Consider the following 230,686-nt stretch of genomic DNA (forward strand, 5'->3'; position numbering starts at 1 on the left):
GCCCGGCGTTCTCCAGCGCCGCGGCGCGTTCGCGGACCGCGCCACAACCGCCGGGCTGCAACAACACTCGGTGCACAGAATCCAGAACCCGTCGCACCTTGGTGCTCTTGCTGAACTCCGGTGCGGCGGCCAGCGCGTCGACGGCGTGATCGAGTTGGGCCAGCCGCGACACCAGAGCTTTGTCGATCGGTGCAGCGTCGTTCATCGTCTGCGTCGTGGGTTCGTGGTCGTTGCCGAGTTGCTGCTTCACACGTAGAAGTCCAGTTCTTCCTGTTGCTTGAGCAGGTCGCGCATCCGGTACGGATCATCGCCGAAGAAGTACAGCAAGCCCCAGTGGGTACCGAAAGCCGTTCTCTTGGTGACGGTTTCCTCGACCGGTGCAGACAGGTCGTTGGTCTCGTAGTAGTCGTCGTCGGCAGTCACGTCGGGGATGACGAGATCGCTGACGACGCGTCGCCGTGGGTACACCCCGAAGCATCCCGCGTGACCGGTTGCATCGACCACCTCGCGCGGGAAGAAGGCGTCGATCTCTTCCTCGGTGGTCTTCGGGTCGAAGGCGAGAGCCAGGCCCTGGTACGCGTTGAAGCCGTACGCCCTTTCGAGGAGCTCGAACACCTTGAAACCTGGTGGGCGGTAGGCAACCTCGCCGAAGTACATCTCTCCGTCGCTGGTGACGAAGTACTCCGGATGGATGAACCCGAACTCGATGTCGAACGCCTTGATGAGCTTCTCGATCTGGACCGTGATCTGCTCGCGGTACTTCTCGAGCTCCGGCGTGGCGGGGACGAACACCGAATACCCGAGCGTGACGTACTCGGAGATGTTGAGGAACTTGATCTTTCCGTTGTGGATCCACGCCTCGACGGCGAACTCCCAGCCGTCGAGATGCGACTCCATCAGTACGGGGAACTCCTCGTCCGGGATGGAGTCGACTTCGTCGGGGGTTCGAATGACGCGGTGGCCCAGGCATCCTGCCTTGTCGAAGGCCTTGAGGTGGATGGGGTCGTTCGGGTCGCCGTCGAGTTTGAGCAGCGTCTGGTTCACCCGACGCAGAAAGCGGATGACGTCCTCACGATCGTGTGCTTCCTCGAAGATGCCGACACGAATGCCACCGAGCTGTGCACGGCGCTTCATCAGCGCTTTGTCGCGGAGCAGCATCGCTTGACCGAACAACCTCGGATTGCCCAGCAGCACGGAATTGATGGCACCGGCCCACTCGACTGTCTCCTCGTACAGCGGTATCGCTACATCGACGCCTTTGTCTCGGAGAGTCTCCGCGATCTCGAGCGACCTGTCGTTGAGTCGCTCGAAGTTCCACGGTAGGTACGGAATGTCATGCTCGGTGCAGTACGCCTCGGCCCACTCGGGCGCGACGACGACGTAGCGTCGATCGAACGCGTCCAGGGCTTCCACTGCGGCCAAACTCCAGCCCAGCAGCGCTACGAAGCCTTTGTTCGGGTCTTTCTCCAGCCTCTGTGGCCGATCCATGAAGTTCCTTTCCCTTGTGATGCGCGGTCGAGGTCCTTCGCTCCACCGTACAGAGGGTGTTCGGTGCCGCTTTCCGGACCCGGTGCTCGGGAAGCCGGGACGCGATGTGCACCGTCCCTCGAACTGTCGGGCCGGATCCTGCGCAGGGCTGGCAATGCGCTCGTTTGCCAGCGAAATGATCGATATGACGTCGTAAAAAGTCCAGAGGCACGATTTGCTCGACAATTCGATTCGCGTGAATAGATTTTCGATCCGGAGCAACTAGTTTAATATTTAATCTCTAATTCGTACCGGTCGTATTTCTTTCAATTACGCCTCTGAGCAGGCATTTCAGGGTGAATGCGAATTCACTGCGCAATGTCTGAATCATCCCTATGATTCGAGATGCCGGCAATCAATTGTATTTATCCGCCGTGTATCCAATGCGATGTTCGGTCTCTCGAAGGATGAAACCATGACTGTTTCGGGCCGTGCTGTTCTGAAGCGTTCCTTGGTGACGCTCGGAACCACCGTATTACTTTCGGCTTTCGTAGTTCACGCGCCACAGGCCGCGGCCGCCACCTCGGGACAGATCAAGACGCCCGCAGGGTTCTGCCTGGACAACAAGGGTGGTCTCACCGGACAGAACAATCCCGTCCAGATCTGGGATTGCAACGGTACCGGCGCGCAGACGTGGACCGGTACCGAGGACGCCACGATTCGCGTGCAGGGCCGATGCTTGTCGCCGGCATCGGGCTACGCGGCGGCCGGCGTCGCGTTGACGACGTGGGCGTGCAACGGCAAGCCCGCGCAGCAATGGTCGATCCGTGGGGACGGCTCGATCTCGTTGCTGCAGAAGACCGGCCTGTGCATTCAGAATTCGCGTGAGGTCAACGGAAACCGACCGGTGTTGGCGAAATGCAACGGGTCTGCTGCTCAGAAGTGGATCACCGCGACCACGCCGTTTCCGACGACACCGCCCACGACGACGCCGCCCACGACGCCACCGACCACTCCGTCCACCACTCCCAGCGGGGTGGCAGCGCCGGTGGGCGACCTACCCGGTTGGAAGCAGATCTTCGTCGACGACTTCGCGAAGCCTTCCGCCGTCGGCAGTTGGGCCAACGACTGCGATCCCACCAAGATCGTCTACGTCGGTGCGCAGAATCAGAAGTGGCGCACGTACCCCAAGTGCTACAAGGACACCTATCAGAAGCGCCCGTACCGAGCGGACGCCGTGCTGTCCACGCACGACGGCCTGCTCGATTACGGATTGCACAATGTCGACGGTGTCCCGGCCGGTGCCAGCGTCTCACCGGTGATCAACGCGGCAGGGCAGAATCAGACATACGGACGATACACAGCGCGATTCAAGGTCGATTCGGCAACTCTGGCCGAGTACTACGTTGCATGGCTGCTGTGGCCGCAGTCCGAAAGATGGCCTGCGGACGGCGAAATGGACTTTCCCGAAGGAAGTCTCGCGGGGCAGGTCGGCGGATTCCATCACTACTCGGGTGCCGGTTCGTGCGTCGGCGGCTGCCAGGACGTCGCTCGGAACATCGGCGCGAACTTCACCGATTGGCACACGTACACCATCGAATGGTCCCCGGGCCGCGTTCGCTACATCCTCGACGACACCGTGGTTCTGGACAGCACCAAGTGGGTTCCCTCGGGTCCGATGCGCTGGGAACTGCAGACCGAGACCAACGGCACCGGAAACAGCAACGGGCATCTGTTGCTGGACTGGGTTTCGGTATACAGCTGGGTAGGCTGACCCGACCGCGTACCCAACCGACTGGGGCGTGCCATCGAGAGAAGGGGAGCGTCGATGACGGTCGACAAAACCGGCGCCGAGGTCGAGATTGCCCAGCAGGCGGACAGGTTCACGATTTCGGTCGAGGGCACGCAGGTCGGCTTCACCGAGTTCGCCGACGACGAGCAGGGCAGGCGCGTCTTCTTCCACACCGAAGTGGATGCGGCCTACGGCGGACGTGGTCTGGCCACGATCGTCGTTCGACACGCGCTCGACGCGACGCGTTCCGAGGACAAGCACGCCGTCCCGATCTGTCCGTTGGTGGCCGCGTTCGTCGGCGAACATCACGAGTACGACGACATGGTCGAGCCCGTCACGGACGACATTCGGCAGTGGCTGGCCGACCAGCAGGGATGATTCGTCGACCGATCGCCCGCCACGTGCGACGATCTGCAGCATGACCGATCCCGGACACCGCCCCGGCGGCACGCATCTCTACCGTCGGTTGGTCACCCGGTCCGACGGCCCCTTGACGCCCGTTCGGGCGGCCAGGAGGCTCTCGGCGTACATCTACGGCAACATCCTGGTCCTCGCCGCGGTTGCCGCCTCCACGCCGAGTTCCATCGGGCACGGGACGGCGGCTGTTCTCGTAGCGGCCACTGCGGCAACGACCTTTCTCGCGCATGTGTTCGCAGATTTCGTCGCCGGGAGCCAGATACCGGAGGCGCACGGTGATGCGACGGACGAACAGCGCACGTTCGAGGCCATCGAGGAATTCCGGGATGCAGTCCCCATTCTGAGCTCCGGGACGTTTCCGGCGGCGATGCTGGCGCTCGGGTGGCTGTCGGTGCTTCCGGCGCAATGGGCCGAACTGTTGGCCGGTGTGGTGATCGTCGTACGAATCGCCACCATACCGATTGTCACGGAACGAATTCGCGGGAACCGTCCGACGTTTCGGGCCCTGGTGATCGGGCTCGCCACTGCCGTCGTCGCGGCGCTCATCGTGCTGGCGAAAGTCTTCTTGGGCCACTAGCTGCCCCTCGTGGACGGTTCAACCGCCGAACTCTGCGTGCAGCTCCGGCAGAAACCCTGCGAGGTGGTTCATCTCCTGTCCGCAGTGCAGCAGCAGATCTCGGGCGAGGTCGAGTCCGAGAACGAGGTCGCTCGGATCCACGGACGCACCCCGGCGAACTGCGCACACGGCCTGCTTCGGATCGGGAACGTGCAATCCCCGTAGGTTCAGATAGAACCGGCTGCGCATCTCGGCACCGCCCTGCACCGGCCGAACCTGATGGGCGAGCCAGCCCAGATCCACCGGTGCGATGGAACTTCCCACTCGGCCGAAGACGACCGTCTGGTCTGCGGGAACGTCGAAACCGTGTGCAACAGGGTCACGGAAGCCGATACCCAGCTGCTGAAGCTTCGGGCCGACGTACTCGTCGACGAACGATGTGTTGCCGATGTACTTCGCCTTGTCCGGAATCGCGTGGGCCGTCCGGTCCTCGGCGAGTGCGGCGTGGAGGTGGGCATCGGGGTGCCACAGTTTGTAGCGGGCCGCCTCGGCGGAATGCCAACCGAACCACCAGTCCCACATCGCTGCCGTGACCCGGGGCATCGCGGTGCGCACCGCCACGAACGTCATGCCGTCGGCGCGTCGTCCGTAGCCGGTTTCGATCGCCGAATATCCCGTGGGCGCGAGATCGGTTGTGATGGAATCGAAGTGCGGGACCCACTCCGGCGCTATCGGCGGCCCGCCGACTGCGTCGGTCACGACGGCCGGTGCCGGTGTCGTCCGTGCGGCGAAGAAATGGGCATAGGGCCGTCCTCGGTCGATGTCGCGGTAGCCCTGATACCGCTCGCCGCAGTGTTCGCTCGAACCGGTGCCGGGAGCTGCGACCGCTCGTGCTGCGGGGCCGAACACAGCCGTGGCCGCAGCCGCGGCGGCACCCACCATCATTTGTCGTCGCGACGGGCCGCGGCTCATCGGGCGGGGTTCCTCAACATCGGTTGAGACTACGACGTGACTTCGGCGACTGTCAATGGTGGGGCACTAGACTCCGTGGTATGAGTCCTGCCCGTCCCAAGGACGACGAGTCGAGAGTGCGTCGGCGCGACGAAATCGCCGCGGCAGCAATCGAAGTGTTGGCAACGCAAGGTTTTCGCGGCTTGACGCACCGGGCGGTCGACGCTGCAGCAGGATTGAGCCCCGGGTCGGTCAACTACCACGCGCCCACTCGCGGACGACTGTTGCACCTGGCGCTCGAGTTGTTGTTCGCCCGCGACTACGACACTGCCGGCGCGACCTTCGGTGGTCTGGTCGACGTCAAACCACTCACCGTGGACATCGTCGTGAACCGCATCATCGACTTCATCGAGGCGATGACCACCGGAGAAGCAACGAAAAGAGTGATCGCGCGCAGCATCCTGCTCGGTGAAGCGCAACACGATCGGGAAATCCGCGATCTGTTCGACTCTCAGCGGGCCGCGTTCGTCGCGTACACCCAGTGGATAGTCGCGTCGTTGGAATCCGAAGACCCCCAGGGGGATGCGGAGATGCTCGTCGTCATGATCGAGGGTCTCGTGGGGAGGCAGGTGCTGATCGGATCGCGGCTGCCACGTCCCGTCGTCGACCGAATGCTGCGCACGATCGTCGGCGCATCCCCGATGGTCACCGATTAGCCGATCAGCCACCGATCAGCCGAGCAACGAGTTCCGTTCGGTGTGGGTGAACGTGAAGATCGTTGCACCGAAGCTGATGAGCGCAGTGAGCAGTAGCACCTGCGGCCCGGTGATCACGACGCCGATGAACGCACCGACAGCACCTCCCGCCGCGAAGGAGCCCAGAAGCGTTGCGTAGCAGAGCCAGTCGTAGTGTGTTCCGCCGCCGAAGAGGTGACGCTCGATTCCCTGGCCGAGCTTGACTACCGTTCCGGTGACGTAACTGAGCGGGATGTACGTCTCCTCCTTCTTCGTGAACGCGGTGTTCAACGCGCCCAGCGCGAAGGCGACGAGGAGGATCGGGTAGAAGTTCACGTTTGCCGACGACCACCCGGAGACGGCGATGTCGATCAGACCCGCCGCTCCCAGCGCAACGGTGGTCAACACCGTCGCTCCATGGGGGTGGTTGGACCAGTAGCGGCGCCGACAGATCGACGAGACGATCACGCCGCCGAGAAACGCGGCCATGAGGGCCAATGCGGCCCAGGGTGACGCCCCCGGTGCCACCTCCTTGCCCTCCGGATGGCCGAAGTGTCCGACGACGGCTCGTTCGGTGTTGCCGGTCATGAAGGTCACGAAGTAGCCGGCGGAATGCAGGAACGCGACCGCACCCACCATGCCTGCCAGCCCGGACAGGATCCAGGACAGACGAGCTTCGGCGCCGACGGCTGTTTCGCGGCTGATCGCCAAGGGGGAAGTCATGACTCGATTCTCCGGGCGTTCGCCGCGGCGGCAAATCTTTGAGTCATCGGTCACACAGAGGCAGTCGGGTGGGTGCTCGCCACCATCCCGCGGTGCATCACCCGGTTGCCGACCACCCCGCTGTGATCCGCGCGGTGCATCACACACCTGTTGTCCCACATCACCATGTCGTCGGGGGACCAGTTGTGCCGCAGCAGGTTGTCCTCCCCCGTCGAATGCTCCACGAGGTAGCGAACGGTGTCTCGTGCTTCGTCTTCGGTCAGTCCGCTGATCGCGACACAGCGAGCGGGCGCGGACAGCGACAGCGCGGTGCGTCCCGATATCGGGTGAACGGCGAAGAGGGGATGGTCGGCGGAAGAATCGGAATCCGACGCCACGCCGGTCACTCTGTGCGTCACCGTGCGCCCGGCCAAATGCTCCTTCATTTCCGCTGGAAGCGTCTCGTATGCGGCGTATTGGTCGCTGAACAACGTACTGCCTCCGGCCGCGGGAACTTCGACCGCGCGTAACGCGGTGTAGGCGGGTGGATTCGGAATGTAGGTGGTGTCGACGTGGAACGTGGACTTCGGCGGCGTGGAGCGGCCGACGTTGCTGATGACGTTCAGATCCGGACAGTCGGGAACAGGCGTCTCGCCTTCGGTGAACATCAACTCTCCGAACCGGCGCAGGAACGCCAGGAAGCGCTGATCGTCGACGGGCTGGTTCGGCAGGATCAACACCCCGTGTTCGGCGAGGAGCTCTCGAAGTTGCTCTATTGAAACCGATTCCAAGTTCAGATCGGCCATCTCGATTCCCAACGTCATGACGACGACTCCTTCACCGGCAGTTCTTCGAGCGCGAATGCGAACAATTCTTCGACGGTGATGCCCGCGGCCGCGGCCATCACCGCCAACACGCTGGACGGCGAATAGGAGCAGTAGAGGCTGGCTTCGAGAAACCACGGCTCGCCGTCCGGGTCGATGCGGAAGTCGAACAGGCCGTAGTGCCGACATCCCAGTGCGATGTGACTCGATCGTGCTGCTGCCCAGACTTTTTCGGTGATCGGATCCGAGACGTCGACCGTCCAGGCTCTGGTCTGCTCTTTCGCGACCAGGTAGAGATCGCCGTCGGATGTGCGATTCAGCTTGTCCGCACTACTGCGGACGGAGTCCACGGCGTACTCCTCGAGGGGCAAGCACGCGAGTTCGCCATCTCGGACGATGATCCCGCACCGAACTTCACGACCCAGAGGAACGTACGTCTCCACCAGTGCCGCAGGCGAATACGTCAGAGCCTCTCGAATCGCGGGTGCCAGCCCGTCGGACTCGTGGACCAGCGAGACACCCATCGAGTTGTCGGAATCCACGGGCTTGACCACGACCGGCAGGGCGAGGTCTATCTCGTCGTCGGCGGATCGGACGACCACGCCGTCGGGAACACGCACGCCGGCCGCCGCGACGACTGCGCGGGCGCGGGCCTTGTTCGCCGTCAACGCCATCAGGTCCGGACCGTTGCCGGGGTAGGGCACGCCCAGTAGATCGAACAGGCTGCGGTACGTCGTCATACCCGGCAGGCAGAACATCTGCGGAACCATGACGTCGAAGTCTCGCACCGCGATGTGCTCCACCGCCTGTGCCAACGGCATCTGCTGCGCCGCAGCGATACTCGAATCCTCGAGATCGGTGGGGAAACTCCAGAGGCCGCCGGGAGAGACGAACGCGATCTCGAAACCGTACGCGGGGTCGTTACCGAGGGCACCCAGGAAGCCGCCGGCGTAGACCCGAGAGAGATCACTGTGAAAGCGGTCCACCGAGGACCCGACGAGCACCACGACCGACAACGTCATCAGTCGCCTCCGTTTTCCACGAGTTTGCCGATGTTGAAATCGATTCGGGACCAGCCACGCCGCTCGCGGAGGTTCCGGATCAGCAACGACGGAATCTGAAGATGATGTACCAACAGATACGGCAGGGGATCCCAACCGGTGAGGATGGCGTCCTTGCCTCGAAAGATGGTGCGGAGCCGAGATACTCGATCACCCTCGGTGATCAGACGCCACAGCTCGTGGTAGATCCAGTACGTCGGCCGGGCCGTCGCACGCGGCACGATCTCGGCATGCCCGTCGTCGAGGTACGCGGCAGCCAGGTCGGGGTGGTCGTAGAACATCGTGATGGCCGAGTGGGTGCGCGGGTTGCATTCGATGGCGTAGATCCGTCCGTCGGCGGCGGACTCGATGAAGTCGAACGACAGCTGCCCGGTGGTGTCGAGCGAGGAGACGAATGTCTCTACCCAGCGCAGGATTTCGGGCTTGTCCACCATCTCGTAGTTCACCTGGAAGGCGGACGACACGCAGCAGCCGTACACCTGCAGGCGACCCTCGCGCACCGTGCCGTGCGTGCAGTACTCCTGTCCGGCGATGAATTCCTGCAGGATCCACGGGTCGTTTTCGGTAATGTGCAGGCTCCGGGCGAACGCGGAGTTGCGTTCCGGCGTGTGCGCGGTCAGCCGTGTAAGATCCATTCGGCCGACCGGGTTGTACGAGATCCGCTTGAGGATGTACTCACGACCCGGCTCGAACTCGAACTCGTCGATCTGGGCGGGGTCGGTGATGCGCCTGAAGTCGGGAACACGGAGTCCCAATGACGCCGCGTGCTCGGAGAATCGGGACTTGTCGTCGACCATCCGTACGGTATCCGCGTCGCCGTGGATCACCTCGCAGTGCGCATCGAGGAGTGCACGCGCGTCGGCGTCGTGAATACTCGCGGCCGGGCTTGCCACGGGCACGAAGACGTCGACGCCCTCGCGGCGCACGATGTCCAGCAGAGCCTGCGCATATCCCGAATCACCCGGGTCGGGAATGCAATGGAAACGGTCGACAGCGCGGGAGAAACGATGTCCGGTCCAGCGGTACTTCGCCGATTCCACGAGGATCACCCGATGGCCAGCGAGATGGAAGGACCGTGCGAGTTGCAAGGCTTTGGTCATCTTGCCGCCACTGATCAGAATCGTTCTGGGCGAATCGGTTCGATGGGCGACGGGCCGGGTACCTCGCAGCGCCGCCACCCCCACCGCCGCGAGGTCGACGGGGAGGGTGACCGTGAGGCCGATCAGCGCCGCAACGGTGCGGATCATGTGCGCCGGATCAGTGTGACACCGTCGCGCAACGGAATCAGAACCTGTTCCACGCGAGGGTCGTTCGCGACATAGTCGTTGAACTCGGCGATGGCCCGGCCGTTCTCGTTCGGCTGCGGAGCGTAGGGCTGACCCTGCAACAGGGTGTTGTCGACGGCGATCACGGCACCGTCGGAGAGCAGATCGCTCTCGAGCAGGTACTCCACGTACCCGCGGTATCCGCTCTTGTCGGCGTCGACGAACACCAGATCGAACTTCCCGTCGAGCCCGTGAAGAGTGTCGAGCGCAGGCCCTACCTGCACCGAGATGGCAGATCCTGCAGTCGATTCCGCGAAGCAGGACTGCGCGAACTCGGCCACGTACGGATCCACCTCGCAGGCGACGACCTCGCCGCCCGCGGGCAGCGCCTCGGCCATCGCCAACGCCGAGTAACCGGTGAACATACCGATCTCGAGCACCCGAATCGCCCGCGTCATGTGCACGAGAAACGCCAGGAAGCGTCCCTCCACATGGCCGGAGAGCATTTCCATCTCCAGGGGCCCGGAACCGGAGACCACGTTGCGTGATCCCCAATCCGCAGAGCGGGTCCGCGACGCCAACGTGGCCAGTGCCGCAGATTCGGAGGTGGTGCAGGTGTCGAGATACGGGTCGAGTCCCGCGGCGAGATCGCGGGCCCGATGAACACGGGTGGTCAACTCGTCGGTCACCCCGGCGTCGGCGTCGAGTAGCGAGGCTATCTCGCTGAGCTCGCGCGCCAGGATCGTCGTCGGGGTGACCGGACGCGGCGTCATGGCTGCATCGGTCACGGCGTGGGTGCGGTGAACATGTCGAGACCCTCGCCCGCCCGTGGGAAGTCCAGACAGATCTTCTTGTGCAACGACAGGACGTCGGCCAGTTCGCGAGGTTCCAGGTCGTTGAGGAAGCGGCAGGTGCCGATCGGGTCGGGCACCGCGGCACGCAGAATCCCGTCCCGAGTCTTGAGGATGGATGCTGTTGCCTCGGTCAGCAACTCGGGTGTCAGGTACGGGCTGTCCAATGCCAGTCCGATGCTGCTCATGACTCCGAGTACGCGGTCTCTATCAGCCGTCGACAGGTGGCCGCGTTGTTCGGCGACCGTCGTCGACAGGGCCATGTCGATGTTGATCGCGTGGCCGTGAAAGAACGGCGCGGGCGGCGTGAGCTCGAGCGTGGGACTCCACGTGTGCCCGAATGCAATGACTCGGTCGAGGTCGATCTCGTGCAGGTTGGGTGCCTCGAGCTCGAGCATCGTCGCGATTGCCGAGTACGTCAAACGGTCTGCGACCGAACGCAACTCAGGAGTTCCGTCGAGGTGGCCGAACCGGGTGCGTAGCAGTTCCGGGCCGTACTGCTCGAGCAACTCGAAGATCTCGAGGTTGCCGACCACGGAGATCTTGATGAGCTCCGCCATCCCGTTGCGGACCTGATCCTCGGGCAATGTGCCGAGGAAGGAGAAGTCCAACAGCACCTTCTGTGAGGCGTGGTAGGCCCCCAAACGATTCTTGTGCTTGCCGTAGTTGACGGCCACCTTGATCGAGACGCTCGCATCGATCAGGCCGATCAACGTGGTGGGAATGCGGATGTAGGGAGTGTTTCGGCGGTAACTCGCGCACGCGAAACCGGCTACGTCCGTGGTCAATCCACCACCCACCACGAGGACCGGCTCGGTTCGCACGAGACCGAACGCGTCGAACTCGCCGACGATGCGCTCGAACGTCTCCAGTGATTTCGCGGTCTCCGCAATGTGGACCGGCACCACTGTCAGGGCGATACCGTGGTGATCGAAGTATGCACCGATCCGGTCGCCGTAGATGGCGTGCACCGATTCGTCGACAACCATCAGGGCGCGCCCGTACGGACGGTAGCTGTCGGCCAATTCGGTGTTCTCGATCGCGAACACTCCGTCGACGTAGATCAAGTCGTATTCGATCCGCTCGTATCCCTCGACACGAAACGATCTATCGCCGGCGACGACCTGGGCCTGAAGATTACTCACTTGTTGCTCCAGAGATGGATGAAGGATCGGGCAAAATGCTCACTCCGCAGGCTCCGCTCAGGCTGAAATCAGGGCGCGGACGCGCTCGGGATCGAGTGCATCGACGGTGTCGGTGGCCGAGCCGAAATCGGTACCGGCAGTGTTCTCGTTCGGGAACGCGACACAGGTGACGCCCGCTGCCGCTGCCGCCTGCACTCCACCGGCGTTGTCCTCGATCGCCACACTGTCGGACGCGTTCTCGCCCAACGTCTTCAAGGCGAATTCGTACGACGCGGGGTCGGGCTTGCCAGCGTCGACCGACGAGGCGTCGACGATGATGTCGAACGAATCGGCAGTGAGCTCGGGAGACAGGGCAGCGAGCAGTGCGTCGATGTTCTCTCGCGAGGTCGTGGTCACGAAGCCGACCTTCAACCCGTTCGCTTTCGCGGAGTCGATCGTGTCGGCCACGCCCGGTCGCGTCTTGACGTCGGATTCGCCGATCAATCGCTGGAAGATCTCGGACTTGGTGGCGTGCACTGCGGCCGCGTCCACCTCGGTTCCGGTGCTCGACGCGTATTCGCTGATGCGGTCGGCACCACCGTTCGATCCGAGCATGGACCGATAGTCGTCCTGCGACCAGTTCCAGTTCAGATCGTGGGCGGCGAAGGCCTCGTTGAACGAGCGTCGCTGTAGCTCGGAGGTGTCGACGAGAGTGCTGATGGAGCCGAACAGAATTGCGGGCATGGGTGCCTTTCGGAGCGAGAGACGTTGTACCAGCAAATGTCTCGCGCCAGCGCGATGGGTGGGTTGGTTCGGGGGGTATGCCCCATCGGCACCGAAAGGGAAACCTTCGAATTTTCTACCGTGTGCTCGCCTGTTGGCCGCGCAGTATCGGAGCCGCCAGAACCGTCGGTGCGGATCGCCCGCGAAGGGTCACGGACCGACCCGATTCCCACAGTTGCCGCTCGTCCGAGATTGCGTGTTCGAGCACCTTCGACGATGTGAGCACGTCGGTGTCGGGGTCGTCTTTTGCGAGATCGGTGAGCCGCGCAGCCTGATTCACCGTGTCGCCGATGACGGTGTACTCGAAACGGGACTCGGCCCCGATGTTGCCGGCGATCACCGGCCCGTACGTGACGCCGATGCCGATCTCGAATCCGCCGTCGGCTCGAAGCGCGGCGGCGAGGGTGCGTGCAGTGCGCAGCGCCGCGGTGGCCGGGTCGGGATGATCGACCGGAGCGCCGAAGATCAGCAGGGCGGCATCGCCCTCGAACTTGTTGACGAAGCCGCCGTTGCGCTCGCCGTGTTCGACGACCACTGCGAAGAATCGATTGAGCAGGTCCACGACCGTCGCGGCGGATTCGCGCTCGGCCAGTGCGGTCGAGCCGACCAGGTCGATGAACAGGACGGCGACGGTCCGGTTTTCGCCGCCGAGACGGGGCGCGCTGGCCAACGCGCGCTGGGCGACGTCGTGGCCCACGTGCCGGCCGAACAGCGAACGGAGTCGCTCCCGCTCGTCGAGACCGACGACCATCTTGTTGAACCCGTTCTGCAGCCTGCCGATCTCGGACGCGTCGTAGACGTCGACGCGGGTATCGGTGGCACCGGCCTCCACTCGCTGCATGGCAGAGCTCACCTGCTGCAGCGGATCGGACACCGAGCGACCGACGAGGAACATGCCGCCGAAGCCGACGACGAGGGCGATGGCAGAGAGCGAGACCATAGCGGGGGACAGGTCGACGTCCGGGGGTATGACGGTATCGATCAGTCGGCCGAGTCCGATCAGCCCGAGCCCCAGGATGGGAATGGCCGTGCTCAGTACCCAGATCAGGACGACGCGCAGTTTCACGCCGAGTGCCGCGGCGTCGGTGACCTCGCTGACCTCCATCACAGCCGCGGTGATCGGCCGCAGGGTGCGTTCGGCTACCAGGTAGCCCAGCGAGCACGTCGCCAGTCCGCCGAAACTGACGGCGATGGCCACGATGATCGACAGTGCAGCCCCGGCCGAGGCGTTGACGCCGACGAACACCGCCACACCGAGGGCCCACAACAGAACGTGCACGCCGAGTTGCCGGAGGGGTAGCCGGATCACGGCGATCGTGGTCTCGTCCGACGGCGTGCCGCCGGTGTGCAGCCACTCGACGAGCGGTCTCGCGACGCGAAGTCCGAGCGCGATGCCGATGCAAATAGCCACCGGCAGGTAGACGAAGAACGCCAGGTAATTGCGGTCAGGAGCGCAGCCTGCGGAGTGACCTCCAGAGCAGAACAAGATCTCTTCGGATCCGACCGGCAGCGGCAGGATGAACCGCGCCAACACGAAGACGATGACCGCCCCGATGGCGTTGGCCGACACCATTCCCGCCGCGTAGAGGCGCATCGGGGTGCGGGCGAGGGCGGACCTCAGTGCTGCGATCACTGGCGCTTCTTCGTTCTCTGCACGCTCGAACTCTAGGTGCCCCGACGAAAAGAATTCGGGCGATTCTGCCCGAGTGACTATCTGTGTCGACAAGTACCTGGTAATCTCCGTAACAGCTAACCACTCCTGTTCGACGATGAAAGGAACGACGGCGATGACCAGCACACTCTCCAGGAACGATGTCCTCGAGCCCGAGGATGTTTCCGCACGTTTGCTCGATTCCGCCGCCCAGCTGTCGTACGACCCGGCCGAAGAGGTCGACTGGGAGGCCGATCTCGATCCGTCCCTCTACGGTCTCAATCCGGAGTGGAGCACGCTCTACGGCACGAAGTTGTGGGACGAGATGAGCGAAGAACAGCGCATCACGCTCACTCGCCACGAGGTCTGCTCGATCATGAGCACCGGCATCTGGTTCGAGATGATCCTGCAGCAGATGGTGTTGCGCGATCAGTACTGCAAGGACTCGTCCAACTCGGATTTCCAGTTCGCGCTCACCGAGATCGCCGACGAGTGCCGTCACTCGATCATGTTCGCTCGGGCATGCCAGAAGATGGGCATCAAGGCGTACCTGCCGCGCCGGTCGAGCATCGAACTCGGCCGCGGATTCAAGGCCCTGGCCTCCGCCGAGGTCGCCTACGGCGGCATCCTCGTCGCCGAAGAAGTTCTCGACGTCATGCAGCGCGACTGGATGCGCGGCGAGAACGTACTGCCCCTCGTGCGCACCACCAGCAAGATCCACGTCGTCGAGGAATCGCGACACATGACCTTCGCGCGCGCGCAGATGCGTGAAGACATCGAAGGCAAGAGTCCGGCTCGCCGCAAGGCCAGTGCGCTCGTCGTCGCGATCGCCGCTCGACTGATCGTGTCCAACATGGTCAACAAGGAGGTCTACGCAGCAGCGGGCCTCGACGTCGACCGTGCGGTGAAGGAAGCGAAGAACAACGCCCACCACCACACGATGATGCGCACCTCGAGCGAGCATCTGATGGCATTTCTTCTCGACTGCGGTTTGATCACCAAGCCGGCGGAGATGATCTACCGTCGTCTGCACATGCTCTGACCACTCTTTTCGAGGCCGTGAAGGACATCCGATAACCCATGCCGTTCGCGATCACGCAGAACTGTTGCAACGACGCATCCTGTCTGTCGGTGTGCCCGGTCAACTGCATTCATCCGACCCCCGACGAGCCGGATTTCGGTAAGACCGAGCTGCTCTACATCGATCCACGATCGTGCATCGACTGCGGTGCGTGTGCGGATGCGTGCCCGGTCGACGCGATCACCCGGGTGTCCCGGTTGACTCCGGACCAGCAGATCTACGCCGAGATCAACGCTGATTACTACCGCGACAAGCCGGCGGTTGCGGAGTGGGGTGAGCCGCGCTTTCCGGTGGCGACGGTCAACGAGCTGCCTCCGGTCAGCATCGCCATCGTGGGCACCGGTCCGGCGGCCTGCTACACCGCGCAAGCCCTGCTGCGCGTGCCGGGAACCACGATCACGTTCTACGACCGGCTGCCGACCGCAGGCGGTTTGGCGCGCTACGGCGTGGCACCGGACCACCTCGGCACTCGACGCATCAGCGAGCACTTTCGTGGAATCTTCGCGCACCCACGCGTGACGATGAAGCTCGGCATCGAGGTGGGCAAGGACGTCGATCACGTCGAGTTGGCTCGAAAGTTCGACTCCGTCGTCTATGCCGTCGGTGCCGACAAGGACCGAGCGCTCGAGATTCCCGGTGTCGATCTCGACAATTCGGTCAGCGCGCGCACCCTGGTCGGCTGGTACACCGGGCATCCCGACGTCCCCGCCGACGCCATCGATCTCACGGGCGTCGACCGCGTCACCATCATCGGCAACGGCAACGTCGCCCTCGACGCCGCGCGCATTCTCACGGCCGATCCCGATTCTCTGAACGGAACCGAGATCGCCCCACACGCGTTGGCAGAGCTCCGTCGCAATCGCGTGCGAGAGGTGGTCGTCCTGGCGCGACGAGGACCGGAGTTCGCGGCATTCACACGATCGGAGTGCAAGGCGCTCGTCGATCGCGCCGGAGTCGACGTCGTCGTGGCGGGACCGGACGGAATTTTCGACGCGATCGACCGGCTGCCGTTGTCCGCTCCCGCATCGGCGCTGGCCGGTGCGGCCCGAGTCGATCTCGGATCCGGCGCGCACGGGCGTCGCATCGTGTTCGCCTTCGGGCGGGCACCTTCTGCTGTGCATGGGCAGGGCTCGGTGGAGTCCATCGAGGTGGGAGTGGGTGAACACGCGGTCACTCTCTCGACGGAGCTGGTGCTGCTCGCGATCGGTTATCGCGGAACACCGTCGCCGGGCGTCCCGTTCGACGACATCACCGGCACCATCCGTAACGAGGGCGGCCGCGTCACCGCGGCCGACGGCACTCCGGTGCCCGGGTGTTACGTGGTGGGGTGGGCCAAGCGCGGGGCGACCGGTGGCATCGGCGACAACAAGATCGATGCCGAGGAAACAGCCGAGGCGTTGTTGGCGGATGTACCCACTCGAGGTACCCGGCCGCTGGGCTGGTATGGCAAGGTCAGTGCCGCCTTGGGAGACCGAGTGTCGCGAGCACGCTGACCGGTCGGTATTTCCCGGTTCTGTTCATGTTGTGTAGCAGTCTCATTCGAGTCTGAGCAATTCCGGCGCGCGGCAGGCCGCCCGGGGTTACCGTTGAGTATGGCTGAACGGGGGGCCAAGCCCCAGGTTTCTTTTGTGAGACGGACGATGCTGCGCGCAGTCCGGTCGTTGTTCAATCCGCTCCGGCCCGACGACTACCTGTCGATGATCAATCCGCTTTGGACCACTCGTGAGCTCCGCGGCAAAGTCGAACGTGTGGTTCCCGAGGGATCCGAGGCCGTGTCGGTGTACATCCGTCCCGGTTTCGAGTGGCAGGGCCACACGCCGGGCCAGTACGTACGGCTCGGGGTGCTCATCGACGGCCGCTATCACTGGCGGGCGTACTCCCTCACGTCCGATCCGGACCCCGAGGACGGGTTGGTCAGCGTCAGTCCCAAGCTCGTGCCGTCGGGGACCGTGTCGCCGTATCTGGTGGGCACCATCAGAACCGGCGACATCGTCCGGCTCAGCGAGGTCGAGGGTGAGTTCACGATTCCGAGTCCGGTTCCGGACAAGATGGTGTTCATCAGCGCCGGCAGTGGCATCACGCCGATCATCAGCATGTTGCGATCCCTGGATCATCACGACCAGGTCCGTGACGTGGTCGTGGTGCACTCGGTGCACAACCGTGAACAGTTGATGTTCGCGGACACGCTCGAGGAACTGGAAGCCAAGCACGACGGGCTGACGGTGAAGCTACGCATCACCAGTGACGAAGGTCGAATGAAGGCGTCGGAACTGGACGAACTGGTCCCGGATTGGCGTGAGCGAGAAGCATTCTGCTCCGGTCCGGGCGAGCATCTCGACGATCTGCGCTCGTACTGGAAAGACCAGGGCGAGTCGGAACGCTTCCATTACGAGAGTTTCCAGCCCGTCATCGGCGGTGGAGACGATGCTGGTGAGGGCGGAACCGTGCGCTTCGTCAACAGCGAGAAGGACGTCGAGTGCGACGGCGGCACAACGATTCTCGCCGCGGGCGAGGAAGCCGGCCTGGATCTGACGTACGGCTGCCGAATCGGCATCTGCCATACGTGCGTAGGTACCCTGAGGAAGGGGCGTTTACGTGACCTACGTAACGGGGATATCTCCGAACCTACGGGGCAAGCGGTTCGGATCTGTGTCAACACTGCTGAGGGCGACATCGAAATCGAACTCTGATCTTCCATTCGAACAGGGGAATGTATGTCTATCGACGAAACCACCAGGCGCGTCACCGACACCGATGAGCCGGTGAACCCGCTGGCGCACCTGAGTGACGAGACGATCGCCGAACTCGCCAAGGAGTTCGACGCCATTCACGACGAGGTGTACTCCAGCCTCGGTGACAAGGACCGCAAGTACATCACCTCGGTGATCGCAGCCCAGCGTCAGCTGTTGGTTGCCGGCCGCGTGCTGTTGCTCGGCTCCACCAGCAAGCCGGCGTGGCTGGCCGGCACCGCATGCCTCGGCATCGCGAAGATCCTCGAGAACATGGAGATCGGCCACAACGTCATGCACGGCCAGTGGGACTGGATGAACGATCCGGAAATCCACTCCTCCGTGTGGGACTGGGACACCGCGTCCACCGCCAACTCGTGGAAGCACTCCCACAACTACGTGCACCACACGTACACGAACATTCGCGGCAAGGACAAGGATCTCGGCTACGAGATCATGCGCATCGATCCACGTCAGAAGTGGAGCCCTGTCTACCTGGCCCAGCCGTTCTACAACGTGCTGCTGATGGCGTTCTTCGAGTGGGGCGTCGCCCTGCACGATCTCGACATCGAGGCTATCCGTCGCGGAGAGAAGCCCGTCAAGGAGCTCGTCGAGGACCTCAAGGGCATCGGCGTCAAGGCACGGAAGCAGTTCGTCAAGGACTACGTGGGCTGGCCGCTGATCAGTGCCGGGGCATTCGCGGTGGCGCAGCTCGCCTCGGGTGGTCGTCTACCCGAGAGCAAGAGGTCTCGCCTCGCGTCCAAGCTGCGGGGATCCGCGCGTTTCGGCAAGAACCGCCGGACGGCCGCCCTGTTGGACAGTCGGGTCAGTGGTGTCGAGAGCACGTTCCTCTCGACGGTGGCCGCCAACTTCACCGCCAACATCATTCGCAATGTCTGGTCGAACGCGATCATCTTCTGCGGTCACTTCCCGGATCAGGCATACACCTTCAGCCAGGAAGAGGTGGAGAACGAGACCCGCGGCGGATGGTACGTGCGTCAGCTGGTGGGCGCCGCCAACATCGACGGCGGACCGCTGTTCCACCTGATGAGCGGCAACCTGAGCTACCAGGTGGAACACCACCTGTACCCGGACATGCCCAGCACTCGATACTCGGACGTCGCGCCGAAGATCAAGGACATCTGCGAGCGCTACGAATTGCCCTACAACACCGGGCCGTTCTTTCAGCAGTGGGGGATGGTCCAGCGGACCATCGCGCGATTGGCCTTCCCGGGTGGCAAGGTTCGGCCGAAGCCGGGCCCCTACCGTCCCGAGGAGAGCTGGCGTCGCAAGTTCGCCGAGGGTGCCACCAAGGACAGTGAGGCCGCCAAGACTCGCGGTCGCGTACCGGCCGAGCATCCCGCGGCGGGACCGGAGCACAACTCCGGTGGCGTCGACGTTCAGCCGCCGCCCCGTGGCGACGACTGAGTCTCGTTCCAGGACAGCTGACAAGAACCGCGGCCACCCGACTTCCGGGTGGCCGCGGTTCTTTGTGTGTGTCGGTTGTGGGCCCTTACGCCATGTCGACATCCTTGGTCTCGATCAGTCTCTTGGTGCAGACCAGACTCAGCACCGACAGCAGAGCCAGCATCACGCCGATCGAGATACTGCCGAACGCGGCCGTGAGCGGTGCGGCAAGCATCGGCGGAATCGCGCCACCGAGAACGCCGGCGAGGTTGTAGCCCAAACCGGCTCCGGTGTAACGGAATCGGGTCTGGAAGAGCTCCGGAAGCAGAGCTCCGGTCGGCCCGTACGCAACACCGAAGATTGCGAGCGTCACGCACATGCCGATCACGAACGCGACCGGTGAGCCCGAGTCCAGCAAGGGGAACAGTGCTATCGACCACGGCACCGCGACGATGCACGCCGCCATGATGACTCGGCGTCGGCCGACGCGATCGGAATAGGTTGCCGAGGTGGCGATGGCAATACCGAAGATCACCGCAGCGCCTATCCCGGTGACCAACACGAACGGGCGGTCGAACCCGAGGGTTTTGGTGCCGTAGCTCGTCAGGTATGCGGTCCCCATATAGAAGAAGGCGAAGAGGGATGCCAATGCGCCTGCCGCAGTGATGATTTCGCGCTTCTGGATGCGCCAAGCGTCGAAGATCGGCAATTTGGTCGGTGCCGAGTTCGCCGGAGCGTGCTCTTCGGCGAGCTTGTTGGCTCGAAAGACCGGGGTCTCTTCGATGGCCAATCGCATGTAGAGGCCGATGAGGACCAGAACAGCGCTGAGCAGGAACGGAATTCGCCACCCGTAGTTGAGGAAGGTCTCGTTGGTGTCGCCGAACAGCAGGCCGGTGGCGAGGAAGGTCGCACTGGAGAAGATGAACGCGGCCGAGGGTCCCAGCTGCGGGAACATCGCATAGAACCCACGCTTGCCGGCAGGTGCGTACTCGGCAGTGAGCAGCGTGGCACCCGCCCACTCTCCGCCGACGGCAAATCCCTGCCCGAATCTGAGCAGTACCAGAATGATCGGGGCTGCGACTCCGATGGTGGCTGCGCCGGGCAGTAGACCGATCGCGAAGGTGGACACCCCCATCAACAGCAGGGTCGAGATCAGGGTTTTCTTACGACCGATTCGGTCGCCGAAGTGGCCGAACAGCACCGCACCGACGGGCCTGGCGATGAACGCGACGGCGAACGTCGCGAACGACGCCACGGTGCCCGCGGTCGATCCGAGCGCCGGGAAGAAAATCGTGGGGAAGACGAGCGCGGCGGCAGTGCCGTAGATGAAGAAGTCGTAGAACTCGATCGTGGTGCCGATACCACTGGCAACCGCAACTCGGCGGACGCTCGTCTTCGTCTGCACCGCCGGTGGGGTCGGAGTGGCGACGCCCGGATCCTCGGGCGAGACAGCGGTCATGGTTCCTCCGTTTTTGTCGGGTATCGGGTATATGTGCGATACCGAATGCGACGAACGGTAGTGATCCGGGTCACCCGTGGGATACCCCCGAATGGGGGGAACGATGACCGCCCCACCCGAGCTAGTCCCAGTGGGCGGTCTCGACGGCAGCGCGGTAGGTGTTCTCGAGAAAGGCGAGCAGAAGTGCGTCGGGGTCCTCGGCGGTGCGGACGGACTCGTACGGAAGTACGTACTCGCCGAGATCACGATCGAAGTACGCGGGGGCGGTGACGGCCGGATGACTGTCGTACCCGTCCGGGTTCGGGTAGGCGTACGCGTAGAACGCGCCCTCCGCGGCCCCGCCCGGCCAGAACCCGGCGCTCGACACCTCGTCGCTGTATGCCTCGTGCATCACCCAGTCGGGACAGTTGGGAACACCACCGGGATGTTGTGGTGCAGGCCTTCCGGAGAATCGTGTGACCGCGAGATCGAAAGCGCCCCAGAAGAAGTGGACCGGGCTGGATTTGCCGCGGAAGCCGGCTCGAAACTCCGAGAACACCCGATCAGCGCTGACGAGCGCTCGCCAGAACTTCTGGACGGCATCGGCGTCGTACGACGCGTGCTCGACGTCCTCGGCGAACGGTGTCACGTGTGGCAGTTCGACCGGCACTGCCACGATCGGAGCCTCCACGCCGAGCCCGGAGAGCAGATCGGTGTACTCGGCGTAGAAGTCCGCAACGGTTCGAGGCTCGAGCTTCATGGTTCGGCGCTCGCCATCGGTGGTGGCGAGGATCAACTGGTGTGCGAGAAAGTCGAAGCGAATCTCGAGGCCTCGATCCCCGAGTGGCATCAGCGACGTCGTCAGGCCCGACGCGTCGACGTACAGCGCAACTCCCCACCAGTGGTTGAGCGGGGGAGACAACGCCATTCGGGTCTTGCCGACTATCTGGGTCCACAGTTGCACCGTGTCGCGCGTGTCCGCCCAGCTGTCGACTCGAAGTTCGGGCCACGCGTCGTACGAATTCGTCATATGTCGATGATGCACGGACGAGGGGAACCAGACCATACCTGTGCCGAGACGCCGGGGCAGCACCTCAGGCGCGCCTCAGGATTCGTCGGTACGGTCGTCGGCAGTTGCGGTACGTCCGCAGCTCGTGAACGGGGAGGTGTCCGAGATGTCCACCGACTCCAACCGGGGTGTTTTCGACGATGCTCGGGTCGCCGCCACGTACGTGGAATTCATGGGACCCACCGACGGATTTCTCGATCGCGGTGAGGCCGCAGCCTTGGTCGCCGCCGCAGACCTGGCCCGCGGGGTTCCGGTGTTGGACGTGGGTGTGGGGAGCGGCCGCACCACGCCGCTGCTGCGATTGCTGTCCGACCGCTACGTGGCAATCGACTACGCCCCCAACATGATCGACGCTTTCCGGAAGAATTTTCCCGATCTGCCTGCGCACGTCGCCGACGCTCGTGACCTGGCGGCGTTCGAGGACGGTGAGTTCGGCTTGGTCGTCTTCAGCAACAACGGACTCGATACCGTGGCCCACGAGCAACGCCGCCGCGTACTGGCCGAATTCGCGCGGGTGACCGACGAGACAGGCGTCGTGGTCTTCTCGACGCTCAATCGAGGTGGTCGGTCGTATCTGGAGAGCCCGTTTCAGTTACGGCGACCGACGACTCGGCCACAGTTCTCGCTGCGAGCACTTCTCGTCGCCGTCGGACGTCGTCTGCTCGATCCGTCTGCGCAGGTGCGCGGTGTGCGGAACTGGCTCGTCAATCGGTCGAAAGCCGAGGATCACCGATCGTGGGCTCTGGCCCCGTTGCAAGCCCACGAATTCGCACTCGTCATGCACTTCTCGACCCTCGACGACGTCCGCACTCTGGTGGCCGGCGCAGGCCTCGAACTGATCGCCGTCTACGGCGACGACGGCGAACGCATCGCGCCGGACCGACACGAATCCTCTGCCGACAACTTCACCGTCCTCGCGAAAAAGCCCGCGCTGGAACGAAATTGACCGAGAGGTACTGAGCTTGGAAGCGCCGAGGTCACAGTCTTTCCAGCGCGGCGGTCATCTTCTTCACGGTCTCCGGAGCGACCTTCGCCTCGAAGCCCGCCTTCAGGAACGGGCCGGCAACCTTTGCCGCACCGTTGAATTCGACGTGCGCGTGGTAGTCGATCCGGGTCGACGCGGGGCCTTCGGCCGTCAGCGTGATGTCGTCGACGCTGGTTGCCGTCTTGTTCTTCCCCTCGAGCACGACGTGATCGGGCTCGTCGGTGACCAACGTATACGTCAGTTCGGTGGTGACTCCGAACAACTTCGAGACGTTGTGCCACTGGGTTCCGACGGCCACCGGGCCGTCGGAGACCTGGGTGCAGCTCTCGGTTCCCGGATCCCACGCCGACGCATTGGAGAAGTCGCGCAGGAATGCCGCGGCCTTGTCGAGCGCGACAGCGGCGGTGAAGGTTCGGGTGACGTCGACCATGAGGTTCTCTCTTTCGATGGATCAGTTCTCGACGGTGACGCCGAGGTGTTCTGCGAGACGGCGCATCGTGCCGACGATCTGTTCTTCGGTCACCCTCGGAAAGCCGGCCATCTTTCGGAACTCCGGATCGGTGACGCGGGACCAGTCGTAGACCTGCGTCAGTGCTGTCCTGTCGTGGGCGACCTCCTCGAGTTCCCAGGACCACCGAGTGCCACGGGGTTCCATGCCCTGGCGATTGGGAATCCAACCGATGCGTCGGTCCTGCTCGAACACGAACACGGTGTTCTCCATGACGTACTCGCCCAGTTCCGGTTGATACATATCCATCGCGAAGGTGTCGCCCACCGCGTTCAGCGGCGTCGGATCGATCGCGCCGCGGAGCATTTGCGAGCCGTCGACCGCGGCCTGGACCTCGGGATCGGCGAGCGCGGTGAAGACGGAGGCGGGAGGAGCGTCGATCACGCGGCGGACGGTCAGTTCGTCGGTCATGGGGCCACGCTTTCCGGTTGATTACGCTGGCAACGCAGTTACCCCCGTCTGCGTGGAAGGAAACTTTTGCCTTCCGACGGTTTTGCATTGCAGTGGACACAGCGACGAAACACCACCGCCACGAGGCATTCGTACAGTCGCCGAGTCGGACTCCGCACACACCAGGTGCGGAGCGCACCTTGCCAAGGGGTAGCCATGAGTGGAAATACCGTCCGCCTGCAGGCGATCAAAGACGTCGAGGCGTACGTGCCGCCTGCGGTCAGCTTCGTCGGAGACGAGAAGCCGGGCGAGATATTCGGTGAGAACGTCTTCAGCAAGGTCGTCATGCAGAAGCGACTGCCCAAGTCGGTGTTCAAGTCGGTGATGGCCACGATCGACAAGGGCAAGAAGCTCGACCCCATGGTGGCCGACGCGGTGGCGTCGGCGATGAAGGACTGGGCTCTGGAGAAGGGCGCAACGCACTACGCGCACGTCTTCTACCCGCTCACGGGGTTGACGGCCGAGAAGCACGACAGCTTCTTCGATCCCGTCGGTGACGGCAGTGCGCTCGCCGAATTCGCAGGCAAGACGCTGATTCAGGGCGAGCCCGACGCGTCGAGCTTCCCCAACGGCGGCCTGCGCAACACGTTCGAGGCACGCGGATACACCGGCTGGGACGTCACCAGCCCGGCGTATGTCCTCGAGAACCCGAACGGCAACACCCTGTGCATCCCGACGGTGTTCGTCTCGATGACCGGTGAGGCCCTCGACCACAAGACGCCGCTGTTGCGTTCGCAGCAGGCGATGGGCGGACATGCCGAGCGCATCCTGAAGCTGTTCGGACACGAGAACATCGAGAACATCGTCTCGTTCTGTGGCCCGGAGCAGGAGTACTTCCTCGTCGACCGGCACTTCTTCCTGGCCCGTCCCGACCTGCTCAATGCAGGTCGCACCCTGTTCGGCTCGAAGCCGCCCAAGGGCCAGGAGTTCGACGATCACTACTTCGGTGCCATCCCCGAGCGCGTGCTCGGCTTCATGATGGACACCGAGCGTGAGCTGTTCAAGCTCGGCATTCCGGCCAAGACCAGGCACAACGAGGTAGCACCCGGACAGTTCGAGATCGCGCCGATGTTCGAGCGCGGCAACATCGCGGCCGATCACCAGCAACTGTTGATGACGACGTTCAAGACCATTGCCAAGAAGCACGGCATGGAGTGCCTGTTCCACGAGAAGCCCTTCGAGGGTGTCAACGGCTCGGGCAAGCACGTCAACTTCTCACTCGGCAACTCCGACCTGGGATCGCTGCTGGTGCCCGGCGACAATCCGCACGACAACGCGCAGTTCCTCGTGTTCTGTGCCGCCGTCATCCGCGCAGTGCACAAGTACGGCGGTCTGCTGCGCGCATCCGTGGCGTCGGCGACCAACGATCACCGCCTCGGTGCCAACGAGGCACCGCCGGCAATCATCTCGATCTTCCTCGGCGACCAGCTCGCCGACGTGTTCGACCAGATCGCCAAGGGCGCAGCCACATCCTCGAAAGGCAAGGGCACCATGATGATCGGTGCCGACACCCTGCCCGTACTGCCGACCGATCCCGGCGACCGCAACCGAACCAGCCCGTTCGCCTTCACCGGCAATAGGTTCGAGTTCCGCGCCCCCGGTTCGATGCAGACCGTCAACGGCCCGATGGTCACGATCAACACGATCATGGCCGAGGCGCTCGACTACATGGCGACCAACCTCGAAGCGGCCGTCGCCGACGGCACCGATTTCGACACCGCCGTGCAGAATCTGCTGACCGAGATCATCACCGAACACGGCGCGGTGGTGTTCAACGGCGACGGCTACTCCGACAACTGGCAGATCGAGGCCGAGGCACGCGGCCTACCGAACCTGCGTACGACGCTCGACGCGTTGCCGGAGTTGATTTCCGAGTCGGCGATGGAACTGTTCGAGAAGTACAAGGTGTTCAACCACCGAGAGATGCACTCGCGCTACGAAATCGGGCTCGAGCAGTACGCGTTGACGGTGTTCGTCGAAGCGCGGTTGACGCTGGAAATGGGTCAGACATCGATCCTTCCCGCTGCCGTGCGCTACCAGACGGAATTGGCGCAGAACGTCAGTGCGCTCAAGGGCGCGGGCGTCGACGACGTGGACATGACTGCGCTGCACGCAGTCTCGGCTCCACTGTCGGAGCTGCGCGCAGCGTTGGCGACATTGAAGGCGGCCCTCGAAGCGGATCCGGGCGGCGACGCTCTGGCCGAGGCCACCCACGCCAAGGACGAACTGTTGCCTGCGATGGCGGCTGTCCGTTCTGCGGCCGACACCCTCGAGGCAATGGTGGCCGACGATCTCTGGCCGCTGCCGACGTACCAGGAGATGCTGTACATCCTGTGAGTGAGCAATGTCTCGGATCGGAATAGCTTCATGGATCTCGGTCGTTCGAGTGATCAGTGGCAAGTACTGTGCACGCACTCGTAAGGAGATAGAGAACCATGAAGTTGTTTTCCCCGTTGACGCTCGGTGACCTGAAGCTCGACAACCGGTTGGTGATGGCTCCGCTGACGCGGGTGCGCTCAGGACGTGACGGAGTGCCGGGTCCGCTGGTGGTCGAGCACTACAAGCAGCGGGCGTCCCTCGGTCTCATCGTCAGTGAAGGCACCTACCCGAGCCATGCGGGCCAGGGCTTCCCCGGTCAGCCCGGTCTGGTGACCGACGAGCAGATCGAGGGGTGGCGCAATGTGGCCGACGCAGTGCATGCCGACGGCGGGCTGATCTTCGCGCAGGTGATGCATGCCGGGCGCGTGACCCACGAGGCGACGACGGGTGGCCGTGAGGTCGTCGGCCCCAGTGCCATCGCCATCGACGGCGAGACTCACACGTACGAGGGAAAGAAGGCGTACCCCACCCCGCGTGCACTGCGGGAGGACGAACTGCCCTCGGTGATTGCCGATTTCGTACAGGCCTCGAAGAATGCGGTCGCTGCCGGTATGGACGGCGTCGAGGTTCACGGTGCCAACGGTTACCTGTTGCACGAGTTCCTTTCGCCCGCCTCGAACCAGCGTGACGACAAGTACGGCGGTTCGCCGGAGAACCGGGCGCGGTTCGTGGCCGAGGTGGTCGAGGCCGTGGCCGCGGCGCTCGGAGCCGGCAAGGTCGGCATCCGCATCTCGCCCGAGCACAACATTCAGGATGCGCTCGAGACGGACTCCGACGACGTGCGTGCCACCTACCGCGCGCTGGTCGAGCGGCTCGCGCCGCTCGGTCTGGCGTACCTCAGTGTGCTGCACAAGGATCCGTCGGGCGAGCTGGTACAGGATCTACGGCAGGCGTTCGGCGGCGCTGTGCTCGTCAACAGCGGCTTCGGTGAGATCACCACTCGCGACGAAGCGCTGTCGCTGCTCGACGACAACGTCGGCGACGCCGTCGTGGTCGGACGTCCGGCAATCGCTAACCCCGATCTCGCGCACCGCTGGCGTGAGGATCTGCCGCTGAACGAGCCGGACCAGAGCACGTTCTACACCGACGGTGCCAAGGGCTACACGGATTACCCGGCTCTGCAGCACTGAGTGCTTCGCAGTGGTGTGGTTATGCGCCTGCGGGCGCGCAGGAGTGGAGCCTGCGGAACGACCGAGAACAGAGCCACACCACTGCGCGGAGCGCACTCAGAAGTCGGCGGTCTTGCGGGCGCGGATCTTGCTGACGATCGAGAACACCACGGCGATGATCATCAGTGCGTAGAGCACGATGGTGATGCCGCTACTGACCAGAATCGACGGGTCGCCCTCGCTGACGGCCAGTGCGCGGCGAAGTGATTCCTCGGCGAGTGGGCCGAGGATCACGGCGATCAACACCGGTGCGAGCGGAATGTCGTAGCGCCGCATCATGAATCCGACGATGCCGAGCCCGAGCATGAAGATCAGATCCACGATCGACGCACTGGACGCATAGACGCCGAGGGCGGCGAACACCGAGATGCCCGCGTACAGGTAGTTCTTCGGGATCTTCAGCAGCTGCGCCCACAGTGGTGCGAACGGCAGGTTGAGGATCAGCAGCACGATCATCGCCAGGAAGAGGCTGGCCAGCAGGGCCCAGACGATGTCTCCACTGCGCTCGAACAGGAGCGGTCCGGGTTGCATACCGTACTGCTGGAACGCTGCGAGCATGATCGCCGCCGTGGCGGACGTCGGTAGACCCAACGCCAGTAGCGCTCCCATGGCCGTACCGGCCGTGGAGTTTCCGGCCGCCTCGGGTCCTGCCACACCACGAATGGCACCTTTGCCGAACATCGGCTTCTCGCGTTTACGATCGAGCCGACGCTCGGTGCCGTACGCCAGGAAGCTCGGCACCTCAGCGCCGCCTGCTGGTATGACGCCGAACGGCACACCGAATGCCGTCCCGCGTAGCCAGGCCGGGAGTGCTTCGCGGAACTCCGCCTTGCTCAGCCACGGTCGTCCCTGCGACTTGATCAACGACCGATCCTCGGGCCGCCCGATCTTCGACGCGATGTGGATGACCTCACCGAGGGCGAGCATCGCGACGGTGATGACGACGATGTGGATGCCGTCGAACAGGGCAGGTACCTCGAAGGTGAATCGTGAAGCCCCCGACGGACCGTCGATACCGATCACGGCCAAAGTGAGACCGATCAGCAGTGCGGTCAGACCTTTGAGGGCGGAGTCCGAGACCACCGCCGAAGTGGCGATGAACGCGAACACCGCGAGTGCGAGATATTCGGCGGGTCCGAAGTTGGTCGCCAGCGCCGCAAGCGTCGGTGCGAAGAACACGACCAAGGTCGTGGCGATCATGCCACCGATGAACGACGCGATGGCCGAGGTCGCCAAAGCCTGTGGGGCGCGGCCGTTCTTGGCCATTCGATGTCCCTCGAACGTACCGGCGATGGCGGTGCTGTTGCCGGGGGTGTTCATCAGGATGCCCGAGATGGAATCGCCGAACAGGCCGCCGAAATACACTCCGGCGAACATGATCAGCGCCGCGGTGGGGTCGAGAGTGAACGTGACCGGCAGCAGAAGCGCCACCGCCATAGCAGAACCGAGTCCGGGTAGCACGCCGACGGCGGTGCCGAGCAGTGCGCCTACGAACACCCACACCAGGTTCATCGGAGTCAGCGCGGTGCCGAACCCGTCGAGAAGATTACTCAATGAATCCATCGGAAATTCAGCTCCGTCAGAAGATCTGGGCGAGAACGCCGCCGGGCAAGGTCAGGCCGAGGCCCGCGGAGAATACGATCTGGACGGCGCTCGAGACCAGCAGTGCGACTGCCGCGTCGAACACGTAACGGCGACCACCCAATCCGACCGAGACACCCCAGAAGAGGATGGCACCGGCGAGAACCCAGCCGAGCGGGTCGAGGAGAGCGATGAACACTGCCACCGATCCGACGGTGATCGACAGGGTTCGCCAGTTGCTGACGGTACCGGTGTGCGGCACGCCGTCGTCGTCGACGCCGCGATCGATGACGTCTGGCTTGACCATGAGTTGGATCGTGACCAACACAGCGACCACGAAGCAGCCGCCGGCGACGATGGCCGGAAAGACCTGCGGGCCAGGGGAGGTGGCGGTGGGAGGAACATCCATCGTGATGGTTCCGTAGACCAGGAATGCGCCCAGTGCGACGAGCAGTGCCGGAACGATCAGGCCGCTACGGCCCGTCCAGAAGGAGCGGGAGGTTGCGGTGTCGGGAGTCGTCGTTGTCATACCAGCCCCAGCTCTTCCAGAATTCCGGTGATACGTGCCTGCTCGACCTCGAGGAATTCCCCGAATTCGTCTCCTGTGACGACCGATTCCTTCCAGCGGTTTCGTTCGACGGCCGTCGCCCATTGCTCGGTCTGGACCATCTCGGTGACGATGTCGACGAGCGTCTGCCGGTCCTCGTCCGAAATCCCGGGCGGTGCAACGATTCCGCGCCAGTTCACGAGGTCGACGTTGTAGCCCTGTTCGATGAACGTGTCCACGTCGAATCCTTCGAGCGGCTCGGGCGCGGCCACGGCGAGGGCACGCACGTTGCCGGCTTCGATCTGATCGCGGAAGTCGTTGAATCCACTGACCGCGACGCCGACGGTGTTGGACAGCAGCGACGTGAGTACCTCACCGCCGCCGGAGTAGGCGATGTAATTGATTGCGGCCGGATCGATGTCGGCTTCCTGGGCCAATTGGCCCGCCACGATGTGGTCGATGCCGCCGAGCGACCCGCCGCCGATCGGCAGGCCACCGGGGTTCGCTCGCCATGCCTCGATCATGTCCTCGAGATTCTGGATCGGCGAGTCCTTCGGGACGACGAACACCTCGAAGTCCTCGGCGAGCTTGGCGATCGGCACGGTGTCGGCCAAGGTGGTGTCGGAGTTGTTGATCGCGATGCCGCCGAGCATGACGGTGCCGGTGATCATCACCGTGGTGGGCTGACCGCTGAGCTTCTCGAGTTGGCTCAGGCCGATCGTGCCGCCGGCCCCTGGAACGTTGACCACCTGCGCGTTGTTGACGATGCCATCGCTGCGCAGCGCTTGCTGCGACTCGCGGGCGACCAGATCCCAGCCGCCGCCCGCAGCAGCCGGAGCGATCAGTGTCAGTTTGGCTCGGGCATCGGAGCCGCTGGCACTGCGAGCGGCGTCGATACCCGCCACGGTCACCGCTCCCACCACCGCCAGGGCACCGACTGTTCGAAGCAACGTGGGCGGTATCGCCATCAGAGACCTTTCGTGTGGTGTGTCACAGCGTCAGGTTAGATACAGTTTGTCCGATTAGTCCAGTTCACAACATCGAGGTCGATCTTCGGTGGATTCGAGCAACGGGAGAGACCGTGTCTTCAGCGAACACAGCGGTAGGCAGCGCAGTGGCAGTAGCGATGAGCAACACCCCCGAGGGGCAGGAAGCGTTGCGGCGCGGTGCCGCGGAGGCAGAGCTGCGTCGGACCGAGCTGATCGTATTGTCCGTGGTGGACCGCGATTCCGTATCGGCGGAAGACCGTAGCGCGGCGCAGGCCGAGGTGGAGCGGACTCTCCCCGGAACTGCGACGACTGTGCGCGTCGAACCGGATGGCGGCGACCCGGCCGGCGCACTGGTCGATCTCGTCGCCGACGTCGGTGCGGGGATGCTCGTCATCGGGTCCAAGCGCAGATCGGCGGTCGGCAAATTCCTGATGGGCAGCACGGTGCAGCGCGTTCTGTTGGACAGCCCGGTCCCCGTCCTCGTCGTGAAAGCGCCGTGACCCGGTAGTATCGGACAAATATCCCACCACTCGACCTCGAGGAATCATGGACAGCGATAAACCCGGGCCGGACACGGCTCCCCGCACTACAGCTACTACGTGCGAGGCGGTGTCCGGCGAATGAGCGTTCTGCTCACTCTTCTGCTCGGCCTGCTCGTCGTTTTTCTCATCACCGTCGCAACCGGTTACTTCGTTGCGCAGGAATTCGCGTACATGACCGTCGACCGGTCCCGGCTCAAGGCGCGTGCCGAGGCCGGCGACGCCGTCGCAGCTCGCACGCTGACCGTCACCAAGCGGACCTCGTTCATGCTCTCGGGTGCACAGCTGGGTATCACGGTCACCGGCCTGCTTGTCGGCTACGTCGCCGAACCGCTGATCGGGCAGTCGTTCGGAGCGATACTGGGCGGCGTCGGTGTTCCGACAGCAGTCGGTGTCGGCCTCGGTGCCGTTCTGGCGATCACGTTCGCGACGTTCGTACAGATGCTCTTCGGTGAACTGTTTCCGAAGAACTTCGCCATCGCCCGCCCCGAGCCCGTGGCTCGATGGCTCTCGCTGTCGACGACCATCTATCTCAAGCTCTTCGGTTGGCTCATCACCATTTTCGACCAGTCGTCGAACCTGTTGCTCAAAGCACTCAAGATCGAGCCGGTGCACGATGTGGAACATTCGGCGAGCCCACGCGACCTCGAGCACATCGTGTCGGATTCGCGGGAGACCGGGGATCTGCCCGACGAGCTGTCGACGCTGCTCGATCGCATTCTCGACTTCCCTACGCGCAACGTCGAACACGCCATGATCCCGCGTTCGCGTGCGGCGACGGTCCGCGACACCGACACCCTCGGTGAGGTGAAAACACTGATGGGCCAAGAGCATTCTCGATACCCCGTGCTCGACGAGGCCGACGGAATCGTGGGCGTGGTGCATCTGCACGACGTGTTGGCCTCCACCGCGCCGGATTCGACCCCCATCGCAGACCTCACCCGCGATGCGCTGATCCTTCCCGAGATGCAGAGCCTGCCCGACGCGATGCGCGAGCTGCGGGCGACACGGAACCAATTGGCTTGTGTCATCGACGAATACGGTGGTCTCACCGGAGTGATCACCATCGAGGACCTGGCCGAAGAGCTCGTCGGCGAGATCACCGACGAGCACGACGACGGCGTACTCGACCCGAGCCCGGTCAGCGCCGACGACGGCAGCTGGACGATGGCAGGGGAGGTGCACGTCGACGAGGTCGAGCGCGCCATCGGCGTCGACCTCCCCGACGGTGAATACGAGACCATCGCGGGATTCGCCATCGCCCATCATGGTTCGCTACCCGACATCGGGACCCGTATCGAGGTCGATCTGCCGCCGGACAACGCGGACCTCGCCAACGACGACGAGTCGCCGATTCGATTCGTCACGATCGAGGTGCAGGAGATCGACAGTCACGTGCCGTCACTACTGACCCTCACCATCGACGAGCGGACAACCGAGCACGACGAGAATTCGGCCGAGTCCGATACTGCAGGAGCGCACCGATGAGCAACCTCTGGGTCTTTCTGGCCGTCACCATCGGTCTGATCGCTGCGAGCGCCTTCTTCGTTGCCGTGGAGTTCGCACTTCTTGCGGCCAAACGGCATCGCCTCGAGGATGCTGCCCCCAACTCGCGGGCGGCGCGGGCTGCTCTGCGCAGCTCCTCGGAATTGACGGTGCTGCTCGCCGGATCGCAGCTCGGTATCACCGTCTGCACCCTCGCGCTCGGCGCGACCACCAAGCCTGCGGTGCACTACTGGCTCACGCCGCTGTTCGAGAGCATCGGCCTGCCCTACTGGTTCGCGGACGTCCTCGGCTTCGTCCTGGCCCTGATCATCGTCACGTTCCTGCACTTGGTCGTCGGCGAGATGGCTCCTAAGTCCTGGGCCATCGCACATCCCGAGAAGTCGGCAACGATGCTCGCAATCCCCATGCGCGCGTTCATGTTTCTCACGCGTCCGGTGCTGACGGCCCTGAACAACATGGCGAACTGGTGCCTACGCAAGGTGGGCGTCGAGCCGGCCGACACCGTCGGCACCGGGCAGAACGCAGACGACCTGCGTCAGCTCGTCGAGCACTCGGTCAACGTGGGAGCCCTGGACGCCAGCTACCAGGCGCAGATATCCGGGGCATTGGAATTGCAGGATCTCACCGTCGGTGACCTGGTGGCCGGAAGTGGCGCGCCGACGTCGGTACCGTCATCAGCGTCGATCGACGACGTGCGGGAGGCGTCCCGGATCAGCGGCCATCTGCGCATCCTCGTCAGTGACGACGACGTAGTGAAAGGTGTTGTGCACGTGAGGGATACGTTGACCGAGCCGGAGTATCTCGCCGAGATCACCCGCCCGGCCTACACGCTGGATCGGACGACACCGGTCTACGTCGCCCTGCAGTCGATGCGCGAGACCAGACATCATCTGGCGCTGGTCGTCGAACCGTCGGCCGAGGCGGGTGACAGTGCGCGCACTATCGGCGTTGTCACCCTGTCGGATGTGTTGACGCGGCTGCTGCCCGAGCCTGTCTGATCTTCGGTCACCCCATACGAATCATCCCCGCCCGGCCAACGCGGCCGAGCGGGGATTTTTCGTGAGCACCGGATCCGAATGTCAGATCGGGGCGATGACCAGAAGGTGTGCCCAATACGACGCGACGTCGTGGCCGAGTTGGGGGAGCAGAACGTCGTAGAGCAGGTAGGACATCATTGCCGTCGAACTCCTTGTTCAGCGGGCCGTCACCGGCTCGCGTACCGAGACTGTAGTCAGTGAGACTGTAGATCAACCTGGGCCCGGCGGCACTGATATGGCCTGCGCAAGTCGTGTTTCACCCCGACGACGACGGGCATCAGCCGATGCAGCCCTGCAGGGTGGTGAAGCTTCCGGCGAAGCCGGCACCGTTGCAGGCGGCACCCTCGGGGGTGAGGGTTATCGTCGAGCCCGGCGCAGCCACGGCGATCGACAGTCCGAGGCCGGCCGCAGTGTTCTGCGCGATGGCACCGGGACCGAAGGCGATCGCAGCAGGCGCGCCGCCGAAGCCGGCGTTGCTGACGGCAGTTCCGCCGTTGAGACCGAGGGCCAGTGCCGCCGCGTTGTTCATCGCCTCCGCCGAGCCCCATCCCTCGAGGCCGACTCCTGCTGCGGCACTTGCGCCGTCTGCGGAGCTGTCGCACTGTGAACCTCCGACGAGCGCGGCGACGTCGGCCCCTCCGGGTGCCGTGGTGCAGGCGACCGGTGCGGCCGAGGCCGTGCCGGGCACCAGGGCCGCGAAGGTACAGGCGAATCCGAATGCTGCTGCTCCGCCGAGAATTCTCTTGGTATGGAACATGGTCGATGCCTCCAAGATTTGGCGCAGGCACCGGGCGTGCCGCGCTCCTGCGGTTGCCGGATCGACATGCTCGTGCGCCCCGACGACCTTCCTCGAGTGTTACCCCGTAGCGACGCGCTCAGAGATCCGCATGGTCACGAATGCATCTCGGTATGATCACAACGCGGTAAACAGCGTTCCCCCACCCTCGGTGCTTACGATGGCTCCATGATCGGACGTATCGACGAGGTCGTATTCGACTGCACGGAACCGGCTGTGCTGGCCCGATTCTGGGCGGGTGTGCTCGGTGGTCAGCCCGTCGTGCGCGACGACTCGTGGCATTTCGTCGATGTTCCCGGGTTCACCCGGATGGCGTTCCAGCGAGTGCCCGAGGGTAAGTCCGGCAAGAATCGACTACATCTCGACGTGGACGTTCCCAGCATCGACGTTGCCGTCGAGCAGGCAGTAGGTCTGGGTGCGACGGCGGTGGGGGACCGGAACACCACTGCGGCCGGGTCGTTCCAGGTGCTACTCGACCCCGAGGGCAACGAATGGTGTGTAGTGACGCCCCCAGCTGACTAGCGGGCGTCGTGCTCGGCGCGTGCTTCGAGCACGGCAGGCATCGAGCCCTCGATCAGTTCGATGAGGTCGGTCAACCGTGATCCGACCTCACGTCCGAGCGGGGTGAGGCTGTATTCGACCTTGGGCGGGATGGTCTCGAGCACGGTGCGCACGATGAGGCCGTCGCGTTCGAGGGTCTGCAGCGTCTGTGCCAACATTCGCTCGCTGACGCCGTCGACGCGTCGGCGCAGGGCATTGAATCGGTAGTCGCTCTCGGTGAGGGCGGCCAGGACGAGCACTCCCCACCTGCTCGTCGCGTTCTGCAGCGTCTGCCGTGACCCGCATTCCCGTGCGAAGACGGATGCTTCGAGAGATTCGAGGGCCTCGGACATTTCTCCATGTTAGCGCAGGCCGTACCCGCAGCGCTAAATTCTGATGTTGCACTGTACGAAAAGTAAGTGCATGATGAAACGGAACTTGATACTTCAACCTCGGGAGCGTTTTCCATGACCACAGCCATCACCGGAGCGACAGGCAATCTCGGCGGGCTCGTCGTCGCCGCACTCATCGATCGCGGCGTCGCGCCTGCCGACATCGTCGCCGTCGTACGCAACGCCGACAAGGCGGCCGCACTCGCCGAGCGCGGTGTGGTGGTGCGGGTGGCCGACTACAGCGACACCGACGCGCTGACGTCTGCGTTCGCAGGTGTCGAGAAGGTGCTGTTGATCTCGGGATCGGAGGTCGGTCAGCGAATTGCTCAGCACAACAACGTCATCGACGCCGCCGAGGCAGCCGGAGTGGGCCTCGTTGCATACACGAGCGTGCTCGCTGCCGACACCTCCGGCATCAGCCTTGCGCCGGAGCACAAGGCCACCGAAGAGCGATTGACGGCCTCGCCGATTCCTGCTGTGTTTCTGCGTAACGGCTGGTACTGGGAGAACTACCTGGGCTCGCTCGGCCAGGCCATCGACAGTGGAGTGTGGCTTGGTGCAGGCGGGAACGGCAGGATCGCCGCTGCCTCACGCGCCGATTACGCCGCCGCTGCCGCGGCTGTGCTGACTCTCGAGAACCAGGGCGGGAAGATCTACGAGCTCGGCGGGGACGAGCGCCTGACCTATGCCGAACTCGCGGACGTTCTCGCCGGCATCTCCGGGAAGCCGGTCGTCTACAAGGACGTCACCGAGTCGGAGTACGCCACGATTCTTCAGGGCGCAGGACTGCCCGATTTCGTGGCGACCATGCTGGCGAGCGCGGATGCCGGTGTCTCCCGCGGGGAACTCGACACCGATTCCGGTGACCTGCAGGCATTGATCGGCCGCGCGTCCGCCCCGGTCGCCGAGGTGTTCCGCTCCGCGATCTGACGGGATACACGGGGCCCCGTATGCCACTTGTAGCGTGGGCCCCGTGAAACTCACCTCGACCCGCACCCTGTTCCTGGCCGCCACCACCTCACTCGTCCTGTTGACGGGTGCATGCAGTTCCGACTCGGATTCCGGGACGACGCAGACGACGTCCTCGGCGACGTCCTCCACCGATGCGACGGCTTCGAGTAGCTGCCCCACGGGCACACCCGACCCGTCGGCCACCCCGGAGTGGACACTGGCAGGCGACACCGGCAGCATCGCCGTCACCGGATCGACGGATACAGCGGCCCCGGCCGTCGACGTCGAAGCCCCGTTCAGCGTCGCCGAGACGCAGGTGAAAACGCTGAAGGCCGGGGACGGCCCGATCGTCGCCGACGACGCGAACGTGTCCGTCTGCTACCTGGGCGTCAACGGACGCGACGGATCGACGTTCGACAGCAGTTTCGAGCGCGGCGCACCGGTCGAGTTCCCACTGACCGGCGTGGTGGCGGGCTTCCAGAAAGCCATCGCCGGACAGACCGTCGGCTCGACCGTCGCCGTAGCGGTGACGTCGGCCGACGGTTACGCGACCGGCAATCCGGCAGCCGGAATCGAGCAGGGCGACAGCCTGATCTTCGCTATCTCGATCCTGTCCGCGAGCTGAGTGCCTCCGGCAGTGGCGTGGTTATAAGCCCTCTGCGGCACATAACCACGCCACTGCGGCTCCGCCGCACTACACGGTCGAGAGCTGCTGAATCGTCGTCGCGCCGCCCGGGGTGGGCGTCGTGGTGATGAAGTTGGAGTCGTAACCCAGCGATTCGACGACGCTGCGGATCTCGCGGAACTGCTCGACGCTGACGTCGGGCGTGCGCTTGAGCACGAATCCGGACGTGCGGTTGGGGCTTCCGACGAAAGCCCACGAGTAGTCGTCTGCGATGTAGGCCACGATGTAGTTGGTCGGCCCCTCCTGGCTCTCCTGCGTGGGGACGCCCGGGAAGCTCACGTGCAGTTGGGCTTTGGTGACGGTGTCGTTGACCCGAGCATTGCCGACGATGCGGTTCTCGCCGCCGGTCCAGGTGGTGCAGGTGTTCTCGACGCGAATGTTGAATTCGTCGATCATCTGGTAGTTCGCCTGCGTGTCACGGGCGCAGATCAGGTTGAACGGCTGCGGCACCGCGGCAACCTGGTTCCAGGTGCCCAGGTACCGTTCGACATCGAGTGACGGGATCGGAGCCAGTGGATCGAGACCGACCGACCCCAAAGGGCCGACCGGTTGCGCTTGCGCCGGGGCCGCGCCGAGCAGGGCGCCTGCTGCGACTGCTCCTGCAATTGCGGTGCGGCTCAACATCGTACGTACCTTCATGAATTTCGCTCCTTGGTTGCGGTCGTCTCGTTGTCGATCGTGCTCGGCCACCAAATCCCCGGGCCGATGAGGGTGAACAGGGCGGGAATCACGACGGTGCGTACCACGAAGGTGTCGAGCAGAATGCCCAGGCCGACGATGATTCCCAACTGGGTGAGGGTGATCAGCGGGAGGACGCCGAGGACGCAGAACACTGCTGCCAGAACGATTCCCGCGCTGGTGATGACGCCGCCGGTGGCCGAGACCGCCCGCACGATCGCAGATCTGGTGCCGTGCCGAACCGTCTCCTCCCGGGTCCGGGTGACCAGAAAGATGGTGTAGTCGACACCGAGGGCGACGAGAAACAGGAACGCGAACAGGGGAGTGTTGTCGTCGAGCGCGGGAAAGCCGAAGACGTGCAGGCTCACCCAGCTACCGATACCGATGGCGGCCACGGCACTCAGGACCGTGGTGGCGACGAGAATCAGCGGTGCGACGACGGCGCGAAGCAGTATCAACAGCACGAGTAGAACGACCGCCAGGATCGCCGGGATCACCACGAGCCGATCGCGGGCGGCAGCGTCGGTGGTGTCGAGTGCTTTGGCGTCGCTGCCGCCGACTCGTGCGTCGTCGACACCCGCAAGGGTGGACCGAAGGTTCTCGACGACGGTGAACGATTCGTCGGAGGCGGGGGCAGCGTCGGTGACCACCGACAGCCGGGTCAGTCCGGTACCGGAATCAGCGACCCGATCCACCGAGACGACGCCGTCGACGTCCCGGACGGTGGCGACGACGCCGTCGATATCCGAGGTGGGTGCGAGAACCGTGATCGGGTCTGCGGATCCGGCCGGAAAGTGTTGCGAGAGAGTGTCGAATCCTTCGACGGATTCGGCGGTCACCCGGAATTGCTCGGTCTGCGACAGCCCGATCTGTGTGCCGACCAAGGCCGCGCAGCAGGCGAGCAATACGGCGATGGTGATGGAGGCGGTCGCCACCGGACGACGAGCGACACCGGCGGCCACCGAATGCCAGACGCCCTCGGTGGTGGTATCGCGATCGGACGGCTTGGGGACGAAGGGCCAGAACAACTTCGGGCCGCACAGTGCCAACAACGGAGGCAGTACGAACAGCACGAACACCGATGCGACGACGAGGCCGGCCGCGGCCAGCGCTCCCAAGCTGCGAGTGCTGGGGAGGATGGCCAGCAACAGAGTCAGCAGTGCGAGGACAACGGTGGCATTGCTGGCGAGGATGGCCGGTCCCGCGTTCCGGACGGCGTGGCGCAACGCGAGCCGGTGATCGGACTCGCGGCGGAGTTCCTCGCGGTAACGAGAGATCAGCAGCAGGGCGTAATTGGTGCCTGCGCCGAACACGAGCACGCTGGTGATCCCCGAGGTCGAGCCGTCGAACGACAGCCCGGTCGCCTCGGCGAGGGCCGTGCCGACGGTGGAGGCGAAGCGATCGGCGAAACCGATGACGGCAAGCGGAACCAACCACAGAATGGGCGATCGATAAGTGGCGATGAGGAGCACTGCCACCACGAGTGCGGTGACGGCGAGCAACGTGAAATTGGCCCCGGAGAACGAGTTGGCGATGTCCGCTCCGAATGCCGGCCCGCCGGTGACCTGGGCGTTGAGATCGGACGGTAGGCCGACCGTCGCCGCGGATCGGAGGCTTGTGATCAGGTCGTTCAGGGTGAAGCCGGACAGTTCCGAGTTCACCTGAACGAACGCGATTGCGGCCTTCCCGTCCGGTGCGACGATCGGAGGGGGTCCAGGTTCGTCGGTCACCGACCGGTCGACGGTGAGCAGCCTGGCCTGCGCAGCAGCGGCTGCCTCGATATCGGCCGGGGTCAGGTCACCGCCATCGACGCGGCTCAGAACGAGGATCACCGGTGCGGTGTCGGAGTCCGGGAACTGGGAGAGCAGCTCGTCCACCTGGTACGACTCGGCGGATGTCGGCAAGGAGTTCGGCGACTGACCGGCAGAATCGTTGCTACCGACGAGCCCGATCACGGCAATCGAGAGAATAAGAATGGCGAGGGCGAGCGCCCACGATCGACGATGCGTCACGGCCGCGGCGATGCGGTCCCAGGCTGCGGTGGTCTCGGTACGGGTGCTGTCCACGAAGAAACAATCTCATTTACTTAGATATTAAGCAACTGAATCTCTTGCGGGCAGTAGTCTGACCATGACCGCAGCGAAGGAGTTACCACCGCCATGACCGACCGAAACCACCTCGAATCCGCGATATCGGCGGACCTTCGGGCGCTGTCATCGGTGTCGGAACAGATCGGTCAGGTATTCGGTGCGTTGCACAGCTTGCGGCCCAACGACTTTCGCGCTCTGCTGCATGTGATGGTCGCCGACGTCGAGGGCGCGCCCCTCACCGCGGGTGAGCTCGGCACGATGCTCGGACTGTCGTCCGCGGCGATGACGTATCTGGTGGAGCGGATGATCGCGTCCGGTCATATTCGACGCGAATCCGACGCGTCGGACCGACGTAAAGTCATACTTCGCTACGACGAGCACGGTATGGAGGTTGCTCGCGGGTTCTTCGGACCACTGGGAGCGCGCACCAGCGCTGCGCTCGAGGACCTACCGGATTCGGATCTCGACGCTGCCCACCGAGTGTTCGAAGCGCTCATCGGAGCCATGCGCGAGCATCACGCCGACCTGGGAAACAGCACCCGCACGTAGCCCGCGTTCGCATCGGGATGTTCGAACCGCTGGTGGGGGCCCGCATTGTGCCAATGCTGGACTCCGAGCGTGCCGGTGCCGTAGGGTTGGCCGTGGTTGAGCTAACAGCCGGTCACGGGGAAACGCAGCGAAGTGTGCGCCCGGGTCAGGCGAAGAATTCTGCTCCCGTTGCGTAGATCGGTTTCCCCTTCAGTTCGACCGATCGATGGGATCTGCCATGAGTGTTGAATCACGAGGCAACAAAGTTCGAACCACTTCGGTGAGCGTCGCGGAGAAGTCCGTGTCCGTTGCAGCAACCGGAGCCATCTTCACCGCGCACGACGGCACCGACGGTTCACTCGTCGTCGCCGTCCACGGCGACATCGACATGCTCAGCGCGCCGATGTTCTCCGATTTCGTCTGCAGTCGCGTGTCCAGCAAACGGCATCTGACTCTCGACCTGTCCAATGTCGAGTTCTTCGGCATCGCCGGACTCTCCGTCTTCGATGCAGTTCGTGAATACACGGCTGGCATCGGTGCTTCGTGGTCGATCGTGGCAAGCCGATCGGTGACCCGCCTGCTGCAGGTTGCCGACCTCGAGTCGACGATTCCGACCTCCCGACCGACGACCGACCAATAGAACTGGCGGCGACATCGCCGCGACAAGAGGTGGGCAGCTCCTGCACAGGGGCTGCCCACTGTCGTTTGCCGTCCCCCCGCACAACGATCGGGCGGTCCCGCGAATCACTGGGACCGCCCGATTGTCGTGTGAAAGCACAAGGTCTAGTCCTTGGTGCCTTCCGAGTCGCTGAAAAATGCCCAGTCGCCGTCGTGCTCGACTTCGAGGCGCCAGCCCAGCTCCTCGTTGTCGGCGCGGCTGTCCTTGAACCAGGCGTGCGCGTCCTCGGAACTGGTGATGTCCTTGGTGGCGACGACGGTTCCGTGCGGGTCGATAACTCTGTAATTTGCCATGCGGTGAGGGTGCCCCGATGTTGCGCAACCTAACCCAGCCGCATTACCGGCACAGCCGCTGCGAGAAGTGGAAGCCAGTGCCGCGCACTCCCGGACAGAGCTGGGTAGAAGGCGGGGCTGTGTTGGAGGGCCGGGCTGGGTAGAAGGCCGGCTGTGTGGGAGGCGAGGCTCTGTGATGGCAGAGCTGTGCCGTGGTGGTGGTGTGGGTCGTCATGCGGGTTGTCGTGGTTCTCCGTCGCCTGTGTCGCCGGTGTCGCGGGTGTCGTTGTGGTGGTCGGGTGGGTAGAGCACTTCTTCTGGGTGGTGGGCGTGGTTGATCAGCCCGCGGCGTGTGGGGTCCATTCCGGTTGGTGGATGCCACAGGGTGCGGCCCGGATAGCGATGTCGCGCTGTGGTTTTGGTGGTGGCCCACTTTCCGGGTCCGGTGCCGACGAGTGCGTGGTGCATGTCGCAGGCGAAGGTGAGGGAGTCGATGTCGGTGGGTCCGCCCTCGACCCAGTCGTCGAGGTGGTGCGCTTGGCACCAGGTCGCGGGGCGGGTGCAGGAGGGGAAGCTGCAGCCGCGGTCGCGGGCGATGAGGACGATGCGTTGGTCGGCGGAGGCGATGCGTTTGGATCGTCCGAGGTAGAGGGCTCTGCCGTTGTCGTCGAAGATGGTGAGGTAGTGGTGGGCGTGCGAAGCCATGCGGATGGCGTCGCGGATCGAGACGCGGGATCCGGTGGCGGTCATGGCGTAGCCGCAGCCGGCGTCGAGGTCTTTCAGGGTCATGGTGACGATGGCGGTGACGGGTAGGCCGCGGTGGGTGCCGAGGGTGCCGGAGGCGAGGGTGTGCCGGAGTGCCATCTTCAGGGCATCATGACGGCGTTCGTTCTGGGTGCGTACATCTCGCGCGGCGGCAGCGTCGCGAGCAGCGGTGTCCGATGCGTCGGCGTCGGCTTGGCCGACGGGTTCAGCAGTGCTGTCGGAGCCTGCGTCGTCGTTAATGTCGGCCGTGCTGTGTGGCGTTGTGCCGCAACCACAATCGTTGCTGTCGGTGCACTCACCCTCACCGCGGTCGTCGCCACTGCGGTCGTCGTCACCGTAGAAGTCGGCACCGTTGCCGACCGTCCCATCCCACAGGTATTCGTCATCCGATCGAGCATCGCTGGATCCTGCCTCGTCGGGCATCGGCCCGGGCTTTGGCGTAGCCGCACTGCCGTCCCCGCCGACGTCCCCGTCCCCGCCGCCGTCCCCGCCGCCGTCCTCGTCGCCGGTGGTCTCATCCTCGTGGACGATCGATGTCGGGTCTGCAGGATTGTTCACTCCCGGTTTCGCGGCTTTCGAGAACAGGGCTTCGAGGTAGGCCCGTAGTTCGGAGTCGACGCAGAACTTCCCCTCGGACATTCCGTCGGAACCCTGCTCACCGAGGTAGAAGAACGCATCCCGTTTCCGTGGCCTCGGCTTCGCGTTCTTGTCCTCGTCTTCGTCTTCGTTCTCGTCGAAGTCGCCGTCGGGATCGAGGATCGAGTCCAGATGCGCGACCAACGGTGCGAAGTCGTCGGGCCGCCTCGTCGAGGCGAGACCGACCAACTGCTGTTCGGCGCGATCGCGGGTTTGCGGATCCACAGTCGACGGCAGATGCTTGAAGAATTCGCGGATCATCTGCACGTGCTGGGCATCGAGCAACCCTGCCCGCACCGCTGCAGCGGTGTGCGGCAACAACGGAGGCAGCACTTCGCCGGACAGTGCGGTGCGATCCCCCAACTCGGCCGCCAGACGCACCCGAGCACCGGCTGTTCGTGGGGTGATCCGCAGCATCCATGCCACCGAGCACGGCACCGACCCCGGATAGACGTCGAGGCCGTGCTGAGAGATCAGTTCGTTGAGCCAGGTGTGCGAATACGCCGTCACGGACCGCGACACAGTGTCCATGCGTTGGATCACCGCACGCCGGTCGGCGTTCGACCATGCCGCCGACGCTTGTTCGGCCAACTCGGCGACCGCCGACTCCACCGCGTCGACCAACCCAGCCAAGTCGGGGTCGGACACGACGGGGGCAGGCGGCACCGTGTCGATGCCGTCCACCCCTGATCCGCCGTCCCCCGAAAGCATGAACAGAATCTACCGCGACCCACCGACAAGTTTTCGAACACACGTTCGCCGATCTGAGTGAAGTCAGTTGCGAGAGATCAGCGACCGCGCGAAGAACATCAGGTTGGCCGGCCGCTCTGCGAGTCTGCGCATGAAGTAGCCGTACCACTGCTCTCCGTAGGGCACGTAGACACGCACGTGCTTTCCGGCGTCGACCAGTCGTCGTTGTTCCTGATCGCGGATTCCGAACAGCATCTGGAACTCGAAGTCGGCTGCGGACCGTCCGGCGTTCGCGGCGAGCCGCTCCGCCGCCTCGATCATCTCGGGATCATGGGAGGCGACCATGGGGTAGCCGCTGCCGTTCATCAGCACTTCCAGGCACCGTAGGTAGGAGTCCGACACATCCCGTGCACCCTGGAACGCCACCGACGCGGGCTCGTTGTACGCGCCCTTGCACAGGCGGATGCGAGATCTCGGTCCGGACAGCTCCCTGCAGTCGGCCTCGGTTCGTTTCAGGTACGCCTGCAGCACCGTGCCGAGATCGGGAAAGTCCTGCCGCAGTTCGCGCACGATGGACAGGGTCGAGTCGGTGGTGGTGTGGTCCTCGGCGTCGACGGTCACCCACACTCCCGCCGCTGTTGCCGCGGTACAGATCTCGCGCGCGTTCTCGAGCGCCAGCGTGCGATCGATGCCCTGACCGAGGGCCGAGAGTTTGAGTGACACCTCGAGCGCGGTCTCGGCGGTACTACTCGTCGAAAAGCGTTGTATCAGTGACAGGTACGACTGCACGGTGGCCGTCGCCTGCGCGCGGTCGGTGGTGTCCTCGCCCAGATAGTCCACCGAGACGAATCGTCCCGACGCCAGCAGGGCATCGACGGCGGTGACCACGGCGGGCTCCGATTCACCGGCGACGAAGCGGTCGACGAGCGATCGGGTGGCACGCAGCCGCGTCACGGTGGCCTGCAATTTCGGTGAGCGTGCGGCCGCCAGCAGAGCCGGCCGCAGTGGGTTGCTCAGCACTGTGGTCATCGTGTGCCCTCGCCTTCCTGATGGGGGTAGCCGTGTGCGGTCGGCGGGACGAACGTTTCCTTGACCGTGCGTGCCGATGCCCAGCGCAACAGGTTCTGCGGTGAGCCGGCCTTGTCGTTGGTACCCGACGCACGCGCTCCGCCGAACGGTTGCTGACCGACGACCGCGCCGGTGGGCTTGTCGTTGACGTAGAAGTTTCCGGCGGCGAATCGCAGTGCCGAATGGGCCTGCTCGACGGCCGTGCGATCGGTGGCGATGACGGCACCGGTCAGTGCGTACTTCGATCCGGTGTCGACGGTGCGCAGTACGTCGGCATAGGCGTCGGGCCGGTTGTCGTCGTAGACGTGCACGGCCAGAATGGGGCCGAAGTACTCGGTGGTGAAGGCTTCGTCGGTGGGGTCGTCGCCGAGAAGAACTGTGGGAGAAACGAAGTATCCTTCCGTGTCGTCGCACGTTCCACCGGCGGCGATGGTCAGACCGGTCACGGATTTCGCGCGGTCGAGCGCAGCTGCGTTGCGGTCGAACGCTTTTCGGTCGATGACGGCACCGCCGTAGTTCGACAGGTCGGTGACGTCGCCGTACTTCAGGGCCGACACCTGCTCGATGAACGTCTCACCCATGCGAGCCCACAGCGACTTCGGCACGAATGCCCGCGAAGCGGCCGAGCACTTCTGCCCCTGGAAGTCGAAGGCACCGCGAATCATGGCCGTGGTCAACACGTCCGGATCGGCCGAGCTATGCGCGACTACGAAATCCTTGCCGCCGGTCTCGCCGACGAGCCGCGGGTAGGAGTGGTAGTTCGAGATGTTGTTGCCGACCTCGCGCCACAGCGTCTGGAAGGTCGCAGTGGATCCGGTGAAGTGGATGCCCGCCAGGCGTGGATCGGCCAGGGCTACTTCGGAGACCATCGGACCGTCGCCGAGGACGAGGTTGATCACTCCCGGCGGCAGACCTGCCGCCTCGAGGAGCTGCAGCGTCAGGTACGCGGCAACTGCCTGGGTGGGAGACGGCTTCCACAGCACCGTGTTGCCCATCAGTGCAGGCGCTGTGGGCAGGTTGCCGGCGATGGCGGTGAAGTTGAACGGTGTGATCGCGTAGACGAAACCCTCGAGCGGGCGGTACTCGACGCGATTCCACACGCCCGGGGCCGACACCGGCTGATCGGCGAGGATCTGTCGTGCGAACGCGACATTGAACCGCCAGAAGTCGATCAGCTCGCACGGTGCGTCGATCTCGGCCTGGTAGGCCGACTTGGACTGCCCGAGCATCGTTGCGGCAGCGATCCTTTCGCGCCACGGACCCGACAGCAGATCGGCCGCGCGCAGGAACACTGCAGCTCGCTCGTCGAACGGAAGATCGCGCCAGGCCGGTGCAGCTGCGGTCGCCGCCGAGATCGCGTCCTGCACGTCCCGGTGCGTTGCCTCGGCGAAGCTACCGATGACCGACGCGTGCTTGTGGGGTTCGACCACATCGGTATCGGTGCCGGCGGCGTCGCGGTGGACACCGCCGATCACCTGATGGATGCGGACGGGGTTCGCACGCAATTCGTCCAAGCGGATGCGCAGCCTGGCGCGCTCGGCGCTTCCGGGGGCATAGGTGTTGACCGGCTCGTTGACCGGGGTGGGAACTGATGTGACCGCGTCCATGGTGACTCCTCGCACTCGGGTGTGTGCTGCTCATTGAAGTCGCCTCGACGTCCCGTTCAATCAGCTCATCGGCCAAAGAATTCGTGGTGTACTTGTCCGCATGGCCAATACTGTGACGCTGCGGTCTCTGCTGACGTCGCTGCACAGCGCCGTGGTCGAGCTCGTGGTCGCGCCGGCGGGAACCGAGATCGCCGTCGAGTCCGTGGCCCTGCTCGACGGCGACGACCTTCGTCGACCACCGGGAACGGCTGCCGATCTGACCCTGCTGGTCGGCGTCACCGAGACCAATGCGCTGCGTTGGTTCGACGATCTGGCGTTGCGTCCGGTGGTCGACAGGCCCCTTGCGGTGCTGACCAAGGTGGCCGACTCGACCGCGTTGGCCCACGCTGCCCGAGAGACCGGAATCGCCTTGGTCGCGGTACACCACCAGACCCGCTGGGAATTGCTGCTGTCGACGATGCGCGGGGTCCTCGACCAGTCACGCTCACCGGCCTCGGACGACGGGCTGTTCGGAGCGGACACCGATCTGTACGAGCTGGCGCAGACGGTTGCGTCCTTGACCAAGGGCATGGTGAGCATCGAGGACGAGCGCTCGCACGTATTGGCGTACTCGGCATCGGACGACTCGGCCGACGAGTTGCGGACCCTGTCGATCCTGGGGCGAGAAGGACCGGCCGACTACCTTCGCCGTCTGCACGAGCGCGGGGTGTTCGACCGACTCCGCCGTACCGACGACGTCATCGACGTACCGGCCGATGCCGAACTCGGTATTCGTCGACGCCTTGCCGTCGGGATACGTCGAATAAGCGGCGCAGCAACAACACTGGGAACGATCTGGGTTCAGGAAGGCGCGCGTCCGCTGTCGGTGGACGCCGATGCGGTGTTGCGCGGAGCGTCGGCGGTCGCCGCCCGGCTGATCACCCGCATCGCGAACGCCCCGACCAACGAGGCGCTGCAGATTCAGCGACTGCTCGGCGCGCGGGGTGGCGGCGTGGACATTCCGTCGCTGGCCGCGGCGCTGTCGATTCCGACCACGGGGACGGCCGCGGTCGTCGGATTCGCCGCCTGTGGTGAATTCGACATCACCGGTCTGGCTCCGTCGATCCGGTTGCACGCCAGCGCATTCAGGCGAGACTCGCTGGTGACCGTCATCGGCGAGAGAATCTACGTACTGTTCTCCGGAGCTGCGTCGGGGACGGCGATTCCGGTGTGGACCGCAGATGCCGTGTCGCGCATCGAGACTCGAACCGGACTGTGCTTGCGCGCTGCGGTGGCCGCGCCGATCGCCGATCTCGACGGGGTGGCTGCAGCCCGGTTCGAGGTCGACCGAGTATTGGACGCGACCACCGGCGACGTTCGGGTCACCACGCTCGCAGAGTCGAGAACGTCTGTGCTGCTGGGTGAGATCGTCGACATCATCTCGAATCACGAGCAGTTGCGTGACCCGCGCATCGCAGCGCTGGATCGGTACGACGCCACCCACGACGGCGCGATGCGAGAGAGTCTCGAGACGTATCTGGCGTGCTTCGGTGACGTGCGTGCCGCAGCGGAGAGGCTGCACATCCACCCGAACACGGTGCGTTACCGCATCCGACGCGTCGAGCAGATTCTGGAGTTGGATCTGTCGGATCCGGACGCGCGGTTGTTGGTGGAGATTCAGCTGCGGATGTGAGCGTCGCGGGCCTCGGCAGTGCTGGACCGGATCACCAGGCTCGGCTCGATACGCGAACGTCGGGTACTGCGGTTGCCGGAATCGATCTGGGCCAACAGTATTTCGACGCTGCGGATGCCGACCTCGCTGAATTCCTGACGAATCGTCGTCAGGGGAGGGGAGAAGAACTCCGCGTCGGGAACGTCGTCGAAACCGACCACGCTGACGTCCGTCGGAACTTTTCGGCCGTGCACTTCGAGGGCGCGCAACACCCCGAGGGCCATCGCGTCGTTCCCGGCGAACACCGCTGTGACATCCGGGTTCTCGGCCAATCGGCAGCCGGCCTCGAAGCCGGACTTCGCGGTCCAGTCGCCGGCGAGAACGAGTGGCGGTTCGACACCGGCCTGCTCGTGGGCCGAGCGCCACCCGATGACGCGGTCGGCCGCCTCGTACCAACCCGAGGGGCCTGCGACGTGCCAGACGGCGCGGTGACCGAGTGAGAGCAGATGTGTGGTGGCGGACTGCGCGCCGGCGACCTGATCGACCGAGACAACCGCCAGATCGCCTTCCGGCGATCCTTCGACGGCCACCAGTGGCAGTTCGGCGGCCAACTCGGCGATGTCGCCGCCGTCGGTGCTCAACGGCGCGATGACGACGACGCCGTCGACGCCCTGTTTCTGCAACCTGCGCACGCAGGTGCTGATCGCCACCTCGTCGAACGAGGTGGGGACACCGACGACGACGGAGTATCCGGCCTGTCGTGCGGCCTGTTCGACGCTGTAGAGCGTCGACACCGGCCCGTACAGAGCGTTGCCGGTGCCGACGATCCCGATGGTGCTGCTGCGGCCGGTGACCAGAGCACGAGCTGCGGTGTTCGGCCGGTAGCCGAGCTCCGCGATCGCCTGCTCGACCCTCGTTCTGGTCGCCTCGGTGACGTTGGGATGGCCGTTGATGACCCGAGAGACGGTCTGGTGGGACACACCCGCGAGCCGAGCGACGTCGGTCATGGCCGGTCCGCGGGTCGGCGTCATCGCACGCATCCTCCTTCGCTGGTCGAACACCATCTCAGCATGCCCGGACCGGATCGGCGCGTCACCGCCCGGATCACGTCGTTTTCGTCATCGATGCAGAGGTCGGCGGTGCGGGCTTTCCGGGCTCGCCGGGGGAGAACATCTCGGCGGGTACCGGTACGCCCAGGTAACTGGTGGGGGACGCGGCTTTGTCTCCCTTGCCGCCCTTACCGCTCGCCGCACGACGCTTGGTCCAGATGTCGAACGCCACGGCGGCGAGCAGCACCAGACCCTTCACCAATTGCACTCTCTCGCTGGGTGATCCGATCAGCGACATGCCGCTGTTGATCACGGCGATGATGAGTCCACCGGTCAACGCGCCGACGATGCGGCCGACGCCGCCCTGTACGGCTGCGCCGCCGATGAACGCCGCCGCGATGGCGTCGAGCTCGAAGCCGTTGCCCGCAGTAGGACCGGCCTGGTTGAGGCGTCCGGCGAAGATGATTCCGGCCAGAGCCGAGAGGACACCCATGTTGACGAAGATCCAGAACGTGACCGGCTTGACCTTGATACCGGACAGGGACGCGGCGTGAATGTTGCCGCCGATGGCGTACACGTGCCGACCGAATACGGTCTTGCCGGCCAACGTCGAGTAACCCATGACCAACACGGCGAGCAGGATCAGCACGTACGGCAGGTTCTTGAAACGAGCCAACTGGACGGCGATCGCAAGCACGAGAGCGGCGGCGAGCGCCATCTTGATCAGGAACAGCGGCATCGCGTCCACGGTCTGGCCGTACTTCTGCCGGCCCGTTCGAGAACGCCACTGGCTGAACACGATTCCAGCGACCGCGAGAATCGCGACGAGCAACGTGAAGATGTCCGCCCCACCCAATGGCCCGAGTCCCACATTGCCCATGAAGCCGGGCAGGAAGCCGTTGGACAGTGTGCGTACCGGTCCGGGGAACGGCCCGATGCCCTGGTTGCCGAGGACGATGAGAGTCACCGCGCGGAAGACGAGCATTCCGGCGAGGGTGACGATGAACGCGGGAATGCCGAAGTACGCGACCCAATAACCCTGCCAGGCACCGATCAGGCCGCCGACGATCAACGTGATCAGCACCGCCAGTGGCCACGGCACGTTCTGTTGGACCATGAGGACACCGGCGATGGCTCCGGTGGCCGCCACCACCGATCCGACGGACAGGTCGATATGGCCGGCGATGATGATGACGACCATGCCGATGGCCAGAATGAGAATGTACGAGTTCTGCACCACCATGTTGCTGATGTTCTGCGGCACCAACAGCTGACCTCCGGTCAGCACGGTGAAGAGCACGATGATCAGCGCGAACGCGATGAAGATTCCGCTCTGTCGGAGGTTTCGCGTGAGCAGCCCCCGAACGGTCGACAGCTGGTTCATCGAAGTACTCCTGTTCCACGGGTCATGAGATGCATGAGAGATTCCTGGGTTGCGTCCTCGCGGTCGACCTCACCGGTGATCCGGCCGGCGGACAGCGCGTAGATCCGGTCGCACAGACCGAGAAGTTCCGGAAGTTCGGACGAGATCACCAGCACTGCCTTTCCGGCGTCGGCGAGTTGGTTGATGATCGAATAGATTTCGAATTTCGCGCCGACGTCGATTCCTCGCGTCGGTTCGTCGAGGATGAGCACGTCGGGATCGCTGAAGATCCATTTGCTCAGCACGACTTTCTGCTGATTGCCGCCGGAGAGTTTGCCGACCACGGCGGAGACGTTCGGTGCCTTGATGTTCATGCTCTTGCGGAAGCCCTCGGCGACCTTGTATTCCTGGTTGGCGTCGACGAAGCCTCCCGTCACCAACTTGTCCAGCGCCGCGGTGGAAATGTTGCGCTTGATGTCGTCGATCAGGTTCAGCCCGTACCGTTTCCGGTCCTCGGTGGCGTACGCGATGCCGTGATGGATGGCATCGTTGACGGATTTGACGTGAATTTCCTTGCCGTACTTGTAGAGCCGTCCCGAGATGTCGATCCCGTAGCTTCGGCCGAAGACGCTCATGGCCAACTCGGTACGGCCGGCACCCATCAACCCGGCGAGGCCGACGATCTCACCGCGCCGCAGCGTGAGGTTCGCCTTGTCGACGACGGTTCGGCCCTGCTGGGTCGGACTGTGCACGGTCCAGTCCTCGATGCGCAGAACTTCCTCTCCCACAGTCGATTCGTGGGGCGGAAACCGGTGCTCGAGATCGCGGCCGACCATCAGTGAGATGATGCGATCCTCGGTGACGTCCGGGTCTCGCATGTCCAGCGTCTTGATGGTCTTGCCGTCCCGAATGATCGTGGTCCGGTCGGCAATGGCCGCGATCTCGTTGAGCTTGTGCGAGATGATCACGCACGTGATGCCCTCGTCCCGTAGACCGCGCAACAGATCCAGCAGATGTGCGGAGTCGGAATCGTTGAGTGCCGCAGTGGGTTCGTCGAGAATCAGCAGGGTCACGTCCTTGGACAGTGCCTTGGCGATCTCGACGAGTTGCTGCTTGCCGACGCCGAGATCGCTCACGACGTTGACGGGATTCTCCCGCAGCCCTACCCGGTTCAGTAGGGCTGCGGCCTCGGAATTCGTTCGGTTCCAGTCGATGAACCCGCGCTTGGACCGCTCGTTGCCGAGAAAGATGTTCTCGGCAATGGAGAGATGCGGACTCAGTGCGAGTTCCTGATGGATGATGACGATGCCCTCGGCCTCGCTACTCCGGATGTCGGAGAACGAGCGCTCTCGACCGTCGAACACGATGTCGCCGTCGAATGTGTCGTGAGCGTACACACCCGACAACACCTTCATGAGCGTCGACTTGCCTGCTCCGTTCTCGCCGCAGATCGCGTGGATCTCGCCGCGATTCACCGAGAGAGTGACATCCTGTAGCGCCTTGACGCCGGGAAATGTTTTGGTGATGCCGCGCATCTCCAGAATCGGGCTCGTCATCGCCGAACTCACTTCAACTGATCCTCGGTGTAGTAGCCACCCTCGACGAGCAGCTTCTCGTAGTTGTCCTTGTAGACGATCTCGGGCTGCAGCAGGTACGCCGGAACGACCTTCTCGCCGTTGTCGTAATCGGTGGTGTTGTTGGTCTCGGGAGTTTGACCGTTGAGCATGGCCTGAGCCATCTGGATCGTGACCTCGGCCAGCTGGCGCGTGTCCTTGTAGATCGTGGAGTACTGCTCACCGGCGATGATCGACTTGACCGACGGCACCTCGGCGTCCTGTCCGGTGACGACCGGGTAGGGCTGACCGGCGGTTCCGTAGCCGTTGCTCTTGAGCGCGGACAGAATTCCGATCGACAGACCGTCGTACGGGGAGAGCACGCCCTGAACCTTCTGGCCCGAGGAGTACGTCTTGGTCAGCAGGTCTTCCATGCGCTTCTGTGCCGTCGCCGGATCCCAGCGCAGGGTGGCAGCGGTTCCGAAGTCGGACTCGCCACTACCGATCTTCAGAGTTCCCTTGTCCAGGTACGGCTTCAGGGTCTCCATGGCACCGTCGAAGAAGAAGGTGGCGTTGTTGTCGTCGGGCGAACCGGCGAAAACCTCGATGTTGAGCGGGCCGGCGGGCGCGTCGGCCTTGTCGGTGCCGTCCTCGTTCTTCAGCCCGAGGCCGACCAACAGTGAGGTGGCCTGGTCGACGCCGACCTTGTAGTTGTCGAACGTCGCGTAGTAGTCGACGTCCGGGGAGTTGCGGATGAGCCGGTCGTAGGCGATGACACCGATGCCGTTGTCCTTGGCTTCCTGCAGCTGGGTGGTGATGGCGGTGCCGTCCACCGAGGCCACGATCAGCAGCTTCGCGCCCTGGGTGATCTGGTTCTCGATCTGGTTGACCTGGGTGGGAATGTCGTTCTCCGCGTACTGCAGGTCGACCTTGTATCCCTGGCCCTCCAACGCGCTCTTGAGGTTGTCGCCGTCGGCGATCCAACGGGCGGAGGACTTCGTCGGCATGGTGACGCCGATCAACGCACCTGCGGTGCTGCCGCCCTCGGCCGGAGCCTCGTCTGCGGTCTTGGTACTCGATCCGCACGCACCGAGCGTGAGGGTGAGGGCCACCGCGGCCGTAGCCACGGATAGCTTTCGAAACTTCATCGTTTCTCCCTGTGTTGTGAGGTAGACCGTGAAGCGGAGGCCGTCGGGTGGTCCCGTGTGGTTCGCATCACATCAAAACGAAAGTGTGAGCGATAACATCGGCATTGTCAAAGTTTTCTTTTTGCACCCCACGTGAGCGGTGTGAGCGCTAACATTTGTCGCCTACGACTCTCGGCGAAGCGCCGAAGTTGCGGCCCGTCAGTGCAGCTCGTGCACCGACTGCTTACCGCTCTTGAGCCAGCGGCTCGGCAGCCGGCCGACCAGCTCGCCGAGTGGATGCACCGCCGCCGAGAGGATCTCCACGGAATCCTGCAGGATGTCGATCGAGATACTCATACGCTCGATGTTCGGAGCCACGGACGTCAGCGTCTCGGAGAGTTTGACCAACTGGTCCAGCGGCCCGCCCTTGGCCGTCAGACGCTCGACGGCACCGTCCTCGGCCAGCATCGTCTCGAGGATGCCGTTCTCCGCGATGGCCCGTTCGATCAGACCGTCCTGACGCGTCAACACCTCGAGCGGACCGTCCTTCGCCGTCAGGCGCTCGAGGGGGCCGTTGGTGGCGGTGATCCTGTCCAGAAGACCGCCCTCGGCGAGCAACCGCTCGAGCGGTCCGTCCTCGGCGAGCAGTCGGTCCAAGGGTCCGCCGGGAGCGAGAATGCGTTCGACCGGCCCACCCGGAGACAGCAGGCGCTCGAGCGTGCCGTCCTCGGACGTGAGTCGATCGACGACGCCGCCCTGGGCGAGCAGGCGGTCGAGTGGCCCGCCCTCCTTCAGGGCGTTGCCCAGCGCGCGATCGTCGGAGGTGAGCTGGCCGAGCTGGGTGAGCAGCTGCATCGTGCCGCCGCGCGGATTGGCGAGCGACGCCACTCCGGCCGTGCCGGACGCGCCGGTGGCCAACGCCATCCTGGTGGTCGCCAACGCGACCTCTGCGACGCCGATCGCCTGCTCGGCGATGGCCAAGCCGGCCCGTGCGGGCAGTGTGATCGCTGACACCCAGTTCATCGTTTTACTGTAACTGCTTGTAGCCGGGAAAATCAGTGAAGAACCTTCAGGCCCACAACGCAGCCGACGATGCCGACCAGAAGTACGACTTTGAGGAACGACGCTGCTTCGGCACCGGTGATCATCGCGTACGCCACGGTCAAGGTGGCACCGATTCCCACCCACACCGCATACGCGGTTCCGGTGGGCAACGACCGCATCGCGACCGCGAGACCGATCATGCTGAGCACCACCGCGACACCGAAAACTACCGATGGTCCGAGCTTGGAGAAGCCCTCGGACTTACCGAGCGCAGTCGCCCAGATCGCTTCGAGAACGCCGGAAACGATGAGAATCAGCCATGCCATGAGAAATCACCTCTCGGCACCGTCTTGTCGCTGTTCGGGTACGGCGCGCCTCGTCCGATTGTCGGAAGTGACCTGTACGACGGTACCAATTTTTCTTCGGCGGGGACGCGAATTTTCCGGTGTCAGTACGCGTACGTGTTCGTCGGCGGGTCGATGCGCCGGGCCGTCGAGACCGTCATCGTGGGGGTGAAGGCGGTGGCTTCGGTCGCGGTCGATGCGTCGACGGTGCCGGTGAGCTGCAGCCAGGTTCCGTCCGGAACCTCTTCGAGGACAGTCGAATTGGAGTCCAGGTGAATTCGGATGGATCGTGCGTCGGCCGCGCAGCAGATGATCAGGACACGGGCGAGGTCGAGGCCGTCGGTTGTGCCGTCGACGCGCGGCGACCCACCGTTCGCGGTCGCCACGGCGAATCCGGTGACACTGATCTCCCGGCCGTCGAGGCTGCCCTCCGAATCTCGGACGGCCCGCTGCACGACGTCGAGCAACGGGACGTCGGGGGCCTGCCCGTCGGGTAGCGGCGGGAAGGGTGTCTTCTCGTGGGTCGAGACGGCGTCCACGGATCGGTCGCCGACCGCCGAGACACCGAGCGCGGGCGGGGCGACGAGGAGGATCACCGCAATCGGCACGAGCAGCAGCCAATACGGGCGTGCGTCGTGATCGTGGCCGTCTGTCGGCCCACCGCGCCGGATGTCGGCGACGATCGAGGCTGCCGCGAGGACGACGATCAGCACGCCCGCGATCAGCAGATACGGATGCAGTGACGGTTTGACGTACCGAACGAAGCTGCCGTCGAGCGAGATCTTCACGATCGCTCCGCCGAAAAGGAACAGCAGGACGTTCTGCACCTCGCGTTTCATCGCGCGCCGATCAGGAGTCCGCCGACGACCGAGGCGCACACGATCGCCACGACGAAGGTCAGTGGTGCGAAGCGGAGGACGAAACTGCGCCCGAAGCTGCCCGCCTGCATCGCCATCAACTTCAGATCGACGGCAGGACCGACCACCAGGAAGACCAGGCGCGGGAGCAGCGGCAGCATCGACATACTGGCCGCGACGAACGCGTCGGCCTCCGAACACAGCGCCAGCAGAACCGCCAGAACGGCCATCACCACGATGGCCAGCAGAAGCTGACCGGCCAGGTGCTCGTACACCCGGTCGGGAATCACCAGGTGCAGGGCCGCGGCTGCCGCGGCACCGAACACCAGAAACGCCCCGGCCTGCAGCAGGTCTGCACGAGCCGACTCGCGGAACGTCTCCCACCTCGAGCCTTCGTGATCGTGACCTCGATCCGCCAGCCGCGCGGTGATCCACTCGGCCTTACCGAATCGCGTCCACAGCCAGCCCATCACCACAGCGGTGGCGAGCGAGGCGAGGAATCGGGCGAGAACCATCGCCGGCTCACCAGGAAAGGCCACCGCAGTCGACACGAGAACGACGGGGTTGATCGCCGGTGCCGACAGCAGAAAAGCCAGAGCCGCCGACGTCGGCATTCCCTGATCCATCAACCGCCGGGAGACGGGAACAGCTCCGCACTCGCACCCGGGCAATGCCATCCCGGCGAGTCCGCTCACACCGACCGCCGCGGGCTCGTTCTTCGGGACCACACGTCGAAGCACGGCCGGGGAGACGAACGCGGCGATGCCGCCGCTGACGAGCACGCCCAGCACCAGGAACGGCGTCGCCTGCACGAAGATCCCGGTGAAGACGGTGGCTCCGGTTCGCAGGGCAGGGGAGGCGGCGACCCACTCGGCGAGGTACGGACCTGTCACGATGCCCAACACGAGCAGAGTTGCGAATACGTGCATGGAAGTGACCGTCGGCCTGCGCCTCGGGCGGCGATCGGTGTTCGCAGGGAGCATCGCGCTCCATCATGCCCTCTCTTGGGGCCCCTCTCTGTCGGGGCTCACAGCAACCTCACAGCGAGAGTTCAGCGGACGAGCAGCAACGCGCGCGATGATGGACACCGTGAGCGAAACCCCCGAAGCGCGTGTACTGATCGTCGACGACGAACCGACCATCGTCGAGCTGTTGGCGGTCAGTCTCAAGTTCCAGGGATTCGAGGTCGCGACGGCGTCCTCCGGCCCCGAGGCCTTGGACAGATCGCGTACCTTTCGGCCCGAGGCACTGATCCTCGACGTAATGATGCCGGGCATGGACGGCTTCGGTCTGCTGCGCAGGCTGCGCGCAGACGGAGTGGATGCTCCGGCGTTGTTCCTGACGGCGCGAGATTCCTTGGAAGACAAGGTGACCGGTCTGACGCTCGGCGCGGACGACTACGTCACCAAGCCGTTCAGCCTCGAGGAAGTGGTGGCTCGGCTCCGGGTGATTCTGCGCCGGTCCGGTCGGACCGAGGAGACCGAATCGTCCCGAGTTGCGTTCGCGGACATCGAACTCGACGACGACACCCACGAGGTGTGGAAGGCAGGCGAGCCGGTCTCGCTCTCGCCGACCGAGTTCACACTGCTGCGGTACTTCATGGTCAATGCCGGAACAGTGCTGAGCAAGCCCCGCATTCTGGATCACGTGTGGCACTACGACTTCGGCGGTGAGGTGGGAGTGGTGGAGTCGTACGTGTCGTATCTGCGTCGTAAGGTCGACACGGGCGATACCCGATTGATCCACACGTTGCGGGGCGTCGGCTACGTCATGCGGCAGCCGCGGTGACCGGCCTCCGCTCACGGCTGGGGGACATCCCGTTGCGCTTCACTCTGGTTGCGGCCCTGCTGCTGTTGGTCGGGCTCGGACTGCTGGCATCGGGTGTCGCGGTGACGTCCTCGTTGGAGACGTCGTTGATGCGTCGCCTCGATCAGCAGTTGGTCGAGGCATCTCGGGGGTGGGCGCAACCGGACTCCCGCCCACTTCCGCCCATCGGCGAGCCCAATCCCGGTCGCCCGCCGTCGAATTTCTACGTCCGGTCCGTGGCGAACGACGGCACCGTACGGGGTCCCATCAACGATGTGGCAGAAAGTGTTCCGGATCTCTCCGGTGTCACCGCCGATCGCCCGACGACGGTCGGCTCCGAGAGCGACCCAGGGAAACAGTGGCGCGTGTTGACGGTGACCAACAGTGACGGATCCACCACGGTGGGAATTCCGCTCGGTCCCAACCAGCAGACCGTCAGCCGACTGATGGTGCTCCAGTTGTACATCGGGGCAGCGGTATTGGTGGTGTTGGGTGTCGTGGCCTACTTCGTGGTGCGGCGCAGCTTGCGGCCGTTGCGTGAGGTGGAGACGACGGCAGCTGCGATTGCCGCAGGCGATCTGCACCGGCGGGTGCCCCACCGCAGCGAGAGAACGGAAGTCGGTCGACTGTCGGCGGCATTGAACGGAATGCTCTCGCAGATACAGCGGGCGTTCGCAGCGACCGCCGCCTCGGAAGAAGCGGCGCGGGCGTCCGAGGATCGGATGCGCCGGTTCGTCGCCGACGCCAGCCACGAACTGCGGACTCCGCTGACGACCATCCGGGGATTCGCCGAGCTGTACCGGCAGGGGGCTATGAGCGACATCGCATTGTTGATGACGCGGATCGAGGGCGAATCGGCGCGCATGGGACTGCTCGTCGAGGATCTGCTCATGCTCGCGCGACTCGATGCCCAGCGTCCCCTCGAGGTACGTCGGGTCGACGTGCTGACCATCGCCGCCGATGCCGTGCACGATGCGAAAGCCGTCTCGCCCGCACGCGACATCTCGTTGAAGGTATCGGCAGGACCAGGTATTCCGGAGGTCGCCGGCGACGATGCCCGGCTGCGTCAGGTGTTGGCCAACCTCGTGGGGAACGCAGTGCGGCACACGCCCGAGTCCGCGTCGATCACGGTGTGCGTGGGCACCACCGAGGAGTCGGTGGTGCTCGAGGTGCAAGACACCGGCCCCGGTCTGGGCGAGGAGGAGGCGGCTCACGTCTTCGAGCGGTTCTATCGCACCGACTCGTCCCGGACCCGTGAGAGCGGGGGCAGTGGGCTCGGCCTGTCCATAGTCGCAGCCCTGGTTACCGCCCACAACGGGACCGTGGACGTGCGAAGTACTCCCGGCGCGGGTGCCACGTTCCGGGTCGAATTACCCAGGGCCGCAGACTGATCTGCTCACCCGGCCATGGACCGATCCTTCTTGCGTTCGGCGATCTTGGTGTACGCGGCAGCAGCGAGGGGCGCGGCCACGAGCATCGACACCAGCCGGATCACCTGAACGCAGGCGACGAACGTGACGTCAGATCCCGTCGTCGCGGACACAGCGAGCACTGCGGCGAGTCCGCCGGGCGTCGTCGCGAGATAACCGGTCAACATGCTGACTCCGGTGACGGCGGACAGCGCCCAGCCCAGGAGTGCGCAGATCAGGCCGATCGTGAGTACGAGCAGCGCGGCCCACGGGAAGATGCGTCCGATGGCCCGCAGGCTGGCGACGGTGAAGGCAAGTCCCGCTTGCCATCCGATGACGATGAACGCCAACGGCAGTAGGACTTCCGGGACGGCGATGTCGACGGGCCAGCCGAGTAGCTCGCAGGCTCCGGCGACGATCAGCGGTCCGAGCGTGGCGGGGGCGGGGAGTCGGATCGCCTTCGCGAGCAGGATTCCGACGACGACGGCACCGATCAGAAAGGCCGTGCCGATGTACCACGGTGTCGTCGACGCCTCGTCGGTACCGGACGTGCCACCGGTGTCGGTGTGAAAAGCGAAGGTGACGATCAACGGCATCGTGACGACCACCAACGCCACGCGGAGATACTGGACCACGGCGACGATGCGCTCGTCGCCGCCGAGCTCGCGGGCGACCGACACCAGACCTGTTGCGCCACCGGCAATCAGAGACAATGCTCCGGTCACCGGATCGACGTCGCGGTGCAGTGCCAGCAGAGCGCCGCAGCCGGCACTGACGATCAGGGTTGCCAACCCGACGGTGACCGCGGGAAGCCAGTTCTCTCCCAGTGCAGCGAGGGTGTCGGTGTCGAGCATGAGTCCGATCGTCACCGCCAGCGTGCCCTGCGCTGCCATGGACGCGGGACGGGGGACCGCGGCCGGACCCAACCCGGTCAATGCGAACACCACGGCGACGACGAGTGCGGCGAACAGCGACGGCGCGGTGAGGCCCAGACTCGCGAAAAGGGCCCAGCCCCCGACGGATACGGCCGCGAGGCCGATCCATCGGAGGCTGTGCCGCACTACGGTCGTCACCTTGTCGGCAACATTCACGCTCCGGACTTGACCAGTAGAACCGGAACCGGAATTTCGAGCAGCAGGCGCTGAATCGTCTGTCCCATCAGGAACTTGCCGACTGCCGAGCGGTGCCGGGAGCCGACGACGAGGATCTCGGACTTCTGCTCCTCCACCAGAGTCAGCAGAGTGTTCACGGCGTCGGGATCGGGGCGACCCACCGCCACGGTCCAGGCCACGGCCTCGGCGCTGTCGATGTCGGCCAAGGCGGTCTCTACTGAGGTGGAGACCGCAGCGGTTTCGCCTGCCTCGGCGGACGGCTCGGCCGATCCCGACAATGCGTGCAGGACGACCAGATCGGTCTCTCTGATCCGAGCTTCTCGAACGGCGGCCGCGAGTGCTGCGCGGCCCTCGGGTGAATTGTTGTGCAGTACGCCAACAGTCATGACGGTGTCTCCTTCAGGAAGGTGGGGGTGAGGGATCAGCCGAACGGAATCTGACCGAGGACGATGCCGACCGCCAGCATTGCGAGGGAGACGACCACCGCTCGCCACAACACCTTCTTGTGGTGATCGGCCAGCGAGACTCCGGCCAGGGTCACCAGCAGCAGGATGGCCGGAACCAGCGGGCTCTGCAGGTGGACGGGCTGACCGGTGATCGAGGCACGGGCCATCTCGACCGGGTCGATGCCGTACTTCTCGGCGGTCTCGGTGAGCACCGGCAAGATGCCGAAGTAGAACGCGTCGTTGGTCATGAAGAACGTCAGCGGGATGCTCAGGATGCCGGTGATGACGGCCAGGTACGGGCCCATGCCGGGCGGGATGACGTTGAGCAGCCACTCGGCCATGGCCTCGACCATGCCGGTGCCCTGGAAGACACCCGTCAGGATTGCCGCGGCGAGCACCATGGCGACGACGGAGACGATGGAGGACGAGTGCCGAGCGATCGCGTCGCCCTGCTCCTTGACCTTCGGGAAGTTGACAGTCAGCGCGATCGAGGCAGCGATCATGAACAGCACCGGGATGGGAAGAATGTCCATGACCAGGATGACGAGGAGAACGACCGTCAGAGCAGCGTTGAACCACAGCAACTTCGGGCGCAGCGTGTCGCGATTGGGGTCGAGACCGTCGAAGAACTGACCCGATTCGCCGGAGCCGTCCGATCCGCCGGTTCCCGCTCCGCCGGTTCCCTTGCCGCCGTTACGGATGCTTCCGCCGCCGCCCGAGGAAACAAGTTCGGGTTCGTAGATCAGCTTGCCGATGCGTCGACGCTCCATGATGCCGAGGTGAACGGCGAAGAGCAGCACGATGATCAGGCCGACGATCATCGACGGAACCATCGGAACGAACACGTCGGACGGGGAGATTCCCAGAGCTGACGCAGCGCGAACCGTCGGGCCGCCCCACGGGATGATGTTCATCGTGCCGTTGGCGAGTCCGGCGACGACCGTCAGAATGACCGGGCTGACACCGAGTTTCAGGTAGAGCGGCAGCAGTGCGGACGTGACGATGATGAAGGTGGTCGAGCCGTCGCCGTCGAGCGAGACGACCATGGCCAGAATGGCCGTTCCGACAACGAGTTTCATCGGGTCGTTGCGAACGACACGCAGGATGCCGCGCACCAGTGGGTCGAACAGTCCGACGTCGATCATGATTCCGAAGAAGATGATGGCGAAGAACAGCAGGGCCGCGGTGGGAGCGAGGGACTTGATGCCGTCGGTGATCATGTCACCGATGCCGAGTCCCGCGCCGGCCAGCAGACCGAAGATGACAGGGACGAGGGTGAGTGCGACGACGGGCGTGGCTCTCTTGGTCAAGATCAAGAACATGAAGGCGGCTACCATGAGGAAGCCGAGTATCACCAACATCGTGCACTCCTTCTCGAAATGTGTGAGGTGGGTCCGGTTGGACTACGTGTTGTGACTGAAGTTACGTAACCGGCATCACATGTTCGCCGTTGTGCGCACTACCCGCGCAAGCAACGTAAAGAGCCTTTTGCGCATTGTGCTCGAGCAGCTCTCGCTCTAGCCTTGGCTGGTGCGATTGAGGACTCAAGTGCTGCTGCTGCAGGCCGCGTTGGTTGCGGTGGCGCTGGCAGTGGCGTTCGGAGTATTTGCGATCAGTAGCGGCGAACAGGCCAGCGAGGAGTATGGCGAGCGGGCACTCGCGGTCGCGCGGACCGTGGCCTCCGACCCCGAGGTGCGTTCGCTCGTAGGGCAGTTCTCGGCCGCGGACACCGCCGGAACCGATGCTGCGCCGGCCGGAGTGCTGGCAGGCGGTGCGCTGCAACGGACGGGCGAAAGCGCCCGGGAGCGCACCGATGCACTGTTCGTCGTCATCACCGACGACCGGGGACTGCGCCTGGCACATCCGGATCCGACCGTCCTGGGGCAACGGGTGAGTACCGATCCGTCCGGCGCATTGGCGGGCAACGAGGTCGTCGAATCCCAACGCGGCACGCTGGGCGACTCCGTCCGTGCCAAAGTGCCCATCCTGGCTCCGGGCTCGGCAGACGTCGTGATCGGCGAAGTGAGCGTCGGAATCTCCACGACGGCAGTGCGAACCGAGCTGGTGAAGGATCTGATCAACGGCGCACTGGTCACGGGCGCAGTCCTGCTGTTGGGTGTGCTGGGCTCGATCCTGCTGGCGCGCAGGTGGAAGCGGCTGACCCTGGGCCTCGAACCCGAGGAACTCGCCGAGCTCGTGCGCGAGCAGGAGGCGGTGCTGCACGGCATCGGCGAAGGCGTGGTGGCCATCGACCCGGACGGCATCGTCACCGTCGTCAACGACGAGGCGCGCACCTTGCTCTCGATCGAGGGGAAGCCGGGAATGCGCGTGGAGGACATCGGTCTGACGCCAAGATTGCTCGAGGTCATCGAGCTGCCGACGGGCGAGCCGGTACTCGCGGCCGTCGACGAGGTCGTCGTCATCGCGGCGGCGCGAAAGGTGCTGCGTGACAATCGAGATCTGGGGACGGTACTCACCGTGCGAGATCGAACGGACGTGGAGGCACTGACGCGTCAACTCGACGCGGTGCAGTCGATGTCCGCGGTGCTGCGCGCCCAGCGACACGAGTTCGCCAACCGGATGCATCTGGTCAGTGGGCTGCTGCACGAGGGCCACCCCGATCGGGCGTCGGAGTACATCGACGAGATTCTCGGTGTCGGACCGAGATCGGAGGCGGTCGAGGGCATCGATGCGGTCTCCGACGCCTACCTACGTTCCTTCCTCACGGCCAAGGCGGCACACGCGCGCGAGAGTGGCGTGCGACTGGTGTTGGGGGAGAACACCTGGGTCGGTGGAGAACTGGTCGGACCGGTGGACGTCACCACCGTGCTGGGCAACCTGATCGACAACGCCATCGACGCAGCACGGCTCGGTGCACGTCGACCTGCCGAAGTGGAAGTGGAACTGGTGCAGGAGGATTCGACCTTGCATATCGTCGTCGTCGATTCGGGTGACGGCGTTGCGTTGGCACCCGAGCAGGTGTTCGTCGAGGGAGTCTCGACCAAGTCGACGGCGGACACGCCGGGTGGCCGAGGTGTGGGACTGGCACTGAGCCGACAGATCGCGCGAACCCGAGGCGGCGAAGTGACGTTGGCCGATGCCGGCGGGCAGATCACGGCCGACAACGATCGCGGAGGCGCAGTGTTCATCGCCTCGATTCCCGACGCACTATTGATCGAAGAGGTGACGCAATGAGAGTTCTCGTCGTCGACGACGACTTCCGGGTCGCAGATCTGCATGCGGCACTGGTGAATTCGCTCGACCAGTACGAAGTTGCCGCAGTGGCGACGAGTATCGCCCAGGCACGCGAGCTGCTGACGACACAGTCGTTCGACCTGGCACTGGTGGACGTCTATCTACCGGACGGGTCCGGTATCGACCTGGTGCGAGAGCTGCCGTGTGACGCCGTGGTGCTCTCCGCTGCTGCGGATCAGCACACGGTGCGCTCGGCGATGACCGCGGGCGCATGGACGTATCTGATCAAGCCGTTTCCACGCTCGGCGCTGGTCGATCGCCTCACCGGGTACCTCGCATACCGCGGCGCGCTCGACCGCACGGACGAACTGACTCAGGCGGACATCGACGGTGGGCTCGACGCCCTCCGCCCGCGCGCTGCGGCTCCGTTACCGGCCTCGCAGTCGGTCACCCGAGACCTGGTGCTCGACGCGGTGCGCGGAACGGCGGAGCCGATGTCGGCCGGAGAAGTTGCTGCGGCCATCGGCATTTCGCGAGCGACGGCCCAGCGGTATCTGGCCACCCTGGTGTCCAAGGGGCGGTTGCGAATGCAACTGCGGTACGGATCGACCGGGCGTCCCGAGCAGGAGTACTCGCTACCGCCGGGTGCGTGACATCGCCACGACCGCAGCTCCGACGAGCGAAATGGCCGCGGTGATCAGGGCTGCAGTGTTCCAGCCCGTGACCAGAGCGGCCGCGGGATGATCGCCGGCAGGCACGGCGACCACAGCAACCACGGTGACCCCGATCGCAGACCCGACGTAGCGCGCGGTGTTGTTGGCCCCGCTGCCCATTCCGCCGCGTCCGGGCGGGACGCTGGCCACGGCCTCGCGTCCCAGCGCGGCGTTGAGGACGCCACTGGCGACGCCTGCCACGAGCAGCCCCGGCAGCAGCCGTGGCCAGGAGGCGTCCGCGGCGAGGCCCGTCAACATCACCATGCCCACTGCCACTCCGATCAGGCCCGCGGCGAGCTGGGTGCGGCCGCTGACGGCAGCCGGAATTCGCCGAGCCAGTAGGGCGGTGACGACCGAGGTCGCAGACCACGCGAACAGCAGAACCGCTGCCCCGAGGGCATCGATGCCGAGCGCGGTACCTACGAACCCGGCCATGTACGACATGAGTGCGATGATTCCGCCGCCCGTGGCCAGGGCGGCGACCGTGGCGGCGAGAAACGGTGGATGCCGAAACAACATGAGGTCGAGCATCGGGCTCGCACTGCGCAATTCGAGCGCGACGAAGGCCAGCAGCAGGAGGGCGGCGAGAACGAACAGCACGATGGGAGTCACGGCGGTCCACCCCTGCCGTCCCTCGACCAACGCGGCCAGCAGTGCGCCGATGCCCGTGGCCAACAGCACCGCGCCGACCGGATCGAGGCCGCGCGGGGCGTCGGACATGGATTCTTCGACGCGCAGCTGCGCGACGACGGCGAGCACGAGAGTGGCGATCGCGAGGACCACGTACGCCTCACGCCAGCTGGCCCACCGGTCGAGGAGCGCGGCGAGCAGCGGGCCGAGCGCGATACCGGCCCCCACGCTGGCACCCCAAACTCCGCTGGCCTTGGCGCGCACCGGCCCGGCCGGGTGCGTGTGCGCGATGATGCCGAGGCTCGATGCGACGACCGCGGCACCGCCGAGGCCTTGCAGGATGCGGGCCAGTACGAAGATGAGGGTGTTGGGAGAGACGGCACAAACGATTGCGCCGACGGCCAGAACGACTGCTCCGAGCACGAAGGTGCGGCGACGGCCGAAGTCGTCTGCGACGGTCCCGGTGGTGAGCAACGCGGCGGCGAGACCGATGCTCATCGAGCTCAAAATCCAGGTCCGTCCCGCCGCGTCCGACATCAGGTCCAGCGCGGTGCTGTTGATCGTCGCGAGCGGAGCGGTGAACGCCATCAGCGTCAACAAGGTGCCCGATGCGGCGACGGCCAGTGCGCGGGTGCCGTTCGTGGTGCCGGCGGGCGTGGGTGCAGTGTCGGTCATCGTCGTCTCTCTGGTCTGGTGATCGAACTGTAAACGGCCAACTTGGTTCGGTCAACAGACTGTACGATCGGCGCATGGCACTCGGAACCGACTACGCCCGCCAGGACTGCCCCTTGGCCCGCGCGCTCGAACTCGTCGGCGAGCGCTGGACCATGCTCATCGTGCGCGACAGCTTCTTCGGGGTCCGACGCTTCGGCGACTTCCAGGTCCACCTCGACATTTCCAAGGCAGTCCTGGCTCAACGGCTCGGCACCCTGGTCGATGCCGGATTGCTCGACCGGCAAGCCCGAGCCCACGGCGGCGGCCACGACGACTACGTCCCGACGCACGCCCTCGAAGGACTGTGGCCGGCCGTCTACGCTCTGAGCTACTGGGGCGAGAAACAGAACCCGAAGCCCACGGGCACACGTCGCCGATTTCTGCATGCGACCTGCGGGACAGATCTGGGACCGCTCGGACTGTGCCCCGAGTGTGGCGTCGCGCCCGGCCCACGCGACATCGATACCGACATCGGACCGGGTTACGACCCGGACAACCGATCCGACGCGGTATCGACGCAGCTACGAACGCGCCGACGGCTACTGGCACCTCTGCGCTGAGCAAGGCGCATCAGTTAGGGACGTGAGCCTCGTGCCCGAGGTGGCGTAGCGCTGCTCGAAGCTTGTCGGCAGCCTCGTCCTGTGACTCCGCGGACGGGTTCGGATCCGCACCGGAGATATCGAAATTGCCCATTTCGTACGCCGGAAACACGTGCAGATGCAGGTGCGGCACCTCGAGACCGGCGATCAACAGCCCGGCCCTGGGCGCGTCGAACGCCGTCCTGACAGCCTGACCGATGATCTGCGCGACGGCAGTGATCTTGGCGAACACGGCACCGTCGACGTCCTGCCACTGATCGATCTCCTCACGCGGAACCACCAACGTGTGTCCCTGAGTGACGGGGGCAATCGTCAGAAACGCCACGACGTCGTCGTCTTGCCAGACGAACCGTCCGGGAATCTCACCTGCGATGATCTTGCTGAAAATAGAAGCCATGGGGACAGAATGCCTTATGAGCTGTGCCTCTTGGTCACTCCGCAGGCTGCGCTCCTGTCCTCCCAGGTGATTGCCAGGTTCGTCGCAGCGTGGGTCCAGCTGCACACACGAGTGTTGCCTCATGACAACGAACTACCTCGCCCGAGCAGCAGGCCACCGGCCCGGCTCGAACGCAACGGCCACGCTCGAGGTGGTCATCCCGGTGTACAACGAAGAGGAGGATCTCGAGCAGTGCATTCGTCGACTGCACGAGCATCTCGAGGAAAGGATCCCGTTTCGGTCGCGGATCACCATCGCCGACAACGCAAGTACCGACGGCACCCTCGCGGTGGCGCATCGGCTCGCCGACGAGATCGACGGAGTTCGGGTTCATCATCTCGACAAGAAGGGACGCGGGCGGGCGCTCAAAGCGGTGTGGCTCGTGTCCGACGCCGACGTCGTTGCCTACATGGATGTCGATCTGTCCACCGACCTCAACGCCCTCATGCCGCTCGTCGCTCCATTGCTGTCGGGTCACTCGGACCTCGCCATCGGTTCTCGGCTGAACCGGTCGTCCCGGGTCGTTCGCGGAGTGAAACGTGAATTGATATCGCGCAGTTACAATCTCATCCTGCGCACCTCGCTGCGCGCCCGCTTCTCCGACGCTCAGTGCGGGTTCAAGGCGATGCGCACCGATGTTGCTCGCCAGTTGCTTCCACTCGTCGAAGACACCGGATGGTTCTTCGACACCGAACTGCTCGTCATCGCCGAGAAGGTCGGCCTACGGATTCACGAGGTGCCGGTCGATTGGGTCGACGACCCCGACAGCAGCGTCCACCTCCTCGATACCGCTGTCAAGGATCTGCAGGGATGCTGGCGCGTCGGTCGTGCCCTTGCGACCGGAATGCTCCCCGTCGCCGAACTGCGTCGAAGCCTGGGACGGGAGCCGCTCGTGGCCGGTGTACCGCACGGAATGATCGGCCAGCTGGTGCGATTCGGCATCATCGGTGTCGCGAGCACCGTGGCCTACGCACTGCTGTATCTGGTGCTGCATCCCATGATCGGGGCACAGGCCGCGAACTTCGCCGGACTGCTCATCACCGCGGTACTGAACACAGCGGCCAACCGTGCCTTCACTTTCGGCGTCCGAGGGCCCGCGAGCGCGGGTAAGCACCAGCTGCAGGGTCTGGCGATCTTCGGTGTCGCGCTGCTGATGACCAGCGGCTCGCTCGCGGTACTGCACGCCTGGTCCCCGGACGTGTCGCGGCACGTCGAACTCGCCGTTCTCGTCGTCGCCAATCTCGTTGCCACCGTGTGCCGATTCGTCGCACTGCGGTGGGTCTTCCGTAATCCGGAGTCCGATCTTTCGGAGTCCGATCTTTCGGTGTCCGATCCTTTGGGGGAGAACCGATGACCACGACGATCGAACGGCCGTCCGCGGCCGCGCCGACCGAGCCGGCGACCTCCCGGCGGTGGGAACTCCTCGGGTTGACCGCTCTGCTGATCGGCACCGGCGTGGCATACATCTGGGGACTCGGTGCCTCGGGTTGGGCCAACTCCTTCTATTCCGCAGCGATACAAGCAGGTTCGGTGTCGTGGAAGGCCTTCTTCTTCGGATCCTCCGACGCGGCCAACTCCATCACCGTCGACAAGCCGCCGATGTCACTGTGGCTGATGTCGTTGTCGGTGCGGGTGTTCGGGCTCAACACCTGGGCGATGCTGGTGCCGCAGGCGCTCCTCGGAGTCGCCTCCGTTGCGCTGCTCCGAGCCGTCGTCGTCCGCCGATTCGGTGCGTCCGCCGGGCTGCTCGCCGGACTGGTGCTGGCGCTGACTCCCGTTGCCGCACTGATGTTTCGGTTCAACAATCCCGACGCGTTGCTGGGGCTACTGATGATCGCCGCCGTCTGGGCCATGTTGCGAGGCGTCGAATCGGGACAGACCAGGTGGCTGTTGATCACCGGTATGTTCGTCGGATTCGGCTTTCTCACCAAGCAGCTTCAGGTGATGCTCGTCGTACCGCCGCTGGCGTTGACGTACCTGATCGCCGGGCCGCCCAAACTCGGCACTCGAGTGCTGCAACTGTTCGCCGCACTCGGAGCCATGATCGTCTCGGCCGGCTGGTGGTTGCTGATCGTCGAATTCTGGCCGGCATCCTCGCGGCCGTGGGTCGGTGGCTCGCAGAACAACTCGATTCTGGAACTGACTCTCGGCTACAACGGGTTGGGCCGACTCAGCGGCAACGAGACAGGAAGCGTCACCCCGGGCGGTGTCGGTGGCGGCGGCGGGTCGATGTGGGGCGAGACCGGCATCCTCCGCATGTTCGACGCCTCCCAGGGCGGCCAGATCGCCTGGCTCGTACCTGCCGCATTGGTGTTGCTGGTGACGGGACTGGTGTTGCGAGGCAAAGCCCCTCGCACCGATGCGCAACGCGCGTCGCTGATCGTGTGGGGCGCATGGCTGCTCGTCACCGGTCTGACGTTCAGTTTCATGGCCGGCATCTTCCACTCGTATTACACGGTCGCACTCTCGCCTGCCGTCGCTGCGCTCGTGGGTATCGGCAGTGTGATGGTCTGGCGCGAACGACAGCGGTTGTGGGTCCGGATCGCGATGGCGCTCGCGGCGGCGTCGACCGTCGCACTGGCGTGGGTGCTGCTCGGCCGTAGCGCGAGCTTCGTGCCGTGGCTGAAGTGGGCGATCCTGGTCGTCGGTGTGGTGGCGGTGGTGGCTCTGCTGATTCCGGCGCTCACTCGCGGCAGGCTCGCCGCGGTCGCGATTCTCGCGGTGATGTTTGCCGGACTGGCCGGGCCGACGGCGTACGCGGTGGACACGATCGGCACCCCGCACACCGGATCGATCGTGTCCGCCGGGCCGAACACCGGTATGCGCGGATTCGGCGGCATGGGTGAGGGCCGGCGCGGGCAGGGTGGTCTGCCGGGTGGAATGCAGCTGCCTCCCGGTGCACAGATGCCGGCCGGAATGCAGCCACCGGCGGGACTCCCGAGTCAGGCCGGCCAGCTGCCGGGCGGTGCCGAGATGGGCGGCATGGGTGGCGGTATGGGTGGACTGCTCGAGGGCAGCACCCCGACCGCCGAGGTCACCGCAATGCTCGAACAGGACGCCGGTTCGTACACCTGGGTGGCGGCGGCCATCGGTGCCAACACCGCGGCGGGTTATCAACTGGCCACCGAGGATCCCGTCATGCCCGTGGGCGGCTTCAACGGAACCGACCCGTCGCCGACCCTCGCCGAGTTCCAGCAGTACGTGGCCGACGGCCGAATCCACTACTTCATCGGAGGCGGCGGTATGGGCGGCAGGGAGTCGGGTTCCTCGGCCGAAATCTCGGCATGGGTGACCGAGAACTTCACCGCGACCACCGTCGACAACGTCACGCTGTACGACCTGACGCAGTAATCTCGCCATCCCCGACGGGCCCCGCATCACGACAGGTGCGGGGCCCGACGGTGTCGAGCAGATAGTCTGATGCACTGTGCGCGTACTCGTCATAGGTTCCGGTGCTCGTGAGCACGCCCTTCTACTTGCGTTGAAGGCCGACCCGTCGGTCGACAAGCTGTTCGTCGCTCCCGGCAATGCGGGCACGGCCACGCTCGCCGAACAGCACGCCGTCGACGTGGCATCCGGTGAGGCGGTGACAGCACTGGCCACGAAGCTCGAGGTGGACCTCGTCGTCATCGGACCCGAGGTGCCCCTGGTTCTCGGAGTGGCCGATTCTCTGCGCGAAGCCGGCATCGCCACATTCGGCCCGTCGGCCGACGCCGCACGCATCGAAGGATCCAAGGCGTTCGCCAAAGACGTCATGGCACAGGCAGGCGTGCGAACCGCACACAGCGAAATAGTCGACTCGCCCGCACTGCTCGATGCCGCCCTCGACCGATTCGGCCCCAACTGGGTCGTCAAGGACGACGGACTCGCCGCAGGCAAAGGCGTCGTCGTCACCACCGACCGCCTCGTCGCCCGCGACCACGCCGCCGAACTCCTCGAAAACGGTCACCCGGTACTGCTCGAGTCGTTCCTCGACGGCCCCGAGGTGTCCCTGTTCTGCCTCGTCGACGGCGAGACCGTGGTGCCGCTGCTGCCCGCGCAGGACCACAAACGCGTCGGCGACGGAGATACCGGCCCCAACACCGGGGGCATGGGCGCGTACACCCCACTCCCGTGGTTGCCCGAGGGCGCGGTCGACGAGATCGTCCGTGATGTGGTGAAACCCGTTGCGGCCGAAATGGTGAAGCGTGGTGTGCCGTTCTCGGGTCTGCTGTACGCCGGTCTCGCGATGGGTGCCGACGGCCCGGCCGTCGTCGAATTCAACTGTCGCTTCGGCGATCCCGAGACACAGGCGGTGCTGGCCTTGCTGGAGTCGCCGCTCGGCGAGGCGCTGAATGCGACGGCCACCGGCACGCTGGCATCACTGCCGCCTCTGCGCTGGAAGGACGGCGCGGCGGTCACCGTCGTCATCGCCGCCGAGAACTACCCCGGTCGCCCCCGCACCGGTGACGAGATCCTCGGCTCCGAGGGCGAAGGCGTCCTGCATGCCGGCACCGCTGTGAAGGACGGCGCGGTCGTCTCCGCGGGTGGACGCGTGCTGAGCGTCGTCGGCACAGGATTCGACCTCACCGCCGCCCGAGATGACGCCTACTCCCGGATCGCCGGAATCCGATTGCCGGGCAGCCACTTCCGCACCGACATCGGCCTCGCTGCCGTGGAAGGGCGCATCTCGGCGTAGGTCGATGCACGCAAAGCAGGTATGCTGAGTGTCCACTATTTGCCGTCGTGCACGGGATCCCGAGCGTCGGGGCTGAAAGTGGACGCTGAGCCCAGTTGTCCACAGGCATTCGCGTTGTCCACATTTCTCGGATCGGGCTCCCGCGAACAGTTCTCGAGCACAAAGCTGTTCGACCATGGGGGTATTCACGAGGCAGCAACTACTCGACAGTGGCGTCAGCGCAGGGGCAATCGACTATCGGGCCAGGGTCGGCACGCTGACCCGGCTGTTGCCGGGCGTCTACTGCACAGGAGAGCCGTCGTTCCGCGACCGATGCGTCGCCGCGACGTTATGGCAACCGGATGCAGTGCTCAGCCACCTGACTGCGGCGTGGTGGTGGAACCTGATCGATGACGAACCCGAACAGGTGCACATCACCGTGCCCCGCAGCACGCGAGCGCGGTGCCCTTCGTGGCTGCGCGCGTATCGTCGAACCATTCGGGAGACGAGTTTCGTCGACACCCTCCCTGTCGTGACGATCGAGCAGTGCATCGTCGACGTGTCGGCCTCACTCGGCGGGTCAGCCCTGGAACCGTTCGTCGACGCAGCGCTCAGCGGATCCGTCAGCAAACGCGGATTGGCGGCGCAATGCGCGAAGTCGGCCGGAATGGCAGGAGTCACCGAAGCGAAGAACCAGCTGCGACAGTGCTGCCCACGCACGCTCTCCGAACCGGAACGACTGGTGGCCCGCGCACTCACCGCGGCAGGCTACTTTCTCGAGGTCAACGCGGCGGTGGGGCAGTACTTCGCCGATCTGTTGGACCGTCGAGCCCGGGTGATCATCGAAATCGACGGCCGTGAATTCCACAGCGCGCCGGAGGTGTTCACCAACGACCGAGTGCGCCAGAACGCACTGCAGCTCGACGGGTGGCTCGTGCTGCGATACTCGGCCGCGTTGGTGATGACCGACTTCGACGCCGTGGTGCGCGAAATCATCGAGACCGTGCGACGTCGCCGGAAGGCACTGAGCTGAGTGTCCACTATTTGTGGCCGGAGGCGGGATGCCGTGCCTACCGCGGAATTGTGGACAGCGAGCTCACCTGTTCGGCCGAACTGTGCTGAGTGTCCACTATTTGTGGCCGGAGGCGGGATGCCGTGCCTGGCGTGGAATTGTGGACAGCGAGCTCACCTGTTCGGCCGAACTGTGCTGAGTGTCCACTATTTGTGTTCGATGGCGGGATGCCGTGCTTGCCGTGGAATTGTGGACACCCAGCTCACCTGTTCGGCCCGCACGATCCCATGCCTGCCGCGGAATTGTGGACACTCTAGTCAGTAGTGTCGATGGAATGCACAGTGAATCGCAGCGATCGAAGGTCGAGCCGTTCCACGTGATGGATGTGTTCGCCGCGGCAGCCGAGCGGGCGCGTACTCACGGTGATGTGCTGTCGCTTGCCGCAGGTCAGCCGTCGGCCAGGGCGCCCGGGCCGGTGTTGCGCGCCACCCGAGACGCGCTGGATTCGCATCTGCTCGGGTACACCGAAACGCTGGGTATTCTGCCGCTACGGCAAGCGATCGCGGAGTATCACAGCACGCGGTACGGCATCACCGTCGAGGCGGACGATGTGGTGATCACCACCGGGTCGTCAGGCGCATTCACGTTGTTGTTCCTCGCGGCGTTCGACGCGGGGGATACCGTCGTCATGGCCAGGCCCGGGTACCCGGCATATCGAAACACGTTGGCGGCGTTGGGCTGTCGCGTCGTCGAACTGGATTGTGTGGAGGAGACACGGTTCCAGCCCACCGTCGCGATGCTCGACGAACTACCGGAGCCGCCCGCCGGGCTCATTGTCGCCAGTCCGGCCAATCCCACCGGCACGATCATCGACCCCGACGAGCTGGCCGCCATCGCGCGCTGGTGCGACGAGCACGGAACGCTGTTGATCTCCGACGAGATCTATCACGGCATCGCCTACGGCGATGCGCACACCTCCAGCGCCTGGGAGACGTCGAAGGAATCCGTGGCCATCGGGTCTGTGTCCAAGTACTTCTCGATGACGGGGTGGCGCATGGGCTGGATGCTGCTGCCGGCCCGATTGCGCAGGGCCGTCGAACGTTTGGCATCGAACATGACGGTCTGCCCGCCGGCGATCTCGCAGGTGGCAGCTGTTGCGGCATTCACCGAAGAGTCGCGCCGAGAGCTGGATTCGCATGTCGAGCGGTACGCCGTCAACCGCAGGATCCTGCTCGACGGTTTGCCTGCGTTGGGTATCACCGATCTGGCTCCGGCCGACGGTGCCTTCTACGTGTACGCCGACATCGCGCATCTCACCGACGACTCTCGTAGTTGGTGCGCCCGAGTGCTGGCCAAGACCGGTGTCGCGTTGGCACCCGGCGTCGACTTCGACACCGTCCGCGGGAACCACACGGTGCGATTCTCGTTCGCAGGCACCACGTCCGACGTCGAAGAAGCGTTGGAGCGACTACGTCGCATGTGAATGGAAACTCGTAGCAGGCTGCGAAGTGCCGCTCACATGCGGCGCAGCCGCTCCAACACCTCGTCGATGTCGGCGGCGGACACGTCGCGATGCGTCACGAAACGCACCTTGCCGGCGACGGTGACGGCAGCGATTCCCAGATCGGCCAGCTCGGTCACCGTCCTAACAGGATCGGCGACGGCGGCGAGCACGATGTTCGTCTGCGGTTCTGCGACCTCCCAGCCCCGCTCACGCAGTCCACGGGCGAGGGTCGCTGCGTTGGCGTGATCCTGCGCCAGATCCCCGATTCGATCCAACGCGACGAGCCCGGCCGCAGCCAGAACGCCACCCTGACGGACCCCGCCGCCCAACATCTTTCGCACACGCCGGGCCTCATGGATTCGCGCCGCATCGGAGACGAGCATCGAGCCGACGGGTGCACCGAGCCCCTTGCTCAGGCATACCTGCACCGTGTCTGCGCCGGCGGTCAACGACGCGATCGGAACATCCAGTGCCACAGCGGCATTCCACAACCGAGCCCCGTCGAGGTGAATTCGCAATCCCGAGTCACGTCCGGCAGCAACGAGCTCGGCCCACTCGTCCGGTCTCAGCACGGCACCGCCGGCGAAATTGTGTGTGTTCTCGAGCGAGAGCAATGTGGTCCGCAGGGCGAAGTACGGTCCGACGCCGCCGGCTGCCGCACGCACCGTCGACGCAAGGGGGCGTCCGGGGCCCCCGTCGTGGGGAAGTGCCTCGGGCATTCCGCCCGCCAACCAGGCGGCGGTGCCGAGCTCGGAGCCCAGGACGTGCGCGTGCTCGGGTGCCAGGAAACGATCGCCGCGCTGCAGATGGAGCATCAGCGCGATGATGTTGCCCATCGAACCGGACGGCACCCACAGCGCCGCCTCGAAGCCGAGCAGATCCGCCACTCTCTCCTCGAGCGCCGCCATCGTCGGATCGTGGTCGAGGACGTCGTCACCCACTTCGGCGTCGGCCATTGCTTGTCGCATGATCGAATCTGGTCGGGTGATGGTGTCGGAGCGAAGGTCGATAGGTCGATGAGCCACGAACACTGACAATTCCATAGCGCGAAAGCAGTCCGACGAACGGCTGCGAGCTGGCACGATGACTGGAATGTCCGCAGGTCCGACCGAGTCGCAGCACAAGGTGTCGGGTGCGACTCCGAAGGGAGTGCGCCGCCGCCACGCTCTGGCGTCGGCGGCTGCAGACCTGCTGGTCGAGGGTGGATTCGACGCGGTTCGGCACCGGTCGGTTGCCGCTCGCGCCGGCCTGCCGTTGGCGTCGACCACCTACTATTTCGAGTCGCTCGGCGACTTGGTGGCCGCGGCGGTCGACGTCGTCGGGACCCGCGAGATCGATGTCATGCGCGGACGTATCGACGACGAGGGCAAGTGCTCGCAGAAGATGGAGTCGACCGTCGACCTCATCGTCGATCTGCTGATCGGGCCGCAGGGTGGCCATGAGCAACTGGTCGCGAGATACGAGCGGTTCATCGCGTCGGCTCGGCATCCCGAACTGCGCGAGGTGCAGCTGAGGCTGCGTGCCCAGATCGACGACCTGCTGACCGATGTGCTGCGGCGATCGGGGCGCACGGTGCAGGAAGAGCAGCTACGACGGCTTGTGGCAGTCGTCGACGGCGCGGTGGTGGGCGCGCTCAGCGAAGTGGATCCCGATCCCCGTGAAATGGCGCGCAGCATGCTGTTGGCCGTCATCGACATCGTGGCACCGGCGGAACAGGTGTCGGCCGATTGACTCAGGCCCCCTCAGGTCGGAATCAATCAGGCCGGCGCGTTCAGCCCGAGGTCGTTCTCGCCCGAGTCTGCGTCTCGGATCGGCGGCACCTCGCACACACCGTCCTCGCAGACGGGGCCGTGGTGGTCGCCGACCATTTCCAAAGGGCCGCTCATGCGCCGGCCGCGGCCTTCTGCAGGACGTCGGCGAACACCGACGGTTCCTGTGCGCCCGACACACCGAGCCGTCCGTCGATCACGAAGAACGGCACACCGCTGATCCCGTAGGCGATGGCCTGCTCCTTGTCCGCGCGCACGGCGGGCAGGAACTCCTCGGACTTCAGCGCCTCGACCACCTCGTGACGATCGAGACCGATCTCCGCGGCCAGGTCGGCGAGGTCGTCGACGCGTCCGACGTGGCGGCCCTCCTCGAAGTAGGCCGCGAGCAGTCGTTCCTTCATCTCGACCTGCTTGCCCTTCGACTTGGCGAAGTGCAGGAGTTCGTGCGCCTTGACGGTGTTGGTGTGCTGCAAGGCGTCGAAGTCGTACGCGAGCCCCTCACCTGCGGCCAGCTCGGTCATCTGTCCCAACATCTGCGTGACCTGGGCGGCCGGCATACCTTTGTGGGAGACGAGAAAGTCGACCTCGCTGCCGTCGAAGTCGACCGGTGTGTCCGGTGCCAGCTCGAACGAGTGGAACTCCACCTCGAGCGTCCCGCCATCGGCGATGAACTCCGCAGCGCCTGCCTCGAAACGGCGCTTACCGACGAAGCACCACGGGCACGCGATATCGGACCAGATGTCGACCTTCACTGTTCGGCTCACGGCGGCTGCAACATCGGAATGCGGTGCGGTTATTCCACGCTGCGGCGAGGCTCGGTCCGACGGCCGAATTCGAGTCCGACCTCATCCGAGACCGACAACTGCGCCACGTAAGCTGGATGCTCGTGAGCATCCCGAATGTCCTGGCCACCCGTTACGCAAGCCCCGAACTGGTGGAGCTGTGGTCTCCGGAATACAAGATCACGCTCGAACGGCAATTGTGGATTGCCGTGCTGCGCGCACAGTCCTCGCTCGGAGTCGACGTGCCCAACGCGGCCATCGCCGATTACGAGGCTGTCGCCGACCAGGTCGACCTGGCCTCCATCGCCGAGCGGGAGCGCGTCACCAGGCACGACGTGAAGGCTCGCATCGAGGAGTTCAATGCCCTCGCCGGTCACGAGCACATCCACAAGGGACTCACGAGCCGCGACCTGACCGAGAACGTCGAGCAGCTGCAGATTCTGCGGTCGCTCGAGCACGTCCACACCCATGGTGTCGCCGTGGCGAAGCGGTTGGCCGAACGCGCCGCCGAATACTCCTCCCTCGTCATGGCCGGCCGAAGCCACAACGTCGCCGCCCAGGCCACCACGCTGGGCAAGCGCTTCGCGTCGGCCGCCGACGAGCTGCTGCTGGCGCTGTCCCGGCTGCAGGAACTGATCGCGCGCTACCCACTGCGCGGCATCAAGGGCCCGATGGGCACCTCGCAGGACATGCTCGATCTGTTCGGCGGTGACTCCGCGAAGCTCGTCGCGCTCGAGCGCATCGTCGCCGATCATCTCGGCTTTCGGCACACGCTCACCAGCGTCGGCCAGGTGTATCCCCGCTCGCTCGATCACGAGGTCGTGTCCGCGCTGGTCCAGGTGGGTGCCGGGCCGTCGTCGTTCGCACACACCGTCCGTCTGATGGCGGGCCACGAGCTGGTCACCGAGGGCTTCCAGCCCGGCCAGGTCGGGTCGTCGGCGATGCCGCACAAGATGAACACGCGCTCGTGCGAACGCGTCAACGGCCTGCAGGTGGTGCTTCGCGGCTACGGATCTATGGCCGCCGAGCTCGCCGGAGCTCAGTGGAACGAGGGCGACGTCTTCTGTTCCGTCGTGCGTCGCGTCGCGCTGCCCGACGCGTTCTTCGCCATCGACGGTCTCATCGAGACCTTCCTGACCGTGCTCGACGAGTTCGGGGCGTACCCCGCCGTCATCGCCAAGGAACTGGATCGCTACCTGCCGTTCCTCGCGACGACCAAGGTGCTCATGGCCGCCGTACGTGCAGGCGTCGGCCGAGAGACCGCGCACGAGGCGATCAAGGAACACGCCGTCGCCGTCGCGCTGGCCATGCGTGAGCAGGGACTCGAGCCCGACCTGCTGGATCGCCTGGCTGCCGACGACCGCCTACCGCTCGACCGCGCTGCACTCGATGCGGCGCTGGCCGACAAGACGGCCTTCGTCGGTGCAGCGGACGCACAGGTCAGTGCGGTCGTCTCGGCCGTGGAGCGGCTGATCGCGAAGTTCCCAGCCGGTGCGGCCTACAGCCCGTCGCCGATTCTCTGAGTTCTCTGTTGTGAGTGGAAACTCGTAGTGGGCTGCGAGTTTCCAGTCACATCAGGACGTCCGGCAGGTCTGCGACGGAATCGATCACGTGATCGGGTTCCATCGCGAATTCGTCGGTGATGCGTCGATCGAGCACGTCCTGACGGAACTTTCCGGTGCGCACCAGGACACCGGTCATGCCGACGACCTGGGCGGCGAGGACGTCGTTGTCGAGGTCGTCGCCGACCATGACGACGTCGTCCGGGTCGACGCCCATCCGCTCGGACGCCGTGCGGAAGCCCAGGGGAGCGGGCTTGCCGATGGCTTTCGCGGCGTGTCCGGACGCTTGCTCCATCCCGGCGAGGTACATGCCGGTGTCGATGCGCAACCCGCCACCGGTACTCCACATCAACGATCGATGCATCGCGACGACGGGAATGCCGCGACACAGCCAGTCGTAGACGCGACTGAGACGCTCGTGCGTGAATTCCGGGCCGGCACCGCCGACGACCACGACATCCGGATCCCCGGACGACTCGTCGACGAATTCGATGCCCGGCATATCGGCCGCGATCTCGCCGTTGTTGATCATGACCACCCGAGCATCCGGGTAGTTCTCGCGTAGATGATCCGCGGTGAGCGACGCGGCGGTGACGATCTCGTCGGAATGGACGTCGAGTCCGACGTCGCGCAATGCCGCCGCTATCTGCTCGCGCGTCTTCGAGGTCGTGTTGGTCAGGAACGCGCGTGCAATGTCGTTGTTGTCCAGGTACTTCAGCGTCGCGGCTGCTCCGGGTACCGCCTGCCACGACGTGACGAGTACGCCGTCGATGTCGAAGAGAACCCCGCCGATGCTCATCGGCAAACAGTAGTCGGGTCGAGTCAGTCGTGCAGTTTCAGCAGTCGCGGTGTCGTTCGTGCAGTCTGCGCTCACGCCTAGGCTCGATGCCGTGAACCCCTACACGATTTTCTCCGAGATCATTGCTGGGACCGCCGAGGCGTCGCGCGTCCACGAGGACGACACCGCGATCGCGTTCATGGACATCAGGCCTCTCACCACCGGGCACGTGCTCGTGGTGCCCAAGCAGCAGTATCGGACGCTGGCCGAGTTGCCGCCCGAGATCGGTGCGCATCTGTTCGTTATCGGGCAGAAGGTGGCTGCCGCTGTGCGAGCGAGCAATCCGCGCGTCGCCGGGGTGAACCTGTTCCTCGCCGACGGCACGGTGGCAGGTCAGGAGATCTTCCACGTGCATCTGCACGTCATCCCGCGCATGATCGGCGACGGATTCGGCCTGCGGGCTCGGCCGTCGTCGCCGCATCGATCCGAACTCGACCGACTGGCGGCGGAGATCGCGGCCGCGCTTACTCGGCAGTGACCTTCTGCGCCTTGGACAGTGCATCGGCGTAGACGTTGATGGTGTTGGTGTAGCGGCTGTAGCTCTTGTTGGCGCCGTAGTCCCACAGCACCATCTGTTGCTTCTCGACGGCGGAGATGGTGTCGAAGCCGGGGTAACGGCTCGGGATGTCGGCAAGCTTCACGTCGGATGCGTTGGCAACGTCGTGGTAGACGAACGCGACATCGGCATCGACACTCGACACGTTCTCCCAGGACACCTTCTTCCAGTAACCGTCGTCGGTGCCGTCGGGGGTGTACATCTTCAGGCCCCAGCTTTCGTAGTCGCTGAAGTCGGGATCCGCCGACGGGTCGAGTACGTAGGCGACGTCGAGGGGCCAGACTCCGACTCCGGTGAGGTCCTGACGTTCGGACGCAACCTTCTTGAAGTTGGTGACAGCAGCGTCGTAGTCGGACTTGATGTCTGCCAGCTGTGGGGTGTCGAGGTCGACGCCGAGCGACGACGCCAACCCGGCGTAGTTCTCGATGGTCTTCGCGGTCGACGTCGTGTCCAAGGTGACCCCCAGGGTGGGAGCGATCCGATCGATCGTGTCGGCCTTGGACGAATCGGCCGTCGTGGTCAACTTGCCGAACTGGCCGAATCTCGGGTTGAACTCACCGATGACGAGATCCGGGTCCAGGCTGGCGGCTTTCTCGAAATCGAAGGTGCCCCAGGTCTCGCCGACCGATTCGATGCCCGTCAGATCGGAGCAACTCAGAATCGGGCTGGTGCCCATCGGCGTTGTCGACCAGATGGCGATCGGCTTGATTCCGTACGACATCAGCGCAGCGGCGGATTCCTCGTCGGCGATGATTCTGGTCGGTTGTGCATCGAGGGACACGGTCCGTCCGCGGCCGTCGGTGTACGTGAACGGTCCGGACGCTCGGTCGACCGAATCGACGCGGTCGTTCGCACTGCACGCGGCGGGGTTCGCGTTCAGGTCGACGGTCTGGGTGCCGGCGTCGTCGCTGCCGGTGGTGTCACTGCTGCACGCGGCAGCGGCGAGAAGCACGAGAACCGCGATGCCTCCGGTGAGGGCGCGGGGTGCGGAGCCGAATCTGCCCGAAGTCGGTGTCACGTGTCTGCTTTCGTCGAGGCCGAGATGGCCGATGTCGAGTGGAGCGCCGTTCTTCCTGGTGTCGAGGTAGGGGCCGAGGGCACCCTCCTCGCGGTTGCCCACAGATGCTAGCCTCCTCAGGGTCGACTAAGCGAGGGTAGCCTTTCCTTATGGACGGGCTCTGGATATCGCCTGGTCGCGCGCATACGCAACACAGTCGATCGAAGGGGACTCACCGGATGGATCAGCGGGGAATCGGACGGGACGAACTGCGGGCGGTGGTTGCAGAACTGATCGGTGCGGAACCCGGGGCTGTGTCGATGGACGCGGATCTGTTCGAGCTCGGTCTCGAATCGATCGTTCTGATGCGGTTGGTCGGGAGATTCCGCAGGCAGGGGTCGACGGTGACGTTTGCCGAGCTCGCTGCGCAGCCGAACATTTCTGCCTGGTCCGAACTGATCGGCGGTTCGGCCGAATCGAGTTCCCGAAACCCCGAGCGGCAATCGACTCTGGTCGAACCGGACACGTCGGAGTTCGATCTCGCACTGTTGCAGCACGCCTACTGGATCGGGCGCAGTGCCGAGCAGCGGTTCGGCGGGGTCGCACCGCATCTCTACACCGAATTCGACGGCGAGGCAGTGGATCCCGATCGACTACGTGCGGCGCTCGATGCCGTCGCGCAACGGCACGAGATGTTGCGGGCCCGGATTTCGGACAACGGACAGCAGCGCATCGAACCGACCTCGGGGTGGCGCGGGTTGACGGTCCACGACCTACGATCCGAGTCCGACCCGACCGACCGCCTCGAAGAAACGCGGCTCCGTCTGACCCACCAGATGCTCGATATCGAAGCGGGCGAGATGTTCTCGGCCGATCTGTCGCTCCTGCCGAACGGTCGCACGCGTCTGCACCTGGACATCGACATGATCGCCGGCGACGCAGTGAGTTTCCGTATTCTGGTTGCAGACCTGGCGCGGGCCTACGACGGCGATCCCCTCCGGGCAATCGAGTACAGCTATTCGCGGTACCTCGCCGATCGCCCGATCGATCGACGCAGCGCCCGTGCTCAGGCCGAACGCTACTGGTCCGAGCGCCTCGACTCACTGCCCGGTGCGCCGACTCTTCCGTTGCTGGAACATGATTCGGGCGCTCCGGTAGCGTTGCGTCGGGCATTTCATCTCGACTCCGCGGCATACGGTGATCTCCAGACGCACGCCAGAGCCCACGGAGTCACCCCGGCGGTGGCAGTGGCCACGGCGTTCGCCGAGGTGATCGGTGCCTGGTCTCGTGAACAACGGTTTCTGCTCAACGTGCCCATGTTCGATCGCGCTCCGACGCATCCCGACGTCGAGAATCTCATCGGTGACTTCTCGTCGTCGGTCATGCTGGAAGTCGATCTGAGCGAGCCGCTCTCGTTCGTCGAACGTTGCCGTCGGATCCGGTCCCGACTGCACGAAGACGCCTCGCACGCCGACTATTCCGGGGTCGAGGTGCTGCGCGACCTCGGCCGCCGTCGAGGAGAGCCGGTGCTGGCTCCCGTCGTCTTCACGAGCGCGCTCGGTTTGGGCGAGTTGTTCGACGCTCGCGCGCGGCAGGTCTTCGGTGATCCGGTGTGGATCATGTCGCAGGGGCCGCAGGTGGTTCTCGACGCGCAGATCACCGAACTCGACGGTGGCGTGTTGGTCAACTGGGACATACGCGAGAACGAGTTCCTCCCAGGAGTTCCCGACGCGATGTTCGACGCGTTCGAGACGCTGGTTCGCGAACTCGTGGTCGACGGTGACTCCGTGTGGGCGGAGCCTGTGGGTCAGCTGGTTCCACCGCGTCAGCTGATGTCGCGAACTCCGGCTGCCGATGTACCCCGAACGGACGCATCGCAGTCGGCCGGGAACGAGACTCTGCACCGCGCCTTCTTCGATCGCGCGTCGCAGCATCCCGACGCGCTGGCGCTCGAGTGGGGCGAGAACGAGTCGATGACGTACGGAGACCTACGAGATCGTGCTCTGAAAGTAGCTGCTGCGCTGACCGATCGCGGCGTGGGGGTGGGCGACACGGTGGGGGTGACGCTGCCGAAGGGGCCCGATCAAGTGGTCGCAGTTCTCGGTGTGCTCGCCGCGGGCGGGGTGTACGTACCGATCGGCGTCGACCAACCGTCGAGCCGTGCTGCGCTGATCGCCCGAAAAGCGGGGTTCACGGTGACGATCGGCGGGTCGGGCGACGACGGTCTCGCGGTGTCCCACGCGATCCTGAGTGAGCCTCGGCCCGCCCCGCACCTCGGCCCCGACACCGCGCCCGCGTACATGATCTTCACCTCCGGCTCCACGGGTGAACCGAAAGGTGTTGTGGTCTCGCATCGAGCCGCGATGAACACGATCATGGATCTGGTCGAACGTTTCGACCTGAACGAGGGCTACCGTCCATTGTGCCTGTCCGAGTTGGACTTCGACCTGTGCACGTTCGACCTGTTCTCGGTGTTCGCGGCCGGCGGTACGGCCGTGCTCATCGAGGAACACGAGCGCAAGGATCCGCAGCGCTGGGCCGCGCTGATTCGTGCGCATCGCGTCACGGTGATCAGCTGCGTGCCCCCGCTGCTGGACATGATCCTGTCCACCGGTGACGATATGGGCGGTTCGCTCGAGGTCGTCATGCTCGGCGGCGACAAGGTGAGTATCGACCTTTACCGGCGGCTGACGGCGGCGGTTCCCGGATGTCGGTTCGCCGGACTCGGTGGCGCTACGGAAACCGCGATCCACAACAGCATCTGTGAGGTCGTGGACGTCGATCCGAACTGGCGCACGGTCGCGTTCGGGGTGCCGCTCGCGTCGATGGCGCTTCGGGTGGTCGATGCGCGTGGGAACCAGGTGCCGGACTGGGTGCCCGGTGAGTTGTGGGTCGCGGGCGTCGGTCTCGCCGACGGCTACCTGGGCGATCCTGAGCGTACGAACGAGCGCTTCGTCGAGGCCGACGGCTACCGCTGGTACCGCACCGGAGACCTGGTTCGGTACTGCCCCGGCTCGACGGCCGAGACCGGCTCCATGGTCGAATTCGTGGGCCGTGTGGACAACCAGATCAAGATCAACGGATTTCGGATCGAACTCGGAGAGATCGAAGCGGTACTCACCGCGGATCACGACGTGGCCACTGCCGCAGCCGTTGTCGACCGCACCGCGGCTCCGGTCCTGCTGGCCGCCGTGGTGCCGACCGATCGAGACGCGGATCCCCGTGAGACGGTAGCGGCCGTGAGGGCCAGGGTCGCCGAGCGTCTCCCAGCGCACATGGTGCCGGAGCAGATCGTGACGGTCTCCGCGCTGCCGCTGACCGTCAACGGCAAGATCGACTCCGCTGCCGTCGTCCGGCTGTGTCGCGCAGCGGGAGAAAGCGAACGGGTCGATGCCCGGATTGCGCCCAGAACTCACCTCGAAAGCGCCCTCGCCCTGATCTGGCAGAAGGTACTCGGCGTCGACGGCATCGGTGTGACGGACACGCTCTTCGCGCTCGGCGGCGATTCCGTCCTGGCGACGACCATCGTCGCCCGCATTCGCGAGTCCTTCGACATCACGTCGGTCACCGTGCGCATGATGTTCGCGGCACCCACCGTGGCCGGGCTCGCGGACCGGATGATCGGCGCAGAAGGTGACGCAGAATTCCTCGAGGCCACCGCCGAGATCTTCCTGTCGGTCGAAGCGATGTCGGAGGACGAACTGTCGGCCGCGCTCGAACACCATTCCTGACCCGCTTCGCATTCCCGGAGGACGAGAATCCATGGTGCAGAACATGACCGAACTTGCCGAGCCGGACGCCGACGTCGACGCTTTCGTCCCGTTCGGCGACGAGCGTGCCCGCAGGTACCTCGACGCCGGGTTGTGGCGAGGTGAAACCCTTCCGGAGGTGTTCGCAACGTGGGCGACGCAGTTCGGCCCTTCGAGGGCGGTCGTCGACGATCGCACGGAGCTGAGGTACGACGAGCTGCTTCGACGAGCGCGGAGCGTCGCAGCCGGATTCGCCGATCGCGGCATCGAACCGGGCGACCGGGTGGTCGTGCAATTGCCGAACTCCGTGAACTTTGCGGTCGTGCTGTTCGCCTTGCTCGAATGCGGAGCGATCCCGGTGCTGACGCTGCCTGCACATCGCCGACGTGAGATCACCCATCTCGCCGCCACCGCATCGGCGGTGGCGTACGTGATCTCCGATCGGGACGGCGACTTCGACTTTCGCGGACTCGCCGATGAGGTCCTCGCGTCGGTGACGAGTGTTCGGCACGTCTTCGTCGACAGTTCCGGACCCGAATCGAACGGCGGCGGGTCCCATACCTCTCTGTCCGCGGTGGCCGGGGTGCCCCGACAGTTTCCGCGCGCCCGGCCGACCGATCCTGCCTTACTGCTGGTCTCCGGTGGCACGACGGGATTGCCCAAGCTGATTGCCCGTACGCACAACGATTACGAATACAACGCCAGGGCCAGTGCGGAGGTCTGCGCTCTCGGTCCCGAGGACGTGTATCTTGCCGTTCTCCCTGCCGCACACAACTTTCCGCTCGCATGCCCCGGGCTGCTCGGTGCCCTCGGGGTAGGGGCAACGGTGGTGTTCTCCGGCAGTGCCAGCCCGGACCACGCGTTCGCGCTGATCGAGAGGTATCGCGTGACGATCACGGCGCTGGTTCCGACGTTGACTCATCTGTGGTGCGAGGCAACGGAATGGGAGGATGCAGACCTGTCCAGCTTGCGGTTGTTGCAGGTCGGGGGAGCGAAGCTGGCACCGGAGGTCGCCAAGCTGGTCGAGCCCGCGCTCGGATGCCGGCTGCAGCAGGTGTTCGGCATGGCCGAAGGACTACTGAACTACACCCGAGCCGAGGACAGCGCGGAACTGGTGATCGGAACGCAAGGCAGGCCGTTGTCCCATCTGGACGAGGTGCGCGTCGTCGATGCGGACGGAAACGATGTATCGCCCGGGGAAGTCGGTGAATTGCTGACGCGGGGCCCCTACACCATCAATGGCTATTATTTTGCGGCAGAACATAATACGAATGCCATCACCCCTGATGGGTTCTATCGCAGTGGGGATCAGGTGCGCGAGCTCGAGTCCGGCCATCTCGTCGTCACCGGTCGCATCAAGGACGTGATCACCCGAAACGGCGAGAACGTCGCGGCCGACGAGCTCGAAGACCTGCTGCTCACCCATCCTGCAGTAGCGCGGGTCGCGGTGATCGGGGTGCCCGATGCCGCTGTGGGCGAAAGTGTCTGCGCAGTCGTGGTGCCGAACGGAAGCGGTCCGACCGTCGCCGACGTGCGGGCCTTCCTGACGGCGGCCGGCTGCGCCGGATTCAAACTGCCCGATCGCGTGGTGACACGAACATCGCTGCCCGTCACCGCCATCGGCAAAGTGGACAAGTCCTTGCTCGTCACACAGTGCACGCAACAGCAGCCGACTCGATGAAGGAACCCATGGATCTCGACGACGTCAGACGTAGGTTGGTGCAGGAGCGGTTGCGGCGTGCCCGAGGCGACGAGGCCGCACCCGAGGCGAGCCGCGGCCCACTCGCGGACGTCGAATCCGCCGAATTCGATTCGTTGAGGGAGCAATTCGGATCCATCGACGACGTCTGGCCACTGTCACCACTGCAGCTCGGGCTCGTCTTCCAGGTAGGTGTCGACGCCGATGCCACCGAGCTGTACACCGTCCGCACCGTCGTCGAGGTCGACCGCGTCCTCGACGACGACAGGATCAGGCGAGCTCTGCAATCGGTCGTCGATACCACCGCGGCGATGCGGACGGCCTTCGTGACGCCGGACGACACCGCGCCGGCCCAGGTCGTACTCTCTGCGGTGCAGGCACCGTTGACGGTGGTGGATCTCCGTGCGTGCCCGGCGAGCGAGGTGGACGATCGATGGAGCCGGATTCTCGCGGACGACCGGGCGCTCTCGTTCGACATCGCTGCGCCGCCACTGTTTCGGGTCACCCTGGTGCACCTTCCCGGAGGGGTCGACCGACTGTTGACCACCTACTGGTTCGGGTGCTTCGACGGCGGATCCTCGGCACTGCTCGTGGCTCGAGTCCTGGAGCAGCACGACGAGAACGGCACGCCCGTTACTACGGACCACGGCTACCGTGAGTATCTGCGTTGGCTGGCTTCTCGCGACCGTGCCGAGTCCGAGCAGGCGTGGCAGCGGTACTTCGGCGATATCGACAGCCCGACCTCGGTGGCTGCGGAGGCCACCCGCGGGGACGGTTCACCCCGCAGGATCGAACGCAGAGTGACGGCAGCGGTGTCCGGCGCGCTGGATCTGCACGCACGTCGATCCGGTTCGACTCTGTTCACGGTTCTCGCAGCGGCCTGGGCGAGTGTGTTGATGCGTGTGGTGGGGCGGTCCGATGTGGTGTTCGGTACCGCCGTCGCCGGTCGGCCCATGGATGTGGCCGGTTCCGACACCGCGATCGGCGCGTTCATCAGCACGGTGCCGATCCGGGTGACGGCAGGTGGATTCGATTCGGCCACCGATGTGGCTGCGCGCGTGCAGGATCAGCGTCTCGACCTGATGCCGCACGACACCCTCGGTCTCGGTGGAATTCAGCAGGCCATCGGTGCGGGGGCTCTGTTCGACACCCTGCTCGTCCTGCGTAACGCTGCCGGGCCTGCGGGACGACAAGAATCGACGTCGGCAGGGAACGAGCGCCGCGTGCGACACATCTCGACCGTCGATGGGTCCGAGTTCCCGGTGTCCATCGCAGTGGATCCCGGCGATGAACTGAACCTGTCGGTGACGTATCTACCCGATTCTGTGGACGACGAGCGTGCCCGATCGCTGCTCGACTCGTTCGCATCGGCACTCGATACCGTTGCAGCGCAGCCCGATCTGCCGATATCGCGCTGGCCGTCTGCCCCGGGCGACATGCCGAGTGTCGTCGAGAACGAGTTCGACGGCCGATCGGAACGACTGCAGGACAACACGATCGCCGAATTGCTCGCCGCACGCGCCGCGGCCGTTCCCGACGACATCGCGTTGGTGTTCGGAGACCGGCGGCTGACCTTCGGCGACCTCGACCGGCGGGTGAACGCCTGCGCACTGGCGCTGCTTCGCCGGGGTGCCGCTCCCGAACGCATCGTGGCCCTCGCTCTGCCGAGATCGGTGGAGATGGTGGTGGCCCTGTTCGCGGTGCTGCGTACCGGTGCCGCGTACCTGCCCCTCGAACTCGACTATCCGACAGAGCGTCTCGACGTCATGTTGGCCGACGCGCAACCGGCCGTTCTGGTGTCGACGGTGGACACGGAGAGTCGGGGATTGGCCACCACCGCCACACGGATGGTCGTCGACTCCCCTGAGGTCGCAACAGAGTTGGCGTACGACATCGACGCGTCGGAAGTCGAGGAGGCCACCGCGTCGGTCGGTTTTGCGTCCGGCACCGTCGGCCGACTCGAGCACCCCGCCTACGTCATCTACACCTCCGGCTCGACCGGAACACCGAAGGGCGTCGTCACTCCGTATCGCGGTCTGACGAACATGCAGATCAATCACCGGAACGAGATCTTCGCTCCCACCGTCGCCGCGGCAGGAGACCGCACCCTGCGGATCGCACACACGGTGTCGTTCTCCTTCGACATGTCGTGGGAGGAGTTGCTGTGGCTCGTCGAAGGTCACGAGGTACACATCTGCGACGAGGAATTACGCCGCGACGGTGAGGCATTGGCTCACTACTGCGAGCAGAACAGAATCGACGTGGTCAACGTGACGCCCACGTATGCCGGACATCTGCTCGATCTCGGACTGTTGGACGAACGCGACGGACATCGAATTCCCCTGGTCTTGCTGGGTGGTGAGGCGGTACCGGATGCACTGTGGAGTCGGCTCGACGGCATCGGCTACAACCTGTACGGGCCTACCGAGTACACGATCAACGCGCTCGGTACCGGAACAAGGGACAGCGTCGGGCCGTCCATCGGTTCGCCGATTCTGGGCACACGTGCGTCCGTCCTGGACCAGTGGCTACGGCCGGTCCCGATCGGTTCGGTGGGGGAGTTGTACCTCTCCGGTGTCGGTCTTGCTCGGGGCTATGTGAACCGATTCGGCGACACGGCAACGAGATTCGTGGCCGACCCCTTGACTCCGGGCGCACGGATGTACCGCACCGGTGATCTGGTTCGCATTCGAGCCGACGGTCTGTTCGACTACCTCGGTCGCGCGGACGACCAGGTGAAGATTCGCGGCTATCGAGTGGAGACCGCAGAGGTCGAACGCGCCGTGGCCGCATGCGAGGGTGTGATGGGCGCGGTGGTGCGTACGGTGCAGATCGGGAGTGGTACTCGCGCCCTGGCCGCATACGTCGTTCCTCGCGACGGCGGTACGACCGACACGTCCGTGCTGTTCGGTTCCATTCGAGACCGGCTGGCAGCGACGTTGCCCGAGTACATGGTGCCGACGTTGTTCGCTGCCCTGGAACGCATTCCGATGACGATCAACGGCAAGCTCGATGTGCGGGCTCTTCCGACCGTCGACGCCGTGGGCGGAGGCACGTTCGTACCGGCCCGAACGCCGGTGGAAACGATGTTGTGCGAGATCGTCGCGGCGGTTCTGGGTGTCGGACGCGTGGGGATCGACGACGACTTCTTCGCGCTCGGCGGCGACAGCATCACCTGCCTGGCCGTGGCATCGCGGGCGCGAAAGGCCTCGATTCCGCTGGCACCGCGTGAGGTGATGCGCAAGCGGACGGTGCGAATGTTCGGGGCGGAGCTCACACCGGACGCCGACGCACGCCCCGCTGTCCACGCCGCCGCCACGGTGGAACTGTCCCAGGACGAGCTCGACGAACTCGAAAGCAGTATGTGAGCAGACATGACGACCGACACCGCGGCCACGTCGCAGTCCAAGATCGCCGCCGTACTCCCACTCACCGCACTGCAGGTCGGGATGTACCTGCAATCGACGCTCGCCGAGCGAGCGCAGGATCCGTACCTGTCGCAGACGGTGCTCGACCTGTCCGCCGCGGTGGATCGCGGCCGGCTCGATCGTGCCCTCGAACTGCTGTTGGATCGCTACCCGAACATCAGAGCGCTGCTGCGGCAACGCCGTAACGGTGATCTGGTCTGGGTGGTACCGCGCGCGTCGACGCCGGTCGTGACGGCCGTCGACGACGAGTGGGATGATCATCTCCGACGAGACCGCTCGGCCGGGTTCGCGTTCTTCGAGCAGCCGCTCATTCGCTTCTCCTACTCCACTTCTGCGCGCGCCCCGCGAGTTCTGATCACCTACCATCACGCGCTGATGGACGGGTGGTCCGAGGCCATCTTCGTCAGGGAGCTGATCGCTCTCTACGAATCGGGCGAGGGGGCGCAGTTGCCGCCTGCACCCGACTTCGGCGATTATCTCGCGTGGACAGCGTTGCAGGACAACGTCACTGCGCGTCAGCGGTGGGCCGACTACCTCGACGGGTTCGAGTCCGCGACTCTCGTTGCCGGGGACCGAGCGAATGGGTCCAGCGCGGGCACGCGCTCGCGCCTGGACGTCGATATCGACGATGCGTTGGCCCAGCGGGTGTCCGAATACGCGCGTCGTACCGGCGTGACCACGAACGTCGTCGTGCAGACAGCCTGGGCAGCGATGCTGTCGGCGAGAACCGGTTCCGACGATGTGGCCTTCGGGATGGCGACGTCGCTGCGGCCGTTCGATCTCGATGGTGCCGAGGCGATGGTGGGTTTGCTGCTCAACACCGTGCCGGTCCGCCTGCGGTGGAACTCGGCTGCAACGGCGACCGAGATGCTCGCACGCGTGCAGGCAGACCACCTCGACCTGGACGAGTATCGGTTCCTCGGGCTGTCCGACATCGCCGGAACAGTCGGCGGCGGAGAGCTGTTCGACACCATAGTCGTGTACCAGAACTATCCCGCACCGATACCCGAGACGAGCGGGACCGTCGACGAGATCACGGTGCTGGGAGCGCACATGAGCTTCCCGATGGCGTTGATCGTGGGCCCCGATCCTGCTCTGTGGGCATTCGTACTGCACGACGAGGCCGCTGTCGGCCGGCAGCAGGCCGCCATGTACGCCGAGACGTTCGTCGAGATGCTCGATCGGATGACGACAGTGTCGGACATCGACGTCACTCGACTGGTGGCCGCCCCACATGGACAGGGGCGCAGCGTCGGACCGGCCCGAACCGTGGTGCCGATCGAGACCGCTCTGGCAGCACGCTTCGAGCAGTCCCGCGACGACGTGGCACTGCTGATCGGCGGCGAGCTCATCACGTTCGGGCAGTTGTCCACGCGGGTCGGACAGGTGTCCGCACTGCTGCGTGTGCACCACATCGGTGTCGAAAGCCGCGTCGCTGTTGCGGTGGGCAGAGGTCTCGACATGGTGGCGGCGCTGTTGGCGACCATCGACGTCGGCGCAGCGTTCGTACCCGTCGACATTCGCTACCCACGTGAGCGGATCGAACTGATCCTGTCCGATTCCGGGCACGACCTGCTGTTGATCGACGATGCGACCCCCGCGGCACTGACGGATATGGAGACTGCGGTCCGCGTCGATACCGTTGTACGACAACAGGACTGGACGCCGCCGTTCGGTCGCAGCGTCCCGGGTGAGTGCGCGGCCTATCTCGTGTACACGTCGGGTTCGACCGGAACGCCCAAGGGTGTGGTCGGCACCAGGAACGCGTTGGCCAACCGGCTGCAGTGGGCGGTGACGCGGTGGGGCAGACCGGGCAGCCGAGTTGCCAAGAGTTCGCTGGCGTTCATCGACGGCGCGACGGAGTTGCTCACCGGCATTCTCGCGGGCCAACGTGTGGTACTCGCGCAGGATCACCAGTACGGCGATTCGGGTGCCGTGGCTTCGCTCATCGGACGGTCCGGTGCCGAACAGGTCACCGCCATCGGTTCTCTGGCTGCCGCGCTGGCCGCTGCGGCGCCGTCGGACTGCGCTTCGGTGACCGGTTGGATACTCAGCGGAGAACCGTTGACCGACCACATGATCGACGTGATCCGAGCGGTGACGCCGGACGCCACGATCGACAATTCCTACGGATCCTCCGAAGTCGCAGGCGACGTCGCCGTCCAGCGGGTCGACGGCGACCCTGCGGTCATCGGAACCTCGGTGGACAACACCACACTGCGGCTGCTCGACTCTCGGCTACGCCCGGTTCGGAACGCCGTTCCTGCCGACCTGTACGTGTCGGGCGTGCAGCTCGCCCGCGGATACTCCGGGAAACCGGCCGAGACCGCGACTCGCTTCGTCGCAGATCCCGGCGGCGATGGCGCGCGAATGTACCGCACCGGGGACCGTGCCCGTCTCGTCGACGGCGTCCTGGTATTTCTGGGTCGAGACGATCGGCAGGTCAAGATCAGAGGCCATCGCGTCGAACTGGGGGAGGTCGAAAGTTGGACGGCCAGTGACCCTTCGGTCGACGAGTGCGCCGTGGTCGCTGTGTCCGACGGTGACGGCGTCGGTGTGCTGGTGGCCTACGTGACTCCCGACTCGGTCGACACCGCGTCGGTGCGGGAGGCGCTTCGTCGCCGGGTTCCCGACTATCTGGTGCCCGCATTCTGGGTGGCCGTCGACAGTATTCCCAGAACCCCCAACGGCAAGGCCGATCGAAAAGTTCTGCAGGAGCGCGGAATACCCGACGGTGGTCCCAGCCGATCGCGACCGGCTGCATCCGAGGACGAGCGAGCGCTCGCGGCGCTGTTCGCAGACACCACCCGTGCGGAGAGCGCCCAGTCCATCGGCGTCGACGACGACTTCTTCTTGCTCGGCGGCGACAGCATCACCGCCATCACCCTCGTCCATCACGCGCGCACCGCCGGACTTCCGATCACCACCGCAGACGTCTTCGAGTGTCGAACGGTCGCAGGGCTGGTGGAGCGGGGCCGAAGCGCCCGGGCCGTTGCGATCGTCGACCGGCCCGACAGTTCGGTAGCGCTGCTGACCGATGCCGATGTAGCCGAATTGCGCTCTCATGGAATCGATCCAGAGGCAGCTCGCCCGGCCACTCCGCTGCAGCGGGGCTTGGCATTCCAGTCCGTAGCCTCGGGCGACGGAGTGGAGGAAATCTACGTCATCGCCACCGAATTCGAGGTGCACGGGCTGCTGGATCCGCGACGTCTCGGGGGCGCACTCGACGCGCTCCTCGACCGTCATCCAGCGCTGCGCTCGCGCTTTCTGACGTTGAGCACCGGGACGACCGTCGCGATCCGCGATACGGGTCGAGTCGTACTCCGCCGTCATGTCGTCGACGATCCGACGTCGCCTACCGCCCGTGACCTGATCGACCAGGACAGGCGTGCGTTCGACATAGAGCAGGACTCGCTCGTCCGAATTCTGCTGCTGGACTGCGGGAACGATCGTCACCGGGTGGTGCTGACCGTCCACCATCTTCTCGCGGACGGGTGGTCCATGGGCACTGTGGGTACCGAGCTGTTCAAGCTCTACCGGGGCCTGGCACTGCCGGAACCTGCGCGGTTCGACGACTACCTGCGGTGGCTCGCGCGCCGCGACGACTCGTCCGTCGACGCGTGGCGTCGCGCGCTCGGCGCGGACGTGGCACCGACGATGGTGGCAGCGTCGGCATCGGCATCGTCGTCGGTACGTTCCGAGGCGCACGAGATCGACCTCGAGTGGAGTGCGCAGGACACCGCTCGGCTCATCGAGTCGGCGCGTCGTCGATCGTCGACGCTGAGCGAACTGGTCGATGCAGCATGGGCCGTGGTGCTCTCGGCATTCACGGATTCTCCGTCGGTCGTGTTCGGCTCGACGGTCTCGGGGCGTCCCACCGACCTCGATCGTGTCGCAGACATGGTCGGACTGTTCATCAACACCGTTCCCGTCCGTGTCGACGTCGGACCCGATGCACGTCTGTCGACCGTGCTCGCTGGTCTGCGGGACTTCTCGATCGCCGTGGCTCCGCATCATCACGTGGGCCTGGCAGACATTCATAAGGCCGTCGGGCGGGGAACGCTGTTCGACACACTCGTGGTGTTCGAGAACTTCGCTGCTGCAGACACTTCGGGTGTCGATGCCGAGAACTTCTCGGTGTCGGTCGCCGGATTCCACACAGTGACGCACTACCCGCTCGTGTTGACGGTCCATCCGGGCGAACGGATGCGGCTGGTGGTCGAATACCGCAGCGACTCGGTGCCCGTGACTCGCGCCCGCTCAGTGGCGTCCGCACTGACCTCGGTGTTGGGTGCGTTCGCCGACGAAGGCGACCCGCCGATCGCCGCACTGTCTCTCGTCGACGAGACGACGACTCGGATTCTCCGCACCGAGTACGCCGGCTCGCAGCGTCGGTATCCGGACGGGACGATGGTGGACCTGTTCGCCGACCGCGTCGCGTTGCAACCGGACACCGTTGCTGTTGCAGACGCCGCCACGGCTCTGACGTTCGCCGAGCTCGATCGCGTCTCCAATCGAATTGCGCGATGGCTCCTCGGTTTCGGTGTCGGCGCGGAAGATATCGTGGCCGTCGAGGCCCCACGAACCGTGACGACGATGGCGACGATCCTCGGGGTCATGAAGTCCGGGGCCGCCTACCTCCCGATCGACCCGAACTGGCCCACCGAACGCGCGCGGCAGATTCTCGACGATGCGCAGCCGGTGATCACGGTGACGGCATCGGCGGTCGAGGCCCTGACGCCGTCGTCGACGGACAGGATTGCCGTCACCGATTCCGAGCGTCGGTCCGCATTGCATCCCGACCACCCGGTGTACTTCATCTACACCTCCGGTACGACCGGTGTGCCCAAGGGAGTCTCGGTACCGCACCGAGGACTGGCGAATCTCTATCACTCCCATCGCGAGAGCGTGCATCTGCCGACGGCGGCGCGCGCGGGCACGGACACTCTGAACGTGGCGCATGCCTGGTCGATGGCCTTCGACGCATCCTGGCAACCGCAGTTGTGGATGTTCGGCGGGCACACAGTACATCTCATCGATCCCGAGGTCGTTCTCGACCCGAGAGAACTCACCGAGCGACTGCGAACGCTGTCGGTGGATTTCATCGAGGTCGTACCCTCGTTGCTCGAACAGATGATGCGGTCGGGATCGATCGACACACTCACGTCGGTCGGGGTCGGCGGCGAGGCGGTAACGGTCGACTTGTGGAACAGGTTGCGCGCGAACGAATCTGTGGTCGCCTACAACTTCTACGGACCCACCGAGGCCACCGTCGATGCGGTGTTCACATCGACGGATCTGTCGCCCGAGCCCGTGATCGGTAGGCCGGTGACCAACCTGAAGGCATACGTGTTGGACGCCTGTCTTCGGCTCGCGCCTCCCGGGGCGCTCGGCGAGCTCTATTTGGCCGGGCCGGGCGTGGTGCGCGGGTATCGCAACGCGCCGGGGCGCACCGCGCACCGCTTCGTTGCCGATCCCTTCGCCGCGGACGGTACTCGGCTCTATCGGACCGGGGATCTCGTGTCGTGGACCGAATCCGGCACATTGAGGTATGCCGGTCGCGCGGACGACCAGGTCAAGATCCGCGGGCATCGCGTCGAAGTGGGGGAAGTCGAAAGTCGATTGCGAGAGATCGATGCCGTCGCAGACGCGCGGGTGCTGGTGCATACGTCGGGTATCGCTACCGGGCAGGCGACCCTCGCTGGATACGTCGTTGCTGAGCCGGGACGGACGATCGACGTGAGCGCCGTGCGCGCGGGTCTGGGCGAACTCCTTCCGTCGTACATGGTTCCATCGTCGGTGACCGTGCTCGATGCGTTCCCTGTGCTGCCGAACGGAAAGCTCGATGCGGCCGCGTTACCCGACCCCGTCCCGACCCTCGGTTCCGGGCGCGCGCCGCGCACCGACGTCGAGCGGGAGATATGCCGCGCAGTAGCCGCTGTGCTGCATGTGCCGGAGGTCTCCGCGGACGACGACTTCTTCGATCTCGGGGGCGACAGCATCATGGCCATGGAGTTGTCGGCGCGGCTGCGGACGGTGGGCATGGCGGTCTCGCCCCGTCACATCGTCGCTCGGCGCACGCCGGAAGCACTTGCTCAGCAAGCGGAGTCGGCGCAACCGATGGCCTCCGGCGTCGAGGAACTGTCGCCGTACGGAGAAGTCCCGTTGACACCGATCCTCCGCTGGATGGACAGCCTCGATGGGTCCGTCGACGAGATCTCGCAGGCGGTGTTGCTGGAGGCTCCCGCCGATCTGACCGAGAACTCGCTGATCGAGCTTCTCGATCTCGTGGTGGCCAGGCACCCCATCCTGCATTCGAGTTTCGAGCGTCGTCCCGGCTCCGAGTCCGTGTTCACCGTGTTGCCGGACGGTACTGCCGACGTGGCCGAGTGGGTCCGTACCGAGTATGTGGACGGGCTCACCGAATCGCTGCTCGCAGAGCGTGTTGCCGCCCAGTCACGCGCGGCACGTGGTCGGCTCGATCCCCGGATCGGCCGGATGGTCGATGTGGTGTGGCTGCGCCACCACGGTGACACCGACTCCTCGGGTGAGCTCCTGATCACGCTGCATCACCTCGTGGTCGACGGGGTCAGCTGGCGAATACTGCTGCCGGACATCACGACTGCGTGGCAGCAGCGGTTGTCGGCGGATCGCGGCCCGATCGGGCCTTCCATGCGGCAGTGGGCGCACGAGATCCACCGCCTCGCCGGCTCTGCCGAGGTGCTCGCCGATCTGGAGTACTGGACACGCGTCGGCGACGGGGCTGGACGGGTTCCGTTGGTGCGTCCGGTCGATCCGTCGATCGATACCGGTGCAGGCGTACGCACCACCACGTTCGCGCTGTCCCCTCAGGAAAGCGCGCGGATTCTCGCCGCAGCCCGCCCACGGTTCGGGGTGTCCGTCGAACATCTGTTGTTGGGAACGTTCGCGGCCGCGACAGTCGAGTGGATGGACAGCGGTGCGGCGGGTCCGCAGTCGTTCGTCGTCGACGTGGAGGGGCACGGGCGGTCGGGAATCGCGTCCGATCGGGTGGACGGCTCTTCCGTGGTCGGATGGCTCACGGCTGTGTTCCCGCTCCGCCTGACCGCTGACGCGACCGACCATCGCACCCTGATGTCGCACCGGTCCGATCCTGTTGCCGCAGAATCGGTTCTGCGTACGATCGCGACGGACGCGGCTCGGTCGAGGGATTCGGTGCCGGGAGACGGGTCGACGTACGGCATGCTGCGGTGGTGCAGCGGCGAGGCGGGTGCGGTGCTGCGGCACATGCCCACGGCCGACATCGAATTCAATTATCTGGGCCGTTTCGACACCGCGACAGGCGGTCCGTTCGGGGCCAGCCGACTGCGTAGCAGTCTCGACACCACGCCCGGCACCGAGACGCCCTGCGGCTATGCGTTGGTCGTCGACAGCTACGTGCACGAACAGGACGGGTCGTCGGTACTCGGTGTGACGTACACGTGGCCGGCAGGAGTGCTCGACGGTGTGGAGGAACTGGCCGGGCTCTGGCGGGAGGCCCTGTCGGCCGCGTGTCGAATTGTGTAGGACAGGGAGTCCGAGGACGGCCTAATGAGGCAAGGGTAACCTCATTAGTGCTACCTTGTCAGTCGCCTCGCCCGGTCGGGTGTGGACGCAGTCAGTGCGTGGTCGAGTCGAGAGGTTCCGAAGAACGATGAAGGTTCGTACGAAGTGGATGAGGAGCGCCGCGTCGATCGCGCTCGCCGGAGGGCTGACCATCGCCCTCGCCGCCGGATGCAGCAGCGACACCGAGGAGACGCCTGCCGCCGACTCCACGACGTCTGCGCAGGAGTCCGCATTTCCGGTCACGATCGACTCGGCACTCGGATCCGCGACGATCCCCGAGGCACCGAAGCGGATCGCGACCTGGGGTTGGTCGAACCAGGACGCGATTCTCGCCCTCGGAGTCGTACCCGTTGCGATGCCTACATTCGACGGTGCCCAGTACGGTGCGGACGAACGCGGCGTTCTGCCGTGGGACGCGAAGGCTCTCGCCGACCTGGGCGGCGACGCGCCGACACTGCTCTCCGGTGACGGCACCGGAGCGGTTCCGGTCGAGCAGTTCGCTGGCGCCGCACCGGATCTGATCTTCGCGCCGTACTCGGGGTTGAGCCAGGAGGAGTTCGACAAGCTCTCCGACATCGCGCCCGTCGTCGCGTACCCGGACAAGCAGTGGACCACGTCGTGGGAGGACCAGCTGAGCATCGCGGGCAAGGCGCTGGGCAAGGAGAAGGAGGCCGCCGACCTGGTTTCCGGAGTCGAGGGCTCGATTGCCGATGCGGCGACGAAGTACTCTGCGCTGCAAGGCAAGACGGTCACCGTCGCGCTGCCCAACGCACCCGGCACTTTCGCCGTCAGCAAGGACAACGACGTACGAGTCGAGTTCCTCGAGCAGCTCGGTCTCGTCAACGAGCCCACCATCCAACAGGCCGACCCGGCCAAGGACCCCGACGCCGTGTACTTCGAGCTCAGCCTCGAACAGGCGTCGTTGCTGAAGTCCGACGTGCTGTTCGTCGTGGCGTACGACAAGGAATCTCTCGCCGGGTTCCTGGCCGAACCCGCCGTGGCCTCGCAGCCCGTACTTTCGCAGGGGCGTACCGCCTCCACCGAGGCCCTCAGTGCCGACAAGAACTTCGCGTTCGGTGGCCTGACGGTGCTGACGATCCCGTACATCCTCGACGACGTGGCCTCGGCGCTGAACACTGCCGCCGAGAACGTTCAGGGCTGACAACACTCGGGCGGCCCACTCGACGCGAGCACAGGCGTATTCACTTTCGACGACAGGAGCGTGTTCCACCGTGGCAAGGTCCCATCGACTTCAGGTCGTCTTTCCCGAAGTCCTGCGCACGGCAACGGTGATCGAAACACGTCAGCTGGGTTCGGGTATGCGCCGAATCGTGTTGGGTGGGCCGCAGCTGCGCGAGTTCTCGCGCGGCGACTACCGGTTCCCGGCGTTGCGCAGCGAAGGATTCGACGACTTCGTTCGGTTGTTCTTCCCGGCGGAGACCGACGGCACGGTGGTGCTTCCGACCCAGCACGAGCGCACCGTCGAATGGCCGCGTGATCCGCGTCCGGTGACCCGCAACTACACCGTGCGCAGCGTCGATCCCGAGACCGCGCAGGTGACTCTCGACTTCGTCACCCACGACACCGGCATCGCGTCGACGTGGGGTCGGCGTTGCCGCGTCGGCGATTCCATCACCCTGCTCGGACCGGTGCGGTCGGGCCATGCTCCGGCCGATGTCGACTGGGTGTTGCTCGTCGGCGACGAGACCGCGTTACCTGCCATCGCTCGGTATCTCGAAGAGGCATTGCCGGGCCGGCGAATTCGGGTGTTCGTCGAGGTCGCCGACGTCGAGCGAGAGTTGCCGTTGCCGACGGCCGCCGACGCCGAGATCACGTGGGTCCATCGTGACGGCGTCACCGCCGGCACCGGCGACTTGCTCGACAGTGCGGTGCGGGCGGCACCCTGGTGGGACGGAACGGTGTTCGCCTGGGTGGCAGGGGAAGCGACCGCTCTCAAGGGAATCCGTCGGTATCTGCGCGAGGACCGCGGCCTGCCGCCGGAGATGGTCGACGTCACCGGGTACTGGCGTCGCGCCGAGGTTCTGACCCGCGCCGACGATCCCGAGGTGCCCGACCTCAGCGGCGGTGAGTCCGAGCCGTTCGACAGGCTCGCCGAACGTGCGGAAATACTGTCGCCCTTCGCTTTCAGGGCGGCCAACACGTTACGTATCCCGTTGCACGTGTCCCGAGGGGCGTGCTCCGTCGAATCGCTGGCGGAAGCCACCGAGACGGACGCGCGCGCCCTCGCGAAATTCGTGCGCTATCTGCGTGCCGTCGACGTCCTCGCCGAGAACTCCACCGGTGATCTGATTCTCGGCGATATCGGTGAGGCGATGCTCGGCGACGACTGGATCTCGCACTGGCTGGACCTGGACGGGATCGAGGCACGGGTGGAACTGTCGATCACAGGTCTGGTGGACAGCCTGCGGACCGGTACCGCCAGCGCGAGCCTGCTGACCGGCAACACGTTGACCGAAGACCTCGAGGCGTCCCCGCGGCTCGCCGAACTGCATCACAACCACATCGCCGACGAGGCCGCGTTCCTGGGTCCTGCTCTGGTGCAAGACTATTCGTTCGACGGGGTCTCGACCCTGTTGGTGGCGGGGGCAGGATCCGGAGTGGTGCTCGGTTCCGTTCTCTCCCGGTACGACGGAGTATCGGCGGGTGTGCTCGGGTTGCCCAGCGAACTCGACCTGATTCGACGCGACCTCGGGAAATGGCCCGAACTCGAAGGGCGAGTGGTGAATCACCCGCAGAGCGTGATGTCCGAGCCGCATGTGGAGCACGGGAACGGATTCGACGCGTATCTGTTGCTCGAGGTCACCGGACACTATCGAGACGACGATCTCGCACTGCTGTTGCGCAACGCGGCAACAGGATTGGCCGACAACGGAAAATTGGTGGTCGTCGAGCGACTGTCCAACGACGGGTCGTTCAACGAGGACCAGTCGGAATTCGATCTGCTGATGCTCTGCATGCACGGCAGCGGTGTACGAACGAAAGCCGAATTTGCCTGCGTAGCAGCCGATGCCGGCCTCGAGGTCGCGGCGTCGACGCTGGTCGGCTGGGGTATCTCGGTGCTCGATCTACGCCGTGTTCGCTGACACCGAGGAAGCCGTTGTGCTGCCGAGTCGGTTAGGTTAGCGTTCCCTATCGAAGGCGCGCGCCGATGCCGACCGCAGACGTTGCGCGCAATGCGCGGTCACGGACCGATTCACCGTCAGGAGTGCACACACAATGACCGTTGTCGAAGAAACGACGATGGACACGGCCGAGGGGACCGAACTGCAGCGGGGACTGCGTACGGTCGTCGCGTTGGCGGAGTCCGGATTGTTCGACGAGTACGTCGTGTACGAGGACCGGGGACGCTGGGTGTTCGCGGGCGGCGTGGTCGCTCGCATCGTGCTTCGGCCCCACCTCGTGACCACCACCTGGGGGGCCGGAGAACCGACCGAGCGGAGCTGGTCCGGTAACCCGGCAGCGGCCCTGAGCGAGGCGTGCACGGGCCTGACCCGAGAACAGTGGAACGCTTACGGATTCGTCGGTTTCGGGTTCGCAGAGCACCTGCACGACGTCGATCGGTCCACTGCCGCCGGGCGCGACGCCGACGACATCCTCGCGCACCTGGTGGTGCCCCGCGTCGAGGTCCGCTTCGGCCGCGAACACGATGCCGTCGAGGTGACCGGCAGCGACGAGGACCGCGCCTCGGTACTGGCCGCGCTCGACGCGATCGTCGGCGACGAGCTGCCGACCGTGCACGCTCTCGACGTCGGCGGAGATCTCGACGACTACCGCGGCCGCGTCGAACAGGCCGTAACGGAAATCCGACGGGGCGACTACGCCAAGGTCATTCTGTCCCGGAGCGTGCGTATCCCATTCGATCTCGACATGCCGGGCACCTACCGCGCCGGGCGTACGGCGAACACTCCGGCCCGCTCTTTTCTGCTGCATCTCGGCGATCTGCGTGCCGCAGGCTTCAGCCCGGAATTGGTCGCCTCCGTCGACGCACACGGGATCGTCACCACCGAGCCGCTCGCGGGAACGAGAGCGTTCGGACTCGGTTCCGATGCCGACTCGGCAGCGAAGTCCGATCTCGAACAGGATCCGAAAGAGATCACCGAACACGCTGTGTCCGTGCGTACCTCGTTCGAGGAACTCGAATCGATCGCCAGCCCGGGGTCGACGGCCGTCTCGGACTTCATGAGCGTGCGCGAACGGGGAAGTGTCCAACATCTCGCGTCCACCGTGCGCGCACGCCTGCGCGAGGACCTGTCCTGCTGGGATGCCTTCGGTGCCCTGTTTCCGGCCGTCACGGCGTCGGGGATCCCGAAGAAGGAGGCCATCGACGCCATCGGTCGGCTCGACGACTCACCGCGCGGCCTGTACTCCGGTGCCGTCGTGAAGGCATCGTCGACGGGAGAATTCGAAGCAGCACTCGTGCTGCGCGCCGTCTACGAGCAGCAGGGTTCCGCATGGCTGCGTGCCGGAGCCGGCATCGTCGGCCAGTCCAAGCCCGAACGTGAATTCGACGAGACCTGCGAGAAGCTCGCCAGCGTTGCCCCATATCTCGTCCGTAAGAAGGAGAACGACGCCTGATGCACCGCACCATGCTGGGTGGAAAGATCCACCGTGCCACTGTCACTCACGCCGATCTGCACTACGTCGGGTCCATCACGATCGATTCGACTCTGATGCAGGCGGCCGATCTGATCGAGGGCGAACAGGTCCACGTCGTCGACATCACCAACGGCGCTCGCTTGGTCACCTACGTGATCGAAGGCCATCCGGGATCCGGCGTGATCGGAATCAACGGTGCCGCGGCCCATCTGGTGTCTCCGGGTGATCTGGTGATCATCATGTCGTTCCGTCAGGTCGAGAACGCCGAGCTGCCCACACACAGTCCCTCCGTGGTGCACGTCGACTCGGACAACAGCATCGTTGCCCTCGGAGTGGACCCTGCCGAACCGGTCCCCGGTGCGCTCGATCAGATGTCGGGGGCGAGCATCCGATGAGCCCGAGCGACGACTACAGCAGCGACCTCGACGGCGAATACGACATCGTCGGAGTCGGCTTCGGGCCCTCCAACCTCGGCTTGGCCATCGCGATCGAGGAACACAATCGACAGTGTGCTCCGGCCGAGCGCCTGACGTCGTGCTTCGTCGAGTCGAAGGACGAGTTCGCTTGGCACCCCGGAATGTTGCTGCCGGGAACCACGATGCAGATCTCCTTCCTCAAGGACCTTGCCACCCAGCGCAATGCGAGCAGCGAGTACACGTTTCTGTCGTATCTCGCCGAACGGGGCCGGCTCAACCACTTCATCAATCTGCAGACGTTCTTCCCCAGCCGGCTCGAGTTCCACGACTACCTGTCCTGGGCCGCAGGCAAAGTCGACGCCGCGGTGCACTACGGCACGCGGGCGTCCGCGGTCGTCGACACCGGTGACGGTTACGGCGTCCGCACCGAGGGGCGGCGCACCGGGACCGTCCGCGGCCGCAACATCGTGCTCGCAGGCGGCCTGACCGCGGCCCTGCCGGACGGAGTCAGCGCGTCGGCGCGGCAATTCCACAATCACGACCTGCTCGGCCACCTCGACCGGCTGCCGTCGCGCACTCACCGCACGTTCGTCGTCGTCGGTGCCGGGCAGAGCGCAGCCGAAGTGGTCGACTACCTGCATTCGACCTATCCGGACGCGTCCGTGCATGCGGTACTGCGCAAGTACGGGTACAGTCCGGCCGACGACAGCCCCTACGCCAACCGCATCTTCGATCCGACCGCCGTCGACGACTTCTACTCGTCCTCGCATTCTCTGCGCGATCAGCTGCTGCACTATCACCGCGGAACCAACTACTCCGCCGTCGACTTGCCCCTGATCGAGGAGCTGTACGCGCGCGAGTATGCCGAGCGGGTCAGCGGACAGCGCCGGTTGTTCGTGCACGGAGCCTCCCGACTGGCCGATGTCACGGAGGAGGCGTCGGGCGTGCGGGCATCGGTGGAACACGGGCCGACAGGACTGGCCGAGGACGTGCTGTGCGACGCTGTCGTCTATGCCACCGGCTTCACGTCCCTCGATCTGCCCGACATCCTCGGGCCGTTGTTCGACGCCGTCGAATTCGATGCGCACGGTCCTCGCGTGACGCGGGACTACCGGCTCGTCACGCGTGGATCGACAGCGGGTTCGATCTACCTGCAGGGCGGCACCGAGCACACCCACGGTCTGACGTCCTCTCTGCTGTCCAACATCGCTGTGCGCAGCGGTGAGATCGTCAAGTCCGCGGTGGGTGCGAGGGTGCGTTCGGTGGTGTGAAATGGCGGGGTGTCACTGCGGGCGACGAGCCGGAACAGAGCGATGTTCCGGCTCTCGTCGGTGGTCTGGCCCGAACCGATGCCGGCAGGACCGCCGGTCTGATTCTCGTCGTCGTCGTCCTCGCGATTCTGTGCCTGGTGAGTATCGCTGTGGGAGCCGAGAACATCGCTGTCGGTGACGTGTGGCACGCACTGTGGTCTTCGAACGGTTCCACCGACGCGGTGATCGTCCGCGAGCTCCGAGTTCCACGGACCGTGCTCGGTGTGCTCGTCGGTACCGCGCTCGGCGTCGCGGGCGCGCTGATCCAGGCGATGACGCGCAACCCGTTGGCCGACCCGGGCATTCTGGGCGTCAATGCCGGAGCGGCACTCTTCGTCGCCTTCGCAGTCGGGGTGTTGGGCGTGACCGACGTTCGGTTCTATGTGTGGTTCGCGTTCGTCGGTGCCGTTCTCGCCACCGTCGCGGTGTACGCGCTGGGTTCGGTGGGACGAGCGGGTGCCACTCCGATTCGCTTGACGCTCTCCGGTATTGCCCTCGGTGCGGTGCTCGGCGGCGTCACCTCCGGGATGCTGCTGCTGGACCCGGACGCCTTCGCCAGGATGCGGTTCTGGGGCGCAGGCTCGTTGGCGGGTCGAGGCCTCGACATCGCGGCGGCGACCGGCCCGTTCGTCGTACTCGGACTGTGTCTTGCGGCGCTCGTCGCGCGTCCGCTCAATGCGATCGCACTGGGCGACGAGCTGGCCCGGTCGTTGGGAGCCAATGCGCTTCGGACGCGGACCGTCGGGGTCGTTGCGGTGACCCTGTTGGCCGGAGCAGCGACTGCGGCGGCGGGACCGGTCGGGTTCGTGGGGCTGATGGTGCCGCACATGGTGCGCTGGTTCGTCGGGCCGGACCAGCGTTGGATTCTGATCCACACCGTGTTCGCGGCACCGGCGCTGCTGTTGTTCGCCGACGTCGTCGGCCGAATCGTCATCGAGCCGGGGGAGTTGCAGGTCGGTATCGTCACCGCCTTCGTCGGGGCTCCCGTTCTGATCCTGTTGGTCCGCCGAAAGAAGGCGAGCGGGCTGTGATCCGGGCACCGCGCGCCGGGAACATCGACTTCGGCAGAAGGGTGTGGATCGTTCGCACAGTGCTGGGCGCACGAATCGACGTTTGTACGGTCCTCGTCTGCGCGGCCCTGCTGTTGCTGACAGCGGTTGTCGCCGTCCTCGCGATCGGCACCGGCGATTACCACGTTCCACCGGGCCAGGTGCTCGCAGCGGTGTTCGGCGACGCCCCGCGCATCACCGAGATCGTCGTGATGCAGTCGCGGTTCCCCCGGGTTGCGCTGGCATTCCTGTTCGGAGCTGCCCTGGGGGTGTCGGGTGCGATCTTTCAGTCGTTGACGCGAAATCCGTTGGGCAGCCCGGACATCATCGGCTTCTCGACCGGCGCGTACACCGGCGCTCTCGTCGTCATCCTGACGCTCGGCGGCGGTTACTACCGGACCGGAGCGGGCGCGCTCGTCGGCGGACTGGTGGCCGCCGCCGTGGTGTACGTGCTCGCCTACAAGCGCGGCGTGCAGGGCTTTCGATTGATCATCGTCGGTATCGCGGTCAGTGCCGTCCTGGCGTCCGTCAATACCTGGCTCGTGGTGAAAGCCGATGTCTCCGAGGCAATCGCAGCCGCCGTCTGGGGCGCGGGCACACTCAACGGGTTGGGGTGGCCGCAGGTGGTTCCCGTTCTCGTGGCCCTGGCTGTCGTCACCCCCGTGGCGGCGGCGCTGTCGACACGGCTACCGGTACTCGAGATGGGTGACGACGCGGCGAGAGCGCTCGGAATCCGCGTCGAGCCGACGCGTCTGATGCTGGTGATTCTCGGGGTCGCCCTCACGGCACTGGTCACGGCCGCAGCGGGGCCCATTTCGTTCGTTGCGCTCGCCGCGCCGCAGTTGGCTCGGCGACTCACCGGTACCTCGTCGGTGGCGATGGTGCCCGCGGCGTGCATGGGCGCTCTGCTCCTGATCGTCAGTGACGTTGCAGCGCAACGAGTGTTCGCGCCCACTCAACTTCCGGTCGGTGTGGTGACGGTTTGTGTGGGCGGCGCGTACTTCGTCTGGTTGTTGGCACGAGAAGGGCGGAAGCAATGACCACGAGGCCACGCCTGTACGCGGACGGCATCACCGTCGGATACGACAAACGAATCATCAGCGAGAAGCTGACGGTCGAGATTCCCGACGGCAAGTTCACCGTGATCGTCGGACCGAACGCCTGCGGCAAATCGACACTGTTGCGCGCGTTGTCGCGCCTGCTGAAGCCGACCGGCGGCACGGTATTGCTCGACGGCAAGTCCATCTCGTCGTACCCGGCGAAGGAGGTCGCCCGCCGACTCGGGCTCCTGCCGCAAACCTCCATCGCACCGGACGGCATCTCGGTGGCCGATCTCGTTGCGCGAGGCCGCTATCCGCATCAGAAGTTGATCCGGCAATGGTCCGTCGCGGACGAGGCCGCGGTGGTGGGGGCCATGACTGCGACCGGAGTGACGTCGCTGTCGGCCCGTCCGGTCGACGAGCTGTCCGGTGGACAGCGGCAAAGAGTGTGGGTGGCAATGGTTCTCGCGCAACAGACACCGCTGTTGCTCTTGGACGAGCCGACGACGTTTCTCGACATCGCGCACCAGATCGAACTTCTCGACCTGCTGGCGACGTTGAATCGGGACAACGGCAACACTCTCGTCGCGGTGTTGCACGATCTCAACCACGCATGTCGATACGCCGACCACATCATCGCGATGAAGGACGGCGCGGTGGTCACCGAGGGCCCACCGGCGGAGATCGTCACGGCCGACTTGGTCGAGGCGGTGTTCGGACTGCCGTGCCGCATCATCGACGATCCGGAATCGCACACTCCGTTGGTGATACCCAAGGTGGCCGCTGGCAGGCTAGGCAAGGCTTAGTTTAGAATTGACCAGAATTGCCGCCGAGTTAGCCTGAGGGTTCTCGCACAGTCGGACGAGAGATGTATCGAGGACGAAGATGACCGATCAGCAGCGTGGTTTCCACTACGCCGACGTCGTTGCGGTGGAGCAGCTCACCGTGCACATGGTGCGCGTCACCTTCGGCGGCGAGCACGTCGCCGGTTATCGCACGCTCGGAGCACCCGACGAGTGCGTCGGGGTCTACTTTCCGCGCGAAGGCGAGTCGGCACCGCCGCCGATGACCGAGGTCGACGGCCTGTGGTGGTTCCACGGCCTCGAGAACGCGCCGGAGGGCCGGAACTACACGATCCGACGCGTCGATCCCGATCGCGGACAGTTGACCATCGACTTCTTCGCACACGAGGGTGGCGTCGCGGCTACCTGGGCCCAGCAGGCCGCCCCCGGTCAGACGGTGCTCTTCACCCGTCCGCGGTCGTGGTACTCACCGCCCGCCGACGTCGATTGGCTGCTGCTGGTGGCCGATATGACCGGAGTTCCTGCGCTGGGGCGACTGATCGAACAGTTGCCCGCAGGCACCCGCGCACACGCGATCGTCGAGGTACTCGAACGCGGTGACATTCAGACGTTCGAGACAGCCGCCGACGTGACGTTCGATTGGCGTATCGGATCCGGAAACGGAGACAGCGCCAGCGTGCTCGACGACGCGGTGCTCGCCTACCCGTTGCCCGAGGGACGCGGTTACGTGTGGTTCGCCGCCGAGGCGTCGTCCTCGCGTCGGGTACGCAAGTACTTCCGCAAGGACTTGGGCTACGACAACAAGTATTTCGACATCATCGGCTACTGGCGCGCTGACTCGGAGAAGTGGCTCGAAAAGTACAAGCAGTACCAGGAGGAGGCGCTGGCCGTGTACAACGGCGTCATCGAATCCGGCCGCACCGAGCAGGAAGCCAGCGAGGCATTCGACGCGCTGCTCGAGCGGGTCGGGCTCTAACGCCGAAATTCGTAGTCGGGCAATTCCAGCGTCGCCGCGTCGGGACCTAGGAATTTGCTCGTGACCGCCTGGACCGGCTTCGATCCGGCCAGGCGCAACACGGTGCGAAAAGCAGCTACTCCCACAGTCGTTTTCGGATGCGCGACGCGAGGCACGCCGGGTGGAAGCTTCTGAGCCTGATTCACGAACGGCCGCATGCGCGCCTCGAAGGCCTCGAACCCGGCGCGATGATCGCGCGCTCGGGCGAGTTCCCCGGCGAGCACGTAGGCCCCGGTGACCGACAATGTGGTGCCCATCCCGCTCAATGGTGTTGCGCACCAAGCAGCGTCGCCCAGCATGCCGATTCTGCCGTTCGACCAGCGTGGGGCCTGCACCTGGGCCAGGTAGTCGACGTAGAGCTCCGAATCCGGTCCGAGCGAGTCGAGAATTCGGGGCACTTCCCAGCCGACGTCGGCGAACGTCGCTCGCAAGGCGGCCACGACTTCTTCGGTGGACGCGCCTTCGTACCCGCCGTCGTCGGACACCCAGGACAGGCTGAAACGCGTCGTGCCGAGGTTGTCCGGGCGCAGATTGGCGACCCTGGATCCGGGGGCGTTGTACCAGCGCCACCAGCCGTCGTCACTCGGTCCCTTCGGCAAGACCCCGTAGGCGGTGTACAAGCCGACTGGCGTGGTCTCCGCCTCGGCAGGAAACGCCAGTTCTCTGCTACTGGAACGGATCCCGTCGGCGAACAGGACGAGGTCGAACCTCTCCGCTGCGTTCGACGCGAACGTGACATCGACGCCGTCGGCATCCTGAGCCACGTCGACGACGCGATCGCCGTACCGGTACTCGGTTCGCGGACCGGCTGATTCGACGAGAATCCGCGCGAACTCGCCGCGCAGAATCTCCATCTCCGCCGTCGGTCCGTCGTGTGATCCGTCTCCGGCCGGAAAGGCCGCGATGGTGGCGTCGGAATCGTCGACGAATCTGGTGCCCTTCTCGGTGGTGCCGTTGGCCAGCAGGGTCTGCTCCAGGCCCATGCGCCGCAGCACCTCGCGTCCACTACCGCGGACGTCGATGTTCTGGCCGCCCAAACGCAGCTGCGGACTGCGCTCGACGACGACGACGTCGTATCCCGCTCTGTCGAGCCAGTAGGCGACGGTGGGGCCGGCGATGCTGGCACCGGTGACGAGCACGCGTTCGGTCATCGGGCGGGAATGCCCGGGCGGCCGGTCGTTCAATCCGGGGGGGAAAAGTAGCTGAGCCTCACCTTGGTGGTGTACTTTCTCGAATTGTCCGTTTGACCCGTTTTCGTCAGGAGAACCGTGTTCACCGTTCGCCGTCTGGCGCTGCTCTCGTGCAGTGCAACCCTTGCCCTCGGTTTGGTCGCCTGCAGCTCTTCGGACTCCGGTGACACCACCTCCACCTCCGAGTCCGCCACCGCAGAGTCCGCCCTGGTGGTGTACTCCGGCCGCGGTGAAGAACTCGTCGACCCCCTGATCGAACGCATCGGCGGCGGCATCGAGGTCGACTATTCGGGCAACACCAACGCCCAGGCCGCGAAGATCCTCGAAGAGGGCGACGCGACGCCGGCCGACGTCTTCTACGGCCAGGATGCAGGTGCACTGGGGGCCCTCGACGAAGCAGGGGCGCTCGCACCGCTGCCCGAGGACATCCTCGCGCTCGTTCCCGAGCAGTACCGCGGCACCGACGGCACCTGGGTCGCCACGTCCGCACGGGCCCGCGTGCTGGCCTACAACTCCGATTCGGTGCAGGCAGCAGACCTGCCCACCGGTATCGACGGACTGCTCGACCCACGCTGGCGCGGACAGATCGGCTACGCACCGACCAACGCATCGTTCCAGGCGTTCGTCACCGCATTGCGCGTGCAGCGCGGCGAGGAGGGTGCTCGCACCTGGCTCGAAGGATTCGTCGCCAACGAGCCGGTCGCGTTCGAGGGCAACGGTCCGCTGCTGACCGCCGTCAACGACGGGCAGGTCGCCACGGGACTGCTCAACCACTACTACTGGTACCCGTTCAAGGACGAGAACGGTGCCGACGCTCCCGTCGAGCTGCACTACTTCGAGCCCGGCGACCCCGGCGCATTGATCAACGTCGCCGGTGCCGGTGTGCTGGCGGCGTCGGACAACCAGGAAGCGGCATTCGATTTCGTGCGCGAGCTGCTCTCGACCGAATCGCAGACGTACTTCGCCAACGAGACCGCCGAATACCCCGTCATCGACGGCGTCACGTCCGACTACGACCTGCCGCCGCTGTCGGACCTGGGCTCGACCGACCTCGACCTGGGCCGGCTCTCGTCCCTCGAAGCCACGCAAACCCTGCTCACCGACGTCGGAATCATCTAGTCGGTGTTCGTGTCCGCACTCCAGCCGCTTCTGCGGCGCCACTTCGGCGGTCGTCCCGTTCTCGGGACGGCCGCGTTGTGCGTGGGAGCGCTGACGCTGACACCCTTGGTGTACCTGTTCGTTCGAGCGTTCGACGGCGGAACCGAGAAGGTACTGCGGCTGCTCCTGCGGCAACGCACCCTCGACCTCGTTGTCCGGACGGCCACGCTCGCTCTCACCGTCGTGGTCGCCTCCGTCGTGGTGGGCACGCTGCTCGCCTGGTTGACCGTCCGAACCGATCTACCGGGTCGACGCATCTTCGCGATGATCCTCGCAGCCCCACTCGCCATCCCGTCCTACGTGTCCGGTTATCTGTGGATCGCTGAATTTCCCTCCCTTGCAGGATTTTCCGGTGCTGCGCTGGTGCTCACGTTGTCGTGCTTCCCGCTGGTGATGTTGCCGGTGTCCGCGGCGTTCGCCACCGCGGACCCGTCGTTGGCCGAAGTGTCCCGCACCCTCGGCCGCGGGGCGGTACGCACCGCACTGACCGTCGAGTGCCGTCGCGTCGTTCCGGCTGCGGCAGCAGGCGCGCTGCTGGTGGCGCTGTACACCATCAGTGACTTCGGGGCGGTGGCACTGATGCGGTACGACGCCTTCACTCTTGGCATCTACAGCGCCTACCGCGGCGGGCTCGATCGCACCGCGGCCGCTGTTCTCGGGTTGGTCCTCGTGGTGGGCGCGTTGGTGTTGACCCTCCTCGAACGGCGTGCTCGACGCGGGGCCACGGCGCGCGTGGGATCGGGTACCGACCGGATGGCCGAGCCTGTGGTTCTTGGCCGGTGGCGCGTGCCTGCTCTGGCCGTTATCGTTGCAGCCCTCGGTGTTTCGGTGCTGGTACCGATTCTGGCCCTGGCGCGATGGCTCAGTCGATCGCTGCGCTTCACCGTCGACTGGGCGGACGTGCTGGCTGTCAGCGCCAAGACAGTTCAGTACTCGGCGACTGCTGCTCTGGTGGTAGCCGTGCTTGCGTTGCCGGTGGCGTTGTTCGCGGCCCGGTCCACGTCCCGCAGTGCGCGCACCGCCGAGTTGTCCACGTACATTGCGCACGGTCTCCCGGGTATCACCGTGGGACTGGCGACGGTGTTTCTCGGAATCAGATTTCTGCCGTCGTTCTATCAGACCGCGGTGCTGCTGGTGCTGGCGTACGTGGTGCTGTTCCTGCCGTTGGCCGTCGGCAGCACCCGATCGGTCGTCGACGCCACTCCGGTTGTGCTCGAGGATGTTTCACGGACCCTCGGTGCCGGGCGAGTGCGCGCCGACCTGCGGGTGACGATTCCTGTCGCCGCGCCCGGCATCGCGGCCGGAGCCGCCCTGGTGTTCCTGACCGTCGCCAAGGAATTACCGGCGACGTTGATGCTGCGTCCCCGCGGTGTGGACACGCTCGCGACCACGCTGTGGTCCACCACCGAGGCATTCCGCTACGGCGAGGCAGCCCCTTACGCCCTCGCGTTGATCCTGATCTCTGTGGTCCCGACGATCGTCCTGACTCGGGCGCTGCGGCGTACGACGCGAAAGCGAGTGACACTGTCATGAGCATGGTGATGTCCGATCTCGTTGCCTCGTACGGCAGTACGACGGTGCTGCACGGAATCGATCTCGACCTCGGCGACGGTGAGATGCTCGCCGTTCTCGGACCCTCAGGCTGCGGCAAGACGACTCTGCTGCGATCGATCGCAGGCCTGCACCGTATCGACGCGGGCCGCATCACCGCCGACGGGCGCGACCTCTCCGTCGCCGGGCGTGTTCAGGTGCCACCGGAGAAGCGGGGAGTAGGCCTGATGCCGCAGGAAGGTGGACTGTTTCCACATCTGACGGTGCGCCGAAACATCGAATTCGGTTTGCGCACAGGGTTCGTGCGGCCGTACCTGTCGGGCCGAGCCGAACGGGCCCGACGCGTCGACGAGATGCTCGAGCTCGTCGGACTGCCCGACGCCGGTGCGGTTCGACCCAGCGAACTCTCGGGCGGGCAGCAGCAGCGGATCGCGTTGGCGCGCGCGTTGGCCCCGGCTCCGTCGGTGGTGTTGATGGACGAGCCGTTCGCTGCTCTCGATGCAGGTCTGCGGACCTCGATTCGGCAGGACGTGCGAGAGTTGTTGCTCACCAGCAAGACCGCGTCGATTCTCGTCACCCACGATCGGGCCGAGGCTCTGGGCACCGCGGATCGGGTTGCGGTTCTGCTGGGCGGGCGCTGTGCGCAGGTCGATACGCCGCGTGCACTGTACGAGCGGCCCACCACGCCGGCTGTGGCGAGCTTCGTCGGCGACGCCTATTACGTCGACGCTGCCGCGCGCGACGGTTGGGTCGACACCGTTCTCGGTCGTCTCGAATCCACCACCAGGGCAACGGGTATGGGGCAGGTCTTGCTCCGGCCCGAACAGTTGGTGGTCTCGGAGCGCGAGGACGGCGAATTTCTCGTCGAACACGAAGTGTTCACCGGCCCCGAATGCTCGGTCACTGTGCGACACCGCGATACCGGGCTCCGGCTGCGCGTCGTCGCTCGGGCCTGCGACCGATTCGCTCCCGGTACAGCCGTGAAGGTCTCGGTGACCTCACCGGTGCACTGGTTTCCGCGTTCGGTGCGTTGATGCCGTGACGCAGGGTTCCGGTCGCGGTACGCGGCGGGACCAGTGGGCGAGTTATCGGGCCGTGCGCCTGGGCATGAACACCGCAGCGACAGTCATCAGGACGGCGGCGACCAGCACTCCGATGAAGACCAGATGGATGGCGTCGGACAGTTGTTCGGGTTCTGGATCTCCGGACACACGGGCGTTGACGATGGCACCGAACACCGCGACGCCGACGGCGCTACCGAGTGAACGGGCGAACATGTTGGTGGAGGTGACGACGCCGCGTTCGGCCCACTCGACGCTCGACTGTGCGGCGATCAAGGTGGGGCTCGCGATCAACCCCATGCCGAGGCCGATGACGAAGCACATCGCCGCGACGTGCCAGATCTGCGAATCGGCGTCGAGCAGAGTCGTCAGTGCCGTACCCACGATCCCGATCGAACCGCCGACCACTGCCGTCGTGCGGAAGCCGAAGCGCAGGTACACCCGCCCGGACTGGGATGCCGCGATCGGCCAGCCGAGGGTCAGCGTGGACAGCGAGAAGCCGGCGATGATGGCTCCGGTGCCGAACACGCCCTGTACGAAGGTCGGGACGTAGGACGTCAGTCCCAGGATCAATGCGCCGACGAGCAACGAGATGAAGCTGCTGACCACAAGCACCCGCCGGGTGAACACCCACAGCGGCAGGATCGGCTCCTCGGCGCGGGACTCGACCCATGCGAACACCGCCAGCAGTAGGAAGCCCACGACGAAGATCGCGATGCTGATCGGCGAACCCCAGGCCCAGGACTGGCCGCCTTCGAGCAGGCCGAGGAGCACCATCGTCGCGCCGACGGTGAGCAGAGCGGCACCGAGGTAATCGATCTTCGGCTTGGCGCGTTCGACAGCGCCTTCCTCGAACTTGCGCAGCAACATGAACGCCGCCACCGCGCACAGCGGAATGTTGATGAAAAAGATCCACCGCCACGACAGGTACTCGGAGAAGACGCCACCGAGGGCGGGGCCGAGCACCGAAGAGATCGCCCACACGCTGGCCAGGTAGCCCTGCACCTTGGCGCGCTCGGGCAGCGTGTAGATGTCGCCCGCGATGGTGATGGACATCGGCTGGACGGCACCCGCGCCGAGTCCCTGAATCGCGCGGAAAGCAATCAGAGCAGGCATGCTCCACGCCAGGCCGCACAGAATCGAGCCCAGGCAGAACACCGCGATGCCGAACACCATGATCTTCTTGCGCCCGAACAGATCGGACAATTTGCCGTAGAGCGGCACCGAGACAGCCTGTGCCAGCAGGTAGATCGAGAACAACCACGGGAACTGCGCAAACCCGCCGAGGTCGCCGACGATGGTGAGCACCGCAGTGGCGATGATCGTCGCGTCCAGCGCAACCAGCGACGAGCTGAGCATCAGCGCGATCAGGATGGGACCGCGTTCGGAGCGGAATCCGATGTCCGGGGTCGATTCGGTCGTTGCCATTGCTACTCATTGTGATCCCTGCCCGCCGACGTGGCGGCACCGGCCCAGATAGTGTTGAGCCTCGTGCGACCATCACTGAGTAGCTACGAGCATCTGGCCGGCGGCAAGGTCCGCGATCTGTACACGATCGACGACGCGCATCTGCTGCTCGTCGCGAGCGATCGAATTTCGGCCTACGACCACATCCTCGACACCCCGATCCCGGACAAGGGACGTGTGTTGACGGCGATGAGCGTGTTCTTCTTCGAGGAGCTCGGCGGCGTCAATCACCTGGCCGGTGATCCGCTCGACGAACGCATCCCCGCCGAACTGATCGGCCGCGCCCTGGTGGTGAAGAAGCTGAACATGGTGCCGATCGAGTGCGTTGCTCGCGGCTATCTCACCGGATCCGGGTTGGCGGATTACAACGCGACCGGTGCCGTGTGCGGCGTCGAACTGCCGCCCGGCCTGATCGAATCGAGCAAACTCGACGAGGTCATCTTCACTCCTGCCGCCAAGGCCGAACTGGGCGAGCACGACGAGAACATCACGTTCGACCAGGCCGTCGAACTGGTTGGTGCCGAGCTGGCCTTCAAACTCCGCGAAGACACCATCGAGATCTATTCGCGTGCAGCCAACTTCGCTCTGGAACGCGGAATCATTCTCGCGGACACCAAGTTCGAGTTCGGGACCGATGCCGACGGCAACCTCGTTCTCGCCGACGAGGTGCTCACCCCCGATTCCTCGCGCTACTGGCCTGCCGATTCGTACGAAGAGGGTCGCGTTCAGCCCAGTTTCGACAAGCAGTTCGTTCGCGACTGGCTGACCGGCGAATCCGGCTGGGACCGAGCGTCCGACACCCCACCGCCACCGTTGCCCGACGACGTCGTCGCCGCAACGCGCAGCCGCTACATCGAGGCCTACGAGCGCATCTCGGGCCTGAACTTCGACGATTGGGTCACGCCATGACGATCACCCCTCCCATTGCCAAGAAGGTGCCGCAGGGGCGCACCCATCACGGCGACACGTTCATCGACAACTACGAGTGGTTGCGCGCCAAGGAAGACCCCGAGGTGATCGCCTACCTCGAAGCCGAGAACGCGTACACCGAGCAGCAGACGGCCGGACTGGAAGCACTCCGCGGCAAGATCTTCGACGAGATCAAATCGCGCACCCAGGAGACCGACCTGTCCGTGCCGACGCGCATGGGCCAGTGGTGGTATTACTCGCGCACCGTCGAGGGTAAGTCGTACGGCCTCCAATGCCGTTGCCCCGTCGACTCTCCCGACGACTGGACACCGCCGACGCTGTCTTCCGACGTGGACGTGCCGGGGGAGCAGATCCTGCTCGACGCCAACGTCGAGGCGGAGGGTCACGACTTCTTCTCGCTCGGGGCATTCTCGATCAGCCTCGACGGCACGTTGCTGGCGTATTCCACCGACACCGAGGGCGACGAGCGGTACACGCTGCGTTTCAAGAACCTCGAGACCGGTGAACTGCTCGCCGACACCATCGAGAACGTCGCGCCGGGTGCCACCTGGACCGCCGACGCCACGCATGTCTTCTACCTGACGGTCGACGAGTCCTGGCGTCCCGACACCGTCTGGCGGCACACCCTCGGTAAGGCCGAGGACGTCAAGGTCTTCCACGAGCCCGACGAGAGCTACTGGGTCGGATTCGGTTCCACCCGTAGCGAGAAGTACCTGATGATCTGGGTCGGCTCGAAGATCACCTCCGAGTGCCTCGTCCTCGAATCCACCGATCCCGAGGGCGAATTCCGCGTCGTGCTGCCGCGCACGGACGGCATCGAGTACAGCATCGAACACGCCGTCGTGGCCGGTGAGGATCGCTTCCTGATCACCCACAACGGCTCGGTCAACGGCTGGGGCACCGAGGGGGAGAAGGCCGAGAACTTCCTGCTCGCCGAGGCCCCGGTCAGCGATCCACTCGATCAGCGCATTCTGGTTCCGAATCAGAGCGACGTCCGAGTCGAGGACATCGACGCCTTCGCCGGCCACCTGATCTTCACCTACCGCCGAGAAGCGTTGACCCGCATGGCGATCTGGCCGCTGACCGACGAGGGATACGGCGAATACCGCGAGCTCGAGTTCGACGAGGAGCTCTATTCGGTCGGAGCCGGCTCGAACCCGGAGTGGGACCAGCCCCTGCTGAGGATGGTCTACACCTCCTTCATCACGCCCGGTCAGGTCTACGACCTGGATATCGCGAGCGGGGAATTGCTGCTCCGCAAATCGCAGCCGGTTCTCGGTGAGTTCGACGCCGGCGACTATGTGCAGCACCGAGAGTGGGCGACCGCGCCGGACGGAACACAGATTCCGCTGTCGGTCATCGCTCGCAAGGACGTCCCCGAGGGGCCTGCTCCCACGCTGCTGTACGGCTACGGATCGTACGAGGCATCGATGGACCCGTCGTTCTCGGTAGCGCGTCTGTCCCTGCTCGACCGCGGCATCGTCTTCGTCGTCGCACACGTGCGCGGCGGCGGTGAGATGGGTAGGCACTGGTACGACCAGGGCAAGACACTGCAGAAGAAGAACACGTTCACCGACTTCATCGCTGCGGCACAGCATCTGATCGACACCGGCCGTACCTCACCGAAGCATCTGGTCGCCGACGGCGGTAGCGCAGGTGGTCTGCTGATGGGAGCGGTGGCCAACCTCGCACCCGAGCTGTTCAACGGCATCCTGGCCAACGTGCCGTTCGTCGACCCACTCACCTCCATCCTTGACCCGTCGCTGCCGTTGACGGTCATCGAATGGGACGAGTGGGGTAACCCGTTGGCGGACAAGGAGGTGTACGACTACATGAAGTCGTACAGCCCCTACGAGAACGTCGAGGCCAAGGACTACCCGTCGATCCTCGCGATCACGTCCATCAACGACACCCGCGTCCTGTACGTCGAACCGGCCAAATGGGTTGCGGCCCTGCGTGCCACGAAGACCGGGGACTCGGACCTGCTGCTCAAGACCGAAATGAGCGCCGGACACGGCGGAGTCAGCGGACGCTACGAGAAATGGAAAGAAGCGGCCTTCGAGTACGCGTGGATCGTGAGTGCGGCTGGCGCCGCAGTGGAGTGATCAAGCGCCCCAGGGGGCACTCAACCACACCACTGGCGCGTCAGCGCCACACATAGCGGACCTGCGGTCGCCCGGCTTTGCCGTATTCGGTGTGCCGGGTGACCAGGCCGTCGTCGGCCAGTCGTTCGAGGTAGCGCCAGGCCGTCACCCGGGATACGCCGACAACCTTGGCCGCCTCGGAGGCGTTGAGGCCGTCGACGGATTGCTTGACGCTGGCGGTGATGCCGTCCATCGTCTGTGGGGCAATGCCTTTGGGGGTGGAGACGCGTTCGTCGGCCGTGCGTAGATGCGCCATCGCACGGTCGATGTCTCGCTGACTGGACGCGTTCTCGCCGGCGGGTAGTGCATCGTGGAATTCGCGATAGCGCTCGAGCTTGTCGCGGAACGCAGCGAACGTGAACGGTTTGAGCAGATACAGCACGATGCCGTGCGCCACTGCCGAACGCACCACCGACAGATCACGTTCGGAGGTGATGGCAATGACGTCGGGGCTCGGACGTAGACCGCCGAGCGCCGCAGCGACGTCGATGCCACTGGCGTCGGGCAGGCCGATGTCCAGCAACACCAGATCGACGGGTTCGGTGCTGGCGAATCGCATGGCCGCAGCGCCGGTGTGTGCGACGCCGGCCACGTCGAAACCGGGCGTCCGCTCCACGTACGTCTTGTGTGCCTCGGCGATGAGCGGTTCGTCGTCGACGATCAGTACTCGGATCACGACGTCGCTCCCGGGATGGTCGCAACCAACACCGACCCGTACGTCACTTCCGAGGTCAACGTGCCACCGTGCCGCGTGATCACCTGCGTCACGAGCGCGAGGCCGAGTCCGCGAGATCCGGATTTGGTCGAATATCCGCGCCGGAGAGCAGCTTTCAAGGTTTCCGGTGGCATGCCGGGACCACTGTCGGCCACCCGGACGACGAGTTCACCGTCGGCGTCGCGGACCGTCACTTCGACCCACGGCTGGTCGGATTCTTTCGAGGCATCGATCGCATTGTCTATCAGATTGCCTACCAGCGTCACCAATTCGCGAGCAGTCAGAACCCCTTCGTGTTCCATCGCCGTGTCGTCGGTGATCGTCAGCTCGACGCCCTGTTCGGCGGCCTGGCTGACCTTGCCGAGCAACAGCGCCGCGAGCGCAGGTTCGCCGACCGCGTTCATCAACCGGTCGATGAGAGTCTGCGAGAGTTCGAGATCGGCCGTCGCGAATTCTACAGCTTCTTCGGGCCGACCGAGCTCGACCATCGTGATGACCGTGTGCAACCGATTCGCCGCCTCGTGCGCCTGCGAGCGCAGTGACTCCGCGAAACTGCGCACCGAATCCAATTCGCCCATCAACGAACGCAACTCGGTCTGATCGCGAATCGTCAGGACGTTACCCAGGCGTTTGCCCTCCCACATGACCGGATCCTGGTTGACGACGAGTACACGATCTTTCGTCAGATGCAGCTCACCGCGGACGATTCCGGTGTCCATCTGTTGCATAGACTCCGGCAACGACGTCAGCGATACCGGCCCGTCCGGTAGGTCGAGAAGGCGTCGGGCCTCGTCGTTGACCAGCTCCGCCTCGTCGCTGCGTCCGAACACCAACAGACCCTCGCCGATGGAATGCAGAACGGCGTCGTGATGCTCGTACATCGTCCGCAATTCGGCCGGAGCCATCCCCAAAGTCTGACGCCGTAGCCGGCGGCTGAGCAGCGTCGAACCGGCCGCAGCGACGACGAAGGCCGCGAGCACGACGGCGAGGATCAACGGCAGGCCTTGCAGGAACTGATCGCTGATCTTCTGGCGGGTGACTCCGGCAGACACGAGACCGACGATCTCGCCGTCGGTATCGGTGACGGGTGTGACCGCCCTGATCGACGGGCCGAGAGAGCCCACGTACGTCTCGGTGAACGTCTCGCCGAGCAGTGCGCGATCGATGTTGCCGCTGAACGGTTTACCGATCAGGTCGACGGTGGTGTGCGTGAAGCGGGTGCGATCGGGAGCCATGACGACGATGAAATCGACCCCGGTGACCTGCCTGATCTTCTCCGTTTCCGGCTGCAGACGAGACGTCGGGTCGTCGGATTCGATGGCCAGCGGCGTCGACGGTTCGTTGGCGATACTCACCGCGATCGCCGTCACCTCACGTCGGGTGGCGTCGTCGCTGTTGGACCTCTCGTTGAGGATCGTCAGGATCCCGCCGGCGAGAACGACGACGGCCATCACGACCAGTTGCAGGACCAATACCTGGCCCGCCACACTCAGCGGCCGCTTCGAGGACAACACATTCCTTTCGGACAAGAAACATCGATGTGAACAGAATGAACGTATAGGTGACTCCAGTCACTGGGTGCAGCAACATCATCTCTCAGCAGGGGTGACCCACCTCACTCCACTCCGGCGATCACGAAGCCACCAGCCACATTCACGCACCACCGGAACACTAAGGAACGTCCATGACTATCAGCACCGACGCTGAGCGGAACGACAATCCGTCGTCCGAGCCGAAGAAGAAGCGCGACAGAACGCACTGGCTCTACATCGCGGTGATCATCGCCGTCATCGCCGGCATCATCGTCGGGTTGGTGGCCAAGGATTTCGCGTCCGACCTGTCGATCCTCGGCACGCTCTTCGTCAGCCTGATCAAGATGATGATCAGCCCGGTCATCTTCTGCACCATCGTCCTCGGCATCGGGTCGGTACGCGCCGCAGCCAGCGTCGGCCGAGTCGGCGGCCTGGCGCTCGCTTACTTCATCGGCATGTCGACCATCGCCCTCGGTATCGGCATGGTTGTCGGCAACCTCATCAAGCCCGGTGACGGACTGAACATCACGCCGAACGACGCCGGACTCAAGCTCGCCGACACCGCCCACGAGGCCGGCGGGACGATGGACTTCATCGCAGGCATCATTCCGACATCGCTGCTTTCGTCGCTGACGGCCGGTTCTGTTCTGCAGACGCTGTTCGTCGCCATCCTCGTCGGTTTCGCACTGCAGGCCATGGGCAAGCAGGGTGAAGGCATCCTCAAGGGCATCGGCGCAGTACAGAAGCTCGTCTTCCGCATCCTGACGATGATCCTGTGGCTCGCCCCGATCGGTGCCTTCGGTGCCATCGCCGGTGTCGTCGGCAAGACCGGCTTCGACGCAGTGATTCAGCTCGGCACTCTGATGCTGGCCTTCTACATCACCTGCTTCATCTTCGTCTTCTTCTTCCTCGGCCTGATTCTCAAGTTCGTCTCCGGCTTCTCGATCTTCAAGCTGGTCAAGTACCTGGCCCGGGAGTACCTGCTCATCGTTGCCACGTCGTCCTCCGAATCGGCCCTGCCGCGTCTGATCGCCAAGATGGAGCACGTCGGAGTCGAGCGCACCACCGTCGGCATCGTCGTCCCCACCGGTTACTCGTTCAACCTCGACGGCACCGCGATCTACCTGACCATGGCCTCGATCTTCATCGCCGACGCCATGAACATGCCGCTCTCCATCGGGGAGCAGTTCTCGCTGCTGCTGTTCATGATCATCGCCTCCAAGGGCGCAGCCGGAGTGTCCGGAGCAGGCCTGGCGACTCTCGCCGGCGGCCTGTCGAGCCACCGCCCGGAACTGCTCGACGGTGTTCAGCTCATCGTCGGAATCGACCGCTTCATGTCCGAAGCCCGCGCCGTCACCAACTTCTCGGGTAACGCCGTTGCCACCTTGCTGGTCGGCACCTGGACCAAGACGATCGATAAGGATCGGGTCAACACGGTGCTCGACGGCAACCTGCCGTTCGACGAGGAGACCATGGTCGACGACCACCTCCCCGAGGACGAGCGACCCGCCGACAAGCAGGTCATCATCGAAAAGAACGCCGCCAAGGCATAAGAACCTGCCGGGCGACGCGCATCCCCCCGTCGCCCGGTTCGGAAGAACGCAAGTACGGCCCTGCCACCAGCGGGGTCGTACTTGCTTTTGTGCGTCGGTTCCATTCTGTCGGTACTCACAGGTAAGTTCGGATGATGACTGAAGTTCAGAACATCGGCATCAACACGCTGGGTGGTGCGCCCACCTCGCTCGACGAGTACGCCGGACGGGCCGTCCTCGTGGTCAATGTCGCATCCAAGTGCGGACTGACCCCGCAGTACGAAAAGCTGGAGAAGCTCGCCAACGAGTACTCCGCCAGTGGCCTGTCGGTCGTCGGGGTGCCGTGTAACCAGTTCGGTGGCCAAGAGCCCGGCACCGCCGAAGAAATCGAAACTTTCTGCTCCACCACGTACGGCGTCACGTTCGCGATGACCGAGAAGGTCGACGTCAACGGTGACAACCGGCACCCCCTCTACGCCGAACTGACCAAGACCGAGGACGCCGACGGCACCGCCGGAGACGTTCAGTGGAACTTCGAGAAGTTCCTGATCTCCCCGGATGGCGTCGTCACCAACCGGTTCCGCCCGCGCACCGAGCCGGACGCACCCGAGGTGCTCGCCGCGATCGACAAGATCCTGCCGAAGGAAACGATCGCCGTTTAGCTTCTGTCTGCATCGACGTCGAGCCTCGTTCACGCTGGTGTGCGAGGCTCGAGTCATGTCTGGACGCCTGATCGTGTCGGTGAGCGGAATCAAGAACGACACCTACGAGCACGCCGCCGAGTTCGCGCGAGAACTCGACGGACGGGGCGTCCCGCTGTCGCTGCTCGTCGCACCGCGGCTGAAAGACAAATACCGGCTCGCAGCCGACGTGCCCACCCAGGAATGGCTGCGGACGCGACGCGACGGAGGCGACGCCATCGTTCTGCACGGCTACGACCAGGCCGCGACGAAGCGTCGACGCTCCGAATTCTCTGCACTGCCGCGTCACGAAGCTCGACTGCGCTTGATGGCCGCCGACCGCGTCATGGAACAGACCGGCCTGCGTACCCGAGTGTTCGCCGCTCCGCGCTGGATCGCCTCACCCGGAGCCATCGAGGCGCTCCCGGATGCAGGATTCCGAATGATCGCCTCACTCAACGGTATTCACGACCTCGACCGCGACGGCACCATCCGCGCCCGGGTCTGGGGAATCGGCGAAGGCTTCAAAGCCGAACCCTGGTGGTTCAAAGCACTCGTACTCGGCGCCGGTCGCACCGCCCGACGCGGGGGAGTGGTGCGCCTGGCCATCAGCGCCAAACAACTCGGACGCCCCGCGCCGCGACAGGCAATCCTCGATGCCATCGACCTCTCCCTGCACCACAACGCCGCAGCCGGAGTCTACGAATGGATCCCGCGCACCAAAACTCGTGTGGCCTGACTCCTCGCTGCCTCACCCTGCCCCGCCCCAACCCCCGCCCCGCCCCCGGCTTGCTCTGTACCTCCAATTGGGATCAATGTGGCTTTCAGTCACTCAGATTGCAAGAAAGGCGCATTGATCCGAAGGGGGTGGGGTGGTCCATTGACGCGAACGGGGTGGGAGCGGTCGTAGACTCGACAGCGATGAATGCCTCGAGTGTGACCCTGGACGACATCGTTGCCGCGCATCGACTGCTGCGTGATCGCAATCCGCTGGTGCAGTGTCTGACCAATACGGTGTCGGTGCAATTCGTCGCAAATGCCCTGCTCGCGGCAGGTGCGGCTCCGGCGATGGTCGACAATCCGGAGGAAGCGGCCGGCTTTGCCGAGATCGCCGACGCGGTGCTGGTCAATCTCGGAACTCCGACGGCGGCGCAGGTGGAAAGTTCTCGTCTGGCGTCCGCTGCCGCGCGAGCAGCGGGGAAGCCGTGGGTACTCGACCCGGTGGGAGCGGGCGGGCTGCCGTGGCGAACCCAGGTCGCGGTGGAACTACTTGCCAATCGGCCCAACGTGATTCGCGCAAATGCTTCCGAGGTGATGGGACTCGCGGGCGCCGAGGGTGGATCGAGAGGCGTGGATTCGTCTGCGCACGTGGCGGATTCCGTCGACGCGGCGCGTTCTCTCCTCGACCGCGCCGAGGTCGTAGCGGCCTCGGGCGAGGTCGACCACATCTTCGCGCAAGGCTCGACGGTGAAGATCGGCGGCGGAAGCGCACTGCTGCAACGAGTTACGGCCACCGGATGCGCGTTGGGTGCGCTGACGGCTGCGTACTGTTCCGTTTCTCCGTCTGCGTTGATCGGTGCCGTCGCCGCGCACGCGCACGTGGCGGTCGCGTCGGAGATTGCGGCTCGCTCGACGTCGCGTCCGGGTACCTTCGCTGCTGCATTCTTGGACGGACTCGACGCGGTGGACGAGTCGGCACTGCAGGAATTGGTTCGGCTCGACTGACGAGTGCAACTGGCGCTCCACTCTGTGGCGGCTTCCGCTGAAATACCGCGGAGCGAGCGAACAGTGGAGCAGAAGTTGCCTGCGCCGGCAGGGTTCAGGCCCCTTGATCGAAATGTGATGTAACGGAACGCGTTTGCGAGTGGACATACCTGACGTCGGGCAAATCGAACCAGGTGGTCTTCATGAAACGACTTCTGCTCCTCGCAGTCGGTGCAACAGCTCTCGTCGCGTGCGGCGGATCGGAGCAAGGAACGCCGTCGGCAGCACCGTCCTCGGCCGTTCCGACGACCACAGCGACGAGCTTGGCACCGCTGACACCCGCCCCGGCCACCGTGACCGAGGGAGCGCAGCCGCAGCGAACGCCACCCGAGGAGGCCAGCGACCTGGTTCCCATGGGTCCGTCGGAAGCCGAGCCGCTGTGCCTGGATCTGACGTGGGGGCCGGTACCGCAGGCGGTGGACTCGCTGCCGCTCGTGTTCGCAGATTCACCGTGGGTCGCCACCGACATGGGCGATCCCTGTGCGTCGTTCACCTGGGTCGAAGCCCTCCCGTACGGCGCGACGGTCAGCTCGCCGACGCATCTGCTCTTCTTCCACGACGCCGAGTACCTCGGCACCGCGACGCTGGAGCCGTACGGGTTCACGTCGGTGGCGGCACAGTCCGCCGACACGATCACAGTGAACTACCGCTGGCCACTCGCCGATGACGCCAATGCGAACCCGACCGGCGGACCGGCGACGATCGACTACCAGTGGGAAGGAACGCAAGTGACCATGATCGGCACCCTCCCGCCCGAGGTCACCGGCTAGATCGAGACGGACGATTCCTCGGGGAGTTCGCGGATTTCGGCGTCGGACATCTCCTTGAAGCGTCCGTAGTAGATGCCCCTCGCCTGTTCCGCGACGACGGCCTGGTGAATGGGGAACGCCATCCTCGGTGCCACCGCACGGAGGAATTCGACCGTCTCGGACAGCTTCGACCACGGCGCTGCCGCGGGCAATGCCAGTACCTCGACCTGTTGCTCGGGAACGAACAACGAGTCACCCGGATGGAACAGTTGCCCCGGGTTCTCCGGAGTACCGAGCAGATAACCGGTGTTGTCGATCTCCGGCAATTCCGGATGGATGACGGCGTGCGTGCCGCCGACTCCGGTGACGGTGATGCCGCCCACGGAGAAGTCCTTGCCCGCCGGGGCCGCGATCCATTTCCCTCCGAGCTGGCCTGCCGTCATGGGATCGGCGTGCAGCTCGGCGCGGGGATTGGCGTCGAGAAGCGCGGGAAGTCGCTGCAGATCAACATGATCCGGGTGCTGGTGAGTGACCAGGATGGCGTCGAGCCCGGTGATGCCCTCGAATCCGTGAGAGAACGTGCCGGGATCGAACAGCACCGTGGTGCCGTTGAGTTCGACCAGAACGCAGGAATGTCCGAAGTGTGTCAGCCGCATGCACTCCACAGTAAGCGCGGTTTCGCTCCGCTGGCCAGGGCTGCGTAGACTCCCACCTGCCGGTAACTGTCTTGCTGTACGTATTTCAAGGAGCGCTTTCGTGGCCCGAGTCGTAGTCGATGTCATGCCCAAGGCCGAGATTCTCGATCCGCAGGGTCAGGCCATCGCAGGTGCGCTGGGCCGGCTGGGAATCTCCGGTGTGTCCGATGTGCGTCAGGGCAAGCGCTTCGAGCTGGAGATCGACGATTCCGTCGACGACGCCGAACTCGAGAAGATTGCCGAATCGCTGCTCGCCAACACGGTGATCGAGGACTGGAAAGTGACTCGCATCTCATGAGCGCCCGCGTAGGAGTCATCACGTTCCCCGGAACTCTCGACGACGTCGACGCATCCCGCGCCGTGACTCTCGCCGGCGGCGAGGCCGTCAGCCTGTGGCACGCCGACGCCGATCTGAAGAACGTCGACGCCATCGTCGTCCCCGGCGGATTCTCATACGGCGACTATCTGCGAGCCGGTGCGATCGCCCGCTTCGCTCCCGTGATGGAGTCAGTGGTCAAGGCGGCAGAGGGCGGGATGCCGATCCTGGGGATCTGCAACGGTTTTCAGGTGTTGTGCGAGGTCGGACTGCTTCCCGGAGCGTTGACGCGCAACGAGGGCCTCCATTTCGTGTGCCGCGACCAATGGTTGAAGGTCGAGAATGCCGGCACGGCATGGTCGTCGCGATACGAGCAGGATGCCGAGATCCTGATTCCGGTCAAGAACGCCGAGGGCCGATTCCAGGCATCGCAGAGCGTGCTCGACGAGCTCGAAGGTGAAGGCCGCGTCGTGTTCCGCTACAGCGGGAGCAACCCCAACGGGTCGCAGCGCGGTATTGCCGGAATCTCGTCGGCAAACGGTCGGATCGTCGGCCTGATGCCCCATCCCGAGCACGCCACCGAGCCGTTGACCGGCCCGAGCGACGACGGGCTCGGCATCTTCTACTCGGCACTGGACGCGATCGTCAACGCCTGATTTTCGTGTCGGTGGGTGGGTCTAATCTTCCGCCATGACACTGACCCTGGGCATGATCACGTTCGATTCCACCGACCCGGGCCCGCTCGCTCGCTGGTGGGCCTCACAGGTCGACGGATCGATCGTCGAGGAGAACGACGGCTGGTTCTACGTCGTCGCACTCGCTTCGGCCCCGTATCGACTGGCCTTCCAGAAGGTCGACGACCCGTCGCCGGGTAAGAATCGCCTCCACCTCGACATGACCGCCGAGAACCTCGACGACGAGGTCTCTCGGCTGGTCGAGTCGGGTGCGACCGAGGTCCAGCAGCACACCATGGGTGACTTTCGCTGGGTGACGCTCAGCGATCCCGACGGCAACGTGTTCTGCGTATCCGGGGCGCACTGAGCAGCGGATGCCCGCCCAGTCGTGGGTAACGCTCGTCGTTGGCGTTCTGGCCGTCGTCGGGGTCGCTCTCATCGCCAGCACCGAACGCAAGGTGCTGCTTGCCGTTGCGGGCCGGTCTGCACGTCGCGCACTGGCGCAACCGCGCGAAACCGAGGACACTGACGGCGAGAGCGAGCAGGAGGACCCGCGATGACCACCACCGACGAACGCAACATCAAAGCACCACGGCCAACGGTCGCCGCTGCCGCTGCCCGCGCGTACATCACCATGGCCGAACGCGATCATCAACCCGTACCCGACTGGATTCGCGACGCTGCAGCGGGACGACCGACCACTCCGCCGCCTGAATAGCGGGTCTGTCGGCACGTGATCGCAGTCAGGCCGCGCGTGCGCGTAGTTCGGTCAACGCTGAGGTGAAGATACCCTTAGGCCCGTGCGTCACGTCGCAATACTCGCCGTCTCGCCAGAAGAACACCGAGCGCGACAGTGGGCTCGGTGTATCGCGAGAGAACACGTCGGCCAGCTCGGCGAGTGCGGTGGCTGCCGCGACTGCGTCGTCGGCGTCGCGGGGCCGATGAAAGGCGAATTCGTACGCGTTGGGGACGGCGAAGAGTACGCCGTACAGGCATTCGCCCAGATGCGACGAAATCAACGTGGTCATATCGGCGATCTTCGACGCGAGATAGATCGAATCGCCGTCGAGCACCTCGATGCAGACCCCCTCGCGTTCGAGCAACTGCGCTCCCTCGAACTCGATCGCCGCAGTGTTCTTGCGACCCGCAGCCCACGCAGCGTCGATGTCGCGCCCCTCGAAGTGACTGTCGGACAACGTCAGAGCTCGATTCGGAGACGACAGATTCAACACCCGCCTCGGCGCATCGGGTGCCGCGAGCAGGGGAACCGAATAACTGTACGAACCCATCGATTCCAACACGCACGGCGCAACGACGCGTTCACGGAGTTTCGAATGGAACTCGTCGTCGGACAGGCCTGCGATGAACGCCGGAGCGGACTCGCGCATCGCCTCGATCATGACCTGGACATGGCCGCCGATGATGCTGTCCCACGCCGACCGGGGCGCACCCGAGCAGCGGGCGAACACGTTGTCGAGCGGGAAGCGTGCACCCGACTCCGCGCCGAGCGTGGTCGCATCCTCACGGTGCACCACCATTCCGCGGGTACGAAATGCTTCGATCGTTTTCATTCGAACGATGGCGAGTGTGGTTGCGTGAGCGACGTGTTGGTTCGGTGTCGGCTCGATCTTCATGTTTCTCCCCCGGTCGGTGTGTGCTCTCGGGGTGTTCGACGCGGCGGCTGACACAATGGTTCCCATGTCGTCCTCTGCCTCTGCTGCCGGTCTCTGCAACTTCGTCGACGTCTCGCCGTCCCCGTTCCATGTGTGTCGGACGGTGTCGGTGCAGCTCGAGGACGCCGGATTCGTACGTCTGGACGAGACCGATGCCTGGCCGACCGAACCAGGCCGCTACTACTTGATCCGCGGCGGTTCTCTCGTCGCGTGGAGCACCGAGCACACCAATTCGGGTCGTTCCGCAGGCTCCACTCCTGATGGCCCCTTCCGCATTGTCGGCGGACACACCGACAGCCCCAATCTCCGGGTGAAGCAGCATCCCGATCTCGAATCGGCGGGTTGGCAGATGGTCGGCCTGGAGCCGTACGGCGGTGCCTGGCTGAACTCCTGGCTCGATCGCGACCTGGGTATCTCCGGCCGGCTCAGCGTGCGCGACGGCAACACCGCTCGCGAGGTGCTCGTCAAGGTGGACGAGCCGATCCTCCGCGTTCCGCAGCTGGCGATCCACCTGTCCGAGGACCGCAAAGGCGTCACGCTCGATCCGCAGCGGCACGTCAATGCCATTTGGGGCGTGGGTAACTCGCCACGATCGTTCATCTCCTACGTCGCCGACCGCGAAGGCGTCGATCCCGGTTCGGTGCTGGGCTGGGAACTGATGACACACGACCTGGCACCCAGCGCGGTGGTGGGCGTCGAATCCGAGTTGGTCAGTGCGCCGCGTCTGGACAACCAGGGCACCTGTTACGCCGGAACGCAGGCTTTGCTTGCGGCAGTGGAGAATCCGACCGACGTCACTCCCGTGTTGGCTCTGTTCGACCACGAGGAAGTCGGCAGTATGTCCGACCGTGGCGCGTTCTCGGACCTGCTCAACACCGTGCTCGAACGCATCGTGCTGGGGCGCGGCGGCGGCCGCGAGGAATTCCTGCGCACGATGGCCGGATCCATCTGTGCCTCAGGCGATATGGCGCACGCGACACACCCGAACTACCCGGATCGGCACGAGCCCGCCCATCGCATCGAACTCGGCGGGGGACCGGTGCTCAAGGTCAACCAAAACCTGCGCTACGCAACCGATTCCGCCGGTGCCGGTGCATTCGCACTGGCATGCGAGCAAGCCGACGTACCGTTGCAGCGCTACGTTCATCGCGCGGATCTACCGTGCGGATCGACCATCGGACCGATCACCGCGTCGCGCACCGGGTTGTCGACGGTCGACGTCGGCGCAGCGCAACTCGCCATGCACTCGTCCCGAGAGTTGATGGGAGCCGGCGACGTGAAGGCATACGCCGACGCGTTGGCGGCTTTCCTCGCCCCTGCCTGAGCCAGATCGGCGTCGCAAACGCGCGCGCAATTGTCAGGTGCGCGCGGATTCGTGCCCGATTCCGGGGCTGTTTCGCTCGCGTTCGGCAAACGCGCGCGCGTTTGCGAAATCCGGGGGCGGACGTCGAATGTTGGTGAGCCTTGGACCGCGAAGTTCGTGATCATCGTTCGGCAATCGCAAACGCGCGCGCATTCGTCAGGTGCGCGGAGTTTCGTGCCCGATTCCGGGGCAATTCGGCTCGCGTCTGGCAAACGCGAGCGCGTTTGCGAGATCAGGGGGGTGGGCCGAAGACCTAGAGCGGATCGAGTTGCAGGCAGGCGTCGGCAGCGAGCCAGAACAATTGTTCGCGCACCGTGGTTGCCTTGGTCCAGCCGCGGTGATCCCAGTCGGCGGCCAGGGAGTCTCCCGCGTACAGCAGTTGCGCGAATCGGACTCCGCGGAATCGGGCGACGGCGCAGAAGGCCGACGCCTCCATGTCGACCGTGCGGCAGCCTTCCTCGACGCGGCGCGAGACTCGTCCGCGGGTCTCGCGGTAGAGCGCGTCGGTGGTCCAGGAGCGGCCGGTGACGAAGTCGATGCCGGCATCGGTCAGTACCGACTGGAGTACGGCGACACCTACGGGATCGGCGTCGACCACCCGTCCGGGTGGCAGGTAGTGGAACGAGGTGCCCTCGTCGCGCAGGGCGCTGTCGACGACCATGACGTGTCCCATGCCCAGGTCGTCGGACAGCGCCCCGGCACCGCCGACAGCAACGAACTGTGTGCAGCCCATGGCAATGGCTTCTTCGAGGAACAGTGCGGCCAGTGGCGCTCCGACGCCGGGATGGAAGACGGCAAGTTTCTGTCCGCCTCGTTCGATCTCGTAGACGGGGTGTTCGCCGTGCTCGGAGCGCATGATCGACACCACTCGGGCGTCGCCTTTCGCGCAGATGCTCTCGATCACCTCGGCGAAGAAACAGACGACGGCTTTCGGCGGTACGTCGACTCCCTTGGCCACCATCGACGGGTCGATGACGCCCGTTTCGTCCAGATCGTCCTCGGTCAGTGCAATGTCCATCAGGTGATGTTCGCACGAGGCCGATACGTCCGATGCCGTACATGTCGGCGGCACCTTATAGACTCTCCCTGGCATTTCGCTCCATCGAAGGGACCTATTCCTCGTGTCCGCTAGCTCTGTACCCACAGACACTGTCTCGAACGCCGTCGCCACCCCCGACGTTGCGCAGCCGTACAAGGAACTCGGACTCAAGGACGACGAATACGTCCGCATCAAGGAAATCCTCGGCCGCCGCCCCACGGACGCCGAATTGGCGATGTACTCCGTCATGTGGAGCGAGCACTGCTCGTACAAGTCCTCGAAGGTGCACCTGAAGTACTTCGGCGAGACCACCACCGACGAGATGCGCAAGCCGATGCTCGCCGGTATCGGCGAGAACGCGGGCGTCGTCGACGTCGGCGACGGCTGGGCCGTCACGTTCAAGGTCGAGAGCCACAATCACCCGTCGTACGTCGAGCCCTACCAGGGTGCGGCGACGGGCGTCGGCGGCATCGTCCGCGACATCATGGCCATGGGCGCGCGCCCGATCGCCGTCATGGACCAGCTGCGATTCGGTGCTGCCGATGCACCCGATACGCGCCGTGTCCTGAGCGGCATCGTCGCAGGCGTCGGTGGGTACGGAAACTCCCTCGGCCTACCGAACATCGGCGGCGAGACGGTGTTCGACGCCTCCTACGCCGGTAACCCTCTGCTCAACGCCCTGTGTGCCGGCGTCATGCGGGTCGAGGACATGCACCTCGCGTTCGCGTCGGGCCTAGGTAACAAGATCATTCTGTTCGGTGCACGAACGGGTCTCGACGGCATCGGCGGCGTGTCCGTGCTCGCGTCGGAGACCTTCGACGGCGACGAGACCGGTGGGGGCCGCAAGAAGCTTCCCGCGGTACAGGTGGGCGATCCGTTCACCGAGAAGGTGCTCATCGAAGCCTGCCTCGAGCTGTACTCCAACAAGCTCGTCGTCGGCATCCAGGACCTCGGTGGTGCCGGGTTGTCCTGCGCCACATCGGAACTCGCGTCCGCCGGCAGTGGTGGCATGCACATCGAGCTCGACAAGGTGCCGATGCGCGCCACCGGCATGACTCCGGCCGAGGTGCTCTCGAGCGAATCCCAGGAGCGCATGTGCGCCGTGGTGACCCCCGAGAACGTCGACGCATTCATGGCCGTCTGCAAGAAGTGGGACGTCCTGGCCACGGTCATCGGTGAGGTCACCGACGGCGAGCACCTCCAGATCACCTGGCACGGCGATACCGTCGTCGATGTACCGCCGAAAACCGTTGCGCACGAAGGCCCGGTGTACAACCGTCCGGTGCAGCGCCCGGACACCCAGGACGCGTTGATCGCGAACAGCACGGCGTCGCTGAAGCGTCCGGAAACCGCGGACGAGCTGAAGGCCACTCTGCTGAAGATGATCGGCTCGCCGCAGCTGTGCAGCCGCCGATTCATCACCGAGCAGTACGACCGCTACGTCCGCGGCAACACCGTGCTGGCCGAGAACGCCGATGCAGGCGTCATCCGCATCGACGAGAAGACCGGTCGCGGAATCGCTTTGGCCACCGACGCGTCGGGCCGCTACACCGCACTCGACCCGTACCAGGGCGCGCAGCTGGCTCTGGCCGAGGCGTTCCGCAACGTCGCGGTCACCGGCGCCACTCCCAAGGCCGTCACCAATTGCCTGAACTTCGGTTCGCCGGAGGACCCGGGTGTCATGTGGCAGTTCCAGCAGGCCGTACGCGGTTTGGCGGACGGGTGTGTCACCCTCGGCATCCCGGTCACCGGCGGCAACGTCAGCTTCTACAACCAGACCGGCGCGGAGCCGATCCTGCCGACCCCCGTGGTCGGAGTGCTGGGCGTCATCGACGACGTCCATCGCCGCATCCCGACGGGGCTCGGCCTCGAGCCCGGCGAGACGCTCATCCTGCTGGGGGAGACCCACGACGAGTTCGACGGGTCCATCTGGGCGCAGGTCGAGCACGATCACCTCGGCGGCGTTCCGCCGAAGGTCGATCTCGCTCGGGAGCAGTTGTTGGCAGACATCCTGCTCGCATCCTCCCGCGACGGCCTGGTCTCGGCTGCACACGACCTGTCCGAGGGTGGTCTCGCTCAGGCCGTCGTCGAGGCAGCCTTGGCCGGCGAAACCGGTTGCCGCATCATCGTTCCCGAAGGCGCAGACCCGTTCGTGACCTTGTTCTCCGAATCCTCCGGCCGGGTGCTGGTCGCCGTGCCGCGCACCGAGGAGACCCGGTTCACCGGCATGTGCACCGCACGCGGACTTCCGTGGGCGCGAGTGGGCGTCGTCGACGAGGGCTCGGATTCGATCGAGGTCCAGGGGCAGTTCTCCGTGCCGATGACGGAACTGCGGGAGACGTTCGAGAGCACTCTTCCCAGACTCTTCGGCTGACCGAGGTGGGGGGACAGGTATCGGAGCGTCGAAGGGGGACCGAGCCCACACTCGAGCAGGATCAGCATCATCGGTATCACTTTCCGACGGTGGAGTTCTCGGCTCCGTCGCCGGAGAAGCATCCGTTCGTCATGTGGTCGTGGGGCCTGCTGCGTCTTGACTTCACCGGAATCGCGTTCAGCGCGTTGTTCTTCTGCTGGTCACTGACGCCGTCGCTGCTGCCTCGTGGATGGCTGTTCCAAGGCATCATCGGCGGCATCAACTCGGCTATCGGGTACGCCTTCGGGGTGGCCGTGGGATGGGCGGTGACGCGTTGGTGGCTGTCGTCGCGTTCGTGGTGGCCATTGCCGCGCAAGGTCGAACTCGCAGTCAAGGTGGTCGTACTCGTCGTCGCCGTCGCTGCGTCGATGATCATGCTGGCGGTCTCGGCGCAGTGGCAGCGTGAACTCGCCGCGCTCATGGACGCGGAGGGGACCACCACGACGGGTTACCTCCGCACCGGAGCATTGAGCATTGCCATTGCCGCACTGCTCATCTCGATCTCGCGGGTGCTGCGCGACGTCGTCCGATTGCTCGCCCGTCAGATCAATCGCATCGTCAAGATGCCACGCGAGGTGGCCAACGCACTCGGCGTGATCGTCCTGGTGGTTCTGGTCGTCGCCCTGGTTCAGGGTGTGCTGCTGCGTGCGGTCTCCGAGGTGACCAACTCGGTGTTCAGTCTGCAGAACAACGAAACGCGAGAGGGCACAGAACAACCCGTCGCCGACGAGAGGTCGGGTAGCCCGAACTCGTTGGCACCGTGGGACACACTCGGATTCGAGGGCCGCAACTTCGTCTCCAGCGGTCTGCGAGCCGACGAGATGGAACGGGCCACCGGACGTCCGAGCCTCGAACCCATTCGGGCCTACGCCGGACTGGAAACCGCGGAGACTCAGGACGAACGACTCGATATCGTCGTCGCCGAACTCGAACGCACCGGCGCGTTCCAGCGCAAAGCGCTCATCGTCGTGCCGACCACCGGCACCGGCTGGGTCAACCCCACCGCCGTCGAGGCCGAGGAGCTGATGTTCGACGGCGATGTCGCCACCGTCGCCTCTCAGTACTCGTATCTGCCGAGTTGGATCTCGTTCATCGCCGAGGGCGACAAAGCCGCCCAGGCAGGCAAGGCGCTGATCGACAAAGTGCACGACCGCTGGCTGCAGGAGCCCGAGGCCACCCGCCCCAAGTTCTACGTCTACGGCGAAAGTCTGGGGACGAAGTCCGGTGAAGGCGCGTTCGACGGGTTGGCGGACATCCGCGCCACCACCGACGGCGTCCTGTGGGTGGGTCCGCCGAACGACAACCGCATCTGGAGTCAGTTCGTCAGCAGGCGTGATCCGGGCAGCCCCGAGGTTCGGCCGGTGTACTCCGAGGGCCTGACGGTTCGCTTCGCCGACAATTCGTCGGGCATCCCGCCGGAGGATCAGCCCTGGTACGCCCCGCGCATCCTGTACGTCCAGCATGCGTCGGATCCGGTGGTCTGGTGGTCACCGGACCTGCTGTTCGAGCGTCCGGACTGGCTGTCCGAGCCGCCGGGGCCGGACCGACTGCCGAGCATGCGTTGGTTCCCGGTGGTGACGTTCTGGCAGGTGGCAGCGGACCTGACTAATGCCGCGGGCGTCCCCGACGGCCACGGTCACAACTACGGAACCCTCGTGCTCGACGGCTGGGTGGCCGTCGCCGCCCCCGAAGGCTGGACCGACCGCGACACCGAACGAGTGCGCGGCGTCATGGAGCAATTCGCCGGACGTGACGGTCCCGAGAAGTGAGAACCGCTCTGGCAACCGGAGTGGAGCCTGCGGAACGACCCATTCTGACCGGACTCGTGACAACGGCGTGGAGCACGTACGTGCTGCCTGCGGCCGGGCTCGGAGCCCGCGGGCGGGCAGTGGCCAACGCGTCGTTCGCCGTCGCTGTGGCTGCGGTGTCGGGATCGAATGCCGAACGGCTGGGCCTGCGTAACGCCGCATCCGGGCTGAAATGGGGTGCGGCTGCGGCAGCGATACCCGTCCTGGGGTCTGCGGTGGTGGCCGCCGTACCCGCACTGCGTCGACGCGTCCGTCCGTCCGAGGACGATCTCGCGGAGTGGGTGCTGTTTCGGATTCCGGTGGGGACGGTGCTGACCGAGGAGTTGCTCTTCCGCGGTGTGCTCGATGCGGCATCGCCTGCCCTGTCGCCGGTCTTCTTCGGACTGTGGCACATTCGTCCCGCCCGCGCCGCCGGGGATTCGGTGGCCGGGACCGTTGCCGCGACGACCGTCGCCGGGGTGGTGTTCTCGTGGCTGCGGGCGCGCAGCGGCAGTGTGCTCGCCCCTGCTGCGCTGCACTACGCACTCAACGCGAGCGGTGCCGTGTTGGCGCATCTCGCGGCTACCGAACGTGAGAGGAGCTGACCGGAGATGCCACCGCACAAGGAGGTCGGTCCCGCCGAGGTGCGCGAGGCCGTTCTGGCCGTCGCGGGCTGGATCAGAGGCGAGGCCGAGAAGCCGCCGCGGGCACAGATCGCCGCCGCCGTGCGCACCACCGCCAGAACTCTCGGTCAGAACGCGCCGGGGTCGTCGGTGGAGGTGCGGGTGCCGCCGTTCGTCGCGGTGCAGTGCATCGTCGGGCCCCGGCACACCAGAGGAACCCCGCCGAACGTCGTCGAAACCGATGCTCTGACATGGCTTCAGGTGGCCACCGGGACCCGGGATTTTGCCGAGGCGCTCGGCGACGGCTCGATCGACGCGTCCGGCAGCCGGGCCGTCGAGGTGGGTCGTTGGTTGCCGTTGCTGACCATCACCTGACCGCCGGATTTCAGCGGCCGTTCGACCGCCGGGAATCTCCTGGACACACGATGCGTTGTGTCAGCCCGTGTGCCCGTAGACTGGGCACGGCCCCCCGCCCCGGACCCCCTAGGGAGCAATGCCCGTGACCAACGCCGATTTGTCGGTCGACAGTCCGAATCTTCTGGTAGGCAAACCCATCGACGAGCCGGAGAACGAGCCGCGCGAAGAGTGTGGAGTGTTCGGTGTGTGGGCACCGGGCGAGGACGTGGCCAAGCTCTCGTACTACGGCCTCTACGCACTGCAGCACCGTGGGCAGGAAGCCGCAGGCATCGCGGTGTCCGACGGCTCCCAGGTGCTCGTGTTCAAGGATCTCGGCCTGGTCAGTCAGGTGTTCGACGAGCAGACGCTCGGCGCGATGCCCGGGCACGTCGCCATCGGCCATTGCCGGTACTCCACCAGTGGGTCGGTGACGTGGGAGAACGCGCAGCCGATCTTCCGTACCACCACTGCCGGTACCGGTATCGCACTCGGGCACAACGGCAATCTGGTGAACTTCGCCGAACTCGCCACCAAGGCTCGCGATGCGGGCCTGATCAGCGATCGATTGCAGGGCAACGGGACGTCGGATTCCGATGTCGTGACGGCACTGCTGGCGCACAAGGCGGCCGACTGCACCATCGAGCAGGCGGCCATGGAATTGCTGCCGCTGCTCAAAGGCGCGTTCTGCCTGACCTTCATGGACGAGCACACCCTCTACGCCGCGCGTGATCCGCACGGCGTTCGGCCGTTGTGCCTCGGTCGCCTCGATCGCGGCTGGGTCGTCGCCAGCGAGACCGCAGCACTCGACATCGTCGGTGCGGCCTTCGTCCGCGACATCGAGCCCGGCGAACTGTTGGCGATCGACGCCGACGGCGTTCGGTCCTCGCGTTTCGCTGCCCCCGAGCCCAAGGGCTGCGTGTTCGAGTACGTCTATCTCGCACGGCCCGACAGCGTCATCGGTGGTCGATCGGTGCACTCGACTCGGGTGGAAATCGGACGTCGTCTCGCCAAGGAGCATCCGGCCGAGGGTGATCTGGTCATCCCGGTGCCCGAGAGCGGAACTCCGGCAGCCGTGGGCTTCGCCCAGGGCTCGGGAATCCCGTACGGCCAGGGGCTCATGAAGAACGCGTACGTGGGCCGCACGTTCATTCAACCGTCGCAGACCATTCGGCAGCTCGGTATCCGGCTCAAGCTCAACCCTCTCAAAGAGGTCATTCGCGGCAAAAGGCTCGTGGTGGTGGATGATTCGATCGTTCGCGGCAACACGCAGCGGGCGCTGATCAGGATGCTGCGCGAGGCCGGTGCCCTCGAGATCCACGTACGTATCGCGTCCCCGCCGGTGCGGTGGCCCTGCTTCTACGGCATCGACTTCGCTTCTCCCGCAGAGCTGATCGCCAACGGCGTCGATTCCGAGGACGGAATCCTCGAAGGCGTCCGGCAGGCCATCGGTGCCGACTCGCTGGGCTACATCTCCATCGACGGCATGATCGCGGCGTCGGAGCAGCCCGAATCGCGCTTGTGCGCAGCATGTTTCACCGGGAAGTACCCCATCGATCTGCCCGCGGACAATGCACTCGGCAAGCACGTGCTCGAGGGTCTGCTGGCGTCGGCCGCTGGGCAACCGGTGGACAACGACGCGAATGTGAGCGCTCTCAGCCGTCCTTGACCTGGTCTTTTCCGTTAGGGAACAGCAGGGTTTTCTCAATGCCACATATTGGAAACAGTCCATCGGTACTGTCCCGAGTTACATAGGACACACCGATTGGATAGAGGCTCAGATGACCCTGTCGCCCGACGACGGACGCATGCAGCGCTACAGCGCCGCATCACGAACGGCTGTGCGTAAGCACGGCAAGAAGACCGCCGCAGTGGCCGCACTGTCGGTACTCGCACTGACCGCCGCAGCGTGCGGCTCGGGACGCACCGACGCCGGTGGATCCGGCGACGGCGGCGGCGGTGAGACCATCACGGTCGGCACCACGGACCAGGTCACCTCGCTCGACCCGGCCGGCTCGTACGACAACGGATCGTTCATGGTGATGAACCAGACGTATCCCTTCTTGATGAACTTCGCTCCCGGTAGCTCCGAGCTCGAGCCCGATGCGGCCGAGAGCTGCGATTTCGCGGAGCCGACCGTCTACAAGTGCACGCTCAAGGACGACCTGAAGTTCGCCAACGGCAATCCGCTGACGAGCGAGAGCGTCAAGTTCTCGTTCGACCGCATCGTCGCGATCAACGATCCGAACGGGCCTGCGTCGCTGCTGACCAATCTCGACAGCATCGCGACACCGGACGAGAAGACCGTCGAGTTCACCCTCAAAGCGGCCAACGATCAGACGTTCCCGCAGATCCTCGCGACACCCGCGGGCCCGATCGTCGACCAGACGGTGTTCCCGGCCGACAAGGTGCTCGACGACGACGCAGTGGTTGCGGGCAAGCCGTTCGCCGGCCCGTACTCCATCTCCAGCTATGGCAAGAACTCACTCGTCAGCTTCGTGGCCAACGGGGACTACAACGGCATTCTCGGCACCCCGAAGACGTCGTCGGTCAACGTGAAGTACTACACCAGCTCCGACAACCTCAAGCTCGATGTGCAGAACAAGGCCATCGATGTGGCATGGCGTTCCCTCACCCCGACCGACGTCGAATCGCTGGGAGCCGTCGACGGCCTGACGGTGCACGAGGGCCCCGGCGGCGAGTCCCGCTACATGGTCTTCAACATGAACACGATGCCCGGCAACACCCCCGACCAGAAGTTGGCCGTACGCAAGGCGATTGCTGCCTCGGTCGATCGCCAGGCGCTCTCCGACGGCGTCTACAAGGGCACCTACACCCCGCTGTACTCCGTGGTGCCGACCGGTCTGGAAGGTTCCAACAAGGCCTTCTCCGACGTCTACGGTGAGACCCCCAACAAAGACGAGGCTGCCGGGTTCCTCTCGGCCGCAGGCGTGGCCACTCCGATCCAGCTCAACCTGCAGTACAACCCGGATCACTACGGCTCGAGCTCGAGCGAGGAGTACGCCGCGATCAAGAGTCAGCTCGACGCGACGGGCTTGTTCAATGTGAACCTGCAGTCCACCGAGTGGAGCACCTACACCAAGGAACGCGTCGCCGACGCGTACCCGGTCTACCAGCTCGGCTGGTTCCCGGACTACCCCGATGCAGACAACTACCTGACGCCGTTCTTCGGGCCGGACAACTTCCTCCAGTCGCATTTCGAGAACCCGGAGATCACGTCACTGCTCGACCTCGAGCGCACGACGGCCGACGAGAACGCACGGATGCAGATCATCGGACAGATTCAGACCGAGCTCGCGACCAACTACCTGCCGACCCTTCCGCTGTTGGAGGGCAAGCAGATCGCCGTCGCCACCGATGAGATCAGCGGTGTGGACGAGACCCTCGACGCCTCGTTCAAGTTCCGCTTCGTCACTCTCGCCAAGAGCTGACCGGTGCCCGCTACCGCACAGACGCCGGTAGGGGAGAAGAAAGCGCAGCAGGCGAGCGCGCCGTCACGATACGGCGCGCTCGCCCGCTATCTCGGGATCAGGTTTCTGTTGATCATCCCGACTGCCTGGATTCTCGTCACCGTCGTCTTCTTTCTCATGCGTGTGATCGGTGACCCGATCACCGCCGCCCTCGGCGGTCGACTACCCGCCGAACAGATCGCCCAGCGCAAGGCCGAGGCCGGATACGACCGGCCGATCCTGACGCAGTACTGGGAGTACCTCACCGGATTGTTGCGCGGCGACTTCGGCCGCTCCGCCACCGACAATCGCGCGATCAGTGACGTCCTGCTCGTCAACGGTGCTGCCACACTGGAATTGGCGTTCTGGGCGCTGCTCGTCGCGTTCGCGGTCGGCATCCCGCTCGGGTTCTACGCCGCCACCCATCGCGACCGGTTCGGTGATGCGTCGCTGCGAATCTTCGCGATCCTGGCGTACGCGGCCCCGGTATTCTTCGTCGGCATGCTGCTCAAGCTGCTGTTCGCCGTCAAGCTCGGCTGGCTGCCGGTCGCCGGGCGGGCCAGTACCAATGTTGAACTGGCACTGCAGAACGTCTCCCCGAAGACGAACATTCTGATCATCGACTCGTTCCTGTACGGCGACACCGGTTACACCGTCGACGTGCTCGAGCACGCGGTTCTGCCCGCTCTTGCGCTCGGCCTGCTGACGGCCGGTGTGTTCCTGCGATTGGTGCGAGTCAACCTGATTCAGACGTTGCAGGCGCCGTTCGTCGACGCCGCCCGCGCGCGCGGGTTGAGCGAGGGCACGGTGACGAGGCGACATGCGTTCCGCAACGCCATGATTCCCATCGTCACCGTCATCGGACTGCAGATCGCCGTCCTCCTCGGCGGTGCCGTACTCACCGAGACGACCTTCGAGTGGCAAGGACTGGGCTACGAACTCGCCCGTTATCTGCAGGCCCGCGATTTCGTTGCCGTGCAAGGCATCGTGACGTTCCTGGCCGTGGTGGTCGCCGTCGTCAGCTTCGTCACCGACGCGATCGTCGCCCTCATCGACCCGAGAGTGAGGTTCTGATGAGCACCGAAGTCGTGCTGTCCGACGTTCCTCCCACCCGTCCGCACCGCAGAGGGTTCCCCGGCGTCGCGTTCGTGAAGTCCACCTCGGGATTGCAGCGGGTCACGCTCATCGTCGGGTTGGCGCTGATGGTGGGGTTCGTGATCGCGGCGCTGTTCGCGCCGATTCTCGCGCCGTACGGTTTCTCGCAGACCAGTGACGCCGGTGCGGATTTCGCCCGCCAAGCCGCGCCGTCCGCGGATCACTGGTTCGGTACCTCGGTTCGCGGTGAGGACGTGTTCTCGCGGGTGATCTACGGTGCCAGAACCGCATTGATGGTCATCGCCTCGTCGCTGGTGCTGTCCCTGATCATCGGCGTTCCCCTCGGTCTGGCCTCGGGCTACATCGGCCGCTGGTTCGACCGGGTGCTCGTGCTGTTCATGGACGCGATGTACGCATTCCCGTCTCTGCTTCTCGCCGTGGTCATCTCGATCGTCGTGGCAGGCGGTCAGTCGTCGAGTTTCGGCGGTATCGCCTCCGCGGCCATCGCCATCACGGCGATCTTCGTGCCCCAGTACTTCCGGGTGGTCCGCAACGCGACGGTCGCCGTCAAGACCGAACCGTACGTCGACGCCGCGCGGGTGACCGGAGCCGGTACACCGCGAATTCTGTTCCGGCACATACTCGCCAACGTGGTGCAGACACTGCCGGTCATCATCACGCTCAACGGAGCCGAGGCCATCCTCACCCTCGCCGGGCTCGGCTTCCTCGGGTTCGGGATCGAGCCGACCTCCGCCTCGGAGTGGGGATACGACATCAACAAGGCCCTACCGGACATCTCCAACGGCATCTGGTGGACGTCGGTGTTCCCGGGCCTGGGCATCGTGCTGGTAGTCCTCGGTCTGACCATGGTCGGTGAAAGTGCAAGCGAGACACTCAATCCGCTGCTGCGGACCCGCAAGAAGTTCAAGAAGGCGGTGAAGGTATGACATCGAGTGTCGTGACTGAACGCGAGTTCGCATTGTCGGTGCAGTCGTTGTCCGTTTCGTTCGTCACCGATGCCGGCGAAGTCGATGCCGTCACCGAGGTCTCGTTCGAGGTCTTTCCCGGTGAAGTTCTCGCTGTGGTGGGGGAGTCGGGGTCGGGTAAGTCCGTCAGTGTCCGCTCCGCCATCGGGTTGCTGCCCGATACCGCGCGGGTCGAAGGACACGTGGTTCTCGGCGGGCAGGACGTCACCACGCTGAGCAACAAGGCGTGGGCGCAGTTGCGCGGCAACAAGATTTCGATGGTGTTCCAGGAGCCGGGCAGCGCTCTCGATCCGCTGTTCACCATCGGGTATCAGATCGTCGAAGCACTCCGGGCCCACACTCCTGACGACGGTAGACGGATGTCGGCAAAGGATGCCAAGGCCCGGGCCGTCGAGTTGCTGACGATGGTGGGTCTGCCCAATCCCGAGCAGCGCTTCTCGTACTACCCACACGAGCTCTCCGGTGGCCAGAAGCAACGCGTCATGATCGCGATCGCCATCTCGTGTGAGGCGAAAGTCATCATCGCCGACGAGCCGACCACCGCCCTCGACGTCACTGTGCAGGCCGAGATCCTCGAACTGCTCCGCGATCTCAAGGATCGGTTGGGCTGCGCCATCGTGCTGATCACCCACAGCATGGGCGTCGTGTCCGATCTGGCGGACCGCGTCGTCGTCATGCAGAACGGCCGAGTCGTCGAGGAAGCGCCGGTGGCACAGCTGTTCGACGCCCCCGAAGACGAGTACACCAAAAAGCTGCTGGCCGCGGTGCCGACCCTTGCTGCAGTGGAGTCGGACAAGACCGTCGACACGTCGGGCGAGCCGGTACTCGAGGTCTCGCAGCTGGTGGTGCAGTTCTCCGGTGGGGTCGGCTCCTCGGCATTCCGAGCGGTCGACGACGTCTCGCTGACCATCCACCGCGGCGAAACCCTCGGTCTGGTGGGCGAATCGGGCTCGGGTAAGTCGACGATCGGCAGGTGCGTTGCAGCGCTCCAGAAGCCGACCAGCGGCAGCGTGACGGTGATGGGACAGAACATCGCCGGCGTGAGCGAGCGCAAGCTCAAGCCCTTGCGCAAGCGATTCGGCTTCGTCTTCCAAGACCCGTCGGCGTCGCTGAACCCGCGGCTCACCGTCGGACAGTGCATCGCCGAGCCGATGATCGTGCACAAGTACGGCTCCAAGGATGCGATCGCGGCCAGGACCACCGAGCTGCTCGACGCCGTGCAACTACCGTCCGGCACCGACAAGCGTTACCCGCACGAGCTGTCCGGTGGGCAACGGCAACGCGTCAGCCTGGCGCGGGCACTGGTGCTGGGACCGGATCTGGTGGTCGCGGACGAGCCGACCAGTGCACTCGACGTCTCGGTCCAGGCGGCCGTGCTCGACCTGTTCGAGGCGCTGCAGCGGGAGTTCGGTTTCGCCTGCCTGTTCATCAGCCACGATCTGGCGGTGGTCGATCGCGTCGCACATCGGGTGGTGGTGCTGCGGGGCGGCCAGGTCGTCGAGCAGGGCACGCCGTGGAAGATTCTGCGCTCGCCGGAGGAGGAGTACACGAAGAAGCTGTTGGCCGCCATCCCGGGCAAGCGGCTGCGCACGTAAATTCTTCCCGCCAGCGGGCACTCCGGTACCGTTAGGGCGCTATCTGCGCCGCTACGCACGGTTCGCGTGCTTGGGGGCGCTGACATGAACGAGTACACAGGCTGGAGCCGAATGACCGAGGAATCCCAACCCACGAGCGCAACTCACTCGGGCGGTGCCTCCTACGCGGCGGCCGGGGTCGATATCGCCGCAGGAGACCGAGCAGTTCAACTGTTCGCGCCACTCGCCAAGAAGGCCAGCAGGCCCGAGGTCATGGGCGGTCTCGGTGGTTTCGCCGGTCTGTTCGCGCTCAAGGGCGACTACCGCGAGCCGGTCCTGGCTGCCTCGACCGACGGAGTCGGCACGAAGGTCGCCGTCGCCCAGGCCCTCGGCAAGCACGACACCCTGGGTCTCGACCTCGTGGCCATGGTCGTCGACGATCTGGTCGTGTGCGGAGCCGAGCCGCTGTTCCTGCAGGACTACATCGCCGTCGGCCGTGTCGTTCCCGAGCAGGTCGCGGAACTGGTCAAGGGCATCGCCGAGGGCTGCATCATCGCCGGTTGTGCCTTGCTCGGCGGCGAGACGGCCGAACACCCGGGGCTGATGGCCGACGGTGACTACGACCTTTCTGCCACCGGCATCGGCGTCGTGGAGGCGGACTCGATCCTCGGACCCGAGCGCGTGCGTCCCGGCGACGTCGTCATCGGCATGGGATCGTCCGGTCTGCATTCCAACGGCTACTCGCTCGCTCGCAAGGTGCTGCTCGAGATCAACCACATGGATCTCGGCGGACACGTCGAGGAGTTCGGCCGCACACTCGGCGAGGAACTGCTCGAGCCGACGAAGATCTACGCCAAGGACTGCCTCGCACTCGCGGCCGAGACCGACGTGCGCACGTTCTGCCACGTGACGGGCGGCGGACTCGCCAACAACCTCTCGCGCGTCATGCCCGAGGGTCTCGTGGCCGAACTCGATCGGACCACGTGGAGCCCGGCCCCGATCTTTTCCCTCATCGCGCAGCGCGGACGCGTCGAGCGGGCCGAGATGGAGCAGACGTTCAACATGGGTGTCGGCATGGTCGCGATCGTCGCCCCCGAGGACGTCGATCGTGCTCTGGCAGTACTGACTGCACGGCACATCGACTGCTGGACGCTCGGCACGGTCAAGAAGGCTGCGGGCAAGGACGTCGCCGACGAGCGCGCGCTGCTGCTGGGTAACCACCCGAGGTTCTGACCGGCCGGTCACACGACGAACAAGTGAGGGGGAGCCGCGGTGCGGCTCCCCCTCAGTCGTTCAATGCACAGTTTCTAGCGTCGCCAGTCCTCGTACTCGTCTTCCTCGACTCGGGAATGCACATCCGAGTCAGAGTGGATGCCGCCACGATGGGAGTTGGACGAACCACCGGAGAGCTCTCTTTGCAGACTCTCCAAGTCCGTTGTCGGCGAGCTGTACTTGAGCTCACGAGCGACCTTTGTCTGCTTTGCCTTAGCCCTGCCTCGGCCCATGGCGGTGCCCCCTCGCGGACTTGCGGGGCGGCCTGGGGAAATTTGGCGGCCCCGTTAGAGTTGGTATTTCTTCCTGGCACACACTCTAGCGCGCGAATCGCCGCGATGCGCATACGGCACCACGTGTCGATGCCGGGCCCGGCGGCGCGACACGCCCGGGGCAGGGGTCCGCGCTGCCTGTACCTGCGCATATCCGTGCTCAGGCGAACTATCTTCGCGCTACGACACGAAAACAGTAGTGCTGCGCGTCATGGCCTCCGCGACGATTTCAGCGCCGCCGCCGCGTCGCGGTACACCTTCGGTGCCAATCCGGGCTCGTCCAGAAGAGTCTGCATCGCCGCGGCGTCCCGCCCCTCGAAGAGCATCCGCACCGTCACCGCGTGCCGTGGAACCGATTCGACCGTCACCGAATCACCGGCGGCGAAGACCCCGGGCTCGAGCACTCGGAAGTAAGCGCCCACATCTCCCCGGGCAGTGAATCGGCGAACCCACCCCGGCTCGCCCATCCACCGCGCGAACGTGCCGCAGGGCTTGCGTGCGATGGTTGCCTCCAGTGTCACCGTGCCGATGCGCCACCGCGTCCCGATCACCGCGTCGGTCACCGGGACGCCGCTGGTCCGCAGATTCTCGCCGAACCGTCCTGGCTCGACGGGCGCACCCAGCTGATCGGCCCAGTACCGGGCCTCTGCCTCGTCGTAGGCGTACACGGCTTGATCGAGACCACCGTGGAACTTGGTGTCGGAACAGTGGTCCCCGCCGATGCCGAGCTCGTGCACATCCACCGGGCCGTGCACGGGGCGCTTGTCGATGCCGCTGTCGACGACGCCGCGCCGCCCGAACGGGACGTCGGCATGCACCACGCAGACCGCCGAGACGGTCCCGGTCACCGGCCGCGAAGGCGATCGACGGCCGCGCGGCCGGCCTGCACGTCGTCGTACGAGGGGATGGAATCGGGGTCGATCGACGCCGCACACGGACCCGCCTCCAGGGCGGTGTCCACCGGAATCGTTCTCTTGACCAGCGCGAGGGCAACGGGCCCGAGCTCGAAGTGGTCGACAACGGTCCCCAGACGCCCCACCGCGCGGCCACCGGCGGTGACGGGGTCGCCGGTCACGGGCCGTCCGTCGGCGGAACCGTCGAGATGCAGGAGTACCAGGTGACGCGGCGGTCGACCGAGGTTGTGCACCCGCGAGACGGTCTCCTGCCCGCGATAGCAGCCCTTCTCCAGATGAACCGCGCCGAACTCGGCTGCACTGCCGATCCATCGGACCTCGTGCGGAATGGTCTTCTCGTCGGTGTCCACGCCCACCCGCGGTCGCACCGATTCCACCCGCAACGCCTCGTACGCCCACGTTCCGGCCGGGGCAGCACCGGCGTCACGGAGGCGAAGGAACCAGTCGCTCAGGCCTGCTCGGGGGACGACGACGTCGTACGAGTTCGGACCCGGCCAGGGCATCCGCCGGACGAAGCCGCCGCCGTCCACTGCCGACGCGCCGTAGATCTCGCTCGGAACGGGGAGGCCTGCCTTGTCGAGGATCGACGCCGCGTCGGATCCGAGGACGGAGAGAACGACGAGTTCGTCGGCCTCTCTGGGTTCGGCCTTGGCCCAGAAGACCATCTTCTTCAGGAACGACAGCAGATCCGGTCCCTGTGCACGTTCGGTGTCGATGTAGGTGACCCCGCCCAGATCGGTCTGAACGAAGTGATGCTCGATGCGGCCGTTGACGTCCAGGCTCAGGTTTTCGGCCGAGCTGCCGTCGGGCAGATCCGACACGAGTTGGCTCGAGATCGTGTTCAGCCAGCTCGAGCGCTCGTCGCCGCTGATGGCAAGCACGAATCGGTGGGATCGATCGATGACGGCGGCTGCGCTGACGGCACTGCGTTGTTCGCCGAACGGATTGCCGTAGTGCCAGGCGACGCCGGCATCGACGCTGTCGTCGGGAGAGGGCACTGCGCCGGGGAGAGTGAGAAGAGGACTCGGGGTGATCGTCACAGGATCGGACACCACTCCATAGTAGGAGCACCCGGCCACAGCCTTTAGGGTGGCGGCATGTCGGAGTCGGTAGTGGTGACGTTGGACGGCCGAGTGCACGACGCGGATCGGCCGTTGCTGTTCGCCGACGATCTGGCTGCCGTGCGTGGTGACGGCGCGTTCGAGACGCTGCTGGTGCGTGACGGCTCGGCCTGCGGCGTCGAGCTGCACCTGGCGCGTCTGGCCGTGTCGGCGGCGGCCCTGGATCTTCCCGTCCCCGATCCGGATGCCTGGCGCGCAGTGATCGAGCAGTCGGTCGGCCTGTGGACGGAGAAGTCCACGGACGAGGGCGTTCTGCGGTTGGTGCTGAGCCGTGGTCGTGAGGGCGGCGGCGATCCGACGGCGTTCGTGACGCTGGGGCCACTGCCGGGTCGAGTGCGAAACGCCCGGGAGAACGGGGTGTCGGTGATGACGCTCGATCGGGGCTACTCGGTCGACTTCTCCGCCGGTGCGCCGTGGCAGCTGGCAGGCGCGAAGACGTTGTCGTACGCGACCAACATGGCCGCGCTGCGCCACGCTGCCCGCCAGGGCGTGGACGACGTGATCTACCTCAGCAGCGAGGGCAGAGTGCTCGAGGGACCCCGGTCGACGGTGGTGGTGGCGCGCGGTAAGACTCTCGTCACACCGTCGGTCGAGCAGGGCATCCTGGCGGGCACCACAGTTGCCGCCCTGTTCTCGGTGGCCGAGGCGGCCGGCTGGACGTGCGAGCACGGACATCTGTATCCAGCGGATCTCATTGCAGCGGACGGTGTTTGGCTCGTTTCGAGCGTCACGCTGGCTGCGCGGGTGACATCGATGAACGGCGTCGTTCTGGGGCGGCCCAGCCGCGCGGACGAGGTGCCCGAGATGGTCGATCTCGCGGTGGAGACCGTCCGGATGCTCTGAGGGTCCAATGGCCCTGTCGAAAGACTCTTCCCTACTACTACTCGTAGTAGTACATTCGAATCAGTCGCGGGCCAATGCCCTGACCTGCGGTGTTGCCCGTCACAGCTCGGGTGGAAGAGTTCGGAGTATCGATGGACGCGTTGGATGTCTCGCGGTGGCAGTTCGGTATCACCACCGTTTATCACTTCATTCTCGTACCCCTCACCATCGGCCTCGCGCCGATGGTGGCGGCCATGCAGACCATGTGGGTGATCACCGGCAAGGATTCCTGGTATCGACTGACCAAGTTCTTCGGCAAGCTGTTCCTCATCAACTTCGCACTCGGCGTCGCAACGGGAATCGTGCAGGAGTTCCAGTTCGGAATGAACTGGAGCGAATACTCACGATTCGTCGGTGACGTGTTCGGTGCGCCCCTCGCACTCGAAGGGCTGGTCGCGTTCTTCCTCGAGTCCACGTTCCTCGGTCTGTGGATCTTCGGATGGAGCAGACTACCCAAACTCGTTCACCTGGCGACCATTTGGCTCGTCGCCATCGGCGTCAACGCCTCGGCCTTCTTCATCATCGCGGCCAACTCCTGGATGCAGCATCCCGTCGGCGCGATCTACAACGAAGAAACCGGCCGCGCCGAGCTGACCGATATCTGGGCCCTGCTCACCAACAACACTGCGCTGGCAGCATTTCCGCACGCGGTCGCAGGCGCATTCCTCACCGCCGCAACCTTCGTCGCAGGCATCTCCGGATGGTGGATGGTCCGCGAGGCTCGAAAGAAAAAGGCCGAGAACGAGATAGCTGCGGTCCCAGCCACCGACTCGCGCCAGATGTTCAGGTCGGCAGCACGCATGTCCTTCATCGTCATGATTGTCGCGGGTGGGGCGCTCGCCATCACCGGAGACATTCAGGGCAAGCTCATGTTCGAGCAGCAGCCGATGAAGATGGCCTCCGCAGAATCGTTGTGCGACACAGAAACCGGAGCCAGCTTCTCGCTCCTGACCGTGGGTACCCACAACAACTGCGAATCCGTGGTGCACCTCATCGCGATCCCCGGCCTCACGTCGTTCCTGGCGAAGAACGACTTCGGTGCCACCGTGCAGGGCGTCAACCAACTGCAGGATCAGTACGAGCAGCAGTTCGGACCGGGCAACTACAAGCCCAACCTGTTCGTCACCTACTGGGCGTTCCGGATGATGATCGGCCTGGCCGCAGGCTCTGCGTTGCTAGCTGTCGCAGGACTGTGGGTCACCCGAGGTGGCCGGATTCCCGACCAGAAGTGGTTCTCGTGGCTGTCGCTGCTGGCCATTCCGACGCCGTTCCTGGCCAACAGTGCCGGCTGGATCTTCACCGAAATGGGGCGTCAGCCATGGGTTGTCGCGCCCAACCTCTCGGGAGTCGATCAGATCCGGCTCACCGTCGACCAGGGCGTCTCCGACCATCCCGTCGGCCTCGTCGTCGCCTCGCTGGTGACGTTCACACTGCTGTACGCCGCTCTCGGAGGTGTCTGGTTCTACCTGCTTCGGCGCTACGTCATCGAAGGACCTCTCGACCACGACGCGCACCCGCACGTCGACCCACCGGAATCGGAAGACGATGAGCCCAAGCAGCTCTCGTTCGCGTACTAGGGGATACCAATGTCACTGCCCGAATTCTGGTTCTTCATCATCGCTTTCTTCTTCGTCGGCTACTTCGTGCTCGAAGGCTTCGACTTCGGCGTCGGCATGCTCATGCCCATTCTGGGTAGGCACCCCGACCCCGTGACGGGAGAGAAGCGTCGTCGCGCAGTTCTCAACACCATCGGCCCGGTCTGGGACGGCAACGAAGTCTGGCTCATCACTGCAGGCGGTGCCCTGTTCGCGGCGTTTCCCGAGTGGTACGCCACGTTGTTCTCGGGCTTCTACCTGCCGTTGCTGTTGATCCTGGTGGCGCTCATCCTGCGCATCTGCGCCATCGAATGGCGCGGCAAGATCGACGACCCGGTGTGGCGCCGACGCTGCGACATCGGCATCGGCATCGGCTCGTGGGTTCCGGCGGTGCTGTGGGGCGTCGCGTTCGCCAACATCGTCCGCGGAGTCGCGATCGACGAGAACAAGAAGGTCACCGCAGGGTTCTTCGACCTCCTCAACCCGTACGCACTACTCGGCGGAGTAACGATGGCCGTGGTGTTCGCCCTGCACGGTGCCGTGTTCATCGCGCTCAAGACCTCCGGCGACGTCCACGAGGACTCGGTGAAAATGGCAGCGTGGCTGTCGGTTCCGGCAGTGCTCGTCGGTGGAGCCTTCGCGCTGTGGACACAACTCGCGTACGGGAAAACCTGGACGTGGGTACTCGTCGCGGTGGCAGCAGTGGCCCTGCTGCTCGTCGTCGCGCTGACGGCGAAAGTACGTGAAGGCTGGGCCTTCGTCTTCACCTGCATTGCCATCGTCGCCGTCGTCGTGCTGCTGTTCGCGTCCCTGTTCCCCAACGTGATGCCGTCCAGCACCGACGCCGCCTTCGATCTCACCATCGCCAACGCGTCGTCCAGCCCGTACACGTTGACGGTGATGACGTGGGCTGCGGCCTTCGCTGCACCCGTCGTCCTCGGCTACCAGGCGTGGACGTACTGGGTTTTCCGGCAACGTATTTCGAGCGCCCAGATCCCCGACTCGATCGGGCTTTCGGTGAAGTCGTGACCGCAGCCACCACCCCGCGGACACGGCCGAAGGGCCCGGTCGATCCGCGACTGTGGAAGTACTCGCGCTCCGCCCGCGGCTACGTGCTCGTCACGGTCGCGCTGTCGACCGTGGTCACCCTGTGCATCATCGTGAGTGCACTGGCAATCGGACGCGTGCTGGCCGGCGTCATCACCGACCCGTCGGCCAGATCGTTGTCCGCATGGACGACGGAACTGGTCGTCCTGGCCGGTGCAACAGTGGTTCGGGTGCTCGCGACCGGAGCCCAGTCTCGTTACGCACACCGGTCGGCGTCGCGGGTCGTCGCCGAGCTGGAGATCGAAGTACTCACGACGGCAACGCGTTTCGAGCCTCGCGAGCTCGACGCCGAGCGCGAAGAACTGGCCGTCGTCGTGACCCGCGCCATCGGCGGACTACGGGCGTACCTCACCGGCTATCTGCCGGCGCTGGTGCTGGCCGTCATCGTCACCCCGTTGGTCCTGATCGTCATCCTCACACAGGATCTGACGTCGGCCGCCATCATCGCCGTGACCCTGCCGCTCATCCCCGTCTTCATGATCCTGATCGGCTTGCTGACCAAGGGCCGGGCGGCCGCCACGCTCACCACGATGACCAGGTTGTCTGCGCAACTGCTCGATCTGTTGGCAGGCTTGCCGACTCTGCGCGCGCTCGGGCGCGAGCACGGACCGGCCGCTCGTGTTCGTGCATTGGGCGACGCCCATCGTCGAACGACTATGCGCGCACTGAAGATTGCGTTCCTGTCGTCGATGGTGCTCGAGTTGCTCGCGACGCTGTGTGTAGCGCTGGTTGCCGTCGGCATCGGGCTGCGTCTGGTGTTCGGCGAGATGACACTCGAAGCCGGCATCATCGCACTCGTCCTCGCGCCCGAAGTGTACTTTCCACTGCGTGCCGTCGGCACCCAGTTTCATGCGGCCGAAGACGGCGTCGAGGCAGCCGATCGTGCATTCCGGGTGTTGGACCGGCGAACAGCGCGGCCGACCGGTGGCCGCACCGTCGACGCGACTGCGGTCGACATCGAGCTGGACGGGCTCGGCGTTGCAAGTCGGGACGGAGCGGCACCAGCGGAGCTGAGTGCGCTGTGCCGGGCGGGCACCGTCACGGTCCTGACCGGACCGAACGGCGCAGGTAAAACGACTGCGCTGCACGCGATCCTGGGCCTGACTCCGCCGTCGACGGGCGCGGTGAGTGTCGGGGGAGTGCCGATCGCCGAACTCGATCTCGAACAGTGGTGGGCGCAGGTGGCCTGGCTCCCGCAGCGGCCGGTGTTGGTGCCGGGCACGCTCTACGACAACGTGACCCTGCACGGAATCCCCGACTCGGCTGCACTGGAACTCGCCTGCCGCGCAGCCGGATTCGACGAGGTGCTTCGAGAACACCCCGAGGGCTGGGACACCCGCGTCGGGCAGGGTGGGGTGGGGCTCTCGCTCGGCGAGCTACAGCGCCTCGCACTGACACGTACCTTCGTGTCCGATGCTCCGGTGATGCTGTTGGACGAGCCGACGGCACACCTGGATCCGGTGAGTGAAGCGACTGTGCTGCAGGCGGTTCGAGATGCCGCCGACCGCGGCGTCACCGTGGTGATGGTCGGTCATCGGCGTTCGGTGCTGCATGCCGCCGACCGCATCGTCGAGGTGCGCAGCGACTCGACCACGAAGCGGGAGTTCGAGCATGTCTGATCTGCGACGAGCGCTGGCGCTGCTCGAGCTTTCTCCGCGCAGAGTCGTACTGGCCGTGTTGGCGGGAGTAGCGACGCTGGGCAGTGCGCTCGCCCTGGCGGCGCTGTCGGCGTGGTTGATCACCCGGGCGTGGCAGATGCCACCGGTGCTGGACCTGTCGGTTGCCGTCGTAGCCGTTCGGGCGCTGGGTATCTCGCGCGGGGTGTTTCGGTATCTCGAACGCTTGACCACCCATGATGTGGCGCTGCGCGGAACGACGGCGGCCCGCACGAGGATCTACGAGAGACTGGCGAACGGGAACGGCGCGGTCGCTCTGCGACGGGGTGACGTTCTGGCGCGCACCGGTGCGGACGTGGACGTTCTCGGCGACGTCGTCATCCGGGCCGTCGTTCCCATCTGTGTGAGCGTGCTGATGATGCTCGCGGCCGTGGGCCTGCTCGCGGGAATCGCACCTGCCGCCGCATCGATTCTGGCGGTGGCATTGCTGATCGCCGGCGTGGGTGCACCGATATTCGCGGCCCGGTCGGCGAGGATCGCCGAGGAAGCCGGTGCCGAAGCCGACGTGCGCTTCGCCGAGACAGCGGTCCGCGCACTCGACCATGCGGCGGAACTGCGAGTCGCCCGTCGTCTGGACGCGACACTCGCCGAAGCCGAGGGCGCAGCACACGACTCGGTGAAAGCGCGAGATCGCGCGGCGCGTCCGTCGGCACTCGCCGATGCCGCACAGCCCTTGGCGATCGGAGCGTCGGTGATCGGGTCGTTGCTGATCGGCATCGGGCTGTACGGCCCGGACGGAGGCACGGCGGGCAGCATGACGCCGATGGCGTTGGCGATCATCGTGTTGGTTCCACTGGCCGCATTCGAGGCGACCGCAGCTCTGCCCGCAGCGGCAATCGCACTGATGCGCGGCCGAATCGCGGCCACCCGAATCATGACCATGCTCGACGCGACTCCGACCCATGTGAGTGGCAGCCTGAACGGGTCGTTCCGCGGGCTCCACTCCTGCCCGACCCCTGCTACGAACTTCCGCGCACATGCGCGGAGCGCAATCATCGGGCCCAGCGGATCGGGAAAGACGACGATGCTTCGGGCGCTCGCCGTCGAATTCGGCTCGGATGCAGCGCTGTTCGCCGAAGACGCGCACCTGTTCGATACCTCGATTCTGGAGAACCTGCGAGTGGTGCGGGGTGACGTGGACGAAGACCAGGCAACGCAGGCATTGCGACGAGTGGGTCTCGGACCGTGGCTCGACGCGTTGCCCCAGGGCGTTCACACGACACTGATCGGTGGGGCGCAGGCGGTCTCGGGTGGCGAACGTCGTCGACTCCTTCTCGCACGCGCACTGCTGAGCACCGCGCCCGTCGTGCTGTTGGACGAGCCGACCGAACATCTCGACAGAATCTCCGGCGAACGGATTCTGCGCGAGCTGCTCACCACCGACGGCGGGCTGTTCGGTGCCGAGCGAACGGTGGTCGTCGTCACTCACCAATTGTCCGAGAACACCGACGCCGACCAGGTGATCGACCTCGGAGACCGGACTGCGAAAAAACCCTTTGCCGACTCCCGATCGCGGGCGTACGTTGGGAGTACACGAGAGAGGAGGTGGTCTGAAGTTGATGAACTCTAGGACGCGTGAGGTGGCTGTCAGCTAGCCGCAATCGCTGACGGATTCACTGCGAAGACCGCGCGAGCGGCAGGCGAATCCCAGGCAGCTACCCGGCCCCCGAGCCCCCGACCTGTCCGGTCGGGACCTGATAACAGGTATGGCTCGGGGGCCGTTCGCATGCGAACGGCCCCCGAGATCCGAAAAAGATTCTGCGTCAGCCGATGTAGCGGGTGAGGCGGGCCGACAGACGCGGTGCGAGCGGGCCGTCGGCGACGACACGTTCCTCGACGTACGCCAGATCCCCGCCCTCGACGATTCCGTACAGGCGGCGAGCTCCGCCCACCAGTGCACCCGAGGTGCTGCGGATGACGACGTCGGTGGCAAGTTCCCAGGACGACTGGGTCAGGGCGTGACCGTAATACAGTTCGACGACGCCGGTGCTGTGCGTCAGCAGCAGCTCGACGACTTCTTCGTCCTTGGACCCCTTGACTCCGTCGCCGCCGCTGATGCGCCAGAACCCGGTCTCCCGAAGGTCGGGGTGCGCGTAATTACCGTCGGAATCGAGTCTCCAGGAGCGCGATTCCCAGCTGAGGTAGCTGCCGCCGTCATGGGAAACGACGATCTGCTGACCGAAGGGATAGTCGGTGTCCGTTTCGGGGTCGTGCCCCTCGCCCTGACCGCGCCACACGCCGACGAGTGGCAGCAGCGCCAGCATCGACGGGTGCAGATCGGGGCCGAGCCGCAGGTTTGCGGTGTCGTCCGGGTGAGGGATGTCGGGCAGCACCGGGATGTTGCGCGCCGACGCCTCGGCGAACTTCTGCTCGGCAGCCGAAATGGCTTGGTCACCGCTGGTGATAGGGGTGCCCAGTCCGTCGTCGATGCTGTCGGGGTTGCCCGCGCCCGGTTCCGTCACGACTCGTCGTTGACCAGTCGGTAGACGACATAGAGCGAGAACGCGATGATGGCTACTGCCGCAAGCGCCAGCAATACCTCGAAGAAGATGACCACGGAACCGAGTTTAACCCGCGGCGAGACCGGTCGATGACAACGGTCCGTTTCCGCGCTGTGGCATTGGTGACACACCATCATTTTTGCGGCCCACAGTGCCCTGGATCACTCGTAGTGATGGCGAAACCGACGCGAGCAGGTACCTTCTTCCCGGGGGCGTCGGGCTCTCAATTTCGAGAGCGCCGACGAATTCACTATGTGTGTCGTCAAGGCTGTTGTCTTGTAAGGCTGGGGAGGTCTCTGCAGAAATGCTGCGTCGTAAGCGTGTTCTGACATCGTCGTTCGGTTCCGTATTGGTTCGATCGGCGGTTGTCACAGTGGCGTTGGCCCTTGCAGCTCCCGCTGCTGCGCTGGCCGCGCCCGACTCGGGATCGTCCGATTCGGGTTCGGCAGAGTCGGGTTCGGCCGACTTCGGTTCGTCTCAGGGCCCGAATATCGATCCGAACAACTACGCGCAGGACTGCCCGGACGTACTGCTGTTGGCGGTGTCCGGAGCCACCGACTCGGACTCCGATCGCAATCCGCTCAACGAAGAAGCGCAGACGATCGCGTCGAACTGGGTCGGCAACGTCACCGTTCCGGTCGGTGAGGCGAACGCGGACAGCCCCGGCACCGTCGGCTGGCTCTACGTCCCGTATTCCTCCACCTACGGCTTCGACGTACTCGACAACGTGCCGACCTACCAGGAGTCGATCGCCGACGGCATCGCGTCGACCAATCGGTTGATGGACGAGTACAAGACCAAGTGCGGTGAGAAGACCAAGTTCGCGCTGCTCGGGTACAGCGTCGGCGGCGAAATTCTCGATCGCGTGACGATGGAACTCGGCCACCGTGATCCCAATGCTCTCGTCACGTCCGACGACGTCGTCGGTGTCGTCATGGTGGGGTCGCCCTACCGCCCGGCCGGCGTGCCTAATTTCGGTGACGAGGTGGGCCAGTCCCTCGGCGGCTTCATGGATCAGTCGCCGCGGGACTACGGGTCGATGACGGACAAGGTCACCTGGTCGTGTCGTCCCTACGATCTCGCCTGCGACTCGCCGGACAAGATCGAACTGCTGCAGCTGGCGCTCGGTGTACTCGGTCAAATGCGGTTGACGCTGCTCAACCCGGTGCAGACCGTCTCCGACTTCGGTCGGACGGTTGCCTCCATTGCCACCCGCGCGATCATCGATATCGCCACGAACAAGTCGTGGCTCGAGTCGGACGAGACGCTCCTGCAGGTTCTCGTCAAAGTCTCCGACCGGCAGTATCAGGTGGACGACGTAAAGGCTGCAGCAGCGCTGTCGCCCGATCAACTACTTGCCGATCTCAACTGGGCCCTCGGTCCGGGTGCCGAAACGGTGAAGGCGAAGTTGCGCGCCGAGGGCGAGGGCCTGGTGGAGAACAACAAGGGCATCGTCGACGTCTTGCTCGGCCCCTACTTGGCGATCGGCTTTCTGCAGCACCTGTCCTACTGGTACAACGACCCCAACGACGGGGTCGAGTGGGAAAGCGAAAAGATGGTCGCGTGGGTGACCGATCTCGCCCGAACCGAACGCGAGAAGAAGAACGCGCCTCCCGCGGTCGACCCGGCCACCCCCGAGACCCAGGCACCCCAGACCCAGGCACCCGAGACCCAGGTGCCCGAGACGCCCGGGCCCGCCCCGGAATCCCGGGTGCTGCCGGAGCCGGGGACGCAGACTCGCGTCAGCGACCTCGGTGCCTTCCTCGAATCCCAGGGCATCCCGGTACCTCCCGGCATGTTCCCGCCGCAGTACTCCACGGTCCCCGAGCCGGCGCGAGCGGTCGGCTAGAGCAACGAAAAGAACCCCGCACCTGGTTGCCAGGTGCGGGGTTCTTCTATGTGATCGGTTCGGTGACTCAGACTCCGACGGTGACGTCGGCCGAGTGCACGCCCGCGCCCTCGGGCGTGATGACGGTGTCGCCGTTGCCCGATGCGGACAACGCCCGCAGCGTCCACTGTCCGGGGGCAGCGAAGAAGCGGAAATCGCCGGTTCCCGACGCGACGACCTCGGCGGTGAATTCGCCGGTGCCGTCGAGGAGACGGACGAATGCGCCCGCTACCGGCTCACCGTCGCCGGCGAGGACACGGCCGGTGATGACCGTTTCCTTCTCGACGTCGACGCCTGCGGGGATGGTCTGACCCTGCACGGGTGCTCCACACATATCAGTGAACCTCCAATTCGATGGGTGCTCCGACGAGGGAGCCGTATTCGACCCAGCTGCCGTCGTAGTTCTTGACGTCTTCCTTGCCGAGGAGCTCCTTCAGCACGAACCAGGTGTGGCTCGAGCGCTCACCGATGCGGCAGTAGGCGATGGTGGCCTTGCTGTCGTCGTAGCCCTTGGTCTTGTACAGCTCTTCGAGTGCCTCGTCGGACTTGAACGTGCCGTCCTCGTTGGCGGTGGTGCTCCACGGGATGTTGATCGCGGACGGGACGTGGCCACGCTGCTGAGCCTGCTCCTGCGGGAGGTGTGCCGGCGCAAGGATCTTGCCGGAGAACTCGTCGGGGGAGCGCACGTCGATCAGGTTCTTGTTGCCGATGGCGTCGATGACCTCGTCGCGGAATGCGCGGATCGACAGATCCGGTGCCTCGGCGCGGTACTGGGTGTTCTCCCGGCTGACGACGTCCTTCGACAGCGGGCGGCCGTCGAGCTCCCACTTCTTGCGGCCGCCGTCGATCAGCTTGACGTCCTTGTGGCCGTACAGCTTGAAGTACCAGTAGGCGTAGGCGGCGAACCAGTTGTTGTTTCCGCCGTAGAGCACGACGGTGTCGTCGTTGCTGATGCCCTTGGCCGAGAGCAAGCCGGAGAACTGCTCCTGATCGAGGAAGTCGCGGCGAACCGGGTCCTGCAGGTCCTTGCGCCAGTCGAGCTTGACCGCACCTTCGATATGTCCGCCGTCGTAGGCGCTGGCGTCTTCGTCGACCTCGACGAAGACGATCTTCGGTGCGTTCAGGTTCTGCTCGGCCCAGTCGGCAGAGACCAGGACGTCGGAGCGAGCCATGGTGTTCCTTTCGGTCTTTCTTGTCGGATCAGGGGGTAGTTGTCACGCTGCGGTGCGCGAGTTGCCGCGCAATCGAGCTGCGAGGGGGTAGATCATGCAGCCCAGGCACACTGCGAACGCTGCGTTGAGAAACGCCGCGAAGAGCGCGAAGCCTGTCGCTACGGTGCCGACGACGGGAGCGCCGAGAGCGAATCCGAGGACTCCGACGGCGGCGAACACGAAGCCCACCAGTTGGGCGAACTTCAACGGGGCCACCGGCTCACGTTCTGTGGTCGGTGAGCGCCGCGGCGCGACGAATGTCGCGTAGATCGTGCCGTACGGACTGTGCTTGGGTCCGCGGACGGCTCCGATTCCGAACACGATCGCCTGGAGCCCCAGCAGGATTGCCGCTGCGGGAACCGAGACCGTGCTCGCGAGGAGGACGACGACCAGAACTGCGGTGGTGATCCACGCGGCGAAGCGCGGACCACGGACGTCGACCTGGTCGATCGTGGTGGTGTGGGTGTCGGATGTCGACATCGAGAGGTACTCCTGTGCGAGGCCGGGGCACGGCTTGTCGCCGGTGCTCGGATGTGGATTTCGATCATCGGGCCGACATCACGCATGGGCGTGGCGGCAGACGGAAATCAGCAGCAGCGACAGCAACAACCGCCCAGTCGGCACAGATCAACCGTGCGTCGACTGGTGAGCATGAGCTCGCGGCGGGAGAACACGAAGTGCATCCTACCCGTTACCAGGGGCGCGTCGTACCGCCCACCTGAGTAGCTCTTGCCCTACAGCGCGTCGAGAGCCTCGCGCAGGGCTGCGGCCGACGGCACGCCGGCAATTCTCGAACGCCGACGCAGTTCTCCGTCGAGGACGAAGGTCGTCGGCAGCGAGAGCACTCCGAGTTCACGGGCGAGAACAGGCTGAGCATCGATGTCGAGTTCGACTTCGCGTGCGTCGGTGCGGTCGGCGAGAACCTGATGCACCACACGACGCACGGCAGCGCACGGACCACACCAGTCCGCCGAGAAGTGCAGAATCGTCGGAGTTCCCGAGGTGACGCCCGCATCGACGAGCAGCGGGAGAAGGTCGTCGGAATCGGTGGACGCGATGGTGCGTACGGCACCGGAACGACGACGCAGAATCAGTCCGACAGCAACGGCAAGGACCGCCACGACAACCAGAACTGTGATCCCTGTCACGGCTTTTCGATCTCGTTGAGGTCGATGTTCACGTTCTCTCCCGACCCTTCGACGACGATCTGTGAACCCTCCGCGTAGACGTCCGTGGGCAGCAGTCCGAACGGCAGGCTCTGGCGTTCGATGGTCTTGGTGAACAGGCCGAGAACTGTGGGTTTGGCGAAATCGGGAATCGTGAAGTCGGCCTGCCCCTCCGGTCCGAAGTAGAAGTCCGATGCCACGATGGCGACACTGTCACCTTCGAGCAGAAGGTCGGCCTGCACGCTGACGGTGGTCTGCAGCGGTCCCACCGGAACCGTTCCCGTCAGTACGACGCCACCGGCGGTGGTCTTGCCCGACCCGCCGGAGCCGCCCGTGCCGTCGGACCTGTCGGCCGGAGGTGCGGAAACCTGCAGGTCGACGATGCCCAGGAACCGTCCGAGATCGGTTGCCTCGATGCGGACGCGGCCGTCGAGCTCGTCCACCGGGATGTCCCGGACGTTGTTGTCGATCAGGTCGGACAGGGCGATGTGGACGCCGCGCAGATTGGCTTCGATGGTCGTCGAGCCGACGTATTCGGTCGGGACGTCCTGGGCCCGGATCTCGATGTTCTGATAGCGGCCGTCGGCGGCCTGGGTGAGGAACGGAAAACCGTGCACGATCACCTGGGGGTCCGAGGTGAGTTCGCCGCCGTCGCGGATGGCGCGCGAGACTCGATATTCGGAGTAGGCCGCGGCCCCGAAATCGACGACGAGCGCGAGGGCCAACAGGCTGACGAGTCCGATGAGAAGTGTGCGCACCGGTCCATTGTGACCGAAGCATCGCGTACTGCCCGCTTCGACCGGTTGTACGGACAAGCTAGTCTGTGTCCTTGACGATCACTCGATTCCAGCGTCGGCTGGACCGGCCAGCGGTAAGAACGGAGACGCAGTGGAGCTCCTGTTACTGACCTCCGATCCCAATCCGGAGGGCGTACTCCCGTCTCTCGCGTTGCTGGCTCACCACATCCGGCCGGTACCGACCGAGGTGTCTTCTCTTCTCGAAGCCGGTTCCGCCGACATCGCGCTGGTGGATGCACGTACCGATCTGGCTGCTGCTCGCGGTCTGTGTCGGCTGCTCGGTAGTACCGGCTCGGCCATCCCCGTGGTCGCGGTCCTGACCGAAGGCGGCCTGGTCGCAGTCAATTCCGACTGGGGGCTCGACGACATCCTGCTGCCCGGCACAGGTCCCGCGGAACTGGACGCTCGGCTACGTCTGTTGGTCGGCCGGAGCGGCGGGGTTGCGAGTCCCGAGACGTCGGGCAAGATCACGCTCGGTGAGTTGGTCATCGACGAGGGCACGTACACCGCGCGGTTGCGCGGTCGCCCACTCGATCTGACCTACAAGGAATTCGAGTTGCTGAAGTACCTGGCTCAACATGCGGGCCGCGTCTTCACCCGAGCCCAGTTGCTGCAGGAAGTATGGGGCTACGACTTCTTCGGTGGCACTCGCACCGTCGACGTCCATGTTCGACGCCTCCGCGCCAAGCTCGGCACCGAGTACGAGTCGCTGATCGGAACGGTGCGGAACGTGGGCTACAAGGCCGTGCGTCCGTCGCGTAACTCCAAGGGCGGTACGGCTCCGGACGCCATGGCCGGCGATTCCGACGATGCGGATTTCGAGTTCGAGCAAGAGAGTACGCTCTCGTAGATGAATTCGGATACTGCGTTCGACGTCCACCCCCTCGACGGCGACGCACCGTCCTCGCGCGTCAGCGACGAGATTCACCGGATCCTTTCGCGTGCAACCGAAGTCGACGGTACTGCGCCGCTCTCGGAGCAGGCCGTCAAGGCCGTCGACGCGGGTGAGGGCGTCGTTCGATTCGTTGCCACCGACGCAGATCGAGTCGTCGGGTACGTCGGCGCCGCCGACGGTATGGCCGAGGCAGTGGTCGATCCGGAGTATCGCGGTCGCGGCATAGGTCGGCGATTGGTCAGCAGCGCACTCGATCTCGGCTCCGACACGCGGATCTGGGCGCACGGAAATCTGCCCGCAGCACAGTCGGTCGCGCGGGCGCTCGGGCTGACGGTGGCCCGGGAACTGCTGCAGATGCGACGGGCCGCGGCAGAGCCTGACCTGCCCGATGTGGTTGTACCGCAAGGTATTTCGCTGCGAACCTATCGTGGGCACCAGGACGATGCCGAATTGTTGAGGGTGAACAACGCGGCGTTCTCCTGGCATCCCGAGCAGGGCGGCTGGACCGACCGCGACATCGCGTCGCGGCGAGACGAGCCGTGGTTCGATCCGGCGGGTCTTTTCCTGGCCTTCGAGGAAGGCAGTGACCACCTGCTCGGATTCCACTGGACGAAAGTTCACGCCGCTGAGGATCGGGTCGTTCCGCAGGCTCCACTCCCTGGGGGCAACGACCCGGCCATCGGCGAGGTGTACGTGGTCGGTATCGATCCGCAGGCGCAGGGTCGCGGTCTCGGACGGGTACTGACCCTGGCCGGGCTGCACTATCTGCGCGGTCGTGAACTGGACCAGATCATGCTGTACGTCGAGGCCGACAACACCGCGGCGGTGCACACGTACACCAAGCTCGGGTTCGCGAATTACCACGTCGACGCCGCGTACGCGCGGACCGCGTAATCGGACATTTCCAGCACGGTGTTCATCTTCCGTTCACCCACGCGGGGGTAAACGTCTACCACCTGCCTTTACCTTTCTCTCTGGGCGGCAACCTACGCTGCCTGGTGCGAGGGTTCTTCTGAGCCGGCACCTTCACAGTCGCAGCGCGAACCTCGAGTTCGCGCCGCGATCACGGCCCAAGATTCCTCGGAGGAAACAGGTGAACCTCAAGCGCAACGGTGCTCTCATGAGTGCAGTGGCAGTCAGTGCCATGTTGCTGGCCGCATGCGGTAGCGACGCGAACGTCGCCACCACGGACGGTGCATCGCAGTCCTCGGCTTCGTGCGAAGGCAAGTCCCCGTTGACCGGTGAAGGCTCGTCCGCACAGCAGAACGCCATGTCCAACTTCACCTCGATCTACTCCGGCGTCTGCGCAGGCAAGGCCGTCGAGTACACCACCAGTGGTTCGGGCAACGGCCGCACGCAGTTCGTCGCGGGCCTCGTCGACTTCGCCGGCTCCGACTCGTCCATCAAGGACGACCAGGCCGCACAGGCCGCCGTGCGCTGCGCCAACAACCCGGCGTGGAACCTGCCGTTGGTCTTCGGCCCGGTCGCAGTGGCCTACAACGTCGACGGTGTCGACAACCTGGTGCTGAACCCCGACGTCATCGCGCAGATCTTCACCGGCAAGATCACCACCTGGAACGACCCGGCCATCGCCGCACTCAACGAGGGCGCAACGCTCCCGTCGACCGCGATCACCCCGGTCTACCGCTCCGACTCGTCGGGCACCAGCGACAACTTCCAGCGCTTCCTCGCCGCATCCGCTCCCGAGGCGTGGACGCTGAACCACAGCTCCGATTGGGCCGGCGGCGTCGGCGAAGGTGCCAACGGATCCTCGGGCGTCGCCCAGGCCGTGGCCGCCACCCCCGGAGCCATCACCTACGTCGAGAAGGGCTTCGCCGACCAGGAGTCGCTGGGCAAGGCCGCTGTCGACTTCGGCAACGGGCCGGTCGAGCTGAGCAGCGAGACCGCAGGCAAGGCAATCGACGCCGCGAAGTTCAAGGGCGAGGGCAACGACCTCGTCATCGACATCGACGGCCTCTACGCCAGCGACGCAGCGGACACCTACCCGCTGGTCCTCGCGACCTACGAGATCGTCTGCTCGAAGGGCTACGACGCCGACACCACGGCAGCAGTCAAGTCCTTCCTGCTCAGTGCAGCCAACGAGGGCCAGCAGGGCCTCGAAGAAGCCGGTTACGTGCCGCTGCCCGACGCATTCAAGGAACGCCTGGTCACCGCCATCGAAGCGATCGCCTGATCCTCGATAAACCCGGTTTCGCCTTCGGCTCGCGGTGACGCGGGCCGAAGGCGGACCACCCTGCATCGACACGAGACAGTGAGCGGTATGAGCGACACCCACTCGATCACCGGCATCCCCTCAGCGGCTACCGTGCCTACCACAGGTGCCGCCCACGAACCGGAAGAACCACAATTGTCAGACTCGAAAACATCGGGGACGGTCACCCGTCCCGGTGACAGGATCTTCTCCGGCCTGGCCAAGGGCTCGGGCATCTTCATCATCGCCCTGATCGCTGCGGTCGGCATCTTCCTGCTCTGGCGAGCGATTCCCTCACTGTCCAACAACACGGTCAACTTCCTGACCTACAACGGCGCGTGGGACACCTCGAACACCTCGGCAATGGTGTTCGGTGTCCTCGACCTGTTTCTGGTCACCGTCACCGTGTCGTTGTTCGCTCTGATCCTGGCGATGCCCGTCGCGCTCGGTATCGCGATCTACCTGACGAACTACGCACCCAAGCGTGTTGCCGGACCGCTCGGCTACGTCATCGACCTCCTCGCCGCCGTCCCGTCGATCGTCTTCGGCCTCTGGGGCCTGTACGTCCTGGCCCCGGCGATCAGCCCGTTCGCCGAATGGCTGAACTCGTCGCTGAGCTGGTTCCCGCTGTTCAGCACCGGCTCGGTATCGATCGCAGGCGGCGGCACCATCTTCACCGGCGGCATCGTGCTCGCCGTGATGATCCTGCCGATCATTGCCGCCGTCACCCGTGAGGTGTTCGTCCAGACGCCCAAGGGCCAGGTCGAGGCGGCTCTCGCGCTCGGAGCCACTCGCTGGGAAGTTGTTCGCACCACGGTCATTCCGTTCGGCAAGTCCGGCTTCGTCAGCGGTTCGATGCTCGGCCTCGGACGCGCACTCGGTGAGACCATCGCGCTCTACATCATCATCCGCAGCACCCAGGCGACCTTCGGCGGAACGTTGTTCGACGGCGGTTCCACATTCGCGACCAAGATCGCGCTGGCAGCAGGCGAGTTCAACAACCCGCTGCAGGCCGGTGCCTACATCGCCGCCGGTCTGGTGCTGTTCGTCCTGACCTTCGTCGTCAACGCCGGTGCCCGCGCCGCCATCGCCGGAAAGAAGGACTGACCCATGACCGCAACCATGGACAAGCCCGTCAAGGAGCCCACGTTCCAGGGCGTCAGCGCCCGGCGCAAGGCGTCGAACCTCGCGGCGACGATTCTCGTCAGCCTGTCGGTGCTCGTCGCCCTCGTACCCCTGATCTGGGTGCTCTACACGGTGATCTCACGTGGACTGTCCGCTGTGGTCGCACCGGCCTGGTGGCAGAACTCGCAGGCCGGAATCACCCAGTTCATCGCCGGCGGTGGTGCGTACCACGCGATCGTGGGAACCCTCCTGCAAGGACTGTTCTGCGCCGTCATCTCCATCCCGATCGGCATCTTCGTCGCCATCTACCTCGTCGAGTACGGCGCAGGGACCAAACTGGCCAAGGTCACGACGTTCATGGTCGACATCCTCACCGGTGTTCCGTCGATCGTCGCGGCCCTGTTCATCTACGCGCTGTGGATCGCCACCTTCGGGTTCCAGCGCTCCGGTGTCGCCGTTGCTTTCGCCCTCGTGCTGCTGATGATTCCGGTCATCGTGCGGTCGGCCGAGGAGATGCTGCGCATCGTTCCGCAGGATCTGCGCGAGGCGTCCTACGCACTGGGCGTGCCGAAGTGGAAGACCATCGCCAAGATCGTCATCCCCACCGCGCTCTCCGGCATCGTCACCGGCATCATGCTGGCGCTGGCCCGCGTCATGGGTGAGACGGCTCCGGTGCTGATCCTGGTCGGCTCGGCCACCGCTATCAACTTCAACATTTTCGAGGGGCCGCAGACGTCACTGCCGCTCATGATGGTCGACCTGCAGAAAGCAGGAACCGGCGTGCTCACCGCGGAGCGCATGTGGGGAGCAGCCCTGACGCTGATCCTGATCGTCGCAATACTCAACATCGGCGCGAAGTTGGTCTCGAAGTTCTTCTCGCCCAAGAACTTCTGACCCACCCGACTCCAGAGAATCCTAAGGAATCAGAACATGGCAAAGCGTCTCGATCTCAAGGACGTCAACATCTACTACGGCAAGTTCCATGCCGTCTCCGACGTCACTCTGGCAGTCCCGCCGCGCAGCGTCACCGCGTTCATCGGACCGTCCGGCTGCGGTAAGTCGACCGTCCTGCGTTCGCTCAACCGTATGCACGAGGTCACGCCCGGCGCTCGCGTCGAAGGTTCGGTGCTGCTCGACGGCGAGGACATCTACGGCAGTGGTGTCGACCCCGTCGGTGTGCGACGCACCATCGGCATGGTCTTCCAGCGACCCAACCCGTTCCCGACCATGTCCATCAAGGACAACGTCGTCGCCGGGCTGAAGCTGCAGGGTGGCCGCGGCAAGAAGGAACTCGACGAGATCGCCGAGCGCTCGCTCAAGGGTGCCAACCTGTGGACCGAGGTCAAGGATCGCCTCGACAAGCCCGGTGGCGGACTCTCCGGTGGTCAGCAGCAGCGTCTGTGCATCGCCCGCGCCATTGCCGTCTCTCCCGACGTGTTGCTGATGGACGAGCCGTGCTCGGCCCTGGACCCCATCTCGACACTGGCGATCGAGGACCTGATTCAGGAACTCAAGCAGGACTTCACGATCGTGATCGTCACACACAACATGCAGCAGGCCGCGCGCGTGAGCGATCAGACCGGCTTCTTCAACCTCGAGGCAACGGGCAAGCCCGGCAAGCTGATCGAGATCGACGACACCGAGAAGATCTTCTCCAATCCGACGCAGAAGGCCACCGAGGACTACATCTCCGGCCGCTTCGGATAACCGCACACCGCACAGAGAACCCCCGCCGAGTGAAAGCTCGACGGGGGTTCTTTTTGTGCGCCTGCCCTGGGGTCGAGATCGAGTAGCGTTGTCGCGCAGCGCTACTCGACCTCGAACGAAGTGGGTGCTACGAGCTGGGAATGTTCTGCTGGTGGAGGTCGGCGGGAAGCTGGCCGGTGACGAGGAAGATGACTCGGCGGCCGACCTCGACGGCGTGATCGGCGAAGCGTTCGTAGAAGCGGCCCAGCAGGGTCACGTCCACTGCGGCGGCGACGCCGTGGCTCCACTCACGGTCCATCAGCACCGTGAAGAGGTGACGGTGCAGGTCGTCCATCGCCTCGTCCTCTTCCTGCAGCTTCGCAGCACGCTCGGGATCGCGGGTCTCTAGCACCTCGCGGGCCGAGGCACCGATCTGCACGGCGAGGCGTCCCATCTCGGCGAAGTATCCGTTGACGACCTCGGGGAGGGCGTGGTTCGGGTGCCTGCGACGGGTGATCTTGGCGACGTGGAGTGCGAGTGCGCCCATCCGGTCGATATCGGCGACGATCTGGATGCCGGCCACCACCGAACGGAGATCGCCCGCGACCGGAGCCTGCAGCGCAAGAAGTGTGAATGCCTTCTCCTCGCAGATCGCGCTGAGCTCGGTGATCTTGTCGTGCTCGGAAATGACCTGCTCGGCGAGAACCAGGTCTGCTTGGAGGAGAGACTGCGTGGCCTTTTCCATGGCCGCACCAGCCAGGCTCGCCATTTCTCCGAGGAGATCGGCGAGCTCGTTCATCTGTTCGTTGTAGGCGACGCGCATGAGCGCAGTTTAGTAGGTCACACCGACCAGTTCTCTGTCCCGAGGGTTAACGGGGAATGAATGGAGTCAGGCGCACGTGTCGTCGGCCGCGTTGGTGAACGACAGATCCTCGGGCAACTGTGCACTTTCGGTCGTTCCCTCCACCTGGGTGGGGTCGATCTGCGCACCGACGTCGGCCGGGTACTGGGTGTAGCCCGGGTAGTTGGAACCGAGGACCACCTCCACGACGTTGTTCAGGCTCGGAGCCAGTTCGATCGCAGCGCCGGGTATCGCCGACGCCACCGTCGCCGCAGCGGCTTCCTGATCCTGGGAGTATCGAACGACGGTCTGAGCGGCGGAGCCGGAGAAGTTGCCGACCGTGAGGATCTGGAATCCGTACGTCGCCAGCTGATCGGATGCGGTCTGCGCCATTCCCGCGATGTCCGATGCGTTGGACACCTGTAGCGACACGGTGCCAGGATCGACGGCCAGCAGCGGGGCGTCGGGAGCCGCGGGCGGCGGGGTCGGCTCCGGTGTCACCGGTTCCGCCCGTTCTTCGCCGGGCAGGGGCAGGTCGTCGATGATCGCCTGGAAGATGGCACCGATCGCGTCCTCGTTGGGGATCTCGTTGCCGTAGTCGTTCGTCCCGGTGGTGGGAATGGTCAGGAAGGTCACCGCGCCGGCGTCGACGTTCTGCAACGAACGGCCGAGCGTCACCAGGTCCTGGGTCTTGACGTTCTCGACGAAGGTGTCGGAGGTGAACGCGTTGACGAATCCGTTCAGCTTGCCCGGGTCGAGAAGAACCTTGTTCGACAACGCCGACCGCAACAGTGACGACAGGAAGCGCTGCTGGCGCTTGATGCGGCCGTAGTCGCCGTTGCCCTCCGATTCGATGTTGCGTGCCCGGACGTAGTTCAGTGCGGTGCGGCCGTCGATGCGTTGGGTACCGGCATTGGGGAGTACGTCTCCGAGTTCGTAGTCGACGAGAGGCTGCGCGGTACACACCTCGACACCGCCGACCTCGTCGACCATGGACTCGAACCCGGCGAAGTCCATGCCGACGAAGTGTCCGATCCGCAGTCCTGAGATCTTCTGAATGGTCTTGACCAGGCATTTCGGGCCGCCGAGGGCGTAGGTGGCGTTCAGCTTGTCGCCGTACGCCTCCGGGAACATTTCACCGGTGTAGGTATTGGTGACGTTGTCGAACTGCTCGCACTCGGGCCGGGTCACGTCCAGGTCGCGAGGAAACGACACGGCGACGACGCGGCTGCGGTCGGCCGGAATGTTGACGAGCATGACGGTGTCCGAGCGCGACCCCTCGGCATCGGCGACGGTTCCTGCGCCCACCTGACCACTGGCACCGGCGCGCGTATCGGTGCCGACGATCAGATAGGTCTCGTCTCCGTACTGGCCTGCGGCGTCGACGACATCGGTCGAATCGGGGTCGAGCGCGGCGACTTGGAGGAATCCCTGATCGGTGTTGCGAAGGTAGCCCCACACCACTCCGGTGAGAGCCACGGCGAGGATGGCGACGATCGAGACCAGGCTTCGGCCGATCATGCGTACTCGTCGTCGTCGCCGTACCCGGCTCATCGCCAGACGCGTCAGCGCCGGCCGGTCGGTGGCGGGTGCTCCGACGGGTTCGGGTGCAGCGTGCGGTGGCGGGGTGGGCATCGGACGGTTCGCCCGAGCCGGCGGGGGAGTGGAGTCGGTGATCGGTGAGATGACCTCGGTGGGCTCTTCGACGTCCGGCCGTTCGGGGGGATCACGTCGGGTGGCTCCCGAACGAGACATCTTGTCGACCAGTTCGGCGACCGACACCGTGTCCGCGTTGCGGGGGGAGCGTTTACCGAGTCGGCCGCTGTCACCCGGCTTCGGTGGAGAATCGGAGTCTGTCGAGTCGGGTTCCGAACCAGCGGGGTCGGGTGTGGCGGGGTCGTCGGACCGAGGGGGACGTTGTCCGGAACGTCCGCCTGCGCCGGTTCGTCCGATTGAGGACAGCGGGCGCTCCCATGGGGCGCGACCCTCGGGCACAGACGGGCCCGACTCTCGATCGTCTCCCACGAATTCGAACCCGGCCTTCCATCACACGCATGTGCCGTCTACTCGGCAATCCAAGCCATAGTACTGACTCGAGCGGCGCGGTCCACTTCGTGCGAGACGGGCCCTGGTGAGGGGGTCGATCAGCCGCCGGAATGCATCAGATCTGCACCGGTGGGGACACACAGGTCCTCCGGATCGTCGAGCCATCCGTCGGGCAGCGACACTGCACCGGGCGAGCCCTGCCGGCCGCGGGGACCCTCGGCGTCCTTGGGAAACGGAACGGTCGGATCCAGTTGCGCCAGAAGGTCGTCCAGTTCGGCGAGGGTCGACACCAATGCCATCGACACCCGAAGATCCGAGCCGGCGGGAAAGCCGCGCAGGTACCAGGACACGTGCTTACGCAACTCTCGCAGGCCTTTGCCCTCACCGTGGTGCTGCGCGAGCAACTCGGCATGGCGCGCGATGATGGTGGCGACCTCACCCAGGGTCGGCGGCGTCGGCTCCGGCCGCCCGTTCAGGCGGGCACTGAGCTCGGCGAACAGCCACGGACGACCGAGGCAGCCACGTCCGACGACGACGCCGTCGCATCCGGTTTCCGCCATCATGCGGACGGCGTCGGACGCCGAGAAAATGTCGCCGTTACCCAGGACGGGAATCCCGGTGACGTGCTCCTTGAGTCGAGCGATCTCGTTCCAGTCGGCGGTGCCGGAGTAACGCTGGGAGGCGGTGCGGGCGTGCAACGCCACGGCCGCTGCACCCTCGTCGGCGGCGATCCGGCCGGCATCGAGATGGGTGTGATGGTTCTCGTCGATTCCGACACGGAACTTGACCGTGACGGGGATGTCGGTGCCCTCGGTGGCCTTGACCGCCGCAGCGACGATGCGGCCGAACAGGTTTCGCTTGTACGGCAATGCGGCTCCGCCGCCCTTGCGGGTGACTTTCGGGACCGGGCAGCCGAAGTTCATGTCGATGTGATCGGCCAGGTTGTCGTCGACGATCATTTTCGCCGCGGCGTACGTGGTGTCGGGATCGACCGTGTAGAGCTGCAAGGACCGGGGAGTTTCGGTGGGCCCGAACGTCGTCATGTGCATCGTGGCGGGTTGCCGTTCGACGAGAGCACGTGCGGTGACCATCTCGCAGACGTACAGACCGGACGTGCTGCCCGCGCGCTCGAGTTCCTGTTCGCGGCACAACGTGCGGAACGCCACATTGGTGACGCCTGCCATCGGTGCGAGGACGACGGGGCTGCGCAACTCCAGGGAGCCGATCTGCAATGTCATGGAAAACAAGCCTTTGGAACGAAGGGAGAACTTTCAGGAGAAAAGGCGGTGCCCGGCACCGAAGTCGGTACCGGGCACACCAGTCGATCGAAATTCAGGACGCGCGTGCTTCGGCCTTGGCGCGTTCGCGGGCCAGCGAGCGATCTCGCATCTCCTCGAACTTGGTGGCCTGACGTTCGAGGTCTTCGAGGAACGCGGCGAGTTCCTCGCGCTTGTTCTCACCGCGGGCGGTGAAGTCGTTGCGCTCGAACACTTGCCACTTGCGCAGCACGGGCCAGACGACGTCTTCGAGGTGCTGACGCAGGTCGTAGATGCCGTGCTTGGCCATCAACACACCGTTGCGGCGGAAGTTCGGCATGCCGGCACCGGGCATGACGAAGTTCGTCACGATGTCGGAGACCGCGTCGAGGGTCTGGTCGGGTGCGATGTCCATCGCTGCGCCGGTGATGTTGCGGTAGAAGATCATGTGCAGGTTCTCGTCGGCGGCGATGCGCTGGAGCATGCGGTCGGCGATCGGGTCGTCACAGACCTTGCCGGTGTTGCGGTGCGAGACGCGGGTCGCGAGTTCCTGGAACGTCACGTACGCCACCGAGTGGAGCAATCCGGTCTGCGAACCTGCGGGCGATGCGAAGCCGTTGGTCATGTGGATCATGCGGGCTTCTTCGAGGGCGACGGGATCGACGCCGCGGGTGACGACGAGGTAGTCGCGCATGACGATGCCGTGGCGGTTCTCTTCGGCGGTCCAGCGGCCGACCCAGGTTCCCCAGGCACCGTCCTGGGAGAAATTCTCGGCGATCTCACGGTGGTAGGACGGCAGATTGTCCTCGGTGAGCAGGTTGGTGATCATCGCGGCCTGTGCGACGTCGGAGAGCTTGGACTGCTCCGGGTCGTAGTCCTTGCCGCCGAGCGCGGCGAAGTTACGGCCTTCGTCCCACGGCACGTAGTCGTGGGGATGCCATTCGCGCGCCATCGAAATGTGACGGTTCACGTTGTCCTCGGCAGTGGGCACCAGCTCTTGCAGAAGCTCGAGCTGTGTCAGATCCCTCGCCATTAGATCGCCTCCATAGATTGCGTACGACCGGTCCAGCTTACGGCACCGTAGGTTCGGTGTGAACCGTGTCGCGGCTGTTCACTTGCTGTTCGAGCAGTCGTGACGACCGACATCGGCCGATGTGGGGATCTTCGCGACTGCTGCAGTTCTCCCTGCACGTCGCTGCGGACGGGCCGATCGTTACCCCGAGTGTACGGACCGGGTGCCGCCGAATGCAGTTCGGCGGAAGGGTGTGTGGTGCCCCCAGTAGGACTCGAACCTACGACCTGCGGATTAAAAGTCCGTAGCTCTACCAACTGAGCTATAGGGGCGCGGATCGAAAGTGTAATGGGCAGTGCAGCCGTGTCGGTCATGCACCCCCGGTGCCGCGTTTCGGGGTCAGCGCCCGAAACTGCTGCAGCCTTGCGGCGCGGGGATACCGGCCAGGCGGTCGTCGATCCAGGAGTACGCACCGGGAATGCCACTGATCGCGACGACGAGGTGTTCACCGAAGTACTCCTCGAGGCGTACGTCGGCACCGTGTGCGCACCACTCGTCGTACAGCGTTTCCGCACCTTCCCGGGGAATCCAGAATTCCTGACGGCCCTGGTAGATCATCGTGGGCACGGTGGGGGCGAGATCACCGCCCATGCGGGTCGCGGCGATGATGCGTTCGGCGATCTCGGTCCGGTCGACGTTCGGCACGTCCGACAGGGCCTGGGCCGGTATCGGTGCCACCAGTCCGCCGGGAGCGAGCAGTGTGATGCAGAGATCTTTGGCCACGGTCGCCAGGCGCAGTCCGTTGGCGTTCATCAGGGAGAACATCTCGGGATACTCGCGGGCAACCCCGAGCGCTGCGGACAGGAACAGCGTCGACGCGACGTTGCCGTTCATCGACGTCAGCAGAATCCGGTAGTCGGTCGGCGGACCGCCGAAGGCCGCGCCCACCAGATTGACCTCCGGCGCGTACGACGGGGCGAGTTGAGCGGCCCATCCGGTGGCGATCGCGCCGCCCGAATAGCCTGTGACGGCAATCGGGGAGGACGCGGGCAACCCGAGTTCGGGGAGGCGCACCATCGCGCGCAACGCGTCGAGCACCGCATGGCCGGCCATGCGCCCGGCCGCGTACGCCTGCCGCGGACCCTCGTGATCGGTGACGACCACTGCATAGTTCTTGGCGAGGAACGCCTGCACCGCTGGAATCTCCCGGGCGATACCTCGGGGCAGGGTCCACGACGGTGCACAGGTGTTGCCCAGTGAGTTGATGGCCATGTTGTACGCGACGACGGGACGCGTGCCGGGACCGGCCCAGGGTGCGGCGGGCACGATGACGGTCGTCGCCGCTGCGACGGGTCGGTCTTTGGAATCGCTTGTGCGGTAGAGGATCTGGGTCGAGGTGACCGGGGTGAACAGCGGCCCGACGCTCACGCGTCGGGTGCCGAGAACCGATCCGGGCGGGAGCTCCTCGAATCCTGCCGGCGGGTCGAAGAACGGCTCGCCGAGTGGGGTCGGCAGGTAGAGGGCGGGATCGGCGACGGGATCGAGGAAGTTCGTCAGTGGGTCGGCGGCGACGGTGTGCGCCGTCGACAACGTCAAGGCCGACGACACGAGTAGTACTGTCATCGAACGACATACGCGGATCGATAGATTCATGGCGTGCACCCGTCCCCGATCGGCCGAAGCATCATGTGTGATGCGAATCACGCTATGCCCGAGGTGGTCTACGTCTTCGGCTATTCCGAGAATGTGTCGAAACCGTTACCGTTTCGCCGCTGATATCGATTATGAGACAGTGCTTTTGGTGACCTCACGGAGCGGGTTTGCCGTATTCGATTGATCAGCAACAGTTTTCATGCGCTAAGGAGCGGTGCAAACGAAGGTGCCTCGAGAGATGCTCGTGCAGAATGTAATTCGATATTCAACTGCTTTCCGGCTCTGGGAGACCGGCGGCCATTCGGCGGAATTCGTACGCATGCTCGGTATCGGCGTTGTGGCTCGAACGGCGGTGCCGACCTGGCCCGAGCGGACGTACGTGAGCGGCTCGAGTGCGCACCCCCTGCAGCGCACTCGAGCCGGGTGAACAATACCATTCGGCTTGTTTCAGTTACCCAACCGAATTTTCTGTCGGCTGCACGCGTCGTAGCGGACCGCAGGTGAGTCGAGTCGCGTGTCGTTCGGGTGAAGTACTCTCTACTTGTACTACCTGTGGATATGCAGGGCGCTTGGGCTCGGAGGCACGGAGTAAATGGCACAACAGGAGCGCGCACGGCGGACCCGGGCGGCAATCGTCGAGGCAGCGGCGGCGGAATTCGCCAAGCGCGGATATGCGGCTGCGTCCGTCAACACCATCTTGGAAGGATCGAACGCCACCAAGGGGGCGATGTACTTCCATTTCCAGTCCAAGGAAGACCTGGCCCGAGCGGTGCTCGCGGCCGGACTCGACCGTTATGTCGCAATCTCCGAGAAATGGGCGGATTCGACCGCGCATCCCTTTTACGTCATCAAGGGAATCGTCGACGACATCGCGCAGAACTTTCAGAACGATGTGATCGTGCGTGCAGAATTCCGGCTGATCGTCGAACCCGAGTTCTACGCGGAGGTGCACTCCGGTGGTGGCCGGGTGTGGGGCGCTCAGGGGTACGCGCAGGCCGAGAGAGCGCTGGCGATGGGAGACCTCAAGCCGCAGTTCGACGCGGCCAAGTTCGTGCGGGTACTCGCCGCGTCGATGGCGGGTCAGCGTTACATGTCGGATCTGGTGGCCGACAACGCAGATCTACGCGAGCGGTTCGAGGAGTCCGTCGAGATCGTGCTCCTTGCCATGGCGTCGGATAGTTGGTTGGCCGAGTTCGAACTCCACGGGTGGGAGCAGTTCGGCGAAAACGAGGCAAAAACTGCCTCTGACCTGCCGGTTTGAGATTTACAGCGAAAGTGTCCTAAGCTATCCCAGCTCCCAACGGAACGCCGTTGAGGGTAGCGTCGAAGCAATTCGGCGGGCCCCCTTCGTCTAGCGGCCTAGGACGCCGCCCTTTCAAGGCGGTAGCGCGGGTTCGAATCCCGTAGGGGGTACGCAGGAAAGCATCGGATTGACAATCCGATGTGCAGTACAGCATTCTTCATCTCGCTCCGGCGAGAAGCAGATTTGCAGTTCGGAGAGTTGGTGCGCTAGAAATAGCGCGGCAACAACAGCAAGGCCCTGTGGCGCAGTTGGTTAGCGCGCCGCCCTGTCACGGCGGAGGTCGCGGGTTCGAGTCCCGTCAGGGTCGCAGAATCGGTGTGAAAGCACCGGCATTGCGATGGCATTGTTTCACCGGTGCCGCCCGGCCAGGTAGCTCAGTTGGTACGAGCGTCCGCCTGAAAAGCGGAAGGTCGCCGGTTCGATCCCGGCCCTGGCCACCACGGTTGTGATCGACAAGCACTGACAAAGCCCCTCTCGACTTCGGTCGAGAGGGGCTTAGTCGTCTGCGGAGTATTCACTGTCCCGTGACGGCGCTCGATTGCAACGTTAGGCTCGATAGGTGGATGTGATCGCTCGCGCGCAAGCCGATCTCGCACGTGGAGACACCAACGCCGCACGAAACGGGCTCCTCGACGCCTTGCCGCGCAACCCGTCGTCGCCGGCGGTTCTGGAACTGCTCGCGTACACGTATCTCCTTCTCGGTGATCGTGCGGCGGCCGGTGCCGTGTGGTTTCTGACCGACAAGGCCGACGACGATCCGACGGCGTCCGCTGCGTTCGCGGCACTGCAGAAGCAGTACCGGTCGCCGCTGATGCTCGCCCGATCGCTCCCCATCCACGCGCCCTCGGATTGGTATCCGGTGCGGGCTCAGATGCGCCTGGAGCGACTGGGAGCCGCAATCGCAGCCAATGGGCAGAGCTGGATCCCACCGCGCGATGTCGTGTATTTCGACGAGGACGGAGTCGACTCCGACGACTTCTATGCCGCGCGTACCGCCGACGAGGACGATGCCGACGACGGGTTGGAGACGTCTGGTTACCGCACCGTGAGGCAACGTGCGATCGCAGCGACCATCGTCCTTGCCATCGTTGCCACCTCTGCGTCGGTGGTGTTGGCACTCGTCTTCGGGTGATGGCGATTCTCGGAGGGGCGGTTCTCGAACGGGTCGCTCGAATCCGAGCGTAGAGTTCGTCGGAGGATATCGAGGCCGACGACCGAGGGCGACTTCATTTCATGGGCACAGCGAACGGCGCACCGTCACCGCGCGACGACAATTACGACGTCAATCTTGCCCAGGCGAGAGTGTTCGCGCGAGGACTGGCCGAACACATTCGGACGTGTTCGGCGGCCATCGAAATTGCGCAATCCAAAGCATTTCGGGCTCGCGCCGACCGTGCCGAATCTCGCGCGAGGCAATTCGAGTCCGAGGCATCCACTCTCCGCACCGAGCTCTACGAGATGTATCGGCACATCGACGCGATGACGGCTCGATTCCCGGAACTGCGGACCGACCCGGCAGTCCGCGGATAGCGACCGCCCGAATCAGACTGCGGCGGAACCGGTGACCAAGCCGAACGTGGTCACGGCTCCACGCCGGCCCAGCGCCGAACCCCACATCGAGTACACCGCGTCCGTTGTCGTGGACTGCTCCACGTCGCGCCCCTCGGCGACAGTGATCAGCGTGCGGGAGAGCTCGAACAGACTTACCCGGTGATTCTTCGCCGTAGTGAACAACTCGTCGATGGCGTCGGCCACCGAGCCGCCGTGGATACCGATGAGCACTCCGGTCGCGATGTCGACGTCGGTACGAGAGGCGGGTGAATCGGGCAGTCTGTCGGTCATCTTTTTCCTCGAGATGGTGTTGTCGGTGCGGATGACCGAGTGGATTCTGGGTCGAGCGGGCTTCACTGTCTCACACCGACATGACTTTTCATACAGTCGGTTTCGCGCGGACGTGCATGCGCTCGCCCTGAGGTCCGAACAAGCTCAGCAGCTCGACCGGTCGGTTGCCGACAGCGCCGAACCAGTGCGGTACCCGGGTGTCGAATTCGGCGGCCTCACCGGCCTTCATCGTCAGATCGTGTTCGCCGAGAATAAGTCTCAGGGTGCCGTCGAGAACGTAGAACCACTCGTACCCCTCGTGCACCCGCGGGCGTGGCTCCTTGTCGTCCGGACGAATCAGCAGTTTGAAGGCCTGCAGTCCGCCGGGGCGGAGCGTCAGCGGAAGGATGGTGACGTTCTCGCGCACCGTGGCTGTGGTGCGTACCCGGGGATCGGCGACGGGGGGAGCCGTCACCAGATCGTCGAGCGCCATCTGATGCGCGCGGGCGATCGGCCACAGCAGTTCGAGACTGGGTTTGCGGTCACCGGATTCGAGCCGTGAGAGCGTGCTGATCGAGATGCCGGTGGTGTCGGACAGCGCGGCGAGGGTGGTGTTCTTTTCCATCCGGATGCGCTTGAGGCGGGGGCCGAGGCCGGCGATGAGCTCGTCGAGGGTGGTTTCTGCGTCCGTCATCGATCCATTGCAGTTTCGGCAAACGAATTTGTCAAGTCGCCCCCATGCGGCGCGCGGGAATGCAGAGGCGAAAACAGCCCGGAGGCGACGGCGGGAAGCTCATACTCGGTTCATGATCGCTCTTCCGGGGCACCCGCAACGTACCGGCGTGGTCCGCGATGCCTACGGCAGTTCCGCGTCCGAGGCCTTCATGGTGGTGGCCATTGCCACGATTCTGGTCACCAGGGCGTATTTGGAGCTCACGCACTACCCGCAGGTCGGTGGCAAGTCGCTGCACATCGCGCACGCTCTGTACGGCGGGGCGGCGATGATGCTGGCTCTGCTGATCGGGTGGATGTTCATCGGGTTCGGCGTTCGGGTCTTCACCGTGGTGCTCGGCGGAATCGGGTTCGGGTTGTTTCTCGACGAGGTCGGCAAGTTCGTCACCAAGGACAACGATTACTTCTACGGCCCGTCGTCGGAGATCATGTACGTCCTGGTGGTGCTGCTGTTGGTGTTCAGCAGGATCGTGCGGGAGTTCCGCAGGCCGTCGCGGGACGAGTCGCTGGCGAATGCGGCCGCTATCGCCGCGGATGGCGTCGCGCACGGTCTTCCCGAGCATCGGCGCGACTGGGCGCTGCGGATGGTTGCGCGAGCGGAGTCGGACGGAGCCGACCCGGACACCGTAGCCGGAATCAGATTGTTGCTCGGCACCTGCCGCCGGTCGACATCGCGTACCCACTCGATGCGCCAGTTCGTTCCACGGCTGATTCCCGCGTTCTTCACCAGTCCCCGTTGGGTTCCCGTCGTCGGCTGGGGACTGGTCCTGATCTCCGGGGCGGGAGTCGTGTTCGGGATCGTCGAGCTCGTCCTGGGTGACCTGCTCATCGATCGCCGAGACCTGACGATCGACGTCGACAGGATGGGCATCGCCAGCGGCATCCTGTTCGTCAGTGCCTGCATCACTTTCGCCACGGCGCTGCCGGCGATGCTGCGGTTGCGAACGGGCGGTCCCGTGTGGCCGTTGCGCACTCTCCGCGTGTCCGCACTGGTGTTCACGTTGCTCAACGCGCTCGTGGATTTCGCCCAGGAGGGGTTCGCTGCGCTGGGAAATGTAGCGGTCGGTCTGTTCGCGCTCGCGGTCATCTCGCACCGCATCACCGTCCGAGCCGACGAAATAGCCGGTACTACGAAATCGGTTGCACTGCAGGAGGATCGAGACTCCGATTGCTCTCGAACCGTCGAACCACGCCGCTGAGCGGATCGACGAACTCGATGGAGCGAGCCAGTAGGCGGAGCGGATCGGAGTAGTCGTCGTCGGCGACCTCGCGGAACGACGGGTAGAAGTTGTCGCCCACGATCGGGATTCCCAGCGAGCACAGATGAACCCGAAGTTGATGCGTCTTCCCGGTGCGCGGGTGCAGCCGATATCGACCGTACGATCCGAGAGTGTCGACCAGTTCGACGCGTGTCTCGGCATTGGGCTCGCCCGGTACCTCTCGCGCCTGAAGAACGCCGCGGTCCTTGACGATTCGACTGTGCACCGTCAGGGGGAAGTCGACATTCTGGGACAGTGGGGCAATTGCCTCGTACTGCTTGGTGACCGTGCGCTGAGCGAACATCTCCTGATACGGCCGGCGCGCCTGCCGCTGCACGGTGAACACCAGTACACCCGCGGTGAGTCGATCCAGTCGGTGAGCAGGGCTCAACTCGGGGAGATCGAATTGTCGTCGCAGCAGAACCAACGCCGAGCGTGCGATGTACGCGCCTCGCGGCGTCGTGGCGAGGAAGTGCGGCTTGTCCACCACGAGCAGGTTCTCGTCGCGGTGCAGCACATCGAGGGAGAACGGCACGGCCGATTCCACCGGTGGGTCACGGTAGAGGTAGATGTCCGCACGCGGGCCGGCGATCGTCGACGGGTCGATCGGTACGCCCGCTGCATCGACGACCTCCCCGGCGGACACCTTCTCGGTCAGCCTGGCCGCATCCTGCGGGAAGCGGGCACACAGATATTGGAGCACCGTTGCGCCGGTCGCGACGTCGGGCATCCGCACCCTGGTGGGGTCGAGGCCGTCGCGCAACGGAAGTGGGGCGGCAGGCATGCAACGACTGTAATCGGTGCACGCATGGAAACACCCCGGTCGGAATTCCCGACCGGGGTGTGGACTGCGGTGACGCGCCGTGCCGGCCCGACCTAGATGGTGACGACCATCTTGCCGGTGTTCTCGCCCTTCATCAGTCCGATGAAGGCTGCCGGAGCGTTGTCGAGGCCTTCGACGATCGTTTCGTCGAATTCGATTGCGCCGCTGGCGAGCCAATCCGTCATCTTCGCGCGGAATTCCTCGGTGAGGTGCGCGTACGAACCGACGATGAAGCCCTTCAACGTCAGCTCCTTGCCGATGGCGAGGGCGAGGTTGCGCGGGGCCGGTGTCGGTTCGGTCGAGTTGTACTGAGCGATGGCTCCGCACATGGCAATTCGGCCGTGCTTGTTCATCGACCCGATAGCAGCTTCGAGATGGTCACCGCCGACGTTGTCGAAGTACACGTCGATGCCGTCGGGAGCTGCCTGTCGGAGCTGTTCGGCGACAGGGCCGTCGTGGTAGTCGAATGCCGCGTCGAATCCGAGCTCGAGCAAGCGCGCAACCTTGGCGGGGGATCCGGCGCTACCGATGACGCGAGATGCGCCGAGCGCCTTCGCGATCTGTCCGACGAGCGAGCCGACGGCCCCGGCGGCACCGGAGACGAACACGACGTCGCCCTTCTGGAACGACGCCACGGCCGTCAGGCCCGCATACGCTGTGGTGCCGGTCATTCCGAGTACGCTCAGGTATGCCGATGCCTTGGCTGCGCCGAGGTCGACCTTGCTGGCTCCCTGTGCCGGGACGATGGCGAGATCGCGCCATCCCTTGCCGTGCACGACAGCGTCGCCGACTGCGAAACCGTCGGCCTTGGATTCGACGACCTCGCCCACGGCACCGCCGTCGAGCGGCGCATCGATCTGGAACGGCGGGACGTACGACTTCACGTCGTTCATCCGGCCACGCATGTACGGATCCACCGACATCACGATGTTGCGAACGAGGATCTGCCCGTCCTGCAGTTCGGGGAGGTCGACGACCTCCGCGCGAAAGTTGTCTTCGGTCGGCCAGCCTTCTGGGCGGGACGCGAGGTGAATTTCGTGTGCCTTCATGGTGTTTCCTCTTACTCGTCTTCGGTGACGGTGACGGTGACGTCGATGTTGCCGCGGGTGGCGTTGGAGTACGGACAGACCTGATGGGCCTTGTCGGCCAGGGCCTGGGCGTTCTCGCGGCTCAGGTTCGGCAGGGTCACCTCGAGGGTGACTGCGAGCTGGAAGCCGCCTGCGTCGTTGGGGCCGATGTCGACACGAGCGCCGACAGCCGAATCGGTGACGTCGGCCTTGTCCTGACGCGCCACCATCTGCAGTGCGGAGTGGAAGCACGCGGCGTAGCCGGCTGCGAACAGCTGCTCGGGGTTGGTGCCGTTTCCGCTGCCGCCCATGGCCTCCGGGATGGCGAGATCGAGGTCGAGACGTCCGTCGGAGGTGCGGGCGTGGCCGTTACGGCCTTCGCCGGTGGCGAGTGCCTCTGCGGTGTAGATGGTTTTCATGATTCTCCTTCTGTCGTGCGCGAATCGGTGTGATGGAGAGCGCTCGTCAACGCGTCGAGCGATTCTTTGAGCTTGACGAGATCGCCGACGTCCATGCCGGTCTTCTCGGCCAACTTGCGCGGGATGTCGAGTGCCTCAGCGCGTAAGGCGCTTCCGGTCTCGGTGAGATGGATCTCGACGCGGCGCTCGTCGCTGCTCAGGCGTCGACGCTCGATGAAGCCGAGCCCTTCGAGTCGCTTGAGCATCGGCGAGAGCGTGCCGGTGTCGAGATCGAGTTCGGCACAGATGTCCTTGACGCCGCGCCCGTCCTTCTCCCACAGCACCAGCAGAACCAGGTACTGCGGGTACGTGACACCCAACTTGTCGAGCATCGGGCGATACACCGCGGTGGTAGCCCGCGAAGCGGAGTACAGCGCGAAGCACACCTGACGATCGAGTGCGAGTTCGTTGGTCACGAGAAGAACAGTAGTGCACGTTTAAGTTGTGCGCAACCTATCCGCCCGATGTGAGTGGAACTTCGTAGCCTGCTACGAAGTGTCACTCACATGGGGGTCAGCTCTGCAGAGCGTTTTTCAGGCCGTCGAGCACGATGGTCGCCGCCGTGGGGCCGGCGTTGAGGTACCACGGGTCGTCGTCGACGCGCACGATGTGGTTCTGCGTTGCCGCGCTCATCCCGGTCCACAATGGATTGGTGGTGTACGACGCAGCGCTCGAATCGGCTCTCGCGTCCTGGCTGGAGACGAATACCCAATCGGCGTTCGCCAACTGGATCTCTTCCTCGCTGAAGTCCTGCGAGGTCTTGTCGAATTGCTGGCTGGGCGGACGCGCCAGACCGGCGTCCGAGGCGATGAATCCCGCGAACGACGCGACGCCGAACACGCGTGCCCGGTCTGCGGTGAAGCGGACGAACGACACCGTTGGAGCACCCCCGGACCCGCCGCCGTTGGAGACCGAATCACCCAGTGCGCGAGCGTCGGAAGCGAATGTGTCCAGGAACCCCTGCGCCTGCTCGGTGCGTCCCAGTGCATCCGCGAGAAGAAGGAAGTCCTGCTTCCAGTTCACGCCGGTGCCCTCGGTCAATACGGTCGGCGCGATGGCGGACAGCGTCGGGTAGATGTCTTCCGAGCCGGTCTTGTTGGCCAGGATGAGGTCGGGTTCGGCGGCGGCGACGGCCTCGATGTCGACGCTCTGGCGGTTGCCCAGATCTGCCATCTGCGTCAGTTGGTCCGCGTACTGAGGGAACGAGAAGCTGATGTAGTCGGGCACCAGATCGGCTCCGTCGCCGTAGGCGGCACCGGTGGGGATAACGCCCAGGGTCAATGCGGCGTCGAGCTGGCCGGTGGCGATCACCACGATCTTCTTCGGTTCGGCGGGGATGTCGGTGGATCCGCCGAAATGCCCGACGGTGCGCGGGAACTCGCCGTCGGCGGCACCCGAACCCATCCCGTCGGGAATGCCGGTGGGGCCCGGAGCGTCCGATGCGGCGTCGGTGCTGGAGGTGGGAGGGGTGACGGTGCTCGGTGTCTGCCCGCCGCTGTCGCCGCACGCGACGGTGGTCAGAGCTGCGACTGCGACGAGGGCAGTGACGACGAGCAGACGTTTCACTTCGATCTCTTTCACCGAGCGGGCATGGATAGGTAACCCTAGCCTGGCGACCACGTGAGCGGAACTTCGTAGCAGGGGTCGAAGTTCCGCTCACATGGGGTCAGCGCAGCGCTGCCGCGGCCAGCACCATGTTTCTCAATGACTGCTCGACCTCAGCCGGGCCTCGTGTCTTCAGTCCGCAGTCCGGATTGACCCAGAGCCGTTCGAGGGGAACTGCCTCGGCCGCCGCGCGGAGCGACTCGGTGATCTCGGCGACCGTCGGAACTCGCGGCGAATGGATGTCGTAGACACCGGGTCCCACGTCGAGTGCGAAGCCGACCGCAGTGAGGTCGTCGAGCACCTCCATGCGCGAGCGTGCGGCCTCGATGGACGTCACGTCGGCGTCCAGGGCGACGATGGCGTCGATGACCTCGCCGAACTCGGAGTAGCACAGGTGCGTGTGGATCTGTGTCGCGTCGTCGACGCCGGACGTCGCGATACGAAACGAGCGGACGGCCCAATCCAGATACGCTGCAGTATCTTTCGAGCGCAGCGGTAACAGTTCGCGAAGCGCGGGCTCGTCCACCTGGACGATGCGGATCCCCGCCGACTCCAGGTCGATCGTCTCGTCTCGAATCGCCGAGGCGATCTGAGCTGCCGACTCGGCCGCCGGGATGTCGTCTCGGACGAACGACCACGCGAGAATGGTCACCGGACCGGTCAGCATGCCCTTAACCGGTTTGTCGGTCAGTGACTGCGCGTACGTCGCCCACTCCACCGTCATCGGTGCCGGGCGGGAGACGTCGCCGTACAGGATCGGTGGTCGCACGCACCGTGACCCGTACGACTGCACCCAGCCGTTGGCGGTCACGACGAAACCGTCGAGTTGCTCGGCGAAGTACTGCACCATGTCGTTTCGTTCGGGCTCGCCGTGGACGAGCACGTCCAACCCCAGACGCTCCTGCAGTGCAACGACATCGGCGATCTCCGCGCGCATCTGCCGCACGTACTCCGCCACGTCGACGGTTCCGCTGCGCAGCGCCGCCCGCGCGCGGCGGATCGTGCTCGTCTGTGGGAAGGAGCCGATGGTCGTCGTCGGCAGAACAGGAAGCGAAAGATGCTCGGCCTGCACGACGCGGCGGACGTCTCCTGGGCTGCGGTCACGGCCGACAGCACTGGTCACGCGCGCACGGATTGTCGGATCGTGCAGCCGTGCATCGTGTCTCCGCGAATCCAGAGCCGCGCGGGCCGACTCGAATCGGTCCGACACGAATCGATCGTTCTCCCCGGCTGTTCCGCCCTGGAGTGCGCGCGCGAGCACCGAGACCTCGGTGATCTTCTCGTTCCCGAACGCCAGCCACGACCGCAGTGTCGGTTCGAGCTGAGGTTCGGCGTCCAGCGAATAGGGAACGTGGAGCAGTGAGCACGACGACGACACCGCCACTGCGCGCGCATGTCTGCCGACCTCGTGCAGTGTCTCGAGCGCGGCGTCGAGATCGGTGCGCCAGACATTGCGTCCGTCGACGACGCCGGCCACGACGAGCATCGTCGAGGTAGCGGGAGTAGCTGCAAGTTGCTCTGCCACACCGGGAACGGTCAGATCGATTGCCAGGCTCTCGATCCCGGTGGACGCCACTGCGGGCAGCGCGTCGCCCAGGTCGCCGAAGTAGGACGCCAACAGAATGGCCGGGCGGGTCTGCGAGGCTGCGAGTTGCTCGAAGCATCGGGTCGCCGCTGCGACGGTCTCGTCGTCGAGATCGCGCACCAGCGCCGGTTCGTCGATCTGGACCCACTCGGCTCCGGCTGCGGCGAGGAGTTCGAGCAGACGGGCGTAGAGCGGTATCAGTTCGTCCACTCGTCCCAGCAGCGAATCGGAGGAGCCGACGGACTTGGACAGCAACAGGAAGGTGATCGGTCCGATGATCACCGGACGTGCCGGGATCCCCAGTGCACGAGCCTCGTTCACCTCGCCGAGCACCTTGTTCGGGTGCAGGGAGAACGTGGTCTCCGGCGAGATCTCGGGCACGAGGTAGTGGTAATTGGTGTCGAACCATTTGGTCATTTCGAGCGGGACGATGGTCTCGGTGCCGCGGGCGGCGGCGAAGTACCGATCGAGTTCGTTTTCGACCGCCTCGACTCGCGGTGGCAACGCTCCGAGGAGGGCCGCAGTGTCGAGCATCTGGTCGTAGTACGAAAAGGTGTTCACGGGAACGGAATCGAGCCCGGCTGCGAGTGTGTGCCAATCGTTCTCACGAAGATTCTTCGCGACCGATTCGAGGGCCTCGGCGTCGAGCTTTCCGGCCCAATAGGATTCGACGGCTTTCTTCAGTTCTCGGTTGGGTCCGATGCGAGCCGAACCGAGCACGGTGGCGGTGAAATCGTTGTTCACAGTTGATCTCCAGGGTGACTACACGTGGGTGGTGCACCGTCTTCACGGGCGCGCAGATCCCGGTGAGCCCTGACCACAGCCGTACCAGGGTTACGCGCCCATTCCACGAGGCGGTGAACCGCTGCACACGGCGTGCACAGCACAGAGGGCAGGTATTCGGACTTGCAGGCGCGCGGACGAAGAGCCCACTCCTACTGGCCGTCGCTTCCCGAAGAGGCTTCTTCAGTGCGTGATGACGGCGGTCGTTCCTGCATACCGCTGCGGGACAGTCCCGGATTCTCACCGGGTTCCCTCTCGCGATGCGCCGTGACTGCACGCACCGCTCGACGCCGAGGTGAACTTCGGGGCTCCTCATGACCACCTGGCGAACCGACTGCAGGGACGAGCGTAGATGCATCACGGGAGAGTCTGTTACGGTGCTCTTCATGCAGCGCACGTATTTCTGGTTTAGCAGGCCGGCCCCGGGTGGGTCAGCCAGCGACGCCATGCGCTGACCCTCCACCCCACGAGCCGGATACAGACCGGCTCGAAGTGCGCGTGGAGCATGCGGAGCCGGCCTGGGAACAGGAAACCCTCTCATGACGCTCTCCCTCGACACCCCGTCACTCGACGATCAGCGCACGATCAGCATCAGTCCGCTGGTCGCGCCGTCGGTCGTACGCCGCGAGCACGCGGTGGACGACGCGATCTCGGCGAGTGTTCGTACCGGACGCTCCGGTGTCGTCGACATTCTCGACGGCCGTGACGACCGACTGATCGTCGTGGTCGGCCCGTGTTCGGTGCACGACACCGACGCTGCCCTCGACTACGCCCGACGCCTCGCCGCCACGGCAGCTGAGCTGGGCGATCGACTGCACATCGTCATGCGGGTCTACTTCGAGAAGCCGCGGACGACGCTCGGCTGGAAGGGTCTGATCAACGATCCGCACCTCGACGGCAGCTTCGACATCAACGAAGGTCTTCGAGTGGGACGCCAGCTGCTGCTGGACATCTCGGCGCTCGGCCTGCCCGTCGGCTGCGAATTCCTCGACCCGATCACCCCGCAGTACATAGCGGACCTGGTCAGCTACGGTGCCATCGGAGCACGGACCGCAGCCAGCCAGGTGCACCGGCAGCTGTGCAGCGCCTTGTCGATGCCGGTCGGCATCAAGAACTCGACCGAAGGTGACATCCAGGTCGCCGTGGACGGAACCCGCGCCGCCGCGGCGAGCCACGTCTTCCCCGGAACCGATCTCGACGGCAAGGCGGCTTTGATCAGGACCGTCGGAAACCCCGATTGCCACGTCATCCTGCGCGGCGGCGTCGACGGACCGAACTACGACGCCGCGTCCGTGGCCGATACCGTTGCCCGCCTGCGTAAGTCGGGTCTGCCGGAGCGAGTCGTCATCGATGCCAGCCACGGCAACAGCCGTAAGGACCACAACAAGCAGGTGGACGTCGTCACCGACGTGGCCACCAGGGTCGCGGCCGGCGAGCACGGAACTGTCGGGCTGATGCTCGAGAGCTTCCTCGTCGCGGGGCGTCAGGACCTCGAACTCGGCCACCGCGACGAGCTCGTGTACGGCCAGTCCATCACCGATGCATGCCTCGACTGGGACACGACGGCAACGCAATTGGCCACTCTCGCGGCGGCCGTCGAGACGCGGCGGGCCGCGAACGCCGCGCGCTGACGCGTCGTACGCTAGCGAACCCCGCGCGGTCGAAATTGCACGCTGATGCGTGGGCCGACCGCGCGGGTCGATTTGGGAATTGCATGCTCCCAGGTCCGTTGACAGGACCCGCCCATCACCACCAGGTCGCCGTGACCGAGGCTGAATTTCAGAGAGGTCCCGCCGCCGCGGGGACGGAGCATGAGTTGTCTTGTCGCACCGAGCGATACGATCGCCACCATCGTGTCCTCGGTGGCGCTGCGGCCGATGTTGTCGCCGTGCCAGGCGACGCTGTCGGACCCGTCGCGGTAGTAACACAGTCCCGCGGTCGCGAACGACTCCCCGAGCTCGCTTCGGTAGTGGTCGTCCAGTGCATCGCGGGCCTCGTACAGTGCCGCATGCGGCCAGTGCTCCCGCTCGGCGTAGTACCGAACCAGGCGCGGCACATCGACCACGCGGTCGTACATCTGCCTACGTTCGGCGCGCCAGTCGACGTCGGCGACCAGCGAATCGAAGAGATCGCTGTCGGACAACCAGCCCGGCCGCACATCGACCCAGGCACCGAGCGTCAGCTCGCGGCGGGTGACGGACTGCAGCGACCCGACGCCACCGTCGTCGTCACCGAACAGCGAACCTTGCATCGCGAGCGACATGACTCGACTGTATCGAACAGGTGTTCCCATTGCCAGCTCCCGGCGGTATCGTTCTCGCATGGGTTACCGATTTCAGGTCGTCGTGGACAGCGTCGACCCGCATGCGCTCGCGGCATGGTGGGCACAGACTCTCGGCTGGCAGATCGAACCCAGCAACGAGGAGTTCATTCGCGAGATGGTTGCGGCAGGCCACGCCCGAGAGGAGGACACAACCGTGTTCGACGGCGTTCTGGTGTGGCGAGCAGGCCAGGGCATCACCGATCCGGAATCTCCTGGCACCCCGCGGGTGCTGTTTCAGGCGGTACCCGAATCGAAATCCGTGAAGAACCGACTCCATCTCGACGTTCGTGTCGGTGACGGACGCGAGGCGGTGGTGACCGAACTCGAAGGTCGAGGCGCGTCGGTACTGCATCGCGGGCAGCAGGGGCCAAGCACCTGGATCACCATGACCGATCCCGAGGGCAACGAGTTCTGCGTCAGCTGATCGCGCCGAGCTCTATCGATACGTGCCGGGAGTTTGCCCGGTCCAGCGTTTGAAGGCCCGGCGGAACGCGCTCGGTTCGGAGAAGCCCAGGCGGGCCGAGATGTCGTCCACGCTGTCGCCGCGGCTCAACCCCGAGATGGCAGCGTCGCGCAGAACCTCCTCGCGGAGCTGATTGATGGAGGTGCCTTCCTGGCGAAGGACGCGCCGCAGATGCGGCGGGCTGATGTTGAGCATGGCCGCAATCTCTTCGGTAGCCGGCGTCCCGCCTCTGAATCCGGTCTCCAGGGCCCTTCGGACCTGACTCGACGCAGTGCTGTCGTAGTCCCTCGACGAGAACAGCAGGTTGGGTGACTCCGCGAGGTACTCGGCCAGTGTGGCCTCGGTCTGCACTATCGGGGCGCGCATGAGCGCGGTGTCGAATTCCAGTGCGGCGCGCTCGGATCCGAACTGCACATGAGTTCCGAATATGGTGTCGTACATCTTCCCGGCCTCGGGTCCGGGCAGTGCATAGGGCAACTGAACCGACAGGAGTTTGACCCGGTTACCGATCAGCCACGCCGCGAACCGATGCAGCAGAATCAACAGGAAGTCGGTCAGCAATCGCTCGGCGAGCTCGTTCGCTTCGGGGCTGAGGTCGGTCGTGGCTTCGACGTGCACCGTCAGAACCGTCGACTGCTCGGTTCGATCCAGCGTCATCGGTTTCACCGGAATGAGCACGCGCATGGTCTCGGACATTCGAATCAGCGCTGCCCACAGATTCTCCGTGTGTATCAACGTCTGACACACCACCCGAAAACTGCCGCGCCGCACGGGAACTGCGGCGAGTCCGAAGAGTTCGTCGCCGGTCATCGCCCAGACGGCCTGGGTGAACGCGGTGACCTGTCGGGTGGTGAGCCGCTCCGCCGGGTCGTCGAGAATGGTGGTTCCGATCCCGGCCATCGACAACGGGTACGTCAGGTCCACTCCGCCGTTGGCCGCGAGGTCGACGGCTTGCCTGACGAAGTACGCCGGAATCGTCGGTTGCGCAGTCACAATCGCCGTAACCTCTCGGCGGCATCGGCGAGCACGTGGTCCTGCTTGCAGAAAGCGAAGCGCACCAACGACTTCCACGGCGCAGGCTCGTCGACGAAGGCAGTCACCGGTACCGCGGCGACGCCCACGAGATCGGGCAGGGTGCGACAGAACTCGTACGCATCACCGCGGCCGATCGGTGCGATATCGGCGCACACGAAATATGTTCCGGCACTGTGCTTGACGTCCGCACCCGCCTCGGACAATGCCGCGGACAGCGTGTCTCGCTTGCGCTGCAGACCGTCGCGCATGGCGGCGATCCACGCCTGCTCGTGACCGAGTGCGTACGCGACGGCGGGCTGGAACGGGGTACCGCCGACGAAGCTCATGAACTGCTTGGCGGCGCGCACCGCATCGATCAGCTCTTTCGGTCCGAGCGCCCACCCGGTTTTCCAGCCGGTGGCGTTGAACGTCTTCGCGGCACTGGACACGGTGACGGTTCGCTCGAACATGTCCGGCAGCGTCGCGATCGGGGTGTGCACACCGTCGTCGAAGATCAGGTGCTCGTACACCTCGTCGGTGAGCACGAGCAGGTCGTGGGCGATCGCGATCTCGGAGATACGGATCATCGTCTCGCGATCGAACACGGTGCCGGTGGGATTGTGCGGCGAGTTGACGATCAGCATGCGCGTTCGTGGGCTCACGGCCCGTTCGAGGGCGTCGGTGTCGACGGTCCATCCGTTGCCGTCGGTGACCAGGGGAACGGCCGTGCGAGTGGCTCCGGCCAACGCCACAGCGGCCGCATAGGAGTCGTAGAACGGCTCGATCAACAGCACGTCGTCGCCCGCCTCGATCAAGCCGAGCAGCGTCGCCGAGATGGCCTCGGTGGCACCCACGGTCACGAGAACCTGCGAATCGGGGTCGTACCGAAGTCCGAACCGGGCGTGCCGGTCTTCGGAGATGGCTGCGCGCAGGACCGGCATTCCCGGGCCGGGGGAGTACTGGTTGAGGCCGTTCGCGATGGCGTCCCGCGCGGCCTCGAGCATGGCCGACGGTCCGTCCGTGTCCGGGAATCCCTGCCCCAGATTGACGGCGTTCTTCGCCACCGCGAGTGCGGTCATCTCGGCGAAAATGGTCGATGCGAACGGGCGCAACCGGGTCACTGTGCGCGACGGCAACATCTCGGACATTCCTGCAGCGTAGTTCACACAGCCGGCGCGAGCGTCGGGCCTGCGTCTGTACTGTGCCTGTCATGCGATTCGGAATGTTCGTGCCTCAGGGTTGGCGGCTGGATCTGGTCGGGATCGATCCGGCCCAGCAGTGGAGTGTGCTGCGCGAGCATGCCGTTGCCGCCGAAGCCGGACCGTGGGAATCACTGTGGGTCTACGACCACTTCCACACCGTTCCTGTCGCGACGGACGAGGCGACGCACGAGGCCTGGTCGCTGATGTCCGCACTCGCCGCGTCCACCTCGCGTATCCGACTGGGTCAGATGTGCACGGCGATGTCCTATCGCAACCCCGCCTATCTAGCGAAAGTTGCTGCGACAGTGGACATCATCTCCGGCGGTCGGGTCGAGATGGGTATCGGCGGCGGTTGGCACGAGCACGAGTTCCGCGCCTACGGCTACGGATTTCCCTCTGCCGGTGAACGATTGGGCCGCCTCGACGAGGGCGTACAGATCTTCAAACAAGCGTGGACCACCGGCGAGGTGTATCTCGACGGCAAGCACTACGAGATCGACGGTGCCGTGGTGCGCCCACTGCCCCTGCAGGAGGGCGGCATCCCACTGTGGATCGCCGGTGGCGGCGAAAAAGTGACACTGAAGATCGCAGCGAAATACGCGAACTACACCAACTTCGATGGAACCCCTACCGGTTTCGCCGCCAAATCGGCTCTGCTGCGCGATCATTGCGCAACCGTCGGCACGGACTTCGACGCCATCGTCCGCTCGGCCAACTACAACGTGGCCATCGGCTCCACGGAGGCCGAGGTGCAGGAGCGGCTACGCGCTCTCGAGGCTCGACTGACCGAACACGTCGGAGCCGAGAAGGCACACGAGGCATTGGGCGCATACCGCGGAATGCCCGCCGTCGGAACACCCGAGCAGATCGTCGAGAACCTCACCGAACTGCAGCAGCAGGGCATGACGTACGGAATCTTCTACTTCCCCGAAGCCGCCTACGACCGCTCCGGCATCGAACTCTTCGAGCGCGAGGTCATCCCGGCTCTTCGGTAGGTCGTTCCGCAGGCTCCACCCCCGGCTCTTCGGTAGGCCGCGTCAGATCCTCGGGCAGATCGGCGGGGTCCACGAGCAGCTGCTGGTTCTTGGCCTTGCGTACCTTCTCCGACAGTCCGATGTTGGCGTGCAGCAGTGCCCATTCGCCTTCGGTGATCTCGGCGGCGGCGCGCGCCAGGACGGCTGCGTCGGTGGTGCCCCAGGCGATCGGCATCGCCGACACCAGCTGCCAGGTGCGTCCACCGGTGTTACGGCCGCGATCGGCGAGCACCGACACCGCAGGCACCTCGGCACCGCGTTCGACGGCGTGGCCGGGCAGCGCACGGACGACGCGCGTGATCAGGACGTAGTGCGGCTCGTCGACTCCTGGTTTCGCGACATCGACCAGCGACAGCAATGTCGCGCCGCTCGGCATCGTCTCGGCCACCACCGCCGGAACCAGATCGCCCCGGGTGTAGAGCGATTCGATGGACCCCATCTTCTTCGGTGCCCACACCATGACCCACAGGGACGTCGCCGCCCCGATGCAGAACACGCCGCCGAGGATGTACGACCACGGCGTCGCGATCCAGAAGAACCAGATCCCCAGTGCCAGCAGGACCGCTGCCGTGAGCGCCGCGGACATCCGCAGCCGGCGAAGTTCGGTGAACGTCTCGTTGACCGACTTCGCGTGGGCTACGTCTACGGGGAACTCGAATCGGCGCACACTGCTATTCCTAGCATGCCGCCGATCCCGACACGAAGCGTCAGATTGCCGGGCCGAGCAGGTCGTCGGCGTCGGTGATGCGGTACGCGTATCCCTGTTCGGCGAGGAACCGCTGCCGATGCGCGGCGTATTCGGCGTCGAGGGTGTCGCGCGAGACCACCGAGTAGAAGTGCGCCTGACCACCGTCGTGTTTCGGCCGAAGCAATCGGCCCAGTCGCTGGGCTTCTTCCTGCCGGGAGCCGAACGTTCCCGAAACCTGGACTGCCACCGACGCTTCGGGAAGGTCGATCGAGAAGTTCGCCACCTTGCTCACCACCAGAGTCTGGATCTCACCCTTGCGGAAGGCGTCGAACAGCACCTCGCGTTCCTTGTTCTTGGTCGAGCCCTGGATCACCGGCGCGTTCAGGGCTTCACCGAGTTCGTTCAGCTGATCGAGGTACGCGCCGATCACCAACGTCGGAGCGTCTTGGTGTTTCGCCAGAATGGACTTCACGACGGCGATCTTGGTGTGCGCCGTCGAGCAGAGCTTGTAGCGCTCCTCGGGTTCGGCGACCGCGTACGACATGCGCTCGGCGTCGGTGAGGGTGACGCGCACCTCGATGCACTCGGCCGGTGCGATCCACCCCTGCGCCTCGATGTCCTTCCAGGGCGCGTCGTAGCGCTTCGGGCCGATCAGCGAGAAGACGTCGCCCTCGCGTCCGTCCTCGCGGACGAGCGTGGCCGTCAAGCCGAGTCGACGCCGTGACTGCAGGTCGGCTGTCATGCGGAACACCGGTGCGGGAAGCAGGTGTACCTCGTCGTAGATCACCAATCCCCAGTCGCGGGAATCGAACAGCTCCAGGTGCTTGTACTCACCCTTGGTTCGACGGGTGATGACCTGGTACGTGGCGATTGTCACAGGGCGGATCTCTTTGCGCTCGCCCGAATACTCGCCGATTTCCTCCTCGGTGAGTGACGTGCGAGCGATGAGCTCGCGCTTCCACTGCCTGCCGGCGACGGTGTTGGTGACCAGGATCAGCGTGGTGGCCTTGGCTCTGGCCATCGCCGCCGCACCGACCATGGTCTTACCCGCACCACACGGCAGCACGACGACGCCGGAGCCGCCGGCCCAGAACGAATCCGCGGCCATCTCCTGGTAGTCGCGCAGCGTCCACTTGCCACCCTCGGTATCGAGCTCGATCGGGTGCGCTTCGCCGTCGACGTAGCCGGCGAGGTCCTCGGCGGGCCAGCCGATCTTGAGCAACATCTGCTTCACGTGGCCGCGTTCACTCGGATGCACGATGACCGTGTCCTCGTCCACCATCGCGCCGAGCATGGGCGCAATCTTCTTGTGCCGCATCACTTCGGTGAGCACGGCGCGGTCCAGGCTGATCAGCACCAGACCGTGGACCGGGCTCTTGACCAACTGCAACCGGCCGTATCGGGCCATCGTGTCGACGATGTCGACCAGCAACGGCTGCGGTACCGCATAGCGCGAGAAGTTGACCAACGCGTCGACCACCTGCTCGGCATCGTGACCGGCAGCGCGCGCGTTCCACAGCGCCAGCGGGGTGATGCGGTAGGTGTGCACGTGCTCGGGCGCACGTTCGAGCTCGGCGAACGGTGCGATCGCCGCCCGCGCTGCGCCCGCGAGTTCGTGATCGACCTCGAGCAACAGCGTTTTGTCGGACTGGACGATCAGCGGGCCGTCGGTCACGGTTCCTCCTAGAGACTTCTGCTGCGCCCGAAAGAGCGCAACTTCTCCATTGTCCACAGGTAGGGGCCCGCGTGCACGTGAGCAGTGACTCAGTCCACCAAGGCGACGGAGGTGATGCGGTGCAGAGTGAACCGCCGCACGCCCCCGGTGGCGGGATCGAATGCGTCGAGTTGGCCGCCGCCGACGCTGATCGGATCGACGATGCGGTGGGTCGCGACGCCCTGCGCGTCGACGTACCCGATGCTGACGCTGCGCTTGACCTTCGCTGCTGTCTGCAGCAGCGTCATGGTCGCGGTGCTGCTCGCGCGAGATCCGTCGGCGCGCACCACCGCACCGCCGTTGCCCGCAGCGCGGTCGGCGGCTCGCATTCCGCGTACCAACGACCCGAGCTGCTCGTCGGTGGGAACGGCCGGGGTACGGAAGGTCTGACGCGGCCGCCGCGCCGACACCCGGGAGCCGCGGGCTCGAAGATCGACGATGGTGCCGGACGAGTCTTCACCCGCGGGCGCGAATCCGGCTCCGGCGAGTACCGACAGCACCTCGGCCAGCGGTGCCTGGGAGATGGCGACGGTCGGGGCGAGGGCGCGCAGGGCGAGCGACTCGGCGGCCGGAGAGGCCATCACCTCGGCGAGCAACGCCGGATCCTCGCACCGGACGAACGACGCGGCCACGCCGGCGCGTAGTCGGCCGTGACGCCTGGCCACGTCGTCGATCAGATACGTCAGGGCCTGCGGAACCGGAGTGCGGGAATGGGTCGCGAACAACGAATGCAACTCCGAGGCCGTCAGGCCCACGTCGAGGGCCCGGCGCAGGCTCGTGTCGCTGATGCGATACATCGTCGCGGCACCTGCCGACTCGACGTCGGCGACGAGCGCGATCCGATCCTGCAGATCCGGTTCGAGCGGTCCCGGTGCCACCAGCGTCAGGTCGGCCTGCACCAACACGTAGTCGATCGGCTCGGGGAGTGCCGCGCGCATGTCGGCCTCGGCATTACCGTCGTGCAGCAGCGAGCGTCCCGGCGTCGACATCGCGCCGCGCGCGACCACTCCCAGCGCGGTCGCCTCGGCGATCACGTGCCCGACGGGGGTCACGCCGAACCGTCCGGACCACCGGGGTCGACGCCACGTCAGTGTGCGGGTGAGGTCGGTGGGCGTCGCGGCGTGTCCACTGCCGAGCTCGGCCAGAAGCTCCAGGATCATGCGACGGTCGCGGGGCGCGGCAGGCGAGCGGACTTCGTCCGACAACGCGGCGATGGGCTTGTCGTTGGGGTCACGCATGCCGATCACCCACGGTGCTCGCGGCGTCTCGAGCCAGGCGGAGGCGAGGGTGTGCCACCGGGCGGCCGGGGCCGCGGCGAGCCACGCGTCGACGGCGGGCGTCGGTGCCCAATAGTCGTCGCCGGTGTCGGCAGAGGGGACAGGGTCCGTGGTTCCGCTAAAGATCAGATGGGCGGCGGCGAGCAGTTCGACGAGGATGCTCACGCGGTCGTCGTCGAGTCCGGTGGCCTTGGTGATCTTGCGCAGCTCGCGCACTCCGAGCCCGCCGGCCTTGAGGGCGGGAGCCGGTGACGCGGACAGCGCCTCGATGATGGCCACACAGTGCCGCCCGAGCTCGAGTGCCTCGCCCGCCGCGGCAGCGTCGACGTCGGCGAGCGCATGTGCAGTGGTCGTCAGCTTCGGTTCGGCGAGTGAGCGGGGATCCGTCATGGGCTCGCCGCGCAATATCTGTCCGACCTGGACGGGGAGTTCGACGGTTTGCTCGTCCAACCAGATCAGCAGGCCTGCGGCGAGCAGTTTCTGCACGGGCCGATCGGGTGGGGTGCCCGGTGCGGCGTCTCGGGTACGGCCGGTGGGCGAAGACCTGGCCAGGGTGTCGAGAAGATTGCGTTCGCCGTCTTCGAGTGCGGCCAGCGCTGTGGTGATGTGGGTTTCGGTGAGGGTGTCCACCGGGTCGAGTGCGCGGCCGATGCGCCACGGCACGGCGTCCGCAGCGGTTGCGCTGATCCGGAACCCGGCGGCGTCGCCCCAGACGAGAAAGCGTTCGCGCAGTTGGGACAGCGCTTTGTCCACGGCTTTGGCCGGGGCGCGCTTGGCGATGACGGACAGCAGCGTGGCCCTGGTGACCGGACGCTCGTAGGCCTCTTCGATGGCCAGGATCTCGAGCACGGTCAGGGCCAGGGTGTCGAGGGTGTCCGCAGTGTGCAGGATCGACCGGCGTTGCTCTGCCCGGCCGGCCAGCACTGCCAGCGAGGCGGGCGGCGGCGCAGTCAGATCCGGACGCAACGACATGGCCTTGATCAGCTCCGCGTCGGTGCGAGCTGCGATCCACTGAGGCAGATCGGGAGGCATGTCGGTGTGTCGGGGCGCAGTCGTGTCGGTCATCGTCTATCAGATTAGAGACCTGGGCTGGTGCTCGCCGCAGGGCAGGTGTCAAAATGGGCCCATGGTGAACAAGTCGAAGAAGCCCTATGTCGATCCAGGCTGGCCGGAAACCGCTCGCGGTGACCACGCGGTGACCGAACTCTCGTCCGCTCGATCGGGTGGCTTGTCGCCCTTCGGTGAGGACACCGAGTTCCCGCTGCCCGTCGAAGACCTGCCCTACGCCCATCCGGTGACCGTCGTCAATCGCTGACAACGGCGCCCGAACACGAGAAAGCCCCCGACATCTTCGCGATGTCGGGGGCTTTTCTCGTATAGCGGCGGTTCTTGCTACTGGGGCAGGAACGCCTTGTTCGCCTGGTAGAAGCTGACGACCTGCGGATCGAGCTGGATGCCCTGAGCGGCGTTCTGGACGAACGACGCGATCTGGGGATCGTTGGTGATGTTCTGGACGGCGGTGACGATGCCGTTGACGACCTCGGCCGACGCATCGATCGACGGGATCGACGTCAGGTCGGGGAGGGCGGGAACTTCCGGTGCCTTGGGGGTGGCCGGAACGCTGCGCTCGGTGGGTGCGCTGCTCAGGCCGAGGCTCGAGGAGCAGGAGGGCCATGCGCCCCAGCCCTGCGAGTCGAGGACCTTCTCGGCGACTGCGATCTGCTCTTCACGGCTGGCCTGGTTGGCCGTTGCCGCGTACTGCTGTCCACCGTGTGCGTTCCAGGTGCTGGGGGAGAACTGCAATCCGCCCTGGAAGCCGTTGCCGGTGTTGATGCCCCAGTTGCCGCCTGCTTCACACTGTGCAAGGCGATCCCAGTCGGAATCCGGTGCCGCGTTGGCGGTACCGGTGAAGGCGATGCCCGCGGTGCCCATGATGGCACCGGTGACGGCGACCTTTGCGACGGTCTTGCCAGTGGTGCTCGGCTTGCGATGACGTCCGCTCATACGAGTTGAAATCCTCTCCACACGCGCCTGCGAGGTCAGCTGTCGGGTTCGGGCTGAGAGGTAGCCCGGCCTTCTTGCTCTTCCATATCGGATGAGCAATTGGGCTTCACCCCAAGGGAACTTGGTGCGGCTTCGTGAGTCGCTACAGGTTCCCGGTTGTCCGTGGAGGACGTGGGTCCCCCGTCCTCGTCCCCTGGGTGATCGTCGAGGGTTGTTCCGGTTCCCGCGGGACGAGGTTTGGCGCTGCGGGCCGGAATTCGGCCGAACTTTCCGGCCGCTGCTGACCGTACTGAAATTCCCGGGTTACGTCACTATTTGGTAACTGTCGATTTTTTCGTGTGTCCGCGACCGTCCCGACGGTCTGATTCCGGTCGCTCGAATAGGCCCAGCTAGTGGCTGTTCTCGGTGATCGACCCCGTGCTGTTGCCGGTCTGTTACCGAAGCGTGATGTGATGGAAGTCACATCACGCGACAGGGCCTCGAAAGGTCACCGAACCGCAACGATGTCTTTTCCCAGCGGCATCAGCGAAACCGGAATCAACTTGAGGTTCGCGATCGCGAGCGGAATACCGATGATCGTGATGGCCATCGCGATCGCCGTGACGACGTGTGTCAGCGCCAGCCACCACCCGGCGAGGACGAGCCACAGCACGTTGCCCACGAGGGCACCCGAACCCGCGCCGGGCTTGTCGACGATCGTCGACCCGAACGGCCACAGGGCGTAGACGCCGATGCGGAACGACGCGATCCCGAACGGAATGGTCACGATCAGGATGCACAGCAGGAGTCCCGCAAAGAAGTAGCCGAGTGCGAGCCACAGTCCACCGAACACGAGCCAGATGACGTTCAGGAGCAGTCGCATGATCTATCGCGCCCGTCGGCCGGAGAGCAGCGCGTACACCAGAGCGAGCACGAATCCGGCGGGTGCCGAGAACATCGCCGTCAGGTACAGGCCCAGTGGCGGCTTGGCGTCGGAGAAGACCGGGAAGAACAAGATCGCGACGATGGCAACGAGGCCGATCGCGAACAGCACCAGCGCGATGCGCAGCAGTGCAGTACTTCGCTTGCGAGTTGATGAGTCCACACCACCACGGTAGTGCGCGGCGGTGCGTCGTGCGAAAAACCGGAATGCCCTATTCGGGGCCTGCGCGCTAGACTGGCGTATTCGCGTCCTGCGTTTTCGTGGGGCGCGAAACTTGTGCACACCGCAGGGTCCCGACATCGGGCGTGCGGATACGAAACCAACGACAGCAACAGATGAACGGGTGAGCTCAGTGCCGACCGGCAAGGTGAAGTGGTACGACGTCGACAAGGGATTCGGATTCCTCTCGCAGGAGGAAGGCGAGGACGTGTACGTGCGTTCGTCAGCGCTGCCCGAAGGCGTCGACGGCCTCAAAGCCGGCCAGCGCGTCGAATTCGGCATGGCCGCGGGCCGTCGTGGCCCGCAGGCGCTGAGCCTGAAGGTTCTCGAGCCTGCCCCGTCGATTCGCCAGAACAGCGGCAGCACCCGCCGCGAGCCCGTCGAGCGCAAGCACACACCCGACGAACTGCACGGCATGGTCGAGGACATGATCACGCTGCTCGAAGCGACGGTGCAGCCGGAACTCCGCAAGGGCAAGTACCCGGACCGCAAGATCGCTCAGCGCATCTCCGAGGTGGTCCGCGCCGTCGCTCGCGAGCTCGACAGCTGATCGTTACGGACGCGCGCCGATGGACCAGATCGCGTGGCTGACGAAGCTCTCGGTATTGGTGTCGGTGTCGATGATTCCCGTGGGTAGCCGAACCTCGATGCCGAGCAACGTTCGGCCGCCGTCGTCCGTCGTCGGGACGGTGACGCTCAGCCGGGTTCCGGGCTGGTTGAACTGGCTGCTCTCGACGACCGCCCCGGTGTCGTCGCCGTAGACCAGTGCCAGTTCCCACGGCGCGGAGTAGACGGCCTCGGGCATCGACAACTGCACCGTCGGGGCAGATCCCACCTGTATCTCGGCGGTCTCGCCGACGTTGGTGCACAGCGGGTCGCTCACGGCGCAGTACAGGTACGGCTCGACTTGTACGGCTCGACCGTTGGAGTACGCCGTGACGACCGGTTCCTTGTCGGGAGCATTGCCGATCAGGACGGCGAGTACACCGACGAACGCGACGGCGATGACGAACAGGCCGGCGGCGATCAGCGACGCGATCTTCTTGGTGCGGGGAGCCAGGTTCACTTGGTCACGTTTTCGCCGTAGGAGCTGTCGGATACTTCTTGTTCGACATGGTCGGGCCGGTTGCCACCGAACCCGGGTAGCAATGATCTACCGCGGTACGTCAGGAAGGTCTGCACGAGGCCGATCGTAAGCAACACCGACACGACCGTGAAACCGAGCCAGTACTCGGTGGGAAGCAACACCCCGAGCGTTCCGCCGAGAACCCAGCACAGCTGCATGACGGTTTCCGAGCGGCCGAATCCGGATGCAATGGACTCCGGAGGCAGGTCGGACTGCAGAGATGCGTCGAGCGAGACCTTGGCCAGTGCGCTCGCGCTCGACGCGACCAGGGCGGCCACGGCGGCGGTGAGCAAACTGTCCGTGACGGCTGCGACGACGGCGACGACCGTCACCGCGACCGTGCACCGCAGGACGACCACCGATGGTCGGCCGAGCTTGATCCTGGCACCGAGTGCGTTGCCGGCGAAGTTGCCGAGACCGGCGGCGGCTCCGACCAGTCCGAGCATCGCGGCCTGCTGCAGCGGCTCGTGTTCGGTGCGGGATTTTGCGACGAAGGCGATGTACAGCGTGAGGAAGCCGGTGAGAATTCTGATCGTGCCGTTGCCCCAAAGTCCAACGATCACCGCACGGCCCAGTGGCTGCCTGCGGTTCTTGGCGGCGGTGGCAGGCGGTGGGGTGCGCTTCAGATTCTCGGTCGGGGCACCGCTGCCGGGGTAATCACTGCCGTGATGCTGGTCGGCGTGGTAGCCGAGGGTGGCCGGAACTTCGCCCTCGGTCACTTCCACCCAGGACGGGATGCGCATGCTCAGGTATGCGCCGAGCACGGTGATCGCGGCGACGAACCACAGTGCGCCGGGCGAATCGGCGACGAAGGCGATACCGCCGGCGACAGCCCCTGCGGCGATGGTGCCCCCGAGCAGTCCGAAGACGGTGAGCCTCGAGTTGACGCGGACGAGGTCGATCTCCGGTGGCAGTACCCGCGGCGTCACCGCACTCTTGAGTACCGCAAACGATTTGCTCAGGACGAGCATGCCCAGCGCCGCTGGATAGAGCACCCAACTGTCGAAGTTGAACACCAACACCACCGCCAGCACGGTACGCAGGCCGAACGAGGTGGCCAGCGCGATGCGTCGGCCGTGCTGCAACCGGTCGAGCAACGGGCCGATCAGCGGCGCGATCAGCGCGAACGGGGCGATGGTGATGACCAGGTACAGCGCAACCTTCGTCTTGTCCTCACCGGTCGCCGCGGAGAAGAACAGCGTGTTGGCCAGTGCAATCGCCAGGGCAGCGTCGGATGCGAAGTTCGCCATCGTCGCGTAGGTCAGCGCGGTCAGCCCGGACTTGTCGGCCCCATCGGCTTTCGCGGCCCGCTGGAACGACGCGATTCCTTTGCCGGTCAGCTCGCGCCCACGCATCGCCGCGACGCGGGTGACGGTGAGCTTCTTGGGCATCGGTGGTGGCTTACGGCCGCCGGTTCGGCCGCGCGCGGCAGTGATCTGCTGCGTGCGCGCCGGGTGCAGCGGCGGCAACGGTTGGCGTCGGCTCGGAACGTGGCCGCCGGCACCGGATTGGACAGCACGGGGGTCGGCCGGTGGATAGTTGACGAAACCGGGATGCTCCGAGCTCTGTTCATCAGCGGTGGAGTGACCGGTTTCGTTGCCAGGAGCGGAGCCTGCGGAGTGACCTATTTCGGTGCCAGCGCCCGAGTTTTCCGCACCTGGCGTGGGGTGGGGGAGTCGCGGATCGGTCACGTGATCAATTCTGTCCTACGGCCGCGGGATCGGTGAATCGCACCTCGAAGATCTTGGGCCAGAATTTGCCGGTCACGAGGAATCTGTCGGTCCCGGGGATCTGGGCGATGCCGTTGAAGAAGTCGGCTCCGTTTCGCTCGGTGGCCGACATCGAATCCCACATCGGCTTGCCGTCGACGACGGCGGTGACGCGGCCGGTGGTGGGGTCGATGCGCATGATGTCGAAGGTCTGCCAGACGTTGGCGTAGATCGAGCCGTCCTCGGCGCATTCGAGTTCGTTGAGCCGTTCCACCGGATTGCCGTCGAGTGTGACGTCGACGGTGTTCACGGCGTCGAAGGATGTGGGGTCACGGAAGGTCAGGGTGGATGTGCCGTCGCTCATGACGAGTCGGCCGTCCGGGGTTCCTTCACCCTGCGTGCACAGCCCCCATCCTTCGCCGTCGTAGTTCACTCGACGCTGTTCGGCCAGGGTGTCTCGGTCGCGGGCGATGGCGACTCCGTCTTGCCAGGTGATCTGCCACAGCGTGTTGCCGTCGACGGTGATGCCCTCGCCGAACAGGTCGGACGGCAGATCGACCCGCTCCAGCTCGGTCATGTTCTCGAGCGACGTGCGGCGGACGAAGGAGGAGCCCTCCAGCCCGGTGCCCTCGTAGAGCACATCACCGTCGATCTCGAACCCCTGAGTGAAGGCGTCGTCGGCGCGATCGTAGGAACGCAGAACCTCGGCACCCAGCGTGGGTACCGAGTCCGACGCGATGGGGTCCGAGTCGCCTGGACCCGACGTGGACGAACAGGCGGTGACGGTCAACAGGGACGTCACGAGTGCAGCGAAGGTGCGAGCGCGGACGGTCATTGCATCCATGATGGCAGCCCGAACTGGGCGTCACCGAGTTGATGCGGCAAACTGAATGTGTGAGTGTCGTATCTTCTCCAGAGCTCGGATCCATCCGCCCCGTCTTGGCCGATGCCGTGGACCTCGCGCGGCAGGCTCTGCTCGAGCTGGGAGAGGGCGGTGTCGGCGAGTACCTCGGCGTGACCGTGGAGGACGACAGCGCTGCCACCCACCGCTTCGCCAGCGATCTGGACGGCTATCGCGGATGGCAGTGGGCCGTTGTCGTCGCTGCTCCCGACGACGCCGATCACGCCACCGTCAGCGAACTCGTGCTGCTACCCGGTCCCGATGCTCTCGTGGCACCGTCCTGGGTGCCCTGGGACGAGCGCATCCGACCCGGTGATCTCGGGCCGGGCGATCTGCTCTCTCCACGTCGTGACGACCCGCGACTGGTGCCGGGATACGTCGCGTCCGGTGACCCCGCCATCGACGAGGTGGCCGGCGAGATCGGGCTCGGCCGCACTCAGGTCACCAGCCTCGAAGGACGGCTCGATGCCGCCGAACGATGGCACGACGGCGACTTCGGCCCGGACAGCGAGATGGCCAAGGCCGCGCCGTCCACGTGCGGACTCTGCGGTTTCTACCTACCCCTCGCGGGATCGCTCTCCGCAGCGTTCGGAGTGTGCGGCAACGAGTTCGCCGCCGACGGTCATGTGGTGCACGTCGAATACGGTTGCGGCGCGCACTCCGATACCGAGCTGCCCACCGGAGCGGGCTCGCCGCAGTTCGAGCCGTACGACGACGCAGCACTCGACGTCACCCCGTCGCCGACCGGTGCCGCACAGACGAACGAGCCTACCGCGAACGACGCTGTTGCAGAAGATGATTCGGAAGCGATCGTCTCGTCGGCCGAGACGGTAGCGGTGACGGAGTCCAAGGCACCCCAGCCCGACACGGCAGCACCCGAGTCGGCAGACTCCGCACCGGCAGAGCCAGAGGTGGTCGAGACCGGGCACGATGCCGCTGACGCAGCGCCTTCCCCTGACGCAGTCCCTTCCCTTGATGCAGCCCCTTCCACTGGCGACGCCTCGTCGACTGATGACGCGTCTCCCGCAGTCGATGCCGAGACGACCCATGTCGGTTCCGATGTCGAGCTCGACGCCGATTCCAGTGTCGACGGTGTTGTGCAGCAGGAGGATTCGGCATCGCCGAGCTGATCGATCCTTTCGGTACCGGGTCGCTTCGCGAGTCGATTCTCGCGTCCTGGGGTTCCTCGCCCACGCGGCTGCGGGAAGATTCGGCATCCGAGGCAGATCTGGTGCGCGGGGGATACCGCGATCGTTTGTTGACCGAGTTGGCACAGAACGCGGCTGATGCTGCGCAGCGAGCCGGCGTCCCGGGTCGGCTCTCGGTGTGGACCGACGAGGCGGGTGCACTGCATGTCGCCAACACCGGTGCCGCACTGGACGTGTCGGGTGTGCACGCTCTCACCGCGCTGCGGGCGTCGGCGAAAGCTACGGCCGATCCGGGTGTCGGACAGTTCGGGGTCGGCTTCACCGCGGTGCGATCGGCGTCCGACGAGATCGAGGTCCGCTCGCGCGGTGGCGGGGTGATCTTCAGTGCCGAGCGCACTCTGAGCGCGTTGCGCCAGCGGGACATGACAGTGCCGGAGTCGGGTGTGCCGGTGCTTCGGTTGGCGTGGCCTACTTCCACACCGCCCGCTGCCGGGTTCGATACCGAGATCGTGTTGACGCCGCGACCCGATGTGCAAGCGGAATCCTTTGCCGGGGGGTTCCTCGACGAGGCCGTCGACTTGTTGCTCGAGCTCGACGCGTTGGATTCCATCGAGATCGATGGTGTCGTCGTCGACTGTGTGAGAACGGAACTCGACGATGCACGCGTCGAGATCGCCATCGGTTCGCGAACGTGGCTGCAGTACACCACCTCGGCTGCGCGGTGGATCGTTCCGATGGTCGACGGTCTACCCGTTCCCGCTGCGCCGGACGTGTTGCGGGCCCCGACGCGGTCGGACGAGCTGTTGTCGTTGCCCGCGTTGGTCGTTGCCGATGTACCCATGCAGCCGGATCGTCGACGGGTGTTGCCCGGCGTCTCTGTCGCCGAGGTGGCCCACGGTTATCCCGATTTCGTGGCGTCGTTGCCTGCGTCCGCGCGAGTGTCGTTCGTACCCGAGGTCGGGTTCGCGCGCAGTGCGATCGACGGTGCGCTACGTGAGCTGATCTTCCGCCGATTGTCCACCGCACCATGGCTTCCCGCTGCCGACGGACCCGATCTCGTACCAGAACGTGCGCATGTTCTTGCCGATGCCACCGAGGAACTCGCCGCGGTGTTGCTCGATGTGGTCCCGAATCTGGTGGACGCCACTCTGTCGGGCGCGCGGCACGCGTCGGCGTTGTCGGCGGTGGGAGTGCACCGCATCGGGTTGGCGCGGTTGGCCGAGATGCTCGGCGGGCAGGCCCGTGAGCCGGCCTGGTGGCGGCGGCTGTACGACGCGTTGACTCCGCTCGTCGTCGACGGGTTGGCAGCGGAAGAACTTGCTGCGCTGCCGGTTCCGCTTGCGGACGGTCGTACGGTCACCGGTCCACGGACTACCGTCGTCGGGTCGGACGCGTCGGCCGAGGTCACGTGGGTACGCCTGGTGCATCCGGATGCGGTGAGTCCGTTGTTGATTCGGCTGGGTGCGCGGGAGGCCACTGCGGCCGAGCTGTTGTCGGATCCCGCCCTCGAAGCGGCCCTCGACGATCTCGATTGGGACGGCGACGAGGTGGATGGCCTGGTGTCGGCAGTGCTGGCGCTGGCGGGGGAGGCGGGAGAGCTTCCGGGGTGGCTCGGGAGTCTGCCACTCGAAGACGACGAGGGCGAATTGCGCAGTGCGGACGAACTGTTGCTGCCCGGTGCACCGTTGGCGAGGCTGTTGGTTCGGGATTCGCCGTTCGGTGTTCTGTCGGCGGCCTCGGTGGCCAGGTTCGGTGAGCGGGCCCTGCGCGCGGTGGGCGTCGGCTGGGGGTTCTCGGTGGTGCGCGACGAGTGTCCGACGGGGCCGGATCACGACCTGGACGACGAGCCCGCCTGGTGGTCGAGTCTGGCCACGGAGCCGGAAACCCTTGTTGCGGTTCGTGATCTCGACCTGGTCCGGTCGGATGCCTGGGCCGAAGCTCTGACGATTCTGCTCGACGAACCGAGTACCCGTGCAGCCATGACCGACCGGGACGGCTACACGGCATGGTGGCTGCGACGTCATGCGCTGATCGACAACCGCTCGCCGACCACGTTCCGGGCGCCGTCGGACGAGACGTTCGCCGGTCTGCTCGATCCGTTCGATCATCCGCGCGCCGACGAACTGCACGCGGTGCTCGCCGCGTCGACGTGTGAGAGCGTCGAGAGCGCGCGGGTGTTGTTGCGTGCACTCGAGGACCCGCAGCGACATCCGACGGCGGCGGTGATCGCGCGCACGCACACGCTGATCGCCAGTGCCGTCCTGGATCGACGCATCGACGTGGCGGATCTCGATCCACCGGATCGCGTGCGCACTCTCGGCGGCACCGTGGCCGATGCGTCGGACGGGTTGGTCGTCGATGCGCCATGGCTGGCACCGGTCGTGCCACCGGAGGTGGCGGTGCTCTCGGACATGACCACGGCAGCCGCGTTGGCCGATGTCCTCGACATCAGGCGGGCGTCGGAGGCCATCACCGGCGAGGTTCGCGGAGTCGGACGCGTCAGCTCGTGGGATCGAGAGCCCGGGGCCGTGCTGGCCTGTGCGGTGCTGGGTCTACCGCTGCCGACAGGTTCGGTGGTGGTGCACCGCGAACTCGTGGTGCGGTTGTCGGGGGCTGTCAGCGGTGACCGTGCTGTGCCGTGGTGGGTGACCGCGGACGGAACAGTGCATTGTGTGGAAAGTTGGGAGCGACCTCGTGGGGCCTGACCATGCCGTGTTGGAGTGGATGGTCGAGCATCGAGTCGGCTGGGTCACGACGATGTTCTGGATCATCACCACGGTGGGGAACACCTTCATGATGTTCGTGTTGTCCGCGGGGGTGTGGGGCGCGTTGCTGACGTCCAAGAGGACTGTCGACGCGTGGATGGTCGCGGGTTCGATGCTCACCGGGTGGGGGCTGATGAATGCGCTGAAGTTCGCGTTCGCGCGGGAACGTCCACCGATTCCTGAACGCCTGGTGGAGATTTCGAGCCATTCGTTTCCGTCCGGCCACGCGACGATGTCGATGTTGCTTGCCACGGTGGCGATCGCGGTGATGCTGCGATCGTCCACTCCGTGGCTGCATCGGCCGGTGCTACTGACGTTGCCCGTGGTCGCGGCCCTGCTGATCGGATTCTCTCGGATCTATCTGGGTGCGCACTGGACGACGGACGTGCTGGCCGGCTGGGTGTTCGGTGCCCTGTGGGGGCTGGGTTGGATCTACGCCGAAAAAGCGATCAGCGCGAGAAATCCGAGCGCTGCGCGATGACGAGGAGCTCGTCACGCATGGCCGGGCTGGAGACAGCGTTGGCGCGTGCGTAGAGGGCGCGGAGCGAGCGGACGTGGTTGCGGCGGTTGCGGTACTGAGCGACGAACTTCATGGCCTGTGCTTTCGTGGATCAAAGGTTATCGAAACTGACATAACCTATGCTCCACGTTAACTCTGTGTTACTCAACCGGCTGAGGGGTTAGTTTGCCCACGTCAGAACGGTTTTCGTGATCGGGCTAACGTGATCCTGATCTCAATCGAGGCCGCGTTGGGCGGTTCTGCTGCCGCGTCGTGACGCGGCTCTCTGCGCCAGGAACAGAGCGAACCCGACAGCGCCGACCGCGATGCCGGACCAACACGTCGCCACCGCGTCGTCGCTGCGGTCGCCGGTGGCGGTGAACACGACCAGCGCAACGATCCAACCGAGGATGCCGATCGTCAACACCGGCACCGGATCGGTGAGGCGGGGCGGGATCTGCGGGACGTCGGCCACGAATTCACGCTACGCCACCATATTTCGCCAACCCTCGCGGTGTGCTTTATCTTTCACTCATGCCTATGTCGTCGCGATTACTCGACAACTACTTCAAGATCACCGAGCGCGGCTCGACTGTGGGTTCCGAGGTTCGCGGCGGTGTCGTCACCTTCGTGGCGATGGCCTACATCGTCGTGCTCAACCCGCTCATCCTCGGTAGCTTCTCCGCCGACGACGCGGCTGCCAAGACCGACGTGCTCGGCAACATCCTGCCCGTCGCCCAGGTTGCCGCCGTGACGGCACTGGTCGCCGGCTTCATGAGCATCGCGTTCGGCATCATCGCCAACTACCCCTTCGGTATCGCGGCCGGCCTCGGCATCAACACTCTCCTGGCCGTCACCATCGCTCCTCAGGTCAGTTGGCCCGAGGCCATGGGCCTGGTCGTCATCGACGGCATCATCATCGTTCTGTTGGCCGTGACCGGCTTCCGGACGGCGGTGTTCAACGCGATTCCGCCCGAACTGAAGGCCGCGATCGCCGCAGGCATCGGTGCCTTCATCGCGTTCATCGGCCTGGTCGATTCCGGCTTCGTACGCCGGATCCCCGACGCCGCAGGCACGACGGTTCCCGTCGGCCTCGGCATCGACGGGTCCATCGCGTCGTGGCCGACGGTGATCTTCGTGTTCGGGTTGTTGCTGATGGGTGTGCTCGTGGTGCGCAAGGTCCGCGGCGGTCTGCTGATCGGCATCGTGGTCACGACGGTGTTGGCGGCCATCATCGAGGCGGTCACCGACGTGGGGCCGTCGAACGGCGTCGACCCCAAGGGCTGGAACCTGTCCGTGCCGCAGCTGCCCAGCGTTCTCGTACAGTCACCGGACCTGTCGCTGGTGGGCAACGTCGACCTGTTCGGTGCGTTCACCCGCATCGGTGTGCTGGCCGCGAGTCTGTTGGTGTTCACGCTCGTCCTCGCGAACTTCTTCGACGCGATGGGAACGATGACGGGTCTGGGTAAAGAAGCGAATCTCGACAAGGACGGCACGCTGCCCAACATCGGCAAGGCGTTGGTCGTCGAAGGTGCCGGAGCCATTGCGGGCGGCGGCGCGTCCGCATCGTCGAACACGGTGTTCGTCGAGTCGGCCTCGGGAATCGCGGAAGGCGCACGCACCGGACTGGCCAACGTCGTCACCGGCCTGCTGTTCCTGCTGGCGATGTTCTTCACCCCGCTCACGGCTGTCGTGCCCATCGAGGCGGCTGCTCCGGCGCTGGTGGTGGTGGGTGCCCTGATGATCGGTCAGGTTCTCCACATCGACTTCAAGCGCTTCGATTACGCGCTGCCGGCCTTCCTCACCATCCTGGTGATGCCGTTCACTTACTCCATCGCGAACGGTATCGGCGTCGGTTTCATCACCTGGGTCGTGCTCGCCGTCGGTTCGGGCCGAGCGAAGACGGTACATCCCTTGTTATGGGTCGTCGCGTTGCTGTTCGTAGCGTTTTTCGCAGTCGGTCCCATCACGGATGCGGTTACCTGATGCTGGGTCGGTACCAGGGCGTATTCTCTGCGCTGTGACGTCGGGAAACAGTGTGAAAGACAATCGGGAATTGGCAAGCGACCTGTCGCTTGCGGTGGTGAGGTTGACTCGCCACCTTCGAGGTAGGCGAGTGGACTCGCAAGTGTCGCTCACTCAGCTGTCGGCTCTGGCCACGCTGAGTAGGGAGGGCGACATGACGCCTGGCGCGTTGGCGGCTCGGGAGCGGGTTCAACCCCCGTCGATGACGCGGGTGATCGCGTCGTTGGCCGAGCTGGGTCTGGTGGAGCGCACGCCGCATCCCACCGATGGCCGTCAGGTGATCGTGTCGTTGTCGGCGGCCGGCAAGGAACTGATCGCGGACGAGGCGAGTGCTCGCGAGGCGTGGATGACCGCACAGCTGGCAGGCCTCGGACCCGAGCAGCTCGCGACGCTGCGAGATGCAGTGAGCATCATCAGCGCATTGGTCAGCGACTCCGAGTAGTTACCTAGGTTTATTATTTGACCTGTGGCTCCAGTTTCACGTACGTCCGGCGCGACGATGTTCGCTGCTCTGAAGACTCGCAACTACCGATTGTGGGCGTCGGGGCAGATCGTCTCGCTGGTCGGAACGTGGATGCAGCGGGTGGCCCAGGACTGGCTCGTGCTGACGCTCTCCGGCGGCAACGGCTTTGCCGTCGGCATCGTCATGGCCCTGCAATTCGGGCCGACGCTGTTTCTGTCGGTGTGGGGCGGAGTACTCGCAGACCGGTACGACAAGCGCAAACTCCTCATGATCACCCAGGTGTTCGCCGCAGTCTGCGGTCTGGTGCTGGGTGTGCTCGATGTCGGCAACATGGTCGAGCTCTGGCACGTCTATGTCATCGCCTTCATCCTCGGCTGCTCGTCTGCCATCGACGCGCCGGTGCGGCAATCGTTCACCATCGAGATGGTGGGCAAGGAAACTCTGTCCAACGCGATCGCGTTGAACTCGATGACGTTCAACATGGCGCGGATCGTCGGGCCTGCGGTGTCGGGAGTGCTCATCACCCTCGTCGGTACCGGCTGGGTGTTCCTGATCAACGCGGTGTCGTTCGCCGCGGTGTTCGGTGCCCTCTTGGCGATGAACGTCGGTCAACTCTTCCGTGTCGAACCGGCACCGCGCGCCAAAGGGCAGGTACGGGAGGGCTTTCGCTACGTCTGGGGGCGGGGAGACCTACGAGTGTTGCTGGCGACGGTGTTCATGGTCTCGACGTTCGGTCTCAATTTTCCGCTGAGTCTGTCGGTGCTGGCGCGCAACACGTTCGGCAGCGGAGCCGACGCATACGGGTTGCTGTCGACCACCCTCGCGGTCGGCACGCTCGCGGGAGCGACCCTGGCGGCCCGGCGCGCCACCGCCCCTCGATTGCGGCTCTTCATCGGTGCGGTCATCGCGTTCGGTCTGTTCGAGCTACTCGTGGGATTGATGCCCAATTACGTTCTCGTGGCAGTGCTGTTGGTGCCCACCGGCGCATTGACGCTGACGTTCACGACGTCGGCGATGAACATTCTGCAAATGTCGGTGCCGTCCGACATGCGCGGCCGCGTGATGGGCATCTACATGCTGTGCTTCCTGGGCGGAACTCCGCTGGGCAGCCCGGTGCTCGGCTGGCTCGCCGACGCCCTCGACCCACGCGCACCGCTCCTGTTCGGCGGTGTCATCTCATTGGCGACGGGACTCTTCGCTGCCGTGTATCTGCTGCGGCACAACAACTTGCGGATCACCGTGGTGCCGCCCGCCGACGGTCACCGGCTGCCCACCCTCGACACGGTGGCCGCAGCCGCCAAGGTCTGACGCTCCTCAGATCCACCCGTGGCGTCGGGCGAGTGCGCAGGCCTCGTGCCGGTTCGCCGCCCCGAGTTTCGCGGCCGCCGCAGAGAGATAGTTGCGGGTGGTCCCGGGTGACAGATGCGCGCGCTGCGCGATCTCCGCGATCGATGCGCCGTCGGCGGCGAACTCGAGCACATCGGCTTCCCTCGGTGTGAGCGGTGAGTCCCCGGCTCCGATGGCTTCCGCGGCGAGCGTCGGGTCGACGTACCGCCCGCCGCCGTGCACGGTGCGCACCACCTCGGCCAGGGTGGCGGCCGAGGTGGTCTTGGGGAGGAACCCGCGCACGCCGGCTTCGAGCGCCTTCTTCAGGTAGCCCGGCCGACCGTGGCTGGTGACGATGATCGACGCGCAGGTGGGCAGTGTCTCGGCAATTTTCTGCGCCGTCTCGATGCCGTCGATCCCGCCCATCTGCAGGTCCAGCACTGCCACATCGGGTGCCAGGGCCGCGGCAACCGTCAGGGCCTTCTCGCCCGAATCGGCCTGTCCGACGATCTCGATGTCGTCCTCCAGATCGAGCATGGTCGCCAGCGCCGATCGAATGAGGTTCTCGTCGTCGGCCAGTAGAACTCGAATCATGGTGTGGTCCTCGGGTTCTGGGGCGATGTGGGCAACACTGCGATGAGGGTGAATTCCTCGGGTGTCTGCTCCGTGCGCAGTTCCCCTCCGACCGCGACCAAGCGTTCCCGTAGGCCGCTCAGGCCCGTGCCGTCGTTGCGGCCGTTCGGCGCGCCGGGGTGGTCGTTGGTCAGTCGAATACTGCTGTCGGTCAGTTCGATTCGGCAATAGGTGGCCGCGGAGTGACGCAGTATGTTCGTCACGCCTTCACGAACCACCCAGGCGGCCGCCTCGGCCGCGCGCTCGGACAGTGCCGAGGTCTCGCCGGTGAGCTCGGTGGATATCCCGGCCGCCGACAGGAGCGAGCGGGCACCGTCGAGTTCGCCTGCGACATCCACCGATCGATAGCCGCGCACCAGCTTTCGGGCGTCGGTCATCGATTCCTGCGCCAACGCGCGCACCTCGTCCATCTGCGTCGCGGCGCGGTCGTCACCCCGACGGGCCAGCGTTGCGGCAAGTTCGCTCTTGACCGCGATGGCCGAGAGTGCGCGCCCGACGACGTCGTGCAGATCGCGCGAGAACCTCAGGCGCTCCTCGGCGACGGAGAGAGCTGCGGCTGCGTCGCGGGTGGCGTCGAGTTCGGTCACGATGCGCAGCAGCCACGCCGACAGTTGCACGGTGAAGGCCATGAAAGCGATGAAGACGCCGAGTATTACCGTTTCCAGCGCCGGGGTTCCCACGGCCGCGGCAATCGCGGCCGCGGCCACGGCTGCCGCGAGAGACCAGCGCAATCGAATCAGGGTCGCGACCGCGGTGGTGACGAGTACCGCGGCCCAGAGCGCGTTGCTCGTCGTCCCTCCGGCAACCAGCACCACAGCGGCGACGGCCATGATCGCCAACGGGATTCGAGGGTTGGCCGTCGACTCGCCGCCGAGTGCCGGGGTGCGCTGAACGACCACGAAAGCGGCGGCGGCACACACCGCTGCCGCCGCCGTCGATCGATAGTCGTCGTACTGAAGCGTCGTCAGCATCGCGCCGACGGCGACACCGACGGTGATCAGCAGGAACGATTGGCGGGTGTAGACGCGTACCTTCTCCACTGCACTGCTGTCGTTCCAGCCGTGCAGTGGATTGAGGTACTCGTACAGCTTCATGATCTCCAGCCTTGCAGACGGACGACGCCAGGTGCGATCAGGACCGCGGTTCCCAGCGGAAGTGGGTCCGGGCGATCAGCAGGCTGCCGAGAATCCAGGCCAGCATGACCACTGAGGGCATCCCCGCCTCGGCGAACGTGGCGGCGAACCCGACCGACGCGTCGCCGGGAGTGGTGGTGCCGAACCAGCCGAGGTTCAACAGGTCCGACACGGCCGCCATCGGGGTCAGCTCGACGACTCGGCTCAGTGAATCCGGGAGAACGTCGCGCAGCATGGCCGAGCCGGCCATGGCGATCAGAATGACCGGCAGGCTGGTGATCTGCGCTGCTTCCGCATTACGGGTGAAGGCAGACGTGATCAACGCCAGTGCGGCGAACAGTGCCGCGCCGCCGAGGAGGGCGACAGCAACGAGCAGGACGTTGGTGGGAGTGGGCCCACCGAAGGCCAGCACTACAGCTCCGACGATCAGGCCCAGTGCGACGGTGAGGACGAACGAGGGGACCGCCGGCCCCAGCAGAATCTGAATGTCCGAGCTTTCGCCGGTGCGAAGTCGCTTGAGCACCAACTCGTCTCGACGTGTGGCGTAGATCGAGAGCATGTTGTAGTAGACCATGAACACCAGCAGGAACAGGGCGAAGAACTCGAGTGCCGCTCCCACGCCCACGTCGGTCAATCCGTCGTCGCCCCGACTGCTGATGATCAGCATGACCACCGGTAGCACGAGAGGTATGACGGTCGCGTTGAACAGTAGTACTCGGTTGCGTCCGAGCAGTGTGAATTCTGCTCGCGACAGGGCGGTCATCGTACTCATGCGCTCATCACCTCGGTCTTGTCGGTAGCTGGGTCGTTCACATCGGAGTTGTCGAATTCGTCTGCGATGGAGAGGAACACGGTTTCGAGCGATGCCGCGCGGGCGTCCAGGCCGTGCAGGGTGACGCCGTTGGTGCGAGCCCACATCAGTAGATCGGTCAGCGTCTCCTGAACCGAGGACGTCTGGATCGAGACCGTCTCTCCCGAGACGTCCATCGACGTACCCGGCAGCGACGGCAACGCCGTGCCCGGGGCCTTCAGTTCGATCTTCGCCGGATGGTCGGCGACCACCTCGTCCACCGTGCCGCTCCGAACGACTCTGCCGCGGTGCATGATCGCGAGTCGATCGCACAGTGACTCGGCCTCGTCGAGGTAGTGCGTCGTCAACATGATCGTGACGCCGGAGTTCTTCAACTCCTGGATCAACCGCCATGTGTTGCGGCGACTTTCGGGATCGAGACCGGTCGTCGGCTCGTCCAGGAACAAGATGCGCGGACGGCTGATGATCGCGCATGCCAGGTCCAGCCTGCGCTGCTCGCCGCCGGACAGGAATTTGACCCGCGTATCGGCACGGTCGGCCAGGTCCACGCGACCGAGCACCTCCGCCACCGGCAGTGGATGGCTGCAGGTGCCCGCCCACATCCGAAGACTCTCGGCGGTGGTCAGATCCTGAGGCAGTCCGCCCTTCTGCAGCATGATTCCCAGAGCAGGCCGAACCTTGCGGCGATCGGCCACCGGATCCATACCCATGATCCGCACCGTGCCCTTGCTGGGTCGCGAAAGGCCCTGAATCACTTCGAGAGTGGATGTCTTGCCCGCACCGTTGGTGCCCAGTAGGCCGAACAGCTCACCCTCCGCGACATGGAGATCGAGAGCCTGGACGGCCTCGTACGCGTTCTTGCCCGATCCGTAGCGGCGAGTCATCCCGTCGACGTCGATGATGGTCATGATTGCGTCCCCCAATGGCGCAGTCCGATGACGAACCGGACACCCATGAAGGCGACGATGACGCCCAGTGCGACGAACGCCGGAAGGGACGGGCCGACAATCGCGAACAGCACGGCGATGATAGCGATGCTGATGACGATGACGACAATCTCACGCGCCATCGTCGGAGCCGGCCCGAGCTCCATCAGATCGGTGAACAGATTTCCTTCGTCTGGTTGCTTCATGACTACGATCCTGCTGCGCGTCGCGCACCGAAAACAGTGCAGCGCATCATGACCTGAGGTGACACCGTCACGGTCCAGCCATGACAAACGTCATGCGCGCGTGTCTCCACCCGATCTCCACCCGTGGGTCGATGTGCCCCCACCGCGATCTTCGTAGCGTTGCTGCCATGAACATTGCAACGATTGCTCTCGTAGTCCTTCTGGTCGGGTACCTGCTGGTGCGGCGCATGACCGGCCAGCTCATGGAAGCTCGGCGCATGCTGGTGCTTCCGGCGATCCTCGCCGTCGCCGGACTGGCGTCACTGAATTCGACGGCGCTCTCGGCCACGGCGATCGGGTTCTTGCTCCTCGGCTGTGTCGTCGGAGCCGTGTTCGGGGTGGTCCGCGGCTACACCGTCCGGATCGCCGAGCGGGACGGAGCGGCATGGATGCGTTACTCGTTGGCGTCGGTCGGCCTGTGGGTGGCCGCGATCGCGGTGCGCCTCCTCCTCGTGCCGGTGGAGAATGTCGTGGATCCGGCAGCAGCGTCGGTCGCCGGGCAGGCCACCATGTTGGCCGTGGGGGTCGGATTCCTCGCCGAGTCGGTCGTCGTGCTCTACCGAGCCATGCATTCCGAGGCCACCATCGTGTGGCGAGCCGACAAGTCCGGCAACCACACGTTGTCGCCTACGCTGGCCGACATGCACAGTCGGGTTCGCGAAGGACGGGCGAAGATTCGGTGACGTCGGCACCCACGCCGGACGTACGGTTACCCGCACTCGACAGCTTCCGGCTGTCGAGTCGGCCGTATGTCACGGCCGTCGTCGTCGTGGCGGCGTTCGCGACGTCGGATCTGCACGATCCGCTCGTGCTCACGCTGCTCGTCGTCAACAGTCTCGTACTGGCGGCCTCGACGGTGTCTCGTCGGTCGACCGGTCTCCGGCTCTCGCTCGCCGGGGCCGGCATCGCACTCGTCGCCTCCGCCGCGATTCTTCCCCTGGGCGGAACCGGGGTCGCAGCAGCGTTTCCGTTCCTGTTCGCCGGACATGCCGGGTGGCGGTTCAAGCCGTCGATTGCGTTTCCGTATGCGGTGTCGCTCAGCGTGGCGTGCGCGTGCGCGCTGTGGATCGCCGATCACCACGGTGTCGACGGGTGGCCATGGGCCGCCGGTCTTTTCGCCGGGTGGCCGGTACTGATCGGGTATTCACGACGAAGTCGTCTGGACGCACTGCGCAATGCCCGGCGCGCCACCGACGCCGAATTGCGCGAGCATGCCCTGGCCGAGCGGGCCCGTATCGCACGCGACATCCACGACGTTCTCGCGCATTCGCTGTCCGGGGTCAACATGCAGCTCGAAGTCGCCGACGCGTTGCTCGACGCCGGTCGCGCCGACGAGGCCAGAGCCGCGGTGAGCAAGGCGCAGAGCCTCGTTCGCGAGGGCCTCACCGAAACCCGCAGGGCCGTGCAGACTTTGCGTCAGGACGTGCTGCCCCTGGTGCCGACGATGGCCGCTTTGGTGGACGCGGACGGGAACTTCCGGGTCGAGGGCGAGGCTGTCGATCTCGATACGCCGCAGTCGCAGTTCCTTGTTCGGTGCGCGCAGGAGGCGCTGACCAATGCCCGTACTCATGCTCCCGGAGCGGCAGTCGACGTAGTGCTTCGCTTCGCGGCAGAACAGGTGGAGCTCTCCGTGACCAACGGCCCGGCTCCGTCGCCGCCGAAACCGGTCGATAGTACCGGAATGGGTTTGGTCGGCATGCGCGAGCGCGCCGCACTGGTCGGCGGGTCGATCGCGGCGGGTCCGGACGGGCGGGGTTGGACGGTCCGTGCCACAGTTGCTGTGCCGCAACCACACTGAAGACAACACGAAGGTGAGGTTATGAGCATTCGGATAGTGATCGCCGACGATCAGGCGTCGGTGCGCGAGGCGCTGGCGACGATGCTCGATCTGATCGACGACATCACCGTCGTCTCGACCGCGACGGACGGCGACAGCGCGGTCGCCGCAGTGCAGGCCGCGATGAGTACCGAATCCCTCGATGTCGTGCTGATGGACCTGCGGATGCCGGGCACCGACGGGATAGAGGCGACCCGAATCCTGAAGGGGCTCTTCCCCGATCTACCCGTGGTGGTGTTGACGACCTTCTCCGACGAACGCTCGATACTCGATGCACTCGGAGCGGGCGCACGCGGATATCTCACCAAGGACGCCGGACGGGTCGAGATAGCGGCGGCATTGCGGGCGGCGGCAGCCGGGCAGGCGGTGCTGAATCCGGAGGTACAGGCGCGCCTGCTCGGAGCCGTCGAGCACTCCCGTCCGCCCAAGATCCCAGCTGGTTTGACCCCGCGTGAGGTCGAGGTCCTACGCGCGATCGCGGCCGGCCTGTCGAACCGCGAGATCGCTCAGCAGATGTTCGTCAGCGAGGCGACAGTCAAGACACACATCAACCATCTGTTCGCCAAAGCCCGACTGCGAGATCGAGCGCAGGCCGTGCACTTCGCCTTCACACACGGGCTGGCAGGGTAGTCGCTCAGAAACCCCAACCCATGACGGCGGGACGCGCTGTTCCGAACGTCAGATCCAGCGCATGCAGAGATTCCTCGTTGCGGGCGGTGAGGCGATTGGCCGCGGCGAACAATCGGGCTCGGTGGGTACCGAAGTAGATGCTGGCGAGCACGTCGATGTCGAGTTCGATGTCCGGCTCGGATTCCACCCGGGTGCAGGTGGCTCTGCCGTCCGTGACGGTCAGCGAATAGGTACCGCCTGAGTCGAGGAAGGGATCCCGGACGGCGATGATCAGTGATGTGTCGAGGGCATAGGTGCGCGCCTCGAGGGCAGCCTCGACATGCATGATCCGGGCCCACAGAGCGTCGTGGTGAGCGGTGACCTTCGGCAGCCGGTTGTTGGTCAGCAGGAACGGCAGTGCCTCGTCGCGTGCCTGCCGTACCTCGATGGTGTCGACCAGGTCCACGCCGACGAGGATCTGCCACAGCGCGGCGTAGGCGTCGTCGGTCACCGCGATGAATTCCTCCACCACGACCCGGCTCGGGTTGCGTCCGCGTCGGTAGGCGACGTATCCGTCGGGATGTACGACGAAGAACAGTGCGGTCAGTCCGCCGCGTCGGTTCTCGCGATCGGCGAAGAAGCGCTCCCAGCGGATCGGCGGCTTGGGCTGCGCGCCTGCGGTCTGCTGCTGCCAGCGGTGGTAGATGTCAGGAAGCAGTTCGGTGGCCTCGGTCGATTCGATCAGCCGCACACCCGTCGCCGGGGGAGCGTCCTTGCGGAACTGAGCGAACCGACGGTCGATCGAGACGCTGATCTCCTCGGTCACCGGCCCGTAGCCGAAGCGTCCGTAGATCGTCGCCTCGCTGGCCGTCAGCAGTGACAACGGTGCGCCTGCATCGTTCAGAGCGCGATGCTGTTGGGTGAACATCGATCGCAGGATGCCGCGTCGGCGATGTGTCGGCGCGACGGACACCCAGGACACTCCCGATGCCTCGACTTGAGCTCCGCCGGGAACGGTCACCGACATCGGGAAGTGCATGGCCACACCGACCGGGGTCTCGCCGTCCCACGCCAGGTAGACGTGCTCGGACTTCGTCAAGATCTGCGTCTCGGCCAAGTCCTCGGCGTTCTGGTGCTCGCCGAACGCATGGGCGTCGAGCAGCGCGACGGCATCCCAGTCGTCGTCGGTGGCGGTACGGATGGTGATCGATTCGTCGGTAGTCATCGCTCACGACTTTTCCATACCGGGGTGGTGCTTCGCCGAGGGACTGCCAGAAATGCCGGGTGAGAAGATGAGCAGGTGGTGCATGTAATCGACATCGACGATCCCCTCGACCCGCGGCTCGACGACTTCCGCGACCTCAATTCCTCGGACAGGCGCCCCGATCTGCCCGAGGGCAAAGGGTTGGTGATCGCGGAGGGCGTGCTCGTCGCGCAGCGCCTACTGAGCTCGCGTTTTCCGATGATCAGCCTGCTCGGCGTGGATCGACGGCTCGACGCGTTGCGCGAGGACCTCGCCGATTCGGACGTTCCGTTCTATCGGACGTCGGCCGAGGTGATGGCCGAGGTCGTCGGCTTCCACCTCAACCGTGGTGTGTTGGCGGCGGCGAACAGGCCGCCGGCCCTCGATCTGGACGAGGTGCTGGCGGGCGCGAGCACGGTGGCGATTCTGGAAGGCGTCAACGATCACGAGAATCTCGGGTCGATGTTCCGCAATGCGGCCGGTCTCGGGGTGGACGCGGTGTTGTTCGGGGCCGCCTGCGCCGATCCCCTGTACCGACGGTCTGTCCGGGTGTCGATGGGGCATGTGCTCCGAGTGCCGTTCGCGAAGGTGCCCGAGTGGCCTCGTGGCCTCGATCGGGTGCGGCGGCACGGTTTTCAGCTGATCTCGCTGACGCCGAACCCGGAGGCGGTGTCTCTGGCGACGGCGATGACGGGGGAGAAGATCGCGTTGCTGCTCGGTGCCGAGGGGCCGGGTCTGACCGAACACGCCATGCGCGCCACAGACATTCGCGCTCGTATTCCGATGGCGCCCGGTACCGATTCACTCAATGTCGCGACGGCCGCGGCGATGGGCTTCTACGAACGGGTGCGTCTGACGTGAAGGATCCGGACGTTCGCTGGACCGGTGTCCCGGTTGCCGTGATCGCGGCGATCCTCGTCGCGGTGGCACTGACGGCGTTCGGCCTGGAACTGGCCAGAGTTCATCCGCTGCTCGCGATCGGCCTCAACCTCGTCGTCGTGGCAGGCGCAGCCCCGACGGTCATGCGGTGGCTCGGTGTTCCGGTATGGCGTTGGGCCGTGTACGGCGCGAGCGCCGGTGCGCTTCTGAGTTTCGTGGCACTGGCGGCTCTGGCGTTCTGACCGACCGGCCCGGACAGGGTTGCGCACTACCGCCGACGATCGGCGGAATCCCGTCGGCCGGCGGTCGTTGCGTGCAACGGTGCCCACCCGAGCCACTATTTGCGGGAGAACCAGCGCTTCTTCGGTCGCGGTGCGGGCTCGGCCGAGTCCGCTGCGGGTGCATTCTGGACCGGAACGGTCTGGGGCCGCGGCTCCTGCCCCGGCACGTACATGGTGAAACCGCAGACAGGCAGCGCATTCGGGTCGAGCTCGCCGGGCTTCGGGCCACCGGTGTAGCGGAAGCCGAGCCATTCGGCGTTTGCGGCTTCGGCGAATTCCTGGGGGTGGAACGGCAGTGACTGCGGATCCGGCATCACTCCGGGCGGGTAGATCAGCGGGTGGTCACCGGCCCAGAACGGACGCTCCCACACCAGAGGCAGACCGACGTCCTCGTAGATGTAGACGGGGGTGGCGCTGAACGAGCGTCGGAATTCACCGCGCTCCCAGTAGGCGAACGCGCCCCAGGCATGCTCGGGGTCCGAGGCGACGAGGTAGGTGTGCTCGGAGGCCAGTGGGCGGGTGACGGATTCGGGAAGGGTCGACGGCGTGGGCACCGACAAGTTGGATCCGCAGACGACGGTGACGCCGGGGTAGCACCCGATGAACACGTGATCGTCGTCCACGCCCGCCGAGGTCGAGATGGGTCCCTGCTCGAGGGGGACGGCCGTGAGATGGGGGTAGAGCCGTCCGACGAGCGCACTGGCGGCGTTCCAGTCGGAGGTGGTGGCTTCTCGCAGTACCGATATGGGATCCGGTGCGTCCACGTACCAGATCGTTGATGCTTTGGCCCCCACTACCGGCACCTCTCTCTCCGTGACTTCCATCGAAGCCTACGGTGTGGGTGTCGACACTCCGACATCGCGCGGCACATCGGTCACACGAAGAACTCAGTTGTGACCGCTGCTGCGCACACCGAGCAGGACGTCTTCCCACGATGGCATGGCCGGCTTGCCACGCTTGTCCTTGCCGCTGGTGTGACCGGCGGCAGGCTTGGGTGCGGGCCTGGGCTCCCTCGCCACCGCTTCGCGCGGCTGCTCGGGCTCGGGAGTCGGCGCATCGTCCACCTCGACGTCGATGGTCTCGGCGTCGATCTCGCTGTCGGCGGTGGTGCCGTAGTACTCGTCGAAACTCTGCTGCGAGGTCTCGTCGTCGGAATCCTCGGCGGAGGCAAGTGCACGTACCGGGGCCAGGCCGCGGAGTTGACGTCCGAAGTCCGGGTCGATCAGTTCGCGTGCGGTGTCGTCGAGTGGTGCGATGGTGCCGCCGTGACCGTCGGGCAAGAACTGCCAGTGCGCTTTGTTGGTGGTGCGACCTGCCTGCCACTTCAGCTGGGCGACCCACTTGTTGTCCTCGTCGCGCCAGGCGTCCCACGCCGCGTCGTCGAGGTTGTGTCCGCGAGCGCGGAAGGCGAGGGTGACGATGTCGAGCAGGGTCTGCACAGCCGGGCCGTCGTGCCGCAGCGGATGTCCGGCCTGGGCCATCGACGCTGCCTGCGAACGCTCGAGCAGTACGGGGTGCGCGAACACCTCGACTCGGCTGATGGCCATTCCGGAATCTGCGGCGACCTGTTCGATGGTCGCGCCGCTGCGGATACGGGCCTGGATTTCCTTCGGCCGGAGCAAGCTGTCCATTTCGATCTCAATCTGTCCTAGTCGAGCGATGTCTCCGCGTGAGGCTGCGCGGAGTTTGTCGTCGGCTGGAAGCCGGAATCTGTCGCCGGTTTTGGGATCTGCGCACACGACGAACTTTCCGTCGGCCTCGAGACCCACCACACGTAAGTCTCGCACCTTGACCTCCTCATCGCGCCGGCTCGCGATACCGTCGAATTCGAGCCTAGTTCACCTACCGTATTCGGCGGGTGTCCGACACGCCTCGCGGCGGCGGCGTCGGTTTCTTTCTCAGAGAGTAGACAGCTGCGCGCTCGGTTGCACCCGATCGGCCGAAGTCGAGTCGATTCGATTGCGGGACAACGGCATTGCGTCTCGGCGAAGAAAGAACACGCCGAGTCCGAGTCCGATGGTCAGCGCCAGGGCGTGGCCGGCAGCGGTGAACGAGGGATCCGTGATGGCTCCGGCGGCGACAACGGCGATCCACAATGCGCCCCACACTGCGCGCCACGGCATCGTCAGGTATCGAATCAAGGACCCCGCCACCGCAGCTGCGGCATAACTGACCCCGACGTCGACGGCTACGGCCAACGAGTCGGCAAACCAGTCGACGTGGATGCCGACGAACAGCCCGACAGCTACCAGTGCCGTCGCGCCGATGTGCCCGGCGCAGAACGTGAGCAGAAACCGGCGCCACCCCGAGACCCACTCGGCGACGGCGAACAGGATGGCGACCGAGGCGAGCCACCACCAATCGGGCCGGCCTTCGGTGAGGAAGGCGCTGGTGACGAGCGTGGCGAGATGACCGTCGGTGAGATTGTGCAGGTTGGTGCTCGCGGCGTGCAGCACATGCCAACGATCGTGCGGCCCGATCTGCCCAAGAGTGACGGTTCCTGCGGCTGTGAGCAGGCAGTACACGAGCGTCACCCGCAGTCGTAGAACGACGGACAGGAGCCTGGACATGCGAACGCTCCCTCCGAGGTCGTTACGCTTGCGTAATTGATAGCAAGTGTAGGCCTCGGAGGGAGCGCTGTAGCTGTGAGTTGGCTGCCGACTAGCTCAGCGTGGAGACGACCCAGTCGATGCTCTTGGTCAGTGCGGTGATGTCGTCCGGCTCGATGGCCGGGAACATACCGACACGCAGCTGGTTGCGGCCGAGCTTGCGGTACGGCTCGGTGTCGACGACGCCGTTGGCGCGCAGGATCTTGGCGACCTGGGCCGCGTCGACCTTCTCGTCGAAGTCGATCGTGCCGACGACCTGGCTGCGGTGATCCGGGTTGGTCACGAACGGCGTTGCGAAGTCACTGTTCTCGGCCCAGTCGTACAGGCGTGAGGACGAGTCCGCGGTCCGCTTCGTGGCCCAGTCCAGTCCACCCTGCGAATTGAGCCATTCGATCTGGTCTGCGAAGAGCAGAAGCGTCGCCACTGCGGGGGTGTTGTACGTCTGGTCCTTGCTGCTGTTGTCGACGGCGATCGGCAACGACAGGAAGTCCGGAACCCACCGGCCACTGGAGGCGATCTCGTCGACGCGGGCTAGCGCGGCCGGGCTCATCAGCGCGACCCACAGGCCACCGTCGGCGGCGAAGCACTTCTGCGGAGCGAAGTAGTAGACGTCGGAATCGGCGACGTTCACCGGCAGACCGCCGGCACCGGAGGTGGCGTCGATCGCGATGAGGGCGTTCTCCGAGCCGGCCGGACGGCTGACCGGGATGGCCACGCCCGTCGAGGTCTCGTTGTGGGCCCAACCGATGAGGTCCACGGACGGATCCGACGTGGGCTCGGGCGCGCTGCCGGGCTCGGCCTTGACGACGATCGGATCGCCGATGAACGGGTTGTTCTTGGCCACCGAGGCGAACTTCGAGCTGAACTCACCGTTGGTCAGGTGCAGCGACTTCTCCCGGATGAGGCCGAACGCAGCGGCATCCCAGAACGCGGTGGTACCACCGTTGCCGAGCACGACCTCGTAGCCCTCGGGGAGCGAGAACAGGTCTTTCAGACCACTGCGTACACGTCCGACGACGTCCTTGACGGGCTTCTGGCGGTGGCTGGTGCCGAACACGGACGCACCGACGTCGACCAGGGACTGCAGCTGCTCGGGGCGAACCTTGGACGGGCCGCAACCGAAGCGTCCGTCGGCGGGAAGAAGATCGGCGGGAATGATCGGCAAATCGGCCATGGAGTAGCGCGTCCTAGCGTCGATGGAATATGGCCTCCACAGGCTAGTCGGGTGTCATGACACCGTCGACTACCGGATCAGCTCCCAGCCCTCGACGGAGTCGGGGGTGCGGGGTTCGGGGCCGGTGTAGAGGGCGGCGGGGCGCACCAACTTGCCCAGGCGTTTCTGCTCGAGAATGTGAGCGCACCAGCCGGCGGTGCGTCCGCAGGTGAACATCGCGGGCATCATGTGTGCCGGGACCTCGGCGAAGTCGAGGATCACGGCGGCCCAGAACTCGACGTTGGTCTCGATGGCACGATCGGGGCGGCGTTCGCGCAGTTCCGTCAACGCGGCCTGTTCGAGCGCGGCGGCAACCTCGTAGCGCGGAGCGTTCAGGCGCTTGGCGGTGGCGCGCAGGACGCGGGCTCGGGGGTCCTCGGCGCGGTAGACGCGGTGCCCGAAGCCCATGAGCTTTTCCTTGCGGTCGAGGATTCCGGTGATCAGCGCGCGGGCGTCGCCGGTCTTCTCGACTTCTTCGATCATGGGCAGTACGCGGGCCGGGGCGCCGCCGTGCAGTGGGCCGGACATCGCGCCGATGGCTCCGGAGAGGCATGCTGCGACGTCTGCTCCGGTGGAGGCGATGACGCGGGCGGTGAACGTCGATGCATTCATGCCGTGTTCGGCGGCGGACACCCAGTAGGCGTCGATGGCGGCGACGTGTGCGGGGTCGGGCTCGCCCTTCCAGCGGACCATGAAGCGTTCGGTCACGGTGGCTGCCTGATCGATGCGGCTCTGGGGCACAGCGGGCTGGTAGATCCCGCGAGCGGACTGCGCGACGTAGGACAGCGCCATCACCGAGGCGCGGGCCAGGTTGTCGCGGGCGGTGCTGTCGTCGATGTCGAGTACCGGCTGATATCCCCAGATGGGAGCGAGCATCGCCAGGCCTGCCTGGACGTCGACGCGGACGTCACCGGTGTGGATGGGCAGGGGGAACGGCTCGGCCGGTGGCAGGCCGCGGCCGAATTCCCCGTCGACCAACAGCGCCCACACATCGCCGAAGGTGACGCCCTGTGCAACCAGTTCCTCGATGTCGACTCCGCGGTAACGCAGTGCGCCGCCGTCCTTGTCGGGTTCGGCGATGTCGGAGGTGAAGGCGACCACACCTTCGAGACCGGGAACGAAATCTTCGGGAACGTGTTGAACAGCCATGGTCTGTGGACTCCCTCGTCGCGACTGCGCCCGGCTCTGCGCCGCATCCGGGCGTGCTTGCGGAAACCATAGCGAGCTTTTACGCGGGAGTAGCGTCTGGGTTCGTGTCTGCAGACGAACAGCGCCTGGCCACCATGCGAGTGGACTACGGCGAGCCCAAGGATCTCGACGTCGACGCCCTGAGCGACGGCTGGTTGCCACTGGCCCGGCAGTGGCTCTCGGACGCCGTTGCCGCGAATCTGCCCGAGCCCAACGCGATCGTGCTCGGCACGGTCGACGCTGCCGGTAGGCCCGCGACCCGCACCGTCCTGTGCAAGGACCTCGACGCCGAGGGCGTGGTGTTCTACACCAACTACGACTCGGACAAGGGCCGCGCGTTGGCGTCGACGCCGTACGCGTCCATCACCTTTCCGTGGATCGGCATCGCCCGTCAGCTCACCGTCCGCGGACCGGTCACCAGAGTCGACCGAGACACCACCGAGGCGTACTGGCGGACGCGACCGCGCGGCTCGCAGCTGGGTGCATGGGCGTCGGAGCAATCGCGAACCGTCGTGTCTCGCGACGCCCTCGCCGCGCAACTGGCCGAGGTCACCGCGACGTTCGACGGACGCGAGGTGCCGGTGCCGCCGAACTGGGGCGGCATCCGCGTCGAACCGGAGGTCGTCGAATTCTGGCAGGGTCGAACCAGCCGGATGCACAACAGAATTCGAGTGATGCCGGCGAGCGGTGTGATCGAGCGACTGCAACCGTGAGCGGGCTGCGCGGCATCCTGGCCGACACGACCCCGCTGAAGACTCCCGCATATCGCCGCCTGTGGCTGGCGAACATCGTCACCGTCATCGGCGCGCAGCTCTCGATCGTCGCTGTGCCGCAACAGGTTTATCAGATCACCCTGAGCTCGGCCTACGTCGGCTTGACGGGCGTGTTCGCTCTGGTGCCCCTCATCGTGTTCGGGCTGTGGGGCGGGGCCCTGGCCGACGTGATGGACCGCCGAACCTTGTTGATGATCACCACGTTCGGTCTGATCGGAACGTCGACACTGTTCTGGTTGCAGGCGTTCCTGGAACTGAACAACGTGTGGATCGTGTTGGTGCTGTTGGCAATTCAGCAGGCCTTTTTCGCCGTCAATCAGCCGACCCGCAGTGCGATACTGCCGCGAATCCTGCCCGCGGCGCAGCTGCCCGCCGCGAACTCTCTGAACATGACGGTGATGAACTTCGGTGCCATCGCCGGTCCGCTCAGTGCAGGCATCCTCATCTACTACATCGGACTGGAGACGCTCTACCTGATCGACACCATCGCACTGTTCGCCACGCTGTGGGCGGTGATCAGGCTGCCGGGCATTCCGCCGGCCAAGTCCGGTCAACGCGCTGGATTGCGTTCGGTGTTCGAGGGTTTCGCGTACCTCGCGACCCAGAAGGTGCTGCTGGCGTCCTTCGTCGTCGACATCATCGCCATGGTGTTCGGGATGCCACGGGCGCTGTTCCCGCAGATCGCCCACGACAGTTTCGGGGACCCGGCCTCGGGTGGGCCCGTGCTCGGCATGCTGTTCGCGGCGATGTCCGCGGGAGCGGTGCTCGGTGGAGTGTTCTCCGGTTGGCTACCGCGCGTGCAGCGTCAAGGACTTGCGGTGTTGATCTGCATCGTCGTCTGGGGCGTGGCGATGATCGGATTCGGGCTCGCCGTCGGTGCGGCGACCGACGGAGCGACGACGGTTGCCCTGTGGTTCGCACTGGCGTTTCTGGCGCTCGGTGGTGGTGCCGACATGATCTCGGCGGCGTTCCGCAGCACGATGCTGCAGACGGTGGCGACCGACGAGATGCGCGGCCGACTGCAAGGCGTCTTCATCGTCGTCGTCGCGGGAGGGCCCCGGATCGGCGATGTTCTGCACGGCGCGGCAGCGGCCTCGGTGGGGACGGCCGCGGCCGCCGCAGGAGGCGGTGTGCTGGTGGTCATCGGTGTCTCGATCGCAGCCCTCGCGCTACCGGCATTCATTCGCTACCGAGTGGGCGCAATCGTCGGTAGCAAGACGGTGGACGACACCGTCGTGGACAATGGCTCGCATGGCTCCCACAGCTGAGGCGCAGACGTATTCGTTGACGAGCGGCAAGTATCGCGCCGACGTCGCTGCTGTCGGAGCGGGCCTGCGGGTCCTCGAGTACGACGGCTCACCGCTCACCGAAACGTGGGAGGCGGGCACCAAGCCGCCGCTGTCGGCGGGACTGGTGTTGGCCCCGTGGCCCAATCGAACGGCCGACGGAACGTTCACGTTCGAAGGCGTCGAACATCGGTTGGAGATCACCGAACCGGCCCGCAACAACGCGAGCCACGGTTTCGTCCGACGGGTGGAGTGGACTCTCGACGAGCACACCGAGTCTCGCGTCGAGCAGAGCGTGGACATCGGTACGCACGAGGGTTGGCCGTTCTCGTTGCGATTGACGGTGGCACACGAGCTGTCCGACGACGGTCTGACGGTGACCGCGTCGGCGACGAACACGGGCGAATCGGCTGCGCCGTACGGAATGGGATTCCATACCTACGTGCGTGTCGGGGACGTACCCCTCGACGAATGCACGCTCGAACTGTCCGCGGGTACGCGGCTGCCGCTCGATCCGGTACGCAATCTGCCCGTAGGGCTTTCGGTGCCGACGGCCGATACCGAGTACGACTTTCGGCAGCCTCGGAACCTCGAGGGCGTGCAGCTCGACACTCCGTTCAGTGCCTCGGTGCCGGACGTAGACGGACGCGCGAAGCACACACTGCGTGGCCCCGACGGCACCGCGACGGTGCTGTGGACCGACAGCAACTTCGGGTGGGTGCAGGTGTTCACCGCCGATCCCGCCAACGATCAGGCGTACCCGGATCGGGGACGTGCGTTGGCGATCGAACCGATGACCTGCCCGCCCGACGCGTTGAATTCCGAGATCGATCTGATCGTGCTCGACCCGGGTCAGACCTGGTCCGGCAGCTGGGGAATGGAGTACGAGAAGTGACGATTCTGGTGTGCGGCGAAGCATTGGTGGATTTGGTGCCGGTGCACGAGGGGCCGCTGCTCTCACCGAAACTCGGCGGCGGGCCGTTCAACGTCGCCATCTCGATCGGTCGGTTGGGGTCGCCGGTTGCCTATCTCTCCCGCATCTCTCGCGACTCGTTCGGCGAGCAGATCCTGGCGAGTCTGCGCGATGCCGGTGTCGACATCTCGTGGGTGCAGCGCGGTGACGAGCCGACGACGTTGGCGATGACGACCCTCGCCGAGGACGGCAGCGCCGAGTACTCGTTCTACGCCGATGGCACGGCCGATCGACTCGTCGCCGATCCCGGTGATCTGCCCGACGAGATCAGCGTTCTGTCCTTCGGCACGTTGTCGTTGCTGTACGAGCCCGGCGCGTCGGTGTACGCCGAACTGCTGCATCGAGCTCGGGCCGCGGGCAAGCTGACGATGCTCGACCCCAATATTCGCCCGGCCGCCATCGACAGCACCAGCGGCGACATCACCGCCGACGGATTCCGCGATCGCTTTCGCTCGTGGTTGCCGAGCATCGACATTCTCAAGGTGTCCGAGGACGACTCGCACTGGCTGGGACTGGGCACCCAGGGCACCACCGTCGACGACTGGCTCGCCGCTGGGGTGACCGCGGTGGTGATGACCCGCGGCGGAGACGGAATCTCGGTGTTCACCGCGTCCGGGGAGACGACGGCCACGGGAGTGACAGCAGCCGAGGAGGTGTCGGTACCGGGCGTTGCCGTCGACGTCGTCGACACGATCGGCGCTGGTGACACCGTGCACGGCGCACTGTTGAGCTACCTGGAAAAAGAGACCATTATCACATCGAAAGCGGTACAGGAGATGACCGGGGAGGATTGGCGGCAAGCTCTTTCGTTCGCTGCCACGGCAGCCGCGATCACGGTTTCACGACCCGGTGCCGACCCTCCCTGGGCGTCCGAGGCACCGAGAGACTAGTTTCACTAGCGACGTTAGAACTGTCCGTTTTAAGTACGTGTCCGTTACACGAGTTCGAGAGGGACCATTCGTGCCCGCTGAGAATGATGCCAAAGCCACCCTCACCTACCCCGGTGGCGAATATTCCATGTCGATTGCCGAGGCCAGTGAAGGCAACAACGGTATCGAGCTGGGAAAGCTGCTGGCGACCACCGGCTACACGACGCTGGACGGCGGGTTCGTCAACACCGCGTCCACCAAGTCGGCCATCACGTACATCGACGGTGACGCGGGGATCCTGCGCTACCGCGGTTACCCGATCGAACAGCTTGCGGGCAAGTCGTCGTTCATCGAGGTCAGCTACCTGTTGATCTACGGGGAGCTGCCGTCCGAGGACGAGCTCGAGACGTTCACCGACCGCATCCGTCGCCACACGTTGCTGCACGAGGACCTCAAGCGTTTCTTCGACGGCTTTCCGCGCAACGCCCACCCGATGCCGGTGCTGTCGAGCGCGGTCAACGCACTGTCGGCGTACTACCAGGATTCGCTCGAGCCGAACGATCCCGAGCAGGTCGAGCTCTCCACCATCCGTCTGCTGGCCAAGCTGCCGACCATCGCGGCTTACGCCTACAAGAAGTCGGTCGGTCAGCCGTTCCTGTACCCGGACAACTCGAAGAGCCTGGTCGAGAACTTCCTGCGCATGACGTTCGGCTTCCCCGCCGAGCCGTACGAGGTCGATCCCGAGATCGTCAAGGCACTCGACATGCTGCTCATCCTGCACGCCGACCACGAGCAGAACTGCTCGACGTCGACGGTCCGCCTCGTCGGATCCTCGCAGGCCAACCTCTTCACCTCGATCTCCGGCGGCATCAACGCGCTATGGGGCCCGCTGCACGGCGGTGCCAACCAGGCCGTGCTCGAGATGCTCGACAAGATCAAGGCCGAGGGCGGCGACGCCACCGACTTCCTGCGTCGAGTGAAGAACAAGGAAGACGGCGTCAAGCTCATGGGCTTCGGACACCGGGTGTACAAGAACTTCGATCCGCGCGCGACGCTGGTCAAGGAAACCGCACACACGATCCTGGGCAAGCTGGGCAACGGCGACGAACTGCTCGAGATCGCCCTCAAGCTCGAAGAGACCGCACTCACCGACGACTACTTCGTCGAGCGCAAGCTGTACCCCAACGTCGACTTCTACACCGGCCTGATCTACCGCGCGATGGGCTTCCCGCCGCGCATGTTCACGGTGTTGTTCGCGATGGGTCGTCTCCCGGGCTGGATCGCGCACTGGCGCGAGCAGAACGAGGACACCACCGGCAAGATCGGCCGTCCGCGCCAGATCTACACCGGCTACACCGAGCGCGACTACCAGGACGTCAGCTCCCGCTAGCTCTTGCTGCACGACAACGCCGCCGGCTCCCCTCGGGAGTCGGCGGCGTTGTCGTTTACGGCCTGCGTATCCCGCCGAGTTCGCAGTTACGCAGGTGATATGGCCACTCTTGGCTGCACAACTGCGATCTCGCTGCGTGACGGGGCTTGGTGTCCCGGCGAACTCGAAGTTATGGACGAGATTCGGCCGGAATCCATCCCTAACTTCGAGTTCGCGGCTGCAGTTCTGTTCGAGCGTGCGCGATGAACCACTGCTCCCATTGCTCGGAGGTCCATCCGCGCTCGCGGGTCAATCTCAGCCACACCGAGCGAGCCGTGAGCAACCACATGGCGTCGACGACGATGTCCGGCGGAGGACCGCCGAGAATCAGCCCTGCTGCCCAACGGTTCTCGTCCCATCGCGTTTTCTCGCGGACCGAGAGTCGCTGCGCAGCAACTGGATCCACTACTGCGGCCTCGTCCAGCACGTGTTGTATGGCCGCGGATCGCTCATGTGCCCCGCGGAGCCAGGCCGCGCCGGCGGCGAGTCGTTCCTCGAACGTTCCGGTGCCCATCTTCTCGTAGTCCGGCAACTGGCGGACGGGCGAGTCCAGGCCGTTCGAGAGCGCACTGTCGATGCATCCGTCCAGTAACGCGAGCTTGCCGTCGAATTGTTGGTAGACGGTCTGCCGGGTCAGACCGGCAGCCGACGCGACGTCGGCCATGGTGGTGGCGACCCATCCTCGACTCAGGAACATCGCATGTGCGGCGTCGGTCACTGCGGCGCGGTTGAGTCGAGCGCGCTCGGTACGCAGGTCCGACGAGTAAGCCCTGGCCATGAGACGCAGTCTAGACATAATTGAGATTACGCTGTGTAATGTTAAATATGAACGAGTACCACTTTCCTACTCGACTCGGTCGGTTACACGTCCGAGTGACGGGCACGGGACCGCCGGTTGTGCTGTGGCACAGCATGTTCGTCGACTCCTCGAGCTGGGATCGCGTTCTGCCGGAGCTGGCTGCAGCTCGGACTGTGCACCTGGTCGACGCCCCATCCTGTGGTTCGAGCGACCCGTTGAGCGAAGCCGCCGATATCTCGGCGTGTGCCGATGCCGCTGTCGAACTAGTGGAAGAGATGCAGCGCCGATGGGGATTCGGCAGCGTCGATTGGGTCGGAAATGCTTGGGGTGGTCATGTCGGTATGGAGGTAGCCGCGCGACGACCGGATTTGATCTCGACCCTCGTTGCGATCAGTGCGCCGACGCATCCCATCGACGAGCCGTTGCGTCGCAAGGTCCGCATGCTGCTGCCGCTGTATCATCTTGTCGGGCTTCGTGGCCCGGTGCGATCGGCCATCGAGGAAACCATTTTCACCGATCACTCCCGAGCTCACGACCCCGAGGCGGTGCAGTTGCTGCGCGACGCAATCGGGCGGGCGGGCCGTCGGGCGACCATCCTGGCCATCGAAACGGCGATTCTGAATCGAACGGACTTGAATTGGGCTGCACGGGCCTTGACGTGTCCGACCCTGTTCGTCACCACCGACGATCGTGGTGAATGGACGCCGGAGGAGGCCCGCGCCGTGGTCGCCACGATGGTCGATGCGCGCGAGGTCACCGTCAGCGGCGCGCGGGTGATACCGGCGTTGGAGCAGCCGGATCGACTGGCCGAGGTGGTCGACGAGTTCTGGTCCAGGCGCGCAGATCCTCGCTGAACTCGAAGTTATGGACGGATTTGGGCCGGAATTCGTCCATAACTTCGAGTTCGCGGCGCGCTCAGGCGTCGAAGTGCTTGCGGTTCTTCAGCACTGGCAGGTTCTTGCGCACGGCGTCGACCAGCTCGGTATGAATGTCGATGGTCAGCATTCCGGGCGTCGCGTCCAGTTGGCCGAGAATTTCGCCGGTGGGGGAGCAGACGATGCTGTGTCCCACGCCCAACGGTGCATTTCCCTCGGCGGCAGCCGGTTCGGCTTGGTCGCAGGCTGCGATGAACGTCGTCGAATCCAGTGCGCGCGCGCGAGCGAGCAGGGTCCACTGCTCCACTTTGCCGTCGCCCGATCCCCAGGACGCCGGAACCACGACGAGTTCGGCACCGAGGTCCCCGAGTTTCTGGAACAGGGCAGGGAAGCGAATGTCGTAGCAGGTCGCGAAGCCGACGCGGACTCCCGCGATGTCGAGCACGAGCGGGTCGGAACCCGGTGCGACGGTATCGGATTCGGCGAATCCGAACGCGTCGAACAGATGAATCTTGTCGTAGCTCGCCTCGACGCCCGGGCCGGTGACGAGCAGTGTGTTGGTCACTCTGTCGTCGGGCGCGGGAGTGAACATTCCGGCGACGACGGTGATGCCGGCGTCGGACGCGATCCGACGAACGGTCTGTGCCCATTCGCCGTCAAGTGGCTGTGCGAACTTTCGGATGGGTCCGCCGAAGCAGCGCATCATTGCCTCCGGGAACACGACGAGGTCCGAGCCTGCGTGCGCCGCGGCGCGGGTGTGGGTCTCGACGAGTTCGAGGTTCTCGGTGGGATTTTCGCCACTGGTGATCTGGGCCAGGCTGATGCGGATAGTCGAGCTCACGGTGTGACTCCTGGTTTCGTCGGGGGAAGACAGGTATACATATCGTATGCAACCACTGTCGGGGAGGGACAAGGCGTACCAGTTCGTCCGTGATCAGGTGTTGTCGTCACCGGCCGCCACCGGCACTTTTCTGAACGAACAGGAACTTGCGACTCGAATCGGCGTATCGCGCACGCCGGTCCGTGAGGCGTTGCTGATGCTGCAGTCCGAGGGTCTGGTCGAGATGGTGCCCAAGCGCGGTGCCCATGTGCCGGCGATGTCCGGACGGCAGATCGCCGAATTGATGGATCTGCGTGGCGTTCTGGAACGGCACGCGGCGTCGCGGGCGTTGCGTGCCGGTGACGCTCCGATCGCGGCGATGCAGCATGCGTTGCATCAGCAGGAGCTGCTGATGAACTCCGACAGCACCGACGCTCCCAAGGAATTCATCGACTGGGACGGGACGTTCCATCAGAGTTTGATCGATTCGGCGGGCAGTGATCTGCTCTCGCGCACGTATGCCGGTTTGCGGGCGCGTCAGCTCCGAGTGGGCTTGAGTGCGTTGTTCACCGCCGCCAACCGGCAACACCGAGTGTGCGCCGAGCACCAGGCCATCATCGACGCACTGAGTGCCGGCGACGAGGGCCTGGTGCACGAGAAGATCGACGCTCACCTCGAGGTCACGCTTCAGACTCTGTTGCGCGCGTAGCGTTTTCGTGCTGCTGGCCCAGCAGCACGTAGTGCTCGTCCTCGGTGGGGTCCGGGTTGCGTCCGAGGGCGAGGCCGACGAGTGTCACGGCACCGACGACGACGATGTACCCGGCGATCGGCACCCAGCTGTCCGTCTTGTCCAACAGGTAGACGAAGATCAGCGGGGCCATCGCGCCACCGAAAACACCGGCGATCGTGTACGCCAACGAGCTGCCGGTCGAGCGCAATCGAACGCTGAACTGCTCGGTGACGAATGCTGCCTGTGGCCCGTACATGAACGAGTGGAACGCCAGGCCCACAACCACACCCAGGATCAGCAGCGGTAGCGATCCTCCGCCGATGACGAGGAAGAAGATCGCACTCCACGCGACACCGCCCACGGCTGCGACGCTGTAGACGAGGCGTCGGTTGATGCGATCGGACACCGCTCCGGCGAGCGGGATCAGGCCGAGTTGGCATGCCGACCCGATCAGAATGGCGGTGAGTACCTCACTGCGCTCGAAGCCCAACTTCTGTGTGCCGTAGGTGATCGAGAAGACGGTGAACAGCGCGTAGATGACGTCCGGTGCGACACGAGACATGATGCCAGCCACCAGGGGTCGTAGCTCGGTCTTGAACACTTCGCTGATCGGTGCCTCGGATCGTTCGCCGCTTTCCTGCAGCGCCTTGAACACCGGGGTGTCCTCGAGCTTCAACCGGATCCACAGACCGAATCCGACGAGTACCGCGGAGAACAGGAACGCCACGCGCCATCCCCAGGACTCGAACTGCTGGTCGGTCAATGTCAGCGTCAGAACGGCAAGTGCGCCGTTGGCGAGCAGGTTGCCTGCGGGTGGTCCGATCTGTGCTGCCGAGGACCAGAATCCGCGTTTGCGGGGATCGCCGTATTCGCTCGACAGGAGAACGGCTCCGCCCCATTCGCCGCCGACGGCAACGCCCTGACAGAAACGCATCGTGACGAGAATGATCGGTGCCGCGATGCCGATGGAGTCGTATCCGGGGATCAGGCCGATGGCGAACGTCGTGACGCCGATCAACATCAGGGTGATGACGAGGAGCTGTTTTCGTCCGATGACGTCGCCGAGCCGTCCGAAGACGAACCCTCCGACCGGACGGGCGACGTAGCCGACGGCGTATGTCGAGAAAGCCAGCAGAGTCCCGGTCAGCGGGTCAATGTCCGGGAAGAAGACCAGCGGAAACACCAGAGCTGCGGCGGCCGAGTAGACCGCGAAGTCGTACCACTCCAATGCCGTTCCGGTGAGGCTGGCCGCAAAGGCCTTGGCCAGGCCTTTTCTATCTACCGAAACAGGTTCGGTCATGACGACTCCTTCGTGTGCCTGGGATCACTGTATCCGTTGTACCTGCTCCATACTTGCTGTATACAAGACGTATGCGCAAGGCTTTGGGCGCATCGGAAACAGAAAATTTACGAGGAGAGGGTCCTTACTGATGCTCACATTCACGCTGCCCGACGGCACATCCGAATCGGTCGAGGTGAAGGCCTTGCTCAACGCCGGGTACGCCGGACGCAACCAGGAGGAGGTGGCGTCGCACATCGCGGAGCTGGCCGAACTGGGCGTCCCTGCCCCGACGGTGACGCCCGCGCTGTATCCGATTTCGCCATACCTGGCGCAGCAGACGGACGCCGTTGCCGTCCAGCACGGCCGTACGTCGGGCGAGGCCGAGTGGGCGCTGGTGATCCTGGGCGACACCATCGACGACGTGCTACTGACGGTCGCCTGCGATCACACTGACCGTGACCTGGAGGTGCACAGTGTCGCATGGAGCAAGAACGCGGCACCCGATGTGCTCGGCACCGGCGCGTGGCGTCTGTCGGAGGTCGCCGATCGGCTGGACGAGATCACCTTGACCGCGTGGGCGGACGGCGTCGCAATTCAGACCGGAACACTCGGTGATCTTCTCGCTCCGCACTACTGGCTCGACGTGCTCGCCGGCCGTGGACTGTTCACCCGTGGAACCGTGTTGATCTCCGGCACCATCTCGATGCACCCCGGTGTGAACCAGTTCGCCGACACCTGGAAGGTCGAGATGTCCGACCCCGCAACCGGCAATACGCTGACCTGCGAATACAAGACGATGTTGATGCCAGCTCCGATCGGCTGACCGTGACGACGTAAAATCGGTGCCGACCATGCCCAGAACACCGCAGTCGGCGTCGG

Annotated in this window: 212 protein-coding genes, 4 tRNA genes, 2 pseudogenes and 3 riboswitches (1 of these 221 cut by a window edge); of the genes and pseudogenes, 116 read left to right on the plus strand and 102 right to left on the minus strand. The window is 65.2% G+C overall.

Annotated elements, in window-relative coordinates:
* Together CH278_RS07460 and CH278_RS07465 are read right to left on the minus strand one after the other, a co-directional pair.
* Positions 1-205, minus strand: partial view of a hypothetical protein gene (locus CH278_RS07460; protein WP_094621719.1) — the 5' portion only. 1,802 nt of this gene lie to the left of the window's left edge; only the first 205 of its 2,007 coding nucleotides appear in the window; the start codon lies at positions 203-205; the stop codon falls past the left edge of the window.
* A gap of 41 nt (positions 206-246) precedes the next feature.
* Positions 247-1,488: an ATP-grasp domain-containing protein gene (locus tag CH278_RS07465; protein WP_027495739.1), complete on the minus strand. Its 1,242-nt coding sequence runs from the start codon at positions 1,486-1,488 to the stop codon at positions 247-249.
* A 454-nt stretch (positions 1,489-1,942) separates the two neighbouring features.
* Here CH278_RS07465 and CH278_RS07470 point away from each other — a divergent pair, with 454 nt between their 5' ends.
* Genes CH278_RS07470 through CH278_RS07480 form a run of 3 tightly spaced genes read left to right on the plus strand, consistent with a single transcriptional unit; the run spans position 1,943 to position 4,253 of the window.
* The gene (locus CH278_RS07470) at positions 1,943-3,241 is read left to right on the plus strand and encodes a glycoside hydrolase family 16 protein (RefSeq protein WP_032367295.1); all 1,299 of its coding nucleotides are present in this window, start codon (positions 1,943-1,945) and stop codon (positions 3,239-3,241) included.
* Between the two features lie 54 nt (positions 3,242-3,295).
* Positions 3,296-3,637 carry a GNAT family N-acetyltransferase gene (locus CH278_RS07475; RefSeq protein WP_032369131.1) on the plus strand — a complete coding sequence of 114 codons (342 nt, stop codon included), beginning with the start codon at positions 3,296-3,298 and terminating at the stop codon, positions 3,635-3,637.
* A 40-nt stretch (positions 3,638-3,677) separates the two neighbouring features.
* Positions 3,678-4,253 (plus strand): hypothetical protein, encoded by a 576-nt coding sequence (locus CH278_RS07480; protein ID WP_094621561.1) that lies wholly within the window; start codon positions 3,678-3,680, stop codon positions 4,251-4,253.
* Positions 4,254-4,271: 18 nt separating this feature from the next.
* Here CH278_RS07480 and CH278_RS07485 read toward each other — a convergent pair whose 3' ends face one another.
* On the minus strand, positions 4,272-5,204 hold the full coding sequence (locus CH278_RS07485; protein WP_256991879.1) for a DAPG hydrolase family protein: 933 nt from the start codon (positions 5,202-5,204) through the stop codon (positions 4,272-4,274).
* Positions 5,205-5,284: 80 nt separating this feature from the next.
* On the opposite strand from CH278_RS07485, the gene CH278_RS07490 reads away from it, so the two are divergent.
* A complete protein-coding gene (locus tag CH278_RS07490) occupies positions 5,285-5,899 on the plus strand; it encodes a TetR/AcrR family transcriptional regulator (protein WP_051365040.1) in 615 nt (204 codons plus the stop codon).
* 15 nt (positions 5,900-5,914) lie between these two features.
* Here CH278_RS07490 and CH278_RS07495 read toward each other — a convergent pair whose 3' ends face one another.
* From CH278_RS07495 to CH278_RS07530, 8 genes are all read right to left on the minus strand, one after another.
* Entirely contained in the window at positions 5,915-6,640 is a 726-nt protein-coding gene (locus tag CH278_RS07495) for a YoaK family protein (RefSeq protein WP_045842079.1), read from the minus strand.
* A gap of 50 nt (positions 6,641-6,690) precedes the next feature.
* The gene (locus CH278_RS07500) at positions 6,691-7,443 is read right to left on the minus strand and encodes a TauD/TfdA dioxygenase family protein (RefSeq protein WP_094621562.1); all 753 of its coding nucleotides are present in this window, start codon (positions 7,441-7,443) and stop codon (positions 6,691-6,693) included.
* Positions 7,440-8,465 carry a D-alanine--D-alanine ligase family protein gene (locus CH278_RS07505; RefSeq protein WP_094621563.1) on the minus strand — a complete coding sequence of 342 codons (1,026 nt, stop codon included), beginning with the start codon at positions 8,463-8,465 and terminating at the stop codon, positions 7,440-7,442. The genes CH278_RS07500 and CH278_RS07505 overlap by 4 nt, the downstream gene beginning before the upstream one ends.
* Entirely contained in the window at positions 8,465-9,751 is a 1,287-nt protein-coding gene (locus CH278_RS07510) for an ATP-grasp enzyme (RefSeq protein ID WP_032391891.1), read from the minus strand. The genes CH278_RS07505 and CH278_RS07510 overlap by 1 nt, the downstream gene beginning before the upstream one ends.
* A complete protein-coding gene (locus CH278_RS07515) occupies positions 9,748-10,557 on the minus strand; it encodes an O-methyltransferase (protein WP_256991880.1) in 810 nt (269 codons plus the stop codon). The genes CH278_RS07510 and CH278_RS07515 overlap by 4 nt, the downstream gene beginning before the upstream one ends.
* Positions 10,554-11,765: a sedoheptulose 7-phosphate cyclase gene (locus CH278_RS07520; protein WP_032374848.1), complete on the minus strand. Its 1,212-nt coding sequence runs from the start codon at positions 11,763-11,765 to the stop codon at positions 10,554-10,556. Before CH278_RS07520 ends, CH278_RS07515 begins: the two co-directional genes overlap by 4 nt.
* A gap of 57 nt (positions 11,766-11,822) precedes the next feature.
* Positions 11,823-12,488 carry an HAD-IA family hydrolase gene (locus CH278_RS07525; protein WP_032366799.1) on the minus strand — a complete coding sequence of 222 codons (666 nt, stop codon included), beginning with the start codon at positions 12,486-12,488 and terminating at the stop codon, positions 11,823-11,825.
* A gap of 115 nt (positions 12,489-12,603) precedes the next feature.
* Entirely contained in the window at positions 12,604-14,160 is a 1,557-nt protein-coding gene (locus CH278_RS07530) for an adenylate/guanylate cyclase domain-containing protein (protein WP_143536228.1), read from the minus strand.
* Positions 14,161-14,314: 154 nt separating this feature from the next.
* Between CH278_RS07530 and CH278_RS07535 the strand changes: the two genes are divergently transcribed.
* From CH278_RS07535 to CH278_RS07550, 4 genes are all read left to right on the plus strand, one after another.
* A complete protein-coding gene (locus CH278_RS07535) occupies positions 14,315-15,220 on the plus strand; it encodes an AurF N-oxygenase family protein (protein ID WP_027495752.1) in 906 nt (301 codons plus the stop codon).
* 38 nt (positions 15,221-15,258) lie between these two features.
* Positions 15,259-16,752 (plus strand): FAD-dependent oxidoreductase, encoded by a 1,494-nt coding sequence (locus tag CH278_RS07540; protein WP_051365042.1) that lies wholly within the window; start codon positions 15,259-15,261, stop codon positions 16,750-16,752.
* A 99-nt stretch (positions 16,753-16,851) separates the two neighbouring features.
* The gene (locus tag CH278_RS07545) at positions 16,852-17,949 is read left to right on the plus strand and encodes a ferredoxin reductase (protein WP_052054647.1); all 1,098 of its coding nucleotides are present in this window, start codon (positions 16,852-16,854) and stop codon (positions 17,947-17,949) included.
* A 24-nt stretch (positions 17,950-17,973) separates the two neighbouring features.
* A complete protein-coding gene (locus CH278_RS07550; protein WP_094621564.1) occupies positions 17,974-19,416 on the plus strand; it encodes a fatty acid desaturase family protein in 1,443 nt (480 codons plus the stop codon).
* A gap of 85 nt (positions 19,417-19,501) precedes the next feature.
* Here the strand turns inward: CH278_RS07550 and CH278_RS07555 are convergent, their stop codons facing one another.
* The gene (locus CH278_RS07555; RefSeq protein ID WP_027495755.1) at positions 19,502-20,854 is read right to left on the minus strand and encodes an MFS transporter; all 1,353 of its coding nucleotides are present in this window, start codon (positions 20,852-20,854) and stop codon (positions 19,502-19,504) included.
* A gap of 121 nt (positions 20,855-20,975) precedes the next feature.
* Positions 20,976-21,863, minus strand: coding sequence for a DUF5996 family protein (locus CH278_RS07560; RefSeq protein WP_032391895.1), 888 nt, complete (start codon positions 21,861-21,863; stop codon positions 20,976-20,978).
* A 145-nt stretch (positions 21,864-22,008) separates the two neighbouring features.
* On the opposite strand from CH278_RS07560, the gene CH278_RS07565 reads away from it, so the two are divergent.
* Positions 22,009-22,848 (plus strand): class I SAM-dependent methyltransferase, encoded by an 840-nt coding sequence (locus tag CH278_RS07565; RefSeq protein ID WP_032386751.1) that lies wholly within the window; start codon positions 22,009-22,011, stop codon positions 22,846-22,848.
* 31 nt (positions 22,849-22,879) lie between these two features.
* On the opposite strand, the gene CH278_RS07570 is transcribed toward CH278_RS07565, so the two are convergent.
* On the minus strand, positions 22,880-23,317 hold the full coding sequence (locus CH278_RS07570; RefSeq protein WP_094621565.1) for an SRPBCC family protein: 438 nt from the start codon (positions 23,315-23,317) through the stop codon (positions 22,880-22,882).
* Positions 23,318-23,338: 21 nt separating this feature from the next.
* Positions 23,339-23,806: an SRPBCC domain-containing protein gene (locus CH278_RS07575; RefSeq protein WP_032366795.1), complete on the minus strand. Its 468-nt coding sequence runs from the start codon at positions 23,804-23,806 to the stop codon at positions 23,339-23,341.
* Positions 23,807-24,001: 195 nt separating this feature from the next.
* Between CH278_RS07575 and CH278_RS07580 the strand changes: the two genes are divergently transcribed.
* Both CH278_RS07580 and CH278_RS07585 read left to right on the plus strand, forming a co-directional pair.
* Positions 24,002-26,182 (plus strand): glutamine synthetase III family protein, encoded by a 2,181-nt coding sequence (locus tag CH278_RS07580; protein ID WP_094621566.1) that lies wholly within the window; start codon positions 24,002-24,004, stop codon positions 26,180-26,182.
* 98 nt (positions 26,183-26,280) lie between these two features.
* Positions 26,281-27,354 (plus strand): alkene reductase, encoded by a 1,074-nt coding sequence (locus CH278_RS07585; protein WP_094621567.1) that lies wholly within the window; start codon positions 26,281-26,283, stop codon positions 27,352-27,354.
* Between the two features lie 96 nt (positions 27,355-27,450).
* On the opposite strand, the gene CH278_RS07590 is transcribed toward CH278_RS07585, so the two are convergent.
* From CH278_RS07590 to CH278_RS07600, 3 genes are read right to left on the minus strand one after another with little or no spacing between them, the layout of a single operon-like run.
* Positions 27,451-28,956: a tripartite tricarboxylate transporter permease gene (locus CH278_RS07590; protein ID WP_032366793.1), complete on the minus strand. Its 1,506-nt coding sequence runs from the start codon at positions 28,954-28,956 to the stop codon at positions 27,451-27,453.
* A 16-nt stretch (positions 28,957-28,972) separates the two neighbouring features.
* On the minus strand, positions 28,973-29,503 hold the full coding sequence (locus CH278_RS07595; RefSeq protein WP_032366792.1) for a tripartite tricarboxylate transporter TctB family protein: 531 nt from the start codon (positions 29,501-29,503) through the stop codon (positions 28,973-28,975).
* On the minus strand, positions 29,500-30,489 hold the full coding sequence (locus CH278_RS07600) for a Bug family tripartite tricarboxylate transporter substrate binding protein (RefSeq protein WP_094621568.1): 990 nt from the start codon (positions 30,487-30,489) through the stop codon (positions 29,500-29,502). Before CH278_RS07600 ends, CH278_RS07595 begins: the two co-directional genes overlap by 4 nt.
* A gap of 113 nt (positions 30,490-30,602) precedes the next feature.
* Between CH278_RS07600 and CH278_RS07605 the strand changes: the two genes are divergently transcribed.
* The 3 genes from CH278_RS07605 (at position 30,603) to CH278_RS07615 (ending at position 33,553) form a co-directional block, all read left to right on the plus strand.
* On the plus strand, positions 30,603-31,010 hold the full coding sequence (locus CH278_RS07605; RefSeq protein WP_236253864.1) for a universal stress protein: 408 nt from the start codon (positions 30,603-30,605) through the stop codon (positions 31,008-31,010).
* Between the two features lie 120 nt (positions 31,011-31,130).
* On the plus strand, positions 31,131-32,537 hold the full coding sequence (locus tag CH278_RS07610) for a hemolysin family protein (protein ID WP_094621569.1): 1,407 nt from the start codon (positions 31,131-31,133) through the stop codon (positions 32,535-32,537).
* A complete protein-coding gene (locus CH278_RS07615; protein ID WP_032374841.1) occupies positions 32,534-33,553 on the plus strand; it encodes a hemolysin family protein in 1,020 nt (339 codons plus the stop codon). The genes CH278_RS07610 and CH278_RS07615 overlap by 4 nt, the downstream gene beginning before the upstream one ends.
* 316 nt (positions 33,554-33,869) lie before the next feature.
* Here CH278_RS07615 and CH278_RS07620 read toward each other — a convergent pair whose 3' ends face one another.
* A complete protein-coding gene (locus CH278_RS07620; RefSeq protein WP_032386402.1) occupies positions 33,870-34,349 on the minus strand; it encodes a DUF6764 family protein in 480 nt (159 codons plus the stop codon).
* A gap of 207 nt (positions 34,350-34,556) precedes the next feature.
* On the opposite strand from CH278_RS07620, the gene CH278_RS07625 reads away from it, so the two are divergent.
* Positions 34,557-34,910, plus strand: coding sequence for a VOC family protein (locus CH278_RS07625; protein WP_032386401.1), 354 nt, complete (start codon positions 34,557-34,559; stop codon positions 34,908-34,910).
* Here CH278_RS07625 and CH278_RS07630 read toward each other — a convergent pair.
* Positions 34,907-35,281, minus strand: a complete 375-nt coding sequence (locus CH278_RS07630; protein WP_032369119.1) for a winged helix-turn-helix transcriptional regulator — start codon at positions 35,279-35,281, stop codon at positions 34,907-34,909. The two genes, CH278_RS07625 and CH278_RS07630, sit on opposite strands and share 4 nt — an antisense overlap.
* Before the next feature lie 114 nt (positions 35,282-35,395).
* On the opposite strand from CH278_RS07630, the gene CH278_RS07635 reads away from it, so the two are divergent.
* Both CH278_RS07635 and CH278_RS07640 read left to right on the plus strand, forming a co-directional pair.
* On the plus strand, positions 35,396-36,250 hold the full coding sequence (locus CH278_RS07635; protein WP_094621570.1) for an SDR family oxidoreductase: 855 nt from the start codon (positions 35,396-35,398) through the stop codon (positions 36,248-36,250).
* Positions 36,251-36,284: 34 nt separating this feature from the next.
* Positions 36,285-36,896: an FKBP-type peptidyl-prolyl cis-trans isomerase gene (locus tag CH278_RS07640; protein ID WP_094621571.1), complete on the plus strand. Its 612-nt coding sequence runs from the start codon at positions 36,285-36,287 to the stop codon at positions 36,894-36,896.
* Positions 36,897-36,965: 69 nt separating this feature from the next.
* Here the strand turns inward: CH278_RS07640 and CH278_RS07645 are convergent, their stop codons facing one another.
* Positions 36,966-37,595: a lipocalin family protein gene (locus CH278_RS07645; RefSeq protein ID WP_080729391.1), complete on the minus strand. Its 630-nt coding sequence runs from the start codon at positions 37,593-37,595 to the stop codon at positions 36,966-36,968.
* On the minus strand, positions 37,592-39,646 hold the full coding sequence (locus CH278_RS07650; RefSeq protein ID WP_230073745.1) for an MMPL family transporter: 2,055 nt from the start codon (positions 39,644-39,646) through the stop codon (positions 37,592-37,594). Before CH278_RS07650 ends, CH278_RS07645 begins: the two co-directional genes overlap by 4 nt.
* A gap of 147 nt (positions 39,647-39,793) precedes the next feature.
* Here CH278_RS07650 and CH278_RS07655 point away from each other — a divergent pair, with 147 nt between their 5' ends.
* Both CH278_RS07655 and CH278_RS07660 read left to right on the plus strand, forming a co-directional pair.
* A complete protein-coding gene (locus tag CH278_RS07655) occupies positions 39,794-40,273 on the plus strand; it encodes a MarR family winged helix-turn-helix transcriptional regulator (protein ID WP_032371734.1) in 480 nt (159 codons plus the stop codon).
* A gap of 217 nt (positions 40,274-40,490) precedes the next feature.
* Positions 40,491-40,892 (plus strand): STAS domain-containing protein, encoded by a 402-nt coding sequence (locus CH278_RS07660; protein WP_051365044.1) that lies wholly within the window; start codon positions 40,491-40,493, stop codon positions 40,890-40,892.
* A gap of 143 nt (positions 40,893-41,035) precedes the next feature.
* Here the strand turns inward: CH278_RS07660 and CH278_RS07665 are convergent, their stop codons facing one another.
* From CH278_RS07665 to pruA, 4 genes are all read right to left on the minus strand, one after another.
* On the minus strand, positions 41,036-41,224 hold the full coding sequence (locus CH278_RS07665) for a hypothetical protein (RefSeq protein ID WP_027495777.1): 189 nt from the start codon (positions 41,222-41,224) through the stop codon (positions 41,036-41,038).
* 210 nt (positions 41,225-41,434) lie between these two features.
* Positions 41,435-43,315 (minus strand): HNH endonuclease signature motif containing protein, encoded by a 1,881-nt coding sequence (locus tag CH278_RS07670; RefSeq protein ID WP_094621572.1) that lies wholly within the window; start codon positions 43,313-43,315, stop codon positions 41,435-41,437.
* Between the two features lie 63 nt (positions 43,316-43,378).
* Positions 43,379-44,323, minus strand: coding sequence for a proline dehydrogenase family protein (locus tag CH278_RS07675; protein WP_094621573.1), 945 nt, complete (start codon positions 44,321-44,323; stop codon positions 43,379-43,381).
* Positions 44,320-45,969, minus strand: coding sequence for an L-glutamate gamma-semialdehyde dehydrogenase (gene pruA / locus CH278_RS07680; protein WP_032371593.1), 1,650 nt, complete (start codon positions 45,967-45,969; stop codon positions 44,320-44,322). The genes CH278_RS07675 and pruA overlap by 4 nt, the downstream gene beginning before the upstream one ends.
* A 100-nt stretch (positions 45,970-46,069) precedes the next feature.
* On the opposite strand from pruA, the gene CH278_RS07685 reads away from it, so the two are divergent.
* Positions 46,070-47,641 (plus strand): PucR family transcriptional regulator, encoded by a 1,572-nt coding sequence (locus CH278_RS07685; protein ID WP_032371371.1) that lies wholly within the window; start codon positions 46,070-46,072, stop codon positions 47,639-47,641.
* Here CH278_RS07685 and CH278_RS07690 read toward each other — a convergent pair.
* The 8 genes from CH278_RS07690 to CH278_RS07725 all read right to left on the minus strand — a co-directional run bounded on the left by CH278_RS07690 (position 47,626) and on the right by CH278_RS07725 (position 55,940).
* Positions 47,626-48,651: a LacI family DNA-binding transcriptional regulator gene (locus CH278_RS07690; RefSeq protein ID WP_032367931.1), complete on the minus strand. Its 1,026-nt coding sequence runs from the start codon at positions 48,649-48,651 to the stop codon at positions 47,626-47,628. The genes CH278_RS07685 and CH278_RS07690 overlap by 16 nt on opposite strands.
* 73 nt (positions 48,652-48,724) lie before the next feature.
* The gene (gene mmsB / locus CH278_RS07695) at positions 48,725-50,053 is read right to left on the minus strand and encodes a multiple monosaccharide ABC transporter permease (protein ID WP_094621574.1); all 1,329 of its coding nucleotides are present in this window, start codon (positions 50,051-50,053) and stop codon (positions 48,725-48,727) included.
* On the minus strand, positions 50,050-51,588 hold the full coding sequence (gene mmsA / locus CH278_RS07700) for a multiple monosaccharide ABC transporter ATP-binding protein (RefSeq protein WP_057473943.1): 1,539 nt from the start codon (positions 51,586-51,588) through the stop codon (positions 50,050-50,052). The genes mmsB and mmsA overlap by 4 nt, the downstream gene beginning before the upstream one ends.
* 8 nt (positions 51,589-51,596) lie before the next feature.
* Positions 51,597-52,733, minus strand: a complete 1,137-nt coding sequence (chvE, locus tag CH278_RS07705) for a multiple monosaccharide ABC transporter substrate-binding protein (protein ID WP_032374214.1) — start codon at positions 52,731-52,733, stop codon at positions 51,597-51,599.
* 198 nt (positions 52,734-52,931) lie between these two features.
* A complete protein-coding gene (locus CH278_RS07710) occupies positions 52,932-53,735 on the minus strand; it encodes a hypothetical protein (RefSeq protein ID WP_027495785.1) in 804 nt (267 codons plus the stop codon).
* 32 nt (positions 53,736-53,767) lie between these two features.
* Positions 53,768-54,082 carry a DMT family transporter gene (locus CH278_RS07715; RefSeq protein ID WP_094621575.1) on the minus strand — a complete coding sequence of 105 codons (315 nt, stop codon included), beginning with the start codon at positions 54,080-54,082 and terminating at the stop codon, positions 53,768-53,770.
* 13 nt (positions 54,083-54,095) lie between these two features.
* Positions 54,096-54,159, minus strand: a riboswitch (guanidine-III (ykkC-III) riboswitch).
* 45 nt (positions 54,160-54,204) lie between these two features.
* The gene (locus tag CH278_RS07720) at positions 54,205-54,939 is read right to left on the minus strand and encodes a TIGR03943 family putative permease subunit (protein ID WP_032407171.1); all 735 of its coding nucleotides are present in this window, start codon (positions 54,937-54,939) and stop codon (positions 54,205-54,207) included.
* Complete coding sequence (locus CH278_RS07725; RefSeq protein WP_048320606.1) at positions 54,936-55,940, minus strand: permease; 1,005 nt, start codon at positions 55,938-55,940, stop codon at positions 54,936-54,938. Before CH278_RS07725 ends, CH278_RS07720 begins: the two co-directional genes overlap by 4 nt.
* A 97-nt stretch (positions 55,941-56,037) precedes the next feature.
* Here CH278_RS07725 and CH278_RS07730 point away from each other — a divergent pair, with 97 nt between their 5' ends.
* Positions 56,038-56,745, plus strand: a complete 708-nt coding sequence (locus CH278_RS07730; RefSeq protein WP_094621723.1) for a response regulator transcription factor — start codon at positions 56,038-56,040, stop codon at positions 56,743-56,745.
* A complete protein-coding gene (locus tag CH278_RS07735) occupies positions 56,742-58,154 on the plus strand; it encodes a HAMP domain-containing sensor histidine kinase (RefSeq protein ID WP_032381603.1) in 1,413 nt (470 codons plus the stop codon). Before CH278_RS07730 ends, CH278_RS07735 begins: the two co-directional genes overlap by 4 nt.
* A 5-nt stretch (positions 58,155-58,159) precedes the next feature.
* Here the strand turns inward: CH278_RS07735 and CH278_RS07740 are convergent, their stop codons facing one another.
* Genes CH278_RS07740 through CH278_RS07750 form a run of 3 tightly spaced genes read right to left on the minus strand, consistent with a single transcriptional unit; the run spans position 58,160 to position 61,091 of the window.
* A complete protein-coding gene (locus tag CH278_RS07740) occupies positions 58,160-59,263 on the minus strand; it encodes an AbrB family transcriptional regulator (protein WP_032367522.1) in 1,104 nt (367 codons plus the stop codon).
* On the minus strand, positions 59,260-59,670 hold the full coding sequence (locus tag CH278_RS07745; RefSeq protein ID WP_094621576.1) for a universal stress protein: 411 nt from the start codon (positions 59,668-59,670) through the stop codon (positions 59,260-59,262). The genes CH278_RS07740 and CH278_RS07745 overlap by 4 nt, the downstream gene beginning before the upstream one ends.
* Positions 59,671-59,705: 35 nt before the next feature.
* The gene (locus tag CH278_RS07750) at positions 59,706-61,091 is read right to left on the minus strand and encodes a CitMHS family transporter (protein WP_032367524.1); all 1,386 of its coding nucleotides are present in this window, start codon (positions 61,089-61,091) and stop codon (positions 59,706-59,708) included.
* Positions 61,092-61,260: 169 nt separating this feature from the next.
* Between CH278_RS07750 and CH278_RS07755 the strand changes: the two genes are divergently transcribed.
* Together CH278_RS07755 and CH278_RS07760 are read left to right on the plus strand one after the other, a co-directional pair.
* Positions 61,261-62,925, plus strand: coding sequence for a sensor histidine kinase (locus CH278_RS07755; RefSeq protein WP_094621577.1), 1,665 nt, complete (start codon positions 61,261-61,263; stop codon positions 62,923-62,925).
* Positions 62,922-63,578 (plus strand): response regulator, encoded by a 657-nt coding sequence (locus CH278_RS07760; RefSeq protein WP_032367526.1) that lies wholly within the window; start codon positions 62,922-62,924, stop codon positions 63,576-63,578. The genes CH278_RS07755 and CH278_RS07760 overlap by 4 nt, the downstream gene beginning before the upstream one ends.
* On the opposite strand, the gene CH278_RS07765 is transcribed toward CH278_RS07760, so the two are convergent.
* Entirely contained in the window at positions 63,561-64,943 is a 1,383-nt protein-coding gene (locus CH278_RS07765; protein WP_094621578.1) for an MFS transporter, read from the minus strand. The two genes, CH278_RS07760 and CH278_RS07765, sit on opposite strands and share 18 nt — an antisense overlap.
* A gap of 74 nt (positions 64,944-65,017) precedes the next feature.
* On the opposite strand from CH278_RS07765, the gene CH278_RS07770 reads away from it, so the two are divergent.
* Positions 65,018-65,542: a winged helix-turn-helix transcriptional regulator gene (locus CH278_RS07770; RefSeq protein ID WP_032386391.1), complete on the plus strand. Its 525-nt coding sequence runs from the start codon at positions 65,018-65,020 to the stop codon at positions 65,540-65,542.
* A gap of 10 nt (positions 65,543-65,552) precedes the next feature.
* Here the strand turns inward: CH278_RS07770 and CH278_RS07775 are convergent, their stop codons facing one another.
* Positions 65,553-65,978, minus strand: a complete 426-nt coding sequence (locus tag CH278_RS07775; protein ID WP_094621579.1) for an HIT family protein — start codon at positions 65,976-65,978, stop codon at positions 65,553-65,555.
* Between the two features lie 121 nt (positions 65,979-66,099).
* On the opposite strand from CH278_RS07775, the gene CH278_RS07780 reads away from it, so the two are divergent.
* The 5 genes from CH278_RS07780 to CH278_RS07800 all read left to right on the plus strand — a co-directional run bounded on the left by CH278_RS07780 (position 66,100) and on the right by CH278_RS07800 (position 73,169).
* Entirely contained in the window at positions 66,100-67,371 is a 1,272-nt protein-coding gene (locus CH278_RS07780) for a bifunctional glycosyltransferase family 2/GtrA family protein (RefSeq protein WP_094621580.1), read from the plus strand.
* A complete protein-coding gene (locus CH278_RS07785) occupies positions 67,368-69,368 on the plus strand; it encodes a glycosyltransferase family 39 protein (RefSeq protein ID WP_094621581.1) in 2,001 nt (666 codons plus the stop codon). Before CH278_RS07780 ends, CH278_RS07785 begins: the two co-directional genes overlap by 4 nt.
* A 76-nt stretch (positions 69,369-69,444) precedes the next feature.
* Positions 69,445-70,695: a phosphoribosylamine--glycine ligase gene (gene purD, locus CH278_RS07790; protein ID WP_094621582.1), complete on the plus strand. Its 1,251-nt coding sequence runs from the start codon at positions 69,445-69,447 to the stop codon at positions 70,693-70,695.
* 175 nt (positions 70,696-70,870) lie between these two features.
* Complete coding sequence (locus tag CH278_RS07795; RefSeq protein ID WP_094621583.1) at positions 70,871-71,707, plus strand: DUF559 domain-containing protein; 837 nt, start codon at positions 70,871-70,873, stop codon at positions 71,705-71,707.
* Positions 71,708-72,020: 313 nt separating this feature from the next.
* Positions 72,021-73,169: a pyridoxal phosphate-dependent aminotransferase gene (locus CH278_RS07800; protein ID WP_094621584.1), complete on the plus strand. Its 1,149-nt coding sequence runs from the start codon at positions 72,021-72,023 to the stop codon at positions 73,167-73,169.
* 32 nt (positions 73,170-73,201) lie between these two features.
* On the opposite strand, the gene CH278_RS07805 is transcribed toward CH278_RS07800, so the two are convergent.
* On the minus strand, positions 73,202-74,215 hold the full coding sequence (locus tag CH278_RS07805) for a GntG family PLP-dependent aldolase (RefSeq protein ID WP_256991757.1): 1,014 nt from the start codon (positions 74,213-74,215) through the stop codon (positions 73,202-73,204).
* 58 nt (positions 74,216-74,273) lie between these two features.
* On the opposite strand from CH278_RS07805, the gene CH278_RS07810 reads away from it, so the two are divergent.
* Positions 74,274-74,921 carry a TetR/AcrR family transcriptional regulator gene (locus CH278_RS07810; RefSeq protein ID WP_032367536.1) on the plus strand — a complete coding sequence of 216 codons (648 nt, stop codon included), beginning with the start codon at positions 74,274-74,276 and terminating at the stop codon, positions 74,919-74,921.
* 26 nt (positions 74,922-74,947) lie between these two features.
* On the opposite strand, the gene CH278_RS27925 is transcribed toward CH278_RS07810, so the two are convergent.
* On the minus strand, positions 74,948-75,076 hold the full coding sequence (locus tag CH278_RS27925; protein ID WP_256991756.1) for a hypothetical protein: 129 nt from the start codon (positions 75,074-75,076) through the stop codon (positions 74,948-74,950).
* Positions 75,073-75,723: a DsbA family oxidoreductase gene (locus tag CH278_RS07815; protein ID WP_094621586.1), complete on the minus strand. Its 651-nt coding sequence runs from the start codon at positions 75,721-75,723 to the stop codon at positions 75,073-75,075. The genes CH278_RS27925 and CH278_RS07815 overlap by 4 nt, the downstream gene beginning before the upstream one ends.
* A 116-nt stretch (positions 75,724-75,839) precedes the next feature.
* Between CH278_RS07815 and purB the strand changes: the two genes are divergently transcribed.
* Positions 75,840-77,264: an adenylosuccinate lyase gene (gene purB / locus CH278_RS07820; RefSeq protein ID WP_032367933.1), complete on the plus strand. Its 1,425-nt coding sequence runs from the start codon at positions 75,840-75,842 to the stop codon at positions 77,262-77,264.
* A 46-nt stretch (positions 77,265-77,310) separates the two neighbouring features.
* Here the strand turns inward: purB and CH278_RS07825 are convergent, their stop codons facing one another.
* Positions 77,311-78,102: an HAD-IIA family hydrolase gene (locus CH278_RS07825; RefSeq protein ID WP_032381794.1), complete on the minus strand. Its 792-nt coding sequence runs from the start codon at positions 78,100-78,102 to the stop codon at positions 77,311-77,313.
* 91 nt (positions 78,103-78,193) lie between these two features.
* Here CH278_RS07825 and CH278_RS07830 point away from each other — a divergent pair, with 91 nt between their 5' ends.
* A complete protein-coding gene (locus tag CH278_RS07830; RefSeq protein ID WP_094621587.1) occupies positions 78,194-78,619 on the plus strand; it encodes an HIT family protein in 426 nt (141 codons plus the stop codon).
* Here CH278_RS07830 and CH278_RS07835 read toward each other — a convergent pair.
* Positions 78,606-79,817 carry an ABC transporter substrate-binding protein gene (locus CH278_RS07835; protein WP_094621588.1) on the minus strand — a complete coding sequence of 404 codons (1,212 nt, stop codon included), beginning with the start codon at positions 79,815-79,817 and terminating at the stop codon, positions 78,606-78,608. The two genes, CH278_RS07830 and CH278_RS07835, sit on opposite strands and share 14 nt — an antisense overlap.
* A 116-nt stretch (positions 79,818-79,933) precedes the next feature.
* On the opposite strand from CH278_RS07835, the gene CH278_RS07840 reads away from it, so the two are divergent.
* The 14 genes and pseudogenes from CH278_RS07840 (at position 79,934) to CH278_RS07900 (ending at position 106,365) form a co-directional block, all read left to right on the plus strand.
* A complete protein-coding gene (locus CH278_RS07840) occupies positions 79,934-83,425 on the plus strand; it encodes a non-ribosomal peptide synthetase (protein ID WP_094621589.1) in 3,492 nt (1,163 codons plus the stop codon).
* 43 nt (positions 83,426-83,468) lie between these two features.
* Positions 83,469-85,124 carry a (2,3-dihydroxybenzoyl)adenylate synthase gene (locus tag CH278_RS07845; RefSeq protein ID WP_094621724.1) on the plus strand — a complete coding sequence of 552 codons (1,656 nt, stop codon included), beginning with the start codon at positions 83,469-83,471 and terminating at the stop codon, positions 85,122-85,124.
* 8 nt (positions 85,125-85,132) lie between these two features.
* A pseudogene (locus CH278_RS28290) lies at positions 85,133-86,545 on the plus strand (condensation domain-containing protein); the annotation flags it as partial.
* 78 nt (positions 86,546-86,623) lie between these two features.
* Positions 86,624-88,411: pseudogene (locus tag CH278_RS28295) on the plus strand (non-ribosomal peptide synthetase); the annotation flags it as partial.
* Between the two features lie 105 nt (positions 88,412-88,516).
* A complete protein-coding gene (locus tag CH278_RS07855; protein WP_094621591.1) occupies positions 88,517-96,115 on the plus strand; it encodes a non-ribosomal peptide synthetase in 7,599 nt (2,532 codons plus the stop codon).
* 127 nt (positions 96,116-96,242) lie between these two features.
* Positions 96,243-97,316, plus strand: a complete 1,074-nt coding sequence (locus CH278_RS07860) for an ABC transporter substrate-binding protein (protein WP_256991755.1) — start codon at positions 96,243-96,245, stop codon at positions 97,314-97,316.
* 70 nt (positions 97,317-97,386) lie between these two features.
* A complete protein-coding gene (locus CH278_RS07865; RefSeq protein ID WP_052068938.1) occupies positions 97,387-99,258 on the plus strand; it encodes a siderophore-interacting protein in 1,872 nt (623 codons plus the stop codon).
* A 133-nt stretch (positions 99,259-99,391) separates the two neighbouring features.
* Complete coding sequence (locus CH278_RS07870) at positions 99,392-100,750, plus strand: salicylate synthase (RefSeq protein ID WP_032367544.1); 1,359 nt, start codon at positions 99,392-99,394, stop codon at positions 100,748-100,750.
* Entirely contained in the window at positions 100,750-101,166 is a 417-nt protein-coding gene (gene panD / locus CH278_RS07875; RefSeq protein ID WP_027495817.1) for an aspartate 1-decarboxylase, read from the plus strand. Before CH278_RS07870 ends, panD begins: the two co-directional genes overlap by 1 nt.
* A complete protein-coding gene (locus CH278_RS07880) occupies positions 101,163-102,458 on the plus strand; it encodes a lysine N(6)-hydroxylase/L-ornithine N(5)-oxygenase family protein (RefSeq protein WP_032407155.1) in 1,296 nt (431 codons plus the stop codon). The genes panD and CH278_RS07880 overlap by 4 nt, the downstream gene beginning before the upstream one ends.
* Complete coding sequence (locus CH278_RS07885) at positions 102,455-103,528, plus strand: FecCD family ABC transporter permease (protein ID WP_094621592.1); 1,074 nt, start codon at positions 102,455-102,457, stop codon at positions 103,526-103,528. The genes CH278_RS07880 and CH278_RS07885 overlap by 4 nt, the downstream gene beginning before the upstream one ends.
* Positions 103,525-104,586, plus strand: coding sequence for a FecCD family ABC transporter permease (locus CH278_RS07890; RefSeq protein ID WP_373557321.1), 1,062 nt, complete (start codon positions 103,525-103,527; stop codon positions 104,584-104,586). The genes CH278_RS07885 and CH278_RS07890 overlap by 4 nt, the downstream gene beginning before the upstream one ends.
* A complete protein-coding gene (locus CH278_RS07895; protein WP_094621593.1) occupies positions 104,583-105,392 on the plus strand; it encodes an ABC transporter ATP-binding protein in 810 nt (269 codons plus the stop codon). Before CH278_RS07890 ends, CH278_RS07895 begins: the two co-directional genes overlap by 4 nt.
* 79 nt (positions 105,393-105,471) lie before the next feature.
* A complete protein-coding gene (locus tag CH278_RS07900; RefSeq protein ID WP_032374022.1) occupies positions 105,472-106,365 on the plus strand; it encodes a siderophore-interacting protein in 894 nt (297 codons plus the stop codon).
* Here CH278_RS07900 and CH278_RS07905 read toward each other — a convergent pair.
* A complete protein-coding gene (locus CH278_RS07905; RefSeq protein ID WP_094621594.1) occupies positions 106,362-107,555 on the minus strand; it encodes an FAD-dependent monooxygenase in 1,194 nt (397 codons plus the stop codon). The genes CH278_RS07900 and CH278_RS07905 overlap by 4 nt on opposite strands.
* Before the next feature lie 117 nt (positions 107,556-107,672).
* Between CH278_RS07905 and CH278_RS07910 the strand changes: the two genes are divergently transcribed.
* From CH278_RS07910 to CH278_RS07920, 3 genes are read left to right on the plus strand one after another with little or no spacing between them, the layout of a single operon-like run.
* On the plus strand, positions 107,673-108,713 hold the full coding sequence (locus CH278_RS07910) for an iron ABC transporter substrate-binding protein (protein WP_052053255.1): 1,041 nt from the start codon (positions 107,673-107,675) through the stop codon (positions 108,711-108,713).
* A gap of 9 nt (positions 108,714-108,722) precedes the next feature.
* Complete coding sequence (locus CH278_RS07915) at positions 108,723-110,285, plus strand: ABC transporter permease (RefSeq protein WP_256991754.1); 1,563 nt, start codon at positions 108,723-108,725, stop codon at positions 110,283-110,285.
* Positions 110,286-110,287: 2 nt separating this feature from the next.
* Positions 110,288-111,337 carry an ABC transporter ATP-binding protein gene (locus CH278_RS07920; protein WP_256983390.1) on the plus strand — a complete coding sequence of 350 codons (1,050 nt, stop codon included), beginning with the start codon at positions 110,288-110,290 and terminating at the stop codon, positions 111,335-111,337.
* A 51-nt stretch (positions 111,338-111,388) separates the two neighbouring features.
* Here CH278_RS07920 and CH278_RS07925 read toward each other — a convergent pair whose 3' ends face one another.
* Positions 111,389-112,792, minus strand: coding sequence for an MDR family MFS transporter (locus CH278_RS07925; RefSeq protein ID WP_027495827.1), 1,404 nt, complete (start codon positions 112,790-112,792; stop codon positions 111,389-111,391).
* Positions 112,793-112,855: 63 nt separating this feature from the next.
* Between CH278_RS07925 and CH278_RS07930 the strand changes: the two genes are divergently transcribed.
* Positions 112,856-113,740 (plus strand): phosphoribosylaminoimidazolesuccinocarboxamide synthase, encoded by an 885-nt coding sequence (locus tag CH278_RS07930; protein ID WP_094621728.1) that lies wholly within the window; start codon positions 112,856-112,858, stop codon positions 113,738-113,740.
* Positions 113,737-115,866, plus strand: a complete 2,130-nt coding sequence (locus tag CH278_RS07935; protein WP_094621596.1) for a S9 family peptidase — start codon at positions 113,737-113,739, stop codon at positions 115,864-115,866. Before CH278_RS07930 ends, CH278_RS07935 begins: the two co-directional genes overlap by 4 nt.
* Before the next feature lie 40 nt (positions 115,867-115,906).
* On the opposite strand, the gene CH278_RS07940 is transcribed toward CH278_RS07935, so the two are convergent.
* Positions 115,907-116,581: a response regulator gene (locus CH278_RS07940; protein WP_027495830.1), complete on the minus strand. Its 675-nt coding sequence runs from the start codon at positions 116,579-116,581 to the stop codon at positions 115,907-115,909.
* Positions 116,578-118,071 carry a sensor histidine kinase gene (locus tag CH278_RS07945; protein WP_228139393.1) on the minus strand — a complete coding sequence of 498 codons (1,494 nt, stop codon included), beginning with the start codon at positions 118,069-118,071 and terminating at the stop codon, positions 116,578-116,580. The genes CH278_RS07940 and CH278_RS07945 overlap by 4 nt, the downstream gene beginning before the upstream one ends.
* A 233-nt stretch (positions 118,072-118,304) precedes the next feature.
* Between CH278_RS07945 and CH278_RS07950 the strand changes: the two genes are divergently transcribed.
* The 5 genes from CH278_RS07950 (at position 118,305) to CH278_RS07970 (ending at position 122,898) form a co-directional block, all read left to right on the plus strand.
* Positions 118,305-119,705, plus strand: a complete 1,401-nt coding sequence (locus tag CH278_RS07950) for a cation:dicarboxylate symporter family transporter (protein WP_032367551.1) — start codon at positions 118,305-118,307, stop codon at positions 119,703-119,705.
* Between the two features lie 131 nt (positions 119,706-119,836).
* Positions 119,837-120,346, plus strand: a complete 510-nt coding sequence (locus CH278_RS07955) for a glutathione peroxidase (RefSeq protein WP_027495833.1) — start codon at positions 119,837-119,839, stop codon at positions 120,344-120,346.
* A gap of 55 nt (positions 120,347-120,401) precedes the next feature.
* Entirely contained in the window at positions 120,402-121,103 is a 702-nt protein-coding gene (locus tag CH278_RS07960; protein ID WP_032367942.1) for a DUF2334 domain-containing protein, read from the plus strand.
* Between the two features lie 182 nt (positions 121,104-121,285).
* On the plus strand, positions 121,286-122,089 hold the full coding sequence (gene thiM, locus CH278_RS07965; RefSeq protein ID WP_094621729.1) for a hydroxyethylthiazole kinase: 804 nt from the start codon (positions 121,286-121,288) through the stop codon (positions 122,087-122,089).
* Positions 122,090-122,271: 182 nt separating this feature from the next.
* Entirely contained in the window at positions 122,272-122,898 is a 627-nt protein-coding gene (locus tag CH278_RS07970) for an LppP/LprE family lipoprotein (protein ID WP_094621730.1), read from the plus strand.
* Here the strand turns inward: CH278_RS07970 and CH278_RS07975 are convergent.
* Positions 122,895-123,533 (minus strand): MBL fold metallo-hydrolase, encoded by a 639-nt coding sequence (locus CH278_RS07975; protein WP_032367483.1) that lies wholly within the window; start codon positions 123,531-123,533, stop codon positions 122,895-122,897. The two genes, CH278_RS07970 and CH278_RS07975, sit on opposite strands and share 4 nt — an antisense overlap.
* A gap of 100 nt (positions 123,534-123,633) precedes the next feature.
* Between CH278_RS07975 and purS the strand changes: the two genes are divergently transcribed.
* The 5 genes from purS to CH278_RS27415 are packed head-to-tail and all read left to right on the plus strand — an operon-like array spanning position 123,634 to position 125,280.
* A complete protein-coding gene (gene purS / locus CH278_RS07980) occupies positions 123,634-123,870 on the plus strand; it encodes a phosphoribosylformylglycinamidine synthase subunit PurS (RefSeq protein WP_032371340.1) in 237 nt (78 codons plus the stop codon).
* Positions 123,867-124,544 carry a phosphoribosylformylglycinamidine synthase subunit PurQ gene (purQ, locus tag CH278_RS07985; protein ID WP_027495839.1) on the plus strand — a complete coding sequence of 226 codons (678 nt, stop codon included), beginning with the start codon at positions 123,867-123,869 and terminating at the stop codon, positions 124,542-124,544. Before purS ends, purQ begins: the two co-directional genes overlap by 4 nt.
* A 34-nt stretch (positions 124,545-124,578) precedes the next feature.
* Entirely contained in the window at positions 124,579-124,929 is a 351-nt protein-coding gene (locus CH278_RS07990) for a VOC family protein (RefSeq protein ID WP_032367485.1), read from the plus strand.
* A 7-nt stretch (positions 124,930-124,936) separates the two neighbouring features.
* Positions 124,937-125,122 carry a hypothetical protein gene (locus CH278_RS07995; protein WP_094621597.1) on the plus strand — a complete coding sequence of 62 codons (186 nt, stop codon included), beginning with the start codon at positions 124,937-124,939 and terminating at the stop codon, positions 125,120-125,122.
* Positions 125,119-125,280, plus strand: coding sequence for a hypothetical protein (locus CH278_RS27415; RefSeq protein ID WP_155288495.1), 162 nt, complete (start codon positions 125,119-125,121; stop codon positions 125,278-125,280). Before CH278_RS07995 ends, CH278_RS27415 begins: the two co-directional genes overlap by 4 nt.
* Positions 125,281-125,305: 25 nt before the next feature.
* Here the strand turns inward: CH278_RS27415 and CH278_RS08000 are convergent, their stop codons facing one another.
* Positions 125,306-126,196 (minus strand): hypothetical protein, encoded by an 891-nt coding sequence (locus CH278_RS08000; RefSeq protein WP_179274332.1) that lies wholly within the window; start codon positions 126,194-126,196, stop codon positions 125,306-125,308.
* A 55-nt stretch (positions 126,197-126,251) separates the two neighbouring features.
* Here CH278_RS08000 and CH278_RS08005 point away from each other — a divergent pair, with 55 nt between their 5' ends.
* Entirely contained in the window at positions 126,252-127,559 is a 1,308-nt protein-coding gene (locus CH278_RS08005) for a M18 family aminopeptidase (RefSeq protein ID WP_094621731.1), read from the plus strand.
* Positions 127,560-127,851: 292 nt separating this feature from the next.
* Here the strand turns inward: CH278_RS08005 and CH278_RS08010 are convergent, their stop codons facing one another.
* Positions 127,852-128,616, minus strand: a complete 765-nt coding sequence (locus CH278_RS08010; protein WP_230591141.1) for a nucleoside phosphorylase — start codon at positions 128,614-128,616, stop codon at positions 127,852-127,854.
* 103 nt (positions 128,617-128,719) lie between these two features.
* On the opposite strand from CH278_RS08010, the gene purL reads away from it, so the two are divergent.
* From purL to purM, 10 genes are all read left to right on the plus strand, one after another.
* Positions 128,720-131,011: a phosphoribosylformylglycinamidine synthase subunit PurL gene (gene purL, locus CH278_RS08015; protein ID WP_032367486.1), complete on the plus strand. Its 2,292-nt coding sequence runs from the start codon at positions 128,720-128,722 to the stop codon at positions 131,009-131,011.
* Between the two features lie 131 nt (positions 131,012-131,142).
* Complete coding sequence (locus CH278_RS08020; protein ID WP_230073742.1) at positions 131,143-132,819, plus strand: alpha/beta hydrolase; 1,677 nt, start codon at positions 131,143-131,145, stop codon at positions 132,817-132,819.
* Positions 132,816-133,442, plus strand: a complete 627-nt coding sequence (locus tag CH278_RS08025; RefSeq protein ID WP_230591140.1) for a CPBP family intramembrane glutamic endopeptidase — start codon at positions 132,816-132,818, stop codon at positions 133,440-133,442. Before CH278_RS08020 ends, CH278_RS08025 begins: the two co-directional genes overlap by 4 nt.
* Positions 133,443-133,448: 6 nt before the next feature.
* Positions 133,449-133,835, plus strand: coding sequence for a sterol carrier family protein (locus CH278_RS08030; protein WP_032367488.1), 387 nt, complete (start codon positions 133,449-133,451; stop codon positions 133,833-133,835).
* Between the two features lie 124 nt (positions 133,836-133,959).
* Positions 133,960-135,522, plus strand: coding sequence for an amidophosphoribosyltransferase (gene purF, locus CH278_RS08035; protein WP_032367510.1), 1,563 nt, complete (start codon positions 133,960-133,962; stop codon positions 135,520-135,522).
* A 139-nt stretch (positions 135,523-135,661) separates the two neighbouring features.
* The gene (locus tag CH278_RS08040; RefSeq protein ID WP_236254079.1) at positions 135,662-137,305 is read left to right on the plus strand and encodes an ABC transporter substrate-binding protein; all 1,644 of its coding nucleotides are present in this window, start codon (positions 135,662-135,664) and stop codon (positions 137,303-137,305) included.
* Between the two features lie 96 nt (positions 137,306-137,401).
* Positions 137,402-138,397 (plus strand): ABC transporter permease, encoded by a 996-nt coding sequence (locus tag CH278_RS08045; protein ID WP_032367512.1) that lies wholly within the window; start codon positions 137,402-137,404, stop codon positions 138,395-138,397.
* Complete coding sequence (locus CH278_RS08050; protein ID WP_032367489.1) at positions 138,397-139,365, plus strand: ABC transporter permease; 969 nt, start codon at positions 138,397-138,399, stop codon at positions 139,363-139,365. Before CH278_RS08045 ends, CH278_RS08050 begins: the two co-directional genes overlap by 1 nt.
* Entirely contained in the window at positions 139,362-140,999 is a 1,638-nt protein-coding gene (locus tag CH278_RS28150) for an ABC transporter ATP-binding protein (protein WP_094621599.1), read from the plus strand. Before CH278_RS08050 ends, CH278_RS28150 begins: the two co-directional genes overlap by 4 nt.
* A 111-nt stretch (positions 141,000-141,110) precedes the next feature.
* The gene (gene purM, locus CH278_RS08060) at positions 141,111-142,211 is read left to right on the plus strand and encodes a phosphoribosylformylglycinamidine cyclo-ligase (RefSeq protein ID WP_027495851.1); all 1,101 of its coding nucleotides are present in this window, start codon (positions 141,111-141,113) and stop codon (positions 142,209-142,211) included.
* A gap of 74 nt (positions 142,212-142,285) precedes the next feature.
* On the opposite strand, the gene CH278_RS08065 is transcribed toward purM, so the two are convergent.
* The 3 genes from CH278_RS08065 to ygfZ all read right to left on the minus strand — a co-directional run bounded on the left by CH278_RS08065 (position 142,286) and on the right by ygfZ (position 144,488).
* Complete coding sequence (locus CH278_RS08065) at positions 142,286-142,483, minus strand: DUF3073 domain-containing protein (protein WP_072692062.1); 198 nt, start codon at positions 142,481-142,483, stop codon at positions 142,286-142,288.
* A gap of 248 nt (positions 142,484-142,731) precedes the next feature.
* Positions 142,732-143,370: an MOSC domain-containing protein gene (locus CH278_RS08070; RefSeq protein ID WP_057473677.1), complete on the minus strand. Its 639-nt coding sequence runs from the start codon at positions 143,368-143,370 to the stop codon at positions 142,732-142,734.
* The gene (gene ygfZ, locus CH278_RS08075; RefSeq protein WP_032400972.1) at positions 143,367-144,488 is read right to left on the minus strand and encodes a CAF17-like 4Fe-4S cluster assembly/insertion protein YgfZ; all 1,122 of its coding nucleotides are present in this window, start codon (positions 144,486-144,488) and stop codon (positions 143,367-143,369) included. Before ygfZ ends, CH278_RS08070 begins: the two co-directional genes overlap by 4 nt.
* Before the next feature lie 45 nt (positions 144,489-144,533).
* Here ygfZ and CH278_RS08080 point away from each other — a divergent pair, with 45 nt between their 5' ends.
* The 5 genes from CH278_RS08080 to CH278_RS08100 all read left to right on the plus strand — a co-directional run bounded on the left by CH278_RS08080 (position 144,534) and on the right by CH278_RS08100 (position 151,387).
* Positions 144,534-145,400, plus strand: a complete 867-nt coding sequence (locus CH278_RS08080) for an aminodeoxychorismate lyase (protein ID WP_027495854.1) — start codon at positions 144,534-144,536, stop codon at positions 145,398-145,400.
* 131 nt (positions 145,401-145,531) lie between these two features.
* Entirely contained in the window at positions 145,532-147,016 is a 1,485-nt protein-coding gene (locus CH278_RS08085; protein ID WP_094621732.1) for a cytochrome ubiquinol oxidase subunit I, read from the plus strand.
* Between the two features lie 9 nt (positions 147,017-147,025).
* Entirely contained in the window at positions 147,026-148,063 is a 1,038-nt protein-coding gene (gene cydB / locus CH278_RS08090; RefSeq protein ID WP_032367493.1) for a cytochrome d ubiquinol oxidase subunit II, read from the plus strand.
* The gene (cydD, locus tag CH278_RS08095; RefSeq protein ID WP_094621600.1) at positions 148,060-149,760 is read left to right on the plus strand and encodes a thiol reductant ABC exporter subunit CydD; all 1,701 of its coding nucleotides are present in this window, start codon (positions 148,060-148,062) and stop codon (positions 149,758-149,760) included. The genes cydB and cydD overlap by 4 nt, the downstream gene beginning before the upstream one ends.
* Complete coding sequence (locus tag CH278_RS08100) at positions 149,753-151,387, plus strand: ATP-binding cassette domain-containing protein (RefSeq protein WP_094621601.1); 1,635 nt, start codon at positions 149,753-149,755, stop codon at positions 151,385-151,387. Before cydD ends, CH278_RS08100 begins: the two co-directional genes overlap by 8 nt.
* Before the next feature lie 193 nt (positions 151,388-151,580).
* On the opposite strand, the gene CH278_RS08105 is transcribed toward CH278_RS08100, so the two are convergent.
* Entirely contained in the window at positions 151,581-152,246 is a 666-nt protein-coding gene (locus CH278_RS08105; RefSeq protein ID WP_027495859.1) for an FABP family protein, read from the minus strand.
* A 376-nt stretch (positions 152,247-152,622) separates the two neighbouring features.
* Here CH278_RS08105 and CH278_RS08110 point away from each other — a divergent pair, with 376 nt between their 5' ends.
* Entirely contained in the window at positions 152,623-154,167 is a 1,545-nt protein-coding gene (locus tag CH278_RS08110) for a cutinase family protein (protein WP_094621602.1), read from the plus strand.
* Between the two features lie 67 nt (positions 154,168-154,234).
* On the opposite strand, the gene CH278_RS08115 is transcribed toward CH278_RS08110, so the two are convergent.
* From CH278_RS08115 to CH278_RS08135, 5 genes are all read right to left on the minus strand, one after another.
* Positions 154,235-154,540 (minus strand): DUF1416 domain-containing protein, encoded by a 306-nt coding sequence (locus tag CH278_RS08115; protein ID WP_008719402.1) that lies wholly within the window; start codon positions 154,538-154,540, stop codon positions 154,235-154,237.
* Between the two features lies 1 nt (position 154,541).
* Positions 154,542-155,378 carry a sulfurtransferase gene (locus CH278_RS08120; RefSeq protein ID WP_027495862.1) on the minus strand — a complete coding sequence of 279 codons (837 nt, stop codon included), beginning with the start codon at positions 155,376-155,378 and terminating at the stop codon, positions 154,542-154,544.
* 42 nt (positions 155,379-155,420) lie between these two features.
* A complete protein-coding gene (locus tag CH278_RS08125; protein WP_027495863.1) occupies positions 155,421-155,897 on the minus strand; it encodes a DUF4395 domain-containing protein in 477 nt (158 codons plus the stop codon).
* 254 nt (positions 155,898-156,151) lie between these two features.
* On the minus strand, positions 156,152-156,565 hold the full coding sequence (locus CH278_RS08130; protein ID WP_032367498.1) for a thioredoxin family protein: 414 nt from the start codon (positions 156,563-156,565) through the stop codon (positions 156,152-156,154).
* Positions 156,562-157,341, minus strand: coding sequence for an LmeA family phospholipid-binding protein (locus CH278_RS08135; RefSeq protein WP_094621603.1), 780 nt, complete (start codon positions 157,339-157,341; stop codon positions 156,562-156,564). The genes CH278_RS08130 and CH278_RS08135 overlap by 4 nt, the downstream gene beginning before the upstream one ends.
* 130 nt (positions 157,342-157,471) lie before the next feature.
* On the opposite strand from CH278_RS08135, the gene CH278_RS08140 reads away from it, so the two are divergent.
* From CH278_RS08140 to pstB, 6 genes are all read left to right on the plus strand, one after another.
* Positions 157,472-158,230, plus strand: a complete 759-nt coding sequence (locus tag CH278_RS08140; protein ID WP_027495866.1) for a winged helix-turn-helix transcriptional regulator — start codon at positions 157,472-157,474, stop codon at positions 158,228-158,230.
* Complete coding sequence (gene mshD / locus CH278_RS08145; protein ID WP_094621604.1) at positions 158,231-159,169, plus strand: mycothiol synthase; 939 nt, start codon at positions 158,231-158,233, stop codon at positions 159,167-159,169.
* Between the two features lie 199 nt (positions 159,170-159,368).
* Positions 159,369-160,469 carry a phosphate ABC transporter substrate-binding protein PstS gene (gene pstS, locus CH278_RS08150; RefSeq protein WP_032367500.1) on the plus strand — a complete coding sequence of 367 codons (1,101 nt, stop codon included), beginning with the start codon at positions 159,369-159,371 and terminating at the stop codon, positions 160,467-160,469.
* A gap of 87 nt (positions 160,470-160,556) precedes the next feature.
* Complete coding sequence (gene pstC, locus CH278_RS08155; protein ID WP_027495869.1) at positions 160,557-161,594, plus strand: phosphate ABC transporter permease subunit PstC; 1,038 nt, start codon at positions 160,557-160,559, stop codon at positions 161,592-161,594.
* Between the two features lie 3 nt (positions 161,595-161,597).
* Positions 161,598-162,506 (plus strand): phosphate ABC transporter permease PstA, encoded by a 909-nt coding sequence (pstA, locus tag CH278_RS08160; protein ID WP_027495870.1) that lies wholly within the window; start codon positions 161,598-161,600, stop codon positions 162,504-162,506.
* Between the two features lie 36 nt (positions 162,507-162,542).
* Positions 162,543-163,319, plus strand: coding sequence for a phosphate ABC transporter ATP-binding protein PstB (gene pstB, locus CH278_RS08165; protein ID WP_027495871.1), 777 nt, complete (start codon positions 162,543-162,545; stop codon positions 163,317-163,319).
* Between the two features lie 127 nt (positions 163,320-163,446).
* On the opposite strand, the gene phoU is transcribed toward pstB, so the two are convergent.
* From phoU to CH278_RS08195, 6 genes are all read right to left on the minus strand, one after another.
* Positions 163,447-164,121 carry a phosphate signaling complex protein PhoU gene (gene phoU, locus CH278_RS08170; protein WP_027495872.1) on the minus strand — a complete coding sequence of 225 codons (675 nt, stop codon included), beginning with the start codon at positions 164,119-164,121 and terminating at the stop codon, positions 163,447-163,449.
* A 66-nt stretch (positions 164,122-164,187) separates the two neighbouring features.
* A complete protein-coding gene (locus CH278_RS08175; protein WP_094621605.1) occupies positions 164,188-166,164 on the minus strand; it encodes an LCP family protein in 1,977 nt (658 codons plus the stop codon).
* 119 nt (positions 166,165-166,283) lie between these two features.
* On the minus strand, positions 166,284-167,423 hold the full coding sequence (dusB, locus tag CH278_RS08180; RefSeq protein WP_032367515.1) for a tRNA dihydrouridine synthase DusB: 1,140 nt from the start codon (positions 167,421-167,423) through the stop codon (positions 166,284-166,286).
* A gap of 94 nt (positions 167,424-167,517) precedes the next feature.
* Positions 167,518-168,474, minus strand: a complete 957-nt coding sequence (locus tag CH278_RS08185; protein ID WP_032371327.1) for an acyl-ACP desaturase — start codon at positions 168,472-168,474, stop codon at positions 167,518-167,520.
* Positions 168,475-168,709: 235 nt separating this feature from the next.
* Positions 168,710-168,785, minus strand: a tRNA-Lys gene (locus CH278_RS08190).
* Between the two features lie 67 nt (positions 168,786-168,852).
* Positions 168,853-170,076 carry a lipase family protein gene (locus CH278_RS08195; RefSeq protein ID WP_032365863.1) on the minus strand — a complete coding sequence of 408 codons (1,224 nt, stop codon included), beginning with the start codon at positions 170,074-170,076 and terminating at the stop codon, positions 168,853-168,855.
* Positions 170,077-170,698: 622 nt separating this feature from the next.
* Between CH278_RS08195 and CH278_RS08205 the strand changes: the two genes are divergently transcribed.
* The 6 genes from CH278_RS08205 to CH278_RS08230 all read left to right on the plus strand — a co-directional run bounded on the left by CH278_RS08205 (position 170,699) and on the right by CH278_RS08230 (position 172,939).
* The gene (locus CH278_RS08205; RefSeq protein WP_027495877.1) at positions 170,699-171,367 is read left to right on the plus strand and encodes a TetR/AcrR family transcriptional regulator; all 669 of its coding nucleotides are present in this window, start codon (positions 170,699-170,701) and stop codon (positions 171,365-171,367) included.
* A gap of 79 nt (positions 171,368-171,446) precedes the next feature.
* A tRNA-Glu gene (locus CH278_RS08210) sits at positions 171,447-171,519 on the plus strand.
* Positions 171,520-171,642: 123 nt separating this feature from the next.
* Positions 171,643-171,716: transfer RNA gene (locus tag CH278_RS08215), tRNA-Asp, on the plus strand.
* 56 nt (positions 171,717-171,772) lie between these two features.
* Positions 171,773-171,849: transfer RNA gene (locus CH278_RS08220), tRNA-Phe, on the plus strand.
* A gap of 119 nt (positions 171,850-171,968) precedes the next feature.
* On the plus strand, positions 171,969-172,541 hold the full coding sequence (locus tag CH278_RS08225) for a DUF6584 family protein (protein ID WP_032365866.1): 573 nt from the start codon (positions 171,969-171,971) through the stop codon (positions 172,539-172,541).
* Positions 172,542-172,642: 101 nt separating this feature from the next.
* Positions 172,643-172,939, plus strand: a complete 297-nt coding sequence (locus tag CH278_RS08230) for a hypothetical protein (protein WP_032365867.1) — start codon at positions 172,643-172,645, stop codon at positions 172,937-172,939.
* A gap of 12 nt (positions 172,940-172,951) precedes the next feature.
* Here the strand turns inward: CH278_RS08230 and CH278_RS08235 are convergent, their stop codons facing one another.
* Positions 172,952-173,251 carry an ANTAR domain-containing protein gene (locus CH278_RS08235; protein ID WP_143536230.1) on the minus strand — a complete coding sequence of 100 codons (300 nt, stop codon included), beginning with the start codon at positions 173,249-173,251 and terminating at the stop codon, positions 172,952-172,954.
* Between the two features lie 88 nt (positions 173,252-173,339).
* Positions 173,340-173,924 carry a helix-turn-helix domain-containing protein gene (locus tag CH278_RS08240; RefSeq protein WP_032365869.1) on the minus strand — a complete coding sequence of 195 codons (585 nt, stop codon included), beginning with the start codon at positions 173,922-173,924 and terminating at the stop codon, positions 173,340-173,342.
* Between the two features lie 112 nt (positions 173,925-174,036).
* Between CH278_RS08240 and CH278_RS08245 the strand changes: the two genes are divergently transcribed.
* Positions 174,037-175,161 (plus strand): hypothetical protein, encoded by a 1,125-nt coding sequence (locus CH278_RS08245; protein WP_256991753.1) that lies wholly within the window; start codon positions 174,037-174,039, stop codon positions 175,159-175,161.
* Here CH278_RS08245 and CH278_RS08250 read toward each other — a convergent pair.
* The 6 genes from CH278_RS08250 to metE all read right to left on the minus strand — a co-directional run bounded on the left by CH278_RS08250 (position 175,091) and on the right by metE (position 181,503).
* On the minus strand, positions 175,091-176,005 hold the full coding sequence (locus tag CH278_RS08250; protein WP_027495880.1) for a pseudouridine synthase: 915 nt from the start codon (positions 176,003-176,005) through the stop codon (positions 175,091-175,093). The two genes, CH278_RS08245 and CH278_RS08250, sit on opposite strands and share 71 nt — an antisense overlap.
* Before the next feature lie 92 nt (positions 176,006-176,097).
* Positions 176,098-177,093, minus strand: coding sequence for an NADP-dependent oxidoreductase (locus tag CH278_RS08255; protein ID WP_094621606.1), 996 nt, complete (start codon positions 177,091-177,093; stop codon positions 176,098-176,100).
* Positions 177,094-177,104: 11 nt separating this feature from the next.
* Positions 177,105-177,530, minus strand: coding sequence for an organic hydroperoxide resistance protein (locus CH278_RS08260; protein ID WP_027495882.1), 426 nt, complete (start codon positions 177,528-177,530; stop codon positions 177,105-177,107).
* Positions 177,527-177,985 carry a MarR family winged helix-turn-helix transcriptional regulator gene (locus tag CH278_RS08265; RefSeq protein WP_032407643.1) on the minus strand — a complete coding sequence of 153 codons (459 nt, stop codon included), beginning with the start codon at positions 177,983-177,985 and terminating at the stop codon, positions 177,527-177,529. Before CH278_RS08265 ends, CH278_RS08260 begins: the two co-directional genes overlap by 4 nt.
* A 97-nt stretch (positions 177,986-178,082) precedes the next feature.
* Positions 178,083-179,135 carry an iron-siderophore ABC transporter substrate-binding protein gene (locus CH278_RS08270; protein WP_094621607.1) on the minus strand — a complete coding sequence of 351 codons (1,053 nt, stop codon included), beginning with the start codon at positions 179,133-179,135 and terminating at the stop codon, positions 178,083-178,085.
* A 100-nt stretch (positions 179,136-179,235) separates the two neighbouring features.
* Positions 179,236-181,503 (minus strand): 5-methyltetrahydropteroyltriglutamate--homocysteine S-methyltransferase, encoded by a 2,268-nt coding sequence (gene metE / locus CH278_RS08275; protein WP_032371319.1) that lies wholly within the window; start codon positions 181,501-181,503, stop codon positions 179,236-179,238.
* 130 nt (positions 181,504-181,633) lie between these two features.
* A riboswitch (cobalamin riboswitch) is annotated at positions 181,634-181,843 on the minus strand.
* Between the two features lie 238 nt (positions 181,844-182,081).
* Here metE and CH278_RS08280 point away from each other — a divergent pair.
* Positions 182,082-183,173: a 3-deoxy-7-phosphoheptulonate synthase gene (locus tag CH278_RS08280; protein WP_032390753.1), complete on the plus strand. Its 1,092-nt coding sequence runs from the start codon at positions 182,082-182,084 to the stop codon at positions 183,171-183,173.
* An 11-nt stretch (positions 183,174-183,184) separates the two neighbouring features.
* Here the strand turns inward: CH278_RS08280 and CH278_RS08285 are convergent, their stop codons facing one another.
* On the minus strand, positions 183,185-183,805 hold the full coding sequence (locus CH278_RS08285; protein ID WP_032390754.1) for an alpha-ketoglutarate-dependent dioxygenase AlkB: 621 nt from the start codon (positions 183,803-183,805) through the stop codon (positions 183,185-183,187).
* A 58-nt stretch (positions 183,806-183,863) separates the two neighbouring features.
* On the opposite strand from CH278_RS08285, the gene CH278_RS08290 reads away from it, so the two are divergent.
* Positions 183,864-184,289 (plus strand): VOC family protein, encoded by a 426-nt coding sequence (locus tag CH278_RS08290; protein ID WP_032390755.1) that lies wholly within the window; start codon positions 183,864-183,866, stop codon positions 184,287-184,289.
* 12 nt (positions 184,290-184,301) lie between these two features.
* On the opposite strand, the gene CH278_RS08295 is transcribed toward CH278_RS08290, so the two are convergent.
* Complete coding sequence (locus CH278_RS08295) at positions 184,302-185,321, minus strand: AraC family transcriptional regulator (protein ID WP_032390756.1); 1,020 nt, start codon at positions 185,319-185,321, stop codon at positions 184,302-184,304.
* Entirely contained in the window at positions 185,318-186,490 is a 1,173-nt protein-coding gene (locus CH278_RS08300) for a pyridoxal phosphate-dependent aminotransferase (RefSeq protein WP_094621733.1), read from the minus strand. Before CH278_RS08300 ends, CH278_RS08295 begins: the two co-directional genes overlap by 4 nt.
* Positions 186,491-186,552: 62 nt before the next feature.
* On the opposite strand from CH278_RS08300, the gene CH278_RS08305 reads away from it, so the two are divergent.
* The gene (locus CH278_RS08305; RefSeq protein ID WP_027495891.1) at positions 186,553-187,539 is read left to right on the plus strand and encodes an LLM class F420-dependent oxidoreductase; all 987 of its coding nucleotides are present in this window, start codon (positions 186,553-186,555) and stop codon (positions 187,537-187,539) included.
* Here the strand turns inward: CH278_RS08305 and CH278_RS08310 are convergent.
* The 3 genes from CH278_RS08310 to CH278_RS08320 all read right to left on the minus strand — a co-directional run bounded on the left by CH278_RS08310 (position 187,520) and on the right by CH278_RS08320 (position 192,322).
* Positions 187,520-188,245, minus strand: coding sequence for a DUF3239 domain-containing protein (locus tag CH278_RS08310; RefSeq protein ID WP_169879424.1), 726 nt, complete (start codon positions 188,243-188,245; stop codon positions 187,520-187,522). The two genes, CH278_RS08305 and CH278_RS08310, sit on opposite strands and share 20 nt — an antisense overlap.
* A 40-nt stretch (positions 188,246-188,285) precedes the next feature.
* Positions 188,286-189,941 (minus strand): DNA repair helicase XPB, encoded by a 1,656-nt coding sequence (locus CH278_RS08315; RefSeq protein WP_027495892.1) that lies wholly within the window; start codon positions 189,939-189,941, stop codon positions 188,286-188,288.
* An 89-nt stretch (positions 189,942-190,030) separates the two neighbouring features.
* A complete protein-coding gene (locus tag CH278_RS08320; RefSeq protein WP_094621608.1) occupies positions 190,031-192,322 on the minus strand; it encodes a helicase-associated domain-containing protein in 2,292 nt (763 codons plus the stop codon).
* Positions 192,323-192,383: 61 nt separating this feature from the next.
* Here CH278_RS08320 and CH278_RS08325 point away from each other — a divergent pair, with 61 nt between their 5' ends.
* Positions 192,384-192,572, plus strand: a complete 189-nt coding sequence (locus CH278_RS08325) for a hypothetical protein (protein ID WP_008719333.1) — start codon at positions 192,384-192,386, stop codon at positions 192,570-192,572.
* A 77-nt stretch (positions 192,573-192,649) separates the two neighbouring features.
* Here the strand turns inward: CH278_RS08325 and CH278_RS08330 are convergent, their stop codons facing one another.
* From CH278_RS08330 to CH278_RS08340, 3 genes are all read right to left on the minus strand, one after another.
* Positions 192,650-193,261 (minus strand): transglycosylase family protein, encoded by a 612-nt coding sequence (locus CH278_RS08330; RefSeq protein WP_027495894.1) that lies wholly within the window; start codon positions 193,259-193,261, stop codon positions 192,650-192,652.
* Between the two features lie 8 nt (positions 193,262-193,269).
* A riboswitch (cyclic di-AMP (ydaO/yuaA leader) is annotated at positions 193,270-193,478 on the minus strand.
* A gap of 270 nt (positions 193,479-193,748) precedes the next feature.
* The gene (locus CH278_RS08335) at positions 193,749-194,123 is read right to left on the minus strand and encodes a YccF domain-containing protein (RefSeq protein ID WP_027495895.1); all 375 of its coding nucleotides are present in this window, start codon (positions 194,121-194,123) and stop codon (positions 193,749-193,751) included.
* A gap of 3 nt (positions 194,124-194,126) precedes the next feature.
* The gene (locus CH278_RS08340; RefSeq protein ID WP_027495896.1) at positions 194,127-194,345 is read right to left on the minus strand and encodes a hypothetical protein; all 219 of its coding nucleotides are present in this window, start codon (positions 194,343-194,345) and stop codon (positions 194,127-194,129) included.
* 190 nt (positions 194,346-194,535) lie between these two features.
* Here CH278_RS08340 and CH278_RS08345 point away from each other — a divergent pair, with 190 nt between their 5' ends.
* Positions 194,536-194,952 carry a cold-shock protein gene (locus CH278_RS08345; protein ID WP_167327283.1) on the plus strand — a complete coding sequence of 139 codons (417 nt, stop codon included), beginning with the start codon at positions 194,536-194,538 and terminating at the stop codon, positions 194,950-194,952.
* Between the two features lie 3 nt (positions 194,953-194,955).
* Here the strand turns inward: CH278_RS08345 and CH278_RS08350 are convergent, their stop codons facing one another.
* From CH278_RS08350 to CH278_RS08360, 3 genes are all read right to left on the minus strand, one after another.
* Complete coding sequence (locus CH278_RS08350) at positions 194,956-195,468, minus strand: DUF2771 domain-containing protein (RefSeq protein WP_027495898.1); 513 nt, start codon at positions 195,466-195,468, stop codon at positions 194,956-194,958.
* A complete protein-coding gene (locus tag CH278_RS08355) occupies positions 195,465-197,156 on the minus strand; it encodes an MFS transporter (RefSeq protein ID WP_370878768.1) in 1,692 nt (563 codons plus the stop codon). Before CH278_RS08355 ends, CH278_RS08350 begins: the two co-directional genes overlap by 4 nt.
* Positions 197,157-197,223: 67 nt before the next feature.
* Positions 197,224-198,072, minus strand: coding sequence for a glutaminyl-peptide cyclotransferase (locus CH278_RS08360; protein ID WP_370878653.1), 849 nt, complete (start codon positions 198,070-198,072; stop codon positions 197,224-197,226).
* A 41-nt stretch (positions 198,073-198,113) separates the two neighbouring features.
* Here CH278_RS08360 and CH278_RS08365 point away from each other — a divergent pair, with 41 nt between their 5' ends.
* The 3 genes from CH278_RS08365 to CH278_RS08375 are packed head-to-tail and all read left to right on the plus strand — an operon-like array spanning position 198,114 to position 202,532.
* Positions 198,114-199,268, plus strand: a complete 1,155-nt coding sequence (locus CH278_RS08365; RefSeq protein WP_094621610.1) for a DUF3027 domain-containing protein — start codon at positions 198,114-198,116, stop codon at positions 199,266-199,268.
* On the plus strand, positions 199,265-201,991 hold the full coding sequence (locus CH278_RS08370) for a sacsin N-terminal ATP-binding-like domain-containing protein (protein WP_094621611.1): 2,727 nt from the start codon (positions 199,265-199,267) through the stop codon (positions 201,989-201,991). The genes CH278_RS08365 and CH278_RS08370 overlap by 4 nt, the downstream gene beginning before the upstream one ends.
* Entirely contained in the window at positions 201,981-202,532 is a 552-nt protein-coding gene (locus CH278_RS08375; RefSeq protein WP_027495902.1) for a phosphatase PAP2 family protein, read from the plus strand. The genes CH278_RS08370 and CH278_RS08375 overlap by 11 nt, the downstream gene beginning before the upstream one ends.
* Here CH278_RS08375 and CH278_RS27420 read toward each other — a convergent pair.
* Together CH278_RS27420 and CH278_RS08380 are read right to left on the minus strand one after the other, a co-directional pair.
* A complete protein-coding gene (locus CH278_RS27420) occupies positions 202,501-202,644 on the minus strand; it encodes a hypothetical protein (RefSeq protein WP_167327272.1) in 144 nt (47 codons plus the stop codon). The two genes, CH278_RS08375 and CH278_RS27420, sit on opposite strands and share 32 nt — an antisense overlap.
* Before the next feature lie 141 nt (positions 202,645-202,785).
* Complete coding sequence (locus tag CH278_RS08380) at positions 202,786-203,025, minus strand: DUF2530 domain-containing protein (protein WP_027495903.1); 240 nt, start codon at positions 203,023-203,025, stop codon at positions 202,786-202,788.
* A gap of 59 nt (positions 203,026-203,084) precedes the next feature.
* On the opposite strand from CH278_RS08380, the gene CH278_RS08385 reads away from it, so the two are divergent.
* From CH278_RS08385 to CH278_RS08395, 3 genes are read left to right on the plus strand one after another with little or no spacing between them, the layout of a single operon-like run.
* On the plus strand, positions 203,085-204,536 hold the full coding sequence (locus CH278_RS08385; RefSeq protein ID WP_027495904.1) for an NCS2 family permease: 1,452 nt from the start codon (positions 203,085-203,087) through the stop codon (positions 204,534-204,536).
* Positions 204,537-204,588: 52 nt separating this feature from the next.
* Positions 204,589-205,017 (plus strand): MarR family winged helix-turn-helix transcriptional regulator, encoded by a 429-nt coding sequence (locus CH278_RS08390; RefSeq protein ID WP_027495905.1) that lies wholly within the window; start codon positions 204,589-204,591, stop codon positions 205,015-205,017.
* Between the two features lie 57 nt (positions 205,018-205,074).
* A complete protein-coding gene (locus tag CH278_RS08395; RefSeq protein ID WP_032365881.1) occupies positions 205,075-206,346 on the plus strand; it encodes an MFS transporter in 1,272 nt (423 codons plus the stop codon).
* A 6-nt stretch (positions 206,347-206,352) separates the two neighbouring features.
* Here the strand turns inward: CH278_RS08395 and CH278_RS08400 are convergent, their stop codons facing one another.
* Genes CH278_RS08400 through CH278_RS08420 form a run of 5 tightly spaced genes read right to left on the minus strand, consistent with a single transcriptional unit; the run spans position 206,353 to position 210,073 of the window.
* The gene (locus tag CH278_RS08400) at positions 206,353-206,958 is read right to left on the minus strand and encodes a response regulator transcription factor (RefSeq protein WP_027495906.1); all 606 of its coding nucleotides are present in this window, start codon (positions 206,956-206,958) and stop codon (positions 206,353-206,355) included.
* Positions 206,955-208,091 (minus strand): sensor histidine kinase, encoded by a 1,137-nt coding sequence (locus CH278_RS08405; RefSeq protein WP_052066326.1) that lies wholly within the window; start codon positions 208,089-208,091, stop codon positions 206,955-206,957. The genes CH278_RS08400 and CH278_RS08405 overlap by 4 nt, the downstream gene beginning before the upstream one ends.
* 37 nt (positions 208,092-208,128) lie before the next feature.
* The gene (locus CH278_RS08410; RefSeq protein ID WP_032390761.1) at positions 208,129-208,902 is read right to left on the minus strand and encodes an ABC transporter permease; all 774 of its coding nucleotides are present in this window, start codon (positions 208,900-208,902) and stop codon (positions 208,129-208,131) included.
* Positions 208,899-209,849, minus strand: coding sequence for an ABC transporter ATP-binding protein (locus CH278_RS08415; protein ID WP_032365883.1), 951 nt, complete (start codon positions 209,847-209,849; stop codon positions 208,899-208,901). The genes CH278_RS08410 and CH278_RS08415 overlap by 4 nt, the downstream gene beginning before the upstream one ends.
* The gene (locus CH278_RS08420) at positions 209,846-210,073 is read right to left on the minus strand and encodes a hypothetical protein (protein ID WP_176457023.1); all 228 of its coding nucleotides are present in this window, start codon (positions 210,071-210,073) and stop codon (positions 209,846-209,848) included. Before CH278_RS08420 ends, CH278_RS08415 begins: the two co-directional genes overlap by 4 nt.
* A gap of 167 nt (positions 210,074-210,240) precedes the next feature.
* Here CH278_RS08420 and CH278_RS08425 point away from each other — a divergent pair, with 167 nt between their 5' ends.
* Genes CH278_RS08425 through CH278_RS08435 form a run of 3 tightly spaced genes read left to right on the plus strand, consistent with a single transcriptional unit; the run spans position 210,241 to position 212,579 of the window.
* Positions 210,241-210,795 (plus strand): CcdC protein domain-containing protein, encoded by a 555-nt coding sequence (locus tag CH278_RS08425; RefSeq protein ID WP_027495911.1) that lies wholly within the window; start codon positions 210,241-210,243, stop codon positions 210,793-210,795.
* The gene (locus CH278_RS08430) at positions 210,792-211,910 is read left to right on the plus strand and encodes a sensor histidine kinase (protein ID WP_080733190.1); all 1,119 of its coding nucleotides are present in this window, start codon (positions 210,792-210,794) and stop codon (positions 211,908-211,910) included. Before CH278_RS08425 ends, CH278_RS08430 begins: the two co-directional genes overlap by 4 nt.
* A gap of 21 nt (positions 211,911-211,931) precedes the next feature.
* Positions 211,932-212,579: a response regulator transcription factor gene (locus tag CH278_RS08435; RefSeq protein WP_094621612.1), complete on the plus strand. Its 648-nt coding sequence runs from the start codon at positions 211,932-211,934 to the stop codon at positions 212,577-212,579.
* Positions 212,580-212,583: 4 nt separating this feature from the next.
* On the opposite strand, the gene CH278_RS08440 is transcribed toward CH278_RS08435, so the two are convergent.
* Positions 212,584-213,783 (minus strand): GNAT family N-acetyltransferase, encoded by a 1,200-nt coding sequence (locus tag CH278_RS08440; protein ID WP_094621613.1) that lies wholly within the window; start codon positions 213,781-213,783, stop codon positions 212,584-212,586.
* A gap of 75 nt (positions 213,784-213,858) precedes the next feature.
* Between CH278_RS08440 and CH278_RS08445 the strand changes: the two genes are divergently transcribed.
* Entirely contained in the window at positions 213,859-214,662 is an 804-nt protein-coding gene (locus tag CH278_RS08445) for a TrmH family RNA methyltransferase (RefSeq protein ID WP_094621614.1), read from the plus strand.
* Positions 214,659-214,922, plus strand: a complete 264-nt coding sequence (locus CH278_RS08450) for a DUF2537 domain-containing protein (protein WP_094621615.1) — start codon at positions 214,659-214,661, stop codon at positions 214,920-214,922. Before CH278_RS08445 ends, CH278_RS08450 begins: the two co-directional genes overlap by 4 nt.
* Before the next feature lie 95 nt (positions 214,923-215,017).
* On the opposite strand, the gene CH278_RS08455 is transcribed toward CH278_RS08450, so the two are convergent.
* The 5 genes from CH278_RS08455 to CH278_RS08475 form a co-directional block, all read right to left on the minus strand.
* Positions 215,018-215,785, minus strand: coding sequence for a DUF6928 family protein (locus tag CH278_RS08455; protein WP_094621616.1), 768 nt, complete (start codon positions 215,783-215,785; stop codon positions 215,018-215,020).
* A gap of 63 nt (positions 215,786-215,848) precedes the next feature.
* On the minus strand, positions 215,849-216,748 hold the full coding sequence (gene sepH, locus CH278_RS08460; protein WP_032388595.1) for a septation protein SepH: 900 nt from the start codon (positions 216,746-216,748) through the stop codon (positions 215,849-215,851).
* Positions 216,749-216,859: 111 nt separating this feature from the next.
* Positions 216,860-217,531, minus strand: coding sequence for a rhomboid-like protein (locus CH278_RS08465; protein ID WP_032371302.1), 672 nt, complete (start codon positions 217,529-217,531; stop codon positions 216,860-216,862).
* Positions 217,532-217,622: 91 nt separating this feature from the next.
* Positions 217,623-218,744 (minus strand): phosphoserine transaminase, encoded by a 1,122-nt coding sequence (gene serC, locus CH278_RS08470; protein WP_032365891.1) that lies wholly within the window; start codon positions 218,742-218,744, stop codon positions 217,623-217,625.
* A gap of 69 nt (positions 218,745-218,813) precedes the next feature.
* Positions 218,814-219,932 (minus strand): citrate synthase 2, encoded by a 1,119-nt coding sequence (locus CH278_RS08475; RefSeq protein WP_032365892.1) that lies wholly within the window; start codon positions 219,930-219,932, stop codon positions 218,814-218,816.
* 134 nt (positions 219,933-220,066) lie between these two features.
* Here CH278_RS08475 and pdxH point away from each other — a divergent pair, with 134 nt between their 5' ends.
* The 5 genes from pdxH to CH278_RS08500 all read left to right on the plus strand — a co-directional run bounded on the left by pdxH (position 220,067) and on the right by CH278_RS08500 (position 225,262).
* Complete coding sequence (gene pdxH, locus CH278_RS08480; protein ID WP_141214505.1) at positions 220,067-220,684, plus strand: pyridoxamine 5'-phosphate oxidase; 618 nt, start codon at positions 220,067-220,069, stop codon at positions 220,682-220,684.
* A 5-nt stretch (positions 220,685-220,689) separates the two neighbouring features.
* On the plus strand, positions 220,690-222,012 hold the full coding sequence (locus CH278_RS08485; RefSeq protein ID WP_052066337.1) for an MFS transporter: 1,323 nt from the start codon (positions 220,690-220,692) through the stop codon (positions 222,010-222,012).
* Positions 221,996-222,925: an aldose 1-epimerase family protein gene (locus tag CH278_RS08490; RefSeq protein ID WP_032385849.1), complete on the plus strand. Its 930-nt coding sequence runs from the start codon at positions 221,996-221,998 to the stop codon at positions 222,923-222,925. The genes CH278_RS08485 and CH278_RS08490 overlap by 17 nt, the downstream gene beginning before the upstream one ends.
* A complete protein-coding gene (locus CH278_RS08495) occupies positions 222,922-223,893 on the plus strand; it encodes a carbohydrate kinase family protein (protein WP_027495924.1) in 972 nt (323 codons plus the stop codon). The genes CH278_RS08490 and CH278_RS08495 overlap by 4 nt, the downstream gene beginning before the upstream one ends.
* Positions 223,894-223,963: 70 nt before the next feature.
* Positions 223,964-225,262: a citrate synthase gene (locus CH278_RS08500; RefSeq protein ID WP_027495925.1), complete on the plus strand. Its 1,299-nt coding sequence runs from the start codon at positions 223,964-223,966 to the stop codon at positions 225,260-225,262.
* Between the two features lie 199 nt (positions 225,263-225,461).
* Here CH278_RS08500 and CH278_RS08505 read toward each other — a convergent pair whose 3' ends face one another.
* Positions 225,462-226,079: a TetR/AcrR family transcriptional regulator gene (locus tag CH278_RS08505; RefSeq protein WP_094621618.1), complete on the minus strand. Its 618-nt coding sequence runs from the start codon at positions 226,077-226,079 to the stop codon at positions 225,462-225,464.
* Positions 226,080-226,126: 47 nt separating this feature from the next.
* Between CH278_RS08505 and CH278_RS08510 the strand changes: the two genes are divergently transcribed.
* Positions 226,127-226,954: an alpha/beta fold hydrolase gene (locus CH278_RS08510; protein WP_027495927.1), complete on the plus strand. Its 828-nt coding sequence runs from the start codon at positions 226,127-226,129 to the stop codon at positions 226,952-226,954.
* A 61-nt stretch (positions 226,955-227,015) separates the two neighbouring features.
* Here the strand turns inward: CH278_RS08510 and CH278_RS08515 are convergent, their stop codons facing one another.
* The gene (locus CH278_RS08515) at positions 227,016-227,816 is read right to left on the minus strand and encodes a carbon-nitrogen hydrolase family protein (protein ID WP_032399881.1); all 801 of its coding nucleotides are present in this window, start codon (positions 227,814-227,816) and stop codon (positions 227,016-227,018) included.
* Between the two features lie 46 nt (positions 227,817-227,862).
* Here CH278_RS08515 and CH278_RS08520 point away from each other — a divergent pair, with 46 nt between their 5' ends.
* Entirely contained in the window at positions 227,863-228,504 is a 642-nt protein-coding gene (locus CH278_RS08520) for a GntR family transcriptional regulator (RefSeq protein ID WP_032365894.1), read from the plus strand.
* Here CH278_RS08520 and CH278_RS08525 read toward each other — a convergent pair.
* Entirely contained in the window at positions 228,476-229,825 is a 1,350-nt protein-coding gene (locus CH278_RS08525; RefSeq protein ID WP_094621619.1) for an MFS transporter, read from the minus strand. The genes CH278_RS08520 and CH278_RS08525 overlap by 29 nt on opposite strands.
* A 130-nt stretch (positions 229,826-229,955) precedes the next feature.
* Here CH278_RS08525 and CH278_RS08530 point away from each other — a divergent pair, with 130 nt between their 5' ends.
* Entirely contained in the window at positions 229,956-230,630 is a 675-nt protein-coding gene (locus CH278_RS08530) for a DUF2848 domain-containing protein (RefSeq protein ID WP_094621620.1), read from the plus strand.
* The last annotated feature ends 56 nt before the right edge of the window (positions 230,631-230,686 follow it).

This window comes from Rhodococcus sp. 05-2254-5 (assembly GCF_002258575.1).
Lineage (GTDB): Bacteria > Actinomycetota > Actinomycetes > Mycobacteriales > Mycobacteriaceae > Rhodococcoides > Rhodococcoides fascians.

Excerpts from the sequence above, each read along its gene's own strand:
- CH278_RS07780 (WP_094621580.1), top strand. The coding sequence starts at position 66,100 with ATGACAACGAACTACCTCGCCCGAGCAGCAGGCCACCGGCCCGGCTCG.
- CH278_RS08110 (WP_094621602.1), top strand. The coding sequence starts at position 152,623 with ATGCTGCGTCGTAAGCGTGTTCTGACATCGTCGTTCGGTTCCGTATTG.
- CH278_RS07750 (WP_032367524.1), bottom strand. The coding sequence starts at position 61,091 with ATGTTGGTGATACTCGGCTTCCTCATGGTAGCCGCCTTCATGTTCTTG.
- CH278_RS07855 (WP_094621591.1), top strand. The coding sequence starts at position 88,517 with ATGACGACCGACACCGCGGCCACGTCGCAGTCCAAGATCGCCGCCGTA.
- CH278_RS07765 (WP_094621578.1), bottom strand. The coding sequence starts at position 64,943 with ATGACCGACACTGCACCCACGCCCGCCGGCACCACGAACGGCACCCGC.
- CH278_RS07710 (WP_027495785.1), bottom strand. The coding sequence starts at position 53,735 with ATGAACTGGGTGTCAGCGATCACACTGCCCGCACGGGCCGGCTTGGCC.
- CH278_RS08490 (WP_032385849.1), top strand. The coding sequence starts at position 221,996 with ATGGCTCCCACAGCTGAGGCGCAGACGTATTCGTTGACGAGCGGCAAG.
- purM (WP_027495851.1), top strand. The coding sequence starts at position 141,111 with ATGACCGAGGAATCCCAACCCACGAGCGCAACTCACTCGGGCGGTGCC.
- CH278_RS07795 (WP_094621583.1), top strand. The coding sequence starts at position 70,871 with ATGGGGGTATTCACGAGGCAGCAACTACTCGACAGTGGCGTCAGCGCA.
- CH278_RS07645 (WP_080729391.1), bottom strand. The coding sequence starts at position 37,595 with ATGAAGGTACGTACGATGTTGAGCCGCACCGCAATTGCAGGAGCAGTC.
- CH278_RS08455 (WP_094621616.1), bottom strand. The coding sequence starts at position 215,785 with ATGGAAGTCACGGAGAGAGAGGTGCCGGTAGTGGGGGCCAAAGCATCA.
- CH278_RS07720 (WP_032407171.1), bottom strand. The coding sequence starts at position 54,939 with ATGAAACGCGAGGTGCAGAACGTCCTGCTGTTCCTTTTCGGCGGAGCG.
- CH278_RS08385 (WP_027495904.1), top strand. The coding sequence starts at position 203,085 with ATGCCTATGTCGTCGCGATTACTCGACAACTACTTCAAGATCACCGAG.
- CH278_RS07950 (WP_032367551.1), top strand. The coding sequence starts at position 118,305 with ATGACTATCAGCACCGACGCTGAGCGGAACGACAATCCGTCGTCCGAG.
- CH278_RS07635 (WP_094621570.1), top strand. The coding sequence starts at position 35,396 with ATGACCACAGCCATCACCGGAGCGACAGGCAATCTCGGCGGGCTCGTC.
- CH278_RS07535 (WP_027495752.1), top strand. The coding sequence starts at position 14,315 with ATGACCAGCACACTCTCCAGGAACGATGTCCTCGAGCCCGAGGATGTT.
- CH278_RS07690 (WP_032367931.1), bottom strand. The coding sequence starts at position 48,651 with ATGACGCCGACCCGCGGACCGGCCATGACCGACGTCGCTCGGCTCGCG.
- dusB (WP_032367515.1), bottom strand. The coding sequence starts at position 167,423 with ATGACATTGCAGATCGGCTCCCTGGAGTTGCGCAGCCCCGTCGTCCTC.
- CH278_RS08410 (WP_032390761.1), bottom strand. The coding sequence starts at position 208,902 with ATGAGTACGATGACCGCCCTGTCGCGAGCAGAATTCACACTGCTCGGA.
- CH278_RS07870 (WP_032367544.1), top strand. The coding sequence starts at position 99,392 with ATGACCGTTGTCGAAGAAACGACGATGGACACGGCCGAGGGGACCGAA.
- CH278_RS07925 (WP_027495827.1), bottom strand. The coding sequence starts at position 112,792 with ATGGCAACGACCGAATCGACCCCGGACATCGGATTCCGCTCCGAACGC.
- CH278_RS07975 (WP_032367483.1), bottom strand. The coding sequence starts at position 123,533 with ATGCGGCTGACACACTTCGGACATTCCTGCGTTCTGGTCGAACTCAAC.
- CH278_RS08230 (WP_032365867.1), top strand. The coding sequence starts at position 172,643 with ATGGGCACAGCGAACGGCGCACCGTCACCGCGCGACGACAATTACGAC.
- CH278_RS07590 (WP_032366793.1), bottom strand. The coding sequence starts at position 28,956 with ATGGATTCATTGAGTAATCTTCTCGACGGGTTCGGCACCGCGCTGACT.
- CH278_RS07625 (WP_032386401.1), top strand. The coding sequence starts at position 34,557 with ATGATCGGACGTATCGACGAGGTCGTATTCGACTGCACGGAACCGGCT.
- CH278_RS08085 (WP_094621732.1), top strand. The coding sequence starts at position 145,532 with ATGGACGCGTTGGATGTCTCGCGGTGGCAGTTCGGTATCACCACCGTT.
- CH278_RS08205 (WP_027495877.1), top strand. The coding sequence starts at position 170,699 with ATGGCACAACAGGAGCGCGCACGGCGGACCCGGGCGGCAATCGTCGAG.
- chvE (WP_032374214.1), bottom strand. The coding sequence starts at position 52,733 with ATGAAGTTTCGAAAGCTATCCGTGGCTACGGCCGCGGTGGCCCTCACC.
- CH278_RS08415 (WP_032365883.1), bottom strand. The coding sequence starts at position 209,849 with ATGACCATCATCGACGTCGACGGGATGACTCGCCGCTACGGATCGGGC.
- CH278_RS08400 (WP_027495906.1), bottom strand. The coding sequence starts at position 206,958 with ATGATTCGAGTTCTACTGGCCGACGACGAGAACCTCATTCGATCGGCG.
- CH278_RS08010 (WP_230591141.1), bottom strand. The coding sequence starts at position 128,616 with ATGGACATTGCACTGACCGAGGACGATCTGGACGAAACGGGCGTCATC.
- CH278_RS28150 (WP_094621599.1), top strand. The coding sequence starts at position 139,362 with ATGACATCGAGTGTCGTGACTGAACGCGAGTTCGCATTGTCGGTGCAG.
- CH278_RS08050 (WP_032367489.1), top strand. The coding sequence starts at position 138,397 with ATGAGCACCGAAGTCGTGCTGTCCGACGTTCCTCCCACCCGTCCGCAC.
- CH278_RS08510 (WP_027495927.1), top strand. The coding sequence starts at position 226,127 with ATGAACGAGTACCACTTTCCTACTCGACTCGGTCGGTTACACGTCCGA.
- CH278_RS08040 (WP_236254079.1), top strand. The coding sequence starts at position 135,662 with ATGCAGCGCTACAGCGCCGCATCACGAACGGCTGTGCGTAAGCACGGC.
- CH278_RS07565 (WP_032386751.1), top strand. The coding sequence starts at position 22,009 with ATGTCCACCGACTCCAACCGGGGTGTTTTCGACGATGCTCGGGTCGCC.
- mmsA (WP_057473943.1), bottom strand. The coding sequence starts at position 51,588 with ATGACGAGCCCGATTCTGGAGATGCGCGGCATCACCAAAACATTTCCC.
- CH278_RS08505 (WP_094621618.1), bottom strand. The coding sequence starts at position 226,079 with ATGGCCAGGGCTTACTCGTCGGACCTGCGTACCGAGCGCGCTCGACTC.
- CH278_RS07595 (WP_032366792.1), bottom strand. The coding sequence starts at position 29,503 with ATGACAACGACGACTCCCGACACCGCAACCTCCCGCTCCTTCTGGACG.
- CH278_RS07785 (WP_094621581.1), top strand. The coding sequence starts at position 67,368 with ATGACCACGACGATCGAACGGCCGTCCGCGGCCGCGCCGACCGAGCCG.
- CH278_RS07900 (WP_032374022.1), top strand. The coding sequence starts at position 105,472 with ATGACCGATCAGCAGCGTGGTTTCCACTACGCCGACGTCGTTGCGGTG.
- CH278_RS08245 (WP_256991753.1), top strand. The coding sequence starts at position 174,037 with ATGATCGCTCTTCCGGGGCACCCGCAACGTACCGGCGTGGTCCGCGAT.
- CH278_RS08030 (WP_032367488.1), top strand. The coding sequence starts at position 133,449 with ATGCCACCGCACAAGGAGGTCGGTCCCGCCGAGGTGCGCGAGGCCGTT.
- CH278_RS07600 (WP_094621568.1), bottom strand. The coding sequence starts at position 30,489 with ATGGCGATACCGCCCACGTTGCTTCGAACAGTCGGTGCCCTGGCGGTG.
- CH278_RS07475 (WP_032369131.1), top strand. The coding sequence starts at position 3,296 with ATGACGGTCGACAAAACCGGCGCCGAGGTCGAGATTGCCCAGCAGGCG.
- CH278_RS08195 (WP_032365863.1), bottom strand. The coding sequence starts at position 170,076 with ATGACAGTACTACTCGTGTCGTCGGCCTTGACGTTGTCGACGGCGCAC.
- CH278_RS07895 (WP_094621593.1), top strand. The coding sequence starts at position 104,583 with ATGACCACGAGGCCACGCCTGTACGCGGACGGCATCACCGTCGGATAC.
- CH278_RS27925 (WP_256991756.1), bottom strand. The coding sequence starts at position 75,076 with ATGAGCGGCCCTTTGGAAATGGTCGGCGACCACCACGGCCCCGTCTGC.
- CH278_RS08005 (WP_094621731.1), top strand. The coding sequence starts at position 126,252 with ATGGTTCCCATGTCGTCCTCTGCCTCTGCTGCCGGTCTCTGCAACTTC.
- panD (WP_027495817.1), top strand. The coding sequence starts at position 100,750 with ATGCACCGCACCATGCTGGGTGGAAAGATCCACCGTGCCACTGTCACT.
- CH278_RS07990 (WP_032367485.1), top strand. The coding sequence starts at position 124,579 with ATGACACTGACCCTGGGCATGATCACGTTCGATTCCACCGACCCGGGC.
- CH278_RS07770 (WP_032386391.1), top strand. The coding sequence starts at position 65,018 with ATGGCACTCGGAACCGACTACGCCCGCCAGGACTGCCCCTTGGCCCGC.
- CH278_RS08260 (WP_027495882.1), bottom strand. The coding sequence starts at position 177,530 with ATGAAAACCATCTACACCGCAGAGGCACTCGCCACCGGCGAAGGCCGT.
- CH278_RS08000 (WP_179274332.1), bottom strand. The coding sequence starts at position 126,196 with ATGAAGATCGAGCCGACACCGAACCAACACGTCGCTCACGCAACCACA.
- CH278_RS07860 (WP_256991755.1), top strand. The coding sequence starts at position 96,243 with ATGAAGGTTCGTACGAAGTGGATGAGGAGCGCCGCGTCGATCGCGCTC.
- CH278_RS07960 (WP_032367942.1), top strand. The coding sequence starts at position 120,402 with ATGTCTGGACGCCTGATCGTGTCGGTGAGCGGAATCAAGAACGACACC.
- CH278_RS07905 (WP_094621594.1), bottom strand. The coding sequence starts at position 107,555 with ATGACCGAACGCGTGCTCGTCACCGGTGCCAGCATCGCCGGCCCCACC.
- CH278_RS07955 (WP_027495833.1), top strand. The coding sequence starts at position 119,837 with ATGATGACTGAAGTTCAGAACATCGGCATCAACACGCTGGGTGGTGCG.
- CH278_RS07615 (WP_032374841.1), top strand. The coding sequence starts at position 32,534 with ATGAGCAACCTCTGGGTCTTTCTGGCCGTCACCATCGGTCTGATCGCT.
- CH278_RS07620 (WP_032386402.1), bottom strand. The coding sequence starts at position 34,349 with ATGTTCCATACCAAGAGAATTCTCGGCGGAGCAGCAGCATTCGGATTC.
- CH278_RS08425 (WP_027495911.1), top strand. The coding sequence starts at position 210,241 with ATGAACATTGCAACGATTGCTCTCGTAGTCCTTCTGGTCGGGTACCTG.
- pstC (WP_027495869.1), top strand. The coding sequence starts at position 160,557 with ATGAGCGACACCCACTCGATCACCGGCATCCCCTCAGCGGCTACCGTG.
- CH278_RS07935 (WP_094621596.1), top strand. The coding sequence starts at position 113,737 with ATGACGATCACCCCTCCCATTGCCAAGAAGGTGCCGCAGGGGCGCACC.
- CH278_RS08530 (WP_094621620.1), top strand. The coding sequence starts at position 229,956 with ATGCTCACATTCACGCTGCCCGACGGCACATCCGAATCGGTCGAGGTG.
- pdxH (WP_141214505.1), top strand. The coding sequence starts at position 220,067 with ATGCGAGTGGACTACGGCGAGCCCAAGGATCTCGACGTCGACGCCCTG.
- CH278_RS07760 (WP_032367526.1), top strand. The coding sequence starts at position 62,922 with ATGAGAGTTCTCGTCGTCGACGACGACTTCCGGGTCGCAGATCTGCAT.
- CH278_RS08305 (WP_027495891.1), top strand. The coding sequence starts at position 186,553 with ATGCGATTCGGAATGTTCGTGCCTCAGGGTTGGCGGCTGGATCTGGTC.
- CH278_RS08440 (WP_094621613.1), bottom strand. The coding sequence starts at position 213,783 with ATGACTACCGACGAATCGATCACCATCCGTACCGCCACCGACGACGAC.
- CH278_RS08255 (WP_094621606.1), bottom strand. The coding sequence starts at position 177,093 with ATGAAGGCACACGAAATTCACCTCGCGTCCCGCCCAGAAGGCTGGCCG.
- CH278_RS07665 (WP_027495777.1), bottom strand. The coding sequence starts at position 41,224 with ATGGCAAATTACAGAGTTATCGACCCGCACGGAACCGTCGTCGCCACC.
- CH278_RS07630 (WP_032369119.1), bottom strand. The coding sequence starts at position 35,281 with ATGTCCGAGGCCCTCGAATCTCTCGAAGCATCCGTCTTCGCACGGGAA.
- CH278_RS07725 (WP_048320606.1), bottom strand. The coding sequence starts at position 55,940 with ATGCTCCCTGCGAACACCGATCGCCGCCCGAGGCGCAGGCCGACGGTC.
- CH278_RS07470 (WP_032367295.1), top strand. The coding sequence starts at position 1,943 with ATGACTGTTTCGGGCCGTGCTGTTCTGAAGCGTTCCTTGGTGACGCTC.
- CH278_RS08335 (WP_027495895.1), bottom strand. The coding sequence starts at position 194,123 with ATGCGACTGCTCCTGAACGTCATCTGGCTCGTGTTCGGTGGACTGTGG.
- CH278_RS07800 (WP_094621584.1), top strand. The coding sequence starts at position 72,021 with ATGCACAGTGAATCGCAGCGATCGAAGGTCGAGCCGTTCCACGTGATG.
- purB (WP_032367933.1), top strand. The coding sequence starts at position 75,840 with ATGCTCGTGAGCATCCCGAATGTCCTGGCCACCCGTTACGCAAGCCCC.
- CH278_RS08280 (WP_032390753.1), top strand. The coding sequence starts at position 182,082 with ATGACGCTCTCCCTCGACACCCCGTCACTCGACGATCAGCGCACGATC.
- CH278_RS27420 (WP_167327272.1), bottom strand. The coding sequence starts at position 202,644 with ATGAAGTTCGTCGCTCAGTACCGCAACCGCCGCAACCACGTCCGCTCG.
- CH278_RS07505 (WP_094621563.1), bottom strand. The coding sequence starts at position 8,465 with ATGACGTTGTCGGTCGTGGTGCTCGTCGGGTCCTCGGTGGACCGCTTT.
- CH278_RS07670 (WP_094621572.1), bottom strand. The coding sequence starts at position 43,315 with ATGCTTTCGGGGGACGGCGGATCAGGGGTGGACGGCATCGACACGGTG.
- CH278_RS08250 (WP_027495880.1), bottom strand. The coding sequence starts at position 176,005 with ATGCCTGCCGCCCCACTTCCGTTGCGCGACGGCCTCGACCCCACCAGG.
- CH278_RS07775 (WP_094621579.1), bottom strand. The coding sequence starts at position 65,978 with ATGGCTTCTATTTTCAGCAAGATCATCGCAGGTGAGATTCCCGGACGG.
- CH278_RS08185 (WP_032371327.1), bottom strand. The coding sequence starts at position 168,474 with ATGGCGAGGGATCTGACACAGCTCGAGCTTCTGCAAGAGCTGGTGCCC.
- CH278_RS07610 (WP_094621569.1), top strand. The coding sequence starts at position 31,131 with ATGAGCGTTCTGCTCACTCTTCTGCTCGGCCTGCTCGTCGTTTTTCTC.
- CH278_RS08465 (WP_032371302.1), bottom strand. The coding sequence starts at position 217,531 with ATGTCCAGGCTCCTGTCCGTCGTTCTACGACTGCGGGTGACGCTCGTG.
- thiM (WP_094621729.1), top strand. The coding sequence starts at position 121,286 with ATGAATGCCTCGAGTGTGACCCTGGACGACATCGTTGCCGCGCATCGA.
- CH278_RS08365 (WP_094621610.1), top strand. The coding sequence starts at position 198,114 with ATGCGGCAAACTGAATGTGTGAGTGTCGTATCTTCTCCAGAGCTCGGA.
- CH278_RS08285 (WP_032390754.1), bottom strand. The coding sequence starts at position 183,805 with ATGTCGCTCGCGATGCAAGGTTCGCTGTTCGGTGACGACGACGGTGGC.
- CH278_RS08125 (WP_027495863.1), bottom strand. The coding sequence starts at position 155,897 with ATGTCGACATCCGACACCCACACCACCACGATCGACCAGGTCGACGTC.
- serC (WP_032365891.1), bottom strand. The coding sequence starts at position 218,744 with ATGGCCGATTTGCCGATCATTCCCGCCGATCTTCTTCCCGCCGACGGA.
- CH278_RS07970 (WP_094621730.1), top strand. The coding sequence starts at position 122,272 with ATGAAACGACTTCTGCTCCTCGCAGTCGGTGCAACAGCTCTCGTCGCG.
- CH278_RS07560 (WP_032391895.1), bottom strand. The coding sequence starts at position 21,863 with ATGACGAATTCGTACGACGCGTGGCCCGAACTTCGAGTCGACAGCTGG.
- CH278_RS08325 (WP_008719333.1), top strand. The coding sequence starts at position 192,384 with ATGGTGAACAAGTCGAAGAAGCCCTATGTCGATCCAGGCTGGCCGGAA.
- CH278_RS08020 (WP_230073742.1), top strand. The coding sequence starts at position 131,143 with ATGTGGTCGTGGGGCCTGCTGCGTCTTGACTTCACCGGAATCGCGTTC.
- CH278_RS08475 (WP_032365892.1), bottom strand. The coding sequence starts at position 219,932 with ATGGCTGTTCAACACGTTCCCGAAGATTTCGTTCCCGGTCTCGAAGGT.
- CH278_RS07995 (WP_094621597.1), top strand. The coding sequence starts at position 124,937 with ATGCCCGCCCAGTCGTGGGTAACGCTCGTCGTTGGCGTTCTGGCCGTC.
- CH278_RS07745 (WP_094621576.1), bottom strand. The coding sequence starts at position 59,670 with ATGACTGTTGGCGTACTGCACAACAATTCACCCGAGGGCCGCGCAGCA.
- CH278_RS07525 (WP_032366799.1), bottom strand. The coding sequence starts at position 12,488 with ATGCCCGCAATTCTGTTCGGCTCCATCAGCACTCTCGTCGACACCTCC.
- CH278_RS07655 (WP_032371734.1), top strand. The coding sequence starts at position 39,794 with ATGACCGACCGAAACCACCTCGAATCCGCGATATCGGCGGACCTTCGG.
- CH278_RS07585 (WP_094621567.1), top strand. The coding sequence starts at position 26,281 with ATGAAGTTGTTTTCCCCGTTGACGCTCGGTGACCTGAAGCTCGACAAC.
- mmsB (WP_094621574.1), bottom strand. The coding sequence starts at position 50,053 with ATGAACCAGCTGTCGACCGTTCGGGGGCTGCTCACGCGAAACCTCCGA.
- CH278_RS08235 (WP_143536230.1), bottom strand. The coding sequence starts at position 173,251 with ATGACCGACAGACTGCCCGATTCACCCGCCTCTCGTACCGACGTCGAC.
- CH278_RS07550 (WP_094621564.1), top strand. The coding sequence starts at position 17,974 with ATGTCTATCGACGAAACCACCAGGCGCGTCACCGACACCGATGAGCCG.
- CH278_RS07685 (WP_032371371.1), top strand. The coding sequence starts at position 46,070 with ATGGCCAATACTGTGACGCTGCGGTCTCTGCTGACGTCGCTGCACAGC.
- CH278_RS07920 (WP_256983390.1), top strand. The coding sequence starts at position 110,288 with ATGGTGATGTCCGATCTCGTTGCCTCGTACGGCAGTACGACGGTGCTG.
- CH278_RS08115 (WP_008719402.1), bottom strand. The coding sequence starts at position 154,540 with ATGTGTGGAGCACCCGTGCAGGGTCAGACCATCCCCGCAGGCGTCGAC.
- CH278_RS08240 (WP_032365869.1), bottom strand. The coding sequence starts at position 173,924 with ATGACGGACGCAGAAACCACCCTCGACGAGCTCATCGCCGGCCTCGGC.
- CH278_RS08100 (WP_094621601.1), top strand. The coding sequence starts at position 149,753 with ATGTCTGATCTGCGACGAGCGCTGGCGCTGCTCGAGCTTTCTCCGCGC.
- CH278_RS07825 (WP_032381794.1), bottom strand. The coding sequence starts at position 78,102 with ATGAGCATCGGCGGGGTTCTCTTCGACATCGACGGCGTACTCGTCACG.
- CH278_RS08395 (WP_032365881.1), top strand. The coding sequence starts at position 205,075 with ATGTTCGCTGCTCTGAAGACTCGCAACTACCGATTGTGGGCGTCGGGG.
- CH278_RS07490 (WP_051365040.1), top strand. The coding sequence starts at position 5,285 with ATGAGTCCTGCCCGTCCCAAGGACGACGAGTCGAGAGTGCGTCGGCGC.
- CH278_RS07555 (WP_027495755.1), bottom strand. The coding sequence starts at position 20,854 with ATGACCGCTGTCTCGCCCGAGGATCCGGGCGTCGCCACTCCGACCCCA.
- cydB (WP_032367493.1), top strand. The coding sequence starts at position 147,026 with ATGTCACTGCCCGAATTCTGGTTCTTCATCATCGCTTTCTTCTTCGTC.
- CH278_RS07575 (WP_032366795.1), bottom strand. The coding sequence starts at position 23,806 with ATGACCGACGAACTGACCGTCCGCCGCGTGATCGACGCTCCTCCCGCC.
- CH278_RS08420 (WP_176457023.1), bottom strand. The coding sequence starts at position 210,073 with ATGAAGCAACCAGACGAAGGAAATCTGTTCACCGATCTGATGGAGCTC.
- CH278_RS08520 (WP_032365894.1), top strand. The coding sequence starts at position 227,863 with ATGCAACCACTGTCGGGGAGGGACAAGGCGTACCAGTTCGTCCGTGAT.
- CH278_RS08290 (WP_032390755.1), top strand. The coding sequence starts at position 183,864 with ATGGGTTACCGATTTCAGGTCGTCGTGGACAGCGTCGACCCGCATGCG.
- pstA (WP_027495870.1), top strand. The coding sequence starts at position 161,598 with ATGACCGCAACCATGGACAAGCCCGTCAAGGAGCCCACGTTCCAGGGC.
- CH278_RS08330 (WP_027495894.1), bottom strand. The coding sequence starts at position 193,261 with ATGAGCGGACGTCATCGCAAGCCGAGCACCACTGGCAAGACCGTCGCA.
- CH278_RS08435 (WP_094621612.1), top strand. The coding sequence starts at position 211,932 with ATGAGCATTCGGATAGTGATCGCCGACGATCAGGCGTCGGTGCGCGAG.
- CH278_RS07715 (WP_094621575.1), bottom strand. The coding sequence starts at position 54,082 with ATGGCATGGCTGATTCTCATCGTTTCCGGCGTTCTCGAAGCGATCTGG.
- CH278_RS07570 (WP_094621565.1), bottom strand. The coding sequence starts at position 23,317 with ATGGTCGACGTCACCCGAACCTTCACCGCCGCTGTCGCGCTCGACAAG.
- CH278_RS07580 (WP_094621566.1), top strand. The coding sequence starts at position 24,002 with ATGAGTGGAAATACCGTCCGCCTGCAGGCGATCAAAGACGTCGAGGCG.
- CH278_RS07480 (WP_094621561.1), top strand. The coding sequence starts at position 3,678 with ATGACCGATCCCGGACACCGCCCCGGCGGCACGCATCTCTACCGTCGG.
- CH278_RS08320 (WP_094621608.1), bottom strand. The coding sequence starts at position 192,322 with ATGACCGACACGACTGCGCCCCGACACACCGACATGCCTCCCGATCTG.
- CH278_RS08120 (WP_027495862.1), bottom strand. The coding sequence starts at position 155,378 with ATGGCTCGCTCCGACGTCCTGGTCTCTGCCGACTGGGCCGAGCAGAAC.
- CH278_RS07675 (WP_094621573.1), bottom strand. The coding sequence starts at position 44,323 with ATGACCACAGTGCTGAGCAACCCACTGCGGCCGGCTCTGCTGGCGGCC.
- CH278_RS07810 (WP_032367536.1), top strand. The coding sequence starts at position 74,274 with ATGACTGGAATGTCCGCAGGTCCGACCGAGTCGCAGCACAAGGTGTCG.
- CH278_RS07880 (WP_032407155.1), top strand. The coding sequence starts at position 101,163 with ATGAGCCCGAGCGACGACTACAGCAGCGACCTCGACGGCGAATACGAC.
- CH278_RS08080 (WP_027495854.1), top strand. The coding sequence starts at position 144,534 with ATGTCGGAGTCGGTAGTGGTGACGTTGGACGGCCGAGTGCACGACGCG.
- mshD (WP_094621604.1), top strand. The coding sequence starts at position 158,231 with ATGAATTCGGATACTGCGTTCGACGTCCACCCCCTCGACGGCGACGCA.
- pruA (WP_032371593.1), bottom strand. The coding sequence starts at position 45,969 with ATGGACGCGGTCACATCAGTTCCCACCCCGGTCAACGAGCCGGTCAAC.
- CH278_RS07485 (WP_256991879.1), bottom strand. The coding sequence starts at position 5,204 with ATGAGCCGCGGCCCGTCGCGACGACAAATGATGGTGGGTGCCGCCGCG.
- CH278_RS08405 (WP_052066326.1), bottom strand. The coding sequence starts at position 208,091 with ATGAAGCTGTACGAGTACCTCAATCCACTGCACGGCTGGAACGACAGC.
- CH278_RS07495 (WP_045842079.1), bottom strand. The coding sequence starts at position 6,640 with ATGACTTCCCCCTTGGCGATCAGCCGCGAAACAGCCGTCGGCGCCGAA.
- phoU (WP_027495872.1), bottom strand. The coding sequence starts at position 164,121 with ATGCGCGTCGCCTACAACGAACAGATGAACGAGCTCGCCGATCTCCTC.
- CH278_RS07660 (WP_051365044.1), top strand. The coding sequence starts at position 40,491 with ATGAGTGTTGAATCACGAGGCAACAAAGTTCGAACCACTTCGGTGAGC.
- CH278_RS08525 (WP_094621619.1), bottom strand. The coding sequence starts at position 229,825 with ATGACCGAACCTGTTTCGGTAGATAGAAAAGGCCTGGCCAAGGCCTTT.
- CH278_RS07545 (WP_052054647.1), top strand. The coding sequence starts at position 16,852 with ATGGCTGAACGGGGGGCCAAGCCCCAGGTTTCTTTTGTGAGACGGACG.
- CH278_RS07500 (WP_094621562.1), bottom strand. The coding sequence starts at position 7,443 with ATGACGTTGGGAATCGAGATGGCCGATCTGAACTTGGAATCGGTTTCA.
- CH278_RS07540 (WP_051365042.1), top strand. The coding sequence starts at position 15,259 with ATGCCGTTCGCGATCACGCAGAACTGTTGCAACGACGCATCCTGTCTG.
- CH278_RS07510 (WP_032391891.1), bottom strand. The coding sequence starts at position 9,751 with ATGATCCGCACCGTTGCGGCGCTGATCGGCCTCACGGTCACCCTCCCC.
- CH278_RS27415 (WP_155288495.1), top strand. The coding sequence starts at position 125,119 with ATGACCACCACCGACGAACGCAACATCAAAGCACCACGGCCAACGGTC.
- CH278_RS07840 (WP_094621589.1), top strand. The coding sequence starts at position 79,934 with ATGGATCAGCGGGGAATCGGACGGGACGAACTGCGGGCGGTGGTTGCA.
- CH278_RS07730 (WP_094621723.1), top strand. The coding sequence starts at position 56,038 with ATGGACACCGTGAGCGAAACCCCCGAAGCGCGTGTACTGATCGTCGAC.
- CH278_RS07945 (WP_228139393.1), bottom strand. The coding sequence starts at position 118,071 with ATGGCCGTCGTCGTTCTCGCCGGCGGGATCCTGACGATCCTCAACGAG.
- CH278_RS07465 (WP_027495739.1), bottom strand. The coding sequence starts at position 1,488 with ATGGATCGGCCACAGAGGCTGGAGAAAGACCCGAACAAAGGCTTCGTA.
- CH278_RS08300 (WP_094621733.1), bottom strand. The coding sequence starts at position 186,490 with ATGTCCGAGATGTTGCCGTCGCGCACAGTGACCCGGTTGCGCCCGTTC.
- CH278_RS07845 (WP_094621724.1), top strand. The coding sequence starts at position 83,469 with ATGACCGAACTTGCCGAGCCGGACGCCGACGTCGACGCTTTCGTCCCG.
- CH278_RS08065 (WP_072692062.1), bottom strand. The coding sequence starts at position 142,483 with ATGGGCCGAGGCAGGGCTAAGGCAAAGCAGACAAAGGTCGCTCGTGAG.
- pstB (WP_027495871.1), top strand. The coding sequence starts at position 162,543 with ATGGCAAAGCGTCTCGATCTCAAGGACGTCAACATCTACTACGGCAAG.
- purQ (WP_027495839.1), top strand. The coding sequence starts at position 123,867 with ATGAGCGCCCGCGTAGGAGTCATCACGTTCCCCGGAACTCTCGACGAC.
- CH278_RS08360 (WP_370878653.1), bottom strand. The coding sequence starts at position 198,072 with ATGACCGTCCGCGCTCGCACCTTCGCTGCACTCGTGACGTCCCTGTTG.